The sequence below is a fragment of the Mycoplasma sp. OR1901 genome, assembly GCF_013348745.1.
Taxonomy (GTDB): Bacteria; Bacillota_I; Bacilli_A; order Mycoplasmatales; family Metamycoplasmataceae; genus Mycoplasmopsis.
Window position 1 is genome coordinate 461,371 of sequence record NZ_CP054666.1, and the last position, 230,686, is coordinate 692,056.

Genomic DNA, 230,686 nt, shown 5'->3' on the forward strand with positions numbered 1-230,686 from the left:
TGGGTATGAAACAACATTAATATTTGCATTAGGTGCATATGTTTTTAAATTAGCTAAAAAAGTTGTTAATCTCTTTTTAAGTTCAGGAATTGAATCTTTAAAGATGTTATTGAAGAATACTAACGAGTCACCAATAACTGGTTTTTTGTCAATAAAACTTTTAATTATTTTTGTAACATCATATTTAGTTGCTGATTTAAATAGTAAGTAAAATAAATCATTAGCACCTAAAGTTAAAGTAATTAAGTTAGCATTTGCTAATTTTACTTTAATGTACTCTTTATCTCCTAAATTAATGTTTGATTTATATTGTGAATCAAATTCAATATCAAAGAATTTAATTCAATCAATTATTTGTGAACCGGAATGAGCAAAGTTTTCGAAACTTTCAATACGATTATTAACATTTAATAAACGTGCTAAATAAGCTGGATATGAAAGTCCAGATATATTCCCGTTCTCTAATTCTCCTTTTGATATTGAAGGTGTTGATGCATCAAATCCTTCTGTAATAGAATCACCAATTGCAACGTATTTAATTTTTTGATTTTTATCAATAAAATTTTTAGATACTTTACGAAGTATTTTTGTATTTTCAGTTGTTGATTCATTACCATTCTCGGAATCAATTTCTTGTTTAGGTTTTGGTAAGTATGGTTCTATAACTAACGGTTCCTTTGAAGAAATATTATTTTTCTCTTTAATTTTCTCATATAACTCTTTACCACCGCTTTGAAGTTCTTTATCAGAACCAGGTGCTTTACATGCTACAACTACACCACTACTGAATAATAGTGCCATTGTTGTACCGAAAATTAATTTCTTATTTTTTTTCATAATTATCCTTTCAGGTTGTTATTATATTATTATATAATAAAGCAAAATAATTAACTTTATAAATGATAACACATTTTTATATATTTATAAATGTGGGAAATGTATACCAAAATAAGGCCAATTTTTTGGTCATTTTTTATAAAATTTTGTAGTTTTTTTAACTAAAAATCAACTTTTTGGTACTAATCAAATGTGGAAACTTTACCACAAAATACCTTAAAAATCTGATTTTTTACAAAACAAGCCTAAAAATAAGTAAAATAATATGTGATATATACTAAATATATCTTTATTTATATGTAACAAAAAATACAATACAAATATGTATAATACAAACAAAAACATTAAGAGGTTAAATATATGAGGTTTAAAACAATATGATTTAAAGGGTTAGCAATAGCTTTACCATTAGTTGCAACAGCAGCTACAGTTATAAGTTGCGGTGCTAATACTAACGAAACAAATAAAGATAAGGAAAATGTAGATAACAGTTCAAATACCGAAGATAAATCAGGTCAGGAAAGTACTGATAAAACTACTGAAGGTTCAACTGGAACAGGTTCAGAAGGTACAACAGATAAAACTCCTGAAGATAAAACTGGTCAAGAAGGTTCAAAAGACCAAACTGGAACAGGTTCAGAAGGTACAACAGATAAAACTCCTGAAGATAAAACTGGTCAAGAAGGTTCAAAAGACCAAACTGGAATAGGTTCAGAAGGAACAGTAACTCCTGAAGATAAAACTGGTCAAGAAGGTTCAAAAGACCAAACTGGAACAGGTTCAGAAGGAACAGTAACTCCTGAAGATAAAACTGGTCAAGAAGGTTCAAAAGACCAAACTGGAACAGGTTCAGAAGGAACAGTAACTCCTGAAGATAAAACTGGTCAAGAAGGTTCAAAAGACCAAACTGGAACAGGTTCAGAAGGAACAGTAACTCCTGAAGATAAAACTGGTCAAGAAGGTTCAAAAGACCAAACTGGAACAGGTTCAGAAGGAACAGTAACTCCTGAAGATAAAACTGGTCAAGAAGGTTCAAAAGACCAAACTGGAACAGGTTCAGAAGGAACAGTAACTCCTGAAGATAAAACTGGTCAAGAAGGTTCAAAAGAAACAGCTGACACAGCTAAAAATAATGCAAAAACAGCTTTAAAAACAGTATTAGATAGTGTTAAAGATTATTTAACAAACAATCTAGCTAATGAAAAATATACAGAAATTAAAAATGAACTTAACGAAGTTTATACAACTTCAAATAACCAATACGAAAATGAGGAATCTACAACCGAACAATTAAATAATGCGAAATCAACTCTAGAAACAGCATTTGAAAAAGCTAAAAAATCAAAAGAAGCTAAAGATACAAAAGAATCACTAAAAAGTGAAATTACTAAATTAGTAGAAGAAGTTAATAAACTTAAAGTAGAAAATAAATTATTTAGTATAAACGAAACAATTGAAACATTTGTCGCTAAAAATAATGTGGTTGATGAAGATGATAATAATAAATTGTTAGAAAAGAAAGAACACCTAACAACTTTCAAGAAAAATTTAGATAGTCTTTTATCTAAAATAGAAACTTATAAAGATGAATTTAATGGTTATGAATACAATAATTTTTCAGAATTATTAGAAAAAATAAGCGTTGATAAAACGGCTGCTAAACAAAAAATTACAGATTGAGATTCTAAAACATTTATTGTAGAAGATAACAAAAACGTTTTACTTCCATGAGATGTTAAAAATAGTAACCAAGAAGAAATAACAGAAACTTTTAAACAAAAAGATATTTATGGTTCTATTTTAGAAACACTTACAGAAGATTATATTCCAACTGATAAAAAAACAGAATTATCAAATTCTCTCAAAAAAATAACAGGTTTAAGAAATATGTTTGCTGGTATTTTTAGATTTTATGACAAGTATGATTCTTTCTATTTTGGTGGATGAATTATTAATAAGGATCATTTAAATTCTGATGCATTTAATAAAGGTTTCGAAGATTATAGAGCGTATGATAAAAGCGAATTAAAAGGGTTACATCCTAGAAAATTAGAAAACTGACTTATTTTTAATGATAGCGAAAGAGTTAGAGAATTAGGTGGAACTGTTAATGACATAAATGCTAAGGTTAATTCGTTATACCAAAACTCAAAAGACTCTGAAACATGAGTAAATTTTGAGAAAAAAGAATTTGATGAATTATTAAAAAGAATTGAAAACCTTTCATCTCTTATTAAAGATGACAATCAGTTAGATGAAGCTAAATATAAAGATCTTATTGAATCATACTATAATGGTATTTTAAATTTAGTTCACATAAAATATGAAGTATTTAAATTATTAAACTCAAAACTTCAAATTACAGAATTGCACGAAACAAAATTAAATGAATTAAAGGGAATGTTTGAAACTTTAGAAACAAAACAACCTCAAGAAAGTGTAGAAGCACAATAATAATTAAATGAAATTCACAACAAATGTTGTGAATTTTTTATATTAATAATTTATAATTATTTTATTAAAGATTAAATTAAGGAGAAATACAATGGATAAAAGAACAGAATCATTCAAACAACGTTTAATTAAATATCTTGAAATTGAAGCAATGTCAAGATATGAAGAACCAGTTGCTGAAGAATTAAGAAATAATATAAATAAAGAACAATTTGAAGTTCTAAGAGATAAATTAGGTTCAATTATTTTTCATAAAAAATCAAAAAATCCTGATGCACCTAAAGTTATGATAGCTGCACATATGGATGAAATTGGTTATATAGTGAGAAGCATTGATAAAAAAGGTCAGTTATTATTAAGTCCTATTGGTGGAATATGAGCATCAACAATAATTGGAACTAAAGCAAAATTAGTTACAAGCAAAGGTGAAACAATGTTAGGTGTTTTTGGACACACAAGTATTCACATTATGGAAGCTTCAAAAGTATCAAAAGCTTTAACTAATGACGAAATTTATGCTGATTTTGGATTTAAAAATAAAGAAGAAGCTATTGAAAATGGTGTTGAAATTGGTGATAGAGTATATGTTTCAGGTGAAACAATTTTATTCAAAAACCAAGATCTAGTAGGTGGAAAAGCCATGGATAACCGTGCTGGAGTTACTGTTTTAGAATTTTTAGCTAACCAAGTTGCTAATTTAGATTTAGATGTAGATTTATATTTAGTTGGAACAGTTCAAGAAGAAGTTGGAACACGTGGAGCAAAAACATCTGTTTCAATGATTAATCCGGATATTGCTATTGCTTTAGATACAACTTCATCTCATGACACAATTGGTACTATCGAAGGAACAACAGCTTTATTTAAAGGTGCTGCACTTAGAGTTAAAGATGGTGGAACATTAATGGACACTAAATTAATTCAATTTCTTTTTAATTTAGCTAAAAAACACAATATTAATGCATATAAATTTGTAGCTGCAGGTGGTGGAACAGATGCTGCTCAATTACAATATGCACAAGGTGGAGCCGCAACAATCACTTTATCATTACCACAAAGATATTTACATAGTCCAATTGGTGTTATTGCTATTTCAGATTTATTAGCAACACTTGATTTATTAGAACAATTCTTAAAAGAAATGAATCAAACAAAATACCAAGAAGAAATTAAATATTCATAAAAACTCATTTTATTCATAAAAATGCTTAATTATTACATATAATATAGAAATATATTAATATGTGATAAAATAATATTACTAGATAATAATAAAGGAGATAATATGATCGAACTTAGCGGAGGAGCTTTAGCTGGAATAATTATTGGTTTAATAATTGGTATCGGTTTTGCTGTGGGATTAACAACATTCTTTTTAACAAAAAAAATGTTTGAAAAACAATTAAAAGAAAATCCACCAATTAATGAAAAAATGATTCGTGTTATGTTCTCACAAATGGGACGTAAAGCAAGCGAAACACAAATTAGACAAATAATGCGTTCAATGAAACAACAGAAATAAAATTCATTATTTATTAATGAGTTTTTTAATATAAAAGGAAATATGAATTTAATTACAAAAATAAAAAGAGCTTTTAGAAGAAGCTTTATACAAAGCGTTATTACTAAAATAGTTAATTGAAGAAATAAAATACCTCAATTAAAATATATTTTATTATCTTATACTATTATAGTTATAATTTTTAGTTTATTATTATGGAGTCCAATTACACAAACTAACCCAAGTGAAAATTGAACTAGTGCAACTTCTTATGTAAATGCACTATTTACTACTGCTAGTGCCTTTAGCGATACAGGATTAGCGGTTTATGATACCTTTAGTCATTGAAACATGTTCGGGCAAGCAATTATTGCTATTTTGATCTTAATGGGTGGTATCGGAATTTTCGCTTTAAAATTCTTTGTCTTAGGATATTTATTTCAACGAAATAATAGTTCAGTAATATCTGTTAAGATGTTACAAAGTGAACGTGGTAGTGCTAAATTTAGCCAAACTACAAAACTAGTTATTTATTCGGTTAAGTTTTTACTTATAACCATTTTAGTATCCGGATTTTTAATGAGTTTTTACTTTTACTATGTTAGTCCGATTCAAACAAAAGGTATTGAATTATTATTAACTGATTCTAACGGTAATAAGCAATACATTGATCCCACAGGAGATTGATCGCTTGCTTTTAGGTTTGGATTTTTCCATACTATTTCAGCAATTAATAATGCCGGTTTTGATATTATCTCAGGTAACTCTTTATTACCATATTATCAAAATTACTTTTTACAAATTTGATTTATTGTTCTATTGATAATTGGTGGGATTGGTTATCCTGCTTTATATGACATCAAACGTTATATTAGACATAAATTAAAGAAAAAGAAAGAAAAATACCATTTTACTTTATTTACAAAAATTTCAATAATTTCTTACTTTCTAATTTTTATTGTTGGTTTAGCTATAATTATTTCATTTGAATTAACTAGTTCGGGTTTAAATGACTTATGAAATAAATACTATATTCCAACTGATAATTTTAAAGATTATTTACAATGATTAAAATATAGTAAAAACAACTCAACATTAGCATCTCAAATGCTAAGTGAGAATTTTGATCCTTCGAGTTTAGAAGGAATACATAAACAAATTTGAGAATTAATTAACAAACCAAGTAAAAATGGAGAATCATTAATAACCTTTTTAAATTATGGACATTTATACGGTTCTAAGTTTGACAGAATATTCGCATTAATCTTTTCAGCTTTCTCAACTAGAAGTGCTGGATTTGCGACAGTTAATATGAGACATATGACTCATGCAAGTAGTATTACAATAATTATTATGATGTTCATAGGTGCAGCACCTTCATCCACAGGTGGCGGAATTAGAACTACTACTTTTGCAATTTTGATATTAACTATTTATTCAGTCTTAGTTGGTAATAGTAGGGTTAGAATTTTCAAACGTTCAGTTGAACAAAAAACTGTCTTTATGTCAACACAAGTTTTTGCCATTGCTTTATTTTTATTAATTGTTTCTACTATGTTCTTAATAACTTCATTAGATACTTATGGTGGTTTAATACCTACTTCTGAATTATTAAGTGATAAAGATGAGTTAATGATATATAGAGAACATTATCAAATTGAACATTTATTATTTGAAGTGGCAAGTGCTTTCGGTACTACTGGTTTAAGTACAGGTATTACCAAAAATTTAAACAGTTTTTCAAAAATTATGATTATACTTATAATGTTCATCGGACAATTTGGAATTTCTTCAACTTTATTAGTTTGAAAAAGAAAAAAATCAAAAGAAAGAAATTATGAATACATCGATTCTGATGTAGCGATAGGTTAGGAGAAGTATGAAATTAAAATACGTAGATGATATAGCGGTGATTGGTTTAGGACGTTTTGGTCAGTCGGTTGTTGATCAACTTTTAAAATTAGGTAAAAATGTAACAATCATTGATAAAAATGAGGAACGTTTAAGATTATACGAAGAAGATGCTGATAATATTTTAATTGGTGATGCAGCTGAAACTAAATTCTTAAAAGGAATCGACATTGATAAAATTGGAACAGTCGTTGTAGCAGTTCCTAATAATATCGAAATAGTTGCTGCTTTAATTGAAATGAAAGTTTCTAATTTAATTGTTAGAGCAACAAGTAGAAGACATGCTAAAGTATTAAAATTAATTGGTGCACATGTTATTATCAGACCTGAATATGAAGCAGGTAAACGTGCAGCTCTTATTTCTGCTAACACTAACTTCCTTAGATATAGTGATAATTTACAAGAACTAGGAGACGACTTTGTGTTAGGTACAACACAAGTAAAAAACCCTGATTTATTCGATAAAAAAATCAAAGATTTATCACTTAATCAACGTGGTATAACAATTGTATTGATTAAAAATAAATCAAAAAATACAAGACCTACAGGGGACTCAACATTAAAAAAAGATGATTTAGTTACTGTAATAGGTGAAGTACAAGATGTTACACAAGCATTCCAATGATTTAATAAAGAATAATTTACATATTAAAGACGCTGCAAAGCGTCTTTTTTATTCAAAAATGAGTGTTTTAACCACAAAAATAAAAAATATGAAAAAAATATTATAAAAAAGTTTAATTGTGTGTATAAGTGGTAAAATATTATTGGATAGTGGGAGGAAGTGGTAAGATGCTAGGACAACAACTAAGAAACATCGATTCCAAAAACAGAGTAGTATTGCCACCAATTTTTAAAGAAAAATTGGGAGATGAATTTATGCTAACAATCGGTTTTGATGGAAACGCTGAATTGAGAACAAAAGAAGCTTTTAATGAATACTTGAAGTTATTCGAAAACAAAAGTTTTTTTGATAGAAATGTACGTAATTTAACAAGATTAATTATGGGAAATGCATTTGAAATTAAATTAGACTCAATGAGCAGAATTAGTTTACCTAAAAAAATTATCGAAAAACTAGCTATCCAAAAAGAAGTAATTTTTGTTGGTGTAGGTTCAATGGTTGAACTATGATCAAAAGAAATGTTTGAAGAATTTGAAAACCAATATAACTCAGATGATTTATCAAAATTAGCACAGGAGATTTCAACATTAAATGAACGATAGTAAAGAACATTACCCCGTACTATTAAGTGAAACTATTGATTCACTTAATATAAAACCTGATGGTATTTATGTGGATTTAACACTTGGTATGGGTGGTCATTCATCAGAAATCTTAAAACATTTAACAACTGGACATTTATATTCATTCGATAAAGATTCATTTGCTATAGAAAAATCTAATGAAAGATTGAGTAAAATATCAAATAACTTTACTTTAATTAAAAGTGATTTCAAAGATATAAAATCAAAATTAGAAGAATTGAATATATACAAAGTGGACGGAATAATCGCTGATTTAGGAATATCATCTCCTCAAATCGATAACAAAGAACGTGGTTTTAGTTACAACAAAGATGCACAACTAGATATGCGTATGGATCAAGACCAAGAACTTGATGCTAAGTATATAGTAAATCAATATTCACAAAGTGAATTAGAAAATATTCTATGAAAATACGCTGATGTTAAACTCTCTAAGCGAGTTGCGAAAGCTATCATAGATAATCGACCAATCAACGGAACCTTAGAACTTGTTGATATTATAAAAAGTGCTTATCCAGCAGCAATACTAAGACAAAAAAACCCTGCAAAAGCTGTTTTTCAAGCAATCAGGATTGAAGTAAATAATGAACTAGGTTCATTAGAAATAATGCTAAAAGATGCTGTCGAACTACTTAAACCTAATTCAACACTTTCAATTATTACTTTTCATTCAATCGAAGATAGAATTGTTAAAAATTATTTCAAAACATTAACAGTATCTAAGATGCCTTCAAAACTCCCTGTTATGGAAGTTAAAAAGTATCAAACTAAACAAATTTCACCTTCAAAAAGTGAAATAGAAGAAAACAGACGCTCAAAAAGCGCAAAATTAAGAATCATAACAAAATTTGAATAAGAATAAAGGAGGATATTATATGTATGACAAAACATTTATAAGTTTTAAAATTAATATGAATAATATTATCCTTTCAGTAATACAACAAATTGACAAAAACTATGTTCAAGTGGAAAGCGAAAAAACATTTGAATATAATAGTTTTTTGGACGATTCTTTATCTATAATCAATCAAAATTTATCAGCTTTATTGAAAAAATATAATAAAAACGATAAAAAAATTAATTTTATATTTTCAGACCAACTTTTTAGTTATAAATATAAAAATCAAATAAATTTAATCCAAGATAACATTAAATCAATAAACAATCAATTAATCATTGAAGAAAATTCAGTTTTATTAAATGAAAATGTATACAAATATAAACTAAATTTTGATGATGGTTGAACAAAAGAATACAAAACTTTACCAAAAAATCAAAACTATTCTTCAGCAGAAGAATACAAAACACAATTATATATAAACACAACAAATCAAGATGTAAAAAATTATTTTATACAACTTAAAAATATATTAAAACACTTTAAACAAACTAAATCAAATAATTATTATTTTTATTTAGAAAATCAATTATTAGCTAACAAGCTTTCGTCTTATAAAGGTAATCAAATTATGGTTCATGTTTTAAACGATAAAATTTTGTTAAATATTATTAAAAACGGAATTATATATGCTGAAAAGATAATAAACATTGGAACTGACTTATTATTCGAAAATAGCGAGCTTAAAAATATTGATAAAAATATTTTATATTCAAGACTTAACGAAATTCTTGATAGAAAATTCCATCAACAATTTATAAATTGTGACCAAATTAATAAAATTTTAGAAAATAATATTAGCAAATTATATACAGCTTTAGAGTTATATATCAAAGCATTTATACTTAAACTAGTTAAAAACACTAAAAACCCTAAAATTTGATTACATTCAAATAACAATAATTTATTATCTTATTGAGTAGTTTCGCTTAAAAATAAAAATGACGATTTTTATTCAAAATGTGATTTTAGCTCATTATTCCCTTATATAAGAAATGAACAATTCAGTTTAATTAGTGATTTAGATTTCTCCTTCCAACAAGCAGTGTTAGCTTCAAACAATAACGAAGTAGATGATTATTCTCATTTACAAACAGTAACAAGTGAATTTGATATAGAAAAAGTTAAAAATAAATCTTTATTTACAGTTTTCAAGTCTTGATTTAGTTTAAATAAATAAAAAATTAATGAAAACTCCAAAAACATTAATTATAAATTTTGGTATTGAAAGTATTAAAATAGCAAACCAATTAATCGAAAATAATTCATTAATAAATGAATATAAATATATAGCCATTGATAAAAATTTAAAAACACTTAACATTAGTCAACTAGAAGACAAAATATTAATCGAAAATTGAGAATCTGATCAATTCTCAATCAACACTCAATTACATGAACTTGTAATTAAATCTACAACAATATTTTTGTTAGTTGATTTTAAAAACAACTCCTTATCAGAGATACAAAATCTTATTTCTTATATTACAGAACAAAATAAAAAAGTTAATTTAATATCATTTAAAAATTCCGACTTTCAAAGAATTGAAGAACATTTTATGGGCAATAAAATGTGTTCAATATTTATGTTGAATAACATAGATTTTCAAAATGAAAATGAGTTATTTAGCGAATCAGATATATTACAATTAAAAAGTAAAAAAATAAATGACTATTTAAAATTTTACTATCATATTTATAATAATGACTATATTGAAGAAAAAGAAAACATTTTAAATCAATTTAATAATTCTGCAAAAATAAATATTTTAACTGCATGAGCCTCAGGTTCAAATAAATCTCAAAAGATTTTAAGCAAAATAATTTCCAAAAAAACATTTTTTGAAAATTCAAACAAAGCAGTATTAGTTCTTGAACATAGTTTAGACACCAAAATTGATGATTTATATACTTTAATTAATGGATTAAAAGAAATAAATAATTTAGACTATAAATTAATTCTTGTTAAAAATGATGAAAATAGATTTAAAGTAACAATTTTTTCAGGTTCAGAACATTCAAACCAACATGAAGAAACACAAATATCTAATGAAACTAAAGAAGATAATTATAACTTTACCTTAAATTCTTTAGAAGATAATGACTTTGATGAAGATGAAAATATTTTTGACGATGATGAACTTATATTTGACAATAGTTACGAAGAAAAAGAACAAATTATAATAGATTATAGCGATACTTCAGATATTGAATTTTAATAAACTATATTTAAGATTAAATGAGACTTAAGTTACTAAATAATAACTTGATGTTGCGAAAAGTTATTATAATTAACTTAATTAAATAAAAAAATATTCTCACAGCATTATTATGTTGTGAGTTTTTATTTTTTATGCTTATTTTTAGGCAAAAAAATATTATTTAACTTAAAAAAATAGTATTAATATTAGTAATATACTATATAATACTAACATTACGCTCTAATAGCGATTAAAGGAGAAATACATGAATAAATTTTTAGCTATAATAGCTTCATCTTTATCATTAGTTGCACTAACTTCATGTGCAAGTAAACCGCCGAGTAACACTCAGCAGGAAGTAAAAGAAAAAGATGAGAGCAAATTAGGTATTGAAAAATTAAAAGTATATGAGGATTTAGATTTTAATAATGTTAAAGATTCTGAGCAAACAAGTTTTGAATTAGATTCAAATATAGTTGAATATAAAAAGACTCAGTTTCATGCTTTTATAAAAGATATTAAAGAAACAGCAAGAGACGAAAGTCCTACTTTTTACTTTAATAGAAACGCTGGTCAAGTTTGAAACACAAGTATGCAGCATGCAATTGCATTATTAAATTACTCAAATAAAATAAATAACGATAAAACAAAAGTAGTTTATGTTGGTGATCATGATGTTTTAAAAAATGATAATAGGTTTAATTTAAATTATTTACAGGATAAATACCAAAATAGTGTTGATATTTTAAATAATGATTTAAAAATAAGTGATGGTAAGTTTTCTTATATTCATAAAACAGAAAAAACAAATAGCAACAGCACTCCCGAAAATTATAGTATTATACCAACTAAATCATTTTTAGAATACGTGTTTAAACCTTTCTTAGAATCTGATCAAAATAATAAATTTAATATCGTTATCCCTGATATTTCATTTACAGGTTTAAAACCTGATGCTAGAGAATATCTAATTAAACATGCTAAAAAAATTGTCATTATTTCTGATGGTAATGCTCAATTAGCTAAATTTATTCCGCAATATTTCTATTATGTATCTAACAAAGATCAACCACATGATATTGAAACAGTTAGCGAAACTTTCGAAACTAAAGAAGATATCAATAAAATCAATGCACGTGAATATTATAGATTAGAAGATAAAGTTAAAATTTTTAACTATCAAGGTAATTATAGCCTTAGCTTAAACAACATTTTTGATTTACTTGATAAATCATGAGCAAAAATAAATGTTCATTCATATCCTACAAGTTTAAACAAACTTAATAAAGAAGGATGACTAAGTGATACAGATTATTTAAACGATATTTTAATAACAAATAATTTAATGGAAAATGATAACAATAATACTAAAAAATCAATAAATGACTTAATGATTTTAAATAGTGATAAGTATGACGAGAACAAAAAGAATATGGTTTTTATGGGATCATCACTTTTTAGAAAAGGTGCTTATACTGACAATGAAAAATTAAGAGAAAATGCTATTGACTATTTTGAAAAAATAGAGAAACTTTACCCACGTACTGAATATAACTACCTTTTTAAATTACACCCTTATTATAAACCTGATCAATCATTAGACTACGTTAAAATGTTATTAGGAAAAGAAGATGTTTCAGATTATATTATTCTGAACCCATCAATTTCATGAGAAAATATGTTATCTCTTGATTATTCTAATTTAGAATCAGGATCTAACGAATCTATTTTCTTTAAGAAAGAAAAAAATAAAATCGTTCCTAATATGAAATTATTTACATTACAAGCTACTACAACTGTTTTAATTTCAACAATGCAATTTATTGAACAAACACTTAAAGGCTATGATTCACTAGACTCAAAACGTGAAGTTGTTGATCCAAGCATCATTCCTTTAAATGAAGAAATAAACATAATTAATCGTGAAAATATTGAAAATAAAGATTATTACGAAATAAACTACGATAATTTATACAATATTTATAAATGAAACTTAACAAGTAATGATTTTTATCCAATTACTGAATTTAAAAGACTTAGCGAATTTTTAAAAGATAGCGAAGAAGAATAATTAATACCTACACTTCAATAAATGAAGTGTAGTTTTTTAATACAAATTATTTTTTACATTTAAAGTACTTTTTAGAGTGCCTCATTTAAAAATGAATTATTAAATAATTTTTCTAAAATTGTTATAATAATATTACTTATGAAAATTATAGCTAGTAACAAACACGCTTTTAGAGATTATGAAATATTAGATCGCCTAGAAGTTGGTATTTCTTTATTGGGATGAGAAATTAAATCTGCACGTGCATCACAAGTTTCTTTAGACAATGCATATTGTTCGATTTACAAAGATGAACTTTATATCAAAGAATCATTTTTTAAACAATATATGTTGGTTAAAGCTGAACCTACACGTGATAGAAAATTATTAGCTCACAAAAGTGAAATTCGTAAGTTAAAACATAAAATGGAAACCCAAAAATTAACTTTAGTTCCACTTAAGTTTTATTTTAATAAACAATCTAAATTAAAACTTGAAATAGCACTAGCACGTGGACTGAAAAAATATGATAAAAGAGAAAAAATCAGAAAAGAAGAAGCTCAAAACAAAATCAAATCAACAATTCAATTTTATTAATTGGGGGTATAATGGTTTCGACATATATGGGTTTTATTATATTGCAGTAGTGTTGAGGACTATAATCTCTACTAGGCTTTTTAAACGGAAACGATAAAAAAGAAAACGAAGAATTTAACTTTTCTTCACCAGCGTTTTACGCTAACTCAAATCTTGCATTCGCTTAATAATTAGCGTCAAGTTGTGTTTATATATGCCTTTGATATAAACATAGGTTTTTAAAGGATTGAATAAAAGGGTGGTAGCTTTTGTTTGAAATTAACTATTCATTTTAGGGTTTTGAGGAATTTTGTTAGTTTAACTACTTAGAATGAATTATTTACCTCTTTAAAAAATATTCAAAACTAAATAAACTGTAGAAGTATGATAATAATTCATGTGTGGACACGGGTTCGACTCCCGTTACCTCCACCATTTTTTTATACCTTTTTTAAGGTATAGCATGCAGAATTAAATGTAGAGTGTCAGGCTTCGTTATATAAAACAAATTAAATTTCAAATAAATAAAATTATATGTTTTATTAAATTATATTTAATCACTATAATCGGTGATTATTTTTTAAATCTACAAATAATAGTATCCTTGATATATCAACACTATTTTGCTAAAAATGTCACTAAATTTGGTAAATTATTAGTTTTAAGCCCATTTTATACAAAAATTAGCAAAAATAGGCATTATATTGCTTTTTTGAATTCTATATTTATGGTATTAATACCATAAAAAGGCTTAAAAATGGAATTTTTTTGAGTCTTTAAGCATATTTGTATATAATATAGTTGCCTTTAGTTACTAAAGGTAAAATTGTTTTATAAATTAAAATCATATTATTATTCTTTCTATATTGTATGTTGTCCTTTTTAATAATGTAATTAATCTTCCTATAAATTATTGCGTTTTATTTTAAGTTATAACTTCTAATTACATTAGAACATTCAAATTATGATTAAAAATACACAGTTGTACTAGGCTGTGTATTTTTAATTTTTATTTAATTTATATAAATAAATTATTTTTGTATTTTTCTATTTAAAAGTTGTATTATATTAAATATTAAATAAGCGGAGGTTACTATGAAAAAATCTAAAAAAATATTTTTGCTTACAACTTTGATGTTATCACTTAATACATCAATGAGTTTAGCGGTTATTTCTTGTCAACAAAATAGATATGTTCCTAATAACAAAAGAAATCATGAAACTGAAGAAAATAATAAAAATAATCAAGATATTAATTTAGAAAATGATAAAAATGAGAATCCTAAAACTGATCCAATAATAGATAAAAATACTGATGATACTTCTAAAATTGATGATGTAAACAATAAAAATGAAGTTGATATTAACGGTGATAAAAACACAACCGATACTAAAATAGAAGAGGTTGTAACCGATGTAGATTCAAATGAAAAATCAACTAATACTGATCAAGTAGATACTACTACAGAAGGGAATGAAACTCCAGGTAATAAAGATAATACTATAAACATTGAAGAAAAAGAAGAACCAAAACAACCTGAGACAGTTACAGATGTAGATTCAACAGACACAACTGGTGGAGATCAAAATAATGATTCAGTTGAAAATCCTGGTAACGATGTAGGTAATCAAACAGAAAAAGATAATGTGAATTATAATGGGAATTTAACATACAATTCAAATAATGATATATCTCCGGTTTGAAATCTAGAAAACGAAAGAAATATTCAATATTTAAATAGTTATGACCAAAATAATTCGGTATTTACTTTATACAATAGTGCTTTATCAAAGCGTACAACAAACGTTACTAAAGAAACATTTAATAATAGCGAATTTATTAAATATAAGCTTTTAAATTCTAAATTGGAGAATAAAATTTTATCTGTAGAAATAATTTCAAATTTTGATTTAAATACAAGTGATACATACAAATTAAAATACTCACACAACGGGAATGAAACTAAAGAAATTGATTTAACTTTTAAAGACAACCAAAAAAGAGTCTTGGTTGCTAATATTCCTAATATTGAGTCTAATTATCAAGTTAGATTGCTAGAAATAATTAAAAACGGAAATCAAAAAGTTGATTTTACGTCAAGTAATGAATTTTTAGTAGGGAAAGAAATTTGAAAAGATTCTGATAGATTTAAAGTTACAAATGACTACAAATGAACTACATATAAATATAGTGATCATGGACATTCATTTTCTATTGATCTAACACCTGTTCCAGGGAGAGGTTATACAACATATCCTAGTAGTGCTAGATTAGTTTGAATTACTAAAGACAATAGGATAGAATACCCTGATTTGTCAATAAATAGACAAAATGGTAGAGGTATTAAAAAAGCTAGATTGGAAATAAATTTTAATGATAATAATGTTAAAAAAATTATTGGTGTTGAAGTAAAAGGTTGAAACGAAAACGATTGAAAAGCTCTTGGGGGAGTATCTGATAACATAAGAATAGAAGGTGCTTCAGATCAAAATATTAATTCTGAAACCTTCCCATCAATAAGTAGAGTTGAAAAAGAAAATAATAATCTTAAAATTTATCTTGAAAATAGTGATCAATATTCTAATTACAAAAATGTAAGATTTGAAATTAAATCAACAAACCCTTTTATTGATTACAGTAATACATTTAATGCTGAAAATAACGGAAATTATTTTACACTTGATCTTAGTCAATTACCTAAAAATATAGAAGAGTTAGTAATAACAAGAGGTGTATTTGATCAAAGTATATTTACGTACCCTTTTGATAGTAAAGTTATCTTCAAAAATTATTCTAATGCATCAAGATCATATAATATAACCAAATTTGATATTTTTAAAGATCAAAATGCTAAAAAGATATACGGTTCAATTGCTTTTGATTTTACAGCCGATGAACTAAATCGTTTTAATAATAAATCAATAGAATTAATTTTCAAAAGAAAACAACAAAGTTTCGAGCAACCACAAACAAATTATTGAAATTTATTTTTAGCAGAACAAAAAGTTGTTGTTCCTTTTGATAAATGAAACAAATTCAACTTAAATGGTTTTTATGAAGAACAATTGTATACATTAAAAAGCATTAGAATTATTGAATCTTTAAACCTAAAAGAAGTAGTAGGATCAAATGCTTTTGAGCAAAGTATTCAAAATTTAAGCAATAAAGATTTTTCATATAAATTCGATTATGGTAAAGCTAAAGATGATTTTCTTTACGGTAACACTTCCGGAGAAACTAAAGATTCATTATTGGCAAAAGATACAACAAATTCTAAAACAATTGAATATTCAATTCAAAACCACTATGCAACTATTAATTACGAAAGAGAAAAATGATATAAAGCTAAAGTAATCGAAAAAGATGATGAACAAAAGAGTGTTGAACTTCAAAATGATAAATTCACATTAACTAAAGATGGAAATAAAGTAAATACACACTTTATTTCACCTAGAGAATTAATCAATAATTTAAAATGAAAATTTAATGATGATTTTACTGAAACCACTATAACAAAGGACTTATCATCATTTAAAAATATTGAATCTCACGATAAAGATGCAATAATTACTTTAGGCTTTGAATTCGATCCTAAACAAAGAGAAGTTACTGATTTAGTTGAAATGGAACCATTCCTTCGTTACGAAAAAGGAAAAGAAGTTTCAAGCGCTTATTGACCAGTTAGAAATGTATCTAAATCATTTGTTTACATTTCGGTTCCTTATGGATCATTAAAAGAGAACACTAAATTAGAAGATTTAAGTTTTGAATATCTAGCAATAAGAAATACAAAAGATCAAGAACAAAGACTTAAAAATTTAATTGCTTCTCGTTATACTTTCTCTGCTGAATTAAACAGTGAAAATAAGTTAACTTTCAAAATTAAATCAAAAGAAAAAGATACAAAGATATTTGAAAGATTAGGTGATCACTACTTATCATTAAATAATTCAGCGTTTCTTGGGAATTCTTCTTTATTTGTCTACTATTCAGATGCTTTTGATTCTACACCTATAACTTATGAAGCAATTGCTCCCAAAGATATAAAAACAACAGGATTAAACCAATTAAACTTCCGTGATAATTATATTCATCAAGAAACTACTCTTGATGGTTCTTCTGTTAGATTATATAAAGAAAATAATGAATCAAATATTGAAAACGCTAGAAATAGAACATTTAATTTTGATGTCGAGAAAAAAGGTGAGGGTACTTGAGCCGTTTTAGGTAAAGTAAATCCAAATAATCCAAACGATTACAGATTCTATGTTTCTACAAACCAACACGTTTGAGGTAGATTAGGTTGAATAGCAAGTACCAAGACTTTTGAAAATCCAAGATTTGATACTCCAACTCCAATAAATGAACCTAGCGGAGGTTGAAGTATGCATAAAGCTGACGTTAGAGAAAGATATGTGCCTGGAATAGAGTGAAATGATGTTAAAGTAAAAGTTGATTTAGTGACATCTTTTGATAACGATACTCGTTTCCCTGATGCAACTTCTGAATTTAAAAATAATTATGGCGATATAAATAACGACTCAAAATGAAGAACATTTGTAAGACACACTTCAAATTCACTTTCAAGAGCTGATATGATTATTGGTATTGCCGATTTTAAGGATATATTTAATGTTTTTGAAAAAAGAAATGGGATTGTTTATTATCACAATAAACCTATAACTGAAGCAACAAATGAAAAAGAAAAAAGTATTAAACGTGTATATGATTTCTTTGAAAAATGAAGAGAAATTAAAACAATTAAACCAAGTATACATAATTTACACTTATCAGTATTTACAAATCTAAACTGAACAGTAGCATCATTCCCTGTAGATGCACAATATAGTAATCACGATACAAATAGTGGTAAAAGATATAGAGAATATTTAATAGGAAACTTAAGTAAACCGTTAGGTAAATTAGGTTATCCTGGAGCTTCTACTTCATTACCTATGGTTAAAATTGATTCCAAAATACTGGATTTAAATGGTGGATCATCTGGAACAATGATGTTTGATTCTGAAGGTAACGCAACTTCACTTTATACTGAAACTGATACAACATATGGTGGTTCAATGGTAATAGATACTCAAGGTGGAGCGTTTATAGGAGATGGTAAAACTCCTCAAAATCCTGGTTCTTTCTACGAAAGAATGAGAGTATTAAGTCATTTATATCCTGAACTTTATGATCACACACAATTCAATGAATTACCAAATTGAATTGATTCAAAAAACAAATAATTAAAGTATAAAAAATAGGCTCATTAAATTTAATGAGTCTATTTTAAAATTTATTTTCTATTTCTTTTTTTGAATAATATAAATCCAAAAATTGAAGTTAATAGCACAGCTATTGAACCGAAGAATCCGGCGATTAATGCATCTGAATTATCTTTATAAGTAGATTTTTTATCTTCAGGTTGTTTTGTTTCCGGTTTTGTTGTTTCGGGTTGTTTTGGTTCTTTTTGTGTTTTATCTTCTGTTCCATTATTATTTGTTGATTCTTGATTTGAACCTTCTGAAATTTGAGGCACTAATGATTCATCAATATTATTAGTAATTTCTTCAGTGGTTGTATTGTCATTTGGAACAATATTAATAATTCTTGAATTTAGTTCTTCATGTTTTAAGTTAATTTGATTTATTGATTCTTGAATTGTTTCTTTTGTTACATTTTCTGCATAAGTAATTTCATCTGTTGAATCTAGTAGTTCTAACATTTCATCAGCTAATTCAGGAAGTATTGAATAATATTTATCAATAAATTTATATCCTTTTTCAGCTTTTTGTTTATTATATTCTTCGATTAATAAACCTTTTTCTGAAACTTGTAATTTTGAGAATAAATCTTTAAAGTCTTTATTTAATTTGTTGAACTCTTCAACGGTTGTTGCTTGGTTTGTAACTTTTTGTTTCATTTCATCAACTTTAGCTTTTAAAGCGTCATATGTTTCTTTTGTATAATCTAAAGCGTTTAATAAGTCGAATTTATTAATATTTAAAGTTACAGATTGTTTTTTATATGGTAATGTAACTAATTTTGATTTCTTGTCGTTATATTCGTTTTCTAAATTATTTACAATTTCTTGTGTTAAGTTTGATTTATCTTTTAATGCATCATTAATTCTATCGATTGTAAATTGATATGCATTAAATGATTCTTTAGTATATAATTCGTCTTCGTTAGATAAAATACCTGCAATTATTTGGTCTAATTTTGTTGAATCAACTTTTATTCTTGCGCTTGTTTTAAGTTTTTCAAGTGATTCTTTTAATGAATCTAATGTTGATTGTCTAATTTGAACTGATTTTAATGTTTCTTTTGCTATTGTTTCTAATATTTCATAGTTTTGTTTATCTTGATCAATTCAAGTTTGATAGTTTTCAGGTTTTGAAGCTACTAAATTTGTCAATGCTTCATTATTTGTTGCTTCGGTTTGTTTTTTACTAATTGGAACAATTTCAACGATAGAAGGAGTTTTTTCTTTTCAAGCAATGTTGAATGCAACTACTTTTTCATTGTCTATAAGCGGTATTTTAAATTCAGTAATATTATTGGTTAATTTACCTAATTCTTTTTCTGTTACTTGTTTTGTTTCTGTGTTATATACCATTACTTTAACTTCTGCATTTGAATTTTCACCTTGAGTAATAATTCTTAAGTCAGAAGTATTGTATTTATCTTTTTCTACTATATATTTTAGTGAACCATTAGCTTTAGCAGGTTTATAGTAACTGCTTAAATCATTATCTATTGTTTTTCCTATAACATGATTACTATTAGCTTCCTCATAATTTTCACCAGTAAATTTAGGGTTATTATCTAAACTAATATATTCATTATCATTTACAACGATTTCATTAAATAATAATGCACGATCAGGATAATTTGCTTTAACTAAAAGTTTTAAATATCTAGCTTTTGCGTTTTGTAATTCTGTATTACCTCATCATTTAACGTTAGGATATTTAGAATCAATTTTACCTGATTCAACTTGTGATAGATTTAAATCTCTATTATTATCAGTTACATCATCACCTATTGTAAAAGCTAATTTTCAATCTTCTGGTTTATCACTGTTTGTTGTTGAGTATAATACATCTAAATCTCTAGGGTAATCGGCAGTTCCATCTGTTGAATATAATTTTAATGAAGTTAAATCAATTTCTTTACCTAAATCATAGATAGCAACATTCCCTTTAACTGGGTCACCACCAAATTTTGTTGCAGTATTCATGTTTCTATCAAAATCTTTATGTGAATTTCTTTCATCACCTCATCCGTTATTAATTCTAATATCTGATTTAATTAATTTACCAAAAACTTTAGGTTCTTCAAAAGTTAATTTAAGTTTTGTGAAATTAAATGTTTTATTTTCGGTTGAAGTATTTTTAAATTTAATAAATCTTAGTCCAATTGGTGTTGTAGGTAATGTATCTAATTTAGTTCATTGATATCCATCTTTTGAATACTGTAATTCAATTCCGTCAACTTTTGTATATTCGGCAACTATTTCTTTAAATGATAAAATTTCTTTTGTATCTATACCAAGTTCTTTACCAGGTTTAAGTATTAAATCATGTCCAGTAGTAGATTCTGTTTTATGAATAAGTTGGAATCCTAAACTAGATTTTGTTGTATCGTATTGATCGGTTTCTGCATCTTTCAATAAATATTCAGTATTAAATGCCGGAGAGTCATTACCAACTTTAAATGTTCCGATTCTTCATCAATTTGGTCTTTGACCCTTGTTTCTTACTCTTATTCTTTGAGTTGTTGCATCACCTGTAAAGGTTTGACTTTTATCTCCATTACCTGTCCTTGTTCCGAATTTTACTCATCTATTATTTGAATCTTGATATTCAATATCAAAATTATTTAATACGTCCCCCGCTGCCGAACTACCTTGTTCTATAAATACTTTTGTTATTTTTCTAGCTTCAGGGAATGTGAATGTTAATGTTGCGTCGGTTGCAATTGCATCATTTCCACCAGCTCCTCTATTAAAGTTTTTTGCTCAGTATTCAGTTCTAGCGTTATTATCAAATAAGACATTAGCGTTTTTATTTCCGTCGTTAGCGTATTTTACTTCTTTATCACCACCATTTGATCCATCATATTTTAAATCTGTGTATCAACCATTAACTAAACTTGTTTGTTTTGGTTGGTTCATAACAAAGTGTAAAACACGTAGTCAAGCTCCATCATTTGCGTGGCTATTATTGTAAACTCTAACAGCTTTAACATTTTCGATGTTTAAATTTTCTATATATACAGGATCGAACGGTCCAGTAATATTATTTCTTTGAATGTTTGTTTGCCCTTGTAAATCGTTTCATGTTTGGCTGCCACTCAATTGATATTGAATTTTAAAGTCACGGAAGTGATCGTTTCTATCACCCATTTTTAAATAAATACTTTTTAATGTATATGGTCTACTTGCTATCGCGTCAAAGTAATCACCTTGTCTTAATCTAGATTCTGTTCCGTCATTACCGTTTTGTCATACTTGTTGTCTTTGGTTTGAGTAATCAAATACATCACCGGCAGGACTATCTTGTTGAACTTTTCTGTTTGTTTTGAATTCGAAAGTTAATTTATCAGGAATTAATAAATCATTATATTTCTTAGATACTGCTTTTTGAAGTGCTCTTACGAATGGTTGAATATGTTGAACCCCAACTTCAGCAGTCTCTCTTCAATTTAAATATTGGAAATCATGAGTTTTAGATTTGTTTATTTCATTTACTGCTTGATTATAGTGATCTATAAAACTAAAAGTATCTTTTTGTTGTAAGTCTTTTAAAGCGTCCATGAACAATGAAACACCTTTAGATAATTCTTCAAATGATAATAATCAATAAATGATTTGTTTTTTCATTTGTTCATTGGAATTACCATTAATCATGATTTTTGAGTATTTGTTTAAATCATCAAAGATTTTTTGAATTTTATTAATGTCTTCAGTTGTATATGAATCATTACTTAATTTATTTTTAAATTCAGTTAGTGTATCTCTAATTTCTACAGATTCTTCAAGTTTAACAACACGACCATCCATATTTTGGTTAATTAAGTGTTTTGATAATTCTCTAAATGCATTAGATTCTTCATCGTCATGATGTTGGTTATTTAAAACATACTTAAATGATGCTTCATAAGCTTTTTCAGCTTCATCTTCGTTTTCTCAAATATTTCAAGTATAATCAGCACCACCAAATACAGCTACTCTTGATGGTTGTGATTGTTGCATTGGGTTAAAAATAACACCTTCAATTTTCTTAGGATCTACATTTCTATGTAAGAATTCTTTATATCCACCTAAAATTAAGTGACTTTTTGAGTTGTCAGAACAAGGTCAGTTGATTCATAACATAGGACCTCTACCAACTTTTTTAGTAAATTCACGTGTAAAGTTTTCGGAGATTTCACCTCAAATTCTTCCACCTGTCATAACTACTTGCACTTCTTTAGGGAATGTCGAGAAGAATGTTTCACCTCATCCCATATATTCTTGAACAACATATGGTAATGTAGTTTTTAATCCAGGATATTCTGGTTGAATTTCTTTAAGTCAATTTACCATATCTTCAAGTAATTTTTTCTGCATAGCATGTGAGTTTGCACCGTTAAATGGTGTTCCGGCATCATCTGCTAAAATACCAATTTGACGCACTCCAGCTTTAATAGTTTGCAAGAATTTAGCTTTAAGTGTTTTTAAAGATTCGTCATAGTTTTGTTCTGTCATTCTGTTTCCAAAGAATGGGTGTAAAGTATAAATATAACGAACTTTAGTTTCATTACCAGTTTCTGCAAGTGGTTTGATTAATCTTTCGATTTCTTCATCAGTATATAGTTCTCTTCATTTATGAGAGTGTTTAGGATCATCTTTAGGTGCATAGAAATAACCGTTTAGTTTATAGTATGTACCCCATTTCATGTACTCTAATCTATCTTCTAAAGATCAAGGGCTACCATAGTATCCTTCAATAACTCCACGTGTAGTTACATCTGCATAATCTTTAATTGCAAAGTTTTCTATTTCAACTCCATTTAATTGATTGAAAATGTGTCAAAGTGTTGTTGCTCCGTAAAAGGCTGCATCTGTATCTTTTGCTAAAACAGATAAAAGATTATTTTTATTTTGAATTTGGTAACTATCAGTTTTTTCATATAAACTATCGTCAACAGCTATATTTTCTTTTTTAAGTAAATTATCTACTAAATTGTCGCTGTCACCTTTAATACCTACTAAGATATTTGTTTGATTTTTAACGGTGTGTTTACTAATACTATATTTTAGATTTTTTAAATCTAAAACTTCTTTGAATCTTTTAACTGTTGCTTCATCAATTCCGCTTTCAAAAACGATATTAACGTTCTCGGTTAATAAATAATTTCCTTCTAGGTAACTAATTTCTTGAACTTTAGGATAAATTTCGTATGTTTTTCTACTTACAGCTTGAGGGGTAGTCTGTGAATTTTGACCTTCTCCTCCGTCGTTTGCGGCACTAATTGTTGCAATTAGTCCTGCTGAACCTGCTGCACTTAATACGTATTTAACAATTTTTTTAATATTCATTTTTTACCTCATTTGTAAGTTTAAATTACATTTTGCATTAATTTCATATTATTAATACACATAAATTAAATCAAATTAAAGATAAGAAAGTTATTATTGCATTTTATATGCATAATTAATTTTTTGAATATTTGTTTAGGCATGAATTAGGAATATTTTTTAATTTTATTTACCTATTTTTAGCTATTTCAATAATTATTTAATTTGTTTGATTGAATTAAAATAACATATTTTATTCATAGAGAAAATAAAAAAATAGACACTGAATGTCTATTTAGTAATTAGATTATTAAATTCTTCTTCGTTAATTAATTTAACGTTTAATTTTTGTGCTTTTTCATATTTAGAACCAGCATTTTCACCATAAAGTAGATATGATGTTTTAGAAGATATTGATGAACTAACTTTACCACCATTTTGTTCAATTAATTCTTTAAAATGATCTCTACTTTGACTTAAAGTCCCTGTTATTACAAAGGTATATCCGTTCAATAAGTCAGAACTCATAGTTTCGTTTTCATACACTAATGTCTCATCTAAAAATTGAAGTAATTTTATGTTTTCTTCGATTTTTATAAATTCTTTGATGCTATCAATTATAATTTCACCTATTGTATTTATTTCTACTAACGAATCTAAATTCATACTTATTAAATCGGATAATTTTGAAAGGTTTTGAGTAACTAATTGAGCAACTTGCAGTCCTATATTTGGTATCCCTATTGAAAATAAGACTTTAAAAAGTTTTATATTTTTAGATGTTTCAATTGAATTTAAAATATTATTAAGTTTTTTGTTTGTTTTAGATTTAAAACCAGGTATTAAATTTATATCTTTATCGTATTGTTTTAAGTTATATATATCTTGAATCGTTCTAAGGTAACCTAATTCATAAAATAAACGGATATTTTTTTCACCTAAAGTTTCTATATTCATTGATTTTTTTGATGAAAAATGGATTAATTTACGTATTTTTTGTTCGTCACAGTTAGGGTTAATACAAAATTGATCAACAAACCCTTCTTTTTCAATCAGAAGTTCATTACATGAAGGACAATTTAATATTTTTTCAAAAACACCTTCTGTGTTTTTTTGACTTAAACCAATAACTTTAGGGATAATTTCACCGGATTTAATAATGGTGATTTCATCACCGATATTTACGTTAAGATTTCTAATAAACTCATAATTATGCATAGTAGCATTATTTACATTGGTTTGATTTAAATTAACTTCGTCAAAATTAGCTATATAAGTTATTTTTCCAGTTCTCCCAACTGAAGCTGTTATATTTTTAACAATACTTGTTGCTTCTTGAGTTTCATATTTAAAAGCAATAGCATATTTTGGAAATTTAGAAGTTTTACCTAATTGTTCTCAATATTTTATTTCATTTAGTTTGATAACATAACCATCACAGTCAAATTCAAAATTATTTTTTAGTTCTCTAAAATTTTCTACTAATTCAATTAATTGATCATATGATTTTGCAACTTCTACATTAATATTAGTAGGAAAACCTAATTCTTCTAAAAAATCTTTTACCGATGACTGGTATTTAATATCGTAATTTTGAGGATCAACTAAATCATATAAAATAATTGATAAATTTCTCTCTTTAACAATATCTTTATCCAATTGTCTAATAGTTCCTGAAGCTGCATTTCTAGGGTTCGCAAAGATTTTTTTATCATTTTTCTCAAACTCTTCATTCAACTTGTTATAAGTTGATTTAGACATGTAGATCTCACCTCTAACTTCTAAATCAATATTTTTATTTAAATTTAGCGGAACACCATTTATTTGAATAACATTTTCAGTAACGTCTTCACCCTCAATACCATCCCCACGAGTTATAGCTCTAACTAATTTACCTTCAGAATAGTGTAAAGAAATAGATAAACCATCAATTTTAGGTTCTAAAGAAAAACTAATATTCCTATCGTTTATTGATTTATTAATATTATTGAAAAATCTTAATAAATCATCATGTGAATATGCTTTTTCTAAAGATAGCATTTGTTTTTTATGAACAAATTTACTAAATTTATTACTTGCATATGAACCTAAATTAAATGTTGGTGAATTATCAAGTATATATTCTGGATATTGCTTTTCAAGAGCGATTAATTCTTGAAGAGATTTATCGTAAACTAAATCTTCTACTGTAGGTTCACTTAATTGAAAGTATTCATAATTTCACTGGTTAATTTTGTCAACTAATTTTTTAATTTTTAACTGAATTTTGCTATTATTATCCATTTTTTACCTCTAAATTTCATTTATAACTTAAATTATATAATAATATTTGTTTAATTTGAACTCTTAAATTAATCGAATTCAAATAACGTGTTAATTTAATAAAAAATTAATGTCCGAAAACATTAATTTGATATAGGTTCTTCATTTTTATTAGGACGTTTTACAACATAACTATATTCATATTCTTTGCCTTCAACACTAAAGTCAAAACCAATTAAAATAGAATCATAGTCTGTAATATGATCTACACTTATTTTAGATATTTTAATACCTTCAGGAATATTTAGTTGTTGAACTTCCTCTGGAGTGATTTCTTGAAGAGTTTCGTAATGATCTTTTTTAAGTTTTATATATTTTTCTATATTTTTAACCATTTCAATTGCTTTATTTTGTAAATCTGTTGCAGGTGTAACATTTAGATTAAAAACTACTTCGATAGGTTCAATAATTTTCTTTTCATTTTCCATAAATTCTACATTGTATTTAATTATTAATTTAGGAAGATCTCTTATGTAAGTATACCCTTCTTGACCTAACGAAAGTCCTTCAGGTAATGGTTTTATATTTAAAACAAAAGTTGATGGAAGTTCGAATTCTATAGCATCGTAATCTGTATTTGGAATTTCAATTTTATCAGTTTGAGCTTTGTAAGCTTCAAATTTTTTACGAATTTCACTCTTTTCTTCTTGTGGTACATTATCAGTTGTAGTATTTTGATTTTGAGTTTGAGGGGTATTATTTGTTTCTTCTACTTCATTTTTTGTATCACTATTTTCACTAGTTGAACTATTGTCAATAGCTTTATCGTTTGTTGTATCTTCTTCTCTAGTTTGAGGTTTATTATTTATGGTTTGATCTTGATCGTCTGTATTAGTATTTTTAGAATTTTGAGATTCGTTATCAGTTTCTTTTTCAGTGTTTTGTTCTTTTTGAGTACTATTTTCTTCTGTTGTTACATTATTTGATTCAATATTTGAGACATTTTCTTTTGGTTCTGCTTTTTCATAGTTATTATTTTTTGTTTGTGAACATGACAGTACTAAAAGAGGTACGCCAATAGAACCTAAGCTTAAAAATAACTTTTTATTAAATTTCATATTTTCCTTTCTTTTTAAGGTGTTTCAAATTTGCTTATATACTATCACAAAAATTTAAAAATTTCCTTGATGATATTTTTCTCATTTTATATAAAAAATATAAAGCGCAGCCTACAATCGCTTTATATTTAATGTGTCATAAATATAACAAATATTTCTTAAACATAATCACATAAAAATACTTAGTTAATTTTTTGAAAATTGCGAAGATTTCAATTAAATTATTAAATTTAATAACAAACAATAGAATAATACATTAAAGGAGTGTGAAGAAAGATAAACCTTATTATATTTTTTTAAGAATATTTACAACACATAAATAATTTTAAGTGATTAGATGTTCTTTTTCTTAAATATAATTATTTTATTCATAAAATTCTAAAAAACTAAATATTTCACTGTCTTTGATGTATTTTTTAAGGTAGTGAAATAAAATCAAAATGAATTTATTTTACTTGTTCATAGGGATAAAAGCATTCTAAATAAATTTTGGTTAAAATAATAAAACATTAGAATTTATTATTCATTCATTTTATTAAAAAATAGCTTAATAGCTATATTACAATTAGACAATATCAAAGATTTTGTTTTCGTATTAAATTTCATTTTAAAAATTTTTATTGTTATAGATCTAATTTTTAGCTATATAAGTTATTAAATTTATAGTTTTCTTTTGTTGCGTTCAACACAAAAGCAATGTAATTATTTTATGATTATGAGAAAATTTATATATAACAAAAAACGGACAGCAATTAAAAAACTTTAATAATCACCATGTCATAATATGTGCATTTTTTGTTAATTTAGCACTAAAACAGGAAATTTATATAAAATTTATTAATTTTGAACCTAAAAATAGTATATATTATATAATTTAATAAAAATATCTATATATTAAGGAGTAATATGAAAAAAGTAGTATTAATCGTTATCGATGGATTAGGTTTAAGAAAAGAAACACAAGGAAATGGTTTCGCACTTGCAGATACACCTACATTTGATAACTTATTTAAAAATTATCCAAATTCATTAATCCAAGCATCAGGACAACATGTTGGATTACCTGAAGGACAAATGGGAAACTCAGAAGTTGGGCACTTAAACATAGGTGCTGGTACAATTGTTTACACTGGGTTATCACTTATTAAAAAAGCTTTAAATGATGGAACTTATAAAACAAACAAACAATTTGTTGAAGTGTTTGAAGATGTAAAAACAAATAATTCAACATTACATTTAATGGGTCTTTTATCACCTGGTGGAGTACACTCATTAGAAGATCACTTATTTAAATTATTAGAAGCAGCACACGAATACGGACTTAAAAAAGTTTCAGTACACGTATTTGGTGATGGTAGAGACGTTGCACCTCGTTCAATTAAGGAATCTTTAACAAAATTATTAGAATTAACTGATAAATTTGATTACAATATTGCATCAATTTCAGGTAGATTCTACGCAATGGATCGTGATTCAATGTTTGATAGAGTTGAAAAAGCGTATGACGCTCTTTTAGGAAATACAAACTCAAAATTTGATAATGTTTTAGAATTTGTAGATCAACAATATAGTTCTGACATTAGTGATGAATTCTTTGTACCATCAGTAAACTCAAACTTAAAAGAAGACGCTTTTGTTAAAAATGGAGACTCAATTATCTTCTTTAACTTCCGTCCAGATCGTGCAAGACAACTTACACACTTATTTGTAAATTCATCATTATACGATGTTAAACCAAAACACGAAGTTAAAATTAATAAATTTGCTTCAATGATGAAATACGAAGGAATTGACACAATTATTGCATTTGATGAAATGGAAGTAAGTATGCCAATTGGTAGAGTTTTAGAATTAGCAGGAAAAAGCCAGTTAAGACTTGCTGAAACACAAAAATATGCACACGTTACATATTTTATGGACGGTGGAAACGATATTGAATTCAAGAATTCAAAACGTATCATGGTTGACTCACTTAAAGTTGAATCATACGCTGATGCGCCACATATGTCAGCTGAAAAAATTACAGATGAATTACTTGAAAATGCATTAAATTATGATGTTACAATTATGAACTATGCAAACCCAGATATGGTTGGTCACACAGGTAATTTAAAATCAACAATTGAAGCTGTTTCATTCTTAGATTCTCAAATTAAAAGAGTTGTTGAATGAGCTGAAGCAAATGATGTTACTGTATTTATTACAGCAGATCATGGTAATGCAGAAATCACAGAAGATCAAAACAACAAACCAGCTACAAAACACACAAGCAGTCCAGTTATGTTAATTACAACAGATAAGTCATTAAAATTAAAAGATGGTATTTTAGCAAATGTTGCACCAACAGTTTTAGACTATATCGGTGTTGAAAAACCAGTTCAAATGGACCAAGAATCATTATTAGTTAAATAATTTTAAATAAACCAAAATAGTACTTTTGGTTTATTTTTTATAAACAAAAAAAGATCAAGTAATTTGATCTTTTTGCATTATTGTTATGTGTTTTGGTAATTTTTAACTTTTTCTATTATTTCGTCCATTTGGCTTAATATTAAATTTAAATCTTCAATATTTGAGTTTTTGTATTTAGAATCAAATGATTTTCATAATTGGTCAAATTTGGTTCTAAATTCAAGAGGTCGATAATTTTTATTTTCTTGATAGTTTTCTTGATAAATATAAGTTCCAACTTCTAAACGTTTTAACAATGCACTTTTGTATAAATCAAACTTGTTTATAGGTGTTTTAGTTGAATTTTCAATCTCTATAACAAATTTATTTCAACCTAAAATTGCTTGATGTTTTTTAGTTCTGTTTTTGATAATAAATAATTTGTTTTCATATGAATAAATATCATATTCTTGATTTTTATCAGTTATTGTTTGATTGAAGGTTTCAGTTAAATCTTTTACTTCACCATCGTTTAAATTTATCATATATAATTTGTGCTCATTTTTGCTTCTTAGATACTTATATACAAATGCTTTTTGTCCATTTACGAACACTTTCGGAGTAGATTCTAATTGATCGGGTTCAAAAATATTAGATGGTATTTTTTGGAGCAATAACCTTTCATTCTCATCTAAATTATTATGATCTTTTGATAATAATTTTATACTATCTTTATTATGAAATTCAGCACTAAAAAGACCTATTTTAGTATCTTCTAAATACTGACTACCATCATTAGTTAAGTAAGCACCAAAGAAATATCATTTATTCTTAAATCAGAAATAATTACTCTGTTTATGTATTTTTTCATTACTTGTTTGTTTTATTTCGGTATCTCATAAAATTGTTTTATCACCATAATCTTGTTGTGAAATTTCATTATTATAGAATAAATCATCTAAAGGTAATTGGTGTCAAATTTTATAACCTGCATAACTTAATTTATTTCATGAATTTTCATAATAAGCACTATCTAATTTGATTTTTAATAGGTATCCATGTCAAAACTTAACATTTAGAGTTCCAGAAGGTAGCTGATCACTTGTCATTGATTCACTATCTATAAATAAGGTGTCTAAATAATATCATTTAGGCTCAGAGTCTTGTTTAGTTTTTGTTTTGACTCATATAAATTGATGTGCGTTATTGTTAGATATTTTAGGGAATGACTGAATACCTAAAATATTTAACATTAGCGAACCAAGTCATGCATATTGTTGACAAACTGCCAAGAAATCTCTTCGCATAGTTTCTGATAATTGGTAATAAACAGCATCATCGTAAAATGATAATTTTTGTGCTACATAGTGAGCAATGACAAATATTTTTTCTTGTTCATCCATATTTTCGTCAATTAAAGCAAGTCCATCTTTAACAAAATTAAGCAATCTTGATTTAATATCGTTATCGTTTAAAATATCCATATCTATTTGAGATTTAGATTTTGTTATACTTAAAAGTTTGATAAATTCATCATCTATTCTTTGTGTTTGTTCGTTAAAGAATTTATTTTCGGTTGAAACACTTGCAGGAAAACCACCAAAGTGAGCATATGCGTGGTCAATTCAATCTTCTTTGGCTCATTTTAGAAGTGCTTTAGCCATGTTTCTTGAGTCAAAATTAAAATTAACTAAACTTAAGGTATTAAAATCAAAATTATCAATAAACTTGGTAAATAAATCTTTTAATTCGTTAATTTCGGCATCTTTATCACCTAATTGTGAGGTTCTTTGTTCAATAAATTGCTTTTCTCTTTTTAGATCATCTAATTCAAAAATATTATTTATATTATCAGAGTCATTTGGGTAAACCTTTTTAATTAACTCGTATTCACCGTTATATTTATCATCCTTATTAGCATTACGATCAATAATAGTATCACTTTGAGTTTTTGCTTCATAAATTGTAGAAATATCATCGCCAACATAATTGGTTAATGCTATGATTTTTTCATAATTTGGTTTATTTATACTAAAAGTAACGTTGTTTTCTTTGTCTAAAATAAAAATTACTGGTGTTACACTTGTGTGTCTTGTTAATCTATTTCAATAATAATTATCAGGGAAATAAACTTCAAATTGATCTGTATTTGTACCATTTAATACAGAAAAATTAATTATATTTCATTCTTGGTGTTTTTGTAATTTTTGGGCTAAATCAATATACTTTTGGTCATTTACAAACCCAAAAGTAACTACACTTATTTTATCTTTATTCACAAAGTTTTTAAAAGTTTTAGAGTTACCATTTTTATCTCTGAATAAAAATTCACTAGTATTTATTGCGTATGTTTTTGAAGATAAATTTCTATCTATATCTTTAATAGATTTATTAGATTTAATAATCTTATTTAATCTTTGTTCTAATGTTTGTAAAATGTTTTTAGATTCTTTAAGGTCTTCAAATTCATTGATATAGTTTTCTTCTAGAGCATCTAATTCATAATTTTGAGTATTATCAGAATTAGAATTGATGCTTTCATTTGGTTCTTTATTTTCCTTGTTTAAATTTTCTTTTTGACCTTCGTCGTTGTTGTTTTCGTCTAAATTATTTGTTTCATTTTGTGAATTATTTATATTATTATCATTTGTATTGTTTGGTGTTGTATTTTCACTTTGTGTTACATCGCTTTTTTGTTTTGAGTCATCTAAGTTTTCATTGTTTTTTAAAACATTATTATCCGGAATATCTTGTTTTATAATATCATTGTTTTTATCTAGTTTATCTAAAATTAAATTATCTTTTTCTTCCTGTGACGAATTGTTTCTAGATTCATTTTGATCATTTTTATTTATATTAATTTGATTTGAGTGTTGACTCTCCAATCCTTTTGGTTCACTTGAAATATTTAGTTGATTTTGCTTATTATCTTGTTCATTATTATTAGAACAAGATATAACACTTGTTAGTGGTATGAAACTAAGTGTTGATCCTATTATTAATGGTTTTATTTTTCTCATATTAAGCCTTTATATGTAAATTATTTATTGACCAATTATAGCACAACTATTTCTATATTAAATAAAAAAACCAAAGCATTGATCCGATGGTTGTTTAATGTCTAATTTCTAAACTAAAAACTATAAATGGTAGATAAATAATTCTTTTTTAATAAAAATAAATTTAATTATTATTTCAATTTTTACCTTCTTTGACACTATTAAAATCATTTTCACTCATGTTAGAAGGGAGTGTTGAATTTTCAAACGAAATATTATTTGAATCTGAGAAAGCACTTTCACCTATTTCAATTACTTTAGGAATATTAATACTTAATAAAGATCTGTTACTTGCAAATGCAAAATTACCAATATGAGTTACGTTAGGCATTTTAATTCTTGTTATTGATCTGTTCACTTCAAAAGCGGAGTCGGCAATTATAGTAATACTATCAGGTATTATGATGTAACCTTTTGCTTCAAAGCCATTTAAAATGATATTATCATTCAAAATGGCTAATTTATTTTCGTTTGAGTTTATTAAACTTTGTAAAAAACTTGTACCTCCAAAAGCGTATGAACCCACTTTTGTTAAATTTGGCATTTTGACATTATTTAATTTCATATTATTTGAAAAAGAATAATCTCCGATAGCGGTTACTTTAGGTGCATCTACAGTTACTAAAGCAGTTCTGTGAAATCCATTTGTGCCTATTTTAATTACGTTTGGAATACTAATTTTAGAAAGTGCATGTGCACCCTTAAACGCATCATTTCCAACTTCTATAACGCTAGGCATTTGAATACTTTTTAATGCATAATTATTAATAAAAGCACGTTCAGCAATTTTAGTTATAGTATTAGGTAAAATGATTTCGCCCCTTGCGTATTTACCATTCACTAGTATATTATTTATAATAGCTAATTTATTTTCGCTATAATTAATCAAACTATTAATAAATATTGTATTATCAAATGAACCTAAACCAATTTGATTTAATTTTGGTAAATCAAGTGTTTCTAATGAAACATCATTTGCAAATGCTAAGTCACCAATTTTTGTAACTAGCGGAATGTTAACATCTACTAAAGCACTATTATCTTTAAATGATTCATTACAAATTTCAATTGCTTTAGGTAAAATAATGCTTTTTAAGGTTTTGCTACCTTTAAATGCAGAATCAATAATTTTAACAATGTTAGGCATGTTTAAATTAACTATTTCTAAATTAGATGGTATTAATAAGTTATCTTCAAGCGTTCATTTAATCGAATTATTAATTAATTTGATTAACGAATAACCTTTTTCGCTCTTAATAAGTGAACCGTTATTTATGTAATTTTGAATATTATCTTTATCGATTATTAAATACTCTATTCCGTTTTCGATTTCTTTTTTATCCTTAATTTCGTTTACTTTTTCATTTTCTTCTTTTACTCCTTTTGGCTCATTATTAGAACAAGTCACTGTGCTTAGCATTGTAAAAGGTAATAATGCACCAACTAAAATTATTCATTTATTTTTTATCATATAACCGCCTTAAAAATGTTGTTAGGTTCATTATACATGTTTATGAGTTGTTTTTTTAAGTAAAAAATAACAATAAAAGGATTTTTATAAAAAAGTTCAGAAATAGTACTGTTTGTAGTGAATCCCAAAGTTATACCAAAAACAAACGAATAAAATATTTTAAATTTAAAACGAAATAAACAAAATAATTCAGTTTTATATCAATAAAAAAGAACTTACTAAGAATTTAAATCTTAAACAAAAAAAGATTAGATAACTTTAAGAAACTAGATTGTCTAGTTATTTATAAGGAGATAAAATATTGACAAAAAACTCATATCAATAAAATCAATATGAGTTTTATATTATTTAGATTATTTTTATATACAAATATTTCTTCTATAATCTTTTCTTATTATTTAATATCTATTTTTTTGTATTCTTCTTCTAAAGTACTTTTAGCATCTTTAAATAATTTTGATGAATCTTTATAATTGTAAGTAGTTAATAATTCTACAACTTTAGTTTCTACTTCTTGATATTTCAATGTTGCAGATTTTATAAATTCTCTTGCTTTTGGAAGTTCGATATTTTCTTTAGCTTTTTCTATTAAGTCTCTCAAAGTACTTGCAAATAGGTTGTTACTTTGTGAAAATTCTTCGTAATCTTTATCTCTTTTATTCTTAGCTTCTTCAAATTGTTTAAATTTAACTAAAGAATTATTAATTAATTCAATTAATTTAATTAAGTAATTATCGTCTGGAAACCTAGATTCTGAAGATTCAAGTTCAATTAAATGATTAATTAGATGTTCCTTTAAAATGTCAGAATATGACTTAGCCCCGCTTTTTGATTCAATTAATTCATTCGCTTGTTTCGCGAATTTTAATTTAATTTCCTTTAGAATTGTTTTTAATTCATCTTTTTTCATGTTTAATCCATTTTCTAAAGCAACAATTGCAGCTAAAACTTTGTCATAGCTCATGTTTTCTATATTTTGTGATTTGATTAATTTGTCAATTGTTGTATTAACTTCTTCGTATGTTTTTGTGCTTAATTCAAATTTTGTTTTTAATTCTTCAAAATTTGATAAGTCATCAGTTACTTTAAGCGAATTTAACTTTCTAACTGATTCATTGAATAATTCTGTAGCTAGTTGAATTGCTGAGCCTTTTATTATTTCAGCAATTTTAGCATCTTTATTAGAAATTGTATTATTTAAATTGCTAATTTCTGTGTTTTTACTTTCGATTGTTGTTTGCAAAACCTTTAGTTTAACGTTTTGTTCATTTAATTGTTTTTCTAATTCTGATTTCTGATTTTGTAATTTAACTAATGCTTCGCTTTCATTTTTTGATGCATTTTCAATATTTGAATTAGATTTTTGTTCATTTGTTGAACAAGATATTACCAATGATGGGGTTGCTATTAATGAACCTAATGGTAATAAAAATTTCATTTTTTTCATTCTTTTTCCCTTTTCATTATTTTAGTTGTGGAATTTTATTGTTATGATATATAATAAAATATTTATCTATAACATCGCAAAATTCTCTTAATGAATAAATTTATTCGCCAAATATTCTATCAAAAATTTAAAAAAGCAAAATTTTTTTAAGGATACAAAACATAGAAATATGAACAATCAGTACGAAATAAAAATAACTAGAATTTATATTTCAAAAAAGAAATAGAAATTCTAATGATTTAAATTTTTGGGAAATAATAGAAATGGATATTTGTGAATATTATTAAATTAATAAACAACAATTTCATATACATACAACAGTTGATGCTTTGACTTCTTTATTCTTTGCATTACATGCTGCAAAATAATAAATTAACACTGCCCATATAACATTAATCAAAAATATTCTTAACAGATAAGAAAAATCGCAATATATTTAGACTAACAAAAGAAGAATATTTTAATCGACTGATTTTACAGATTCTCCCTTAAAAAGAGCATTAAACGCAAAAGGAATAGAGTTAGTTTCTAGTAGTATTTCCATTTTAAAACTACATGTCGAGATAAATAATTACTCTCTTCAAGGATTCTTCCCATTACATATGCATTTAAAAAAATTAAAACAATTTATGTTTTTAATAAACATAAACAAGAATTGATAGATGAATACCATTCATGAAACAAGAAGCCTTTTAAACACAAGAAAATGTTTTTAAACTGATTAATTCAGAAAAAGGAGAAGGTAAACTTTTTTAGAAATTAAGAAAAAACTTACCAAGCAAATAATGACATCATGAGTTATTTGGAAGAAATTCTCGATGATATTAAAAAAATCACGGGCAGTGATTAATTTACATAACAAAAAAATTATACACATTTTTAAAATTATTTAAGTGATTTTTATACCAATTCAAGAGTGTAAGAGTTTGATATTTTTAATAAACAAAAAATTACCTTTAAAAAGTTAATTAAAGATAGATTTTTATCTCTTTTAACTAAATCAAAACATCATAATCTAATGAAATAATTAATTAATTTTTTAACAAAAATATGTAAATTTGTTTTACACTTTAGATAATCTCTTTACAAATATTAATATTTTATTTATAAAGTATTAAAAAATCGTCAAAACTGACGATTTGATTAGTTTTCTTCTACTATTGTTGCCATATCATTTTCTTTATTTAACACAGGTTTTACTTTAATTAAGAAAATAATTAAAGCAATAAAACCAACAATCGGAATAAAGAAACCTATAATGATTCCTATCTTAATATTGCTTAATTCAATAAACTTGTTACTAATTTTAACCACTTGTATGATTGAGATTATAAAGCTTATTACTGCTAATATACCTACAAGTGCTCATAAGAATGATGCATTAGTTGTGGCTGCGCTTATAATAAGAAATAACATTAATATCGGTCTTATTATTAATAAGTATAAGGCTAATTTTTTAGATGTTTTTAGGTTATCGAAATCATGTTTTTGATACTGAATATTTGTTTCCATTTTAATTCCTTTCTATTTATGTGCCTATTTAATATAATTAAAATAAACACATAAATGTTTAAAAGTTTAAACATATAGTTTAATGTGCTTATTATATAGGTTTTTTCTTAATACAATAGAGTTATTTTACAAATGATGTTATTTTATCAACTAAAAATTTATATTTATTATTATAAAAGTGATCTTAAGATAGTTAGATTTGTGTTTTTGATATAATTATAATTGTGAGGATATGAGTGAAATAAAATATCTTAATAATTAAAAATAACTTTAACTAATTATTAAGATATAAAAATTAACTTTTTAAAAATAAGTACTTTGATATTTTTTATCAAAGGATATTTTATTCACTAATAGCAACATTAAAGGGATAACATGCAAATAGTAAAAACAACCATAACTGATAAAATTTTAATAACAATTTTAACTTTAACAATTACTATTTTTAGTGCTTTTTCTATAGAAAGCGGAACAATGATTTGAGATTGAAATGTATCAATACTATCCAAAATTTTAGGAATTTTAGTTGCAACATCCGCAATTTTTGGGGTTATTGCTACTTGATGATTTTATACGAGGAAAAAACATGCATTTTTATTTGCAATTTTAAATGCATTATTATTTGCTATTTATTCACTATCATTGAATTTAGTAGCAGATTTTATTATATACATAGGATTATGTATACCAACTTTTATATATTTATGGTTTATAACAAAATATAAAAATAGAATTAAACAATATCGTTTTAATTGATTTACTTCAACTATTGTTGTTTTAATTTGAGTTATAAGTTTTATAATTTTATATTTTATAATTCCGCATTTAACCACTCTGTATGGTCACATAATAAAGTGACCATTGTCTTTTGGAGATAATTTTAACAACAAAATTTTAGGTAAAATTATTGCTATTTCAATAGATTCAACTTTATTAGTAGCAATAGTTATGATGATTTTAGGTATGAGATCATCATGAATAATTTGGCAAGTTAAAAATATTTTGTCAATTATATTCTTTGCCGGCATAGGTATTCTAAATTGAAGTGTTATAGTAATAAACATTTCTTTTTCAATTTTATCTTTATACATTTTTGTTAAAACTTTCACAAATAAAAAACAAATCATAGCAATTACAGGTCCAGGTTGTTCAGGTAAAAGCACATTATTGAATAACCCTAAAATACAGAAATTGTTGATTGATAATAATATTTTACTTAGAGATGAAAGAGAATATTTGGATAACGAAAACATTAATAATAACGCTTATATCAAGGCTTTATCTAATAATGGTAGTTATTTCGAAGCTGAAAAAATGTTTTTTGAAAGTCAAAAAAACATAATAATTGAAGCTAATTTAACTGATTCTAATCAATTGCTTGATCGTCATATGTCTGATAGTTTTTTACATGCTGACCTTTTAATTAGAGAAAATAAATTTACTCAACTTGAGAAAGAACATTGAATTAAGGAAAAATGAAAATATAAGTGATTCTTGATGAACAAACCTAAATTAGATTTATTAATTGTTATTAAAGCTCCGTGAGAAAATATTTATAAATGACGTAAATTAGCAACACAAGACATAGATAAAAAAAGAAGACAATTAGAATTTAATAATATAGACTTATTTGAAAAATTTCGACAAGAATATGAAACTAATGAAGAATGATTAAAAATAGCAAAAATGAGTTCTAAAAAAATAATTTTCCTTGATAATAATATTGATGGAGATAAAGGAAAAGAAAAATTAACCAATGAATTTAGTAAAATTATCAAACAACATTTAGTTTTAAATAAGTATTGTGCTATAAAAAATAAATTAAAGGAATTTACAGTAATAAAAAAATATTTTCATTTTTATTCTAATTAAAACAAAAAACAAAATTTACTACTTTTTGTTTTTGTTTTAATTACATAAAGTAAAAACTAACCTCTAAATGGATTTAATTTAGGGGTTAGTTTGTTTTATTTTGTAATTATTTTATTCATATTCGAACTCAACTTCGTTTCTCAAAACTACCATTTTAGCTTTTATAATTTTTTCGTTATCTTTTGCGTTTTTGATATCTAGATAGTTTTTAAATAAAAATTCTGATATTTTATTCATAACTAATTCATCGAGATTGTTAATTATACCACGAGCACCCATTAAGTGGTCTGCATTATTTTTAATTAACTCTGTTAGTTTATCGATTGAATCTTCAAAAGAAACGACTACATTATATTCATCTTCAACTTTTCTGAATAAGTTTTTTAATTTAGATTGTATTATTGTTTTGATAATTTCGTATTTGTATATGAAATTAAATGGAACAATATTTTTATCTCCTATACGATTCAATAGCTCTGGTCTATTCATATTTTCAATAAAATGTTTTTTAACTTCTTTAATAAATTGTTTTCTAACAGCAGGTTCATCTTTATAGTCCGCTGTTATTTCTCTAGTTCCTATGTTTGAGGTAAAAATAATAAATGTTTCAGAAAAATCAATTAATTCACCTTTAGAAGAGGTTAATCTACCATCTTCTAATATTTGCAAGAATTTATCTAAAATTTTTGGATGTGCTTTTTCAATTTCATCAAATAATAGTATAGAAAATGGATTTTCTTTAACTTTGTTAGTTAATTCGCCACCAGAATCATATCCAACATAACCAGGAGGAGCACCTATAAGTCTTTGGTCTGAATGTTCATGATTATATTCAGACATATCGAATCTAATTAATTTTTTCTCACTTCCAAAAACAAATTCTGCAAGGGTTTTTGAAATTTCAGTTTTACCGGTTCCTGTTGGACCAACAAAAAATAGTATTCCTTTTGGTTTGCTCATGGATTCACTATACATTAATCCGTTTAATCCTAAAAATGAGTTTGTTAAAACATTATGTATTTTTTCGATTGCATAATCTTGACCTTGAACTCTTTTTAAAAAGATGTTTTTTAAATTTTTAATTTTTTCATAATCGATTTTTTCTCATTCAGATTCTTTTTGGTTAAAAGTGGCTAAATTATATCTATTAACAAATGATTGTTTATTATCTTTAATTCTTGCTAATTGCAGTATTTCGATACATGTTAGCCCATCAGTTAATGCGACTGCTTTATTTAAAGTTGATCCTTTAATATTTAATTCCTTAGAATCTGTAGTTCTAAATTCTCTACTGTTATATTTGATTATATTTTTACGTTCTTCTATGTTTGGTTTTTTAATATTAACTTCAGCATATTCAATATTTTTGTTGTAAATATCTGTAATCAAATTGTGAGAATCTCTCATTATTAAGACTAATTTATCTTGGCCTTCTAATCTACCATAATCGCTTAAATAATTAAGTTTTTTATCATTGTCCAAAAATCTTGAGATTAAGTTTACTAAATTATCAAGGTAATTGTTTTGGTTATTTTGATTATTGAAAAAACTATCAGCAAAATTTATTACATAAATACCCGGGGTATGTGTACCATCTTCATCATCTTTGGTTTTTTCAATTATCTCAAGCATAAATCCATCTATATTGTCAATATTATCAATGGTACTATATTTATCACGTCCTTTTTGATCTAATAAGTTTAAAGCACCATAACCAGGAGTAAAATATTCTGCTCTTTGATACTTGTTTTTTATTGCAAATTGTTCCAAAATACCCTTTAAATCAACACTTACAAGATTATTTTCATCATCTGTATAAGTATATAAATCATTAACATTACCTACGATTGCAATAATATTTTTTTGAGATAGTTTAATATTTAAATATTCTAAAGATTTTTTCATTATTTACTATTCACTTTCATTTTTTGAACTTTTGATAATGGTCTAGCTCCTGAAACACCACGGGTAATAAGTTGTGAATTTTTAAAGTATCCATATTTTTTTAAGTCTTCTTCAACTGATTCAGATAAACTTCAACACATATGTCCTTCATAATCACCAATATCATAACTTACAGTTCCTTCTAAGTTTAAAGTTAGTGCAATAGTATTATTTTTTAAAAGAGGATTTTTAAATTTTGAAATAAATGAATATTTTGGTTTAAGTTTATTTTCTGAATCTGTTTGTACTATAAATTCAATACTTTTATGCTTGTATTTATACTTTTTGAAGATTTCTAAATAGGTTTTATTTTTCTTAAGAGCTTCATTGTATTGGTTAATAATTTCCTTTACATAAGGTGCATAATCTGATAATTCTTGGTAGTTATTAATGAACATAAATTCATTAAGTAATGACCCTTTTAATTTTTGATCTATATCTTGTTTTAAAACATAGTTTTTTAATTCTTCTTTTAAATATGAGTGTTTTTCATCATTTATTTTTTCTTGTTTTATGATTGCTAACATGTTTTTAAAATTATCGGGATTTAAGCTCATATTTTCATTTTGAAGTCTTTGTAAAACTATTTTAGATAAAAAACCATTTTCTAAAATTAAATCATTAACTTCACGAGTCTTTTCTTCTATTATTTGATCAAAAGAAACATCAATACTCATATTTTGAACTACTTTTAATAACCTACTCTTTTCAATATTATATTTTTCAATTACAGAATTATAATTTTCTCCATATTCTCCATTTAATTCACCTATTTCTTTAAGTTGGTTTTCAACAGAATTAATTTCACCCATAATTTTATCAATTCCATTTTTTACTAAATTTGAACTAGTAAAATTTTTCAATTGTTGTAAGTTATCTTTAATGTCTTGAATTTCTTTTTTCTCTGTTTCTATATTAATTTTAAACTGAATAAATGCAGCGTGACTCATTAGTTTCTGCCTCCTGATTTTGTTTCTTGTTTTTTAATAACTATTTTTAAATTTCTTGATGCTTCAATTACATTATTTTCGATATCTCTAATCTCATCTAGTGTAAGATTATTAATTTTATTCTTAAATTCTTTAGTTTCTGTATTATGACTAGCAGGATTCAATAATTCACTAATTATTTTTTTTATGTATTTTAGTTCATTAGTGTTTTCGTATTGAGAAAGTGTTTCTGATAAACTTTGGAATATTTTACCATCTAAACCTAATTCTTTTTCCAATTTAACTCTAATATCTCTTAAAAGCGATATTTTAAGTTCGAATATAGAGCCTTTTAATATTTCTTTGATATCTTTTATATTTTTTTCAAAAGATGTATAACCAATTATTTGACTTGTTTTAACCGGGTCAATTTTTATTGTTAAATTTTTATAAAACTTTATGTAATTATCTTCTAGAATATTGTTATTTTCATTATATTCTTGTTCATTAAATTGTTTATTCTCTAAACTAACTTTATATTTATAAATTTCATCTGATTTTGTATAAAATTCTTCAATATACTTTTCTATATCTCATTTTTTACCGAATAAATATTTATTCCCGTCATATTTAAAGTTTATTTTTTCATTTAATTTATTTCATTCGTTAAAACCGTTATCAACTAATAAATCGTATAAATTAGTTGAAAAAGCATTGAAATCTTTTGTTTTATACTCATTTGTTTTAGATAATATTTCTAATATATCTGTAGATTTAATGTACGGAATTTTATTAATCATATTTTTAGCATGACTGTAATCCAATTTATCAATTAGTGATAAGTTAGTCAAAAATCAATCATTAAAGTTAGGATTATCAATAATTTTATTCATATTTTGCATTAATAATTTAACTACGAATGAACTATATTTTCTATTTTCTAATGTTATATTTTTACTTGAACTAAATAGTTGATCAATATCGGCCGCTTCCTTAACAAACCCAATAACGTTATCTTTTAAATCATAAAAATTAATTTCGAACTCACTTAAATAAATGCAAAACATATTTTTATTACTGTCCACAAGTATTTTTTGACCAAATAATGACTCTAAATCTTTTTCTTCTTCAGATCATTTCTTTTTAGTTATTTCATTATTTAAGTTGACTGAAAAGTAATTTGTATTGCTAGTTTTTAATTCAAAACTATTTTTAAGACTTTCTATTTTTTCTGTGTTTAAAAGTTGTTTAATAAAATCTTTAATTTCAATAATAGGTTCAATATCTTCATCAACGTTTAAACCGCTTACTTTTTTTAGATATTTTCTTGTTGCTAATTCATTGGTGGTAATGCTATTTTCATCAATTGAAAAACTAAAAGCACTTTCGGATCAGAAAATATCGTTGATATTTATGAATTCATTTTTCGCTTTTTTGTTTAGTTTATAATCAACAAAAATTTTGTTTTCATTATAAGCATTATCTTCAAATTCAGTTTTTATTGAAGAGAGCAATGTAGAATCATAAGTATTATTATAAATACCATATTTATCTAAATAAATATAGCTTCCGTCATTTTTATTATCTAAATTAATTGAATTATTATCAATAATGTTTTCTTCTAAATTAATCAAATTTTTAACAAAAATTAAATTACGGTCAAGTGTTTTAGATTCTAAACTAATAAAATTATCTCTATCAAATTCTTTTTCAATAGTTGAGTGTATTATTCTACCATTAATTCCAAGTTGACTAATGTACATTTTTTTAATATCTTCAACACTTAAAGATATTGGTTTTGAAAAAAGAATAACTTTATTGTTGATCAATTCCACAAATTTTGCTAAAGCAAATTCTAAAAGTTTATCTTTTTTAATACCGGTAATATCACTTATAAAGTCAGTAATTGTGTAATTTATATATTTATCTAAATTATAAAGTAGATGAATTATAAAAAAATTTTGTAAATCATTTGATTTTTGCGACTTCTTAAAATGCGCTTCAAATAATACTTTTATTTTAGGTATTAAAAGATTGGTTTTAAATGTTTCCTTCATCGTTTGCCTCTCTATTCATCATTTGCATTTCTAAATGTATCTCCATCTTTTGAAATCTCAATATATTCTCTTAATATTTTTTTAGTTTTTGTTTTTATCTTATTAGCCATATTATCTCAAGCAGAAACATTAAAATCTAATTTTTCTAACTCATCAAAAGCTCCAACCATAATTAATGTGTCTTTTGCACGTGAAACAGCTACATTAATACGTTCTGCACTTTTGTAAAATTCATAATTTCTTCTATCAGGGTATTCAATTCTATCATCTCTTAACACACCTTTAGCTCTAACGAAATCTACTATTATAATTTCTTTTTCTCTACCTTGGAAGTTATCAACAGTATCAACTTTAACTTTATTAATAGCTTTTTGTTTGAATATATCTTTTTTATCACTTAAATATTTTTTAATCACTGAATTTTGTGATCTTGTCATAGAAATAATTCCGATTTTATCTAAGTCAAATTTTTCACTATAATTAGAATTGTTTAATACAATATTTTCAACTATACCTGCAATTATAAATGCGTTATATTCGTTTATAGTAGATTCTTTTGATTCGCTTTTATCTAATGTTCTAGTTTGATCAAAAGCTATATAATCATTTCTTCTGATAATTTCTCTTTGCATTTCACTAAAAAGGTGGTAATTGTAATTCATAAATTCCTGATTTATTTTACTTGTGTCCATAACAATAAATTCTTTATTAATTTTAATATTAGGATATTTATAATTGACTAAATATGAACTATTTTTATTAATTGGAGTAGTTAATTTTTCGTCAGAATCATAATTAACATTTACAACTTTTTGTATAGACTTATTGAAACGGTGTTGTTCAGTTAAAAAGGTGTAAAAATTTTGACTATTACTTACATCTGCTTTTAATTTTAGTGCATGAAATTTGAAAAATGGATATTTAAGTTCAGAAATTAACTCTCTAACACTTTCATCATCAGCAAATCAAGTTCTATCTAATCTTCTATTACTATTTTCTTGTAATTTTTTATTTCTTAATTCTTTAATGTCTTTAAATGCATCAAGAAGTTTATTTATTTCAATAGATTCAACTTGATCATCTGTTTTAGAACCTGTTTCAAAGTCTAAAACAGGTGGTAATTGTTTATAGTCACCTGCAAGTAATATTTTTTCAGAAAGCATACATGAATTTATGATTTCTAATGTACTACTTTTAGACACTTCATCCACAATCGTCATATAAATTGGATATTGTAAAAATAATTCTTTCACTGTTGCATTAGAGTCTTTGCGCGGATTAATTACCTGGTTTGCAGTTGTTGTTAGTCCAATTAAATTGATCAATTCATTTTCGTATATATAATCTGAAAATTCATCTTTAATTTTACTGTTATGTTCGTCTTCTCTAGCTTCAATTTTATCCTTAATTAATTGGAGTTTTTGGAATACTTTTTCATTAGTATCTTTTTGTTCATTAGTGTTTAAACTACTTAATACTATGTTATTATTTGATATTTCTTTATATAAATCTTTAATTCTTTTGTTTTCTAATAGTAAATCTAATAATTCGTCAACATTATTTTTTATTCGTTCAACTCTATTCCTATCAATTTCTGTTTTTATATCTTCAAATTTGTATATAACATCTTCTTTTATTAAATTGTATTCGTTTTCAAATACATTTAACAATTCGGTAAAATCTTCAATAGTTCACTTATTGAATTCATCTATAAATTCATTTAGTGACATATTTTTAGAATTCTTCTTAAGAGAATCAATAAAAGCAATCATTTTTTTATTAATTTCAAAATGTTTTTTTAATTTTCTACCGTCAATTATTTTAAATTTATCTATTATTTTTCCTAAAATATCATTTTTATTTTTCTTTAACGTTGAGTTAATTATTGCTAATGAAAAGTTATAGAAAGCATGATCTAAATCATAAATATTCGACTCATCTTCTTCGATTTCTTGTTCTTTGATTTTATCAATTTTGTCATTGAATTTTCTCTTTTTATTTAATTTTTTTCTAATTGTTTTATACATAATAAAGTTAGGATCATCTTCAGTAATAGATTTAATTCTATCAAAAGCATTCAATATTGCTTCATGAGTTGAAGACATAAGCAATACATTTTGTTCTTTATTATTAATAATATGATGAATTAAGGCACTAATTGTTTGTGTTTTACCAGTGCCAGGAGGACCTTGAAGATATGAAATACAAGGAGTTAAAATAGCTTTTTTTACGGCTAGTTCTTGCTTTTTATTCAATTTAATATCAGGGTGCATGTTTAAATCATAATTATTTATTAACGACTGACTTACTTTGAAAAAATCGGGATCTTCAATGGATTTAGCTAAAAGTGGATTTTTGTATTCTCCGGATTTAAAGTTTTTTAATGAATTATAAAATCTTTTATGTTTGCTAAACATACCGTAATCTTCATCAGAAAGAACGAAATCACTATTTTTGTCAAATTTTCTTGAAAATTGTAGCAATTCATTAATTTCAACATCTGTATCATATATTTTTTTAACATCTATAGCTCTTAAATTTCCTAATTTTGCATTATCAAACTTAAATGTGTAATATAGATATTTTTCACTTTCGTTTTTAATTGTTGAATTAATGGAATCAATTTCTTTTCCTAGTTTCGCTATTTCATTTTTTGATGTTTCGTTTTCTTTTTTATATATATTAAAAGTTGTTTCTAATTTATTTAATATATCTTTTTCTTTATTTAAAGTATCTTTAGAGTTTTTAACTAAATCATTATAACTGATAATTTCTTTATCTAATAACTTAATTTCTTGATTTATAATAATCTTTATTGAGTTATTTTTAGTTATTTTTTCTTCCAAAGAATTATTTTTTTCTTCTAAAATAGCTATATTTCTTTCATAATTATCTTCATCTTCTTTTTTTGAACCTTTTTTAGGTTTTATTTTATTTATTTGTTCATTATTATTTCTAATTTCTTTATTTAATTTTTCAATTTCACGACCAATATCTAATATTTCTGATTTTAACTTTTGAAAATCATCTTTTTTAGTATTTAAAATATTTTCATTATAATCGAGTGCTCTTTTTTGTTCATTAACCTTATTTTTTGAATTTTCAATTTCTGAGACTTTATATGAGTTTAAAAATTCTTGTTCATTATATTCAATTTTGCTTTTAAGATCAGCAATTTCTTTTTGGTTAGAAGAAATTTTAGAGTTTAATAATTCAACATATTTATACTCTTCAAATTTTATGTTTTGTCTATTTATTGATACTTTTTCATCACTATCATTGATGTTATAAAAATAAATGTATCTCTTTTCGTTTTCAACAATATTTATAAAATCCTTATTAAATTCTCTTTTTGTAATTCTGAAAATAAATTCAGTTCTTTTATCACCACTTCTTTGTGTTCTAAGAACAACAGGAAATATATTTTGATTTTTTCTATCATTTCCCTTGCTATATTTAGGTTTTTGATCATTAATATAATCTTTATAAAAATCTAGTGTTCTACCTAATTTAATCATACCATTATCTTTTTTCATATCTGTTTTCATTATAAAAACATCTTTAGTAACATCAAATAAAATGTTTTTTATAATGCTGGTATTGATATTTGTAGATTTAGGTGTCTGGCTAGTATAAAAATTTAATTTAAAACTATTTACATAATTAGTATATTTAGATAAAATTTCTTCTTCTAAATTATTAAGTATTGCAATTCTATCCAATTCAAAGTAGTCGCCATTTGATTCGTTAAAATTTGTCTTTATATTTATTGCAATATTATTCTGATTTTTAAATATTTGAGTTTCATTTGATAAAAAAATTATAAAATTTAACGATGAAACTCTCATCGGACTAGTAGTTTTAGCAAATAAATCATTATTTGTTATATAAAGTGATTTAATTGAATTTTGTATACTACTAAAAAATTCATTTATATCCATGTTTTTGTTAATTAAATTATTAGATTTTAATAATTTTTTTAAGTGGTCATTAACTGTAAAATCTTGTTTTCTGTTTTTAAATGTTTCTGCTTGTTTAGCATCTCCAATGTTCATTACTTTATTTTTATTAATTTTTATGTTCAAATCCATATCTTTTTTATTTTTTATACTCCATTAAGTTTTTTATATCATTTCTACTAATTTATATTATTTATAACTATAATATTAGTTTATCACAAAAAAAAAAAAAAACGGTAGGTAAACCCAAAAAAGCTCCTATAGCTATATAAAAAGTAAAAATTTCAGTTGTTTTGATCAATTTTAGCTAAATTTAGAGATGTTTAAAAGTAAATAGAATTCAAATTTAAAAATCCAAAAAAATTGTGCAATTTTACTTTTAAGAAAAATAATTTTTTATATAATATAAAAATATGAAAAGCAAGGAACTTTTAATACAAATTTTAAGAATAAAAGACATTCTTAACACCTTTAATGATATTGAATATCCTTCTAAATCTTACAGTGTCGAAGAATACTGTGAGAATCTTTTTGATACCGTCTCCCTGTTGTTTAAGTTAGCATTTTAAAACAATACGAAAGGAGACATTATATGACACAAAATGCAAAAAATAACTTACCTATTATTGAATTAAAAGAAGTTGTTAAAGAATTTTCTGATAAAACTGTTTTACATAACGTTAACTTAAAAGTTAATCGTGGTGAATTTGTTACTTTATTAGGTCCATCAGGATCTGGTAAAACTACTATTTTAAGACTACTTGGTGGTTTTGAGTGAACTACTCGTGGTGAAATTCAATTTAATGGTTATGATATAAAAGATTTATCACCTCACAAAAGAAATGTATCAACTATATTTCAAGATTACGCTTTATTCCCACATTTAAATGTTGAGGGTAATATTGCGTTCGGGTTAAAACTTAAACGTGTTCCACGTGAACAAATCAATCAAAATAAAATTGATAATTTAGAAACGAAATTAGCTCAATGAACTAAAAAAGCTAATTCAAAAATGAAACAAATTGAAATTCAGTTAGAACAATATACTGAAGAATTAAAGAATCTTAAAAAAGGTACATATCAATACAATAAACGTCAAAATTGAATCGATGATTCAGATTTTAAATACTCATATTGAGAAAACTACGTTAATTTAAAGAAACAAGCGTACGAAGATCGTCATTTTAAACGTAAAATGACTAATGCTGAAATGAACGAAAAAATCAGCAAAATTATTGATATTGTGGGACTAAAAGGAAATGAAACTAAAGCTATTTCACAATTATCTGGTGGTATGAAACAAAGGGTCGCACTAGCTAGAAGTTTAGTTATTGAACCTGAAATTTTATTACTTGATGAACCGCTTAGTGCTTTAGATGCTAAAATAAGACAAAAAATGCAAGTTTTATTAAGAAGTGTTCAACAAAGTTTAGGTTTAACATTTATTTTTGTTACACACGATCAAGACGAAGCGTTAGAATTATCTGACCGTATCGCAGTTATGCGTGATGGAGTTATTGAACAATACGATACACCTAAAAATATTTATGACTTCCCTAAAAACATATGAGTCGCTAAATTCATTGGTGATTCAAACGTTTTTGACGCAACGTTCGAATCAAACGGAAATATAAAATTACTTGGTAAAAGCTTTAAAACAATTCACGAAAAAAGTGAATTTAATACTAAAGAAGTTTTAGATGCTTTAATCAGACCTGAAGATATTGACATTATCTCAGAACCAAAAAATACTGATGGCAAAATTAAAGGTACTGTTACTGAAATATCATACCGTGGAAGCTACTATTACTTAAAAATAGAAACAGAAGATGAAGATGTTATTTATGTTGAAACAGCTAAGAAATTTGAATTAGAAGAAGTAGTTTACTTAAGTTGAACTATAGATTCTGTTCACTTAATGAAAAAAGACTCTAAGTGAGATTATTCACAAAATGATTTCCAAAATTAAACAATTATTTAGTTTCGATAAAAAAACAGCTTTATTTATCCCTTATTTAATAATTGCGATACTACTAATTTTACTACCAATCATCATGATTGTAGTAAATGCATTTGCGGTTCATGGATCTAATTTTGATTCATTTGTATTAATCAAAGATGTTAATACTTGAAGAATTATAGGTAGATCATTATGAATTGGTCTAGTATCTGCAATCTTATGTTTAATAATAGGTTTTCCATACGCATACTTTATTTCATCATCACAATCTAAAATTTTTAGAATTTTCGCTTTAAGCTTAATGATAAGCCCAATGGCAATATTCACTATTTCAAGAATTTACTCAATGAAAGTTTTAGCACTAGCAGTAGTTTCAAATTCTAAAAGTTTAAATAGTGAATTATTCATGATTTTTGGACTTACAAGTTTAAATTTACCATTAATGATTATGCCTTTATATACAGTATTTAAAGACATGCCACGTAATATCATTGAAGCAAGTAATGATTTAGGTAATAATAGTTTTCAAACAATCTTTAAAGTTATTATCCCTTATGGAACAAAAGCGATTTTAAGTGGTTTAGCAATGATATTTTTAGCAAGTGCTACAACATTTATTATTAGTTCCAAATTACTAACTGATGGATCGCAACTACAAACAATAGGTGAACTTATTAATAGTAAAATAAATCCAGGTAATAAATACGATTTAAGCACAGGATCAGCATTAGTTATTGTTGTTTCTGCCATATTTATGGGTATTTTCAGTTTATTCTTAATTTTACCAAGAGTAATATTCTACTTCAAGAGAGGTGCTCATTATGAATAAAGTGTCAACATTTTTTAAACGTAGTTACGTTTACTTCATTTTATTAGTAATTTATGTTCCGCTTGTTTTTGGAGTTATATTCAGTTTTAACGTTCCAACCAAAAAAGGTGAAGCTAACCCAAGTTGAATTAAAGGTACTTTCGATAACTGAGTAACTGTATTAGATTCAGGACGTGATTTAGCACTATTAAACACAATATTACTAGCAGTAATAGTAAGCTTTTTAGTAGCTACAATTAGTATTATTACTTCATACGCCATGTATCGTCAAAAAAATAAATTAGTTAAAACTACTTTAACTTCAACTTCAAATATTCCACTTATTAATCCAGATAACATTACAGCAATTGGTTTAGTTTTAGTTTTTACAGCTTTCTTTGGTATAGTTCAAGTAGATAACGAAGGATTCTTTAGAGTTATAGTAGGTCACACAATTATGGCTCTACCTTATGGTATTTCTTTAACATTACCACGTAGTGAAAAATTTAACAACAACTTATTTGAAGCTGCACAAGATTTAGGGTACTCAAAAGTAAAAGCATGATTAAAAACATATTTAATCTACATGATTCCTTCTATTATTTCTGTTGTTTTAGTTAGTTCTGTTTTAAGTTTTGATGATTTCATCATTGCAAGAACTACATCAAACACATCTACAATTGCAACAAAATTATATGAAGGTGCTTTCAGACCTTGAGCACTTGTTTTAGGAGCTATAGTACTATTTACTACTATTATTGGGAATTTAGTATATGCAAGCTACAAATTGAAGAAAAAATAGAAAAATTAAATTAGCTTCATTAGCTATAGCTTCATTAGCAGGAATCGCAGCTTTAGCTACAACAATCGCTGTCAAAAAACAAAACGAATTTAAACCAAGTTTTTTCAATTATAAATCATATATGTCACAAGACAATATTGATATATTACGTAAGTCATTTGATTATAAGGAATTTGATGAAATTAACCAATTTAGTAATGCTTTAATTAACAATAAAGCGGCTGCGGGTATTGGTTCAGATTTCATAGTTGCTTCTTTAATAAAAAACAAACTTATTTCAAAATTAAATTATTCTATTATTTTTAATGATTCAACTTTAGAACCAATGGTTGACTATGATTCGTTAAAAACTCAATTTAAAAATAACCCATCAGATCAATTAAAAGAAAAGCTAAATAAAGCCAAAAAAGCTCGTGATTTAGCTAAAAAATACGTTCAATTATCTTTACGCAAAGAAATATGAGAACATTTACAAAGTTATAAATTAGATAACGAAGACGAATTGTGAGAATACTTTTATCCATATTATTCTCAAGATATGGTAGTTTCATACAATACAAGTAAAGTTGCAGTGCCTGAAGAATATGCAAACAGTTTAGGTGCATTCAACTTTAAAAAATACTATAAAGAAAACGAAGATAAAGCACTTATAAAAAACCCAAATGCTTTGGTTAATATTTTAAAAGCATTATCAAGCGCAAATTACAACAACTGAGTTATTACTGATTCAGTACGTGATAATATGCTTTATGCATCAGCGTATTGACCATTACCAGAAGGTAGAACTGATCAAAAGTTCACTGGTAGTGTTGAAGAAAATGACGAATCAGAAAACGAAACATATAAAATTTTAATTAATTCATTTGTTGATTTAATTAAAGATGGAACCGGATATGATATAAGAGATTCAAAACACATTTCCTTAAAAGGTGATGGTTTAGAAATTGTTAATGATTTAACAAATCCAAAAAATGATAAAGGTTCAATTAACGCTTCAATTATGTATAACGGAGACGCTATTGATGCTTATTATAGTGAAGATAACTATGATAATGCCAAAGATGGTTCAGTTTTAGCTTATAGACCAAGTGATAACATATTACTAGTAGATGGTTTAGTAATTTCTTCTAAATTAGATAGAAAAACAAAAGACCAATATACTCAAACAATTTCAAATAGTTCATACTCACAAACACCACAAATTATTTTAGAATATAAAGAGTTAGTTAAACAAAATTTAGTGCCTACATTCGATGAATTAAATGATTCAAATATAACTAACATTCAACATTTAATAACCGAACTAAATACATGAAAAATATGAAAAGATATAAAACAAAAAGAATTAAGTGAATTAAATTTAGAAGAAGAGTCTATCACTAATTTCATTGAATATTATTCAAATTTAGTTAATTTATCAGATAATAAAAATTCAGAACTATATAAAGAATTTTACGATTTAAGAGCAAATGACGACGAAGAAGATGAAGATTTTGATAAAAAAGTAAATTACTACCCTTCAATAATTCAAAATGATTTATCTAAAAACAATACATCATTTTTAGATAAAATAGTTTCATTGATTAATTTAGAAGACCAAGAGTTAGAAGATAAAATCAATGAATTAAAAGAAAATTTAACAGCAATAGAAAAAGTAATTGCAGAAATTTTATTTTCAGGCGAAGAAAGTACTTTTAGTGCTCTAGTTGAATATATTAAAGATAATGAAGTACAAGAAAATGATTATAAAGAGTTAATCACTAAAGTGATTGCTCAATCAATTGCTTTTATTGATATTTCAAACGATGATTACATTGAAGATTATAAAAATCTAACAAATTTCAACTTTATAAACTATGTACCTACTCAAATAACTGATTATGAAGTAGTTTATAGAAATTATTTCTCAGATAAAGTTGAAGGACAAGATAAAAACGTAATAGATATTTACAAAATAGAAAATAACAAAAACGTAAGACATAAAGCGCTTCAACCTATTTCAGATTCTTTATTAAGTAAAATTACAACATATTATTTCGCAAAAACAAAATCATAATAAAAAAATGACGCTTTTAACATTGAAGCGTCATTTTTACTTTAATTGGTTGTTTTATTTTTATTTTTGAAATATGCAATTAATGAAACTATTGCACCAAGAGTAAGCAATCCGGCTAGAATAATAAATGGTTTAGTATTTAATCTTCCATCTGGTTTTTTACTTAATTTATCTTTTTCGGTAGTTGTTTTAGGTGTTTTTGGTTCTGTTTTTTCTTGATTATTTTCTACTGATGCAATATTGTTTTTAGTAATTTTATTTAAATATTCAACTGTTTCTTCGACGTTTTTAATTTTTTTAGTTGAATTAGAAATTTGTTTTTCTTCGGTTGTTATGTTTTTATATTCAGGACTATATGTTGAACCTTTTTTAATATCAGATAAAGAGTTAGCTATTTCAACAATATCGTCTTTATTAGTTTTAATTACTACCTTATCACTTTCATTTGGAGTTACTTCAACTTTATTACCATTTAAATAAATCGATTTAAATGCAATATTTTTATATTCTAGTTTTAAATCACCACCAATATTTGATTTAATTTTAACGTATTTTAAGTCTTTATTTTTTCAATCTAAATCAACTGTATAATTACCTCTAGCTAAAAGTCCCCTAACATTACCATCATTATATGCATCAGGTAGTGCGGGTAGTAACTTAATATACTCTTTATTTGATTGTAAAATCATTTGTGCGATACCACTAACTATTCCGAAATTAGCTTCAATTTGGAATGCGTTAGCGCCTTCTCTAATGTTATCTCACAAGTTATTCATGATATTATTTTGAGTAAACATATCCTCTAAAACTGAATGAGCATTATTTCCGTCATATAAATTAGCTCATAAGTTAATTTTATTCGCTTTACCTCAACCTGCTCCAAAATTACCACGAAGTTCTAATGTTTTTTTAGCTGCTTGAAGATGTTCTTCTTTTTCAAAAATATTTCCTGGGAATAATCCAATTAATTGACTTGTGTGACGATGTCTATTGTCAGTTGAAATTGTTCTTCCGTCCTTGTATTTATTATATTTGCCTTCTTCGTATCATTCTTTAATTTGACCATCATCACCAATATTTAATGGTTTTAATTTAGGTTGTTTTGCTTTAATTGATTCGAGTAATTTTGCATCAAAACTACCAGTATTAGTTTCTGATAAATATTTTGTTGCGTTAACATAATCCATAAATAATTGAGCAATTAATGATTGATCATATGTATTACCTAATGAAACTGTACCATGTTCTGGCGAGAATGAAGGTGCAGAAACTCATCTATCTGTATTTTTATCATAGTATAAAAATTTATCTCAAAATCTTGCAGTTTCTTCTAAAAGAGGGAAGATACGATCTACTAATAATTTAGCATCTCTAGTATATTCAAAATGATTGTAAATTTCATGTACTATTCAAGCATTTGAAGTTGGTGATCAACCTCAGTTAAATTGTCAACCTGGGGCACTATATCCAAATGGTGTAGCTTGAGTATGAGCTAATCAACCATTTTCTGGATTATTATTATCTGATTTAATATTTGAATATTCATCTGCTGCTAATCTACCTCCAAGACGTAAATCATCGATATAATCTAAAAGCGGAATTATAGTTTCTGATAAATTAGTCATTAACGATGCTCAATAGTTCATCTGTAAGTTAACATTTAAATGGTAATCGCTGTTTCAAGCAGGGTTATCTTCCATGTTTCAAATACCTTGTAAGTTTGTTGGTAAACTTTTATAATCTTGATGTGGTCTACTTCCTGAAATTGCTAGATATCTACCAAATTGGAATAATAATTGTTCAAGGTAATTTTTTGAATTTCTATCTAAAGTATTACGACGGTATTTATTCAATAAATCTTTTAAATTATTAAATTGAGGTTTTTTAGCTATATTTAACTTAACACGATCAAAAAGTGATTTGTAATCGGTAATATGATCTGTTTTAATTTGATCATAAGTTTTATTTAATTTATCTAAATTATTTCTAACTTCTTCAAGAGGATTGTAGTTTTCTTTTCTATATGTTGGGAATTTTAGTTCATAATTACTTTTTGATTGTATTACAAAGTAAATTTTAGTTGCATTAGAAATTCTTAATTTTTCACCTTCTTTAGTAACTGAATTTCCTTCACCTTCAATACCTTTGATTCTTAGAACACTAGCAAATTTTAATCCATTATCTTTAACTGTACCATCTAAACTAATTTCTTTTTTGTCTAAATTTACATTTTTAACATATGTTTTTAACTGTTCATTATTATTTGAACCACCTAAATCTAAATCAAAATTAAGTTTATTTTTACCTTTAACACTCATCGATACAACAATTACATCATCAGGATAACTAGCGAAATATTCTCTAGTGTATTCGGTTTGATCAACGTTATACGAAACTGTTGTCATGGATTTTGAAATATTTAGTGATTTTGAATAACCGGTAACAGCACTTTGTTGGAAATTATTTCTTTCGGTAATGTCAACATTAGCCATAGAGATGTATTTACCATATAAACGATCATGTGGTCCGATAAATTTACTATTAGCAATTTCTTTAGCTTGATCAATTTTACCTTCAGATAATAAACTTCTAATTTCATCTAAATATTCATAGTGGTGTTTTGAATTATTATTAGCAGTAATAGGGCTATTACCACCATTATTCCCCTCGTTTTGGCGAGGTCCACCTGTTCAAATTGTTTTTTCGTTTAATTGAATTCTTTCGTTACGAACACCACCAAAAATTGTAGCACCTTGATCACCATTACCTATACCTAAACCATTATTCATTCAACTTTCACGATTAAAATCAGTTATTATATCATTATATTTTAATTCTAAATCTTCTTCAATCTTAATAGGGTTCTCAGCACTTGGATTTGTTTGTGCTGCAATTGTAGAAAAGGTTGAAAATGCAACTACAGAACCTAGTGCAGGTATTAATATTCTTTTTAATTTCATTTTACTCCTTAAATGCACGTTTTTTATATCATTATAATATTAACATTTTAAATTTTTGCCTTTTTATTATGGTTTTTTTATGCATAAAAAAATGGCAAAATATTGCCATTTTAAAATTAATTATTTAGATTTTTTTCTTCTTTTTAAGAATGCAAATAATAAACCAGAAATTGCCACAATTGAACCAAGTGCAACACCTATTGCAATTCCTGTTGTACTCGATTTAGCTTTAGGAGTATATTTCTTTTTATTATTTTTATCTGTAGGTTTTGTATCTTTTTCTTTGTTATTTGTGCTTTGATTATTATTTGAATCAGTATTAGTTTCTGTATTACCTTTATTATTACTTGTATCTGTGTTGTTTTCACTACTATTAGTTGAATCGGTGTTGTCAGTAGTTTGGTTATCACTTGGTTTTACAACTGTTACCAAATTATTTCCTAAGATAAAGTTTTTAGAAACTTTAATTTCTGGATTTGATTTTTTGTTAATAATAACTTTACCAATAACAACTTTTTTATCTTTATCAACTTTTGATAATTCTACTTTGTAATCATATTCATCGTTTATTGGAATATTTAAATCTTTTACACTTAAATTATTTCAATCAACATTTTCATTTAAACTTACAACCGGTTTTTCTAATGAATCTTTTTCAATTTTATTAATTGTAAAGTCTTTATCATGTCTAAGATCTTTAATTAAACCTTTAAATGAATTTTCAGTTGAACCTAAGTATTCCATTGGAATGAATAAACTTGATGCTGTGTTAAATGTGTGTTTTCTACCGTTTTTAAATACACCATTTGTACCAACTGGTACTCCGCCAACTTCAACACCATCAACAAATAACTTAACAATTGCAACCATTCTATTGTTAGGAACAGTAACTAAACTTATTTCATGTCATTCACCAATTGGTAGTTCATAATCAAATGTATAATCATTTAATTCTTGGCTAAATCCAAATTTATTTGAATCTTTTTGTTTAGTTTTAATTGCTAATTCACCGTATGCTGTTGGTGCGTAGAATAATATTTCTTCTGGTTGATCAACTTCTTGACGTTTAATTTTGAATGTTATTTTTGTGTTGAACGGTAATTTTCCATATCCTAATTTAACTTGTGAATTTCCACCGTTAAGTTGAATTGCTGTTGTAATATTTTCACCAACTAAATCTTCTTTTAATAAGGTATTTTCACCTAATTCAATAATTTTTGCATCACCTGATTTAGATAGTAATTTTTCATTATTAGTTTTACCGTTTAAATCAAAATTAAACAATTGTTTATCATAATCTTTTAGTATAAATTCATGTCCTGGGTTAATTCCTGGAGCTAAATCTAATTTATTTACTATGTTATTTGTATAATCGTTAAAGTTTTGATCTAAACCTTCTCCAATACCTCAAACTCTTGTCGCAAAGTAAGGAATCATTTCTTTAATTCTTAAGAATTCATCATATTCTGTAAGACCAGTGTGGTGTGTATCTATAACTGAGTCACCTCAAACGGCAAATGATCCACCTAACATTTGTTTTGATCCTGCAGGAATTTTATTTCCACCAATTATATTAGCTTCATAACCATTATAAATTCCTGAAATGTTAAATCTATCACCGTAAGCTCCTCTATTCCCGTTTCCGTTTGGAACTATATATGTTGGTGAGTCTAATGTGTGAATTAATGAATATCCTTCTTTATACATTTGAACAGGATCTGCTCATTGTAAACTTCAAATGTTCATAATTACATTTGGTTTTAAATTATCATCTATTTTTTCAGTTTCTGATCTAAATCATTTAAAACTTCCTCAAATACGTACTTGAACTTCTTTTTCTTTGAAGTATTTAAACATATCATTTACGAATCTATAATATGCGTTGTGATCTGAGAAGAATTCGTCAGCACCAATATGAACATTTGTTCCTGTAGTTTTATCAAAAATTCCACCAGGGTTAACGTATTCGTCAAGTACATCTTTAATTAATTTAACTGCTTCAGGTTTTCTGATATCAATATGGTCAGCTAAAGATCTTCTTCCACCACCAAATTGTGAGTATCCTTGAACAGCTAATTCAGGATGTAATTTAGTAAAGGCAATAGCGTGAGCTGGGAAGTCTAGTTCCGGAACAATTTCAACACCTAACAATCTACTTTTATCAATAAAATCTTTGAATTCTGCTTTAGTATAGTGATAATCTTGGTTATGAAGTGTTACACCTTCATCATTTTTGTGACTAGATTCAAGTCTTCATCCTGAATATGCTTTTAATGCATTGTTTGATCCTTTTGCTTGATCATAGTAATCTTCTAAGAAAATTAAGTTATCTGTTAAGTGTACTTGGAAATCATTCATTTTATATCATGACATTTGTTTTACAACATCTTTTAAGACTTCCATTGAAACAGCTTTTCTACCTACGTCAAATGAAATACCTCTTTTCTTAAATTTTGGATAATCTTTCATTTGACCTTTTACTAATTTTTGTTCTGGGTCTAATTTAATCATTTGTAATAAAGTACGTGTTGATCAATAAGCACCAACTGAGTCAGTAGCTTTAATTGTAACTTTATCAGTAATATCCATTGAATATGTTTCGTTATCAAAACCAGGAATATTTTTGTCGGATAAATCAAATAAAATATTTCCTTCAGTTACATTAGAATCTGTTTTTAGAATTTCAAGATCCTTACCAAACATTTCTTTGTAATCTTCTTTTAATTCATTAAATACAGCTTCAATTTTTTCGTTTAATTCACCTTTAAAATAAACTTTTAAATCTTCATTTAACGCTAATTTTTCATTACTATCAGAGTATCATTCAGCAATTTCAACCCCAACTTTAGGTTTTTGATTTTTTTCCGCTTCTTGTGTATGTTTACCAGGAACAACAAAATTATATGATTTATTATATTCTCTATTTCCATCTTTATAATTTAGGTCAACTACAACTGTTTTATTTGTTAATGGTTGATAAACATTAAATTTATCATCTATTACTTGTTCGTAGTCTACAAATAATTTTAATTTTGACTCTTCTAATCCTTGTGGTAAAACTAATTTTGTTTTTTCGTTATTTAATTGTGGTTGTCATTCATCAATTATTTTTTGAATACGATATATACCTTTATCAAAGTCTATTTTTTTCTTATATGCTTCAAACTCAACAACTGCAGCACTTCTTCAACCATCATGGTCTGATTTACCATTAGCTTGATAGTTTTTAATTTTAAGTTTTACTGTTCTTGCATTTATAACTGATTTATCAAAGTTAGCAGTGATTTCTTTTTTACGATCATCTAATTTATTGTTAACATTATATGTATAAACTTTATTGTTTGCATTATCAATATTTGGATCCATCGCTTTTGAAGATGCGTAAATTTCAAATTCTGATATATTATCACGCTCAAATATAATATTGAATGATGATAATGTTTTACCACCATCTAAATTAACTGTTAAAGTTCTTTCTGGTGGTGTAAAACTATCGCTATTATTCTCTACTCTTGGTGTTCCTCATCTTGATGGTTTTGTTCTATTTCCATCAACTGCTTTATTTTGATTTAATGTGTTATTTTCGACTGCACTTGCAACTACAGCTTGATTTTTAAGTCTGTTTTCTTGTGCGTCGCCAGTTTTTTCTGTATCATTTTCATTTTTATCATTAATTGCATCTGCAGGATAAGTTCTAGGTCCGCCTAAATCAATTTTTCTCTTGTAAACTTCAAAATTGAAAATAGAAGCGTTTCTTCAATTAGCTTTGTTCACAACACCTTGAGCGTCGTAATTTGTAAACTTAATACGAATTTTTTTTACTTTTTTTATAGTTTTAGTGAAATTATCTCTAATTTCTTTTTTTCTATTATCACCTTCTGCGTTATATTCATAAACTTTATTATTATTATCTTCAATTCCATTAAAATCATTTGCACTTGTTGCGAAAATTTTAAATTGTCTTACATTTGCACGTTCGAGTAAAAGATTAAATGATGATATACTTTTAGGATCATTTAAAGTAATATCATAATTAACAGGTTGACTAGCATCATTTTTTGCTGATGCTCATCTAGAACCTTTATCATTATCTATTCCTTTGATAGGTTCATGACCATTTTCATTACTTGTTGCGCTTGCGGATGAATTTGATTTTAATAAATTATCTTGAACTTCATTTGTGGCACTATAATCTTCTATCGGTCTTTTGTATAGTTCAAAATTTGTTATGGAAACATTACTTCAAACTGTATCACTATTTTTACCTTGAGCATCAAATTGAAGAAATTTAATACGTATATTTTTTGCATTTATATAACTTTTTGTAAAGTTTAATTTAAAGTCTTTTATTCTATGTTCTGCATCAACATTAAAATGATAAAGTTGATTTGCGTCTATTTCATCGCTATTCGAAAATGTTTCGTTTGATGTTGCGAATATTTTAAATTGACGAACATTTGCTCTTTCTAAATTTAATAAGAAAGATGAAATTGTACTAGGTTTAGCTAATTTAATATCTATATGTTGTGGATCTCTTCTTTCATCAGATGCTCATCTAGAATTAACTTTATCATTATCAATGGCATGCGAAGCGGGATGGATTGATTCTTGTGTTGATGCTGTTGCAACTGAACCACTAGTAATTAAATTCTGTTGAGCTTCGTCTGTTGGGCTTAAATCTTCCGAAACTGCAGGGTTATTTTCTGCGTATAGTTTATCAATTTTTAAAATTGTTTTTTTATCTTCATTTTCATTCTTTTCTGAATTAACTAGAATCAATGATGCAGCACTAATTGCACCTACACTCATTAATCCAATTGAAATAACTTTTTTAATATTGTTTTTAAACATTTTATTAACCTCTTGTTTAATTAACTTTCTTAAATTATTTTGGATGGTAAAGATACCACACGATATTATTTTATGAAAATTAAAAGAATGATTCTTTATTTGTATTGTTTATTTTTTAATTTTTATTTATATAAAAAGTGGTATAATGAGCAAATTAATAAAATTGATTTTAAATTAAACTAAATTCAAGAGATTTATTAAAATAATAGTATAATAAAAGTAGGTAAATAATGTAACTTGTTTACATTTTTATTTTATAAATTCATAATAGGGGGTAATTTTAAGTATGAAAAATAATTTTGATGACAATCCAGAAGCTAAAAATGGTTCAAATATTGATCCAAGCGATAAGGAATGTATCGTAGAAGAAAACATAATTGAAGAATTTAGTAATGATTCTCAATCATTACTAAATAAAATCACTGGTAATAAATTTAACCAAGATATTGCTGATGTTTTATTTAGTGGTGAACAAATAAGAAATAAATTAGTTAAAAAGAATACTATTTATAATAGAACCAAAATGTCTAATTTTGGTTTGAAATTAAATAGATTATATTCTATTATGCCAATGTGAAAATTAATTTTAATCACTGTTATAACCGCAATCTTTTTTGGTGTAATAAGTGTATTTTTAGTTAAAAATGTTGGTATATATAATTTTGGACTAGCTGCAGTTGGTCAATCCTTAGCAAGACTTATAGTTGTATTTTTTAAACCTGACTCAGGTATTAGTGTAATAACTAGAAACTTAATTGAACAATTCGTGTTCTGAATAGCATATATTATTTTAAGTATCCCAATTTTTATTTTTGGTTATAAAAAAATAGGTAAAGTATTTGGACACTTAACAGTTATTTTCTTGGTTGTTTCATCAATAGTATCTTTTTCTATTGGTATTACACCAGGAACAAACTTCTCATTAATCGGAGACTTTTCAAATCCTGAAATTAAAGCGGTATTTGCAAGTATAGATGGCGGTTATAAAGAATCTTTAAGTTCAATTATTCCTCTTTTATGAAATGATGGTGGTAACATAATTGCTTTATTCATTTCCGCTTCAGTTTACGGTTTCTTATTAGCATGAATTTTTGCTATTATTCAAATCATCGGTGGAACAGCAGGTGTTACAGGAATTATTGGTGAATGATACGCTAATGAAAAACAGAAATCATTTGGATCAATTTCGGGTTATATGAATATTATTATAGTTATAATTGGTGTTTTATTAGGTTCATGACTACCAGGTTCTATATTATTAGATCAAGCCAATGCCAATTCAACAAACCCAGAATTAATCAAAGATATTACTTCAAAAGCATGAAAATTTGAATTATATTTATCTCCTAATTTTGTTGCTACAATATTAACAAACGTAGTATATATAGCAGTTTTAAACAAACTATATCCTAAATTTAAACTTGTTAAAGTTGAAATTTACTCAATGAAAAAACATAACCAAATTGCAAAAGTTATTTCTTCAGATAAAAAAATTGTTTCAGGATTAACAAAATTCAAAGCAAAAGGTGGTTATAGTTCTGGTGGATATTATGTAATTACATCAATCACATTATTTAGACAAGTAAATAGAATCATAAGTGACGTTCGTAAAGTTGACGAAGATGCATTTATTTCAATTACAGATGTTAGAAGTATCGATGGATATATATACTTACCAAAAAATAAATTCTAGTTTCATAAAATAATTTAAAATACAGAATAGGATATCTATTCTGTATTTTTTTCTATTGATTTAAGCTATAAAAGTTTGATTCCGAATTAAATTTAATTAAATTATCAGATAGCATTTTATTAATAACAAAATTAAATATATCAATTGTTTGTTGATTTATTGATCTATAGCCTATATATTCAAGCAACTTACGTTGTAATGATGCTTTTTCAATATAATTAATTTGTTTAAGTATTTTTAATATTATGTCTTTGTATTCGTAAAAACTTATTTCGTTAGGTTTTCTTCTATTTTCTTCATTATATCCATAAAACACTACACTATCTAAATCAGATTGATTATGCGCTATAAAGTTATTGTCTAAAGAATTATCATATCCTTGATCAATTCTTATAAAACCTTCATTTTGTCATTTTCTAATATAGTAATTATAAACTTCCCTTATTCTTTTGCTAAATGTAGAAGTATTAAATGAATATTTAAAGATATTTTGGAATTGTTTTTCATGTATGATTTTATATTGTTTAATTAAAGATTCAAACATTAAATCTTTATCACCTCTAAAATTATCATATAATAATGTACTTATTGTGGTTTGATCAAAGTTTGGTCAAATATTATATTCAATTTCTTCTGGTTCACGATCCTCAACAACAAAATATTGGTTAAGAGTATCATCCTCTTTTATTTTTGGTTCTATTTCTGTTGTAGATTTCACTTCATCATTTATTTCATTAACTTTATTTGAAATTTCTTCAGTTTTGTTAATGCTTGAAATTGTTGGATTATTAGGTTGATATCCCTCATAATTAAGTTTTTGTAATGTTTCTTTGCTAGATTCAATTGTTTGATTGATGACATTTAATAGTTTTTGTAATTGTTGGGTTTTATTTCTAAATCAATCAACACTTCAAACACGATAAACATTTCAACCTCTTGTTTTTAAAATTTCTTGTCTTAATTTATCTCTATCTCTTGTTGTTTTAGCTCAGTTATATGAAGCGGCGTCAATTTCAATACCTAGTAAATAATTGTTTTCGTCTTCAGGGTGTAACACAGCTAAATCAACCTTAAAATCAGAGCTACCTATATGTCTTTTCACTTTAAATCCATGTGAAACTAATTCATTATATAACTCATCTTCAAAACCATTTTTAAGTTCTTCTTGATCTGTTTTTTGTTCGTTTTCAATACCAAATTCGGCTATTCTTAAGTAATCTTTAAAGAATTGAACTCCACGCGAATTACTTCTTTCTAAATCTATATCCGTTCATGAAAGTGATGAAACCAAAATAATTCCTTTTTTAGCTCTTGTAAAAGCAACATTTAAACGTTTGTATCCATTTTTGTGATTAATTGGTCCAAAACGCATTGGAACATTACCTTTTTCATCTTTTCCATAAACACTACTAATGATAATAATATCACGTTCGTCACCTTGAACGGTTTCAATATTTTTAACAAATAATGGTTCTTTAGAATTTCTATCAAAGAAATGCTCAAATTCAGGGTGTTTATCTCTAAATTTTTCTACTAAACTTTCAATATATAACTGTTGTTTTATATTGAAAGTAACGATACCGATTGATAACTTATTACTATTTTCTTTCATAATATCATGTAAAAGATTGATTATAAATTCTGCTTCTACTTTATTAATACCGTTTTCAAAAATTCCTGAAACTTTTTGATATCCAATCGCTTCAAAACGAGCAGGAAGTCTATTTGCCGGGAAAGTAACTAAATCATCGTAAATTGCATAATTAGATGGATAAATTAATTGATCAAACTCTGAACGATAATGTCATCTTAATTTAATTGTTTTAAGAGCTATATTAGATAAATCTAAAATAGAATCAAAGCCTTTAATAGAAATATCATTTTCATCTTGATATTCTTCATCTATTTCTTCGTCATCATTTATTGTATCGAAGAAACTAGTAGGTGGTAATTGCTCATTGTCTCCAACAATAATCAATTGTTTAGAACGATAAATAGCTCCTATTGCGTTCTCGGGTCTAATTTGAGAAGCCTCATCAAAAATAACTACATCAAACTTAATATCTGTACCACTTAAATATTTACTTACTGAAAGTGGAGACATCATTAAACACGGTTTTAATTGTAATAATAAATTAGGTATTTTTTGGAATAATTTTCTGAAAGGCATTATTCTACGTGATTTATTTGCTTCAGCTTTAAGTATTTTAATTTCAGGATTTGATGCTCCTATACCTTCCATAGATGGTATTTGGCTTAATAATTTAGCATCAACTTTAATTTTTGCAATCTTTTTAATTTCTTCATCAACTAAAGCAAATTCGTTTTTAGATATTTCTAAGGTTGTATTTGTAAATTTATAAGAATCATTAATTTGATTTAAATGATAATCAATCAATAATTTATATAGTCTTTTTTGGAATATTTCTTTGTAGTTTGATACATCTGGTTCTTCTAAAATTTTGTCGACAAAATCCGATAAATTATTATTTTTAAGAGTAATAATGTTATGATTCAATTCAACTATTGATCTTATGTATGCTTGATCATTAACTAATTTATCTAAATTACTTGATAAATCAGATTTGTTTAAGTTTTTAATATTTAAAATATCTATATTAAATGCATTTTGTAAATGGTTTATATTATCAACTCAAGAACTAACTTTATTTAGTCATTCATTTATATCATTAATATAACCATAATCATTGTTTACACGAGTTATAAAATGTTCGGTATTAATTCTGAAATTACTTATCATTTCTTGATTTTTAATGTATGAAATTAATTGTAACATTTCATATGTTTGATCTAAATTATCAAATTTATAATCACTAATTTTATAATTTAGTTGTTGTATATAATCTTTAACTAAATGTTTTCTTATTTTATAATCAATAATATTATCAATATTATTTTCAAAAACAATTAGGTCAGATTTTTTATCTTTAGAAAAACTATTTATGTTTTTAAGAGCGCTTCTTCATTTAGAATTTAAAAATTTAAGAAATTTATTTTTATAATCAAAATAAGATTCTTTAATTGTATTAAAATCATATGAATCAATAGAGTCCAAATTATATAAATTAGATAACTGTGATTCTAATTCATTAATTTTTTTAGTTTCATCAAGAATGTTTTTGTATAATTCTATTTCTTTATCTAAATTAAAATTAAAAGCATCTATATCTAGTTTTGCTTGATATTTATTTTTAAAATTAATTATTTTTCTAAAGATATTAGTTATCACTTCAATATTTGATCCAAATTTCTCTTTATTAAACGTAAAGCTTTGATGTTTTTCAATTAATAAGTCATCTATTCTATTTATATTTAGTGAAAGGTTAGATATTAAAGAAACTAAATCTTCTTTTTTTATTTCATCATATGAGTGTCATTTTAGACCATATCATGAATTTTGCTGTGGTTTTTTATTGAAAAAATTAATTCTTTCTTCAAGTTCGACTAACGAATTAGAAATAGATTCAATTTTAGGTAAATCTAAGTTATAAAAATTATCAATTTTAAAAATTAAATCATTGAAAGAATCTAATTTATAGTAATTAGAGATCATATGATATAAATTCATCCCAATTGGTTCTTTTTGAATGAGTAATTCTTTACCATAATTATTTAAAAATTTAGATGAATTATTATACTTAGTGTAAATATTTTCAATTTGAGAATTGATTATATTAATTGTCTTGTTCCCTTTTTCAAGAGATTTATATAATTCATTTAAAATAACTTTTTTATCTAAATCTTCATTATGAATAGGTATTGAATATGATTCTAAACCTATTTTTTTAAGATTGTTATAAACAACATCTAAAGCCGCTTTCTTTTCTGAAACAAAAAGTATTTTTTTACCTCTTGCTAGTAGCTCACTAATTATATTTGTGATTGTATGAGATTTACCAGTACCCGGCGGACCTTGAAGAATAAAACTTTCACCGTTTATAGCTTTTTGTATCGCAATTTCTTGTGAAGAGTCAGCGTCTAAAATATGATATAACTCATTATTTGTAAATTTTTCTTCAATGTTTTCTTCATCAATCTTGTCGAATTTTTCTTCATCAGTTTCAACATTAGATAAAACTTTAATAAAGTTATTTAAAACAATTTTATTTTCGTTTTCTTCTAAATCTTTATACATATTTATTTTTGTAAAGTTAAAAACAGATAAATATAATGTATCAATAATTTCTCACCTATGATCAGTAAATTTGGAAATTAAAAGTTCTTTGAACTTTAAATATTTAGAATAATTATCTAATTCGTTATCTAAAATTGACGAATCTATTTTTATTTTATAAGTTGTTTCTAATTTTTGCAATAAAGTTTCATTTGGTTGAAGTACAGATTCATCATCAAAATTCAACTGATAAACTCTTTTTTTATTCTTACTTTCTTCTTTTAAGTTAGTTGGTATTAACATTAAAGGTGCATAATGTTCATTATCATCTTCTTGTGTTTCATATCATTTTAAATATCCAACAGAAACAAATAAAGTATTGATAGAAAACTCATCCTGGAAAGAAGTGTAATTTTTATATAATTTTTTTAATCTTTCATCTTGTTCTTTTCCGTTAACACTTGAATAAACAGATTTTTTGTTATGAACATTAATGTTATTGTTAATTAATGTTTCAATATCTAACTTTTCAGTTTCTGGGTCTAAAATTAATTTACGAGTGTCAATATTCTCGATATCTACACTTTTATAATTAATTGTATCGTTTAAGAAAATATTTAAATTTGGTGTTATAAAGGGCAACCCAACTTTATTTTTATTCGAAAAAATATTAAAATTTAATGCTTTATTTCTTAAGGTTAAATCTAGTAATGAATTTTTTCAAATTTTTAAATTTTCTAATATCTTATTACTCATTTTTCTCCCTCATATTAACTAAAAATACTTAGTTTAAGTAAAATATATTTTAATTATATTACTTTATTTTTAAGTAATAAAACAAAAACAAATATTTAAGCATTAAATTATATTTCTTTTGATTTTTTTGACCTAAATATAGACTTTAAAATTTATTTTTGTTAAATTTTTGTTATGCTATAATATTCTCAATTTTGAAAGGAAAAAAATGAAATTAAAAATTAATAAATTATTATTAACTTTAGGCTCTTTAGCTTCATTGAATCTAATTGCATTAAGTTGTACAAATACAGAAAGTAAAACTAAAGAATTAGAAAATAACAATAAACAAGATAATCAAGGTGAAAATAATCCAATTAATCAAACTCCTAAAAAAGAAAATATAACAAAAACAGATGAAATAGAGGGTGAAAAAAACCAAGAAAATAACACATCTCAAAGTAATGAACCAAACAAAGAAAATACTTCAGATGCTGCTGCAGACATAGATACAAATACCCCTAAAGAAAACCAGGAAGACACAAATAACATTTCACAAGATAGCTCTTCAAATAGAGAAACACAAGATGATACTAATAAAGAAACTGACGAGAAACAATTAGATGAACATGATTTATATTGATTAAGAAAGAAACATAACGATAATATCGATGGTTTATTCCAAAAATTTGAAATTAATTATATTAGCAACACATTAAATGATTGATTAATAGATAAAAAAGGTGATATAAATCAAAATGAAGCTAAAATAAATAATTTTAAAAATAAACTTAATGAACAAAAGAAAGAGTTTATTATATCTCTAGAAACATCTAAACACACTAAAACCGAACTTGATAAATTATTTCAAAACGCAATACAAGAAGTGTTAAAAGTTACTAATGAAATCGTTAAAGAAATTAAAGAAAGTGATAATCACGACAAAAACTACTTAAACACTATTTATAATGGCAAAAACGAAAAGCAAATTACATTATATAATTTATTTTATTTATACACATTAGGTAACGAATTTAAAAATTCATTTGATAACCACAGTATGATTTTAAATAAAGAACAATGATATACAAAATTGAAAGAGAAAGTTGAATCTGTAAGTTCTATAATTAGCAACGAAAAATCATTAAATGAAGAAGTTAATAAAACACTTGATTTAATGCTTGCTGCTACAACAGAAGCGAAAAAATAAACAAAAAAAGCACACGAGCGTGCTTTTATTTTTTACCCTTTGTATGAGTATAATTTCATTATAATATCAACTAACTGTTCACTTCTTTTATTGATATTATCAAGGTATAGCTTAACTTCTTGGCTATTAATTTTAAATTTTTCGTCAAGTAATGTTAATTCATCAATATTATTACTATTAAGTCTTGAAAGATAAAGATGTTTATCTAATTCTACATAATCTCCTAGTAATACTAGATTATTTTCTGAAACTTTATTTAAGTCATTTGAGTTTTTAGATTTTTTACCTTCAAGAGATTTAATTGTATTTGTATGGATTAAACCATAGTTACCAATTTTACCTAAAATATTAATTACTTCAATTTCTTTAAAATTATCTTCGTTTAATTCGATATTAAATAATTTAATAATTTCGTTATGTGAATAATCATTTTGAAATTCCACAAATAAAGAAGAGTCTAGAAACTCATTATCAAACTTATTGTATTTATTAAGTATAAATGAGTTTAATCTTAACATTAATATTTTTTTATCTTTTTCTACTTTCTTAGTATTTGCGTCAATATCAAGCTTTTCAATATCTTTGTTGTTATAAAGCTCGCTTATTTTTTCTCTTAACAATTCATTTGATTTGTACTCACCTGTTTCAGGGTTAATGTATAATGTTTTATTAAGTTCTGGGTGAATTTTAAATAATGCATTTCTGAATGTTTTTAATTTAGCTTCAAATTCATATTCATCAACTTGATTTATATCGTATAATTCACCTTTTTCTAAGAATATTTTAGATAATTCAATAATCTTTTTACCAAGAGATTCACCGGCAAACATTATATTTTTTCATAAGAATCCAAAACGTTCCATTTCATAAATTAATTTACTAATTTTATCAATGTAATACTTAATATCTTGAACCTCATTCTCAAAGAAGTTAAATTTACTTAAAATAGTATAAATTAAAGGTGTAAATACTTTTGTATTACCGTCATTAGTTAAATTTAAAATTTGTGTTGAAAGTATTGGGAATGAATTTATTTTCTTTTTAAAATTATTAAATCAAAGGATTTGTTCTTTTTCTAAACCATTATCTTTTATTTTATTAACTATATTATCAATATTATTTAAATTACCAACTCTTGAAAATTCAAAATTAACTATATGTTTAAAGAAAATAAAGTAAAACTCTTCACCTGATTCATTTCATGTTGATGATGTTTTAGATAAAAACTCTTCAAATTTGTTGTATATAATAGAGTTTTTAGAAATGCTAAATCTATCTTCAATACTTCTTTTTTTAGCAAATCAATTATTTGATACATAAATTGAATTATAAAATAACTCTAAAAGATTCATATCTGCATCTTTTGTTTCTTTTTGTTCTTTTCTAAAATATTTATCAAATATATTTTTATTTAAATTAACTATTGTATCTATTTTAAGACCTTTATCTTTTGATGATTTACTATCGAAGTGAGTTATTAAACTACTTTTTACTAAGTCTAAAACACTTAATTCTTTACTGTGTAAGTTAATATTTCTAAAAATGTTAATTTTTTCTGTTGCGTTATTAGCAATATCAGTAAAAATAGTTGTTGTAAATTTAACATTTTTAAGTGTAAATATTACAAATTGTGAAAATTTTCTTAGTCCATTATGATCTAATATTAAGAATTTTGAACTAATTACTTTAGACAATTCAATAGCATTATTAATGTAATTATTATTTGCTTTAGAATTGAAATCACCTAAAATATCATGAATAGTATTAAAATTATCTGAATCACCTGTTTCAAGATTTGTTCCTAATTCTTGAATACGTCTTCTGTAAACTACTTTACTATAAAAATCTTTAAACAGTATCAAGTTTTGATAGTGAGGATCATGCATAATTCCGTCCTCATTTTTAAAGTGATCTAAAAATAATAAACTTAATTTTAGTAATACAGTTAATAAAATTATAAAAGTCATTAACCTTTGTTGTCCGTCTAATATTTCAGCATAATTATTTCCAAAAGAAAGAATAATGTTATTGAAAAATGCATATTGTTCTTTATTTGTAGAATTTTGATTATTCATGCTAGAAATAATATTACCAACTAATTCCTCAACTAAATAACCATTTCACATATACACCCTTTGGAATGAAGGGATGTAAAATTTTGTTGCATCATTTAAAATTTCACCTAAGCTAAATAAATGAGCAAACATTGGTTTTAAGTTATCACTTTCTCTAGAGTTTATAGCAACTAACTCTCCAACAGCATTGTCTTTAATTCCTAATTCTCGAACTAAAGAATAAATTTTGTTTCATGAGTCATAATCTTCAATATTTTTCTTAACTCATGAGTTATCTTTAATTTCGTGTGTTTCAAAGAAACTTGATAAATTATTGGTTAAAACATCTAAAATAACTTCATCATCGAAGTATTCATTATAAAAATATGTAAAGTGTTCTAAATTTTTAGCTTTAATCATTAAGTGATCTAAAAACACACCTTCTTTTTGATTAAATTTAGCATATATATTTGTTAATATTCTAACAACTTGAACATCTTTATTTAATGTAAGTAATGCTCTTTCCTCAAAAACAACATTATCAATAACATCAAATAAATATGGTTTTGAATACTCTTCAAGATAAAATCTAATGTATTCTTTAAACGCATTATCTCAAGTTTCATGTTTTTTTAATATTCTTGAAAAGTTGCTATTGAATTTATAATTGTCGTTTTTATATACATTCAATATCTTTAAACCAAGTAAAAAGTTAATTATTTGGTTGTAAGTACTTAATGATAAATTTTCTTGATAAATAGAATATCTCTCATTATTAGTACTACTATCAATTATTTTAAGTGAGTAATTGTTAGTTTCATTATCTCCATAATTTTTTTCAACTATTTTTACCAAAAAATCATCGTTTAAATATCTCTTTATTCGATCAAAATCATTTTTAAAAAATTTTAAATAATTACTTACATCTGTTCCAACAACTCAAATGTCAACACCTTGATCTTTAAGTAATTTTTGCATTTCGTTATTTATTTTTTTCATTATTTATATCCTCTATTTCTTTAATTGTTTCAAATATATTTTTAATTGCTTGTACAACAATTGAGTTCCCTGCTTGCCTATATAAAGATTCTTTAGTTAAAATATTATTCTTTATTAAATTATTTAAACTATCAAAATCATTTCCTTCAAAACCCATTAACATATAAGCTTCTTTGGTAGAAACAAACCTATACGGTAATTTAGTCTCAATATCATTCGCATACTCAATAATACCTACATTTGGAATTCTGTCTTGCTTTGTAGTGACTGTATCAATCACAAAATTTTCCGATTTATTTAAAACTTTCTTTTTAGAAATTTGAAAGTCCACCATCCTCTCTCTTGAAGGTGTTTTATTAATTATAAAAATGTCATTATTGTCATTCCTCTCAAAATCAAAAATTTCTTTAAAATATTTCTCTCTTTTTGCTAAGCTTAATTTTTGTTTTTGCATCTTTTTATCTAAATATTGTTTAAATTCTTCATCATTACTAAATGGAGTTTCAATGTTTTTTAAAAGTGAAATGGCAAACACACGTTCTCTTTTCTGAATTGAACCTGCATCCAATGCATTTATAACTGTTGTAAAGGTTTTATAACCTAATTGATCTAAAACCCCTTTTCACCCCTGATATTCATTTATAAAATTTTTAGATAATAAATTCTTGACATTTTCCATAACTAAATACTTCGGTTTTACCTCAGATTCATCTAGTATTCTATATATTTCTCATACTAAATTTGATGTAGATTCTGTGTTATTAATACCCTTAGCCTTACCCATGCTTGCTACTGATAATCCTTGGCAAGGGAAAGAGTACGTTATTAAATCAATACCTTCTTTTTTTATTATTTTAGGGTCTAATTTAGTAATATCAACTTGATTATTAGTTAATAAAATTGATGCTGCTAAATATTGTTTAAATTTATAATCTTTTTGCCTTATTCTTGAAGGTTTTTTAGAATCTAAAGAAATTGTATATTTCCCTAAAAAGAAGTTTATTTTTTCTTCTGTATCTAAGTTATGTTTTTCTAATATTTTTAAATATTTATCTTCTAAATTATGGTGTATTTGAGCATAACTTATATTTGCTCTTGCGTCTCAATCAGCAGTAGCTTTAACCTCAAATATATCCTTTCTATACTTCTTGTTTAATTGCGTTATAGCTTTTTTCTGTGCTCCAATTCCTGAAAACGTCTCTAATACTTTTATTTTATTTTTAGTTTTTCGCATTAAAAAACAACCACATTCTTAAAATATGGTTCCTCAAAATTGGTAAAAGTATTAGAGACTGAATTAAAAACTGGCTTATATATATATATATATATGGTTTAATTTTCTGTAAATATGTGTTCATAATTTTCCTAAAATAATTATACATAAAAATAATGCTTGTAGGACTTAAAAACATAAAATAATACTTGTAATATATTAAAATAGATTATAATTAGTGATTTTCATAAAATTTACTTGTGAACTTTGTATATGGACACATTAGTGAATTATAATCATTTAAAAACTGCATATTATACAAAATACTAGTATTATAAAAACTCATTTATGCGTAAAAAAATGTATTTTTGATATAATTATATAATAATTAAATTAGGAGAATGCATGGAAGTAGAAATTTTTAACAACAAAAACAAAAAAACACGTAGAGAATTAAGAATTGAAGTAATTTCAGTTTTATATAAATATGAATTACTAGGTGAGAAAATTAATTTAGAAGAAGTTAAAGAAGAGTTTAACTTAAATAACGAACAATTAAAAACATTAAAACGTATAGAAAATTCATATGTTTTTAGTAAAAACATATTTAATCGTTTATTAAACGAGAACTGATCATGAAATAGAATCGACCCACTTATAAGAGCTATTTTAATCAACGCTGCAAGCGAATTTAAATTAATACAACCTAAAATAGTTTTTAACGAGGCTATTGAAATTACAAAAATGTATTATCCACTTGAAGAAGGTGAACAAAACAGAGATAAAAAGAATCTTGTAAACGGAATACTAGAAAATTTTTATAAGGCTATTTTATTAATCGAAAATAAAGCGAAAAACGAACAAAACTAAGTAATGCAATGATTTTGAAATAAACTATTCATTAATTCCTGAAACAAAACAATCAATTACACTTTTTTAATTTTTAAGGAAATGGGTTTAATTGAAAAAATTGAATTAAATCAAGTTTTAAAATTCTTGAATAATAAAAAGTGAGATAACATAGAGGAATTTATTGTTAATTTTTTTAAAAAAATAACCTTTACAAAAAATCTAGATGAAGATAAAAAAATAATGATTAACAATTTTTACACATTTGTTTTTTATCACGCTTATTTTAAAAAATGAAAACTACAAAAGTTTAGTTTACTAAAAATAATTAATAAAGAAGTAGACGAAATTGAATTTAACCATCAAAAAAGACATTACTATTATAACTTTTTAGATGAATTCAAAAAAATCAAAGACTACAATAAATATTTAATAAAACTATTAAGAAAGGTTATTTAACATGAATGACGATATTAGAAAACAATTTCCTATTTTAAACAACATTACATATTTTGATAGTGCAGCACTTGTGTTAAAGCCTTCGATAGCTACAAATGCTATTACCGAATACTACACTCAAAAATCAATTTCATCACGTACAGCTGATACTCCATTAGGTAACGAAATTAATCAAACAATAATAAGTGTTAGAAATAAAGTTGCAACATTATTAGATGCAAAAGATTCTGAAATCATTTTCACAAGTGGAACAACAGAATCAATTAATCTTTTTGTTAAAATGTTTGAACAACTACTTAAAAAAGATGATGTTATTTTACTTAGCTCTTTCAACCATTCTTCAAATATAATACCTTGAATTGAAATCGGAAAACAAACAGGTGCAATAATTAAATATAGTGAAAACTTAATTGAAGACATACAAAATACATCAAATTTAAAAATAGTTTCTTTAGCACAAGAAACTAATAATTTTAACCAAGATTTTGATATAGATAAAATCTACAAATTAACAAAAGAAAAAGGTGCGTATTTATTTAATGATGCTGCACAAGCAATTTCTCACCAAAAAGTTTCCTTTTCATTTTCTGATGCTGTAGCTTTTAGTACAAATAAATTTTATGGACCAACAGGGCTTGGAGTTTTAGCAGTCAAAAGTGAATTATTAAAACAAATGAAACCAGTTAAATTTGGTGGTGGAGCTATTGATGACATCAATAAAGATTCAACTTGAACTCTTAAGAAAACTATTGCCGCTTTTGAACCTGGTACTCCTGATATTGCTGGTATGTATATGTTTAATAAATCTTTAGATTTTTTTAACGAAATAGGTTACCAAAGAACACAAGAAATATTACAAAAACTTTCAAAATATTTACATGAACAATTATCAAAATTAGACAATGTTGAAGTATTTTCAAAATCTGGAGATTATATTGCTTTAATAAACGTTAAAGGAATAAATTCACAAGATGTAGCTACCTATTTGGGTTCAAAACAAATTTATACAATATCAGGTATCTTTTGTGCACCATATTTAAGAAACATTAAAGAAGAGTACTCTTATTTAAGAATTTCTTTAGCAATTTACAATAACTTTGAGGATATTGATAAATTAATTAATGAATTAAAAAACGGGGGTGATTTTTATGCATTTTAATCCAAATCAAGCAAGAGAATTAATTATGTCTCATTATACAAAACCAAATAATAAAATGGATTTAGAAGGTGAATTTCATACATGTTTTAGTACAACATGTTCAGATAAACTTAACATTCAAACAAAATGAGAAAATGATAAATTAGTTGATGTTCATTTTAACGGACACGGTTGTGCTGTTTTTATGGCTTCTACAGATATATTCTTAGACAAAATCAAAGGTTTATCACTACCAGAAATAAAAGAACTAACACTTTTATTCGAAAAATTTGTTAACCAAGAACAAGTTACAGAAGAACAAGTGGCTTCATTAGGTGATTTATGAGTGTTTTTTAACACAAAAACACACTTAAATAGAGTAGCTTGCGCTTTATTAACACCTAAATACTTTTTAGAAAATGAACAATAAATATATTTTTCATATTGACTTTGATTCTTACTTTGTAAGTGCGATAAGGACAATAAAACCACATTTAAAAAATAAACCAGTAGCTATTGCAAGATCAGAAAAACATTCTGTTGCAGTTTCTATTAGTTACGAATTGAAAAGCTTAGGAGCAAAAACAGGTTCTAAAGTTTATGAAATTCTCGCAATTGAACCTAAAACAATTATAGAAAAACCTTATTTTAGGTTGTACCAGTATCTATCAAATAAGATTTTTAAATTTTTAAAAGCTAATTTTGCTTCAAAAATTGAAGTAGGATCTATCGATGAATGTTATATTATCCCTAAAATTGATCTAGAAAACAAAGAAAAAGCTATTAATTATGCTAGGAATATACAAAAAACCATTTTAAATAAATTTGATATTCCTATTACTATTGGGATATCAGTAAATAAATTTTATGCAAAAATGACAACTAATATTTCCAAACCTTTTGGTATAGGTTATACTGATAAAGAGAATTACAAGGATAATTTCTTTGATTTAGATATAGAAAAATTTCATGGTATCGGTTCAAAAATAGCTAACAAGTTAAGACAAATAAACATCTTAACTATCGGAGATTTAGCCAAAAAAGAAAAAAACGACTTTGAATTATTGCAAGTTTTTAAAACAACTGCTTATAAATATTTAGATAGTTTAGATATTAATAAAAACGTTGATTTCAATCTTGAGCCAGAACAAAATAAAGGTATGGGTAATGAAATTACTTTCGAATTTCAATATGATGAAATTGAAATTCTAGATAAAGTAAAAAACATAGCATTTAACCTAAGTCAGAGATTAAAAAAAGATTTTTTAATAGCTCAAAATATATCATTAGTAGCAAGAAATTATGATAAAAAATGAAAAGCATATAATAAAAATATATCACCTACTGATGATGCAAACGAAATATATAAACATTCTAAAAAATTAATCGATAAAAATGTTGCTTTAAACAATATAAAAGGCATCGGGATTAGAGTTTCTAAATTAGTAGATAAAGATAGTATTTATGAATACCATTCACTTCTAGATAACCCAAAACAAATTAATAACCAAAACGAAAAAATTGAAAGCATTATCGAACAAGTAAACAGAAAAACTAAAAGCACAAATGTTTTTAGATTATCTGAATTAAATAAAAAAGAAAAACTTAAATTTAATCATGAAGTAGATTTAATAACTCATAGTATTTTTAAGAAATAATAAGGAGAAACATGAAAATTGGAATTTATGGAGGAAGTTTTGACCCAATACATAAAGGTCATATTCAGATAGCAAAAGATGCTATAAAAGAACTTAACTTAGATAAATTATTAATTGTTCCAACATACCAGTCACCATTTAAAAATAAAAGTGGCGTTAAAACAGAAGATAAAATAAACATGATTAATTTAGTTTTAGAAGACAAAATGGAATTATGCTTATTTGAAGCAAAAAGGAACAACATTAGTTATACAATAGACACTGTCAAATATTTAAAAAATAAATATAAAGATGATGAATTATACTTAATTATAGGTTCAGATAACTTACCTAAATTAAATAAATGAAAAGATATAGATACTATTGCACAATTAACCACAATAGTTGCTGCTCGCAGGGACAAAAATATTAATAAATTGAATTTAAAAAGATATAAAGGTATTTTATTAAATAATAAATTATATGACTATTCATCAAGTGACTTCAAAAAAGGTTATTCAACTATTGAAAATGATAAAATTAGTTCATATTTAGATGAAAAAGTTATGAATTATATCCAACAAAAAGGCTTATATTTATTTGAAATAATTCATAACTCTTTATCAGCAAGAAGAGCAAAACATTCAAGTTTAACAGCAAATTTTGCAGCTGAATTAGCCAAAAAGAACGGTATTAGTGCACTAAAAGCATACAAAGCAGGAATCTTACATGATATTGCTAAAGAATGAAGTGTCGAAAATTCAAGGAATTTTATTCAAATGACAGAACCTGAACTAATAGATACACCAGATCACTTTTTACACCAAGTTTGTGGTTACTTATGAGCTAAATATATCTATGGTATAGATGATTTAGAAATTTTAGAATCAATTAAATATCATACAAGTATGAGACTAAATATGACAACTTTAGATAAAATTATTGTATTATCGGACAAAATTAATTCAATAGTACACTTTAAAGGTGTCCAAAGAATAAAAGAACTTGCAAATGAAAATTTAGATCAAGCATTAAGTGAGCTTTTAAAAATTACTTATCAATGAAACATTGATAAAGGTGTAGTTTTTGATAAAGAAACAAAAGAAATTTATCAAAAACATATAAAAGGAGAAAAATAAAAATGGAAGAACGTTTACAAAAGATACTCTCTAAAGCGGGAGTTGCTTCACGTAGAGAAGCAGAAAAATTAATTATTAAAGGAAAGGTTAAAGTTAATGGAGTAATTGCAAAACTTGGTGATAAAGCAAGTTTTAGTGATGAAATATTAGTTAACAATAAACCTATTGAAAGTGAAGAAGAAAAAGTTTATTTCATTTTAAATAAACCTCCTAAAACAGTGTCTACTTTAAAAGATAATTTTAATAGACAAAAAGTTACTGATTTAATTGATACACCTTATAAAATATTCCCAGTTGGTAGATTAGATTACGATACAACTGGGGCATTAATTTTAACTAATGATGGTGAATTAGCAAATAAATTAGCTCACCCTAAATATCAAATTTTAAGAGTGTATAGAGCTAGATTAAATGAAAAATTAACAGCTAAAGAATTAAAAAGTTTAAACGGTATTGTTAAGGTAAATAACACCAAAAGTGTCCAAGATGTTATACCAGTTGGAGAAGATAGTCCTAAGAGTTATTTTGTTGTTCTTAGCTTAGGTACATATCACCACGTTAAAAAATTATTCGAAACTGTAAATAAAATGGTTATTAACTTAAAAAGACTTGAATATGCAGGGATAACAGTTGAAAAACTACCTTTAGGTCATTATCGTCCACTTAAACTTAAAGAAATTAAAGACTTAAAAAATCTTGTAAGATTACAAGAAGAAAAATTATTAAAAAATCAAACTAAAAAAGACTAAAAAAATATTAGCATTAATTTGCTAATATTTTTATTACCCCGTAAAATCAGGGTCTGCTTTACCAGTTTCTTTTCATTTCTTGATTAATTCTTGGTATTGCTCATTATTTTCACATCTTAAAAAATCTAATTGATCTGCATCATTCGAGAAATCAAATTGAGGAGAAGTATCTGTGTTAGTGTATTTATGATATCATTCACGAACAGTTTTAATATCATCTTCAACTTCTACTTTATTAACTTTTCTTGAGTAAACTTTCATATATCTTTGGCTTAAATCAACCTTATCAGGGTCTAAATAATCACCTTTTTCATCTGATAAAAATGCAGCTAAAATAGAATAAGATTCAACATTTACACCCAATTTTTTAGACATTAAATAAGTATATAATTGTGCTTGTTTTAAGTATGAAGGATCAACTCCTTCTTTATCTCATTTTTCCCGTTTAGCTTCACCTGCTGTTTTAACCTCATAAATAACTCTGTTGATTGGGTCATAACCATCAGGTACTCCACTAAGTACGTCATCTACATTTTTAAAATAGTCATAATCATGTTCTGAAGCAACATAATTTTCAATAATTATTCCTCTTTTTTTAACTTGAGGTGAGTTTCTAAATACGTCAAAAATTTTAGGTTCCAATATTGTACCAGCATTAATATATTTTTTAGATAAAACAGGAACTTTTAATCTTGTAATATGACAAAAAGCATTAAATTCGGATTTAAATCTACCAGGAGTTAATATGTCTCCAACACTACTACCACCGATTTTTTTATAACCTTTTCACTTATCAAAAGTTTTTAATTGATTATAAAATTCGGGCAATAAAACTACAACTCTATTTTCTTCATCAATAATATAATGTTTTTTATTAAAATATTGTCTAGCCATTGTTTTTAATGAAATTCTCCACTAATAATTTCGCAACAACTTCAACACCTTTAAAGTCGGCAACTAATTCTTCGTTAATTAATGTGTTTTGAGGAACTATATAATCAAAAACTAAATTAACAAGTTTATCAAAACTTATTTCAGTTGAGTTATCGTCAACTCCAGGAATAAATTTATTAGCATCCATGAATTTTTCAATTCTAATTGAAATAACTCTTGCTAAATGTTTTTCTTTAGTAGGATCTACTATAAGTTGGATATCTTTTAAATGTTTTTTAAAGTAATCTAATTCGTTTGGAAAACGAAGGTCATCAATAATAAATAAACTGTTTTTATTTTGTTTTGCTGACTCTTCTGCAATTTGAGTAATGCGTTCAAAAACACGTCCACATCATATATTATTGTTAATGTTTCTACCAACTTCTCCCATTGCTATTCAAAGTGGTCTAACCACTTCTTTATCTTTTTTATCTCATTCAATTTCATCTAAAATTGGTTCAGTAATTTTTTTGATAGGTTCAGCAAAAGACAAGATATGAATATTGTCTTCAAATTGCTTTGTCAATAATTTTTTAAGTCCTTGACTTAAAATACCTTTACCACTCCTTCTTTTTCCGTTAATTAAAATTATTACGTGTTGTTTTGCCTTCATAATAGCATCTCCTTTGTTGTTTAATTATCTGATTTTTATATTATATAGAAATTTCACTAACTGATGTAAAAATTAAGAAATTTGCTTAAAATATTGAAATATTTCGTAAATAAAAACTCAGTAATAAATTTACAACATAAATTATTACGAGTTTTATAAAATTATTAGCTTAATTTGAATAATTTTTGTCCAGAAACAGCTGTTTTTTCTAATTCTGAAACTGTTTTAAGTCTTGAATCGCTTGTTGTAGAAATGATTAAAGTTTTATCAATGTTTTCGTTTGTGAATTTTTCTAAATCAACTACAAAAAGTGGTTTTCCAGCTTCAACTTCTTCATTAAGTGAAGCTTTACCTTCGATTCCTAAACCATCTAATTTATAACTTTCTTGACCAATTAAAATAATTAATTCAACATCACAATTTGTTTTAAAAATAAATTGTGTTTTTGAACCTGGCATACTAATTATTCTTCCGTTAAATGGAGCTACTAATTCAACTTTTGAATTACCTGCCATTTTAATTGCTAAACCATTCCCAACTAAATTATTTGAAAAAACACCATCGTTTAATGATTCTAATGAAACAACTTCACCAGATAAAGGAGCAATAACATTAATTTCACTTGGGTATGATTGTCCTTTAACTTCTTTATTTGTTGTAGTTGTAGTTGAACTTTCTTTTGAATTATCAACTATAACTGAAGCATATTTTTTAACTACTTTGTTGATTGTTTCAACAACATCACCCATTTCAACTTGAATGTGTCTTTGTTCTGTGAATAAATTAACTTTTTTTGCTCCTAATTTTTTTAATGATTCAACATCTACTAATGATGTATTTTTAATATCATATCTTAATTGAGAAACACTATTATTGAAAGATACTATATTTTTTATACCACCCATAGCATCTACTAATTCTTGAACTTCCTGTGGTGCTTGATCTAAATTATTTGATTCTAAAAGCTCAAGTCATTTGTTTGTATTTGACATATTTCCTACCTTCTTATTATAAATATTTGTTTAAGTATCACGTTTATGATATTTTACCAAAAAAATGGGCTAATTATCATATTAAATTAAATTAATTTTTTGTAATTGCTTTGATATAGACCAAAAAGTACATCAATTAATATTTACTATTGTTCTAAATAAGAACTAAAAGTAAACTAAAATTATTAAAATAATGTTGATATTTATTTTATAATTTATTTAATACTAAAAATATACTAAAATTTATTTATACTAAATTTATATTTAAGGAGAACAAATGAAAAAAAGCGTTAGTAAAAAAGAATTATCAGCTAAAATATGAAATTCTGCAGATAAATTAAGAGGTAACTTTAATCCTGAAGATTATAAAAACATTATTTTACCTTTAATTTTCTATAAATTTTTATCTCAAAAAGTTATTGACTTCATTTACACAAATGAAGGTATTAATTTTGAACAAATGGAAGAATTGGATTTAGAACACATTGATCCTAAAACAAATGAAACTAAAAAATACGGTTTCTCTAAAGAAACAATCGAAAACATTGAAGAAGTTGCAATTAGCGAATTAGGTTACTATATTCCTTATAAATACTTATTCCAAACATGAATTAAGTACCAAAATGATAAAAGTTCTCCTTACAGCTTTAATATTGAAGTTTTAAGAAAAGCAATTTTAAGTTTTGATAATAAAGTAAATCAAAGCAATGAAGAACAATTTACAGAATTATACAAAGGTTTACTAAAGATTTTTCTTTTAACATTAGATAAATCAAATGAACAAAACGATAAAAACCAAACAAAAGCCATAAGTGATTTAATGCAAACAGTTAATGAAATACCTGTAGATAACCAACATTATGATGTAATAGGTTATATTTATGAGTATTTATTAGGTAAGTTTGCTACAGGTTCAGGTAAAAAAGATGGTGAATTTTATACACCACATGAAGTATCAGTATTAATGTCAGAAATCATAGGGAACCATGTAAAAAATAAAGAAAAAATTACAATTTATGACCCTACTTCTGGTACAGGTTCATTATTACTTAATTTAGGTAAAGAATTTGAACGTATTACAAATACTAAAAATAAAATTACATACTACGCACAAGATAAAATGAATGATGCTTATGTATCAACACGTATGAATTTAATTATGAACGGTATTCAACCTTCACTTATTAAAGTTAGACAAGGTGATACATTGCTTGAAGATTGACCATTTAAGAAAAATAGTGATCCAAGTGTGAGAGAACCACAAAAAGTTGATGCGGTAGTTTCTAACCCTCCATACTCTTTAGATTGATCTCCAAACGATAATACAATTACAGATCCACGTTTTTCTTCTTATGGTGTAGCTCCTAAAAGTAAAGCTGATTTTGCTTTCTTATTACACTCTTACTACCATTTAGATAACGATGGTATTATGGCTATTGTTTTACCACACGGTGTTTTATTTAGAGGTGGTAGCGAAAAAGATATTAGAACTAAATTAGTTGAAGAGTTTGCTATAGATACAATTATTGGTCTACCTTCAAACATGTTCTTTAACACTGGTATATCAACAATAATAATGATATTAAAGAAAAACAACAATTCTAACGGTAGTGTTCAATTTATCGATGCATCAAAACTATACGCTAAATTTGATAGTCATAATAAGTTCAATGTTTCACACATTAAGAAAATAGTTCATGCTGTAAATAATAAGAGTGAAATTAACAACTTTTCTAGAGTTGTGAGTTACAAAGAAATTAAAGAAAACGACTTTAACTTAAACATTTCAAGATATATAGATAATTTTGACAAACCAGAAGAGTACGATTTATACTCAATTATTAATGGTGGTATTTCAAAACAAGAAATAGACAAATTTAGTGAATATTGAAAAGTATTTCCTAATTTAAAAGATGAATTGTTCGAAAAAAGTTTAAAACAAGAAAATTACTATAATTTTAAAAATATTCAAAACATTAGCGAAACTATTTGAAATAATGATGATATAACAGAATACTCAAATGTTTATAATTATGTTTTAAATAAAATAGACGCTTTTTTAAGAGATCATATTAAAGATATGAATAATTTCAAAAACTTTAATTCTCAAGTTTTTGAAAAAGAATTTAACGACTTCTTCTTTAGTGACCAAACTGAAATTCCTTTATTAGAAAAATATGAATTATATCAACTGCTACACAACATAATAGAATTGATTTCAAATGATATTGAAAAAATTAATTCATTTGACGATGAAATTTCTGATAATTTTATAAAAGAATATGTTGAAGACTTTAAAGAAGCGGAATTAGAAATTGAAAATAATAAAAAGTCAAAGAAAAACAAAGAATTAAAAGAGTGAGACGTTCAATTAGTTGATTACCAAACAATAGCAAACATCTATTTTAAAGACCAAAAAGAAAAAGCTACAAAATTACAAGAAACTTTAAACTCATTAAAAAATAAAATAACTGAATTAAATAATGAGTTAAAAAATGAAGAAGACGATTTAGAAACAGAAAATGAATCAAAAGAAGAAATAAAAGAAGAGCTTAAAAATGCTAAAAATAGCGAAAAAGAAGCTAAACAACAATTAAAAGAGTTAAACGAATTTCTCATAACTCAAACATGAGAAAAACTATTATCATTATCAAACAACGAATTAATGGAAACATTATTTATCAAATGAACACAAGATTCATTTGATAAGATTAAAAATAAATTAAATGAAATAGTTGATGAATTTATTTCTAAATTAAATACCTTAAATGAAAAATATGGCGAAACATTAGAAGATATAAATAAATCAATTAAAAAATCAGAAACAGAATTAGCTTCACTTCTAAAAGAATTAAGTGGTAACGAAGCCGATAATGTCGCTCTAAAAGAATTTATAGAAATACTTGAAGGAAAATAAATATAAATAAATATTATTATCATTTTTTCCAAAAATTAAATTATTCTTTATAATTGTGCTATCAAATCAAATATAAAATTTGAAATATTAGGAGAATAAAATGAAATTAAAAAACAAAATGTTCTTATTGACTGGAGTTTTATCATCAATTATTTTACCAATAGCAACAATTTCATGTTCAAATGATAATAACTCTACAAAGACACAAACCCAAAAAAACAAATCAACTATAACAACTGAAACAACTACAGAAGTTAACACACCGGCTACAGATATTAACGCTAAAACAAATGTTGAAACCGATACATCGAAAGAAGAAAATAAATCTAATAGTATTGATGAAATACTAGAAAAATATAAAGCTGAAAAAAATAAAGTAAGCTTAACAAAAACAACATTTGATCCTGTTGAATTCGAATTAAATTCTAACGTAGAAGCATTTTTTGAAAATTTACCGGGTGATCACATAAAAATAGTAGATTCATCAGTAAAAATGACAAAAACTAAAACACATTTTACAATTAGTTATGATATTCAATACACAAAAAATGAAGCTACACAAACAGAAAAGATTACAGTAGAAGTTCCTATTACGGTTACAGCAACTAATTATAAGTATAATAAAGCAATTGATTTTTACAAAAATATAGAAAAACATGTAACAACCAAAAAAGAAAGTTATAATAATGTACAATCAATTACAAACGATGAAATAATAACTAAAGATTTACCAACTGATATAACTATTAAAAATATTAATGTTACACCTAATGTTGAAGGTGATTATGTAGTTATTAATTTCGAATTAGATTTAAAACTTTCTAACACAGAAACTAAAACATACCAAATGTCTTACGCATTAAAAAGACCTTAAATGCCACATTATGAAACAATAATTAATTATTAAAAAATAACAAGTAATAACAATAAATACTTGTTATTTTTAATTCAAAAAAGCTTTAAAATAAATGGATTTATTGTTTTGCTTTTTATAAAAATCTAATATAATTAAAAAGCAATACGTAAAGACAGTAACTGTGAAAACTTAAATATGTTACCTAATGTATATTAACTTACTATTTGTTCCCGTATTGCAATAATTAATTTTGAAAGGGGGCATAAATGTCAGAATCAAAATTTAAAACAGCTAAAAGAGAAGTTGTTGCTGAAATCGTTGAGAAAATTCAAAGTACACAATCAATCGTATTCGCTGAATACCGTGGACTTACAGTTGCAGAATTAGAATCATTAAGAAACGAAGCTGCTAAAGTTGGAGTAGAAATTAAAGTATACAAAAACCGTTTATTTAAAATAGCTGCTGATAAAGTTGGTTTAAGTGAATTATCTCAATACTTACTTGGACCTAACATTTTCGCATTTTCAGAAGATCCTATGGCTGCTGCTAAATTATTTGTAGCTTTCGCTAAGAAACACAAATTATTTGTAATTAAAGCAGGAACACACGAAGGCAATGTTGTTAACGCCGATGGTGTTAAAGTTGTTGCTACTCTTCCAACATACGAAGAAGCTCTTGCAATCCTTGCACGTTCAATGATGCAACCATTACAACAACTTGGATTATCACTTAAAATGTATAGTGAAAAATCAGAATAATATAATAATATAATTTATTAATCGAAAGGAAAAATATTATGGCAAAATTAACAAAAGAAACATTTATCGAATCATTAAAAGAAATGTCAATTAAAGAAGTTATGGAACTTGTTGAAGCAATGAAAGAAGAATTCGGAATCGACCCTATGGCTGCTATGGCAGTTGCTGCTGCTCCAGCAGAAGGTGCTGCTGAAGAAAAATCAAGCGTAAAAGTTGTTTTAAAAGCAGATAACGGTAAAAAAATTCCAGTTATTAAAGCAGTTCAAGCAGTTCTTGGATTAACATTAATGGAAGCAAAAAAAGTTGTTGACAACTTACCAGCTGTTATTAAAGAAAACATTAGTGCAGACGAAGCAGAACCAATCCGTGCATCTTTAGCTGAAGCGGGTGCTGAAGTTTCAGTTGAATAATTAAATTTGATAAATACAATATAACTCAAAAACGAGTTATATTTTTTTATACTTTTATACCTCAAATTAAGACATAAAAAAATAATTGCATAAACTTAAAACTGATAATTTATATTTAGATATAGATCGATTTATATGAGCAGATTCAGAATTTTTAACAGCTGCATCCATTATAGATTTAGATTTTTATTCTAAGGAACCTTATTTGTATTTAGTTGAAGATATAAAAGATCTTTTCAGTAAAATCTTGCCTTATAATAATGAAAAATTAAATTAATTAAATTCATATGGGAGTAGTATTTTTTCATATTTTAAGCAAAATAATATTGTTTTATATTTTCTTAAAATATGTCATAATTAAAGTATATTTGAGAGGGAGAAGCATGAAACTAGAACAAATTAATTTTTATAAAAAAATAGGTTTAGTTAAGACTAAAAATCAGTTAAATGATAAAGAATTATTAAAAGTTGGTACAAGTATATTTGAAGATAATACAAGATATCTTGTAATTACAGATGATTTATACCTTGATTACGATATATTTTTGCTAGAAAGCCGTGAATATTTAACAGTGGCTGAATATTCTTTTGATCCTCAAGATATACATAATTTATTGATAACTATCGAAAATTCTTTAAAAGAACAAACAAGTGGAGAAACATCATCTAAAAATGATGAAATAAAACCTAAAAAACAAGTTATACTAGAGAAAAAAATACAAGGTTTTAATATTAATGACTTTATAATTAAGTTTTGAAATTTAGTTAAACCAAATACATTCCAATCAGATAAAACACTTCCGTTTGACAAGAAGGGTTATAAAAAACTTTTAAAATTACTTGGAAATGAAGATAAATATCAAGTTATCAATAATAAATATTACTTAATTTCAGATCAAGAAATCGAAACTTTAAAACTTCATTTGGATGACTTAAAATTCTTTTTAGATGATGAATATCAAGTGCCTGAATTTGATTTTAGATATTCGTTAGAAGATATTTTAGAAATTAAAAATAGAATTTTTTATTATAGAATTTTAGATGCACAAACAGCAGATTATGACGCTTGACAATGAGGTTTAGTCGATGATAAAGTTATGCAAGAATTCGATGGTGTAATTAATGGAATTCATTTTAATGACGAATCTACATTCGTGTATGTAAGATGGTTTTTAGAATTATTTAATCACAAATTTAAATGTGATGCCAATTCAGATTTAGTTGAAGATTTAAAAAATGTTTATAATAACATTAAATATTCTACATTAAAAAAAGAGCATCTTAGTTCTATACTTGAATTTGATTCATTAGATGCAATTAAAATTAATTTAGATATTTTACCTGAAGGTAAAATTTTACAAGAAGGATTTAAAAATAATAAATATTTACATTTAAAAGTTACCTTAAAATAAAATGTTTCATTTTACAACTTATACCTCCAATCCAGAATGGATTTGGGGTTTTTAAATACTAAAATATAGATTATGTTTTACATTAAATTTAGTCAAACCTTATAAAGTAGGTCTTAATGTTATATATTTATAAAATTAATATAATGTAAGCTAAAAAGTTTGATAAAATGTATAACTTTCCATCCTTAAATTAAGCTATAAAAAATAACTGCATATGCAGTTAAACTTATTTATATTCAATTAAATTTGGGTTTGGGTGATATTGTCTTCCTTCTTTAGCTTGGTGCTCACCATTTAAAATGGTTGCATCGGCTGAGAATGAGTTGTTCAATTTAAAGATTGATTGACCTACACCATAATAATCAACAGGAACATTTAATTGCTCAAATTCAGTAATTTTAGCTTCATTAAACCCTGAAGACACAACTATTTTATAATTAGTTGCTCCAACTTGATCTAGTGCTTTTCTTAGATTAATAATTTGAGTCGGATTAACACCATAATGTGGTTCTTGGTTATCAAACATATGATCAACCATATTTTGTGAAGTATCAATTCTAACACCTCAAACTTTATCACCAAAAGCTTCTCATATTCTCAATGAATCTTTAATAATATCATTGTGATAGTCTACTAGAGAAATAATTTTAGTATCTGGATAATGTTTAATAAACGCTTTAGTAGCTTCAACAACATCACCATTAAATCCTTGGATTAAAACGTGCGGCATACTTCCGAAAACACTAAAACCTTCTTGTTTACATCATTCTTTTTGGGCTAATGTTGACACAATTGTGATTCCACCTGTTTTAATTGCTCTACCATCTATTTCCTGATTTATATAATGATCAGCTCTATCACCCATAAAAATAACTTCTTTGTTTCTAGCAGCTTTTTTTACTTTGTATCCATTTGTAGCGATTGATGTATTTCTAGATAAAATACCATCAATAACACCTTCTCAAATACCAAAATCTTGGTAGTGCCCTTCTAATTCTAAAACAACATCTAAATTATTAATTTTAGAACCTTCTGGAAGGTATTTTATTTTATATTTTGAAATATCTGTATTATTTTTTAAAAATTCTAAAACTTCATCTATACCAGCAAGAATTGAATCGTCTTTTCTTTGGAAAAACTGCATAATAATAGTATTATTAGGTCTTTCGTTAGCTAATATATGTGCAGTTTTATGAAAATAACTAGCAATATATTTTTCATTTTTATTCATTTTTTATCCTTTTCTAAAAATTAGTTACCTAGGTAACTATTTTTTGTTTTCTTCCTTAGTTTGTTTTTTTATACCTTTATATGATGTAGGTGATACAAACCAAACTTTTGGTAAATTATTTTCATGTGGTTGTCTAATTCTAAGCACTCTACGTAATATAAATCCAATTATTGGTGATGTTAGAAATGAAAAGCAAACAATTAAAATAATATTAATAACTTTAAAGTAAACGTTACTTCCTCTATATCCTAATGGGTGTTGGAATGATATTATAGAATAAATTGCTATACCACGGTCAATTTCTCTATTAAATTCTTTTGGAATATCATTAGGTAAATTAGTTTCAAATAAAGGAGGTAATTTTTGAAAATTATTGAAATTGTTATATTTGTATGAAACAAAATAAATTGTACTTGCAAATATAAGATATAAAACAGGAAAGACAAAAGTTGCTCATATTGTTTTATTGCTTATTTTAATTTTTTTACGTTGTCATATTAATGTAGATAATCCAATTGCAGGTCCAATAACATGTCAGATTATAGTTCTATAAATGTCATTTCAACTCATGTATCCTAAAATAGTAGAATCGGTTATTGTTCCTGATCAAAATACAATAACAACTATAATGATGTAAATCATACTTGAAAAATATATTTTATGTGCAATTAATGATTTATGATAGAAAGGAAGCAATAAAATAGAAACCGCCATTAAAACATTACACATGAATGTAAATCAATGGGTACTTCCACCTCATAAATCATTAACAGCATTTGGTAATATATTTTCATATATTATCCTCTGTTTTTGAAAATCTTTTTCGCTAGCTGCTAATTTGTTAATTTCTCTAATAATTGAAGGGTTTTTGTGATAAAAATCTCAAACGTCTTTTGTTCTATCATTTCATTCTCACACTACTGCACCAATATATAAAACTATTAATAATATACCTATAACAAAAGTTAAAATATTTTTGTTTCTTTGACTTAAATGAAATTTAACTTTTTTACTCATAGGTACTCCTTAAATTTATTAGTTTTATAATAGTGCAGAAAGTATTATCGAAATAACTACAATAATAAATAAAACTCCTGCTAAAAGTATATATTTAGATACTTTTTTTATGTTATATTCTTTTTTTATTTTTAAAAAAGCAAGGTAGTTGATTCTTAAGTCCTCGCTTTTGATGATATTATGATAAAGTTGATTTCTCAAGTTAGATAACATAGTTAAATACTTCTGATCACTTTTGTTTTTCTTCCTTCTTTTTTCAACTTTTTTAATTTCGCTATCAATATCATTAATAAATCTATTTCTAAGAATAGCAAAATTAATATCTATATTTTGATTTTTTTTCATATATCTATATTAGTATAAGGATAATAAGCTAATTTGAATATTTTTAGGAGTGATATTAATTAACTTTTTAACGCTAGTTTCAATGCTTTTGGTTAATTCTTTTATAATAACATTAACTTTTTTATTACTATTTAATTTAACTTTGACATCTAAGAAAATATAACAATTATTTCTTTTTGAATCAATACTAATTCTAGGTCTATTAACTAATTTAATTTGTTTGTTATTAGCAAAACACAATTTTATAGAATCTAAAATTGCACTTTCTTGAACAACATAGACTTGATCAGAATGATATGAAACATTAATTCAGCTCATTATTTATTACTTTTTCCAGCGTATTTACCGGTTTCAGTAGAAATAATTATTTGGTCACCTTCTTTAATAAACATAGGTGTTTCAAGTTCAAAACCAGTTTCTACAATAACTTTCTTTTGTGGGTTTGTTGTTGTGTTACCTTTAACAGCATCTGGAGCTGAAGTAACCTCTAAAACGATATTTGCAGGTAGTTCAATATCTAAAACTTCTTCTTCGAATTTTCTAACTAAAACTTCTGAACCTTCTTTTAAGAAGTTTAATTCTCATTCAACTAATTTTGTTGATATTTCAATTTGTTCAAATGTTTCACCGTCCATTAAAATAATGTTTTCACCGTCTGAATATAAGAAACTCATTTTTCTTTTATCGATATGAGCTTTTTTAACTTTATCTCCACCTGTGAATGATTTAATAGTTGTTGAACCACTTCTTAAATTTTTAACTTTAGCTTTTACGTTTGCTTGCCCACGACCTTGTTTTGAGTGTTGTGCCTCTAAAACAATATAAATTTCTCCATCTAACTGGAATGTAATACCTGGTTTAAATTCATTAACATTTACCATATTTGCTCCTTAATTTATAATTAATATATTAATTATACTTATTTTTTCTTTTTTCGGTTCCATTTTTCTACTTTTTTTATATATTAGACGGAGGAAAAATGAAAAATAAAAAGATGTATAAAATACAATTGTTTAAACTTTACAAAATTAAGGACAGACTAAAACATTCTATTGAAGAATATAACAAAGATAAAGTAGAATATTTACTACCAATAATGCGAGTTGATAATGATTTATTATTAGGTAAAGTTGTATTTAATTACAACAAAAATGATCAACAAAATTACATTGAATTATATGATCACAACTCCCTATGAGAAATGTCGATTCTGTTTGATAATTTTTATCGAATGAATGCAACGTTTTTCGAGTTCCTTTCAGAACTTGACGAACAATTTAAGGATGTAAGAGTTAGCGAAATCAATGAACTTGCAATTTTAGATAAAGTTAAATTCTACTTTACTCAAGATAATAGTTTTACAAAGTTAACATACATATATCCTCAAAAAAAGGAAGCAAATAAAAATTTATATAATTCACAGTAATTTATGAGCGATTTTCGCATATTCTATAAAAAAAATTTATATAATTTTTACAAACTGTTTTTGTGCTAAAATAAATTAATGAAAATAGAAAACAACAACATTAAAGAATATTGAAGTGCCTTCTGAAAAAATTCTTTTTCTACTATAATAACACTATTATTGTTTATTTTAGGGTTAATAAATATCTTCGGAAACCTTGGAGCACATACATTTTTTGGTTTAAAGGAAAGTAATGAATTAAATTTAATTATCTGACCAATATTTGCAATATTTTTATCACTTACTTTAAACACAACTTATAAGGAGTACATACTTTTTTCTAAAATAGATACTAATAACAAATATTTACAAAATTATAAATATTTAGTTATAGGTAATATTTTAACAACACCAATAAGATTTATAATCTTAGCAGGATTAGTTTATGAAGATCAATTGTTTTTCATAGATCATAAACTAGCAAAAAAACGTAGAAATGGTTCATTTACAGTTAAAGAAATAAGCCTAGCCGGTATATTTTTAGGGCTATTTATTATTTTAACAACTATAACACACTACACTATCGCAAGAACAATTAGTTTTAGCTTTGAATATGTCTTTTATATCATATTCGCATTCTTTTTCGGTAAATATAAAGGTTCTCTTTTATCATTTATTGCTGATTTTTTTGGTTTACTAATTTCAGGGAAAATAGGATTTTATCACTGAGTCTACGCAATAGTACCAATAATTTCAACTTTTACAATATCGATTTTTATTGATATGTTTAAAAAGAACAAAAAATTATCTTATATTTTTATGGATATATTTTTAGTATTAACATTCGCAGCATTAATATGAGTATTTATATACAAAACCGGAGATCCTAGAGTTGCGAAAAAAGGATACAGAATTTCAGAATTCTTAGGACTATCTTACTTATCTTTTGGAACTATGATTGGTTTATCTGTGCTTTCAGGCATCCTTATATTATCATTTAATATTATGGTTATATGAGCACTCTTAAACTAAAAAAGAAAAATTAAAAATTAAATTAAATTACATGATACTTTTTTACTTTTTAATTGTTTCTTTAATAGTTATATCTCGTTGAATTTGAGGGCCTTTTGCATTTATAATTTTTGCAAATACTTACTTAGGTAAAGCTTATACATTATCAAATCGTTATCTAATTTTAATGTATCCAATTGTTTTAAGATCAGTAATAATTATTCCTATTTACACTTTTGTTTTATATACTATCTTTATTCCACTTTCATTCTTGAAAGAAAATAAATTGTTGGATATTAAAAAAATAAGCTATTTTTAGTTGAATTAATTGTAAACATAAAAATCAAGCATTTAGTTGTGCTTGATTTTTTGTATGCAGTTTTAAACTAAATTGTTAATCTTTTTTTGTGGTACTAATTGTACCGAATACTAACTTATCGAAATTAGGAAAATGTCCAATTTTTATGTGTTTAGCGTTTTTAAAATATAAATCCATTCCATCACCTCATACAAATGTAGCTGAATCGTTTCCTGGAACTATTGCATCAATAGCTTCAAAATAAACATTTGTAAGTTTCTCAAATAAAGCGTGGATTTCTTTTAAATTTTCTTTTCCTGTTTTTTCGTTTGTTTGAAAATTACCTGTGAACTTTTTAATTTCTTCTACTATCGCATCTTTCTTTTTAATTAATACTCTAATATGTTTATTATCTTCGCCAAATTGTTTAATTAATGATTCAATTGGTCTAAGAGCAAAAGTTAGAGGTGAAAATAATTTATCAGCATCAGGTTTTTCAGTATATTTAACTCTTTCTGAATAAGATCATTTCTTATCTGTTGTATCAGGATCTTTTATTGCATTTAAAGTTCTAATAGCACTTATAGTACCGAATTCATCATTTCAAAATGTATCCATATGACGTCAAACATACTCTACTCCTCTAGAGTTAGATCCGTTGTAGTGTCCTTTTTTTAATCACACTTCTTCTAAAACTTGGTTAACAATTCTATCAAACTCTTTCTCCGCTTCTTCCATTTTATTTTGATCATCAATATCTTTAAAAATGTCAGAAATATACTTAAATTTATTTGGTTCAGCAGTTATGAAACCATATATTTTTTCATATGTTTTCATTAAAAAGTTTATATATTGATCTCCTGTGTAAGGAACAGCGTATAAATATGCAAAATATTTTCTAAATAAAGTAACTGAATTACCGTATTTATTAGTTTCTTCTCTACCAGCTTGGTCTGATAATTTTGATGAATATTCCTCTTTTATTTCTTGTATTTTATCTTGAGCGTTACTAATGATTTTTTTAACATTTGAATAAATTTCTTTATATTGTTCGACTGTTAAATTATCACCATTCTCTTTTTTAGCTTTTTCAATCGCGTTATTAACTTCTTCATATATATTTGGTAATTCTACACCTTTTGCAGATTCTCATTCTAAATCATTACCATTTATACCATCTTGATTAGATAAATCAATTAATTCCATTCAATTAACTGAAGTATCAATTTTGTCACTAACTTTTTCTTTAGATTTAACTTTAATTTCAGTGACTAGATTTAATAATGATTCTTTTGAATTACCAATAACATTGACAATTTCACCAAAGCCATCACCTTCATGATTAATATTGTTTTTAGCTATTTCGTATTTCTTTTTTAGTTCATTAAGTTTATTTATTTCTTTGTTAAATTCTAGATCAAAACCATCGCTTCCAAGCTCAACATCTTTTAATAATTCATCTATTTTAGTGTTCTCGTTGTTAATTTCGTCGTGCACTTTGTATATAATTTTTTCAAACACTTCATTGTATTTGTTTTTATAATTGGTTATGTAATCATCGATATTATCAATATCAACATTCTTTGTATCATTCATTTGATTTTTTAAGTTTTCAAGTAAAGTAAATTCATTTCCTAAAAAATCATTGTTCTTGATATCTTCAATTTTGTTATCAATATTAAGGATAAAGTTGTTAATATATTTTTTCTTCTTTTGATATTCCTTTTGATTTGTTTGATAACCTTTAACCATAACTACAGTAGTTGTTGTTGCACTAAGTAAACCGAACAACGACAAACTGGATAGTCAAATTTTTATTCTCTTTTTCATAAAACTCCTATTTCAGTTACGTATATTTAACTTTAATTTTAATTTTGGAATATTATACACAAAATATAAAAAAGCAAAAATTCTTGAATTTTTTATATTTTTATTTAATTTTAAAGAAAAAATTTAATATATAAGAATATATATTACTTTTTCAATTAGTTAAAAATCGGTAAATTTAAAGCATAAAAAAAATTTTTAAGCATAGTTTTTTATGCTTTTTATTTGCATATAAAAAAATAAAATAGGTCTAAAAAATAAAATAAAAAACAAGTACTCAACGTACTTGAATTATGTATAATAATAATTTATTCAATGCTTTTTATAAAATCATCAAATCAATTTGTATCATTATCTTGCATTGTAAGTATAGCTGTATTTTGAACACTAACCATACCATTTGGCATAACTCCAGAATATTTGGTTACTTCAAACATAGATTCATCATTGTCTGCATCACCAAAACTAAATGTTCTGTCTATATCTAAATCATATTTATTTAATAAATATTTAATAGCATTTCCTTTAGTTGCATCAACACTCATTATATCAAGAAAAGGTTCTTGAGACACAACCCCGTAAATACCATCTAATTCATTTTCTAAATTTAGTATTTTATCTCACTCTTCAATAGGATTACTTGCTTTTAGAACTAAGAATTTACAAAAGGTTCAATCTTTAATTTCTTTTGTAAAATCACCTTCTTTGTATTCACCGTCTCTAATTCTTGAGAAATATTTTTTCTTTACAAAAAAATCTGTTTTATAAGTGTTATAACCCGCAACAAATTCAGGAGTGTATACTAAGAAATCGTATTTTAATTCTACTAATTTTTTATAAATTTTAACTCCTATTTCATTTGGTATATGAAATGTTTTTAATAAAGAATAATCATTATTTAAAATAATAGAACCATTTGCGAAAATCATAGGATGTTTAGTAGGTACATTCTTTACAATATCTCAAGCAGTAAAAGGTGGTCTACCCGTTGCTACAAAAATATTTTTATTTTGACTAATTAGATCCTTTAATCTATCAAGATTAGGTTCATTTATAATACTTTTAGAATTTAACAAAGTACTATCTAAGTCAAAAAAGAAATTATCGATATTATCTAATTTAATTGTGTAAGGTTCTAATTCTAAAATAACATCATTATTTAAAAAATCAATAGATAAAATATTATAAACTTGCTTCTCCTGATTTTTTAACGAAATTGATATCAAATCATTAACCTTTAAATTAAAGTTTTCTTTCGAATCATTAAGGATAATTTTATTATCTTTAAATTCATTATTTGTATAAAATTGCTTTATCATTTAACTCCTTAAAAATTTATATAGAAATAAATTTTAATAATTAACATAAAAAAACTTAGGTTACACTAAGATTTTTTATTATTATACACCTTTGTTATATTTCTTAATCAATCTAATTTAATATATAAAATTTCTATAACAAACATTTTAACTAAATCAGATAAGTAGAATATAAAGTAGAAGAAACCAACTGGATATTTTAATGAATTTAATGTGTTAGGTACCATTAAGTATGAAATTAAAGCTAATCACGCCATTTGTAATACACCAGTAACGAACACTACTATTCCAGTAACATTATTTCTACCACCTGTTTCTAGTATTCTTACGCTAGTTGCAAAGAAAATTCAAGTTGGATTAAATACGGCGATTGAAATAGAAGTAAGTTGAACTTCTTTTAAATAGTAATAAGACGCTAACGCTTTTTCTTTAGCTATTATTGTTGCATCTGTAATTCCTTCAGCTCTTAGATTATTTTGAACATTTTCTTGAATACCATTTGATAAAAATGACATATATGGAATGAAAATGATTACAAATCCAAATATCGAGGATAAAACCGAAGCTAAAACAACATGGAATCCTTTAAGTTCTTTAGCATTTTTTTCTGCTAATTCAAACTCGTCATTACCTAATTTTTGTCCGACAAAAAGTGCTATATTAGATCCTACAACCCCAAAAGCGGCAGTAAATATATTTGTGAGTGAAGCTGTAATTCCTAAAACATCACCAGAACTTAGACCTCAATGTTTATAGTATTGTGTACTATAATGCGCTCCTAGAGAACCAATCGGGAAAGCGGCAGCTCATAAAAAGACTCTAACAGCAACAAAAACAAAGTTTGTTGAACTTAATAAAAAGCTTGGCATTCTTTTAAAGAATTGAATTCAGATTTCTTTTGAAACCTTAAAGATTTTAAAAGGATTAATTAAATATTTTCTAATTTTTAATCTAATAAAAATTAAAGATAAAATAATTGATACTATTCCTGAAATTATTGTAGCTCAAGCAGAACCTACAACACCGTATCTAGGTATTAAAATAAGATTGAAAACAACATTCGAAAGCAAGGAAGCAAGTGACACAAAAAACGAAACACCACCATTTCCTGTTTCTCTAAGGATTGAAATTGTTGAAAAATTAATACCAGTAATAAGTCATGAAAAGGCAATTATTTTAATATAATCTGTACCTAATTTAACTACTGTTTGGTATGAAATATCATTTGGATCACCTTTTGCAACCGAACTCATAAAAAATGCCGGAGCTGACATTATTATTGTAAAAAACATTATCGAAAGAGCAAAAGATAAAATATACCTTGCTCTAACAACTTGTATCGTTTCTTCTTTTTTAGCAGAACCTCGATACTGTCCGAAGATAGAAGTACCAACAATGTTGATACTAATAAGTAAACCACCTATTATTGCGGAATAACCATTAGCAAAACTTAGAGCAGATACACCACCTTCTATATCGGTAACCATAAAGTTATCGATAAACCCATTTAATGAGACTATGATACCTGAAAAAATAATAGGAATTGCTATTTTTGAGTACAATAGTCATCTTTGTTTACTTGATGGAAAATGAGATAAAAATGTTTTAGCTATTTTTTTATACATTTTCTTAATTTTTGTTTATATTTCTAATATTAATTGAATAGCCAGAAAAAAACTGGTTTATAAGGTTATTTTTACTCATTTTTAACTCCTTCATAATAAAAATTAAAAGTTAATTCTATTATAAATAATTATTATAAATAAGTAAGTATTTAATAAAAAAATATACCAAAAAGAGACTTTTTAGTATATTAAAACAATTTTATTTTTTAATTTCTCCATATAGTTTAATTTTTTCTCTATATGTTAGATGATTTTTATTATTATTAAAGTTAACACTATTAAGAATTTCTGAATTGTAAATAATTACTATTTGTTCAGTTTGTTTACCGTCAAAATGACTATATTTTGTATTTTTTCAACTTGAATCATCGACACTTTGAACAATTTTTTTATATTTATTGTGATTATTTTTATTTAATTCTTCTAAAATTAAATCTACCGCAACAGAACCGTTATCATTTATTTCTGTTAGTCCAACAATGTCGAAACCTGAATTATCAATGAATTTAGCAATAGCTTTATATTTAAATTCTTTTTCACGTCTGTATTTATTTAAATCATCATTTCCATAGTTTAGGATATTTCAATGCGCAATTCTCAAATGATTACTATCTTTTTTTGGATTTATTATCGCATTAGAAGTGTTGATTCTCTCGTTTGTTTTAACATTTAAATCAAGATAAACGGGAGCGTGATCAGATAAACGATTTCTAATATTTCAGTTTTCATTTTCACTTCTTTTATATCATTTCATTAATTTAAATTCTTCTTTATTAGAAAACTTATTAAATTCTTTGATTATATCTATTTTAAAATCTAATTTTGGATCATCTTTGTCATTTATAACATCATAATAGTTATTTTCACCGTTAAGATAGAACATTTTATCGTATGGTTGAACATATCCTGTACCATCTCTGTTTATTGATGTAAAGTATTTTTGCCCTATTCCAAGAGTAGTTAACACTTTTTCTATATCAGAATCAAAGTTTTTATCTAAATTGAAATTATCATTTTCTATATTAGTGTCACCACCAAAAATAACAAGTGAATTATCATTAGAATGTTTTTTATAATATTTCATTAATTTAGGTATCGCAAGAAATTCGCTCGCTTCTTGTGAACCTAAAGATGAACCGTTACTTTTGTGACTTAATTCATTTGTATTAGCACTTGTTTCTCTGTATCTATTATTATTTTTCTTACCAGGACTATCCAAATGATCAAATATTGTAACTATGTTTGGGAAATTATTATGATTTTTTAATTCAAATATTGCACCAAAAGGAGGTCTAACAAAAACCGTTTCATTTATGCTGTTTTCTTGAAAATCATTTTCGTTAGTTGTTACTGACCTCGCTTGAAGATGAAGATGAACTAGAAGAACTCGATGAATCTTCTGATCCATTTTCATCTGTTGTACTTTCATCATTTGATAAATTAAATGATTGCTCGATTGTTTCTTCTTTATATTTATATGAAATTGTTAATACTTTTTTATCGGCATCTCAATTTCCTAGGAAAGTTTTTGTTTTAGCATTTTCAGGATAATCAAGTTTAACATTTGATTCAGAGTAATTTACATCAAATTTAAAAAATCTATTTTCTTCGTTGCTTCCTCCACGATATACACCAAAATATTCTGTATTAGCATATTTATATAATTTAACTTGTCCGTTTTTTAACTTAGAATTAATTATTTCGATCATTTTTTCTTTATTTAATTTTGGGTTTACAACAAAAACTTTTACCTGTTGCTTTTGATTCTCTTTTCCGGAATCATCAGTGTTTGAACCTATTGTTCCTTCAGTTTCACCATCGCCACCAGATTCTCCTTCATCAGGAGATGTTACTTCGCCAGATGAATCACTGTCAGCCCCTCCTGTTTGTTTTTCTCCTGTTGTTGTACCTTCGCCAGAAGAAGGTGTTTCCCCGTTTGAAGAACCTGTTCCTTCAGTTTGTTTTTCACCGTCAGGTGTGCTTTCGCTTTCGCTAGAAGATGTTTCACCTTCAGATGAATCACTTTTAGACCCTTCTGAAGTGCTATCTCCTTCACTTGAAGACGCTTCACCTGTAGATGAATTATCTCCAGATGTACTTCCGCTTCCATCTGACGATGTTTCGCCAGTTGAAGAATTACTATCAACTTCTTCTGTTTGTTTTTCGTCAGTAGTTGTATTTTCACCTTCTCTAGAAGAAGAGTCACTGTTAGTTCCTTCAGTTGTTCTTTCGTTTGTTGAATCTGCAGGTGTAGTTACTTCTTCTTCTTCAACTTTTGTTTTTGAATCATTAGTAGAATCGGTTGTACTCTCTTCGTTAGAAGAATTGTTATTTACATTATCTGATGTTGAATCATTTTCCTTAACAACATTTGTATCCGCGTTTGTACCGGAATTATCTTCTTTTTTTACCTCTTGTTTAGCTTGAGACTGCGAACAACTAACTGTTGTTACGACACTAATTCCCGAAAGTGTGATTAATATATTTTTTAAAACTTTTTTGTTTAATTTCATAATAAATAGACCTCTTTAAATTTTTTTACAATTTATTATATATGAAATAAGACTATAAGCATAGTGATTTTGATATTATTTTGAAAACTCTTGTTATATATGAAAATATTTATGGGATATAAATATTGAACAATAAAAAAGAAGCATATGCTTCTTTATTTAAATAAAAATGGTTTTGCTTTTTTGTAATATAAGTAACCAGAAATAGTAGATAACGATACTGGAACTATAAAGAAAATTGAATAAACTCATTTACTTCAATTTGGATGTAGAATAAAATGATTTTTAACGTTTATATCAACTAAAATTAAAACTAATAAAAGTGCAATAGAAATAGATAATGTCATAGTTTTTCATTTTGCAGTTTTAATCGCTTCAACTTTAACATTATTTTTAGACATAATAATTCTAAAGGCATCTACAATTATATCTCTTAAAATAAGCAATATTAAATAAGTGTATGGTAAAAAGTTATTTACACTTAAAAAAAGTAAAACAGTTGTTGTCATTAGTTTATCAGCAATTGGATCAAATATTTTACCAAATGTAGATACTACTTTTCATTTTCTAGCTAAATAACCATCTATAAAATCAGTTGTCATAGCAATAATGAAAAAAGTTAAGATAAGTGATATTATTATTGTTTTTTCATTAGTGTTTATTAAACTATAATTCGAAAAATATATAGATAATCCAACCACTGGAACAACAAATAAAATACGTAAAATAGTTAAAGCGTTTGGTATTTTTTTCTTGTGTAAACTATTCATTTTCGCTTTCTTTTTTACTTTTACTTAAAAATTCACTATGCATTGTTTCAATTTCTTGATGAATTACTTTTGCATCTTTTAAGTCTTCGATTTCTGTTTTGTTTTGTTCTGTAACTTGTTTATGAATTTTTACTTCTTCTTTTTTGAAAAATTCAATTAAATCATTTAGTTTTTTATTTCAAAGATTTGAATTTAAATCTTTCAACATATTTAACTTTAATTTTAAATCATTTAATTTTTCATCCGGAATAATAAATGTCTTGTATTCGTATGAATTCATCATAGTATCTAATAATTCTCTTGTTGCATTATTAATTTCACCCATTTTATATTCACCAATACTTACAACAAAATTATCATGAATTTTTGTGTTTAATTCGATTAATTTATTAACTTTTATCATTAATTCATAACGATATTTAATAGAATCATTTTCGAACTCTTTTGCAGCAATTCTAGTTCTTTTTTTCTCAATTTTTTCTTTTACATATGAGTATATAAAATAAACCCCAATTAAAGTTAAAAGAACACCTAATATTACTCAAATTATTATATTCCCACTACCTAACGCACTAATAGAACTACTTTTAGTTGTAGTGTTAGCTTCTTCAAACATTCTGTCGATTTTAATTAACATTTTTACCTTTCTTGATTGTAACTTTTCATTTTACTTCTTTTTCAACTGTACATTCACTTTGAATTTTGTCTTTAAGTTCTTCATCATTTGGTATTTTTTCATTTTCTCTATCAGCATCGATAATAATTTTATAAAGTAGATTTAAAAGCATTTTTCTATCTACTTTAGTAACTGTAGTAGATGGTTTATAACTTAAAACTCCACCATCATTTAATCTTTCGTTTATTTCGAAATCTAACCCACCAAGTTCGCTTTCTATTTCTTTTTTAATGCGTTTAGCTTCTTGATTGTGTTCGTTATATTCTTCGGCTAATGATTTTAATTTATCAAAATCAATAACGTTATCTTCTAATTTTTCTTCCATTACTAATTCTCCCTAATAATCTATGACCCTATTAAACCTGCAGCATAAGCAATATACATTACTAGTATATTTAACCCAAAGAAAATTAATGTAGCTAATGCGTCAGATAAAGTTGTTAGAATCGGTGCAGACATTACCGCTGGGTCTTTTTTTAATTTAATTGCTAAAAGAGGTATTACTGTACCTAAAAATTTTGCCAAAATAACTACTAATCATAAAGAAAGTGAGCTAGCGATTATTATGAACGATAATTCACCTCATTTAAGAGATGGATCTCTAAAAAATGGTATTGAATAATATATGTATAGTCTAATTATGTTAACAATAAACATTATTAAACCGATTATTATCCCAATTGTAGTTTCTTTTCAAACTACTTTTCCATATTCGTGATTTTTAAAATCACCTAAAGATGCAGCACGAGTAACCGTGGTTGATGATTGTGAACCAGCATTACCTGCTGCTCCACTAATTATTGGTATTAAAGAAGTTATAATACCAGTAGATATAGTTACGTGAACTACACTACTAAAAAAACTTTCGCTTATTGCGGTAAATTCTTGAATAATGTATTGAGACATTGTAGCCGATATCATTAAGATAATCAATCAAAATACCCTTGCTTTTACAATGTTTTTGATTGATTTTTTGATATAACTATCTTCTACATTTTCGTCCCGGATACCGGCCATTTTATAAATATCTTCAGTTGCTTCATCTTGAATAATATCAATAATATCATCAGAAGTAATCATACCGATTAGCCTTTTATCAGATGAAACAACGGGTAAAGTAGATCTATCATGGTTTGAGAATATTTGAGCAGCATATTCTTTATCGTCAGTAGTTTTAACTGTTGCAACTGCATTATAAATTTCGTCTAATAAAACATTTTCGTCCGAAAAGACTAATTCCTCTAATGTAATATCACCAACCAGTCTACCTTGTTGATCTACGATATAAAAGTTGTGTCCCATTAAAACATTTTTGTTATAATCGGCTCTAATTTTTGAGATTGCTTTTTTAGCGGTTCAATTTGATTTTAAGATTGAGAAATCAACACTCATAAAACTACCAATATGATCATCTGAATATGATAAAAGTTGGTTAATTTTATCTCTTTTTTCTTTTGGTGTGCTACTTAAAATTTTTCTTGTGATATTAACCGGTAAGTCTTCAATAATATCAGCCAACTCGTCAGTTTCAATTTCTTGTAAAACTTTTTCACCCAAGTCATCACTGAATTGAATAACTAAATTTGTTTGGATTTCGTCATCTAAATAAGAAAAAACTTCTGCAGCTTCTTCAGTTCTTAGTATTCTAAGTACATATATTTGTTGTTCACTTGTTAAACTCTCTACCGCTTTAGCAAAATCGGCATGTGGAGTTTCTTCTTCTAATTCTCTTAATAACTTTACACTTTTTGTTGCTATTAAATTTTCTATTTCTTGGTGAAGGATTTGGTTCTGTAATTGTTCTATGTTGTTATTTTCCATATTATTTTTCAATTAAATATTTAATTAATTCCTCTTGGAAATATTCGATTTTTACAGAAGTAATATTACGATCTTTCATAATTTTTACACTACCATTTTCTTCAGAAACTACTATTGTAGTAGCATCACTTTGTTCAGAAATTCCAATAGCAGCACGGTGTCTAGAACCAAAATCACTTTCAAGTGATTTTTTAGTTATTTTGTAAAAAGTAGAAGCATAATAAATTTTATTATCACGAATAACAACTGCACCATCATGTAAAGGTGAGTTTTTATTAAAGATAGAAATTAGAAGCGAACTTGAAATATTTGCATTTAAAACAATACCATCTGTTCTTAAATTATCAATATTATCATTGTTTTCGATTGTTATCAATGCACCAATTTTGTGTTTAGATAAATATTCAACACTTTCTCTAAGTTGGTTAATTAAACGAATTTGACTACTACGTCCCAATTTATCGTATTTAGATTTCTTGAAATAGTTACTAAACCAGTTTTTTATATGAGGTATGATCACAACAATTAAACTAATTAAAATTAGAATAAAAATTGCAATAACAAAACCTAAAATAACATAATTAACTACGTTCATCTTAAGCTATTCTCCCTACCACATAAGCAACCACAAGAAATGTAGCAATTAAAAATAATGCAACAACAGCTCCAAACGAGTTATAAAAAATATCTCTTTTATATCACGGAAGTTCTTTTTGTTCATTTGAGTATTTTACTTTATTATCTTTATATAAAGCTTTTGCTCTAGCGTATTCAATTTCGTTTTTTCTAAATTGAATGAAGTCAATTTTTTTATTTTCTTTATTCATTTTCGCCTCCTTTTTCTATATAGTTAATATATATTATAAACTTTTAATTTAATAAAATGCTATTTTTTTCTAGCATATAAATAATTAATGTTTTTTCCTTTGCTAGATCATTTTAATTCATAGCCAGTAGGATAGTTATTTTCATTGTATTTTGAGTTGTGTAAATCGGTTGTTTGATCAATGATTTCTCACTGATTTTCAATTAAACTTTCAACAGAATAATTGAAAAATCCATCATTATCAGTTTTTAAATGTAATTGACCATCTTTAGTTAATAAATTTTCATATAAACTAAGATATTTTTTATAAGTTAATCTTCTTCTTTCATGAGCATTCTTAGGTCATGGATCACTGAAAGTTAATCAAATTTTATCAACTTGATTTTCAAAAATTTCTGCCAAATTATCTGCGTTTTCTGTTATTATAAATAAATTATTCAAGTTAAATTCATTAATTTTGTTCAAAATTTTATTAGCAACAGTAGGATATTTTTCAATCGCAAAATATCTAATATCAGGGTTATTTAGAGCTAATTGAGCAATCATTTCACCCTTTCCTGCTCCTATTTCAATAACATCTGTTTTATTTAAAGAAATTGGGAATTTATTTAAATAAAATTTTGAATTATTTAATTTATCTTGTGCTGTATTATCGTGTCTTAATCTCATATTTTAAATTATATAAGAGTTATTTAAATATATCAATATAAAAGTTAAAAAAAATAATATAATATATAAATAATATGAATAATAATCTAGCAAATAAGTTAAGACCAGAGAATTTTGACGATCTGGTAGGTCAAAAAAATATAGTAGATCTTCTCAAAAAAGTTTCTAAAAATAAAATGACTTCAAGTTTTATTTTTTTTGGTGAAAGTGGTGTTGGTAAAACTACTATGGCACTTATTTTGGCTAAAAATATGGGCTTGAATTATGAATATTTTAACGCCTCAATTGATGATAAGAGTAAATTAGTTAAAATCTTAAAAGACAATCAAATTATCATAATTGATGAAATACATAGATTAAACAAAGATAAGCAAGATATTTTACTTTCTTACTTAGAATTTGATAAAGTTATAGTTTATGCAACTACAACAGAAAATCCATACTTTAAAGTTAATCCAGCTTTACGTAGTAGGATGCAAATATTAGAACTACATAAAATTGATGAAAACGAAATTGTCGAGTACATAAAAAAATTAATTGCTAAAGGTAAAATTAAATTAAATATTAGTGATGAAGTGCTTTTATCACTTTCAAGATTTTCTTCAGGTGATTTAAGATTATGTTTAAATAATATTCAGTTAATTTCTTTAGTTATAGGTTCTGAAAAAGAAATTACTACTGAAGATTTAAAAAAAGTTATACCTAACATTAATTTTTATAGTGATTCAAATTCAAATGAACACTTTAACAACCTATCTGCTTTTCACAAAAGTTTAAGGGGTAGCGATATTGATGCTTCACTTTACTATGGGATGTTAATTTTAAAAACAGGTGACGAAAATGGACTTTTTAGAAGAATGCTTTGTGTAGCATACGAAGACATTGGAATGGCGAATCCAAATGTAGGCTATAGAGTTGAAGCTGCGATTAGAACGTACGAAAGACTTGGTATGCCCGAAGGAAGATTAGCAATCGGAGCGGCTATTGTTGATTTAGCAAACTCACCAAAAAGCAACTCAACATATTTAGCATTAAGTAAAGCAATAGAACTTATTGATAGTGGTAAAATTTACCCGATACCAAAACACCTTAAAGATAGGCATTATAAATCGGCTGCTAAATTAGGTTATGGAATAGATTATAAATATCCTCACGATTATGAAAATAATTGAGTTGAGCAAAATTATCTACCGCAAAAATTAAAAGATATTAAAATATTTGAATATGGAAATTCTAAATTCGAACAAGATTCAAAGAAATATTGAGAAAAAATTAAAAAAGGATAAATTATGAATAAAAAATTAGATATTAATGAGATACATAAATTAGAAGACCTTAAAAAAATAAAATCAGAATTATTTAATCAAGGTAGTGAAATGTTTGAATTACAACAAAAAATTAAAACAAGTTCACCTGAAGAGAAAAAAGAAATCGGTATGAAAATTAAAAATTTAAAAAAGGAATATGAAGACTTTTTTAAATTAGCTGAAGAAAAAATTCAAGAATTAGAAACTCAAAATAAACTTAAAAATAGTTTTATCGATTTTACCGAACCAAGTACTAAAAAAGCATCTTTACACCCAATCACAATTACAGAAGAAAGATTAAGAGATTGATTTTTACAAAGAGGGTACTATGAACAAGAAGATGGTGAAATTGTTTCTGATGAATTTAATTTTGAACGTTTAAACATACCTTCAAACCACCCGGCTAGAGCAATGCACGATTCACTTTACTTTAATGAAAAAACTTTATTAAGAACACATAATACAGGAATTACAGCCAAAGCTTTAGATGAATATAAACACTCAAAAGAAAAAAATAAAGAAGTATCTATTTTTTCAATTGGTAAAGTTTACAGAAATGACGAAGATGACGCAACACACTCACACCAATTCACTCAATTAGACTTCGTTTCAGTTGGTAAAGTAAGTTTCCAAAATTTAATTTGAACTCTAAAATCATTACTATCATATGTTTTAGAACAAGAAGTTGAAATTAGATTAAGACCAAGTTATTTCCCTTTCACTGAACCTAGTGTTGAAGTTGACGTATTTTACAAAGGAAGATGAATCGAAATACTTGGAGCAGGTATGTTACACCCAAGAGTTCTAGAACTTGCAGGATTTGATAATCAAGAATACAATGGATTTGCAGCTGGTTTAGGACTTGAAAGAATAACAATGATAAAATATGGTTTCACAGATATCAGAGACCTTTACAAAAATGATATGAGAATAATGGAGCAATTTAAATATGAAAAATAGTTTTTTAAATATACTAACAAGCGAAGGAAAAAAACCTTACTTTGACAACATAATTAATGAATTAAAGGTAGCTGAAAAAGAAAATAAAGTAGTTTTACCATATCAAACAGATATGTTTAGAGCCTTTGAATTCTTCCAAGTTAAAGAAACTAAAGTAGTATTTATTGGTCAAGATCCATATCATAGTTTAGGAACTGCTGATGGTTTAGCTTTTTCAACTAGAGGGCAAAAAACTCCACCATCACTAAACAATATTTTTAAAGAATTGAAAAAAGATTATCCTGACACAAAAATCGAAACAAATTCACTTGTAGCGTGAGCAAAGCAAGGTGTATTATTATTAAATACAGTATTAACTGTTGAATATGGGAAAGCTAACTCACACAAAAATATCGGTTGAGAAAACTTTACTTTAAAAGTAGTTGAAAACGTAATAAACGAAAATAATAATGTAATTATAGTAGCGTTAGGAAAACAAGCTCAAGAATATATTAGCAAACTTCCTAATTTAAATAAATTAGACCCAAATAATATATTAGCCACATCTCACCCTTCTCCATTCAGCTATCAAAAGGGTTTTGAAAACTTTGAACTATTCAAAAAAATCAATGCTATTTTAAAAAAACATAAAACAAGACAAATTAATTGAGACTTAGTTAAGGAGGTAATTTAATGCTTTTATCATTAAATCATATTAATAAGTTTTTTTCTAATAAAAAACTTACACATCAAGAAGTTGAAACAGCTTTAAATAATTTAGGTATTGAAGTTGAAAATACTGAAAAATTTAGCGATGTAGAAGGAGTATTATTCGCTAAAGTTTTAAGCGTTAAATTAAACCCTAATTCTGATAGATTAGATATGGTTAGTTTACAAACTAAAAACGGAATTATCCAAATTCAAACTACAAACAGAATTTTAAAAGAAGGCGATTTCATAACTTGCTTCCCTGTAGGTGCTAAAAAAGGTGATTTTGTTTTTGGTGCTAAAAAACTAAAAGGTGAAATTTCAGAAGGGATGATGGCCGCTTGAAGCGAACTTGGTTACCAGTATGACTTACTAAATGAAAGAGATGAAATTTTAGTATTACCAAATGATTTTGCTTCTCTTGAAGATGATCCTGTGCAAGTATTAGGATTAGACGATTATATTATTGAAATTAGTTTAACAACTAATAGAAATGACTTGAATTCATATTACTATATTGCAAAAGAAATTGCTTCTTACTATAATCTCGAATTTAAATTTGATTTTAATGATGTTAAACCAACTTTTAAATCAAATTTAGAAGTTAAAAATACAATTTCTAAAGAATTAAGCTTCCTTGAAGTTAAAGGCGAAACACAAACAAGTCTATACGATAAAATGTTACTTGCAAAACATAATATTTCTTCATTACATAACTGAGCGGTTAATTTAACAAACTTAACTTTACTTAATATTGGTGCTACAGCTCATGTTTATGATAAAAATAAAATTTCAAACAAAATTAATGACAAAATGTTTAGTGGTAATTTAAATATTTTAGGAAATAAAAATGTGGAAGTTAATGATGTTTTAGTTATCGAAGACGAAAACAAGCAGATCTCAATAGCTTCTGTTATGGGGTTAGAAGAATCTAAAAGCGAAAAAGATTCAAAACACTTTTTATTTGAAGTAGGTGTTTTCCCAAATGAATTAATTCGTCATGGTGCCAAAGAAATTAAATTAAGCACAAATAGTTCTTCACAAGCATCAAGAGTTATTTCACAACAAGTAGCTAAAATGGGGATGGATTTTATTCAAAGTTATGTAAATAACCTTGAAACATCACAAGTTATTAACCCAATTAGTGTCCCTGAGAAAAAACAAATTAGCGTTAAATTTGACTTATTAAAACTATACGGTAATTTTGATAATATCGATCAATTAAGCGATTCAATTCAAAAATTAGTTAACTTAGATTTTGAAGTTAAAATCGATAAAGAAAATCAAAAAATAGATGTTTTAGTTCCTAACTATAGATATGATATTGAACTACCAGTAGATATTATCGAAGAATTATTTAGAATTTATTCATATGATAATTTCAAACCAATGGAATATTTCTCAAAACCATATAATGTAGTGCAAAAAAGAAATAATTTAAAACACACTTTAGTATCTCAAGGTTATGATGAAGTTAGAACCTTTACTCTTGTATCAATTGAAAAAAGTGCGTTTAACCCATTTAAGTTTGATACTGATATGAAGTTAATGACTTTTGTTTCAAAAGAAAGAGAAGTTGTTAGAAATTCTATAATCACTTCGATTCAAGAAGTTGTTGAATATAACCAAAAAAGAAAAATTAAAGACATTAATGTTTTCGAAAAAGGTATGATCAACAATAATAAATTAGTTTTAGGTATGGCTACCACAACTAAAAATTATGTAAATTTCAAAAATGATATTATTAACATTTTAAACCAAGAAATTAAGTTTGTACGTGAATTTAAACAAGATAACAAAGAGTTTAAATTAGATATAAACAATGTTGAAACAAACGACGCTTTATCAATTAACCCATACGCAAGTGCTTACATAGTATTAAACGATAAATTAATTGGATGAGTTGGTAAATTACATCCAAAATATGATTCTACAGATGCCCTTTATGCAGAAATATTGTTAGATTCATTTGCTAAACCTTCAATTTTAGAAGATATCAACAAGCCTATAAATTCAAATAATTTTGCATACCAATCAGTTAATACAAATCCACTTAAAACAATTGATTTAACTTTCTCATTAACCAAAGAAGAATATTTAGAAAACATAATAAAAGAAATTGAAAAAACAACTAATAATAATGCTTTTTCAATTAAAAAAATAGATGAATATCACAAAGATGATACAAAACAAATAACACTACAAATAACCGCTTCTGAAGAAGAAATTGAGTTATTGAATAATAAATACAACTCTCAAAAAGGAGAATAATATGTATAAAAAAATAAATTTAAAAGATAAAGTTGTTTCAGATGCTATTAATAATGAATTAAACAGACAATTTGAACACATCGAATTAATCGCTAGTGAAAACTACGTTTCTGAAGACGTTTTAATAGCGCAAGGAAGCGTTTTAACTAATAAATATGGTGAAGGATACCCAAATAAACGTTATTACGGCGGATGTGAATACGTAGATATTGTCGAAAGTGCGGCAATTGAACGTTTACAAAAACTTTTTGGCGTTAAGTATGCAAATGTTCAACCTTATTCCGGTTCAGTAGCTAATGCTGCCGCTATTGCTTCGGTTGTTCCAAGCGGTGGAAAAATCATGGGTCTTTCGCTAAGTTCAGGAGGCCACTTAACACACGGGTACAAAATTTCTTTTAGTGGTATCTTTTATAACTCAGTTTCTTATGATTTAGGAAAAGATGAAACCTTAGATTATGACGCGATCGAAGAATTAGTAATGAAAGAAAAACCGGATTTAATAATTTGTGGTTATTCTGCTTACTCAAGAACTATCGATTTCAAGAGATTTAAAGAAATAGCTGATAAAGTTGGAGCTAAATTAATGGCTGATATTGCACATATTGCTGGTTTAATTGTCGCTGGTGTTCACCCTTCTCCGGTAGGTTATGCTGACATAATAACTTCAACAACACACAAAACATTAAGAGGTGGTCGTGGTGGAATAATCATGACAAACGATGACGAAATAGCTAAAAAAATGAATCGTTGAGTATTCCCTGGTTATCAAGGTGGACCACTTTTCCACGCTATCGCTGGTAAAGCTGTTGCTTTTTACGAGGCTTTACAACCACAATTTAAAGAGTACGGACATAAAATAGTTGAAAATGCATCTAAATTTTCAAATGCATTTAAAGAATTAGGTTACCGTGTAATTAGTGGAGGAACTGATAACCACTTATTTATGCTTGATATAGTTGATAAATTCAATAAAGATGAAGTATTATTAACCGGTGTCAAAGCAGAAAAAGTATTAGGTAAAATTAATATAACAATTAACAAAAATAGCATTCCTTTTGATAAATTACCACCTACACAATGTAGTGGAATTAGAATTGGAACAGCAGCTATGACAAGTAGAAACTTTGACCAATGAGAAAAGTTAGCTTCCATAATGGATCAAGCACTTAAAATTCAATTTGACATTGAATTAAACGGTGGAGAATCAACTGATGTTCAAGATAAATTACTTGATAATTTAAAAGAACAAGTTCTCGAAATAACACAAAAATACCCTATAATTAAAAAATTACATATAATTTTAATTGTTAAGTCATAAAACAAATAATGTATAATAATAAACGTAAATAAAATATTAAGGAGAAAAATGTCAAATTTATTTAATAATAGAGAGTATACTAGACCTGAAGGTTTAGAACCTTCAGTAGATAACTCAGTGAAAAAACCAGAAGTTAGCTTATTCGGAAAAATCATGTTCTGAATTATTGGTTTAGGAATTTTTTCAGCAGTAGCATACGTTATAAAATCAAACAGATTTAAAAGAATGCAAAATGATGTTAATGAAGCAGCATCAACAATTGATACTCAATTAGCAAAAAGAGCTGACACACTATATAAATTAGTTAGTTCAGTTAAATCATTTAAAGAACACGAAAAAGACCTATACACAAGTGTTACAAGAATGAGAGCACTTACAGGAACAGGAAACATTAACGATTCAGTTGAATTAGAAAAACTTACTAGTTCTGCATTAGGAAGATTGATCGCAGTTCGTGAAAATTATCCAGAATTAAAATCATCAGATTTATATAAAGAATTAATGGAACAATCTACATACATCGAAAGAGAAATCGGAGCAGCTAGAAGACTTTACAACTCAAGAGTTAACGAATTCAACTCAAGTATCTTTACATGACCAAACAATGTTGTATCTACAACAATGAAATTAACAACATTACCATTATTCCAAGCAAGCCAAAAACAGAGAGATGACGTTTCATTTGAAAGTTTAGGGTTATAATCCAATTAAAAGAACACATTAAAATGTGTTTTTTTTTACCACATTCAAAAAATTTTTCTCCTTTAAATACCAATATTCTAAACAGAATAAAAAATAATATATATAATAATAAAACAAATATTTTTTAAAATAAATTAACCTACACATAGAGCTAAAAAATCAAAAAAGCAAAAGGGGAAACATGAAGAAAAATAAAAAAATACAATTTATACTTTCATCAATAATAAGTGCATCTCCACTACTTTTTACGATCGCGTGTAAAAGCAATGATTATGATAATTCTAATCCTAAAAACAAATTAACAGAATCATTAAAGAACATAAATGATGATAAATTGAATGATTTTATTAACGAATTTACATCTAGCTATCCGACTAAATTAAAACCAGATGAATACAAAAAATTAAATAATAATTTTGTTAAATTAGTTGAAACTTTTATTTTACTAAATGAAAATGTAGAAACTTTTAAAAATGTTTATCAATTAGGATTAATAAACGATGATTTCTATAACCTAAAAATATGACTAGAAACTTTAGTTAATAACAAAATAACTAATTACACATTTATCAATGATTCTCTTGAAATTAACTTAAATAAAATAAATGACTATATCAATAAATTAAAGACATGAAACAATGATAAACAGCTATTTTATAAATTAAATTTTGAAGAGAAATTTGACAAAATCAATAATAATTCATTAGCAAATTTAAAAAATGAAATACTTAAATATTATGATACGCTAGAGATAAATAATGATGAGGAATATATCAATCTTCAAAACAACATATTTTCTTTTATTGCACGTGAAAATAAATATTTAAACAAACTAAACGAAGAACAAAAGAAAATAAAAATTAATGAAATTGAAAATAATTTAAGCCATTTGTTAAATAAAAAAGAAATTGATATTCAATATTTCGAAAATTATTTAGATTATAAACTTAAATTAAATTCAATAAATAGCGAAGCAGAAGAGCTTAATATCAGATATAAAACAGAACTAATTGAACAAATAAGTAAACTAAATTATAAAAAAACACTTAATTTTATAAATGCTATAAAAGAGAATTATATTTATTTTGATTCAGAGGAAGAATATCAAAATTTTAATAAAAAAATTATTCAAATTTTGAATAACATAAGCGAATATTGAAAATTTAAAGAAGAAAATAATATTAATTTATATAATGAAGAAATTAACAATAAAGAAGCACTATTAGTCAATGATATTTTAGAAAATAAAGACATTTCTTTATTTGAATTAAACAAAAATTTAAATGAATATTACTTAATTTCTAACGATATGTTAAATTTAGTCAAAATAAATCAAGAAATAACCATTAAAAATAATGAATATAAAAATAAAATAATCAAATATTTAAGTCATTTTAATGATGAAAATATGAATATTTTAAAAAATAGAATTGTTAATGAATATCCATTTTTAAATAATGAACAATATATTTTATTTAACTATAACATCGATAGATTATTCAATATTATTTCTAAATATAATAAATTAGAAGTAATTGAACCACTTGAAGGTGTTGTGATAAATAAAAATTCAGAAATGTTAACTTTTGAAGAATATTTAAATAAGATATTAAATCAATCAACAATAGATTTAAAAACTATTTTTAGTGATGATTCATTAGAAAAAATAGAGAAGCTTTATGATTTTAAAGTTAAATATTATGAACAAGTAAAAAAACATAATTTAACTATAAGCGACTATATACATTCTTTAGAAAATTACTCATTCAACCAAAATGTAGTTAAAGACATTTATTTAAAAAACAAATCAATTTATTATAATAACCCAAATCAAAAAAATCAATTTATTGAGAAATTAATTAAATTAAACGATAACATTAACATCTTAGAAAGTTTAATCAATGACTATTCACTAGATAATTTATTTAAAGAAGAATTCACTAATGTTATTAATTTAGAAAAAAATAATTACAATTCAAGTAATGCTCTAAAATTAATAGAAAAAATTAAAAATTACATTAAAAATAATTCATTAGCAAACGAATCTATTAATTTAGAACAAGAAAAAAATAAAATAATTGATCTAATATCAAATTCGCAACTTTTATCTAATGAAGAAAAAGAATTATTTAAAGAACAAATTAATAATTCTTACATAAAATACGAGTTTGATTTAAGAAAAAATAATATTGATAATTATTTAAATAAATATCAATTAAAATTAGAAGAAATATTAAATCAAACAAATATAAAACAGAGTATAAAAGATGATCTACACTTATTTATTAAATCAGTTAGAACTAAAGAACAATATCAACAATATTTTGAGTACTTCAAAAACCTTAAGAATAAACTAGAAGAACTAAAAAATGAAATTAATTCATTTAAGGAAAAAATCAAAAGTAAGGAAATAAATAACTTAAAAGAATTCAATTTTTATAAATTATTAAGCGACAAAAGACGCTTATATAAAAACGAATTAAAAAGTTTTGATATTCTTAATTTTGATTCAAGTATATCTGAAATAAATTCCTTTATTTTAGAGATCCAAAAAATAAATAATAGCAATTATGAAAACGATAACATTTCAGCTCTAGACTTATTAAAAAATATTGCTGATGAAAATTTCACACTTGAAAACTACGAAAACGAAAATAGATATCAATTAGATACTTTTAAAACACCAGGTTCATTCAATTTAAAAACTGCTAAATTATTTTTTGACCACTTTGATGATAAAACATACAATTACACTATAAATAACATAAAAATAGTTGGTAACCAGTTAAATCAATTAGAACTATCAGTAACCTTAAAGTTTAAAGGGGTTGAGGAATTTACTTATAATTTCACAAAGGTTAAAACATTCGAAAAAGGAATAATTAACGATTTAAATGATATTGAATATGTTTATATCGATGAGATATTTGATCTAGATTATGATTCATTTAATTCATACACAAAAGATGAATTTCAAAATTTAAAAGCCGCTAAAGTTAACAACTTTATAAAACCACTTTATAGCGGCATAGGAAAATATTTTAAATACCAAATTAATGATTTAAATCTAGACGAATTTAATGTTCTGAACGGATATTTAAACATTACTTTTAATAATCAAATTTTAAAAACTGTTAAACTTAAATCAAATAAAAATATTAATTTCAGAAAAGATAACATAACACAACAAGAATATTGAGATCAGTTAAATTATTCAAAAATAATGGAAATAATTAAATCAAATAGTAAAGAAGCTTTCTTTAATAACTTAACATTAAAAGATCCTAATAATAGATGAAATCACACTGATCATATTGCATCAGAAGCAAAAGAAGCATTAGAAAAATACTACAATATGCCTAAATTTGGAAATTATGAAATCTATATTGCTCAAATTGAGAATATAAATAATTGAAATAGAAGTGCTGATTTTAAACTATGATATAAAAAAGACGGCAAAGAACAACCTTTACCATTAAGTGGTTTAGTAAATAAATTTACAATTAATAACTTTATGTTTTTAAATTATGAAAACATAAAACCTAAAAAAGATATATTTGCTAATTCAGATTTTAACTCAACTGAATATTCTTCTATTGGCGATGATGATAAGCAAATAATCGATAATATTAATGAATCAAATTTCAGTTGACGAAAAACCCTTGCAGCTATGAAAGATGGAAGAAATGAACCTGCTAAGTATTACTATAGAGGCATAAACGTTGCTAATTTAGTTGAACAAAAAGCTTTTATTAAATTAAATTATTTCTTTGAAATTACACATCGTGATGCAGATAAAAGAAAAGGTATTAATTTAGATAAACAGCAGTTCTTACCACTTTCAAGCGACAAATCACTTTATGATTTAGATATTGCTCCATATCTAGATAATAGAATTAATAATATTAATTCAAATTACTTTTATTACTTTTACGATGTACAACAAGAAGGTAATCGTGGAATGAGTTTCAAACTCGGTTGAATAAACAAACATAATTCGAATAAAAGATATACCAATAACAAAACATATCATCTTATTAATATTGTTAATGATTATGAACAAGCAATATATCCAGAAATGATATTAAATAACATTAAATTAAGCGATATTATAATTAATAAAGATGAATTAAATAAACGTAATTTTAGCTATTGAAATACTCATAGAAAAGAATTATTTAATTTAATTACATTTAAAGGAGAAGACTCGAATAGAAATTTAATTTATAGAAACTATAAATTAAATTGAAATAATTTCTATATTTCTTCTGTAAAAGAATTAAACAATCAAATGTACATCAAATTAGGAGTGAATAGTTTCACTTTTGATAGTGATAGTACTAAAAAAATAGAATCACATATATGGTATAAAATTAGCGATAATGAAAACACAAAATATCTAGATAAATTATTAGATAATTCTAATTTAAGTGTAATATATCAAAGCACTAACGAAGTAATTAGACGCAGAATAATTGAGCCATATTGAAGAGATTTGGAATGAAAAATAAATACTGAAGAAAATAATGCTTATTGATATTTAGATAAAAAATATATTGATAAAACCTTACTAAAACCAAATATTAAAAAAGCTAATATAAAATTCAATATAAGAGCCAATATACTTTATAATGATAATTTAAAAGAAGATAGAATTAGAGGTAATAATAAAACATTTAATTGAAATACTTATAACTATAATATAGACTTTCTAGAACTTATGAAGAATAAGATTATTGAGTTTGATAAGTCAATTGAAGTTGATAATTCTGAATTCCAAAATGATTCTAAATTTAAGTATAAAGTAATCTTTATATGAGATGAATTAAAAGGTATTAAAGTTGTAATACAAACAGAAAATAGAGATTATAAAATAGTAATTGACGAACCTGAAACACAATTATTTGAAGAAAATGTTAAATTTGATTCTAATAGATCAATGTTGATATTACCTAATAGTAGCAAAATAACAATTGAATATTGAAACGACGAAGAAAATGAAGATTTTAATGTTGATTCAAATAAATTTAACTATAATGATATTTTCTTCACTGAAGAAAATCAACCAATATTAATTAGTAATGATCCGGAATTTTTATTTAATAAATCAGTGTATTACCCTAACCAAAATGTGCCTTATAAATTCCATGAAGGTTATTTAATGAATCAAGACTCATTAAATTGAAACAAACAAAAAGATTGAGAGTTCTCAAAAAATACATGATTAAGATCAGTTCAAGTAGTCGCATCTAGATGAACTGGATCTACTTCGATTATTGGTAAAGTTAATAATGATCCACATGACTATAGATTTTATTTAGCAACCAATAGACACGTATACAATGGGGGAGTTCATAATTTTGATAAGATTTTAAATATTGAAAATGTTGAAGTTGAAAAACCTTTTAATTTAGTTGTCGCTCCAAAATATAATAAATCAAGTGTTAATAAATATTACGATGTATTATCAAACAATCATCCAGATAGTGTAAAACCAAGCGTTCAATTAATTTGAACTGCCGTTGATCAAAAAGCAGAAAAAGGTTGAGAAGAGTATGATAAAAATAAAAATATAACCGATAAAATCAATAGTTTTTATTGGTTAGGTAAATACAAACCAAGCACATCTGATTTAAGTATATTTATTGCCGATTTTAATAATGTATATAAAGACGCTAAATCTAATGGTCAATTTAACCTCATTTATAAATTAGATCAATTAGCTAATATAGGTGGTGTAAAACTAGATTTTGATAATTCTAAAGATAGGATAACAGTACCATTTGTTAGAGACATCGGTATAATAGGTTATCCTGGTATGAAAATGATGGGACTAATTTATAGAAGACAAGAAATCTATAAAAGTTGATATGAAAAAAATCTTGAAGACATATACGTAAAAATTACTCAAAAAGAAAACGATAACCCAGCTTATTTAGGTGGAGGTGGTTCAGGTAGTGGTATGTATGTAGATAATGATACTTACATAGCAACTTGAGCATCAGGTTGAAAAGGTTATTATACATTTGGTATCAAATATAAAAGTAAATTTGTTAATTATTTTGGAATTAACAATAAAAGTAATAACCCATTTGATTCTAATAACACAAATTCGTTTTATGCTCAAATATTGAGAGCAAATTTAAGTGATCCAAATAAATTTAGTGAACCATGATTTACAAAACTAGATTTTATTGATGAGGATAATGAGTAATATCATTACTATTTAAAAAAAAGAAGCGTAATATTCGCTTCTTTTTTAAATTAATTTTGTTCTTTTGTTGTAATTGGATATCCTGAGTTAAATCCTCTTACATCTTCTTGTTTGGTTGTAATTATAGGGTTTGATTTAGGAGTAGCAACACCTTCGTTAAAGTTGTAGTAATGATCATAGTTAAATCTAAGTTCTTTTTTACCAAAAAAAGTAGAAGAATCATTTTCGTTATTTTCATAGAAAGTTAAATAGTAATTATTTGCTTCTTTGTATGAAACTGGATATTGAATTCTTAAGTTTAGAATTTTATTATTGTTATCATGACCTACAATTAAAACTTTAAGAGGAATTTCACTTTTTTTATTTTCTTCATCCTTATTAATAAAAGCAAATTTTACTTCTTTATCTGGTTTCATGTAGTTGTATTTACCGGTACCATTATTTGTTTTACTTCCTAATACATCATTGACATTAAGTTGATCATTTATTATCTTAACGTTAAAATCAATATATCTACGATCACCATAAATAGTATTTAAAGTAACATTTAAAATCTCAAAATTTGTTGAATAATTTTTAAATTCTCTAAGCGGAATTATTTTTTCAGAAGTTTTGTTTTTACCGTCTTTTGTAAGAGTAAAATTAACAGTTAAAGTAAAATTAGAATTCTTGTGAACACTATTTACAACAGATTTATATTGATCATTATCTGCAATTTTAAATTTTTCTTTTGTTATTGTATTATCGTTGTATCAATTAATAGTTGTTTTATCAAGAACATTAATTTTAACATTATTAGCATAAATTTCTAATTCTTTTTCAACATTATTGTCTATAGCTTCTTTTTCACTTTCGGAATTTTCTAATTTTGTTTTTAAATTATTTATGTATCTAACTTTTTGATAGTCATTAAGAGCATCATATTTTTGAATTTCTTCTTCTAACGAAGTTTTTAATTTACTATATTTTTCTTTTGTTCCAAGAGAATTAATAAGAGTTTGAATTTTTTCTTTTTCAGAATTCGCTTCATTTAAATCATCTTTTTTATATGAATTTATTGTTTCAGATGGTGCAAATTCTGTTGTTCCTGGATTTTTATATAAAATATCAACACCAAAAATATTGAATGGAACTACTTTAGTTTCATTATCGCTATTTGTAATAGTTTGTGGAATTCATGATAATTTTAAATACTTTGCAGAAACATCATTGAATGTTGTTTCAATACGTAATTCATCATCATTTATATGTTTAAATGATCATTCTTTGCCATTAATTGTTACTTTTCCATCATGAACATGTCCAAAATCTTTCATTTTAATTCTTGACTGGTAAGGTACTTTTTCGAAAGTAACACCATCGTTTGAATATTCAAAATAAATTTCGCTTGGTAAAGCTATCTTATTAAAATGTTCTAAATCTTTTGAAAAACTAAAAGCAAATCTTCTAAATAATTTAGGTTGCCCATCAACAGTTTTGAAAGTTATGTAATTTTTATTCTCACCATTTGAATTAGGTTTACTTGTTCATGTATGTGTTTTATTGTTTGTAAATGTTTTTAATTTATCTAAATCTTCAGGATTATCTTCGGAAGATAATTTAGCATCTATTGTAAAGTTAGATTTATTATTCCCGTCCGATAATCAAACTGCACCAGTTCTTCTTAAAAATTTAATAGATAATTTGTATTTAACATTTGGAATTTCTGTATCTGTTACATCTGTTAAAGTGGCTTCAACAACTTTAATAACATCACCATCATCATTGTTTAATGGCTTACTTTCATCAGCGTAATAAATTTCTTTTTTATCTGAATCATTAAATTTTAATTTATACATTCCGGCAGAAATATTTAAACTTTTAGCTTGTTCATCAGAAACATTAAAACTTAAATCTTCTTTAAATATTTGATCAAATCTTACTCCAGTTGAATTAGTTATAATTTCTTGGTAAATAACAGTTTCTTTTTCTGGTGCAATTGGTTTTTTATTAAATGAATTATTTGAAATTGTTGCTTGTTTTTCTTTTGATGTTTCATTTTCTTTTGTAATAGTATATTTAACTATAATTGAGTCTGTTGATTTTTCAGCACTTATAAAATTAAACACAAATCCCTGTTTTTCAGCAGGTATAAAATTATCTTTATTTGCTAAATCAGATTCTTGAACTTTTTCAAATGTTGTTAAAGCAGCATCTTTATATGATCATTCTGTAGATGTATCACCAAAGTTAAATGGTGTTTTAAATCCTGCTTTTCCAATTGTAGCTGTTTTTTCTCCAGATTCTTGTCCATCTTTAGAAACTTTATATGTAACTGTAATTACATCATTTGCTCTTTCAGCTTTTACAAAAGTAAAGTCGAATCCTTCAACTTTAGTAGCTGTAAATTTAGTACCATCTGTTAAAACAGCATTTTCAAATGTTGTTGTAGTTGCTTCAGAATATGTTCATGTTGTTGAAACAGTTGTGAAATCAATTTTATCAGCTTTGAAGCTTGATTTTGCAATTGTAGCTGTTTTTTCTTCAGAATTTTTACCATCTTTAGAAGCTTTATATGTAACTGTAATTACATCATTTGCTCTTTCAGCTTTTACAAAAGTAAAGTCGAATCCTTCAACTTTAGTAGCTGTAAATTTAGTACCATCTGTTAAAACAGCATTTTCAAATGTTGTTGTAGTTGCTTCAGAATATGTTCATGTTGTTGAAACAGTTGTGAAATCAATTTTATCAGCTTTGAAGCTTGATTTTGCAATTGTAGCTGTTTTTTCTTCAGAATTTTTACCATCTTTAGAAGCTTTATATGTAACTGTAATTACATCATTTGCTCTTTCAGCTTTTACAAAAGTAAAGTCGAATCCTTCAACTTTAGTAGCTGTAAATTTAGTACCATCTGTTAAAACAACATCATTAAATGTTGTTGTAGCTGCTTCAGTGTATGTTCATGTTGTTGAAACATTATTTAAGTTTAACACTTCTTGCTTGAAGCTTGATTTTTCAATTGTAGCTGTTTTTTCTTCTGATAGTTGCCCATCTTTAGAAGCTTTATATGTAACTGTAATTAAATTAGAGTCTCTTTCAGCTTTTATAAAACTAAATGTAAACCCTTCTTTCATAGCAGGAACAAAGTTTTCTCCGTTTGTTAAATCAGCTGTTTCGAATATTGTCTCGCTTGAGTTTTTATATGTATATGTTGTTGAAACATTACTGAAGTCAATTGGTTCAGCTTTAAAACTTGATTTTGATATCATAGATGTTTTATCTTCTGATAGTTTCCCATCTTTAGAAGCTTTATATGTAACTGTAATACCACTAGTTGTTTTTTCAGCTTTTATAAATTTAAAACCGTACCCTTCTACATTTTTATAAATGAAGTTATCTGAATTTTTAACATCTGCCTGGGCAAAAGTAATTTGATCGGCATTTTTATATGTAAATGTTGTTGATATGTTTTTAAAATCAACTTTCACTTCATTTTTATTTTTCTTATTAGATTTAGTTGTAGCTACAACAACGGTAGGAACTGTAATGACAGTAACCGCAGCTAAAACTAAACCGAATTTTAATAATTTCCTTTTCATTTTAACCTCTCATTTAATTTAATTATTTTTTTCTCGAGTTATTATACAAATTTTTAGAAAAACGAAAAATATTTTTTTATTCCAAAACTAGTGAGAATAAATTATTTTTTTAACACAAAAATGCCTTATTTATATAAGTTATAATATAATTAATGCTTCATAAGAAAAAGTTATAAGGAGAATAATGAAAAAAATATTTAAAGGAATTATTTATTTACCTTTACCGTTTTTAGTAATTTCATGCAATTCTAACGTAGTAAAAAATAACGTTGAGAATGAAAAAGAAAATAGTAATAATATAAATATCCCAAACGAAGGACAAAATAAATCAAAAACAGAAGAAATAATCGATGATAAAATAAACAACGATGCGACAACAAAAAAAGATGATCAAGCACAAGAAGAAAAGGAAGATAATAATACTAACCAAAATGAAATAAATCAAATTGATGATAATCAAGATATAAAAACAATAAATATTTCAAAAATAAAATTAGTGGATAACAATTTAATTTTTGAACTAGAAAATAATGAAGAAATAAAATTGTTAAATAATTCTAGAACTGTCTTAAACTATAGACTAAAAGAAATTGATAAACAATTAAGTTCAATTACTGATGATTCTATAAAATTTAATATTAATAATATAGATGGCATTGAAATAATTTCGTTAACTTCAGAAAACCAAGATATTAAATTTAATATTTTAAATAAGCAGATAGAAATAGAACAAAAAGAAGAACAAATTATAGATAAGGTAAATAACCCAAAAGATATTTTTAGTAAAAACGAATTTCCAAAAAATATAATAATAAAAGACAATATACAAAATAGAATGGTAATTGAAAGATACTTTCAAAACGAACTATTAAAGTCTATATCATTTATTAACGGTAACTTTATGGAAGAACCAGAAAAATGAACACATTTAAGTTTTCAAACTTTTGATGGTTTTGACGGGTATAAACAAATACCTAATCTACAAGTTAAGTTTAAAGATCCGACAACAAATAACGCTCAAGTTTATATAACTAAAATAATGCCGACGTTAGTTCAAGATAATAACCTAGAAATAGACGATCAAGAAATAATTTTAAACAGAGATATAACAAATTATTTAAATAAAAAGTTTTTTAATAAAAAGATTTCTTTTTATATAAAAACAACAACTTCATTTCAAGTGTTAACTTTTAACTACACATTTGATCTTGATTTACTAATTCAAACGCCACTAAAAACAGTTGATGACAGTAATAATTTTGAAATTAATGCAGAAATAGTGAACAATAATTTAAAAGTTAGAATAAAACCTTTAAATAAAAATAAAATATCATTTGATAAATTAGAAGAAAATGGATTGTTAGTAGATAAATTATCAACAGTAACATCTGTTTCATATTTCACTAATCAAGAACAAGAATTTACTTTATTTAGTAAACCTACAAATCAAAATTTATCTACATTAAATTCTAATGAAGATTTCTACAACAATAATACTAGTGCTAAACTTCTTGACGTTGCTAACAATCAAGATGAATTATTCAAAAAAATTAGGGAACGTGTTTTTGTTGTTGGTGGCGGAACTATGACTATGTTATCTAAAGTAAAGCCTAGTGATGATAATGATTTTAGATATTACTTTATAACAAATAGACATGTGGTAGATATATTAAAAAATAGATGGTCAGACCATAGAGTCATGAAAAAAATGATGATACCACATAGTAATGATAGTTTGGTAAGAAATGCTGATAGAAGTATTTCAATAGACATTAATAAAGAATGATTTGAATTCGGTTTTTGAGAATCATCAAACCAAACTAATACAAGTGGTGTTTTAAAAAACGATGGTACACAAAACGCCGACTTTGCAATCTCTATAATTGACATTAAACCTATAATAAATAAAGCACAAAACGAAAATAATATTAATATCTTAAATTATCTAAACAACTGAAAAACTTTAAAAGCAATTAAGTTAAGTCCTCATTCTAAATATTTATCCGAACATTCAAATGTAGACTTTAGAATCGGAAGTTTCCCTCTAGATAATTTTGCAGGATTTAGTGGAAGAAGATATAGAGAACATATAATAAATAAAATAGATAAAATTATTTTAAATGATCAAGCGCAAGAATTTGAAAAATATGGTCATTTTAGAACATTTGTTCTAAAAGATACACCTTCAAATAAATTGGATTTAATCTCAGGTGCTTCAGGAAGTGTTGTTTTTGATAATAACTTAAATATGGTTGCACTATTTATGCAAAACATCGGAAACGATGACCGATATGGTTTTGGTCTATTGGCATCACCTGATTATGATTATTTTGGTTTTAATTCAAATAATAACCCTAACTCATTTAAGAACAAATTAACTTCAGAAATTTCAAAGAATCCAAGCAAATTTGAACTTATTGATTTTTAAATTAAAAAATCCTCATTGATTTGAGGATTTTTTAATTAATTATTTTCTACAGCAATTAAATTGTTTAATTCGCTTATTTTATCATTAAAACTTGATTCATTATAAGTTCCATAGAATAAAGTTCTAGCTTCTTGAACTTTGGTACGAATTTGATTAATTTTTTCTTCATTACCTTCACTACTTAAACCTTCGGCATAAGCTATCACTTCGTTTATTTTATCTAATAAACCTCTTTTTGAATCATTTTCATATGTAAATGTTGGTTCAACATCATAAGAATTGGCATCATTATCTTTATATTGAAAATCTAATTTACGGAAACCTACTAAGCTATTTTCAATTCTACCGTTCAATGATTCTAATTGGTTTCTTTGCGGTTCTCAAGCAAATCTTATGTATTTTGCTTCAAATGGAACAAAGTTAATTTCAGGTCTGAAGTATGCATTTGTATCATTCATATTAACATTATATGTTTCAAAGTATTTTTGAGCAGTTCTATCGCTATTTGCTTGACCACTATATAGACGATAAGAACCAAAATCCTTGAAGTCAACTTTATTTTGATATTTAGCATTAATTCATTTTTTACCATCATTTGAATATTGAATATATGATTTTTCCGGTAATATTAATTTACTATCTAGACGACTAGCTCCAGATCAATAACTTATATCAACTCTATAAAATACTTTAGGTTGATCACCATTAATTTTAATTGTAATGTAGTTTTTATCGTTAGTTTGATCTTTGTTATGTTTATTTCATGTATCTCAACGGTTATCTCTTGGTGTGCTAATAATTTTGTTTATACCTGGCTCATTTGAATTTTCTTGATCAAATGTAAACTCACTTAAATGGCTTGAAAGTCATTTACGTTGATTATCAGGAACTTGAACGTTCATAAAGTTTAAGTGTAATTCATATCTTAATTTTTTAAATGCATTTTCACTATAGAAACCAGTTAATTCCGCATATATAGTTCTAGTTTTACCATTTTGAATATTGCTTGAGTTTTCATCTTTATGATAAATAGTTTTTTCTTGACCTTCAAGGAATTTTATCTTATAAACACCAGGTTTAATACCTTGCTCTTTAGCACTATTATCGTCTTCTTTAATTGTAATAGTTCTTTGTTTATTAAATAAATCATCAAATCTTAAAGAAGTAGAATATGTAGTAACTGTATGCTTAATAACTCTAGATTCTTCTGGTTCAGCAGGAGTATCTATAAATATATCTTTACTTATTGTTTTTGAGAAAGGATGTTTATTTCCGAAATTATCAATAGTTAAATTAACTGTAATTTGATTTTCATCATGTGAAATAGATACATACTCAGGAATATAGTAAGGATTTGTATAACTAATAGCTATTTCTTTAGTAGCAAAAGAAGCTTTCTCACTTTCAGAATCAATCTTTTCTTTTACCTTATTTCAGTTGTAGTTTCCAGGGTTGTTAAAATCTACATAAACTCCATTTGTAATTTCGTTTAATTCTTGATCTGTTAATTTAAATTCATGTTTTTCAATAAAGTTAACAAAGACTTGAGAATATTCATTGTTATATTTTAATTTATATGTAACTTTAATTCTATTTTTTGAATCATCTTTAACCGCATCAATATATTCGAAAGTTGCACCAGTATCTCCCGGTACAAATTCTATATTTTCATTTGCAATTTCATTGTTCCCTGTTGTTACAACTTGGTCAAAGTGAATGTTTTGAGAATCTTTATATTTAACTTTCACTTTTTTATTTAAATATGAAAAGTTAACGTTGTTAAAGTTATTTGATGTTGTTGTTTGGTATGTTGTTGAAGATTCAACAGTATCCTTTACAATTTTATAATCAACTAAAATTTTATTATTGTCTATTTTTTTAGCACTAATAAATTTGTATTTAAGATCACTACCTGCAAATGTGTAATTTTCAGGTTTGTTAATTTGTTCGTTTGTTAATGAATTAAAGTCAGAAAAATCTTCACTATCAAATGTAACTGTTGTCTTAGTGTATGCTGAATTAAATTCTGTTTTTAATTTTTCGTCATTATTTTCAGGAGTTACTTCTTGATCAGTAGATCCCTCTGTATCTGTATTTTCTTTTTCTCCATTATCTGTTGATTCTATATTTTTCTTAATAATAAACTCAAATGGTTGTGATGAATATGAATCATTTGAAATTGTATATTGAACAATTATTTCTTTTTCGAAATTATATGCTGAAATAGGATTGATAACATAACCTTCTATTGTATTATTAGATATTTTTGTTAAATCTAATTTAGAAGCATTATTTGAAAGATCGCCCATGTTTTTATAAGTGAAAACAACTTGAGAACTTAGTTCATCAAAATTAGGAACATCTTTTTTAACCGAAATAATAGGAGTATTATTTAAAAAACTTGTTTTTTGAATAATTGTTTTCATTTCTTTAGAAATAAGGTTTTTGTAACTTAATTTAAAATTAATACTTATACCTTGTTCAACTTTATTTGCTGATAAAAATTGAATTTTATAATTAGAAGGAGCTGATAAGATATAGTTTTCTTGATTATTAACTTGTTCGTTTGTTAATTCATCATAATTAGTAATACTTGCATTTTTGAATGTTGATTCTACTACAATGTTAGTAAATACACTTTCCTTAGATTGAGGTTTTTGGATATTTGAAGCACTGCTACATGCAATAACTGTTATAGGTAAAACCGACATCATTGAACTAGCAATTAATATTTTCTTTAGTTTTTTATTCATTATCTTCCTCTTCATTGTTGTAATTATTTTCATAGAATCATGGAGCTCTATATCCATTTGGATCTTTTAAGTTTGCTCTCAGAATTTGACTAGCAAATGAGTGAATATTTTTAACATCAAATGGATTTTGATTATTAATATTTGTTCCCATTAAGTTATATTGTTTAGTTAAGTATCTAAACGCATAACTATCATACCCTTTATTACCACCTCATCAAGTAGCAAAATATGTATTATCATCTAGATATAAACTTGTTCCTGATCCACCTTTTCCTAAATAAACAGGCGCATAATTTGATTGAGTACCAATTCCTATTTGATCATCTTTTTCATGAGTATATGAAGGTCATGGTCTACGGTTTATTATTCCAGACATTTGACCATGTGGATATCCAATAGAAGCAATATTTCTATTTGCAGGTACTGAAACATATCCTTTTTGGTAGTCAACATTAAATTTAACTTCACCTATATATTTATTTATATAATCTAACTTATAAACTATATTCATTTTTCCGTCACGTTTAGCATCATTATATTGTTTATTAAAATCAGCAACAAATATAGTCATGTCTATTTTACTTAAATCATTGCCACCTTCGTTTTCATTTTTTTGATCTAATCCAGTTCAAAATACATCTGTATCAGTTTCGATTTTATCAATCATTTTCTTTCAAGAAACTTTTTGGAAATAATCTCAATATCTACTTATGTAGTTATCCCTAAATTTAGATCCTAAATTTAAACCATAATTTCAAGTATTATTTGGAATTTCATTAAATTTATGAACATTATCACCTATAACGTGTCTATTTGTTATTAAATAATATTTGTGATCATTAATATCATCATTTACTTTTCCTATAATAGATGTTGAACCAATAGCACCATTTGATCAATCTCAATTTTTAGGTCTTGTATAAGCTAAGAATTGAACTGATCTCATTCAAGTATCTTTAACTAACTCTCAATCATCTTGTTTGTTTCAGTTAATTACATCTAAATCCATTAAATAACCTTCATGTAATTTATATGGTACATTTTGGTTAGGGTAATATACTTCATTATTTTTAAGATAACTTGTATCATTACTAAACATAATAGGTTGGTTGTTATCTGTATAGAAAGTATCATTGTAATCAAATTTATTTGATTCAATTTTAAAATCTTCATGTTCAAGAGAGCTTGTGTAAGTCATTATAACTTCTGAAGCAGCAGGTAATACAACTATTGCTTTTTCAGAATCAAATTTTTTGTTATCTTGAAATTTAAGTAAATCAGGATCATTTATTACAATCTTATTATTTTTATCATTTGTATCAATAATAACTTTAATACCTTTGTTTGGTTCTCATTTAAAAATAACTTTGTAGTCTATGAATGAATTTTCTGTTCCTGAGTTTACGTGTTTATTAAAAATAATAACCTTATCTTCTTTTAATTTGTTAAAGTTAATTGAATATCTATTATCCTCACTAGAATTTGTAATTCTATTTGATTTGTTGCTATCGTTTAAAAGAACGTTTGCATGAATTATAAAATCTAAAGTTGATGATGTGGTTGTATTTTCTAGTAATGTTTTTTCTAAATATTTTTTATCTAAATATCAATAAACATTTTGTTCTTTTTTATCATAATTTCAAAATACATCTTTTCAGTATGGCTCGATTAATCTTTTTCTTATAATTTCATTCTCAGAGTTATAAACTGTAATTAAATTAGATGATTTATCCACTCTAAATTGATCATATAAATTAAGTGTAGCATTTGAACCTTTTTCAGTACTTGAAAATCCAGAGATTTTATATCATGATTTACCAATAAAATCTTTAGCAACGTTATGCGCAGGATCGTAACCTTCAACTTTTAATTGAACATATGCTTCATCATTGTTTAATTTTAAAATATTATTAACTTTAAATCTATTTGCTTTTATTTTAAAGTCGTTATATGATACAAACCCATCTTTATCTTTGTCTTTAAGTGCTATGGCATTATTTAATTCATCTTTGTGAGAAATAAAGTAATTTAAATCATGTGACGAAATGATTGAATTGTTAATTGTTAAATCACTTAATTTAATATTATTTAACATTATTTCAGGGTATAAAGCTTGCTCATAATCGTTAACAAGATTAATTAGGCTATAAACTTTACCATTTGTATATCTAATATTATTGTTATTTTTATTAATTCATCCTATTTTAAAGTTTAAACCTCTACGACCTACTAATTCTAAATCATAAAAGTAGTAAAAGTAATTTGTTAAAAGGTTAAATAAATCATCATTAACAACCTCTACATCTTTATTGTAAATTTTGTTTCTATTTTCAACTCCGATAAAATCTTCACCATCTAATAATTCACCTTTTACAGCTTTATCTCTAGTTGTACCGTTTAAGTTGTACTCACCTTGATTTGCTTGCCTTACTTTAATACTAATAAAGTAGTTAAGTTTATTGTATGCTTTTTGTTTTAATAACGAAACCGGATTTAGGGTTCTATAGTCAATTTTAACAGTTTCCGAACCTTTTCTTTCGACTGTACCCATACCAAGATTTCATCCAAGTGATGATTCATTAATTTTATCCATTAAGTTTTTATGGTCGCTAGATAAACCTTCAATTGTAAATCCTTCACCTTTAAAATCATTTTCTGTGAATTTTTCACCTTTAGGTTTAATATCCTCATATTTTAGGAACATAAAATCATTTATTTCAAATTGATTTTTTAGTCCTGTTGCCGGTTTAGGTGCAACAACTCCATCAATTGTGTATCATAATTTTATATTAGCTTTGTGATCTTGATCTTTTACATTAGTAACTTCATCAATATAAATTTCATATTTACCAAATTTAGGCATTTGGTAATATTTTGTCATTTTTTCTTTCGCTTGAGAAGCGATAAAATCAGAGTGATTTCATCTGACTTTTGGATCTTTTAATGTAACATTTAAGAAAAAATCAGCTTTACTATTTGAATGAATAATATCTAATATTTTCTTTTCGTTAATTTTATCTCAGTACTCTTCTTTAGAACCGCTTCTAGATTGGAAGTTTCTTTCAGTATTTAATTGAGCTGATTTTAAGATTTGGTTATTAAATAAGACGTTTACATATCCATAAACTTTACCAAAACTAACAAAAATGTCAGAAATATTGTATTTAAAGTATTTGTTTAAACCATAATTTTTAGGAACGAATATTTCTTCTTTTTGTTCATTAGTTAAGGCATTAAATTCTTTTTTAGTATATGAATTTAATAATTCATAATTAACGTTAAATAATGAATCAATTGTATCTAAAGTAATACTTTCATATTCAGCTAAAGCACCATTGGTGTACTCTTTTGATTTTTTAAAGGTATAAGAGAAATTATCAACTCCTTTAATTTTGGCTTCAATAGTTACTTCTAATGTATTTAACGCTTCACCAGTAAGTTTTAAATCTTTAATTGTAAAATTAAATTTGTCTGTATCAAAGTGATCGAAGAAAATATTTGCATTACCGAAATTAAATGAACCTGCATTTTTAATTGAATCTAAATTATATTTAGTTTCACCTTCGTAATTTTCTAAATTGAAAACTGATTCAGTATTATCTTTTAAATATTCTGTAGCAGTTTTATTATCAGGATTTACTAATGATTCAACAGTTTCTAATTCAGTTAAAAGATTTTTTACTGAATCAATATTTGAATCCATATTACTTAAATCAAAAGTTTTTAAAGAGTTATTTTTAAAGATTTTTCTATTTTTATTTAAAAATAAATAAAATTCATATTCTTTTTTACCGTTAATAGTTCCAGAATTAATATTTGATTTAAATTCATTAATTTTTGAACTTAAAGTTTCTAAACTTTTTACCAATTCTTTGAATTTAGTTAAGAAAGTATCAAATTTAAAGTAATCATTAAGTTGTGAAGTAATAATAACTAAATCGTTTTTTATATCTGTATCAATTAGTGAATTTTTAATTAAATTATTTAATTCCTCTTCTTTTTCTTTAAAGTCACCATTGTGTTTAAATATTGTTTCTAATATTTCACTTAATTCTGACATTGTAAATGAATTTTCTATTTTTACTTTTAATTCATTTTTAGAATCTGCAGATAAGTTTTGATCATCTTTAATTTTATTTAAAGCTTCTTGTTTTTTAGCTTCAAAACCTTCTTCAGTGCTTTGTAAGTTATTTTCTTTGATTTTTAATTTTAATTCGTTAAGTGATTCCTCAAATAAACTAAAATTATTATCTTCATTAAAATCACTTACTACAGCACTAAAAAATGCTTCAAAAGGAGGAAGAATATTAGTAAAGTTATAATTATCAAAAATAGATTTGATATTTGTTATTTTTTTATCAGTTTCTAGTAATTTTTCAATTAATTCTCTTTTTGTTGTTGGGTTATCATAAGCTTTTGACTTTAATTGTAAATATATATCTTTTGTTGTTTGATTTTTAAAATCATAATTATCTAAATTAGATACGTATAAATTCATTTTAGCGTTATTATCTAAAATTAATTTATTTTTAATTTTGCTTAATGAAATTAATTCAACTAATTTTTCATTATTTTCTTGATTAAGATCATTAAAATTAAAAGTATTTGTGCTTGCAATATTATCAAAAAATTCTTTTGAATTGTTTAATTTTTCATCATCACTAAATTTAACACTTACCCCTTCTTCTAATCTAGTTAAATTAATTTTTAAGTATTCATTTAATAATGTAGAAAAAGTACTTAAACTGTCGTTTAATACTAAATATTCATCTGAATTTGTTTTATGTGGGTATGAATTTAAAAGATTCTTTTTAAATTCAACAAATTTAGGTGTATTTAAACTTTCTAAATTTTGTTCTAAACTGGTCTTAAATAAATTATATTGATTTTCTTTTATTTTATCTATGTCTGTAATAATAGTTTTTGAATTATTTGCTAAATCTAAACTGTAATTAGCAAAATTAATTGTTTTTTGATTTACAACAGAATTTAATCTATCTAAATTATGTTTAATTTTATTTTCTAATTCATAATTTACTTCTAAATTTGTAAATTTATATTCAACTTTCGATGAAGTTTCGTAACTAGCAAGAATTGACTCAATATTTTTATTTAATGAAATGTATTCACTTTCGTTATTTAAATATGGATATTGTTCTAAAATTCTTGATAAAACAGGTTGAATCTCATTATTATTTTTATATTCTTTTAGAGAATTACCCAATTTAGTCATGTAGGTTTCTCTTGTTTTATTATCTGTTTTTTTAGGTGTATTTGACTTGTTTTTAGTCAATAAAATACCTAAAGTTGAAAAGCTGGCAACTACACCAATACCTATCAACGAAGATAATAATAGTATCTTTTTGTTATTTTTAATTTTCATTCTACTCCTTAATGATTTTCACTTAAATTTTGATGTTTTATATTATATATTATAATCAATAAAACTATTTTTTTAATTATTTTAAATAATAACTATTTTTTAAAAAAATAAACTATAAATACAATAAGCATTTCTTTGTATTAAAATGTTAAAAAGTGTATTTTTTATTTAAAAAAATATGTTTTTATAACTTTTAAAAAGTTTTATAATATATTTTAGCTAATAAATAATTATAAATAAAGGAGCAAAAATGAATAAATTTGATGTAGCTATAATAGGTGCTGGTCCTGGTGGTTACACACTAGCAGCAATACTTGCAAATAATGGTAAAAAAGTAGCATTATTTGAGAAAAAACATTTTGGTGGAACATGTGTAAATGAAGGGTGTGTTTCTTCTAAAACACTAATTAAATCTGCTAAATTAATAGATGCAATTAATAATTCAAATAAATATGGTGTGTTATCTCAAGAATTAGGTTTTGATTTTGATAAAATTCAGCAAAGAAGAATTGATAATAAAAAGAAATTAAATAACGGTATTAAAAACACATTAGAAAGCGCTAATGTAAATATTTTCTTTGAAGATGCAACTGTAATTGACGAACATACAATTGAAACTAAAACAACTAAAATAGAGTTTGATAAATTAGTTTTAGCTACCGGTGCTAGTGCAAGAGAATTAAATTTAAAAGGATTCGCAGAAGCAAAAGAACAAGGTAAATTAATTGATTCAACAGGAGCTTTAGAACTTACAAGCGTTCCTAAAAAATTAACAATAATAGGTGGTGGTCCTGTTTCTTTAGAGTTCGCATATTTATATTCAACACTTGGATCTGAAGTAACAATTTTAGAAGCAAGAACTTTCATGGGTAATTTTGAAACAGAATTACAAAATTCAGTTAAAACATACCTTGTAAACAAAGGTATTAAAATTTATGAAAATGTAAAAATTATTGAATTTAATGGTGATAATTTAGTTACTGAAATTGATAATAAAGTAGTTAAATTTAACTCAGATAAAACACTTTTAGCAATTGGTAGAGTTCCAAATAACGATTCATTCAAGTCATTAAATTTAAAATTAAACCAACGTGGATTTGTCGAAGTTAATAAACACATGCAAACAAGTTTAGAACATGTTTATGCATTAGGTGATTTAACAGGTTTAATGATGTTATCAACAGTTGCTTATAAAACTGCAGATATAATTGCTAACCACATTTTAGAAAATGGTAACGATGAAGAATTTGATCCAAAAAGTATTCCTTGAGCAGTTTATTTAAATCCTGAATTCGCTGGTATCGGATACACAGAAGCAGAATTAAAAAATAACGGAATCGAATATGATGTTTTAATGATTAATGCTGGTAAGTTACCTAGAGCACATGCCGATGGTTTAGATATGGAATTAGGATTTTTAAAATTCTTAGTTGATAAAAATTCTGGACTTATTTTAGGTGCTTCTATGTTTATTGAAGGTGCACATTTAATAATCAATCAAATTGCACAAGCAATTAAAAATAAAAATAAATTTATCGACCTAGAAAAAGTATCATTTACACACCCAACAATAGCAGAAGCTGTGTATTATGCAGCTAGAAACTATTCATTTAGACCAAATAAATAAACGATAAATGAAAAGATGTTTGTAAACCAAATATCTTTTTTATACTAAATTTAAGAAGATAAAACTATAGTTAAAAATTAAACTTTACACCTTTAAGTAAAGGTATTAAATTTAAAGAAAAATAAAATATTGCATTTCTAGTAAAAAGCGAAAATAATCAATTTTTTATCATCAAAAAATCAACTTATTATCAAAAAAAAAAAAAAAAAACGTTCTTTTAAACCTTAAAATAAGGGCTAAAAAATTTTTGTAGCATCAAGATTATAATAAAAATTTCTAACTTAATATTATATAATAAAGTAATAAATTAAAAAATAATTAAACGAGGTAATAAAAATAATGAAACAAAGATATAAATTCCTTTTATTAGGTTCAATATTTACGTCTGTTGCAATTACCACAACATCGTTAATAATGATTAATAAAAGAAAGAAAGTTGAAGCAACAAACGATAAGGAATTTAGATATATAGTTCCTGATAAAGAAGATCCTAGCAAAGCTAATATAGACTATACAACTTTATTAATAAACAAATTAGCTGATAAATTGACAGAAGCTCAAAACTTCGTGAGGAATAATAATAATCTAAAAGATGATCAAAAGATAATTAATTTAAAAGAGAAAATTGATAGTTCAACTAAAAATTTAAGTGCAACAATTAAGGATAACGATTTAATTGTTAAAGAAATAATGGAAATTGACGAACTATTATCAGAAGCTATTCGAAAAACTAACAATAATACTAATATCATTAATGGTGATAGTATTGTTAATATACCTTTAGATCAAGCTAAAAATAACATTAGAGAAGAATTAAATAATGTTATAAAAGAAATTGAAAAAGTTAGTTCAGAAGTAAATGACCAATCATTAAATGAAGTTACTAAAAATGCAAATGAGTATATTTCTTTAGCTAAAAGGGCTTTAGATGAAGTCGATAATGTTAATAAACTTCAAGCGTACTTAACCATTTCTCTTGATAAGAAGACTGAAGTTTTACTAAATGTTCAAAAAATCCAAGAAAGAAAGAATGAAATAAAAGAAAGTCTTTTAAACATTAAAAAAACTCTTGATAATTTAAAAATATTTTTCGCGGGAAAAAATGATGACGCAAACCTTCTCGAAAGTATTTCAAGATATCTAGTATTTAATTTCGATAAATTTGATATTTATGCCGAAGGAAATAACTATATTTCTGAGTTTTTAAATTATTACAACGAAATAAATAATAGCCAAAACAACGATAAAGTTATTTTACCTAAAAATATTTCACATGCAAAAAATAAAATAATTGAATTTTTAAACATGATAAGTAATGATGAAAAGTTCATTAATAATATTAATAATGTTCAATTAAAAACTCTTGAAAAACTAGATAAAATTATTGGAAATTGACTATTCCCGAATTATACTGTTAATAGATTTTACGAAAATAATAATTCTGTTGTAAACCGTTTTACTAAATACAAATCTACCGACGTTTATGCAGGTACTTATGATATATATTTACAAGGGCAAAATCAAAATCGAGACCAAAATATAAATTATGAAATAAAAAACTTTAGTAAAGATACTAAAAATAGTGATTGAATGTGACTTGATAACATCAAAAATGAAAAATTATTTTCAAATAATGAAATAATAGAAAATAACACAAAACTAAAAGAAACTTTTAAATTTGATTCACTCTTAAATGAAATTAACAAATTATCAATTAAAGCATTTGAAACTCAACTAAACAAATTAAAAACATTTATTGACGAAAATGTATCTAACGATGAAATAACATTATTAGATTTTGCAAATATTATATATTCTGATGATTTTATTAACGAATCATTTTTAGCTTATGATAACGATTTAAACGAAATATATTTTAATTCAGAATGAATGCATGGTGCCAAAATTAATTCAAGAAAAGAAAGATTAGCAAATTTTAGTAAATATTATAAAAAAATATTAGAATCATTTAAATTATATGCAAACGATGAAGATAAAAATATTAAAATAAATATTAAAGAAATTAAAGATAAATTCCTAGAAAATATAAATCATTTTAAAAATCAAATAAATACAAATAATGTTAGTTTAAATTACTTAAATCAAATTTCAACAGGTGATTTTAGAGATCTATTCACTTCTTCTATAATGTGAAAATTTAACGAAAAACTTTTAAGCTTAAAACAAAATGAAAATATATTCGATGCTTCAAAAGATGAATTAATTAACGAAAATAAAAATTCAGAAATTTCACCTAAACAAAAAGATAGAGAAAATGAGAAATTTTATAGTCAATATAACCATAAATCATATAAAAATTGATATGAATCTAAAGACAAAGACTACAAAAATAATATTTTAGAATTATTGTCTAATTTTGAAACAAATATTAATGATACTATATTCCAAAACAATGCTATTCTACTTAATTTTGATGAAGATTACGATTTAAATACAATTAAATATAGTAGGGGCGATAAAAAATATTCAGAATTTCTTTGAAAAATTGATGATAACGAAAACAAAGCTAAATCTAAAGATGTTTTCACTTATAATGAAAACGGAATTGGCGAAAATTTTAGAAATAATTTACAAAACGGATTTGATATGTTTATCTATAATTTATCAAACCAAAACAATAATAAAGAAAGCTTAAACGCAATTTATAAATATATTTCAGATGCGTTTGAATCCAAAAAAGAATTCTTTGCTAAGGATGAGAATAAAATAAACACTGATGAAATACAAAGAAAACATTTAAGCCAGGACAATGGTAAGGGTCAAAATAAATTAGATTTCAATGAAATCCACATTAAAAATAGATTTAAAAAATTAGTTGATTTAATAAATAGTACAGACATTAAATTCGCAACAATTAGTAAAAGTGAAAATCTTAAATCTAATAACACAAACTTGAATGAATGAAATGTATTACTTCAAGGAAGTAAACAAAAATGAAATTATCCACTACAACAAACTAAAGAACTTTCTCAAATTCATTACTTACCAGAATATTATTACTATAATCATTTTGTAAATTTCAAAAACTTTATTAATTTTAAGTATAATAATATATTAATCAATTATGAAATCATATATACATTAGTTAAAATTGCAGACTTCATAAATTCAAATACATATGATGATGTAAAAATGAAACAAATCTGAGATAAATTTGTAAGTAATTTTATGAGCCAATCAGATAAAGACTACGAAGTAGACTATTTCGTAACTCAAGGCGACTACACAGTTAGCAACGAACTAAAAGAATTATTAGAGAATAAATAATGAATATTTGGAAACAGTCTAAAAACGACTGTTTTTTAATTTATTAATAGTCTAACATCGCGATAAATTAAATAAAAATAACATTAGATATAAATCATTTAAATTAAATTTTTACATTTAATCTCTAGTTTAAAGTTGCTTTTAATCAATTAAATAACTATCAACAAATAATATATATACATTGAATTATTTATTGATAATGTACTTTATTTTATTCTTAAAAGTTCATTTTATCGCAGATTAAAAAGCTTATTTTTCAAAAAAAAAAAAAACAGAGCTTTTATCTCTATAAATAAGATATAAATAAATTATTTAATTTTTTCGTATGCAAAAATTTGAGCAAGAAAATTATATATAATAAAAGGTGAAAATAAAAATTAGCAAAGAGGTAGTTAAAATGACTAAAAAATATAAATTTCTTCTTATTGCGACAGCGTTTTTATCAGTAGCCACAACCACTACTGCAATAGTTATGACAAATAAAAAGAAAAAAATAACCAAAGAAAAAGAAATAAATATAAGGTATATCATCAAAGATGAAAATAACCCAAATAAAGCTAAAATAGATTACACAACTTTATTAATAAATAGACTTGCCGATAAAATTATTGATGCACAAAATTTTGTTAAGGATAATGATGTATCAAAGCAAGATCCTAAAATTATTAAATTACAAGAAAAACTAAAGGATTCAAGTTCGAATTTAGGAACAATAATTAAAGATAACAATTCGATTATTAATGAATTAGAAGAACTTAATAATTTACTTGAAGAAGCTAAAAGTGATCCAAATTTAAATGGTGGAAATAATAACACAAATATTAATATAGGTTCAGAAAAACCTGCCGATAATATCATTAATGTGTCACTTATTGAAGCGAGAAATAACGTTAGAGAAAAATTAAATGAGGCTGTTATTGAAATAGAAAAAGTTAAATCATCTATAAACGATCAAGCTATGAATGATGTTACAGAAAAAGCGAACGAATATATTTCTATAGCTAAAGAAGCGCTCGAAAGCGAAAGTGATGTTAATAAACTACAAGCTTTTTTAACAATTTCACTCGATAAAAAGACTGAGGTTTTATTATCGGCTAAAAAAATTCAAAGAAGAAAAAACGAAATTAAGGATAATCTTTTAAAAATAAAAGATACATTCGATAAATTCAATCAATTTTATTTGAAAAATGTCGAAAATACAAATTTAGTTGAAGGTATTTCTAGATATATTGCATTTAATTTTGAAAAGTTTGAGGTTTATAACGAAGGAAATAACTATATTTTTAATTTTTTAGATTTTTATTATAAAAATAGAGAATCTAAGAATAATGATGAAATAATATTACCTAAAGACCTCATCAATGCTAAAAATAAATTAATTGAATTTTTAAATACTATTAGTAATGATCAAAAATTTTTAGATAATATTCAAAGTGTAGAATTGAAAGATTTAGAAAATCTTGAAAAAATACTAGATAATTGATTATTTCCTAACTATACAATTAATAGATTTCATCAATTTAACGTTTCAATAATTAATCGTTTTTTAAAATATGAGTCTAAGGATTATTATTCAGATAATTACGATAAATATTTATACAACCCTAATGATTCAGGAGGACCTAGACCACCAAGACAACGACAAGATCAAGATGAAAATATAAAAAACCTAACTAAAGATACAACAAATAAAGATTGAATGTGATTAGACAATTTAAAGAATGAGAAAATATTTAAAAATAACGAAATCATCAAAAACGAAAAAAATCTGGACGAGACATTTAGATTTGATGTTATTTTAAATGAAATTAATAAATTGTCAATCGATATGCTAATTACTCAATTAGATAACTTAAAAACATTTATCGATCAAAAAACTCCAGATGATACTATTAAATTAGTTGATTTTGCTAATTTAGTTTATTCAGAAGATTTTATTAAAGAATTATTTTTATCGTATGAAAATGATTTAAATGAGTTATACATACAAAAAAGCAATAGAGATTGAAATTATAAACCAAATTATAATAGAGATTTTGCTGAATTTAGTGTATTCTATAAAGAATTATTAAAATCATTTTTAGATAAAGCTAGCGAAGAAAATAAAAACCGTACTATAAACATAAAAGACATTAAAGATACTTTTATAAATAGTATTAATTCTTACAAAAATGAAATCGAAAATAAAACAATCAATATGGATAAATTAAACAATATTTCTTCAGGAGATTTTAGGGATTTATTTATTTCCTCAATTATGTGAAAATTTAATGATGAACTTTTAAAATTACCTGATAATAATGATGTTTTAGATATTAACGAAAATAAAGATATTTACAAAAACAAAATCGAAGAAAACACATACTACAACGGAAGACAAAACAATAATACCGAATACTATGATAGAACATATAAAAAATGATATGATAGCAAAGATCAAACATACAAAGATAAAGTAATTACTTTATTATCTAAATTTGATGCAAACATTAATGATACTGTTTTCTTACCAACTGGTTATGATGAAGAAAATAACGGAAGTGGATTAGGTGACTTATACTATATTAGAGGTGACCAAAATGCCGCAAACGAAGCTGCTCGTATTGATATTAATAATAGTAAAGAATACACAAAAAAAGAATTATTAAATTACAATAATAAAGGTATAGAGAAAAACTTTAGAAACACATTACAAAATGGTTTCGATATGTTTATCTTTAATTTATCAAATAAAAATAACACCAAAGATAAACTAAATGCAATTTACAATTATATCAATACCGCTTTCGAAAAACGTAAAAGTTTCTTCGAAAAAGAAGAAAATAAAACAAATATTAATTACTCACAAAATGAGTATTTAAGCGAGGAAAACGGCAAGAACGAAACTAAACTTGATTTCAATAAATACCACATCCAAAAAAGATTTAAAAAACTTGTTGAAAAAATAACTGAAAATGATTTAACATTTGCAACAATTAGCAATAATAATAACCTTAAAATAAATAATAATAGTTTTAATAATTTAAATGTTTTAGTTACAAATGATAAAGAAGATTGAAATTCAGCTTTAATCAGAAGGGGAGGTTATTTACACTCGTATGGTAGTTACCGTTCATATAGTATCGACCACCGTATTAATCTTAAAAATTTTATTAATTGAAAATACTCTAATATATTAATTAATTATGATTTATTATATACACTAGTCAAAATAGCCGATTATCTAAATTCAACTACATATAACGAAACAAAAATGACCGAAATTTGAACTAAATTCAAAAAAAATTTTGATTTTGAAAATAATGATTATGACGCGGAATACTTTATAACAAATAGCAAATATAGTATTAACCAAGAGCTAAAAGAAGCTCTAGATAATATTTAGAAAATAATTAACAATATAAAAACATTCACTTATTAAACTGTGAATGTTTTTATATAAAAATTCGCAATAAATGCGAATTATATTATTCTTCTCTTTGACTTTGGAATAAATCAAAATCATTATTTTCGTTTTCAACACCATCTATGTAGTTGAAATCATCCATTTTAGGCAATTCTCTTAATGTAGAAATTCTAAAGTGATCATAAAACTTATTTGTAACACCATATAAAACAGGACGACCTGGTGTGTGTGCGATACCCACTTCTTCAATAACACCTTTAATTAATAAAGTGTTAACTACTTGTTCAGAAGCTGCACCACGAATTTTGTTGATTTGACTTCTAGTAATAGGCTGTTTATAAGCAATGATTCCTGCAACTTCAATTGCAGCATTTGATAAACGATTAGGTCTAACAATTGAAACCATTTTTGTAACGTATTCTTTTACTGTTTCACGTGTTGCCAATTTATAAACATCATTGAAGTTAACAACTTTTAACCCTCTACCTTGTTCGTTAAATTCTTTATGGAAGTCCATTAATATTTTTTTAGCTTCTGCTAAAGTTTGTGTGCCGAAGATTTCTTTAACTTGTTCTAAAGTTAAACCTTCATCACCTTGAATGTATAAAAGTGCTTCAATAATATTATTTTTCATTGTATGATTCTCCTCTTGTTATGTAAATAGTATCGAATTGTTCGTCTTGATGAATTACTAGGAATTGTTGTCTTGCTAATTCTAGTAATGCAATTAAAGTAACAACAAAGTGGTTAATTGAAGGTTGTGTAAATATTTGTTCAAAATCCACTTTTTCGTTAACTTTCATTAACCCTTTAATAAAAGGGAATTGATCTGAAGGAGTTAAATTAAATTTTTCCAATTTAGTTTCACGTAATCTTTGTGCATAAACTCTTTCAAACATTCTACGCATTACATTGATAAGTTTAAGCGGACTTGAATGACCGTCTAATTTAGAGTTATCATTATCTAATAAATATTCTTCAATATCACTTGGTTTTTTAATAAAAATATCTTGACGTAAACCTTGGAATGTTTTTAATGCTTCACGAACATTTTTAAAGTGCTCGTATTCGATCAATTCTTGTATAAGTTTTTGTTTTTCTTCTTCAAGTTCTAAATCTGGTTCATCTTCTGGATCTCTTAAAATCATTCTTGATTTTAAGTTAATTAAGTTAGCTGCCATAGCTAAATAATCACCAGCGACATCTAATTCGTCTTCAGTTATTTTGTTAATTATTTCAATATATTGAGTAGCTAATTCAACTAAATTAACATCCATGATGTCAATTTTTTTAGCTTTAATTAATTCTAATAATAAATCAAGAGGTCCATCAAAGTTCTTTAAATTAAATTCGTACTTTGTATCGTAATTAATATTTTTCTTAACTATCTTCATACTTTTCAATTTCCTTATCTACTATCATCTGAACTCTTTTAGCAACAGACGATGGAGATTGTGTAATTAAGTCTCTAGCTTTGATTTCTCTTAAAAAGTTAACTGTAATAGTTCTTCTACCTTTTCTGTTAACATCAAATGAATTTAGTGCACCCGAAATTGTTACAGGGATAATGTTCATGTATGATTCTGCAGCTACTTTAAAGACACCTGCTTTGTATTCTCCAACTTCTTCTTTGTAAACTCTTTCACCTTCAGGGAAAACAATTCCGAACCTTTTATTTTCTTTTACATATGTAGTAAATTCTTTGAATGTTTTTAAACTATTTTTAATTGAGTTTTGATCAATTAAAAATGTATCCATTAATTCCATTGCACGATTAATGTATCTTGAACTTTTAAGTTCTTGTTTAGCAATAAAAACAGGTATTCTTTGGCTTATGTTATATTCATTAGATTCTTCTTCTAAAGCTACCATTAAAGCTACAACATCAAGATATGATTTATGGTTTGGTACTAAAATACTTCCACCTGTTGCTGGTAAATTACTTAACCCTTTAACTACTAAGTCTATATTGTAAATTTTAAGAACTTTTTTAGCAACTTTTGTTAAGTATGCATATCTTTGTTCTTCGCTCACCATTTCAGGTGTTTTTTTATATTTTTTTAACATTCTTTTAATTTTTATCATTTTAAGAAAAAATGGTATTGCAGAAAACAATATTTTTATTTTTATATTTATTGATTTTTTCATTTTAGATCTCCTTATCAACAATCACAAAAGCGACTAAAAAACCTTCTTCATGTGAAATGCTAATTGCAAAATTTTTAAATTTTCATACTTTATTTTCTTTTTTTAAATCTATTTGAGAAAAATTAAAATAGCTATTATCAGCTTTGAAAATTGCTTCTTTAATAGCTCACGATCTAGCTAAAAATAAAGTTTTTTTATCATCGGGTAGGTTTATATAACAATTGAATTCTTCATTGCCTAAAATTCTTTTTGCAAATTTTATTGATTTATTCTCAAATCTTGAAATTTTTACCAAATCAATACCTACGTTATATTTCATATTTAATATTATATATTAATTTATTTATATAAATAAATTGTAATGAATTTTTTAATAATTAAATATACTCTTTAACACAAAAAAATCTCTAGAAAATATCTAGAGATAAATAGAATTATATTAATTCAAGTGATACAAATGTATCGTGAAGTGCTTTGATAGCTTCTTCTTCGTCTTCTCCTAAAACTTTAACAGTAACTTCTGCACCGTGTTTGATTCCTAAAGCCATAATGTTCATAATTGACTTTAAGTTTGCTTCACGACCATTACTTATTATAAATGAATCAGATTTAAATTTAGCAGCAGCTTGTGATACTAAAGTTGTTGGACGAGCATGTAATCCGATTGGGTCTACTATTTTAACTGTAAATTCCTTCATGTTAACCTTTCTTAATTAAAAAATTTATTGTTTTACTAAAATATTATAGCATAAAAGGCCTAAATTAGGCCTAATAATAATTGTTTAAATATTTTATTTATCGAATAAATTCTTAAATTTACTTGGATATAAATAAGCTAATTGTTTGTTTATAGAATTGAATGTACCTGGGTTATATTTAGTATCATCATTACCAAAATATGAGTACTTTTGTGTTTCGGAAAAAATAAAGTTATTTATAGTTGCATAAGTACCTTGTTCAATAAATCCAATAAAATCACCATTATGATCATAAATAGCAGATCCTGATGCACCACTAAATAAGTCAACGTTATCAATTTCACTATAAACAGCGGCATTATATGATTTTGATGTGTTTTCCGGAGCGGTAAAATCAACTTTAATTGAGTTTACTCCAAAAATGTATTCTCTATATCTTGAGGCTTCAATTGTACCATCATGGTTATTTGTAGGCACTTTAGGTAACGAAGCAACATATAAATTCATATTATTATATGTGTTAATATATCTAGATAATTTAGAAACTCTCAGCGGTTTTAACTTTTTAAAATCTAAAATATGTTGAATAGCTTTTTGTTGTCTAACATCTAAATGTTTTCCATCAAATTCATCTGTAGCTAAATTTTTATTTTCAAACTTTTTGAAAATTGCTCTAAAATCTACAATAGCCATTAATAAGTCAGCACGATTCATTTGTTGATCACGATATTTAGTATCATCATATTTGCTAACTTGTTCATTTTCTGGATTTCTAACTTGTTTTGTACCTAAGTTATCATTAAATGAATCAAAATTATTCTTAACATTATTTGAAAAATCGACGATTAATTCATATGTTATAGCATCTTCGGAGTCACTAAAGTCAAATTCAAATATATTTCCTAAAGGATCTTTAGTTTGATCATTTGAAGGTCTATAGAAAATTGGTTGTTGCTTATCTTCTATATTTTTGGAAATCATTGTCGGTGCGATTATTTCACCTTTTTTAATAGTTAATACTCTATTACCAGAAGAGTTTATCGATTCTTTAGCTAAACCTGATGTATCTTTTCTGTTAGTGTCTCAAACATGATAATTAGCAAAGGTTCAGAAACGATAATCATTTGGATCATCATTAACTTTAGCGAAAATATTTCATGAACCATCAGATTTTTTAGATAATGAATAAACTCTTTTTCTACCTTGTTCAATACCTTTAGATTTATCTTCTTCAAAAAGTCTTTTTACCACATCCTCTTTTAAAGGTTGATCAACTAAATGCCCTTCTATAGTGATGGTTTTAACAGTGCCATTTTCAGAAGGTTGGTCTCTTTTATATGTTTTAGTTTTTAATTCATAAGTATCATTATAAGCTGTTGCACTTGTTTCTAATGATAATTCATCTAATTTATCTTTTTGTTTATAACTTAGCAATTTTTTACTTGAACTTTTTTGTTGAATTCAATTAACAAATAAGTCAGCAGTAGTTATATAAATCGATCTACCTTGGTATGAATTATGTTCTCAAGTTGTATTATTAAATACAGCTTTATTTTTAGATCTTAATTTAATAATTAGTTTATCGCCTTGTAATTCAATATCAAATTGAACCAAATTTTTAATTTTAGAAGCAATATCTGCTTGATATTTATTATTTTCTGAAGTTGTATTATAGATAAATTCAGCGTTAGGAATCATTTTGCTTTCTTTAATATTTTTATACGAAACTGGAATTGTAATTCTTGAAGAAACATCATTAAATTCAGTTCAATGCAACGCTTTTTGTGGATTAGGGTTTAATTCAAAAGTAATTCAAAAAATTACGTCTTCATCAGAAATTGAATTTAATCCTTCAATACCACTTATATCTTTAGATATTGTAGCGAAGGTTTTATCTTCATTTATTTGGAAAGGTTGCTCCGCTAAATAATCTCTTGTTTTAAATCAATGTAGATCATATTCACTACCATTTTTTAAAATTTTATAATCAACAAACTCTTTTTCATTTCTTGCGCCATTATATTCTTGTCTATTTTTAAATAAATTTTTAACATTAAAAACTTCATAATTGTAATTTATTAAAGTTGATAAATTATTTATTGAAAATGGAATTTTATCCTTACTTATAGAGTGGTTAGAAAATAATTCCTTTTTAGTTAGATCTAATTTAGTCGAAACTAAATTACTATTTGCTGAAACAACATTATTGTTTGTAGAATTGTATAATTGATCACTTAATTGTATGTTAGAACTTCAATTAACATTATAACTAAAGTATTTATCACTACTATATTTAATTTCGTCCGATAACGAAACAAGCATATCAGGATCTAAAATTTGAACGCTTTCTAATTTATATGTTATTTTTTCTTGCAATCCACTTAAGTTGAATTTTTGAAGTTGATCAAAAGTTACAAATACTTTCTTAATGTCTTGAACCCTGTTTTTATCATCTATTTGCTCGTGTTTATTTGTAACTACTGTTATTGTACGTCTATTAAAAATATCACTAGATTCTTCTTGTCTTGTTTTTTCTTCATATACTTTTTGTTTGGCTTTGAATGTTATTTCAAATAATTTATTTTTTAGTATTTCAAGTTGTTCGGAATTTCAATTTAGAATTAATCTACCGAATAATTCTTTTTCTTCTTTAACGACTTCAAAAGAATTTATACTTAGATTTTGTAATTTTGAATTATTTAAGAAAATATTTTTACCATTTAAACCGACTACATATGTATTTTCCTCATTTTTAACATAAGTAACAACAAATTTAACATCATTATTTAAATCTGATGTATTTAATAAAATTTTATTACCACTTTGAGTTACTGTTATTCATTTAGATCAAGGTTTAACTCTATTTCAACTCTTTACAAAAATTTGATTAATATTCGAAACAGAATGAGGAACGGTAAAAGTTATATTTTCGTTATTAACTTCTGAAGTTTCGAAGGTTATTTCTTGCATATTTGTCGCTTTTGGTTCTTCTTCTATAGTTTTTGACTCAGAAACATTATTGTTAACTACTGAAATGTATGAATTATAAAATTGATTATTATTATCAAATGATGAACTTAAATTTAGATCATTTTCACTATAATCATTTGCAGTTTGTAAACTATTATAAAATACATTATTAGAAATTTCTTTGTTTGATTTATGTTCAAAGTCTGTTGTAGTAGGTTTTATACCTGTGGTAAATGAAATCTCTTCATCGAATTTCAAAATTGTATTTTGAGAATTTTTTATTAATGTAAATTCTCTAATATCGTATTTTTTACCTTCTAATAGGTTATTAAAAGCAAATAACACTTTTATCAAATCACCTTCTATAGTAACATTTCCCGTAACAACTTGATCATCAGATAATTTAGCTTTTATTTGTGAATCACTAGTATAAAAATTATTAAAATTACTTATTTGAATTTTAACATTAGCACTATCGTAAGTTACATTTATATCATTTTTAGATATTGTATATTCTTGTTGATTGTTGCCTGAATTATCTTGACCATCTGTTTGTCCATCTTTATTTCCTGGGTTTTGAGGTTCAACAGGTTCGGAAGGTACTTTGCTTCCTCCTTCATCAGGGTTAGGTTGTTCTGGTTTTGAAGGGACTTCGGGTTCAGTTACAGTTCCACCACTTGATTCACCATCTTTATCACCTGGTTTTTGAGGTTCAACAGGATTGGAAGGTACTTCACTTCCACCTTCATCAGGGTTTGGTTGTTCTGGTTTTGAAGGTACTTCAGGTTCAGTTATAGTTCCCTCTGTTTCTCCATCTTTATCATTTTTATTTTCAGGTTCTTTTACTACGCCATCATCAGGATTAGATATATCAGGATTTGAAGGATTTTTTGTATCACCTTCACCAGGATTTGGTTTATCAGGAATTATTTTATCTCCTGTTGAACTATCTGGTGTTTGCGGATTTTCACTGCCAGTCTCTGTATCAGGGTTACTTGGTTTGGAATTAACGCTTTCATCTTTATTTTTACTTTCATATCTAGAATTAGTTCCGCAAGCGACTACCCCAGTTGTTAAAGTTAAAAGCATAGGAAATGCAATAAAAATTCTTTTTTTCTTCATAAAAACCTCACTTTTTTGTCTATTTAAATAATTTTACTACTTTTTAAGAGTTTGTTAATTATTTGAATAAATGTAGTATTTTATACTAAAAATATGAAATAAATTCACTTTTGTGATTTAAAACAACTTTTAAATTTTTTAATTTATATTATGATAATCTCAAAAAGTTTAAAAATTAAAAAAATATTAGCATTTATTTGATGCTAATAATGTCTAAATTCTATTTTTATTCTGCGTATAATTTTTGTTCTTTAAACAAAGTTTTATAATCAAGATAACCATTACTGTCTAAATATTTATCTAAACAACCAAACTCATTAATTTCTTTAAGTTTTTTATATAATCCATTTAAATCACTTTTAGCCATATTTAAATTTAATTTATAATGTTCTAGAAATCATCGATAAGCATATGTTATTTTTTTATCAGGGATAATAGGTTCATTTCTATAACTAATTGTGTTATCTTCATAGTGAATTTCTAAAGGTCCATATTTTTCAATGCTTTTTTCAATGTCTAATAATTCTTCTTTTGTTAAAGGTACATTATGCTCGTTAATGTCTACAATTTCGTCATCAGACAAAAAATTTTCATACATTGTTAGTGGAATTCTTAATGCCAAATCCTGTATTTCAGATTTTAATGTACTATACATATTAATAATTTCTAAAGTGCTAGTATCTTTTGAAGTTCAACGTTCCGATATTCTAAATAGAATTCATTCTAATAAATCATTTTTAAATTTATCAACTACTTTAATGTTATTACTATCAAGAAATTTGAAAATTTTCATAACATAATATTCCACATCCCTTAAAAGATTGCTAATAAAATCCGGATTGCTATACTTATAAAGTGAGTAATATTCGTAAAATTTATCTATTTTATTTGAATTATGACTTAAAGAACTTTTTTTAGGTAATATAAAGTTTACTCAAGAAGTTTCAATCATTTCTTTTCTTTCTTTATTATTCATATTAATATTATATTATTTTTTTAAATTACTTAATACCTATAACTTATATGTATAAAAATAAATAGATTGTTTTGTATAAAAACATTAACACTTGATTAAAAATTTATTTTAAAAATAAAATAATATAATTAAGTTATGAAAAGTAATCATAAAATAATAATTTAATTAAAATTAAAATATAATATCAAATATTTAAATTAATAACCAAAAAAAGGAGTTTATATGAAATTAAATAAAAAGATTTTTAGTTCTATTATTTTATTAGGAACATCATCTGTTTCTATTATTTCATGTGCACAACAAACACCTAAAAGCACTAGTAAACATGTAGAAAAAGATCATGAAGCAACAAGTGACAACATTAATAATAAAATAAATAATGATTCAGAAACAAATACAAAACAAGATGATCAACAAAAAGAAAATCAAGTTCAAAATCCAAAACATACAGAGGAAGGAAACCCAACTGAAAACACAGGAAAAACACAAGAAACAGAAACTAATTCTAACGGAAGTACTGAACATACAGGAGAATCAAAAGAACCTAGCTCGGAAAATAGTACAACATCACCAGATAACCAAACTAAAAATAAAGATTTTAACTTTAATGAATATTTTAAATTAAGTGAAAATGATAAATTTGACTATCAAATGAAATATTTAAATAACTTAGAAAACTCATTTAATATTAGACAAACTAATATAACTCAAGAATCTAAAAATAAATTTAATGAAATAGCACATAAACTTAATTTTCTCGATTATGATACATTAAACAAACTTGGCGCTAATTTACCTAGTTATGATCAAAATGGAAATTATAATGGAATGTTAATTCAACAAAATGATCCAGGAGCTGTGCAAGGTATAGCAGATTCATATAATAAAGACCCATATAAAAGTATTGGTTTAGCAAGAACACTTACTAATGAAACATATTTAAATATTGCTAAACAAACATTTCAAATTACTTTTAATATATATCCTATAACTAACGACTCTAAAGAAAAAGAAGAATTAATTAAAATTATGAATTTTGATGATGATTTAAGTCTAATGATTAATTTTGTAGAAGATCAAGTTACTAAAAATCAATTAAAGGATGAATTAGAAAGAAATAAAGTTACTTGAACTAAAACTGATAAAAGTAACTTTCTATTTAAGAAAATTTGAGGTATATTACTAAAACAAAATAATGATAATTTCTTAAATCCTATTAAAACATTAAATCAATATAAAAAATATTTTGATCAAAACTTTATTAAATTTAACGAAGAAATAAATAAGTTAAATATAAGTGAAGGAACTAAAAATAGAGTTAAAGATTATGTAGTAAATAACAATAATTTTTATGCTTTAAATTACAATATATTAAATTCTGATCAATATAATTCAGGTTCAGGAACTGCATTTATAATAGATTATTTAGAACCAAGTGATAAAAATAAATATCCTACTAAATTTTACTTTATGACCAATTACCACGTGGTTAATGGTTTTGACTTAAAAAATATAAAAAATATATCACTTGCAAGATTAAATAACGAGTACAACCAATTGAACAAAACTTTAAAAGTAGTTGGTAATGATATAAATATTCCAAAGATATATTTTAACCCTACTTCATACAATAAAGTAGTTGATGGAAGGGACTTTTTAAATACTTCTCCATCTCAATATAGTACAAATAAAGATGATAAAAATCAAGAATACCTAGATTTTGCTATTTTCGAAATTGACTTTGAAAAACTTTTTAATGATCAAGAACAAATGTATGCTAACTCATTTTTAAATGCTAATAGTGCAGAAGAACTGGCACAAAAAGTTACAAATAATTATGCACTATTACCAGAAGATAAAAAGATTGGTTTCTTAAGTTATGATTATCTAAATGAATATTCAAAAATGAATAAAGACGAAACAAATAGTAATAAACTAGATAGTGATAAAGACCAATTATATGCATTATCATACCCTTCAACCAAAACTAGACATCTTAACGACTTTTATTTAGAATTAAATGAAGAAGAAAAGTTAAAAAATAGTGATCAATTAGAAGATGCAAATAGTAAGTTTAGTTTATGAACTAATCAAACCTATGAGTATTACAATAAGCCAAATTTAATGAGTGAGATTTCAAAAGATATACTTGATCAAGGTGGTGAATTATCTAGCACAATTTCAATGAGAAGTTTTAAAGATAAAGCTGGTGTATTTGATAAATTTATACACGCTCCATCAAGCACGGGTAAATTATTCCACTCAAAAGATGATGGTTTAGACTATTACGAAGCTGGTTTAGGTTATGCGCTAAAAAACTATTCACCTGCAGGTGGTTCATCAGGTTCTTCAATTAGAACTAAAGATAATAAATTAGTTTCAATAATAACAACCGGTTATGCAAGAAGCATGTTATCAGCTTCTTTAGCAATTAGATCAAATGGATATAATCTTGAACAATTATATGGTGACTATAATATGCCTCAATATGATATTATTTACGGAACTGGTAAAGATCAAAAAACTTCATATCGTGAAGCAATTAAATCATATTTAGAAAAAAACAGTGTACAAAATAAAACTCATTTATTTAAAAATGGTTTTGAAACCGAAAATATAGATCAAGCCTTTGTGTTTAAGAAATAATAAAAATGATACTTCGTTCTAGGAAGTATCATTTTAATACTATTTTTAAGCATATAAAAATTTGACACTAAAACATGTGTCAAATTTTATTTAATAAATTATTGATTGTTATTTAACTTTTTATTCTTGTATTCTGTTGCTTTTGCTTTAAATTGATCAATTTCTTTTTCAGAAGCTAACACAAAGTGTTGATCTCCAACTTGAATTCATTTAGGTTGGTTTTCTTCATCATAATTATGCATATTTGGATCATATGTTTCACCAACAAGTGAACCTTTTTCCGCTTCAATAGAAGGAACTGCATCTAATAAACTTTGTGTATATGGGTGATGAGGGTTATGAACTATTGATTTTGCAGGTCCAACTTCTAAAAGTGTACCTTTATTCATAACAGCGATACGATCAGAAATATATTCAACCATACGTAAATCGTGGGCAATAAATAAAATTGTTAAATCATATTTTTCTTTAAGTTCTTTGAAAATGTTAATAACTTGAGCTTGGATTGAAACATCAAGAGCTGAAATAGGTTCATCAGCAATTAAGATTTGTGGTTTTAGAACAATTGCTCTACAAATCCCGATACGTTGTTGTTGACCACCAGAGAATTCTAATGGGTATCTTCCTAAAACAGTTTCATCAAGTCCAACTGAACCTAAGATTTCTCTAATTAATAAAGCCTTAGCTTCTTTTTCTGTTAGTTTTTTTAACTTTTCTCTTTCGACAATATATTTATCTAAAAATTTGTTTAAATAATTATTTTTTAATTCTCTTACTTTAGTATTAAAATCATTGTAAAAAGCATCATAAGCGGTGTTTTCATTAATAGCAAGTTCTTTATCTAATCATTTTTCATAATCACCAAAGAATTGTGAATGGTGAATATCACATAATTCAGAATAAATCTCTTTTTTTACTCTACTATCATAGTTATAAATGTAAATTTCTTTAGCATTTTTAGTATTAGTTAAACCTTCACCAATGATAGATTCAACATCTTTAAATGGATTTAAACTGTTAGTTGGATCTTGGAAAATCATTTGAACTTTATTAACCATAAAGTTAATAATATCTTTACCTTTTTTAGATCATTTAAATACCTTGTTTTTATTTTTAGGTATCACTCTATCTAAAATTTTAATTTGACCAAAACTATGTGGTGTTAAACCTATAATAGCTTTACCAGCGGTTGTTTTACCAGAACCTGATTCACCAACTAGTCCTAAAACTTCACCTTTATAAATGTTTAAGTTAAAGTCTTTTAATGCATAAAATGTTTTTGCACCGTGACCATATGTAACATCCATATTTCTAATTTCAAGAATTTTTTCTTTATCTACAGAATTTAACATTTGTTCAGTACCTTCTCTAACTTCACGGTACTGTTTTTTACCTAGTCAATTTGATTCGACATAATATTGTTTTTCTTTATTCATCAACTTGCTCCTGGTTCTTTTCTTCTAATTCTCTTAATTTAATTACTTCTGCGTTATATAATTCTGTTTTATTGTATTCATCTAGATATTCTTCTTGGCTAACAAAATAGTTTTTACCATAGATTTTCTCTAAACGATTGAAATATCTTTTTCAAAGATTTTCAATAATTTTATGTGGACGATAATGTGGTGCTTGTTTATCAAGTAAACTTGATTTTACATAGTGAGTTTTTGATACATAGTAAAAATCTGATTCTTCTTCTAAATCTTTACCTAAGGCATAATCATTACGTATTGCGAAAGCGTCACCTTGAATATCATTAAGTGATGAAGGAACAGCTCCTTTAATAACGCTTAATCTTTCATCATTGTTATAATCAGGCATTGATGAAATTAAACCTCAAGTATATGGATGTTGTGGGTGCATTAAAATTTCTTCACGTGTACCTGATTCAATAATTTGACCAGCATACATAATATTAATAAATTCAGAAATAGATGCAACAACTCCTAAGTCGTGAGTAATAAATACAATCGCAATTTTAAATTGTTCTTGTAATTCTCTAATTATATCTAGCACTAAGGCTTGAACTGTAGGGTCAAGAGCGGTTGTAGGCTCATCCATAACTAAAATTTTTGGTTTTAAACTAACAATTGCGGCAATAGCAATACGTTGAATCATACCTCCAGAAAGTTCATGTGGATATAATTGCATTACTTTTTCTGGGTTATTAATTTTAGCTAATTTAAGATATTTAATTGCTTCTTGAACAGCTTCTTTTTTAGTTTTAGTAATTCCATTAATCATCATACCTTCAGTAATTTGTTTACCAACTTTCATGGTTGGATCTAAAATTGACATCGGGTTTTGGAATACTGCAGATACAACTCTACCTCTAAGTTTTGATTTTTCTCAGTTAAATAAGTTGAAATTATGAACTTCTAAGCCATATAATTTAACTGAACCAGATTCGATGATTGAATTATTACCAGTTAAACCGTATAACAGAGATGTTATAACTGATTTACCTGAACCAGATTCACCAATAATAGCGTGAATTTTACCTTCATAAACTTTAAGAGATGGACCTCTTAAAACTAAGTTTTTCTCACTTGGATTAGCTGGATTTTTAAATGTTAAATAGATATCTTCAATTTCAGCAGCAACTTTTAGATCTTGGTCTAAAACATGTTCTGTTTTTGCGTTATCTATGTATTTTTGAAATTCTAATGTTGTGTTTTGTTTTTTGAATGTAAATAAACGTTTTAATTTATTATAAATATTTGTTCAAAAGTCAACAACACCTCTAATGAATGTTTTATTTTTTTTCTTTTTTAACTTCTAGTAAGTCTTTTTTGTGTGGCTTAGCTAATTTTTGAATAACTTTTGGATAAAGTCTTGTGTATGGTGCTTTATTTAATTCTAAGTTTGAACTTAAATTTGTAACCATTGTTTCTGAATAATATTGAACTTTTTCTTTATAGGTTAGTTCTTTTCAGTTTGCAACATCTATTTTTTTAACTTCTTCAACAACAGTTGCTTGCGGTTCTTCCACAATTTCTTCTTTTATTTCTTCAACTACTGGAGTTGGTTCTTCAAGAATCTCTTCTTTAATTTCTTCGACAACGATTGGTTGTGGTTCTTCAATAACCGGAATTGTTTCTTCTTCAACTTCTTCGATAGGTATAATTTCTTCAATTATCTGTTCTTCAACAACTTCTTCTTTTACTTCTACATCGGCATAAACCGGAACTTCCACTTCATATTGTTCTGTTTCAGTTACATATTCAACTACATCTTCGTATTCTCTAATATAAGTATACTCAAGTTCTTTTTTAACTTTTTTAGCTTTAATTTTAGGTTTTTTGAATTTTTTTGATTTAACTTTCATATTTTCCTATCTTTGTCTTAATAATGAATCTTGCACACTTGCTGATATTAATTGAATTGATGTTGTAAGTAAAACTAGCATTGTTGACGGTATTAGAACATATCTTGGATATGCTGTAAAGACTTTAGAACCTTCAGAAATTAAGTTTCCTAATGTTGGTATATCGATACTTAAACCAATGAAGGCAAGGGATGTTTCACTTAGAATAACACCTGGTATATGGAATACTATTTCTGTTACTAAAAGCGGAACTACAACTGGTAAGTAATTAAGTAATATTTTATAAGTTGGTGTACCTAAAATACTTGAAGCGGCAACTCATTCAAAGTTTTTTGCTCTTAATACTTGCGATCTCATTTGGTTAGCAATACCAGTTCATGAAGTAAAGGTGAGGGCGAAAACTATAACTCAGAAAGTTGGTTTTCACACAATTGTAATAACGATTAATATAATAATGGACGGAACGTTTGAAATAATTTTGATTATATAGGTCATAATAGTGTCAAATAATTTAAAATGACCCATTGTAATACCGATTAATAAACCAATAGCAACCTGAATAATTGTGGTTACTAACGCAAGAGCAAGAGAATATCTTAACCCTCATCATAGACGTCCAAATAAATCACGTCCTAAGTAATCTGTTCCAAAAATTGAACCGTTTTCAAAGAAGTTTTCATATTTATTATCAATGTTTAATGTTTCAGGATTTTTAGTGAAGAAAGGTATTATAAGTGAACTAATAACTATTGTTAAAAATAATATTAGCCCAAAAACACCTGCATAACTTCTAGAGTATCTGTAAAATAATTCAGATCATTTGTTTTGTTGTTTTTTAATGTTTTTTGATTCATGGTACTCAAGTAAATTACCAATTAATTCTCATTTTTTATAGTTTAGTGGTTGGATAAAACGATTTGGCGCTAAATCTCTACCATGCTCGTTGTTTGGCGATGTATGTTGTTTTTTTGTTTTAAAAATCATTTTAGTCCTACTTTCTTCTTCTTACACGTGGGTCAATTAATTTGTATAGAGCATCACGAGTTGTATATGAGAGAATTGTTAATAATGAGAATATTGTTACCATGAATAAGATAATATTGTAATCTTTTGAGGTAATTGCATTAAGTAATAAACCACCAGAACCTGTAATAAAGAAGATTTGTTCTACGAACAAACTACCAATGAAGCTACCAAAGATAACTACCGGGAAGAATGTTGCGATTGGGAATAATGATGGTTTTAATGCGTGTGTTCAAACGAATCTAGATTTTGATAATCCTTTTAGATAACAAAATTTAGCATGTTGTGAGTTTAACTCACGATTTAATTCAGTTCTAATATATTTAATATAAACAATAATAGAACCTAAAGATAAAGCTAAACCAGGTAGTATATATGTCGTAATATCTGTATGCACAAATAAATAAGGTATATTAATAATACGACCTAGTAATAATAATCATAGCGCAAATACTAATGATGGAATTGATGAGAAAATTGAAACAACAACTGTGGCAATATGGTCAGGTAATTTATCTGGATTCATTCCAACATAAACACCAATTGGAATACCAATTATTAGTGTTAATGCAACTGAGAAAATCCCAATTAAGAATGATTTATAGAATCTGACTCAAACAAAATCATTAATATTTTGTCCTGGAAAGACCGAGTAAGAAATTCCGAAATCACCATGTAATAAGTTTTGTAAGTAGATTAGATACCTTTGGAATAAAGGTTTATCTAATCCATATTGTGCTTCAATAGCTTTTTTAGACGCTTCATCTAGTCCAGAAGTTAATGTAGTAGATCCTGGTATTGAGTTAATTAAGAAGAATGTAATTGTAACAACTATTCAAGCAATAGTAAAAAACTCAAAAGACATAATAAATAGTCTTCTTAATGATCTAACTAATCTTGATTGTGTGTTAAATACTTCGTTTAAAAGCGACGTTTTAGGTTTAATTTTGTTTGCAAAATCGACAAATGAATTATTATTAACTAATTTTTTATCTTTGAAATTTAATTCATTTTCGTTTACAAAGTTATTTGTATTTTTTATTTTCATCTATTTTCTCCTATTTAATTATTGTTGGTAAGTTAGCAGCAGGTGGATTAAGCACATCATAAGCATATTGTAATGAATATGAGTATAAACCACTTACACCATTAACTCTTGTTACTTCTCAATATGTATCTACTTCCATAAGCGGAATAACCGGCGCTGTTTCACGTACTATTTTTTCAAAACCAGCAATTACTGCAAAAGCAATAACTTCGGTTCATCCTTCTTCTTTTTCTTTATCAGTAAACTGACTTGTAAAGAATCTTAAATAACGTTGTGTATAGTCATTTAAACTTTCGTTATTATACATAACTGAAAGATCTACTATTTTTTCTCAAACATTTGGACCTTTAGGTTTGTTTGGAGCTTCTTCTCCACCTAAAATTCTTAATCTTTGTTTAAGATCTTCAATTTTTGCTTTATCTGCTTCATTTTTAATTACTAAATTATTGTTTTCGTCTCTAGAGTAACCTAAATCTTTAAAGTAGTCATTGTAAATTCAACTTCCTACTGGGTTATTTCTAAATCCTGTTGTTTTTTGTTGTTTTGAATTAATTTCATCTGGTTTTAAGAAAACTCTTATATATGAATAAATATCACTTCCGAATGTATCGAAGTTACGATAAATTAAATCAAATTTACCTGTGGTTCTTCAATCTTCATAAACGTTTTCTGGTAAGTTTTTGATATCAATTTCAATAAAATCACCAAAGGCTTTTTGCATAAAGTCTTTAAGAGCTAAACCAGCATTTTTTTGTTCATCTGTTGAGTTTGAAATAAATTTTAAAGTAACATGGTTTAGACCTGGATGTTTTTCTTTAAATTTATTAAGATAAGCTCTAGCCACATCTAAATGGTATCCCTTATCAGTTCTATCAACAGTTTCGAATTTCATTGCTTTTGATATATGATCAATGTGAGTATAATTTTGAACAGGTATTGGAATACCTCATTCGTTTGTTTCAGCTTTTTCTTGTGCTTTTTTAAACACATTTTGATTTAAATAATTAGATGAATCTTTTTTATCTTCTGGGTATTTACCGTATTTAGCAAACATATAATCATGTTCAAAACCTGCTTCAACCGCATCACCAAAACTTGATGAGGCTTGACCAAATGCAGTTCATGTTATAACTGGAAATGAAGTGTTTCATCCAACGATATTTAACATCTCATTTCTATCAATTGCATAATAAATAGCATTTCTTAAATCTTGATCATTAACAAAAGAATCTTTATTAGTTTCTTTGTCTAAGTTAAATCCTAGAGCAATAGTTCCGAATCCATTTGATTTATTCATATATTTTCTAGTATTTAAATCTGATCAATATTGTCATTGAAGCACTGATGGAATTCTTGTTGCAGAAATGTATCCATCTTCAAACATAGCTGAATTTATGTTTGGCTCATTTGAAAAGAATATTTTAATTCTATTACTTATAGTTTTAGATGCTGAATAATATTGATTATTTTTTGTTAATAAAACATAACCTTGTGGACCTAAAACTAAATCATCAATGTTGAATGGACCATTTGTTAAAAAGTTTTCTTTTTTAAGTCCAAATTCTTTAATCCCACCAATAGATTCTATAAATAATCTATTAACAGGTATTAATTCACCTTCTAAATCACGATAAGCACTATTAATACTTGAAGGTTCATATTCATCATAACCAATTCTTAAAGTGTATTCATCAAGTCCTAAAAGTCTATTTTTAAAGTATTTTTTAGGTTCTAATTTTGTAATAAAATCGTTGTTAACGGTTGTTTGTCCGTTCGAAACTAAATTTTTGTATATTTTGTTAATTTTTTCAATATATTCTTCTTTAGTTTCTTCACTGTATTTTAAGTCTCCCATTTTATGTTTTAAACTTCTAGATTCTCTTAATAATGCTTTAAAATCATCTGATACAGTTTGTTTTGGGTCGAAATATAAGTATTTTCTAATTCTTTTAGGAAGTCTTTGTGGTATTGATTCTAACTCTTTTTCTGTGTGAAGTTTTAATGAGTACTCTGGGTTAGGTAGCATCACTAAAGTTTCTTCAGCTTCAAAATCAAAATCAGGTGAATAAGGTATAGCACTTAAAATTGTTTTATTATCATAATTTCAGTACATTCTACCTGAATATAATCCTAATGCTAATGCGTTATTTTTAATTTTTAACACATCTTCTTCATCACCTATATTTTGTGACCCTCAAGGTTGATATTCAGGATTGAATACATCATATTCTCATTTACCATTTACATTTACCACTGGTGGGTAGGCAAATGGGTTTTTAAATGCAACATTATGTTTTTGAATGTATTCTTGTTGAGCTTGCATTAGCTCATTTGCATTTTTAAATTTACGTTGTAATGTTGAAGTAATTCTTTGTGAACCGGTTTCTAAATCTAAAATGTAGTGAATTCCGTCAATGTAATCATCAGCCGTTACCGAATCACCATTACTTCATTTACTTTGACCATCATTTAAAAATATGTTTGATGTTAAAAATTTATTATTTGTAGTAATAATTGAATTTACTGCATAATATTCAGTTTGGTCAGTATTTAATGTTCCTGGTGCAGATCCAAAATTATCTAAAGAATAAAACATTCCTGAATTTTCCGGATTTGGATTTTCTTTTAAAAACGAATCTACTGTACCGTCTTCAGATTGATGTAAACCTCAATTCATTCTTGGTATATTAGCAATTCTTTTAATCGCTTCGTTAGGTCCTGATTTAATTGGTGACTCTACCAATGAAGGTAATATTTTATTTACAGAAGGATACTTAATGTAATTCAAAGAGTTAATTGGATTTGATGCAAGACCTAAATCATAATCTTTAACTGAATTTAAAGTTTTTGCATTAAGTATATTTTTGTTTTTAGCATCTGTTTCATTATTGGTCGCCTCTTTAGATGTAGCTTGTGAACAAGCAACACCTACTAAAGGAAGCGAAAATGAAGCTATTGCAAATAAAAATGTTTTTATTTTATTTCTTGATTTCATCTTTCTCCTTTTATTTAGTTCCGTTAAATTGAACACCAACTTTGAATACAGGCACTTGTTTCCCATCAATTTCTTTTATATAAATTGATGTAGGTGCTTGTGAGAATGTTTTACCATTTTCTGAAATACTTTGTGCAGTACCTAAATCTATTTCTAATGTTTTCACACCAGAAGCGTCTTTTGCAAAGTAAATTTTGTATTCATGGTTTGGTGTTAATAATTTATTTGAGTAATTAGACATAATTGCATAATCACTTACTCACGCTGTAAATCCTGTACCTTCATGATGACCGTTTGAATCAGTGTAATTATATTTTTCATCTTTCAATCAGTGACGTGCGTTAGGATCTTTTTCATTATTAACATTTTGTGTTTTGTAGTAGAACATATTACTACTATTCTTTTTATTAAGTTTTACTGTTTTAATTTCTTTAGTTTCTAAATCTTCAAACACTAAGTAGTTTGCTTTTTCAACATCTTCGTTATTTAAGTAACCAAACATTGCAATAGCATCTTTATCTGTGTTTCTTCAAATGTTAGAAACGTTACGTTTTCCAACACCTTGAGATTGAATGTAATATTCTCAGTAAGCTTTAGCTCTATCTGTAACTGTATTACCTTCTAAATCTGTTATACGGATTGTATCATCTTGAATTGAGATACCTTGATCATCGTAAAGTCTAAAATCAAGTAAATCTCTATATCAACGGTCTTTGAATCAACCGTTGTTAATTGATTGGAAACGACCTAAGTATAATGGTGATTTATTTTGATCATCTGAGAAGTTATCATTTGAAGCTAGATCACTTGGAACATATGAAGTACCAATTTTTTCTGATCTATATTTATCTTCATCATCATTTCTTAACTCAAATTCAACAATTGTATTTTGTACTGTGTCTTTTTCTTCACCTTTGAATTTAAACATTAAGTCTCTTCATTTAGCTGTATATGAACCATCTAAAACGTATTCTAAACCAGTATTTGCTTCATTTAATCCTGATAAAAAGCTTGGTAAGTTTCTATATTCATCTTGTGAAGGTGAATATGTAACTTGTAAATTATCACGGTTAATTACTTCAGCAAATGAATATGTATAATCTGAGAATAACTCGTTAAATTTACGTTCTGTTTTAGTTTTGAAGTATGCTTCAACATCACTTGTAGGTTTAATTTTCTTAGTTTTTCCTCTTGCGAATGATAGTAATATATCTTTGAATTGGAATTTTGAAAGTCTTAAATTATATAAAAGTTGTGTTGTATAAACTTGAATTTTATCATCTAAAACTAGATCATCAAATAATGAGAATTGATCTAAATCAACTTGATTATCGTCTGCAAATTTTTGATATGTATCAAAGAATTTTTTAACTGATATTGTTCATTGGTCATTTTCTCTAGCTTTATCACTAACAAGAACACCGTCTGATTTGAATTTTCCATAACCTAAGTTTTTATCAAAAATTCAACCATATCTTAATTCGTTTTCTTTACTTTCGTTGATTTTATCTTTAATTTGTTTAAATGTGTAGTCTTTTGTAAATAAGTTTAATGATGAACTTGTAAATCTTTTCATTATTTCATTTGCATATTCTTGTTCACTATTATGTTGTACTAAATTATTGTAGTAAGTTTTTTCTTCAGAAGTTAAATTTTCTTCTTTTGATAAAGCAAGTTTAAATTCTCTAGCAAATTTATCAATATCGAATCTAGCTTTAACATAATCTAAATCTCAATTCACAACATTATTTTCAACATCTAAAATAGCTCTTGTTGTATCAACGCTTGAAAATGCAAGGAAGCTATCAAAGTCTTTAAATTCAATGTCAAAACCGTAATTTTTAACACCATTTTTACCAATTACATAGTAACTATTAAATAAGTTGTTTTCTATATCTTTTGCTGTTATACCTTGGTTAATTTTTAGTGTACGGAATTCCGCGAAGTTAGGCAATGTATCATTTATAGTGTTTTTAGAAACTACATCACCACTTGCATTAATCATTAAGTAACTATTATTAGCAACATCACGACCGATAAATTTAGCAACAAAAGGACTCATTCAATCCATAAATTGTTTTTGTTCTAATTGTTTTAATATATCAGCACTTAATTGTCCATCTAAGAAACCAGTTGTAAATATTTTATCTAATTTTACGTTTGGTAAATATTGTTCATTTTCATTTAATCATAGAACGTGTTTTCCACCCGCAGAAAGTGTTTCGTATGTTCCACCTGTTCCTAAATATAATTCAAGAATTACATCAACAAGTTTTGACTCGTCTTTTGATTTTTCTGAATATGGATTTAAGTAAAATTCTTCTTGTAATACAGCTTGGCTATTTCTAATTATGTTATTTTTACTAATGTTTTGTAATCTATCATAAAGTACTTCACCATCTTCGCCGTAGTATTTAGCAATAAAGTATAATGGATTAACTGAACCATCACTACGTTTTCTTGATTTAACATTATCTAAGTATGGTAGTAAAAGTGTTTTATTGTAATCAGGACCTAATTCAGTAAATAAAGTTCCTAAAAGAGGGAATTCAACACTTGTTTTTGGCTCTAATGAAGTGTTAGAAGTACTTGAATCTCAACCGTTAATTGAGTAATTATCAACAACAAGTGATTTTATTGTTTCTTCGGCATCTTTAATTTGTTTATTTATGTATTGTAAAGTTACATTAACGTTGGTATTTGTACCAACTTTACCCATTTGGTAGAATGGGTTATTTTCTTCAACTGTGAAGTCAATACCTAAAGGTACTTTAATGATTGGTGTTTGGTCTTTGTTGAAAACTAAGACTTTATCAATTTTAATGAATTCACCTTTTTCATTTCTTTCACCTTCTACAATTTTAGGTAATATTTCACCATTATATTCGTAGAATTCAATTAAATTACCCATTCCATCTTTAGCTTTACCTTGAAGCATATCTAATGATGCTTTTTTGAATTTTCAAACACCATCAGCATCTTGTACCATGTATTTTACAGGGTGTTCTGCGTCTGAATTTTTAGATGGGTTAAGTGTACCTGAGTTTTGATCTAATGTATTCATTAATCATAAGTCAGAAATATTTAATCATTTTTTATCTTCTTCAGAAGTTAAACCATTTTGTTCTCTACGTGATTCGGCAGCTTTTAAAAGACCTTCATATGTTTGTAAGAAACGACGGCTATCGTTTAAAAGAGCATCTTTTAAGTTTTCTTTACCAACTTTATTTCCTCAAACATTTTCAGGTTTTTCAACTGTACTATTATCGTTAATAATTTGGTTATTTTCTTTTTTAGGTAAATTGAATAATAAATATTCTCCATCATTATCTTCAGAAACGATATTTGGTTGGTTTAAAAGTGGTGATGAATTTAAACTTAAGTGAGTTCTTGCTTTTAAATATAAGTCAATAACATCTCTTTTGTAGTAGTTTTGAATATTAGGTGTTGAACCAGGAGTAAGAGCTGAACCAAAGATTGGTTTGTTACCTTTATCTCCTAAATCTTGTGATGAATTAAGTGTCATGTGGTGACCGTATTCATGGGCTGCAACGAATTTTAAGAAGTCAGTTGCTAAACCTTTGTAGTTTTTATTGTTCATTGCTATCAATGATCAAATACCTACACGTGAATCAGGGTTTAGACCAAAGTATTTACCATTTTCTAAAACGTATTCAAATTCACCTTTATCATTTAATTTTCTAACTAAGTGTTCACCTTCTAATGCTTCTGTTGCTCATGGAACTTTTTTAACTAATGAACTAGCAAAGCCGTCGTATGATTCAACATAAACACTATATGTAGAAACGTTTTTAATACCGTTAGGTGTTGAAATATTTTTGCTTCCTTCTTCTTTTATAGCAAATGGTTGAACTACAGATTTGTATTCAATAAGATTGAATAAATCTTTCACTTGATCTAATGTATCGCCATTTGTTTTTTCATCAAGATTTGCATCTATATTTAATTTAACATATTTGGTATTTAAATAACTTTGGAAATCACTTAATTCACGACCTGTATATTCTCTTAATGTTAAGTATAGTTTTGTACCATTTTTCTCTACTTTGTTTAGTTTAACATTATAAATATTATTATTTGTAAACTCAACTAAATCAGTATCATCTCCGATTAGTCCAGCTTTTGTTAATTTTTGAATTAATTCAATTTTTGATTTAGCAACGTATAAAGGATTTTCGTTTGAAATTGTTATACCTTCTGAATCATTCATTGATTTAAATCAAACTTTAGTTGCTGTATCTCTTTGAGCAATATTTTTTGCATTACGGAATGTATTATCCATTATTGAGTTATATTTAGATTTAACTTCGTTAAATGAATTGAAATATAATTTTAATTCATTTGCATAATTAGAACTCTTACGTGTAAACGCTTCAGCAGAATCATATGTTTTATCTCTAAGTTTTGTATACTCAGTTACACCCATGTTGAATCTATCGATTTGAGTTTTAAATTGTTCTCATGCAGCAGGGTTCTCTTCTTCGAAATCATATTCTCATTCCCCGCCTTCTTCAAAATCTTCGTTATCTCAGGCTTGTTTTAAAGTATCATAAGCATTGCTTGCAATTTTACCAAAAGAATCTTCTTCACCCATTTCTGTTTTTTTAGATAATTCAGTGTAATATTGAACATAAACTTCGTATTTAAGTTTATCAGCTTTTAATGATTCAATTTTTTTAGTATTATCACCTTCATCGCTAGAACTTAAATCATTAATATCATTTTCTAAACCTTCGATTGTATCATTGTATTCTTCAATTAGTTTAGTGTATGATTCGTTTAAATTGAATCTATATTCGATAATCGGTTTAAAAATTGCTGCAATTCATTTAATACGTTGTTCGTTTGTATCACTTTCACCTGCAAATCCATAACTCATAAATACTGGATTTGTAATAATTGAAAAGTATCTTTTGATTAAATCGTCAAAATTGTTTAAATTAAATTCTTGTTCTAATCTTCTTAGATAATTTAATGAATCTTTAAAGTCATTTAATATTGTTTGAACATTTTTACTTGCGTTATTCAGCTGAATATTAAATGAATCGATCTCATCGATACTTTCTTTAATTAGATCTTCCATATATTGGTTAGTTGATAAATCTAATAAATCTGCATCAGAAATTTTATTGATTATAGCATTAAGTGAATCTTTAAATTTTTCGGCACTTAACTTATTGAATGAATTAAATTCTGAATCTAAACTTGTTGTAATTGAAATTACTTCTGTATAAATACGTACAAATTCTTGTAGTTTTTGCGCAACTTTAGTTTTGAAAAATACCAATTTATCTTGTATTTCTTTTCTTAATGCATCTGAATTATCTAAAATAGACATAAAATCATTTGTATATTCAGAAAGATCATCATTTTCAAGAAGTGCTTTTTTGATTTCGTTATAAAATACTTTTTGACCATTTTCTTCTGCTTCTGCCACTGTTTTTAGTGTCATAACAGCTACATAATTACGTATATTTTGTTTATATTCTTTAGAAAGTTCATCAAGTTGTTCTTGTGTTGAATTATATTGTTCCATTAAATCTGAAAAATTAGATTGATTTAAAGAATCGGTAATATTTTTAGATTTTGCAACTAATTCTTCATCGTATAAAAATCCGTCTTTAATAGCATTAAGTTCACTTGTTTTCACATTTATTGCATCAATAGCTTCTTGTTGGAATGCTTTTACTTTTTCTTCTGTATCATAACCATCAGATATTGAGCTAATATTTGGAGCATAAATGTAAAAATCACTTTTTTCAGAGTGGCTCGCTGCTTCTTTTTCAATTTTTGATCTTAAGAAACCATCAATATTGTAGTATTCTCTTCAATTAATTTGGGTTTCATCAGTTAATTTATTAAGTTCGTCAACTGCAATTAATTGTGTAGGCACATAACCTAAGTCAATTGAGTATAAAACATAACGATCTGATTCAGGTTTTAATTCAGCGAAAATATTACCATTTAAAACCTCACTATATAAATTAAATAAAGGTCTATTTTGAACTAAAAATTCATGAATTGTTTTAACATAATCAAATTTTTGTTGAATTGTTGAATTGCTAAAATCAATTTCTTGTTGTTCAACTTGGTCTAATTTGTTTAATAATTTCTTTAAATTAATTACAGTCTCAAATTTTTCGCTACCTATTCCAGCTTTAACTAATTTTTCATCTAATAATCTTTTTTGTCCAGATAAATTAACTTCTCTTTTTCTAGCAACTAAGTTAGAAATATTTTTATGAGCTTCTTTTAATTGTTCTTCTGTTGGAATTAATTTTGTATATTCATCAATTTTAGCTTGTGATCTATTAATTGCATCTTGATAATCAGAAATTTGTATATTTAAATCTTCAATTTCTTTTTCCAATTTAAATACTTTAAAGTGAAGTTCTTTTATTTCATCTTCATCATCTTGAGTTTTGATTTCTTCTTTAAATCCTGTAATTTCGTTGTTTTTTGATTCTATTTCAATATTTAATTCGTTAATTTTAGCTTGATTGGTTTCTTTGTTTTCTTGGTATGCAGCTAAAATGTCTTTAAATTCTTTTTTACTTTTTTGTACAATATCATTATTTTTAACAATTTCAGCATCAATTTCTTTTAATTGAACTTGTGAATTAATATATTCATCAATTTTGTCAAAAACAGTTTGATCTAAAGATTCATTTCTTAATATAAATTGTTCATATAAAGCTCTAATATCAGCTGATAAATTACCAAAATTAATACGGTTATGATCTAAACCTTGTTCAATACTTTCAACATTATCAGGTTTTTTATATACATCATCACCTTTTTCATCTAAATATTTATATTCAGCATCATTAATTGCGTTGAATAAGGCAATAGATTTACCATCATCAAAGAATATTCTTAAATATTTATCAGAGTAACCATGCTCAATTCCTTCGTTGTAAAAACTATATTTAATATCAATAATAGTTTTTTCTTCAAAAGTAAAATTGTCTAGATTTTCTAAAGTGTTAAATTTATCTAATTTTGAATACTGTTTAGCATATTCTTTAAATTTTGCTTTGGCTTCTTCAACATTTTTTGCATATACAACTGATATATAATCAGAAGGTAAGTTTATTCTAGTTTTCTCTATTTCACTAAATGAATTTTCTTTAATTGATTCAGGTAAAGCACCTGATACAACAAATACTTTTTTATTTTTTAAAGAACGAACATCACTAATTTTTCTAAATGAAAATCTTTTTAAAGTCTCTAATGAAGTATTTGAAAATGAATTATATTTAGAAACTGTTGATAAAAACTTTTGAACTTCTTCATAACTTCAAAGTTTTTTGTTAACTTTGTATAGTAATGAATCAGATGCATTACCAGCACCACTCAGTGTACTGTGTAATGGTATTGAACCAAAAAATGCATCAGGGTAGAATTTAATTTGTGTATATTCTTTATTTTCGTTTGAGTGAGCCCCTAAAGTAATGCTATTACCGTGTTGTTCAACCCCTTTAACGATTGAAAACTCTTTAAGAGTTATAATTTCTGGACCTCATGAAACATTATTCATAAATCATTGGGTAAAATTATAAAAATCTACAGCATTAACAGCTTCTAAATATTCATTGTAAAAATCAAAGTTACCGTATCTAATGTTTAAAAATGGTAGTGAATGATGTTCTTCGAAATAATCATTTAAGAATTTATCGTAGTCAACTCATTTTCCATTAACTAATACTTCACCGTTTTCACCTCTTAAAGGGTCGAACTCAGCAATTGATGAAGCTTTATCAGTAGTAACAAAAGATACTTTTGCTTTACTAATTTCAATAAATTCATTTCTTAATTCATTCTTTTCAACACCCTTTTCAGCTTGTTGATTAACTGAATTGTATTTAAGTAACGAAATAGTTGTTGCGGTTGCAGCGAAAATAAGTGCACTTGAAATCACGTATTTAGGTCAAACCGAAGCTCTTCAATTAAACTTTTTTCTTTTTTTGTTTGATTTCATATTTCCTTTCGTAAATATTATTTAATATATTTTTCATGTATTTCTGTTAGAACATCACTAACAGCAACTGTGTTTGCATAATAGCTTAATAAATCACTTAATAAGAAGTTTTGTTCAGGATCATCTTCTATATGTACTAATAAATCAGAACCGAATCTAATGAATGAATTAGATAAGAAAACATTCATTTCAGTTAATGTATTTAAAAATGTGTTGTAAACTTTTCTCTTTTCTATTAAGTTATTTTTTAACTCTTCTGAATTGTTTTCATTGTTAAATAAGAATTCATATAAAGTTTTTGCATATTCTGTTTCTAATTCTTTAAATTTATCGAATATTAATTTTGGTGTTACTTCAACTGTTCCATCGAAAAATTCATTAGTAACAGTTGGTGTTGTTTCACTTTCTGAATTTTCTTCTGTTGAATTTTGTTCTTTTATTTCAACATCAAAACTCTCTAATGTACCATCTACATTCATTATAGAACTATAATTTTGTTTACCAGAAACTTTTTTAAGTTCACTACTTAAGAAGTTAGCCATATCACGATCATGATATGTATCTGTACCTTGAGGATCTACGTGTAATTGAATTTTGTCGTACGCTGATTTATTGTTATTTTTTCAGTAACGTAATAATACAAGTATTTCTTGTGAAGCTAAAATCTTAGAAAGTGGAAGCGATTTTGCTTTTTTTCTTTCGTAAGTTTTTATATTATCATCGTAACTTTCAAGTGTTTCTTTAAGTATTTCAACAATTGGAGGTATACCATCAGAAGTAGATCCTATTTTATTTATAATTTCTTTTGAAAAATTAATAATTCCTGTTAATTCATTTGAATAATCTTCATTGTCGCTATTTAATTTTTCGATTGTAGATTCTGTTTTAGATTTAAATTCATTTAGAATGTTTCCTAAACTTGTAACAACAGTATCTAAACTACCACGACTCATCCCTGATCATGGTTTACCGCTTTCAAAAATATTTCCTAACTCTTCCGAATAAATTTGTGCTAAATCTTTTTTGTTGTTTAAAACTTTTAAAATATCAGCTTTTTCAGTTTGAATTGTTAGTTGTTTTACATCATTCAACATCTTAATAACATCTAAAAATATTTTTGTTTGAACATTGTAATCTTCACCTGATAAATCATAATAATCACTTCTTAAATAATCATTAAACTTATTAATAATAGTTTTATCAGAAACTTCTTCATCTTCACCATCATCTAATTTACCGATAAATGTTTTTATGAATTTGTTTGTTTGAGAAACAATTTCATGCATTTTAGCAACTAATTCTGCATCATCGTCTTCATCTTTTGAATCTGATAATGTTTTAGAAGTTTCTAATAAAGTTTTTAAATTATTTAATAGTTCAACAACTATAGATGTTTTTTCGCCGTACATATGTCCTCATTCACCTATAATGTTTCCGTTTTCGTCTGAAGCATCATTTAACTTAGTTAAAAACTCATTAATTATTGGCATCATTGTTTCATTTGCATTTTCAATTTCTTCTTTAGCTGTTTTATTTTCTGAATCATAATTTGTTACGAACTCACCTAATAACTCTTTTTGTTTTGCTAAACTAGCTTCGTCTCTTGCTTTATTTTTTGTTGCTTCTCTAATTAATTTATCATACTTAGCTGAGTTGTCTAATTTTAATAAAGTTGCTAACTCTTCACTATTAAGATCATCACCTATTAAATTGTAAAAATCCATAATTTTTTTAGAAACTTCAATTTCTTTTTTAACTACTTGGTATTTTGTATATCTTAAAAATGAATTTTGATATGTATCAGTACTCATTAATTTAATTTGGTTCATCGCTTTTAAATATTTACTATAAAAATCTTTATATAAATAAATTGTATTATTTTCACTTCCCCTTGATAAAGGTTGAAATTTATCGTTAAATAATTTATATAAACTTCCTTCACGATCTTTATCTAATTGTTCATTAACCTCATTGTCATAGGCTTCTTTTTCTTTAGTATAATCTACTAAATAACCATCTAATAACACAGCTTTAGCTTCTGTAATAAATTTATCTAAATCTTCTCACACGTTAAATTCATTGAAATATGTTAAGTTGTTATGTAATAAAATAACGTTTATTCTATCAATTATTGATTTAACATCTTTATATAATTTATCAAATCTAACAGAGTAGATGTATGACTTAACGTTAGATTCTAATCATTGTTTATAAATACCTTGTAACTCAACTACTTTCTTTTTAGTTTCAGTCATAAATTTCTCATCAACTATTTGTTTATAAACTGGGAATAAAGAAATTCTAAATTCTTTATCAGATAATTTTAATGATGGTAATAAACTACGCATGTTTGATGAAGAAAAATCAATAAACTTGTTAGCTACACCATTGTCACCATCTTGTTCAAGATTGTATCAAAATGAAATTTGGTGTTGAAGTAATGAAGATTCATCGATTGCTTGTTGATATTTTTCAACATAAGAATTTAAGTTAGCTAATAATTGTTCTTTATTTTCGTATGTACCTTCTGGTTTAGCATTAACAAGACGAATAATTTCGTTTAAATCATTAATTCTTCATTGGAATAAAATTTCCATTTCTTCTGATTTAGGTGTTAATACTGTAATTGGATTAACAGTGTCATCAATATATTCATAAATTAACTTACTTCTGCTTAAAAGGTGGAATACTGTACTCTCTCATGATCATAAGTTCGCAAAATTTTCTTCTGTTGTAGATACTTCTGCATTAGTACCAATAATACCTGTAACTATTTGGTCTAATAAAGCTTTTTCTTTATTATATGTTTCAGGTTTTTGTTCCTTAAGTGCTGTTGTAAAATCAGAAGTTATAAAGTTACTGATTTGGTTATATAAATTTCTAACAGATAATCCATTTCTTTGGATTGCTGTTCCGCTCATAACTTCAATTTTTCTGTTTAATTCATCGATTTTTCCTGATAATTCAACTAGCTGATTATTTTTATTTTCTTTTTCTGTAGTTGATTCTGATATTTCTGATTTTAATCTTTCAATTTCACTTTCTTGTGCCTTTGAATTTTTTTCGTTTTCTTGTTTATATTTTTTATATTCTAATTGTAGTTTTTTATAATCAGCACTATTTTTCTGGTCTGATCCTGTACTTGAACATGATGCTAAAGTTACTAAACCAGCAGAACTTAATGCTAAACTTAATGTTTTTACTCAAAATTTTCTTTTCATTTTTTTCTCCCTTAAATTAATAAAACAAATAAAAAAAGCTTTATATGCTATATAACATACAAAGACTTTTTAAATATCATAATTATGAAATAATAATACTAAAAGAAATGTATATCTATAGCGCCAATGGTTAAACCAAAGAGTAGAAATCTTTTATGCTTTTCTACCAGCAAAAGTAATTGTCATTACTTAAACTTCGGCTGTTGAACCCTTTCATTAATTTCACAGTCTACCAACTCAATTAATTACTAATATTAACAGCACCTCTATAGACACAATAGATTTCAATATAATCATTAAAATCCATTATGCATAGTTCAACAATACAAATTGAATTTTATGATGAAATTAAATAGATTTAATGCGGATAAATCTACTTTTAATAATCATAAACATAATGTAATGTTGATTTGCTTTTTTCATATTGTTATTATATAATAAATAAATTAAAAATAAAATAAAAATTAGATTTTTCTATAAAAGGTATATAATTGCGCATTTTTCTTAATATAAAAAATAATAAAAAAAATCAGAGAAAACTCTGATTTTAAAATTATTAAATTTTGCAAGATTGACATTCAAGATTTTCACTACCTTCAAGAACATCTTGACGAACACGAACATAGTAAATAGAACTACATTTTTTACTAAAAGCTCTAATATATGCCTTATTTAAATCACGTGTTGTTGCTTGATCAGTCATAAATAAAGTTAGCGAAATAGCTTGATCAACGTGTTGTTGAGCAACAGCTGCAAGGTCAATAATTGGATTAGGACCTAATTCATAAGCTCCATCTAAATAATACTTTAAATTCTCATTGCTTACTTGATAAGCAGGTACATAAACACGACCAATTTTACCTTCTTTACGAACTTCAACTGGAGAAACTACTGGTTGTAAGCTAGGTGTACATGAAGATAAATATGAAATACTTCCTGTTGGAGCAACTGCCATTAAGTGTGAGTTTGCTAATCCATGTTTTCTAATGTTTAAATCTAATTCAATTCAATCTTTTTGAGTAGGTATTTGAACTTGATATTTTTCAAAAATATCAATAATTTTTTGTGTTTTTGGAGTAAATTTATCAACTTCACACTTAGTATATTTAGATAAATATTCACCGTTTGCAAATTCTGAAATATCAAAAGATTTAAATTTTCCTACTTCTTTTGCCATTAAATTTGATGTTTTGAAAGCGTGGTAAGCAACTGTATAAAAGAACATATTTGTAAAATCAAGCGCTTCTTCGCTATTATAATAAATTTGATTGGTTGCTAAAAAACCATGCATATTCATAGCACCTAAACCAAGTGCGTGATTGTTGTTATTTCCATAATTTACAGAAGGAGCAGAACTTAAATCAGCAATTCTAGATACCTTATCAAGAGCACGAATTGAACGTTCTACAACTGAACCAAAATCGATTTCTGATTCCATTATTTTAGCAATATTTAAACTACCTAAATTACATGAAATATCTTCACCAATTTTTGTAACTGATAAATCAGTGTCAAATTCTGTTTCTGTTGAAACTTGCGCAATTTCAGAACATAAGTTAGACATAACTATTCTTCCACGTTGTTTGTGAGGGTTATTAGCATTAACTGTGTCATCAAAAAGAATGTAAGGATATCCAGATTCGAAGTGTAATTCTGCTATTGTTTGGAAAAGTTTACGTGCACTAATATATGTTTTCTTAATTTTTGGGTTTTTAATTAAGTTATAGTATTCTTTAGTAATTGAAATATCACTCATAGCAACACCATAAACATCTTTAATATCTTTAGGCGAAAATAGTGCCATTTGTTCATTTTTCTTAGCTAATTCAAAAGTAATATCCGGAATAATAAGACCTAAAGAAAGGGATTTAATTCTTACTTTTTCATCCGCATTTTCACGTTTTGTGTCTAAAAATGACATAACTTCTGGGTGATGTACATTTAAATAAACAGCACCTGCACCAGGTCTTTGTCCAAGTTGGTTTGCGTAACTAAAACTATCTTCTAAAATTTTCATTACCGGAATAATTCCCGAAGATTGGTTTTCTAATTTTTTAATAGGAGCACCGAATTCACGTAAATTAGTTAAACATAAAGCGACACCACCTGCACGTTTTGATAATTGTAATGAAGTTGAAATACCACGTGCAATTGATTCCATATTATCTTCAACACGTAATAAATAACATGAAACAAATTCTCCACGTTGTTTTTTACCAGCATTTAAAAATGTTGGAGTTGCCGGTTGAAAGTAACCCAAAATAATATCTTTTAGTATTTTTTTAGCTAATTTTTTATCTCCTCCACCTAATAATAATGAGTTCATAACAACTCTATGTGTATAAGTTTCTAAATATTCTTTTTCGTCAAAACTTTTTAAGCAGTATGTTGAAAAGAATTTAAATGCACCCATAAACCCAGGAAATTTATGTTTAAAACCTAATGCATATTCAGTCAATTCAACGATATAATCATAACCGTATTTATTTACTAATTCGGCTTCATAGTAGTCATTTTCGACTAAAAATTGTAATCTTTCTAACTCGGAATCAAAGTGTTTAATCCTAGGTAAAACATGCGAAATCATATATTGTTTTGCGGCTTCTTTATCAGCTTCAAAATCATATTTACCATTCATTTGAAGACCTGCAAGTGCGTTTAGTGCAATATATTTATCATCTTCTTTATTTAATTTATTAAATGTTTTATTCATTTTTATCTCAAAAGTCCTTTAAAATTTTTTGTAATCTCTCCACATCTGAAGAGGTTCCTCTTAATTCATATTGATATAAAAGCGGAACTTTTAATTTTGATGTTAATACACTTCCTGCTAATGCAAAAGTATTATTAAAGTTTGTGTTACCCGAAGCAACTACACCTCTACAATGTGATCTATTTTTTTCATTATTTAAAAATTTAATTACTTGTTTTGGTACTGCACCACTTGTAAATTCTCCACCACCTGAATATGTTGGACAAAATAAAACATAATCAAAATCAACCTCAATACTTTCTTCAATATCATAAGGAATAGCGGTGCTATTAAAACCTAATTTTTTAACAAATGTTTCTGTATTTTTTGTCATTGAACTATAGTAAATGCAGTGAATTTCCCCTCTTGGTTTAACTACATTTTCTAATTTAACTGTATCTAATTTCATATTAAAAATCTCAATCCTCATCTTCTGTTTCTTCACTTACACCCATTACATAACTACTTCCGTTTCCAGAAAAGAAATCATGATTTTCATCAGCTCGTGCTGAAAGTTGTGCAAATACTTCTGGTTTAATTTTTGTTTCTTCATCTGTAAATGGTGAATCATAACCTAAATTTTGTAAAAATTTACCTGCATTATATAAACTGAATTTTATTGCATCTTCAGCTAAATTTTCGCCATCACTTAAATGAAAACCATCATAAAGTTCATATAAGAACTTTTTCTCTAAATCAATAAGTTCATACATTAATTTAAAAACAAACTCTTTCATTTCTGCTTGTTTTTCAACTGATTCTTTTTCGATCTTACGTTGGTATTTATAACCACTATAGTAATTATGAATTACTTTATCACGTAAAATTAAACGAATAATATCACTTGTGTTTGGTAATTTTGAACGTGCTGATAAATAGAACGGCAAGTAGAATCCACCATATAATAAAAATCCAGGCATAAGCGCTGATGCCACTTTAGATTTAAGTGGATCATCTCCTACATAATACGGTATAAGAGCTTTAGCTCTCGCTTGTAAAGCGTCATTTGCCACAACTCATTCATGAGCTTCTTCTATTTGTTCACTTGAACATAGTGTACTAAAAATTGTTCCATAACTTCTAGCGTGTACACCGACCATAAACGCAAAGTTAGCATAAATTACTTGTTCATGATCTGTTGATGAATGTGGAATTTGTGCTGTATCAGAAACTGTAGCTTGAACTGTATCTAATAATGTTAAACCTGTAAAAGTTCTTGTCACTAATTGTTGTCATTTTTCATCTAATGTATTTCATGATTTTAAATCATTTGATACAGGAATTTTCTCCGGTAATCAAAAGTTCTGTGTGACCCTATTTCACACTTCCAAATCTTTATCATCATTAATTCAATTTCAGTTAACACTTCTTAACCTACCTTTGAAACCATTTTGGTAATATTCAATTGGAGATACTGAATCATAATAATATTGATTTTTTATCTTAATTTTTTTATTTTCCATTTTTTGTTGCTCCTCAATTTTAATTTAGTTATTAGCCCGCAAACCACTACTACGGGTTCATATATAATACAATATTTCAAGGCTGTTTTTTAGAAAAAAATTAAAATAAAAAATAGTTAAAAATTTTTGTTTTTTATCCTTAAATTTTGGTATGATTTTAGATTAACTTATTCGGTTAAATTAAAGTAAAATAATTCTTTTATGCCTATACCATAGGCATTTTTGTAATATGACTTATTATTTTCATAATTTTTTCATATGCATGATAAGGAAAATTTTTATACCACATTTACCACTTTTATTTTCACATTAAAAACTGCAAGTTTTGTGTCCAATTAAGATGTCTGAATAACAATAAAATTAAGAAAAATATCAAACAAATTAACCTTATGCTTGATATTTTAAATCATAATATTTAAAGTATATTTAATTATCGTTATATCCATGTTTTTTTGTTGCAAAAACATCTTTTCAGTAACTTTCACGTTCTATTATTTTATTATCATCATATGATAAACTGAAATATTCTATTATAGAAAAATAGAAATTTTCTTCAAAATATTTTGCACCTTTTTCATTATAGAGTGAAATTAACTGTTTATTACCACCATGTTTAGAATCGAGATAATTACCTCATCTTTGAGCTACACCTTCTAAACCGGTAGCAGAACCAATATATAATTTTCCGGTTTCTATATCTGTAAGACAATATACACCTTTAACAGCCTCTAACGCTTCTTTGTATGTTGGTAAAATTTCACCATTAAAAATACGTTTTAATTTTTTAAAATCTAAATGTACTTTATCATAACCTTCAAATTTTTCTTTACTATATTTTGTGGGTAATAATTCTTTAATTGTTGGATTTCATTCAAGAAATTTTTTTATCGTAAACGAATACAGTTGTTGAGCTTGTTTCCCTTTTAAATTTCTCTTAAAATTAACTACTAATCTCCCAAAATATGGTTGATACTTTTCAGAAATTTCTATTTTTACTTGATTTTGTTCTAGATTTATTTTATCAAATACACCGGTTTTAGGTATTTCTCTAACTATGCCACCGGACACAAATAATCAATCATCCCCACTAGGTAATTTTATAAAAGAATATGCTAACATTCCTAGCTTTGTATAATTTCTATTTCTTTTACTACTTCAACCACGAAATAAATGTTCAAATTTTCCATTTTCTTTTTCTTGTTCACTTTTTTCTAACCATTTATCAATAAATGCGGGCCCACCTTCACCTATGGTTATACACGTTTCTATTTTTATATCTTCATTTTTAATATCATCATCACTTATATTAAAAAAATCTTTAAAACTTATTTTCATTTTTACTCCAGTTTAATACTATATTTCAATGTTTAAATTATATCATTTTGTTTTTATTAGCAGAAATTGAAGGTCCTAAATTTGAATTACTTCTTTACTTTTAAGCATTAATACCAGTCAAAAAAGTATAAAAAATAGCAAAATATCTTTTGCTATTTAATGATAATTAAACTTCGTCGTCTTCATCGATTAAATCATCTTCAACATCGACATTTCCGAATATTTCATTCTTAATTTCTAATAACATTTCTTTTTGTTTATTAGAAATTCTCTTGTTATTTTTAGCTGGTTTTTGCTCATCTTGTGGTTGAGTATTTCTATTATTTGTAAACTTAATTTTTTTAGTAATTAAGTCTGAATCAGGTTGTTCATCAGTAAAAATAATTGTAGGTATAATAATTGGATTTCTTCTTTTTTCTTTATAGAATAAAGAACTTAAACGATCAATAATTATTTTTTCTAAGTCTTCTTTAGTTCAATCTTTTACATTCTTAATTTGGTGTAAAACAGCACCATTACTTACCCTTTTAGCTTCTTCAACTAAATTCTTAGAAGTTTTAACAAAGAAACTTCCACGAGTAATAATTTGTGGTCTTGAAACAATATTATTATTTTCTTTATCGATGAAGAAAATAATGTTTACAAACCCTGATTTTTTAAGTATTTCACGTTCTTTAAGAGTTTCAGAACTTGTATTTAAAATGGTATGACCATCAATGTAAATTGGACCAAAATTAACTTTTTGATTTGTTTTATAAATCTCTTGGTCTAACATTTCATAAACTACACCTTTATCAAAAATGATTACATTTGAATCTTTTACACCATTTTCTTTAGCTGTGTTACCATGAGCAACACTCATACGATATTCACCATGATATGGTAAAAAGTATTTAGGTTTAGTTAATTGGAATATTTTATCATGTTCTCATTTGTAAGCATGACCCGAAGTATGTAAGTAACCATCTACTCCGTTTTCTTTTATAATTGCACCTAATTTGTACAATCTATTAATTAATAATTCAACAACCATTCTGTTTCCTGGAATTGGGCTTGATGAGAAAATGATTGTATCATTTTTACTAATTTTAATGCTTGCATGTTTACCATAACTCATTCTAGATAAAGCAGCAAGTTGTTCACCTTGTGAACCTGTTGTTAAAATAACTAAGTCTTGATCTTTAACTGTTGCTAATTGTTTCTTTTCAATTAAAACATCATCACCAACATTAATGTAGCCTAATTTTCTACCTATTTTAACACCTTGAATCATTGAACGACCAAATGTTATAACTTTTTTACCTAATTTTTCGGCAAGTTCAATAATTACCTTTACTCTAGTTAAGTTAGACGCAAAAGTTGTAATGATTAATTTTCTTTTTGCGTTAACCATAATATTTTCAATATCGTTTAAAATATCACTTTCAGAAGGTGAATGGTTTGGTCTCATGGCATTTGTTGAATCTGAAAGTAGTGCTGTAAGCCCTTCTTTTCCAATTTGGTCTAAACGAGCAAAATCGGTATAGTTACCAATTGGCGTATAGTCAAATCTAAAATCACCTGTACACATTACACTTCCATTTGGCGTAGTAATTCTAACACCAAATGCATCTGGAATTGAGTGTTGTGCAGTTCAAAAGTCTACTTTACAATTATTATCAAATTTATAAACTGCACTTTTTTCTATTTCTATAAATTCAATTTTTTTATTAATACGATGCTCTTCAAATTTAAGTTTTAAATATTGAATTGCAATTCTTGGGGCAAAAATTTTGTTTAATTTTGTTTGTTTAGCTAAATAAATTACACCACCAATATGATCTTCATGACCGTGAGTTATGAATAAACCTTCGATTTTTTTGTTTTCTTGATTTAAATATTCGTAATTAGGAATTATACCTTTTACACCTGTATTGAAGGTGTCAGCGAATTTTATACCTGCATCAATAACAAAAATATGATCATCGTGGTCAATAACTAAAGTCGATTTTCCTATTTCTTGAAAACCTCCTAAAACTATCAATTTAGTTGGGATTTTTTCTTTTTTTGATAGCATTGAATCTCCTAAATTATAAGTTTGAAAAAATGAATAATACTTTATTTTTAAGTACTAATACTATTATATAATAAAATAAAATATACTAAAATAAGTATATATATTATAATACTTATAAAAAGGAGTTAAACATGTTAAGAATAATAAGTGGAATTTATAGAAATAGGTTAATTCAGGAGCCTGATTTAAAAACAACTAGACCAACAACTAACAAGGTGAGAGAAGCAATTTTTTCTTCTCTTCAATTTAAAATTGTAGATAAAAATGTTTTAGATTTATTTTCAGGATCAGGTGCTTTATCAATTGAAGCAATAAGTAGAGGTGCTTCGAAAGCAACTGCTATTGAAAAAAATCGTGAAGCATTTAAAATATTAAGTTCAAATATACATTCATTAAAAATATCTAACATAAGAGCTCTAAACATTGACGCAAAAGATTATTTAAATAAAAGTAGTGAAACTTTTGATTTTATTCTTTTAGATGCCCCTTATGATCAATATCAACTAGTAAATGAAATTTTAGAAAAAATTGATCAAAAATCACTTTTAAATTCAGGTGGTGAAATAATACTTGAAACTAATAAAGTTAGTGAAATAATTGTTCCAGAAAATTTCAGAATTTTTAAACAAAAAAGATATGGAAGGATAGATATTTTATATATCTGTTACAAGGATGAATAATTTTATAAAAAACCAAATTTTAGAAGTAAAATGTAGTGAAATTACCTATGAAGGTTATGGTGCTTGTAGATTCGATAATTTTAGCATTTTTGTACCTAATTTTTTTATCGGTGAAATTGCTAAAATTAAAATAAATCAAGTTTATTCTAAATACGCTTTTGGTGAAATAGTTGAATTAATTGAAAAATCCGAATCAAGAATTGAATCAAAACAATATTTACAATATAATAGCGCTTCTTTAATTAATTTAAAATATGATAAACAAATTGAATTCAAGAGTAATTATTTTTCTAAACTAATTAAGTGAAATTTAAATATTGAAGATGAAAAAATTAAAGATTTCATACCTTCTCCAATTAATAAAAACTACCGTAATAAAGCGAGATTTCCGTTTTTAGTAGACCAAAATAATATCCAAATAGGTCAATATATAAGAAAAAGCAATAAAATTGTTCAGTTAGATGAAGAATTAATTTTAATTAATAAATCTCTAGAGACTGAAATTAAACAAATCATTAAAATCATTCAAAAATATTATTCAAATAATGAAAATAAATTTTATTTTAAAGAAATTAGTTTCAGAATAGGTTCAAATAATCAATTACAAATAATAATTGAAATTAACAAGTTTTTTAATTTAGAACCTAATTTAATTGAAGAATTAAACAATAAAAATAACGTTAATCAATTATTCTTAAAGTTAGATAAAAAATACATTAAATTAATTAATAAAAATCCAATTAGTATTGAAATAAATAATAAAAATTTCCTTGTAAATCCAACGAATTTTTTCCAAGTTAATAGCTCAATAGCTTCGCTTATGTTTGATAAAATTAAGCAAATTAACTCACAATCAAATAAAAAAATATTGTTAGATCTTTTTTGTGGTGTCGGAGTTATATCGCAACTTATTGCAGGTGAAAACCAAAAGGTTATAGGTGTGGATATTGAAAGTAGTTCGATTGAACTTGCTAACAAAAATAAAATAATAAATAAAACTAATGCAAAATATTATGCTGGTGATGCGTTTAAAATCATTGAAAATAAGGCAAAAAAGATTGATTTAAAAGAAGCAATAGCGATTGTAGATCCGCCTAGAAGTGGTTTAAACAAATCAATAATTCAATGATTTAACTATAAACAAATTGAAGAAGTAATTTATATGTCCTGCGATCCTAAAACACTTATGAGAGACTTGAAATTATTTCAAGAATTAGGTTATAAAATTAATTTTATACAAGGTTTTGATATGTTCCCTAATACAGAACATATCGAATCTATTGTTTGATTAACTAAATAATTAAAAAACTTATTCAAACTACCATTTTTATAATTGGTAAATTTGAATAAGTTTTATTTATGAAAAAATATATTGTAATTGAATATAGTAAACATTATAGATAAAATAAAATATTTTTTAATTAACTTTCTTCTTCGCTTACTCCATTGTGTTCATCATGATTTTCATCATTTGAATCAGGGTTTTCTTTAAGATATTCTTCTTTAGATTTTAAATTAAGTTTTTTCAAAGACTCAATATATTCGACTTCTCATGGTTCTAAATTATATCAATTAAATTCGTTATAAATTCTATTGATTTTCTCAAAATATCTTTCTAAAAGATATTGTTTTCTAGCTTCTATTAACATAGACTCATATTCTTTTTCTTCTTCAGTAAGTTCTGAATCTATTGTAACAATTTCTTGTTGATTTGTTTTGTTGTCAATTTTAATATTATCCATTTTTGCTAAATGTCTTAATTCATCATAGGTATGAATTTTTTTATTAGATCCAGGTAATGAATCAAAGTTAATATCAATTTCAGCTACAGCTTCTTTTTGTGCTTTTTCTGATAAATATTTCCTTTCATCTCAATCACTAATTATAACTTCATCTTCTTTGTGAACATAACCATTATTTAAAACAACTTTATCTCTATGATCTTTATTTAGTGTATTTAAATTTTTTGTGTCATCAGAATTAACCGTATCATCAATTTCAATTTCAATGATAGGGTTTTCGATTTCAACAATTGCTCCAGAAGTGTTTGATTCTTGATTTAAAACCACATTATCTTTCTCTTTACGACTTAATTTGTTTAAATCCTCAACTTTTGGTTCTTCTACTTTTGGTTTTTCAATTTCTCCTGTTTGGGTTTCAATTGTAGATGTTTTAGGTTTTTTATTTAGTTTTTCAATTTCTTTTTCAAAGTAAGAATTTTGTTTAACTAATTGATTATTATATTTTTCTAAATCCTTTCTTTCCGCTTCAAGTTTTTTAATAATTTCTTGATTTTTGGAATCGGAACTATTTTTCAATAATTTCAATTCATTAATTTGGTTGGTCATATCTTTAATCTTATTTAATAATTGTATTATTTTCTCATTATTTATTTTAATTTGAGTTTCATAATTTTTATCATTATTTTCTATTTCTGTTCGATTTTCAGGATTATTATTTTTATCCTGGATTTGTCTTGTTTTATGACCTGTCCACATAACTGCAGTTGCCAATGACACAGAGCCCAAAAAAGTTACTATTGCCATATTAATTGAACTGATTTTCTTATTTTTTGCCATCTTGTTCCCCTTTGAAATTTTCCTTTGTTACATAATTATTATATATTTATATATAATTAAATCCTTCTAATAACACAAAAATGCAAAAAAAATAACTTTTTAACTAAAAAAAATATTTTATTAAAAAGTTAAAATTATGTCTTAAAATTATTTTTTAAAAAATATTATTTTTATATTTTTAAGTATCTTAAATAAATAAGTTTAATGTGTTTTTAGTATTCAAATGCTTATGGTATAGTAGTTTTAGTAAATTAAAAAATTATTTAAACGTAATATTAAACAAAAATATTTTATTTAATTTACTACTAATTTTTAAATGAAATTCTAATAAATTTTATTTTTTCTTAATAAAGTTTAATGCATAAAATATTGATAAATATTAATAATTTTATATTATAAATGTCATAGAAAGTAGATCAAACATATAGTTATTAATAATTTGTTTAAAATACATAATTTAGTAAGGTATTTTCTTATTTAGATACCAAAAATGACTTATTCCAATGATTTATCTTTTATCTAAATAATAGTAATAAGCTCAAAGAATTAGCAACACCTCTAAAAGTTTTTGCAGTAATGTATTTTATAAGTAATTAGATAAACTAATAGAAATTAATAAATACAATAGTCAAGACCAATATCATTAGTCCCAAAAAAATTATTTAATACTTAATTTAAAAAAATGGAATAAAAAATATTATATATAGGGTTAAAAATAAAAAAATAAAAGATTAGAATATAATTATCTAATCTTTTATTTTGCTGTTAAAAATATTAAATATATAATAACCCCAATTAAAGCTAAAACTGCAATAAAAGAGATTAACGCTATTATATAAGTTATTTTATTTTTGTTATATTTTTTAATTTCTTCAACGGGTAAATGGTTTTCAGTAATTACTTCTTCAATAACTTTTGTAAAATGTTTATCTATTTTATTTTTTTTCATAAATTATTTTAATTCCGGCATAATCGAAATACCAATTGCCTCATTACCTGTGTGTGCAGCAATACTTAATGGTAAATATTTTTTTGTGGATGGTTGTAATTGTTCATGAGAATCTACAAAATCATTAGCTTCTTTATCTAAACCATGAACAATATCTAAATAAAATTTTATGTCAGAATCTAATTCTCTCATTTTATCAATGAAATTATTTGTTAAACCATAAGCTTTGCTAAGTGCATTTTTAAAAGTCAATTTAACTGAATGAGGACTAATAGTTCCGTCTTCTTTATATTCAAAAATAGGGAAGATTTTAATTTTACTTAAAATGAATTTTTTTATAGAACCAAGTCTTCCACTTTTTATAAGATTTTCTAACGCTTTAGGCACAAAGAATGTTTTTGTGGTTTCGTTAATTTCATTAACTTTTTCAAATAAATCATCAATTTTAAAACCTTTTTGTTCATAAAGATTTTTAATGTATTCAGCAACACGAACTAATTGAGTATTGAATAAATGAGTTTCCATAACAAAAACATTTTTTAAATTTTGCGCAATATTTCTAGCGTGTTGAATGGTACTTGACATATGTGATGAAATACCTAAATAAACGACTTCGTCAAATTCTTTTGAATATTTTTCAAAAACTTCAGTCATAAATCCTAAATTAGGAGATGAAGTTTTAATTACAAGATCTTTGTTGTCGTATTCTTTCAATAATGTTTGATTATCTTCTCCGTTATCATGATATATTTTATTATTAAATTGAATTTCTAAAGGTAAGAAACCAAACCCTTTTTCATTTGCTTCTGTAATTGACATACAAGAAAATGAATCTAAAATAATTCCTAATTTTTTCATATGATAAGTATAGCAAATAATAAAAAAATTAATATTAATTAATAATAAAAATGTATATTTAACTTTTTAGTCAAATTTAGTCAAAAAGTAATAAAAATAAACAAAAATAGCACTAATATTAATTTATATTAATATATTCTATATATTAAAGTATAATTACAAGTATGATTAAAAATAAATTAAAACTAGTTTTTTATACCGTAATAACATTCGGTTTAATTTGAATTAAATGAAAAAAACAAGCAAAAAAACCTGCTAATACTTTCTTTCAATTAGATTATTTACCATTTAAGTTAAATGATGTTATTGATAACTTAGGTGGTATTAAAAACATTATAGACTTAGACTTAAAACCTTCAAGAGTAAACTTATCAATCAAAGATTCAAAAATTGTTAAAGCAAATGAATTGAAAAATACCAAAGGGATAAGTGGTATTTTCTTAAAAAGTAATTCAGTTTCATTAATACTGGGAGAGTTTTCAAAAACTTTCTATGAAACTATTAAAAAAGAGGTAAACAATGCAAAATAAATACCAAGTAATTTTAGACAATATGTTAGATGTATTACAAAATGATGCATCAATTTTTACAAATGTTGACAATAAAAAATATTTTGATATATTCAAAATTTTAAAAAATGATGACTTTAACAAGTTAGTTAGAAATAAAGAATTTGAAATAAGTTTAATTAATGACAAAATTAATAATTTAATAACAAAAATTTCTAATGCGAATAGTATTGATGAAGTTAACGATATATTAGTTAACCAAAATAAAACAAATTTTGCTTTTAACCAAATTGGAGATGATGTTGATTTAAATGTTGCAAAACAAAAAATAAATAACGAATTAAGTAAAAGATATCAAAAATCATTAAGAGGATGAAACGAATTAAAATTAAAAGTTAACGAAATACTTGATGAAAGTAATGTTTGATCATTGCACATTGGATTCTTATTTGTTCGTTTAAAGAAAGATGAAAAAGCAGTTTATGCTCCTTTATTCCTTAAAGAAGTTGAAATCGTCAATAGAAATAATAAACCTTACTTAAGAAGCAAGGGCGGAATAAAAATTAATGAAAAATTAATTTTTTGACTCAACGCTCAAGGTTTTCAAATTAAATTAGACGAAAATTTTGAAGATTACACAATTTTCGACTTAAGAAACAAAATTAAAAATGATTGACATGATTTATACCAATTACCAATTCATGATTTTGATAAATTCTTAAACGTTAATCCTGATACTATTATTAACGAAAATATTGTTTTCTATTCAGGTACTGTTTTAGGTATCTTCATGCCTTCAGGTGGCTACTCAAGAAATAGAATGAAAGAAATTATTGAAAACAACGAAATTGATTCTATTATAAATGTTGATTTCAATAAAAATAAATATAAAAATACAGTTAATAATCATTTTTATACTGATAAATTTTCACTATGAAATATTACTAAAACAAATAATTCTCAAGATACTGCAATCTTTTCAGCCTTATTACAAAATACAGTTATTTGAGGTCCACCAGGAACCGGAAAATCTGAAACTATAATTAACTTAATTTCTAATATATTAGTTAATGGATCTACCGCAGTTATCGCTTCACAAAAAAAAGCGGCATTAGACGTTATTAAAGAAAGACTAGGTACATTAAGTAGTTTTTGTTTATTTTTAAGCGACTCAAAAATACTTAGAAAAGAAGAATTTTACAAACCAATTAGAGAATATATAGATTATTTAGAAAATTACAATTTAAACCCTACTTTAAAGGATAAATCAAACTTTACAGAAGGTGAAAAACAATTTATTCTACAAGCTTCTGAATTATTTAAAAACCCAAAAATGAGTTTAATTTTAAAAGCTTACTACTACTTATATAGAAAAAAAGAAAAAGTAAATCTAAACACTGATATCGAATACATAATGAATTTACCTAAAGATATATTCTATCCATCGGACGAATTCAACACTGAAAATAATGTTAAAAAATTAATTTCAGAAAATAAATTAAAATACATGTTTTTCTTAAAAAAATATTGAAATGTTGCTAATTTAGCCAAAGATATCAATATTAAATTACCTGATTTTAATGGTAATTTACAAGATCTAACAAAATTCTTTAACGCGATTAATTATGACGGTTTAATTTTTAATAACAATAGTCCTTTTAAACAATTAAATAACTTAATTTTACTAAGTAAAAACTTAAGAAGAGAACAAACAACTTATAGTAGAAATCAAATAAAAGAATATGTTGCCGGAGTTATTTTTAATAAAGTGAACAAATTTAACGATAAACAAATGAAGCGTTATAAAGAGTTTGCTCAATCTGTTAAAGTTGAAAATTATCAACCATACAAATTTGTTAAAGAATATATCGATATAATAAAAGATTTATTCCCAATAATTGTTGCTACACCAGATACAGATTTATCTGGTTGATCAAAAGAAGAATTTGACTACTCAATTTTAGACGAATCAAGTCAAATGTTCATTGAAAATGGTTTACCAATTCTTTATTTATCAAAAGTAAAAATTCTAGCTGGTGATATTAAACAAATGAGACCAAGCAATTGATTCGGTTCAAGAAATACTGATGACACTATTTTTGGAAAAGTAGAATCTCTATTAGATTATGTTATTTCTCTTGGTGTATATCAAACAATTTTAAATAAAAACTATAGATCTAATTATGCGTCATTAATGGCCTTTTCATCTAAATACTTTTACGAGTCAAATCTTGATGTTGTTGACTCAAACATTGAAAACATTGAAGAACCAATCGAATTATACGAAGTTGATGGTGTTTGATCAGATAATAAAAATATAGCTGAAGCAAATAAAGTATTTGAATTGTTAAAAGAAAATATTAACGATTACAAAAAAATAATAATACTAGGATTCAACGCTAAACAAAGTGACTATATAACAAGTTTAATTTTTGAAGATAAAAATAATTACGAATTATTCGGAGATAAACTTAATAATAGAGAACTTTTAATAAGAAATGTTGAAAACATACAAGGTGATGAAGCCGATTTAATCATAGCCACTGTTGCCTATGACCAAAACACAAAATTAAGTTCTACCTATATTTGTCGTGAAAATGGTAAAAATGCTTTAAACGTTGCTGTTTCAAGGGCAAAAAGTAAAATGATTGTTGTTAAAACAATTAAATCTAAAGATATTCAAATAACACAAAATTCAACTTCTGACCTGATGTTATTTAAAAATTGATTAGACTTCTTAGAATCAGGACCAGAAGGAAGACGTAATTTCTTAAAAGGTATTAATAATTATGCTGAAGAAAGTACAAATAACAATAACGACTTTGAAATATGATTTAAAAAATATGTAATAAATCATTTTGAACAAGTTATTAAAAATGATGAAAGTTTTGAAATAATTCAAAATTATTCAGTTGGTTCTGTAACATTTGATTTTGTAGTTCTCAAAAACAAAAGAGTCTATAAAGCGTTTATTTTTGATGCATTCAATTATGACAAAAACATTAAAAAATATGCATTAAAAAGAGATAAATTATGATTCTTGCAAAGTAAAAAATATGATGTAAATATCATTAGTCCTATCAGTTGAATTGAACAGCAAAAATTAATAAATATTTGATTTGAAAAAGATGAAAATATCACACAACAACAAACACATGTGCTAACAAATTCATACATGTTAAACAAAAACATTGATTTAGCTATTATTGAAAATGAAAATCAGCTAAACAAACAAAATGAAACATTAGATCAAGAAGAAGAAATTGATTTTAACGAAAATAACATAGATCTAGAACAAGAAAAAACAACTAACGAAATAAATGATATAAACACTCAATTTGAAAATAACGATTCAAAATCAAAGTTACAAAATATAACATCTCAAACTCAAGTTATAAACTTTGTTGAACAAAATACAAATAGTATTACTAAAGATTCACTATTCAACACAAAAGATGAATCTTCAAAAGAAAATACACAAGACATATTCGAAAATAACTATAACGATTTAGTAACTCAAGAAAATGACGTTGAAGATTTTGAAAATTTAACAACCGAAACAAACTACGACAATAAAGTTGAGCCAAAAGAAGAGTATACACAAGAGATATTTGAAAATAACTATAATGATTTTATTAATCAAAAAACTAGAGAAATAAACTTAAATAACTCAACTCCTGAAATAAAATTTGAAAATGATGAAGAATTTGAAAATAAAATTGAGGATGATGAATTAGCACAAGAAACAAACGAAATTACAAATAAACTTGGATACACAAATTTATATCAAATACCTGAAGATGAATGAGATTCTGATGATGAATTTAATGAAACAAAAGAAATTGAAAATGATTCTAATTTAAATATAAATAATGACTATTATTTCGATAAAAAAAATGAAGAAATAAGTAAAAAAGAAGATGATCTTGAAAATAAAATGAACTTTGCACTTTCATTTATAGAAAACAATAAAGATGAAAATAATAATTTCAATCATATTGATGAAATTGTAGAAAACATAAGTAAAGATGATGAATGAATTAATGTTGATGGAATTCCCGGTTTAGAAGAAGATGAAGATATCACAGAAAATGATGATGAATTTAAAGATGAAGTAAATAATATTACCAAAAATCTAAAAATACAGTTAGGAGATCATGAAAACGAAAACAGAAACTAATGATTTATCACTACTTCTTGGATTATTTTCTAAAGATATCAAAAGAAAAATAATTTTACACTTATATTCATGTCATGAAAATGAATGTGATGTTCTAACACTTGCAAATAAATTTGATTCAAAACAAGCTAATATTTCTAAGCACTTAATGAATTTAAGAAATATGGACATAGTGTATGCTAAAAAAGAAGGTCATAATTTATACTACCAATTAGTACCTCATTTTAAAGACAAATATTCTGAATTCTTACAAATGATGTATAAAATGGATGATTCACAAGATCTTGAATGTGAATGTATATATGATGGTCACCAAGAAGCTAATGAAATATTAAAACATAATTAATTAAAAAATAATTAATAGAACTAAAAATGATTTTAGTTCTATTTTTATTTAAAATTAAAAAACCTAAACAATGTATTTAGGTTTAAAATGGATTTATATCATTTAATACACAATAAAATATTTTACTTCAATAAAGTAAAGAAATTAATTCTCCCAAACTTTCTTCATCATTTTTCTCTATTTCGACACATAAGGAAGTAACATCATCATTAAACGAAGTTAAATAATTATCAAAAGATTTATAACTAATTTCATTAAACTGTTGCATAGTTAAATTACTAAAATTAGTTAATAAATCATTATAATCAGCATTTGAAGATAATTGGAAGTCGAAATATTTTTGTTTTATTTTAAAGTAAATTATTAATTTGTTTATGTTATTTGAAAGTATTGATTGACCTAAAGTTGATATGTCTCTAGGGAATTCTGCGTAATCATTAAAAATACTTTTATTTAATGTTTTTTGATTAAAATTAGTAGAAAATAAATTCATTAAATTTGTTAAAAAATCATCATATGCAATAAATAAATTCAAACTACTCTTTCTTAAATCTCTTCTACGATCTCTTTGATTAAATTGATTTAAATATAAAGCTAACTTTAGTGAATTATTAAAGTACAAATTGTTAGTTAATATATGCTTTGAAGCATGTTTATAACCATTAATTAATTTAGAAATATTAACACCTTGAGTAGCTAAAACTATTAAACAAATTTCTGTTAGGATATTGTAAGTTTTATTAATTTGCTCAGAAACAATGAAAATATTTTGGTTAGGAATATTGAAATTCTCTGTATATTGTAATCAAGTACTCTTACCTACAAAATAAATTAATTTTTTAATTAGAAAACTACTAGCTTGACGACTAAATTTATCTAAAAGATAATTTGAATAAAATAAATTCTCTTTTTCATCTTTTGAATTAAAACCATCTAAAAACATTATTGCTAAATTATTATCTTTTGAAAAATTGAAATAATAGCTAACTTTCTCTTTAAAAACCTCTTTAGAATCAGAACTATTTAAAAATAGTAATTTTACTTTTTTGTCTATATTATAGTCATATAAGCCAAAAATATAGTTTAAAATACTCTTTATTGCTAACTCTGTATTCTTACTTGCTCAAACTATTAAATATTCAACATTATTAGAATAAATTAAATTACAATATTCAATTATTTTATCAATACCATTAATTGAATAATTAATCGCAATATCATCAAACTCTAAATTTTCGGAACCTTTAAAATTTAATGACTTAATTTGATTTAATAAATCACGATAATCTTCTGTTTCTATTTTATTTTTATTAATTAAATTATTATTGGTTACTATTTTAATTTTTGACATCTTCAATACCGTTTTTGTGTTTTTTATCTATATTATTTGTGTTGTTTGAAATATTTGCTAAAGTGTAAGATAATAAGTTTTTAAAACCACTTGGTGTCTCTTTTAGTTTGTATATAACACGATTATTTAATTCATTTGTATGATTTCTTTTGAAACTACCTTTTCCCTCATTTTTCTCTTTATTAAAGGACAAAACGACAAAATTAATTAAATCATTTTGTCTTAAAATACTATTGATATTTCTATTAAAATCAGTAATTTCGTTTTTGAAAATTACAAATTTTTCCATTTCTTTAGTTTGAATAATTACATAATCATTGAATACTTTTTGAACTTTTCCAATTTTAATTTGTGGGCACTTATTTTCCATAATTTAAATTATAAACTTTTTATGCAAATATCTAATTACAATATGCTATTTTTTTATGATTTTTACATTAAATGATATAATAAAAAACATATTAAATATTAATTAATATTAATTTGTATGTAAGAAATTTCATACAAAAATACCAATTTTAAGAGGTAAAAATGAAAAGAAAAAAACTAAATTTAAAGTCTAAAGTACTACTTTCACTAGGAATCATAGCAGCAGGTGCAGGAATAAGTATCGCTTCTATGTTTGCATATGCAAATAACTCCGATGAAGTTAACGGTTCATATTCACACATAAGTTCAGAAGAGTTAAAAAATGACTATTCTGTTATTTATGGTGAAAATAAAGAACTTAAACCAGAAGTTGCTATTTTAGACCCATTAAAGAAAAACGTTGTAGCAAAAACAAATGAAGACCAAACATTATTTTGATTTACAAACAAAGCTAACATCAAATATAACTTTGGTGACTTTTACAATGAATATTTTGAAAAATATAAAGAGTCATTTATTTTAGAAGTCAGATATGGTTCATTTAGCTTTTATGACGAATACGTTTTAGCTGTAACACCACAAAGATTCGTGGAATTTACAAAATGATTCATTAACAATGTTTCATGAGGTCCGGACTTATTAACATTAGAGAGTTTTAGAATAGTCCCTGGAGTTGAAGAAAACGGTAATGCAATAACATTAGGGTCTCACTCTACAATTCATAAGGAAGTTAGTGAAATTAAATTCTTCCCTGATGCTTTCTTTGGATCAATGCCAATATACTCAATTAAATCAGGTGCAGGTAATGCATCAGATTCTTTAACATATTCATTATTTAAAGACTTAGTAACTAAGCAAAATATTGATGAATACTTAAACTCAATACCTGAAGCATCAGCAATTAAAAACTCTAAATTGCAAGCTGGAAATGATACATTCTTATCATTAATAGGTCCTAAGAGATTAATAGGTACTAATTTCTTAGTTTATAAACCAGAAGAAGATGATTCAAATAACTCATCAAAATACGTTGTGTTATCAAGCAAATATAACGAAGAAACTTTCAACAAGAAATTCAATTCAAACTCTTTTGATAGCGAACTAAATTTCTCAAATTTTAGAGAAGCAACAATAAAAGATATTAACGTAACAAAAGATAGAAATCAAAACAATAAAACATTTTTAACTGTTACTTTTAGTTTTGCAGATAACACTGAAACAACAATTAGTTTAGCTGAAGATCTAACAAATAAAAACTTCGAAGTCACATACCAAACATTTGAAAATATTATTTCAAATTCTTTAGTTCACTTCTTAGATTTTTATGATGTTAAAATGTATCAAAACAAAAAAATAGTTAAATTTACTAATTCAAAAGACAATAAAGTTACCTATTTTTCATCAAAAATTGAAGCATATAACAACAAAGATCTTAATAATGTTGAATCAAACGATAAAAAATCTTTAAAAGAACTTACAGTTAAAAGTATTGATGTTAAAAACGGAATTATCACATTTTCATTAGTAGATGAAAATAACGATGTTGAAGAAGTACAATTTAACTCAAAATCAATTAGCGATGATTTTCTTAAAGATCTAAATAATAGATATAAAAACAAAACAATAAGTAAATCATTTTATGAAAAAGAAAAAAATACATACTTTAAATCAAAAAATGAATTTAATAACATTAAATCAGCTCTTAAGTACGCTGGTGGAGTAACACCTAGAGCCTTAACAGCTGGTCCAGAAGATGTATCTATATTAGATAAAAACGGTAAACCAGTAGGTGGTTTAAATAGTAGAAGATACCAAGTATTTAATGATGTATATTCAGGCTTAATTGATAAAGTCGTTGAAAAATATCCACAATTATTAAAAACACAAAATGGACCACACATCGTTAAAAAACTTAATGATAAAGGTTATTATGTTTACACATTAGAAGACGGTGAATATCAAGGATTTTCAGAAACTGATAGAATCGGTATTCCATTAGTTTTAGGAGCATCAATTAATAATTTCGAAGGTATATCAACTGATTTCTTAAAATATGTTGCTACACACGAATATGGTCACCACTTTACTTTAGATCAATCACAAGCATTGAATGAAAAAGGTAACGCAGTTATTGTTGGTGGTTTATCTACTAGAGGTGGTTTAAATGAGTCTTCATATTACTCAATTGAATCATTAAAAAACTATTTAGAAGCTAGAACACACCTAGATATCACAAGAGTTAACGCACTTGGAACTGAATCAAAAAATGGAGCATTCTTTAAATTTATTTTTGGTAAAAAACAAGACGACGGAACATATGTTTACGATCAAAAAGAAACTGAAAACCAAATTTGAGGAAACAAAACAAACGGCGAAGATATTTATAAAACATTAGAAAATCCTGAAAGAAGATTTTTACAAGACTTTGAAGGATTACAAAATGCTGCTAAATTAAGAAAAAATGATTTAGGAGATCTTTTCATAGCAAACTCATTTGACGAAAATTCAGGTACATTAAACCCATTTATTACAGGAAAAGCTAAAGCATTCATAAGCAAAGCTGATGCAGAAAACCAAAATAATACTTTATTTGAATACACTAACGTAGCTAAAATTATTAAAGGTCTTAAAGACGGAATGGGAAATAACTATTCTGACTATATCACAATTAATAATGACGGTTCGATCAATTTAACTATAGTTGAAACCACACAACAAAATGGTCAAATAGTCGCAACTAAAATAAACTTATTTAACGAAGATGGTACACCACTAATCAACGTTGAATTAAATAAACCATTAGATCAAGAAAGCATTAAATTTATTAATGATAAAACTAGAATTGTTGAAAGAAGTATTTTAAACTCAGTTGTTTCAAATTATAGTGAAACAGGATGAAACAACGAAGGAACATTCTTAGGTAATGATGTTAAATCATACTTTAGAACATTCTTCGGTGCTAAAGAAGAAAGTGGTTTATATAACTCATTAAAATATAGAAATAACCCTGTTGAAATTAGCGCAAATTCTAACGGATATAGCCCAGCTTCAGGTAGAAAATCATTTGAATATACCGCTATAAGTGAAGGTTTAAGTATTAATGATGAACTAATTCAATATATTATTACTTCACAAAGACTAAATGCAAAAAGAGTTTCTCAAGGTTTAGTAGGAAATATTTTAACTTATGTAAAAGATAATTCTACTACAAAATCATACTCATTCCCAGTTGTTGACGATTCAAACTTTTTATCTAAACAATTTGGATTTATAAACGCTTTAAACAATTACAAAGCTCAATTTGGTGTTGATCAAATATCTGGATACATACAAACAAACCCAATATTTACACTTTTAAGAAGTGGTACAGGTTTATTATCAAATCAAAATAACCAATCACAACCTGATATCTATTTTGCAAATAGTAACAACCAAATTTCAACTAGTGATCAATTAATAAGCGCTTTAAATCAAAATAATATGGCAGAATTTGGTCAATTAACAAGCAAAATTATTTTCAATAATTTCTATACTCCAAATAACTCAACTAAATTATTATATGAAGCTTACGGTGATGGACTAACTAAAGTTCAAGTGAATAATCAAAATTCAATAGCTTTTGATAGTTTTGAAAAATTATGAGATTTTACTTCTATTGATTATTCAAAAGCTAAATTAGATTCAGTTACAATTAGTGAAAGCGGAGAAGAAACACAAACATTTAATTGAGATATTGAGTATGTTAAAACTAAATTTAATTTAGAAAGCCTAAAAAATGCAATTTTAGCATCTGAAAACGATCCTTTAAAAGACGTTGTTTCAACATACGAAGAACAACAATTAGCTAATTTAGCTATGGAAAGATTTAGACATTCTAACTACTTTATGGCTGTTAAAGACTTTAACCCATTAACTCAATTAGTTGAAAATCAAGCTATTTTATCTAAAGAATACGGAATTAGCATTACAAATGATAAATTTAGAAATGGTTTAACATTCAATAAACAAGATTCACATTTTGTTGATGATAAAACTAAATTTAGCATTGAAGATATTCAAAAATCACTTAAAAAATATGTTCAAAACATACTTAAAACAGATGAAGTTGATGAAGCTATTTATAACTCAATAAATACACAAGATTTATACAAATTTATGGGTAACTTAATTATTTGAGAAGCTAACGGTACATACGATGCATATACTTTAGGCCAAGTTCTATTTACAGATTTCTTAAACGGATCACCAACAAGTGATGTTATAAACTACAACTTATCAAGAGTGGAAGCTTTATTAAGTGATAAATTCACTGACTATGTATATAACTTATCAGAAACTTTAACTAGAGATTACGTTCAAACAACATACGTTCCAAATTACAATGATTTCGAGAATTTACCAAAACACTTAAAAGGTTTAAATGAAGCAACTTCAGGATTAGATTACATTGTAGATTCTACAGAATTATCAATTTGAAATAACAACAAGAATAAACAAGATAATGTTAATGATGGTGTAATTGAAGCTATTAAATCAATTAAATATAAATTAATTAGAGAAAAAGTTTTACAAATAAATGATAAATACAAAGCAAATTTAAATGAAAAACATTTAAAAATAGTTGAAATACAAAAAATCAAAAACCAAATAAGTGACGAAATCGCTGAAATTAAGAAAAACGATACATTAACTGATGAGCAAGTTCAAAAAGTAAAAGAATTAGAAGCTCAAAATGGTTCAAACGAAACTCAATTAAGCGTTCTAAGAAAAGAATATGCGGACATATTAAATGAATTAAATGACCAAATTTCAAAAGTTAAAAAAGAAACCTTAGGTGATTTTGCAAACAACAACATTACTTCTGATAATGAAGAAAGATTTTCTTCTTACTTTGGACAATTCTCTGTAAAAAGTAATGGTTTCTTCAAGGATAGATGACAAAAAACAAAAATTGGTATGGAATTATATAACGATAATGGAAATGAAATTATCGATAACACAATAAGATTAAAAGATTTTAAAGGCGAAAAAATTACATCAAGACCTAGAGCGTTCTTTATTTCACAATTACTAAACTATGGTCTTGGAAAAAGAAATGTAGCCGGTCTATTTAGAAATAAAAATAAAGATGCATTAGCTTTATATGGATATCTAGATAATCAGACAGCTTCTAGAGTAGACAGAATTCAATTTGTTGATAAAGAAACTGGTGAAGCTAGAACCTTAAAAGTTAACATTAAAGATACAAACAATATTTTCTACTTAACAAAACAAGGTGATGCAAATTCAAAACATACATTGAATGATGAAGGTTACTCAACATGAATATCAGATTATGCACTTATGGGTAAATATCGTGATACTTTATTAAAACCTAAACACCAATACTTTGCATATTTTATAGATGCAGAAGGTAAAAAAGTTTCTAACTTAACTTTAGGAGACTTAAATTACATAGCAGAAAATGGTAAAACATTTGATCAAGCTTCAATTAAGTTAGTAAAAGATGAAAAAACAAACGATACTTTAATATCAATAGATTATCAATTTAACATAACAGGATAATGACTAAGAAAGGAAAAAATGAAAAATAAAAAAATAAAAAAATCCATTTTTTATTTGGGTAGCATGATTTCATTCGGTTCATTAGTGACTATTATTTCGTGTGGAGCACAAAATAATAACACCGATAACTCAAGTAAATTAAACTCAATAAATTATGATTTTGGTCTTACAGCAGAACCAATTAACAATTTAAATTACATCAAGTACAAATCAATTGATAAAATACTTCCTTCATTAGTTGATTCTTATTTAAAAACAGGGCCTAGCACTACTCTTAAAAGTGTTATAACTACTAACAAATTTAGTTTTGTTATGGTTGATTCATCAAATACATTAGACCCAGAAGGAAATGTTTCTTCAAAATATTCAGATTTTATTAAAAATAATAAAAATTCATTACAAGAAGAAAACGGTTTCGGTAGAATTCAGGGATCATGATATAGTATCGATGAATTCCAAATAGTTGGTGGTTTAGGATCAGCAACTGTTGGTGATCCACAAAAAAACGCAACATTATACGGTTTTAGAAACCCTAAAAACTCAAATAATTTCATGGCAATAACTGGGCGTGTAAACGCAAAGAGAAATCGTTGAAGTAATAAAGATTTCGTTACAGCTAACGATATTAGAGATTATTTAGAATACATTTTAGACTTAAATACAGGTTCTCAAAAACTAGATGAAATTAAAAAATTCGGTATTAGAGGAACAGATAGATTTATTGAAGCACAAAAAAATTACATTCAAAAATTTAATAAATCATACTCAAACCCTTGAGGTAGAAGACAATATATTTTTGACGAAACAATAAATGATTATATTCAAGATCCAAATCAAAAAATTTGAGCATCACAAACATTTAATGATCAAAATGAACCTTTAGACGCAAAAGAAGTTGAAGAAATTAAACAAGCAGCTTTAGAATTCGGATTCTACACAGGTCAATTATTTTTAGATTACACAAATGAAGAAATTTCAGAAAACTTAAAATATAACCAAGATGACGAACAAGGAAATAATTTTTCATTAGATAAAGAAGTTCAAGAATTTAAATTCATGGATAAAAATACAAATAAACTTGTTACTAAAAAAATTATCAAAAACCCATTTGTTAATCCTGATCAAGTATTCTCAAGTATAAATGGTATGATTACTCCAAGAATTCAAAGTATTAGTACTGATGAAAATTCATTTTCAATGATTTTTGATGAAAATAAAACTCCTAGTTTAAATTTCTTATTATCTAACATCTTAAACGGTTTATTCCCTGTTAATAGAAAATATATTGAAACAATTGGAGAAGGAATTGATAAATACGGTTCAGATACAGATAATTTCCTTACTTCAGGTCCATTTTTAATGGATAGAAAAAATATTTTACTAGGGCCACAAGGATACATTAATTTATTAAAAAATAACGATTATTTCGATGCTGATAATACTATTTCAAATAAAATTAAAATTTATTTATCAACTGATAAAAATACAAATTCAACATTATTTGAAGATGGTTTTGTTTCACAAACATATATACCTGCAAACAAAATTAATCAGTATTGAACAAATCCTGAATATAAAGATTACTTAAATAAAAATCAAGGTTACGGAACAATTGGTTTTGGATTTAACTTAGATAGCGAAACAAATGGTGATAGCTACTTAAATGATCAAGATTTAAGAAATGCTATTTATTATGCTATTGATAGAGAAAAAATACTAAAAATGGTTGGTTGAGATTTCTCTTTCCCGGTAAGTACATGAACAGCATATGGTCAATATAAAACATTTGACGGTAAAAATATTGAAAATTACTTCAGTGATTTAAGCATGAAAACTAAACCAAATACAAATGGTGAAGGTTCAAAAGAATTCTTATTACAAAATTATGATTTTGTTGTCCACTTAGCTAAAGGTTTCACATTTGAAAAAACAAGAAGAAATGACATAGCACACAACGAAGAAGTTGCAAAAATTTACTTAGAAAGATTTAAGCAAAAACACCCTAATTTAGAAAATGTTTCTTTAAGATTTTTAAATAATTCAACTGATGAACAAAAGAAAGCTGGTACTTTCCTATCAACAGAATTAAATAGAGTCTTTAATGGATATGTAAAAATCGAAAATAAAAGCTTACCAGAAAATGCATTTGCTTCATGAATTGAAGAAGGTAAATATGATATTATCTACCAAAACTACGATAAATTAGGTGGGAACGGTGCACACGATTATGTATCAGTATTCTTCAAACCTGATGAAATAGACTCATCAATTCAAAAAAGAATAGCATTTAAAGATAACCCTGTTGGTTCATTCACATATTCAACATATATCACTCAATTAGTTTTAGACAAACTTAATATTGATAAAAAACAATTATTAAAAGAAACAATAGCAAAACTAAATAATTTTGCTACAACACAATCACAATATAAAAATGAATTTGCAAGTGTTAAAAAATCTCAAAAATTCATCGAGATCGCTTCATTAGCTAAAAAGCTTAGTGATGAATTTGAGGATAACAAATTAAGTAAACAACTACTAAAATATGGTTTTGAATACTTATTAATAAATAATGCAAATATCAAAAATAATAGATTAAATCACCTCGTAGAACAATTCATATTTGAAAAATACGGTGTTCAAGAAATTGAAAAATTAACTTTAGACACTAAAGATAGATTGAAAATTCAACAATCTATTAAAGGCGCAAATAATACAGATTCTATTGATTTCTGAGCTAAATTTATAGAACTATCATTCCTTAAAAAAGATGAAACATTCGCTCAATACACAGATCGTTTAAACGCTTTCTTCTCAGCAAACTTTACAACTGAAGAAGTAGCACAAAAATGAACACAAGAATACGTATACGTATTCATTGGTGAACTAGAAAAAATAGTTAGAGATGCAGCTCCAGTTGTTCCGCTTATGGAAGTTGATACAAACTGAGAAATAACAAGAATTGGTGGAGTTGATTCGCTATTTAGATTTAGTTTACAATATGCATACGACTTTACAAGACCACCTAGACCAGGTTTACCAAGAAAGAGAGGTCAATAATGAAATTAACCAAAGAAATAAGAGATAAAAAATCTTATTATGTTGATTCAAACAAAATATTTTTCACAAATAAAAGAGTTAAAGAAGCAAGTTTAAGAGAAAAAATATTCGCAACAAACTCACCATTCTTAAATTCAATTATGCGTTTTATTAAAATTATGCTTGAATTCTTTGTAATTGGGTTAATAGTTATAACAATTACATTTTTCCTAATTAATCTTGTTCCTGGTTCTAACTCAATCACAAGTGGTTTAAGTGATGAAACAGCAAGAAAAGTTAAGGAAGCACAATACGGATTGAATTTACCTTTAATCCAAAGATATGGATTATATCTAAAAGGATTATTCCAAGGTGAATTCGGTATCTCACTTTCACTTTTCCCCGAAAGAGAAATTAATACCTTTATTTGAGATCGTTTTTATAAATCATTTTTAGTAGGTATTTTCTCAGTTTTACTAACAGTAGTAATCGGAATTAGTTTAGGTATTTGAGTAGGTAAAAACCCTGGTGGTTTAGTTGATAACATTTCAACAATAGTAGTAAGTATCTTCTCATCAGTACCTTCAATCATTTTCGCATTAATACTAGTATTTTTAGGAAGATTAATGAACATTCCTTATATATTTGATGTAGACAATTTCGCCAGTTATATACTTCCTGGACTGGCGCTTTCCTTAGGAAGTATTATTGTTTATATTAAATACATTAGAACAGAATTAAACCGTGAATTAAATTCTGTTCACGCAAAATTCGCTTATTTAAAAGGTTTAAGCAAAACAAAATTCGTTTGAAAACATGCACTTAAACCTTCATTATTCCCAATCGCAACATTCTTCCCAGCAGTTATTTTCGGAAGTTTTATCGGTTCAATCTTTATTGAACAAATATTCTTTATACCAGGTTCGGGAGCAACATTGCTTCAAGCAATCCAGACTAAAGATTACAACGTTATACTATTCTTAATAGTTATGTTTACATTATTAACAATTCTTTCATACGCAACAAGAGATATGCTTTATGAAATAATTGACCCACGTGTAAGAAGAAAGGGGGCATAATTATGGCAAATAAATTTAAATCATTTATTAAAAAACATGCTGACAAAATTCGTTCAAGAAACGCCGATAGTGAATCTAGTAGTTTAGACGGAAATATTGCTCCTAACCCATTCTTACAACCATTTCAATATCAAGCATGAAAAATAGTTGGTAAAACATTTGATTATCATGCTGATAGAGATCTTAAAGAAGAAACAAAAATATTTAAAGAATTCGTTTTTAGATATTCTAAAAACTTTGCTGGTGTATTTGGATTTATATTATTAGTTACAATAATACTTTTAGCCTTAATTATGCCATTTACAACATTTGACCCAAACCTAACAGACGTAAACAACCGTAATTTAACATTCAATCAATATGATTCAAACAATATATATCACTTCTTTGGAACTGACGATATTGGTCGTGATTATTGAGCTAGATTATGACATGGTTTAAGATACTCACTTTCACTTGCATTAGTAGTTACTGCAATCGAAGTTATAATTGGTTTAACAATCGGAATTATGATGGGGCAATTTGAAAAATTTGATAAAGTTATGACTTTTATAATTAAAGTTTTATCAGTAGTCCCAACAATAATAATCTTAATTTTAATGACAATAGTTATTAGACCAAGTTTCTGAGTTATTGTATTCTCACTTTCATTTACATCATGAACAGGTATGGCAAACCAAATTAGAGCCCAAGTTAAAAGAGCAAAACACTTTGAATGAGTGTCTGCTTCAAAAGTATTAGGTACACCAATTTGAAAAATCTTAAAAAATTATGTACCAGTAATTTTACCAATTTTAATTACACAATTAGTATTCACAATACCAGGTGTTATTCTTTCAGAAACTTCATTAGCATTTATCGGTTTAGCAATTGATGATGTCCCAACTCTAGGTAATTTAATATCAGAAGGTCAAAAAGTATTCCCTACATATTTAAGATACGTTTTCGTCCCTTCTTCAATTCTAATTTTATTAACAACAAGTGTTCAATTAATCGGAGCTAGTGTTCAAGACGCACTAAGAAGACAAAGATAGGAAAATTATGAAAATAAAATCAAAAAGATATAAGAAACCTAAATTTAAATCTAAAAAAGTTAATAAAGAATTAGAATATATTTACATTAGAGAATACGATGAAGTCGAAGAATATGTAACAGAAACACATCAACATGAATTTGAAGTCCCTGTTTATGCTGATGTTGAAGTAAAAGAAGAAATTATTGAAGAACTTCAACCAGAGGTTGTTATCGAAGAAACTAAAGAAGTTGAAGTTGAAGAACCTCAACCAAAAGAAGTTATTGAAGAAACTAAAGAAGTTGAAGTTGAAGAAGCTCAACCAGAAGAAGTTATTGAAGAAACTAAAACTGAAGAAGTTCCGGTTGTAGAAGAAAAAACAACAAAACAAAAAACAAATAAAAAACACGCTTTTTGTGGTTGAATTAAAAATAAAATCTTTAGAAAAAGAGATTTTGATTGAGAAACATTTTATAAAAATGTTCAATACCAAGAATTCAGTGACGGAAGCAGATTAAAAATAGCTGCAGAAATTAAAGATATCAATTTATCATTTACAAACCCAGCTCGTCCAGGTGAAAAAAATATAGTGTTAAGAAACCCTTCTTTAAAAGTTTATGAAGGTAAAATTCACGCTATTATTGGTGAATCTGGTTCAGGTAAATCAGTTATTACTTCATTACTATATGGATTAACCGGAGATAATGCTATTATCGATTCTGGTGAAGTAAAACTTTATAACAATAATGTTGAAAAATTTAGTTTTAAAGACTGAGAAAAATCACACTATCGTGGAAGAGTTGTTTCTGCAGTGTTCCAAAACCCAATGTCAACACTAAACCCTACAATGAAAGTTGGAGAACAAATCATTGAAGGTATGTTAGAAAACAAAGTTGTTACAAACCGTAAAGAAGCTTACAAAAGAGCTGTAGAGTTCTTAAAATTAACTAAAATTAACGACCCTGAAGCGGTTATGAAATTATACCCACACGAAATGTCAGGTGGTATGATTCAACGTATTGTTATTGCAGCTATTGTTGCTTTAGAACCTAAAATTTTAGTTATGGATGAACCAACAACTGCTCTTGATCCTACAGTTCAAGCACTTGTTTTAGACATAATTAAAGAATTACAAGAAAAATTAAAACTATCAATAGTATTCATTACTCACGACCTTGGAGTTGTTGCTTCTATTGCTGACTATATTTCAATTATGTATGCTGGTCAAATTATCGAAGAAGGTACTTCAAGAGAAATTTTACATAATCCTAAACACCCATATACTTGAGGTTTAATCTTAAGTATGCCTGACTTAAACAAAGGAAAAAGACTTTCAACAATTCCGGGAAGTGTTCCTTCAAGTTTAAATAACATTGTTGGTGATGCTTTCGCAGTTAGAAACGAATATGCATTAGGTAGAGACTTTAGTGTTGAACCTGATTTTTACCAAATTAGTGAAACTCATAGAGTAAAATCAGCACTTCAAGATCCGCAAGCACCAGAATACCAAGCACCTGAATTAATCCAAAAACTATGAGAGGAATTTAAAAAATAATGACAGAAAAAGTTTATAAAATAAAAAGATTCCTTTTTGGCGAAAAAAGGGTTATCAGAAAACAAACAAAAGGTGTTGAGCAATTGCTACAACCAAATGCAAATCAAGAAATTTTAGCATCACTTAGAAACGTTGATATCAACTACGGTACAGGTGTTAAAGAATTCAAAGCTGTAGCAGATTTAAACTTAAACATCTATAAAGGTGAAGTTTTAGGTTTAGTAGGTGAATCAGGTTCAGGTAAAAGTACAATTGGTAAAGCGATAGTAGGTTTAGTTCCATATAAATTTGGTGAAATTAAACTTCTAAATAAAACATTACCTAAAAAACTTGGCAGAGGTTTTAAATTCGGTAAAAAATTAAAAGAATACAAAGAAATCGAAAACTTCTTAGTTAATAAAGTTCAAATGATTTTCCAAGATCCTGCTAACTCACTTAACCCACACGCAAACGTTGAAACAATAGTTTCAGAAGGTTTAACAAATACTAAAAACGCTAAAGAAATTTATCTTTACAACATAGATCAAGAAAATAAAAAAGAATTATATTCTGAATTATGTGATATTCACCACTCACAATTCTTTGGTGAATATGAAAATTGATTAAACGACCAAATTGCATTCAATGATAAAGTTGCGTATGATGCATTTTATGTTGAAACAAATAATAAAGTTAGAGAACTTAAAAATCAATACCTTAATAAGTTCATGGATAAATATCTAAAACAAAGAAATGAATTAAATAAACTTAGTGAAAATGATTGTAAAAGATTATTAGTTCGTGATATCTTAAGTTCTGTAGGTTTAGATGATTCTGTTTTAAGAAGATACCCATTAGAATTCTCTGGTGGTCAACAACAACGTATTGGTATCTCTAGAGCTGTTGTATTAAGACCACAATTACTTGTGGCTGATGAACCTATTTCAGCACTTGATGTTTCAATTCAAGCCCAAGTTGTTAATATCTTTAACGAACTTAAAGAAAAATATAATCTAACAATTTTATTCATCGCTCACGACTTACGTATGGTTGAATATATCTCAGATCGTATTGCAGTTATGAACAAAGGTAGATTACTTGAAGTTGGTACAACTGATGAAATAATGAATCATTCATTACACCCATACACAAAAAGTTTATTAGATGCTGTTCCTTCAATTAACAGTAAAAAAGGTAGTTTAATTGGATATAAATATGATATTAATATGCATAAATATACTGATGAAAATCAACCACAATGACTTAAAGTAAATGAAGATCATTTTATTCTAGCTACAGAAGAAGAATTAAACGATTGACAAAATAACAAATATTAATTTTATCCAAACCGAAAACGTTATCAAATTATGTTGATATCGTTTTTTATTATTTTTTCTAAAAATAACTATAAAAATACGGTTTAAATAGCTATTAACAACAATTTAAATCATATTTTGGGTTTTTTATTTTTTCCATTATTTTTTCATGGTAGAATTTTTATGTTTTAATCAATAAAAATATTAAAATAGGAGAATTTTAAACAATGTCTAAACTTAAAAATAAATTAATCGGGTCGTTTTTATTAGTTGGTTCTGCAGTAACCGCTATATCAATGTATCCAAACAGCAACAAAAACCAATTTCAAATTTTTGAAACTATGCCTGACCAAAAAGTGGAGCAATTTGTAACATTAGAAGCCGCTAAAGAATTCTACAAAAACATAATCAAATATCTTTCACAATTTATAACAGCTAACGAAGAAGAAACTGCTAAGCATAAATTAGAAGAAGAATTAAACAAAACTGAAAATGATACTCTATTTACAAGCAACCAAGAAGAATGAATTAAAAAAATTGATAGCAAATTAGATGCATTAATTCAATTAATTCATAAAAACTCACACGTTAAGATTGACGCGCTAAAAAATATTTCAATAGAAAAAGTAACTAAAGATCAAATTATCACATCTTATCCAGAGATATTTTCGAACGAAATTAAAACTTTAACAAGAAACGGAAATGAAGTAGATATAAAATTTGAACATAACTTAAATGAAGAAGTAACAAATGAAGAGTTCAAAAAATGAATTTCAAAAAATTCTAGCAAGAAATATACTTCGGATTTAAAAATTAACATAGATAGTTTTTTAGAATATACAGAAGCTAACAACGGTGTTCAACACTATATAAATCTTTACGAATCACTTTTAACATCATTTAATGAATATTCAGATATAATTACACCTCTTAAAGGTGATTACGAACAAGATAAAACTAAATATGATGAAATCAATAAATCAAACGGTATAAAAGCACTAGAACTCGAAAAATTATTCTATAAACTCGAAGAATCATATAGTGATTTCGAAGAGAAAGCTATATCAAAAATATTCGATAAACTTACTGCTATGTATGAAAATAATACTAGTGAATACGCAGTAATATTAAATGATTTTTTATCAGAATATAAAAAAGGTATTGTAACTAATGAAGATAAGCTAAATAATTTTGAAAATATTCAGTTATTTATAGCTGCTGCTACACCAATATACGAATTATTTGAAGAAATTAAAAAAGTTGAACACGTTAAACTTAAAGAAAGATTAAACGGCGAAGTTAATAAATTAATAAATTCAATTAACAAAAATGATAAAAGTGATTTATGAAGTTCTTTAATTAATGTAGATAAAGCTAACGCTCTATATGAAGACTATGAAAAACACAATACACTTTGAAATAAAGAAATAAAACCATTATTTGATAATACTACTTTAACAGAAACTCAAAGAAATCAACTTAAAACATATCTAGAATCAACACAAATCGATTTTGATAAAGCTTCAGAACTAGCTTCAAATTTCAGAAGAGTATTCAAAATGAGTGATGCTAAAGAAAAATTAGCAAATATTCAATTTGGTGATTATGATAGAGATATCCAAAGTTTAAAAGCAATTAGAACCAAATCAGCATTCCAACAATGAAAAGAAATGAATGAAGCTTCTAAAAATAAAATTAAAGAATTTTATGGAAATGATTTCTTAGTTTTTGATCCAATTGACAAAAATAAAGAAACAGAATCAAATACAGACACAAACACAAATACAGAAGAAAATCAAAATCCTAATACCGGAGAAACAACAAACGAAAAAACAGAACCAAAAACACCTGAAACACAACCTGAAACTCAAACAGAAGAAAAATCTAATTCATGAAAAATTTGAACAGTTGTTGCTGGTTTAACAGCTTCTTTAGGAGCGTTAGTTGTATTATTCTTTATTAAAAGAAAGAAAAACAAATAATAAAAACATTTAAAGTTGAAAATTAATATTTTCAGCTTTTTTAATTATAAAATTAGAAATAAAAAAATCGCATTAGTGCGATTTTATATTAATTATTTTGCTCTGATAAATATCTAGAAACTTCGGCTGCACAGTCATCAACAACTGCTTCAACTTGATCGAATGAATCGATAACACATCCGGAAGCACGTTCGTGACCACCACCATTTCATTTAACAGCAACGTTTCTAACAATAGGTCCATTAGAACGTAATTCTACTCTAATTTTATGATTTTCTTCTTCAGTGAATTGAACTCAAATAGGGAATCCTTTAATATTAGCAATAGCGTTTACTTTAACTGATGATTGAGGAGTTTTACCCATTTTTAATGTATCTTCTAATGAGTTTTGAATGTATGCTACACCATCTCTTGTTTTTAAAGTAGATAATAATCAAGAATTAAATTTTAAATCTTCGAGACTAGTTGTTGCTAAACTTTTATGAATATAATCAGCTTCTAAACCAGCTTCGTATAATTTTGAAGATAAATATAAAGTTCTTGCTTGTACATTACTAAATAAGAATCTACCTGAATCAGTGTTAATTCCTAGGTATAAATAGTTAGCTGCTTTAGGAGTAATTTTTCAACCATTAACAACAGCAATTTCTGTAACCATTTCGTCAGCTGCTGAATATGAACTATCAACTCATCTGATTGTATTATCACCTAAATCATCTCCGTTTGGGTGATGATCAATTCTAATAATTGTAGGGAATAAATTTTTATCTAAAACTTCTCTAGATTCAATTCTTTCTTTACCGTTTGCATCGACTACAACACCTAATGATTTTGATAATATTTCATCACTAGGAACTTCATCCATTGTAAAATCTAAGAAATCAAAAACATTTTTATGATCACCAATTGCATAAACTTTTTTGTCCGGAAAATTTGTTTGGATCAATTCTTTTAAACCGAATTGAGAACCTAAACAATCACCATCTGGTCTAATGTGATGAAAAATTACTATCGAATCATATTTATAAATCTCTTTAGTTACTAATTCTAAATTTCCAATTTTCATTATTTTGCCTCTCATTCAACTATTAAATCATTAAGTTTTGAAATTACTTCTGGTATTTGATCAAAAGTATCAAGTGTTAAACCTGCTGCATTATCATGTCCACCACCATTGTATTCTTTAGCGATCTTATTAACAAGCGGTCCGTTTGATCTAAGTCTTCCTCTAACTTTTCCATCTTCTAATTGAACAAATAATGCTCAACAAGAATTATCATCAATGTTAGCTAAATCATTCACATATTGTGCAGCTTTAAATGAATCTATATTAAATTCTTTTAAGAATTCATCTTTAATTACGTAATATAGAACTCTACCTTCTTTTTTAAACTCTGATAAAATACGACCAGAAATTTTAATATCTAAAAGACTTCTTTTTGATAATTCTCTTAAAATCCCTTTTGGATGGAATCCATTTTCCATTAAGAACGCAACTAATTCATGCGTTCTTTTTGAAGTATCAGGATATAAGAATCTACCTGAATCTGTATTAATTCCTAAGTAAATATGTGATGAAGCTTTTTGTGTAACTTCTCATTTTGCATCATAAGCAATTTGAGCTATCATTTCAGCCGCAGCAACATAATGCTCGTCAATTCATTGATATTCATAATCAATATCTGCACCATTAGGGTGATGGTCAATTCTTAATCTTGCAGTTGTTTTTTTGTCATAAAGTAATTCTGCACACTCAATTCTATCACCGCTTGAAGCATCAACAACGATTGATAAAGAGTCATCAAAATTAATTTGATCAATTGGTGTAAATTTATAATCCATAAATTCAAAAACACCGTAATTATTTCCTACTGTATAAACATTTTTTTCTGGGAAGTTAGTTTTAATTAACTCCGCTAACCCGTGCTGTGAACCTAAACAGTCACCATCAGGTCTTATATGGTGAAAAATCACTATATTTTGATATTTTTTAATTGCATCAATTGCAACTTGTGAATTTCCTATTTTCATTATTTCTCCTAAATATTATTATTAATTTCTTCTAAATATTTATCTATTAATTCTAAATCAAAAACGTTATTTAAACATTCGACTAAATAATCTCTAAATTGGTCTAATTTTTCATTTGACGGATCTTCTTTTAGAATATTAAATTTTTCTTTTATTTCTTCTATTTTATCACTTTTAAGTTCTTTATAACTAACGATTTTGTTATAAAGAGTTTCTAAAACTTCGAATTTATTATCTAAAAATTGGTAAGCGTATAAATTTGTAAAGTATTCATCGCTAATTTCAATCATATGAATTCAATTATTTCTTAGTTTTTGATATTCTTTCGATTCTAAAATTAACTTAAACTCCAGGTTATCATAATATTTATATAAAACATTCATATAAATCTTTTCTGAGCGAGAGTAATATTCGTTAATAATTTGATCGAAATAGTCTATAAATTGGATAGATTTATCATAATACGGATCATTTTGAGCTAGTTGTTTAAATTGTTTTTGAACTTCATCTATTTTCTCTAAATCAACTAATTCATATCTTTTATATTTATCTTTTTTTCCATTCAATTCTTTAATTGGTTCAATTAAAGAATTGAATTTATCCTTATCGTTTAGGTTAGAATAAATCATTTTTTCGATATAGTTTAATTTTTGACCATAGTAACTAAGTTTTAATTCATATAACTGTCTATTAGATTCGTCAAAAAAGTAAGAATCAATACCACCAAATCCATCAATTAAGGCATAAAGTAGTGTCATTTTATCTGAGCGAATTGATTCTTCAACTTCTTCAGATTTAATTTTATCAATCTCAACAATAACATCATGAATTAACTTAATTTTAGCTTCTTGATTAGGTATATAATGATTTCACCCGTTGGTATTAATATCATAACCTTTAATATCTTCATTAATTGTTTTTCACATTAAATCAATATTTTTCTTAATTACAGGTAATAAATATCTATAACGTGGATCGTTTTTAGACTCTAATTCTTTATAAGTTTTTTCCAAAGATTTAATATTGTCAGTGAATTTAGCTTCACTAGGAACACCACAAGAAACAACCGCAATTGGAAGTGCAACAAGTGATGCAGAAAGGCTAATTTTAATTAACGTTTTTTTTAATTTATTTTTAATAAATAACATATTTATATTTTACTATAATTGTCGCCATTTATGTGTAATTATAAATAAAAATAAAACACTTATATTTTTTAGATATTGTTAAAATACAATAAAAAATATAAGTGTTTTAATTGTTTTGGTGCCCAAGACAGGATTTGAACCTGCACGGATTGCTCCACTAGATCCTTAGTCTAGCGTGTCTGCCAATTTCACCACTCGGGCTTACTTATAATATTCTACAATATTTTCAAAAAAATACAAATAAACTATTTGTTTAAATCTATATTTTTCATATATTTTAAATACAAAATAATATTAAAAGTAAAATGAAAAAACCTCTCAATAATTTAAGAGGTTAACTATTAAAAATTTATAAATAATCTTTAATTTTGCTTAAATACCTTTAAATATTTTTTAAAGGTATTTAAAATTTACAATAATCTTGTGTAATTTTGTAAAAGCTTTAGTAACGTTCAAAGAGTTGTGCGCATTCAATAATCTATCAATTATTTTTAAATAATAAGAATGTGTAAAACAAACGCATAATAATTTAATAACACAATCATTTTTTTATATAATATAGTTATATAAAAAATATTATAATAAGGAGAATTAAAAATGAAGTGTAAAAAATGCGGAATAGATTTTGATTATCATGTATTTGATAGTAACGAACCCGGTGGTAAAACAAGAGAATCTATATATTGTCCAGAATGTGGTGAATATAATGGAGAATCAAGAATGACCAACGGATATATAACAACATATGTTATAAAAAAATAGTATATTCTATATACTACATAAATATATCTTAAGTAAAAAAACAGAAATTAATCTGTTTTTTAATCGTCTCTTTATTATCATTTATTATTTTAATATGCATTTTTTGTTCTATTATTTAAATAAATATTTTATATAAAGTAATTTTTTCAAAAAATTAAGTACATATCTTCTTGGTGTTTTTATAAATAAACTTTTTTATTAAAATTTTATTTGCTTAAATTTAAGTGTTTTATTCATCTATTAAGGTAATCAGTTTTAATAAAAAATGAAAATTTTTTAACCAACAAATTATAACAATTAAAAAACGCAAAAATTAATTTTGCGCTTATTATTATTAAACTAATTGATCAAAAATATCATCACCTGTTTCAACTACAATGTCAACACCAAAGTTTTTAGCAACTATATTCCCAAGTGTTCCTAACCCTTGAAAGTTAGGTAAAACTTTTGGTTTTGTAAACATTTTTGAGAATATTGTAGCAGGTAAAAATTCTCTTGTGTGGTTAAATCCAGGATAAAGTGGATCATTACCATGATCAGATGTTATGATTAATAAATCATCTTCACGCATAGCGTTAATTAATTTACCTAATTTAACATCAAGTTTTGCAATATTTTCTGCATATCCATGTACATTACGTCTGTGTCCGTAGTGAGAATCAAACTGAACTAAGTTAGTGAAAATAAATTTGTTTTCTGTATCTTTTGAAGCAAGTTCGATAGTAATATCCATACCATCTTCATCACCTTGACTTGCATAGTGAGTTGAAATTCCTTGACCAACAAAAATATCATTAATTTTACCAATAGAAATAACTTCAACTCCTTTGTCTTGTAATCTATTTAAAATCATTTCGTTTGGTTTATTTGCATAATCGTGTCTATTAAATGTTCTTTCAAAACTACCAAATGTACCAACATATGGTCTAGCAATAATACGACCAACATTTCACTCTGGACGTGATGAACAAATTTCACGTGCAGCTTTTGCGTATCTGTATAAGTTATCTAAACCTGTTCATTCTTCATGTGCACAAATTTGTAAAACAGAATCGTGAGATGTATAAACAATTATTGCCCCTCTTTCATGTTCTTCGTGAGCTAATTCATTAATTATTTCTGTTCCTGATGAAGATTTATTACCAACAATAGGTCTTCCATCAAATGCTTTAGATAATTCATCAATTAATTCTTGTGGGAAACCATTTTCTGCAAAAGTCGGAAATGGTGTTACAGTTTTGATTCCCATCATTTCTCAGTGACCTGCTAAAGTATCTTTAGCATTTGATACTTCTTGAACTTTAGCCATGTAAGCTAAAGTTTTTGGAACGTGATAATTACCATTTAAGTTTGTAATATTTCCGATACCTAATTTTTTTCATGTGTCAATTTTAAATTCTTCTGCCATCGAAGCTGATCTAATTGTATTTGCACCAGCATCTCCGAAGTATTTTTGATCCCTATCGGGACCAATTCCAAGACCATCTGTTACAATCATAAATATACGTTTAAATTTTGCCATATATTAATCTCCTTTATGTATTTTTTAATATATCTTTAATTTTACTCTTATAATCAAAAAAATATATTTTATTTTGATTTAATCAATTTTATTTTGTTAATAATAGAGATTATTATCAAAATATATATCCAACAAAATGATACTTTAGTTAAATAGAGTATCATTTTGTAGGATAAGTGTTAATCATCAATAAAATTGATTAAACAAAATGTAAATTTGTTTTAAATTTTGCAAAATTATTGTCTAAATTATCGAATTTGATAAAAAAATTATTTATTATTATAAAATTTATATATTAATAAAAAGGTGGTTAAAATGGATTTATTGAAATATGTTGGTGAAACTAGTTTTTATGAAAAAAAAGTAAAATTAGAAACTAACAAACCTAAAAGTTGATTAAAGAGTGTTTCTGCATTTGCCAATAGCAATGGTGGTAAATTGTTTTTTGGTATCGATGATAACGACAATCTTATCGGACTTAAAAACGCAAAAGAAGATTCAGAATATATTAGCAATGCTATAAAAGCCAAATTAGATCCAATTCCAGAAGTTGATTTAAAAATAGAAAAGGTCGATGAAAAGGATTTTATAATGTTAGACGTTAAAAAAGGTATTCAAACACCATATTACTATATAAACGATGGTACTAGATTGGCTTATCTTAGAATCGGAAATGAAAGTGTCCTTGCAAATGGTAATCAATTAAACGATTTGATTTTAAAAGGTCATAACAAATCTTTTGATAGTTTAGTAACTAATATTAAAGTTGATAAAGCTTCTTTTACGAAATTTAAATCTATGTATTATTTCAAAACACATAAAGATTTAGATGAAAACTTTTTAGTTTCATTTAATTTATCTTCAGATGATGGTTATTTAACTAATGCAGGTGCATTATTTGCTGATGAACCACTTGTTTATCAATCAAGAATATTCGCAACAAGATGAAACGGATTAGATAAAACAAACGGAAAATTCGAAGCTTTTGATGACAAAGAATTTAGCGGAAGTTTATTGAGTTTATTGCAAAATGGTGAAGAATTTATCATGATGAATTCTAAAAAAATGTGAAGAAAAGGTCCAAAAAATAGGATCGAATATCCTGATTACCCAGAAATTCCAGTCAGGGAAGCACTTGTAAACGCTTTGATACATAGAAATTATAATGAAATAGGATCTGAAATTCATATCGATATGTTCGATGATAGATTAGAAATTTACTCACCAGGTGGGATGCCGGACGGATCATTTATCCAAAATCAAAACCCCAAAGAAGTTCCATCTAAAAGAAGAAATCCATTTATTGCAGATATATTTGGCAGAATGAACTTAATGGAAAGAAGCGGGAGTGGATTAAGAAAAATTATAGACAATTATAAAATTCATGAAAATTATTCAGAACAATTTATGCCTGTATTTAAATCAACCAATAGCTCATTCTATATCATCTTAAAAAACTTAAATTATAATAATAAATTAATAAAGAACGATTTTAAGGAATCTAAAAATATTTCTAAAGAAAATGACATATTATTTACTCTTAGCGACGAAAGAAAAAATAAAATTATTCTTTTTGCGAAGGAAAATAAATATTTTACAAGAAAAGATATTGATAATTTACTAAATTTAAAATATTCACAAACAAGATCTTTATTATCTGATTTAGTTTCTAACAATATTTTAGAACCAAAGGGTGATAACAAAAACAGAACATATACACTTAAAAATATAAAAATAAAATAATTTATTTTTATATTTTTTTACTTTCACAATTAATAGTTAAAAATTTAAGTTATAGAAATAAACCGGCGATAAACCGGCGATAAACCGGCGATAAACCGGCGATAAACCGGCGATAAACCGGCGATAAACCGGCGATAAACCGGCGATAAACCGGCGATAAACCGGCGATAAACCGGCGATAAACCGGCGATAAACCGGCGATAAACCGGCGATAAACCGGCGATAAACCGGCGATAAACCGGCGATAAACCGGCGATAAACCGGCGATAAACCGGCGATAAACCGGCGATAAACCGGCGATAAACCGGCGATAAACCGGCGATAAACCGGCGATAAACCGGCAATAAATTTCAATAACACACCCATGCTTTCTTGTTAATGTATGATGTCAAAAGTTAAAAAAGAATATAAAAAAACCAACCGATAAGTCGCATACCCGACAGTTGGCTAGTAAATATGACCAATTATTTTAATGTGCCCGGCTCAGGAGAATGGTATGTTCTAATCACAATATTATTTTAGCATTTTTATAAACAATACCTAAGTGTATAGCAAATACGGATTTTATAATTTGCATTTTAGGCAAAATCAATTTCAATAACCCGAATGGAATATACATATTACTTTTATGTTTTAAAAAACTGTTAAATACCCATTAAACTTCATTTATTTAATCTCTAATCAAAAGTTTGAACCATTATGAAATATTTTGTGCATCCTTGTTTCAAACTTTTGATTAGAAAGCAAATTTTTAAGATTTATTCTTTTTAATAGTTATATTTGATTTTTATAAACCAAATAGGATAAAAAATAACTCGGATACAAATTAAATAATTTTGGTTTCATAACATAGCCAATAAGTATTATGATATATGCATTAATATATACAGATTATAAATTGAAGTTGCTATGGTCGATTCCTAAAACAGAATATAATGAGTGGATAATACAAGAATAATATGTTTTTCACGGATACCTAATAGTTAGGTTATTCATAAGTATTAGTATCATTTTATACAATATGATTTTGTATTTAGGTCTAATAATTATCATTGATTTAATAATAACATTACACAAATAGAACTAATAAAGACAATTATGCAAATTTGTTTTACACTTCACATTTTTTATAAAAAAATTAATAAAAAATAAAAATAAATTGTGTGAGGTACAAAACAATTTTGCACCTCACAGGCCTTAACGCCATGAAATTTTTTATTTTTTTCTTAAAATAATTACTAAAATCTTCAAATTTAAAATTTATATCAAATCTAAAAAAGTATTTACATGGTTTTCTTTTCAATCTTCGTTGATCTGTAAACTAGAAATCATAGCTACCATAATATTTGCATTTTTTAAATTCTTTCGAAATTGATAAAACATTTATTTTCAATTTTCTAGCAACGCTTCTTAAAGAATAGTCGTTTTCAATACTTTTTTGTATAAAGAATCTTTCTTCTTTACTAATTTGATTGTATTTTTCGTATAATCCATATGGTTTATCGGTCGTAGTATAGCCATTTTTTATTGAAAAATTCAAGTGCCCCGCAATTGAATTTTATATCAATTGTGTTGCACCTGAATTTACAATTTAGCTTATTATATTTATAATAATTTGTAATTTTATTATATTTGTCTATTCATTATTAAATGACACATATATTCAAATTTTTTGTCAATAAATATAGGAATAATTTTTTTAATAAAATTTTTTGAATGTTCTTGTGAAATAGTAAAAATTTTAAAAAAAGCGTTTAATGTTTTAAAACTTTCGGAATTTGAGTCTAAAGAATTACAAAATTCATGGATTCGTTCGAATGGTTTATCACTTAAAAAATTATACAATTTAGCAACAAAACCACTTATTACGTCGCTAATTTGAATTTCTTCATTTTCAAGTGAATCTATAAATTCAACATTTAAAATATTTTCATAATCACCGTATTCTTTTTTTAGAGTATTTTCAATTTCAGATTCTTTATCAAAATATTTTTTATCATCAAAATCCAACATTCTTGTAATATATTGGCAAGCAATGTCATTAACAACAACTAAAGGCTCATTGTTTTCTAGAAAAACAAGGGTATTTAAATCCTTTTTACTTTTAATTATTTCTCTAAGGATTTTTTTAGTAATATTATTAATATCATTCATATCAAAATAAGACAAATTATCTATATACATTTTTAATATTTTATTTATAAATTCATTAGATTTTTTACGTGAAATATTTGGAAATTCGTAATTTACTAATAATTTATGCAACTCATCGTAAGTTTTGTATAGAACTTCAAACATATCACTTTTTAAAGTCAGATTAATATTTTGATCTATTAAAGCAATTTTATTGTAAATATCATCCTCCACTATTAATGAATCAAAAATATCAACTATAGAAAAATGAAGAAAGTGAAGTACATGAAAGTGAATTAAAATTTTTTCTTCTAATAAATATTCGAAAAAAAGCCTAAGTCTAGACTGTGATATCGCATCTTCAAACTTTGATTTTTTGTGTGAAAAAAATTTAAATTTCGCATCTTTTGGTTTTTGTTTCGCTTTTACATATTTTAATAATTCATCGAACTTTAAATCATTTTCTAATGCTACACCTCCTAAAACGAAAAATAAATTTTTTAATTCTTTAACATTATCTTTTTCTTTTCCTATTATTCCTTTTCTTATGTTATTACTCTCATCAAAATAAATGGTTCGATTTACTTTTTTTGTGATACCATATTTTTTATATAATTCAACTAGTTCGTTTATTTTGTTATTTTTTCTTTTTTCCATATAATCTCCTAAATAATAAAAGCAAATTATTACATAGTAAATAATTTAATTTCAAAAAATATTATATACTGAACTTAGTCTATCTTTTCTTTTAATAATTAATTTATTTGTTTAACACTCCAAATATCGAATAAAAAAATAAAAATTCATAACATAACCTGAAAAAAGTATTATAATATTTGTATCAATGTATATTTGAATCGTCAAGTGGAATCCGCCGCAGTTGATACTTGAAAGTGGAATATATAGTGAGTAGGCTAGACAAGAAAAAATATATTTTTCGGACATAACTGAATAGTTGTGTCGATTTTTTTACGCTTTTTTAATAAAATGTGCCAAATATGATAAAAATTCAGATAAAAAGGGTTAAAATACTTTTTTAGTACTAAAACTAATATTTTATAAATATTAAATAAGGAGTAAAACTATAATTGTTTACATTAAAAAACATTATTTTCAAAGAGTCTTACACTATTTTAACCACATTAAATTTAATTTATTTTGATTTTTAATTTTTAAAAATAAAAATGATATAATAATTACATAAAAAAGCAAAAACACAATTTTAAGGGGAAAAAAATGAAAAAAATACTATTTTTAGAAGGATCATTAGATAATTCAGATAATTCATATTCAACAGTTACAATGAATAAATTGTATGATAAATTAGTTGCCCAAGGGCACCAAGTTGAAAAATTCAACTTAAACGATACTCACTCAAAAGTTTTCTTAACAAACTCAACATGAAAAACATATTTTAATGATATTAACAGTGATTTCTGAATTGATAAATTAAAAGAAACAGATTTATTAGTTATTTCAGAATCAATGACAAACTTTGGAGCTGCAGCAGTTGTTAAAAACTTTATTGATTCAATCGCAGTTGCTAACAAAACATTCTCATACAAATATTCTAAAAAAGGTGATGCAGTTGGTTTATTAGACACATTAAACGTTTTAGTTGTTGCATCTCAAGGTGCTCCACGTGATTGATACCAATGAGGAAGTCACATTAGTTGATTAGTTGGTACATTTAATTTCTTAGGTGCTAAAAAAGTAGATACAATTGAAATTACAGGTACAAAAACAGCTTTATTCAAAGATACAAACCCAGAAGCATACTACGAAGATAATAAAGAATTATTTGAAGCTAAATTAAAAGGATTCGATTTATAATAAAAAGATAATGAAAAACAACTTTAAGTTCAATTAAAGTTGTTTTTTTATATTATTTTTTGTTGTATGTATCAATTCTTAATAATGTTTTCTTAAGTTTTAATTCCATACTATATGCATCTGCAGCACTATATTTATTTTCACGAAGTTTGTTTTCTAACCGGTCTCTTTCTTCGATAGCACGTTGAATGTCAATATCTTTAACGTTTACAATATCATCTGTAATAATATTGATTCTATCTTTTAAAACATAAATTAAACCACCACCGATAAAGTATTTTTCAGTACCAGGTTTATTTTCTCAACCGATTGTTAATGTTCCAATTTCAATATTTGAAAACATTGTTGAGTGACCAGGTTGAATCCCGATATAACCACGTGACATTTTTAATGTAACTATTTCAACATCGTTTTCATAAAAAATACCTGAAGGAACAGTTATTTTTAAATACATTTTAGACATTATTTTTTATTAAATCTTGCTACAACATCATCTATGCTACCAGCATATCTGAATAAATCTTCAGGGTATGTGTCGTATTTACCTTCTAAGATTTCTTTAAAGCTTCGTATTGTATCTTTTAGTGGTACGTATGCACCTTTAATACCTGAAAACTTTTCTGCAACTGTAAATGGTTGTGATAAAAAGTTTCTTATTCTTCTAGCACGAGCAACTATTTTTTTATCTTCTTCAGATAATTCACCCATACCAAGAATTGCAATAATATCTTGTAATTCTTTAAATCTTTGTAATATAGATACTACTTTTTGAGCTACATCATAGTGTTCAGCACCAACAACAAGCGGATCTAATAATCTAGATGATGAGTTAAGTGGATCAATCGCAGGATAAATACCAAGTGAAGCAATACCACGATCTAAAACTGTTTTAGCATCCAAGTGTGTGAATGTTGTTGCAGGAGCTGGGTCAGTTAAGTCATCAGCAGGCACATAAACTGCTTGTACTGATGTAATTGAACCTCTTCTTGTTGAAGTAATACGTTCTTGTAAAGCACCCATTTCGGTTGCTAATGTTGGTTGGTAACCAACAGCTGAAGGCATACGACCTAATAAAGCCGAAACCTCTGAACCAGCTTGAGTAAATCTAAAGATATTATCAATGAATAATAAAACATCTTGATTTTGTTTATCTCTAAAGTATTCAGCCATTGTAAGACCACTAAGAGCAACTCTCATACGAGCACCGGGTGATTCATTCATTTGACCAAATACTAACGCTGTTTTATCTAAAACACCAGCCGCACTCATTTCATGGTATAAATCGTTACCTTCACGAGTACGTTCTCCAACACCGGCGAATACTGATAGACCGTTGTGTTGTGTTGCAATGTTGTTAATTAATTCTTGAACAAGAACTGTTTTACCAACTCCAGCACCACCAAAAAGTCCAATTTTTCCACCTTTAGCATAAGGAATTAATAAATCGATAACTTTAATTCCTGTTTCTAATATTTCTGAAGATGTTTTTTGTTCTTCATAACTTGGTGAAGGTGCATGAATTGGCATACGTTCAACATCTTCACCAATTGGTTTATCATCAATTGGGTTTCCTAAAACGTCAAACATTCTTCCTAAAACTGCGTTACCAACTGGTACAGAAATAGCACGTCCTGTATCTAAAACAGTCATTCCTCTACGAAGTCCGTTTGTTGAACCCATTGCAATTGTACGAGCTGTATCATCTCCAATGTGTTGTGCAACTTCAAAAGTATAAACTTGATCTTGGTGTGTAATAGTTAGAGCATTTAACAATTTAGGTAATTTACCCTCTTGGAAACGCACATCAACTACTGGCCCAAGAATTTGTACGATTGTACCTTCATTTTTTATCATAAATTCTCCTTAATTAAGTTGCGTCTGCTCCGGCAACTATTTCTGTTAATTCTTGTGTTATTTTACTTTGACGTTCTCTGTTATATTCTAATTTTAAGTCTGAAATTAATTCTGTTGCATTATTTGTAGCATTTTCCATTGCGTTACGTCTTGATGCTGTTTCTGATATTTTTGAATTTGAACTTAGACAATAAATTGTACTTGCTAAAAATAATGGAACTGAAGAAGAAAGCACTGTTTCAGCATTTGGTTCAAATTCAATAACAGAACTACTTGTTTTCACATTATCTTTTTTAGTAAAATCAAACGGAAAAATTTGTTGACATAAAGCGTCTTGGTTTATGTTATTAATAAATTTTGTATAAACTAAATTTATTGAATTAATTTCTTTGTTTTTGTATAGCTCCATAGCTAATTTTGCTATTTCTGAAGCTAATTTATATGGCATTTTATCACCAATATTTGAATAATGTTTTATAACTTGTGATTTAAGTGAACTAGAACTTAATAAACTAATTCCTTTTGTACCTAAAACTATAATTTGGTCATATTCTGAAGCTCTTTCACGTAATAATTGAAATGCATTATGGTTATATGAACCACATAAACCTAAATCACTAGTTACTAAAATAAATAATTTACTTTTTACATCTGAATTTTTTGGGAAAATAGCATAAAAGTCATTTTCATCAATATTAGCAATTAATTGGTCGAATGTTTCTTGTAATGATTCTTGATATGAAATGATATTAGTGTAATCATTTCTCATTTTTCTTAATTTAGATGTTGAAACAAGCTCCATTGCATTAGTAATTTTTTGTGTGTTGCTAACAACATTAATTCTGTTTTTTAAGCTATTTAAATTAGGCATCTTTTAAACTATATTTTTCTGGCATTTGTTTATACAAGTTTGGATTGTATTCTGGAATTGTTGCAACAATATCATTTACTATTCTAACGACTGTATTTTCAATTAATTTATAATCTTCTTCTGTAATTTTACCTGCTTCAGCAATTCTGCTTACTAATGATAAACCAACATTATCTGTTGTTGCTCAATTAATAACGTTATCACGATATTCATGAATATATTCTTTTGGTAATGGGTTTATAATTCTTTCTTTAACACCAACAAGTAAAATCGCTTGAATTTCTTGTTTAATTGGTGAATATTGTTCTTGTCTTAATAATTCATAAACTTTTGCACCATGATCAAGAATTGTTTTTGTTGAGTCATCTAAATCTGAACCAAATTGAGCAAATGCAAGCATCTCATTGTATTGAGCAAGTTCAAGTTTTAATGAACCAACAACTTGTTTCATAGCTTTTGTTTGAGCTGATGAACCAACCCTAGAAACACTAAAACCAATATCAACTGCAGGTCTTTGACCAGAGTTAAATAAACTTTCTTTAGTAAAGATTTGACCGTCAGTAATAGAAATTACGTTAGTTGGTATATATGCTGAAATATCACCTTGTTGAGTTTCGATAATTGGAAGAGCAGTAATTGAACCACCACCAAATTTTTTGTTTATTCTAGCTGCACGTTCTAATAATTGAGAGTGTAAGTAGAAAACATCACCAGGATAAGCTTCACGACCAGGAGGTCTTCTTAAAAGTAATGATAATGTTCTATATGCAATAGCATGTTTTGATAAATCATCATAAACGATTAAAACATCTTCACCTTTATACATTCACTCTTCTGCGATTGTAACACCAGTATATGGTGCAATATATTGTTGTGGAGCCAATTCACTTGCTCCAGCAACAACTATTGTTGTATAATCTAAAGCACCTGAATCAGATAATTTTTGAACTATTTGAGCTACTGTTGAGTTCTTTTGACCAATTGCAACGTAAACACATTTAACATTTTTATCTTTTTGGTTAATAATTGTGTCAATTGCAATAGCTGTTTTACCAGTTTGACGGTCACCGATAATAAGTTCCCTTTGACCTTTACCAATTGGAATCATAGTATCTATTGCTAAAATACCTGTTTCCATAGGTTGGTTAACTTCTTTACGACTCATAACACCAGAAGCTGTTTTAAATATTTCTGATTTTTTAGATGTAACTATAGCACCTTTACCATCAATTGGGTTACCAAGCGCATCAACAACTCTACCTAAAAGTTCATCACCAACGTTTATAGAAATAACTTCACCAGTTCTTCTAACAGAGTCACCTTCAGAAACAGAGTTAGCATCACCAAAAAGTGCAACCCCAACTGTTTCTTCTTCTAGGTTAAGAGCTAGACCAAAAACACCATTATCAAAAGTAACAATTTCACTGTTCATAACCTTTTCAAGTCCGTTAACAAGTGCAATACCGTCACCAATAGAAATAACTTTACCTATTTCAGAACGATCTACGTTTGAATTAATATTTTTAATTCTATCTTTAATAATCGCTGAAATATCATCTAATTTGACTGCCATCTAAACCTCCTTTTTATTAATTAAAATATCATTTTTTAATTTATCTAATTCTTTTTTAATATTATTTTCTAAAACTTCAGTACGTGAAACAATTTTGAAACCACTAATTAAATTAGGATCAACATGGTGTGTAATTCTAACTTTTCTACGTGTGTTTTCTTGAAGTTTGTTTTTAATATCTAAAAGTTGTTTTTCATCAATTGGGAATGCAGATATAACATCCACAAAACGAATTCTTAATTCGTGATTTGAAAGTTTTAGATATTCAATAATTATTTTTTTAAGATAACTAACAACTTTTCTTGAAACAATAACTTTAATAAAGTTTGTAGTTATTCAATGAAAATCTTTGAAAGCAATATCAATTGTTTCGAATTTATGTGTTTCACTAATATCATAATTTGCTAAATAATCAATAAATTCTTTGTTATCCGCAAATTCTTTAAGTGTTTCGAATTCTGTTTGAAGAATTTCGAATTTATCTTCCTCTTTTGCTAAATCAAATATTGCTACTGCATAGGCTGATATATGTCTTTTTTCATACATTATAACTCTTCAACCTCTTTATTTGAATTTAAAAATTGATCAATAATTTTATCTTGTGTGTCTTTTGAAATCTCACGTTTAAGTATTTTTTCAGATAATTGTGTCGCAATTTCAACAATATATTTTTTTGAATTTTCATCAAATTCTTTTTGTTGAGTACTAATATCTAATCTTGTTTCATCTAATAAACGTTTTGATTTGATTGTAGCTTGATTTTTGTAAAATTCAGCTACTTTTTCTGCTTTTAATTTAGCTTTTGTAAGGATGTTGTCAGCTTGCACGTGTGCATTTTTAAGTTGCACATTTGCTTCGTTTAATGTTTTAATACTTTCTTCTTTTTTACTGATTGAATCATCTATGTTACTTTGGATAAAATTATGACGATCTTGCATCATTTTTTTAACCGGTTTGTATAGAAAGAATCATAATGCAGCAAATACTATAACGAAAGCAAGAATAGTAGCTATCATCAATGGAATACTTGGGAAAATACCTAAAAACTTCTCTTTAAGTTGTTCTCCAGCACTCGGAGTACTATTACTTACCTCTGCTGCTAATTTTTGAAATTTATCAATATTTAATATCATAAGAAAAATATTATTACAATACAAAAAGAATTAATATAGCAATAACGAAAGCATAAATAGCTGATGATTCAGCAATTCCGGCACCAACGATTAACATGTTTCTAACTTTTTTCTCAGCTTCTGGGTTTCTACCAACAGCTTCTGCAGCTTTACCTGCCGCATAACCTTGTCCAATCCCTGTACCAAGAACACCGATTGCTGCTAAACCAGCACCGATTGCTAATAATCCTGTTTTTAAATCTCCACCGTTGTTTGCTGCCGCTTGTGTTGTTGCATTTGAAGCTTCTGCTGCTAATTTTTGAACTGATTCTATAATCATAATTTCTCCTACTTTTTAGTTTTATTAATATATATGTTCTACTTTATTTTTTTTCATATTTTTAAAAATTTTATAAGTAAATTTTTTTGGTTTTTCTTCATCAACTTCTGATTCCATTTTTCAATATACTATTGTTAGCAATGTAAAAACAATTGCTTGTAACACTGCTCCAAATATATCGAAATAAAAGTGTAGCACAGGAGTAAAGATAGACCCTAAGTAATAAAAAGGTGATCCTGCAATGGTAATATTTCCAACTAAAGCATATACCATTAATAGAATAGCTGCACCACCCATTAAGTTACCGTACATACGAGCTGAAAGTGAAATTAAACTACCAAATTTACCAACTAATTCCATTGGGTTCATAACACTTTTTATGTATTTTCTTTTCCTGTGAATTGCACCGGCAACAAAAATACCCATTCAAGTCATTAATGCAAGTGTGAAAGGAACTGATATTGAACTACCAATCGGTTCCAAACCTATTACAGGTAATAAGTTACCAACGATTAAAAAAGTACCTAAAGTAAAAATATAAAATTTAGCTTTTGGAATCGAACCATCTGCTACATTATCAAAATTATCATCTAATGCTTTAACATAAGATTCAGATATTAAAACAATACCTTTTGGTGCTTTATTACTTTTAACTTTTTTCACTTTTACAAAAGCAATTATTGATAAAACAACAATAATTAGAACTGTCATAAATAAAGAAAATAGTTGCGGTAAATTTCAAACCCATAACTTTTCAATTATCTTCATTAAACCTCCTTTTTTCTTTTTAAGTATATTGAAGTAAAAATAATACTTGCCAAACTACTTAATAAACCAACAAAAAATATTGCTAAATTTATTTGAGCATCGATAAAGTTTACTTCTAATAAGGACTTTGTGCTTTGATTTGAGATTTTATTAATACTTACTATCAAATACATAATTAAAGATAAGATAATAAAAAATATCAACATTTTTAATATATGAGCAATAATTAATATTTTTCTTTTTTTAAGATTAAATGAATTTAAAATTCAGGTAATCTTAAAAAGTAAAAACGAAGTAAAAGACCCTATAGCAAAACCAAATAAAGATCCTTTTAATCAAAAATTAATAATGAAAAAAAACGCACTTGAGATTAATAGAAGAGTTATGTATGTAATATCAAAACTCCTTCTAAAATTGCTCATAGCACTCCTTTTATTTATGTTTGCTTAAAAGTATTTTATAACTTTTTTCGCGTTTTTTATAAATTTTTTTAAAAAAATAAAACGAGATATTTATTTCGCTTTATTTTAGTGTTTTTAAATAAATTATGCTTTATTGTTTGAACCAAATTCATGAATTTTGAATTTAACTGTTTCACACATTGCGTCGAATCCTGGTTTGTATAATTTACGAGGATCGAAGTTTTTACCTTCTAAGTCTTTTCCACTTAAAATATATTCTCTTAATGCTTTGTGGTTTGACTGTTGTAATTCTGTATTAACATTAATTTTTGTAACACCTAAACTAATAGCTTTTTTAATTTGTTCTGAAGGAATACCACTTCCACCGTGTAAAACGATTCCGATTCCTGCTGCTGAACTAATTTCTGTTAATGTTTCAAAACTTAATGATTCTCATGTTGTTGGGTATGGACCGTGAATGTTTCCAATTCCTGCTGCTAAAACATCAATTCCAAGTGAAGCCATTTTTTTAGCTTCTTCTGGGTTAGCAAATTCACCATCACCAACGATTCCGTCTTCTTCTCCACCGATTGTCCCTACTTCAGCTTCGAATGACATATTTCTTTTTCTTGCTAATTCAACTAATTCTTTTGTTTTAGCGTAGTTTTCTTCGAATGGGTAATGTGATCCATCGAACATAACTGATGTATACCCTTCATTTTCAATAGCTGCTTTAACACCTTCGTATGAACCATGGTCTAAGTGTAATGCAACTGGAATTGTGATTTTTAAGTCTTTAATTAAACCTAAAACCATTCCGCTTACTGCGTTTAATCCACCCATGTATTTAACTGCACCTTCTGAAGTTGCAACAATGATTGGTGATTTTTCAGCTTCAGCTGTTAATAAAACTGCTTTTGCTCACTCAAGGTTGTTGATGTTAATGTGAGGAACTGCGTATTTTCCTTCTTTTGCTTTTTTAAGCATATCTTTTGCATGTACTAATGGCATATTATTCTCCTAATTTATTTTGTTCTTTCTATTGTTAATTATTAACTTCTGTTGTACTACTAATTCAAGTACCGTCAAGATTTCTAGTAAATCTCATATCAACAGTTAATAGACGATATAATTCACCCATTTTCTTTTCTTTGATTTTTTCAAGGGTGAAATTTTCATCATCTTTATAACTTTGAGCTCAAACTTCACCAAGTTCTTCTTCAACTTTTTGAAAAATTTCTTCAAATGTGAATGAACTAGTTGTATCAGAAGAAATAACTTCTATAGCTATTTCTAACATTGTTCTATTTTTCATAATTTCCTTTCGATACTTTGTGTATTAATTATAAACCAAAATTTGATTTTTTTAATATTTGTTTAAAAATTACATATTTTCTGGGGCAGAAACACCGATTAGACCTAAACCGAGTCTTAAAACTAATTGAACAACACTAACTAAATATGCATATTCTGCTTCGTTTTCATGACCTTTAAGTTTTGTTTCTGAATAAAAACTATTGAAAAGTTTTGCTAAATTCAATAAATATTGACTCATTAAGTTAACTTTTGAAGTTTCAACTATTGTTTTTATTAATGAAGGGAATTCATCAATTGCTAATACTATTTTTTTAGCTTTATAACTTAAATTAAATGATTTTAAACTTAAGTCTGGTTTCACTAAATTATTAAGAAGTGAAACTGTTCTAGAATGTGCATACTGAACAATGTAAACAGGGTTACTACTATTTGCTGAATTTGAAAAGTCAATATCAAAATCAAATTTATTATTAATTTCACGAGTTAGCATCATGAATCTAACAGCATCTGGCGAACTAACTTCAAGTAAATCTGATAATGTAACACTTGTTCCTGCTCTTTTTGACATCTTAAATTCTTCACCATTTTTAATTAATCTAACTAACTGTATTATTAAAACATCAAGTCTATTATCGTCATAACCTAAAATTTTCAGTGCTGCTTTCATTCTTTCAACATAACCAGAGTGATCTGCACCTCAAATATTAATTAAACGATCTGCTTTTTTAAATTTAGTTAAGTGGTAAGCAATGTCCGGTAATAAATAAGTGTTAGAACCATCAGATTTAATTAAAACACGATCCTTATCATCTTTAAATTCTGTAGTTTTTAAAAATAAAGCACCATCTTTATGATATGTATATTCTTTCATTTTTTCTAAAGCTTCATCAACTGCACCGTTTTGTAAAATTGATAATTCACTTGAAAATGTATCAAAATTTCCGATGTTTAATTTTGAAAGATCATACTTAATCTTTTCTAATAAAATATCTTTAACTTCGGTTTTGAATTCTTGATATTTTGACTCAAAATCATTTAAATAATAATCACCTTTTTTATTTTTGATTTGTTCAACTGCTCAAACAATATCTTGTCCTTTGTATGATTCTTCAGGCATTTCTAAAGTTTGCCCAAATAATTCAAAATATCTAACTTTCGCTGAATTAGCTAAAACATTGATTTGATTTCCGGCGTCATTTACATAATATTCAGATTCAACTTGGTATCCAGCATGACGATAAATTTTAATTAATGAATCTCCATATACTGCACCTCTAACGTGTCCAACGTGTAAAAATCCTGTTGGGTTAGCTGAAATATATTCAACATTAATTTTAGTAGGTTCAAATTGGTTAGCACCATATTTGAAACCTTCTTTATTAGCATTTAATAAAACTTCGTTAAAAACTTCATCTTTTAATACAATATTGATAAACCCAGGCATAGCAACATCAATTTTTACAAAAACATCAGTATTTTGCATTAAAATGTTTACTAATTCATTGGCAATATTTAAAGGTGAAGTTTTAACATATTTTTTAAGTAAAAAAGCAACATTAGTAGACAAATCATATTTAATTTCTTCATCTTCTAAATGTTCTGGTAAATTTGGTAAACTAACTAAAAAACCAACTTTGTCCGCATCAAATTCTTCCTGGAAAAAGTTGTTTTTTTGCATTATTTCTATTGAATTAACAATTAATTCTCTAATTTTTGTGTTTAATAGCATTGATTTCCTCCCTATGTTTTATTTTAATTATACATTTTATGAAAACATTATATAATAAAAATATGTTAAAAATTTATGTTTGCGGGCCAACCGTATATAACGATGTTCATATTGGTAATATTAGACCAATTTTGACATACGATTTAATACTAAAAGCAGCTAGAAATTTAGGAATTGAATTTAGTTTTATTCATAATATAACTGATATTGACGATAAAATTATTAATCGTGCAATTGAAGAAAAAACTACAGAAGAAGCAATTTCTACAAAGTATTCAGAATATTATTTAGACATCTTAAAAGATTTAAATGTTAATACAATTACACATTTAGAATATGTTACAAAAAATTTAGATGTTATTTATGATTTGATCCAAAAAATGATCGATAAAGGAAGTGCGTACAAAATTGGTACAAATGTATGATTTGACGTAAAGAAAAATATTAATAAATATGGTGTTGTTTCAAATCAACAAATTGACAAAATGAAATTTGAAGATTCTGATCATCAAAAACATTTTGCTGCCGATTTTGCTTTATGAAAAGATACAAATATCGGAGTAAAATACGATTCTCCTTTTGGATTAGGTAGACCTGGATGACACACAGAGTGTGTTGCGTTAATTTATAAACATTTTAAAGAAGAAGGTGTCGATTATCACGGTGGTGGAATGGATTTAACATTCCCGCACCACGAAAACGAAAATATTCAATTTTACAGCGTTACAGGTAATGATTTAAGTAAAAATTGACTACGTACAGGGCAAATTAATATCAATGGTATTAAAATGTCTAAATCACTTCAAAACGTCATTTTACCAAAGGATTTCATTAAAGCTTATTCAGCCGATCACTTAAAAGTAATTTTCTTACTTTCTAACTTAACAAGTGAAATTAATATTGATGAAAACTTATTAAATAACGCTTCTTTATTCTTGAAGAAAATTAAAAAAATATATTTTGAAGCAAAATTAAATAACAATAATAAAAACTATGATGAAGATTTATTTAAAGAAGCAATGAATCACATCTTTAATAAAAATTTCGCTAAATTTAACAAGCTGTTAAACGACTTATTAAAGGAAATAAATAAAAATAACTCAGAAATTTATCAAGCAACAATTATCAAAATCTTTGATAGTTTAGAATTTGATATTTCTAAATTTAATTACGGTGATTTTGTTGATACATACAATCAATGAAAAACCGAACTAAATAACAAAAACTTCGAAAAATCAGATAAATTAAGAGAAGTATTAATTAAAAACGAACTAATTTAGTAAAAAAATAGTACTAAAATTATTAAAAAAGAGGTCATTAAATATGGAACAATTATTAGTGTGTGGTAAAAACTCTGTTATAGATGCTTACAATAACAATCAAAAAATTAAGTTAATATATATTTCTAAAAAAGAAAACTTAAAATACTTTAACAAGCATAGAGTTGACATTAAAGTTGTTGACCATATTTTTTTAAATAGTTTAACTAAAGAAAACCACCAAGGTTTTATTGCTGTATTGCCTGGAATTAATTATTTAGACATAGCAAATTTAATTAAAAATAAACCTGAAAATGTTTTAGTTTTAGATAAAATACAAGACCCACATAACTTAGGGGCAATTATTAGAACTGCTAACGCAGCAGGTATAAAAGATATAATTTTACCTAAAACAAATGCTGCTCAACTAGATAGCACTGCTCTAAAAATTTCTTCAGGAGGTTATGTAGGAATTAATTTTTACAGAGTCAATAGCATCTCTGCGGCTTTAACAAAAATTAGAAAAAGTGGTTATTGAATTTATTCAACAACTCTTAACGAAAAAGCGGTGCCACACACAAAAGTAAACTATAATAGTCCAACTGTAATAGTAGTCGGAAACGAAGGGGCAGGAATTTCAAAAAGTGTTGCTTCAGTTAGCGATGAGTTCGTTTATATAAATCAATTTGGCACAGTTCAGTCACTAAATGTATCTGTCGCAACCGGAATAATACTTTTTGATTTGATTAACAAAAAGTAAAATGAATAAAATAGAAATTAACAAACTTTCCAAATATGTAATTTCATTTTTAAAATTAAATGAAGACAAAAAATATACTAATAAAAACGAAATGATATTTAAATTCAAAAATATACATTACTCGAACATTGAAATATTTTGTGCAAAAATCTACCGAATGACACGAGCATATAACTTAAGTTGAGAAGAAATATATAACAATGTATTGTATGAATCTTTCGAACTAATGTTAAGAGAATATGATGATACAATACCATTCGAAAACAAATTTTGAAATAGCTTAAAATACAAATCTTTAAACTCGTTAAATAAATCTAAAAATAGACAAAATATATTTGAAAATTACATCGGTAATCATCTTGTTAATTGCGAAAAACTGTTTAATAAAATAAACTATATTAATTATATTGAGAATGCTAATTCACTAGAAAACAAATACTATAAAGACTTATTAATGCTTCTTTATTCAAAATTAAGTAAAATAGAAAAAGAATTTGTT

At 25.7% G+C, this 230,686-nt stretch carries 148 protein-coding genes, 1 tRNA gene, 1 other RNA gene and 1 riboswitch (2 of these 151 running past the window's edge); of the genes, 65 read left to right on the forward strand and 85 right to left on the reverse strand.

Going from position 1 to position 230,686, the window contains the following annotated elements; genetic code table 4:
* Positions 1–837 carry the 5' portion of an SGNH/GDSL hydrolase family protein gene (locus HTZ87_RS01550; RefSeq protein ID WP_174892811.1) on the reverse strand. The gene continues 9,201 nt to the left of window position 1, outside the view, so 837 of the gene's 10,038 nt are visible here — the first part of the coding sequence; it begins with the start codon at positions 835–837; the stop codon falls past the left edge of the window.
* A gap of 360 nt (positions 838–1,197) precedes the next feature.
* On the opposite strand from HTZ87_RS01550, the gene HTZ87_RS01555 reads away from it, so the two are divergent.
* The 13 genes from HTZ87_RS01555 (at position 1,198) to HTZ87_RS01615 (ending at position 18,944) form a co-directional block, all read left to right on the forward strand.
* Positions 1,198–3,291: a hypothetical protein gene (locus HTZ87_RS01555; protein WP_174892812.1), complete on the forward strand. Its 2,094-nt coding sequence runs from the start codon at positions 1,198–1,200 to the stop codon at positions 3,289–3,291.
* A gap of 91 nt (positions 3,292–3,382) precedes the next feature.
* Positions 3,383–4,474 carry a M42 family metallopeptidase gene (locus HTZ87_RS01560; RefSeq protein ID WP_174892813.1) on the forward strand — a complete coding sequence of 364 codons (1,092 nt, stop codon included), beginning with the start codon at positions 3,383–3,385 and terminating at the stop codon, positions 4,472–4,474.
* A 102-nt stretch (positions 4,475–4,576) separates the two neighbouring features.
* Positions 4,577–4,813 carry a YneF family protein gene (locus tag HTZ87_RS01565; protein WP_174892814.1) on the forward strand — a complete coding sequence of 79 codons (237 nt, stop codon included), beginning with the start codon at positions 4,577–4,579 and terminating at the stop codon, positions 4,811–4,813.
* A gap of 42 nt (positions 4,814–4,855) precedes the next feature.
* Positions 4,856–6,664: a TrkH family potassium uptake protein gene (locus tag HTZ87_RS01570; protein WP_174892815.1), complete on the forward strand. Its 1,809-nt coding sequence runs from the start codon at positions 4,856–4,858 to the stop codon at positions 6,662–6,664.
* A 7-nt stretch (positions 6,665–6,671) separates the two neighbouring features.
* Positions 6,672–7,343, forward strand: a complete 672-nt coding sequence (locus HTZ87_RS01575; RefSeq protein WP_174892816.1) for a TrkA family potassium uptake protein — start codon at positions 6,672–6,674, stop codon at positions 7,341–7,343.
* A gap of 152 nt (positions 7,344–7,495) precedes the next feature.
* A complete protein-coding gene (locus HTZ87_RS01580) occupies positions 7,496–7,930 on the forward strand; it encodes a cell division/cell wall cluster transcriptional repressor MraZ (protein ID WP_174892817.1) in 435 nt (144 codons plus the stop codon).
* Positions 7,920–8,828: a 16S rRNA (cytosine(1402)-N(4))-methyltransferase RsmH gene (gene rsmH, locus HTZ87_RS01585; protein WP_174892818.1), complete on the forward strand. Its 909-nt coding sequence runs from the start codon at positions 7,920–7,922 to the stop codon at positions 8,826–8,828. The genes HTZ87_RS01580 and rsmH overlap by 11 nt, the downstream gene beginning before the upstream one ends.
* A gap of 19 nt (positions 8,829–8,847) precedes the next feature.
* Positions 8,848–10,050: an MAG3720 family protein gene (locus HTZ87_RS01590; RefSeq protein WP_174892819.1), complete on the forward strand. Its 1,203-nt coding sequence runs from the start codon at positions 8,848–8,850 to the stop codon at positions 10,048–10,050.
* A gap of 7 nt (positions 10,051–10,057) precedes the next feature.
* Entirely contained in the window at positions 10,058–11,089 is a 1,032-nt protein-coding gene (locus tag HTZ87_RS01595; protein ID WP_174892820.1) for a hypothetical protein, read from the forward strand.
* Between the two features lie 247 nt (positions 11,090–11,336).
* On the forward strand, positions 11,337–13,142 hold the full coding sequence (locus tag HTZ87_RS01600) for a hypothetical protein (protein ID WP_174892821.1): 1,806 nt from the start codon (positions 11,337–11,339) through the stop codon (positions 13,140–13,142).
* A gap of 138 nt (positions 13,143–13,280) precedes the next feature.
* Entirely contained in the window at positions 13,281–13,718 is a 438-nt protein-coding gene (gene smpB / locus HTZ87_RS01605; RefSeq protein ID WP_174892822.1) for an SsrA-binding protein, read from the forward strand.
* 2 nt (positions 13,719–13,720) lie between these two features.
* Positions 13,721–14,132: a transfer-messenger RNA gene (gene ssrA, locus HTZ87_RS01610) on the forward strand.
* 660 nt (positions 14,133–14,792) lie between these two features.
* A complete protein-coding gene (locus tag HTZ87_RS01615; protein WP_174892823.1) occupies positions 14,793–18,944 on the forward strand; it encodes a hypothetical protein in 4,152 nt (1,383 codons plus the stop codon).
* Between the two features lie 50 nt (positions 18,945–18,994).
* Here the strand turns inward: HTZ87_RS01615 and HTZ87_RS01620 are convergent, their stop codons facing one another.
* The 3 genes from HTZ87_RS01620 to HTZ87_RS01630 form a co-directional block, all read right to left on the reverse strand.
* On the reverse strand, positions 18,995–24,286 hold the full coding sequence (locus tag HTZ87_RS01620; protein ID WP_174892824.1) for a beta-N-acetylglucosaminidase domain-containing protein: 5,292 nt from the start codon (positions 24,284–24,286) through the stop codon (positions 18,995–18,997).
* A gap of 270 nt (positions 24,287–24,556) precedes the next feature.
* Positions 24,557–26,548, reverse strand: a complete 1,992-nt coding sequence (ligA, locus tag HTZ87_RS01625) for an NAD-dependent DNA ligase LigA (RefSeq protein ID WP_174892825.1) — start codon at positions 26,546–26,548, stop codon at positions 24,557–24,559.
* Positions 26,549–26,670: 122 nt separating this feature from the next.
* Positions 26,671–27,645 (reverse strand): hypothetical protein, encoded by a 975-nt coding sequence (locus HTZ87_RS01630; protein ID WP_174892826.1) that lies wholly within the window; start codon positions 27,643–27,645, stop codon positions 26,671–26,673.
* Positions 27,646–28,551: 906 nt separating this feature from the next.
* On the opposite strand from HTZ87_RS01630, the gene gpmI reads away from it, so the two are divergent.
* Positions 28,552–30,057 carry a 2,3-bisphosphoglycerate-independent phosphoglycerate mutase gene (gpmI, locus tag HTZ87_RS01635; RefSeq protein ID WP_174892827.1) on the forward strand — a complete coding sequence of 502 codons (1,506 nt, stop codon included), beginning with the start codon at positions 28,552–28,554 and terminating at the stop codon, positions 30,055–30,057.
* Positions 30,058–30,140: 83 nt separating this feature from the next.
* Here the strand turns inward: gpmI and HTZ87_RS01640 are convergent, their stop codons facing one another.
* The 4 genes from HTZ87_RS01640 to HTZ87_RS01655 form a co-directional block, all read right to left on the reverse strand.
* Positions 30,141–33,056, reverse strand: coding sequence for a hypothetical protein (locus tag HTZ87_RS01640; protein ID WP_174892828.1), 2,916 nt, complete (start codon positions 33,054–33,056; stop codon positions 30,141–30,143).
* Between the two features lie 163 nt (positions 33,057–33,219).
* Positions 33,220–34,566 (reverse strand): leucine-rich repeat protein, encoded by a 1,347-nt coding sequence (locus HTZ87_RS01645; RefSeq protein WP_174892829.1) that lies wholly within the window; start codon positions 34,564–34,566, stop codon positions 33,220–33,222.
* Positions 34,567–34,960: 394 nt separating this feature from the next.
* Positions 34,961–36,013 (reverse strand): hypothetical protein, encoded by a 1,053-nt coding sequence (locus HTZ87_RS01650; RefSeq protein ID WP_174892830.1) that lies wholly within the window; start codon positions 36,011–36,013, stop codon positions 34,961–34,963.
* Positions 36,014–37,156: 1,143 nt separating this feature from the next.
* A complete protein-coding gene (locus tag HTZ87_RS01655; protein WP_174892831.1) occupies positions 37,157–37,525 on the reverse strand; it encodes a hypothetical protein in 369 nt (122 codons plus the stop codon).
* Between the two features lie 375 nt (positions 37,526–37,900).
* Here HTZ87_RS01655 and HTZ87_RS01660 point away from each other — a divergent pair, with 375 nt between their 5' ends.
* A complete protein-coding gene (locus HTZ87_RS01660) occupies positions 37,901–39,397 on the forward strand; it encodes a nicotinamide mononucleotide transporter (protein ID WP_174892832.1) in 1,497 nt (498 codons plus the stop codon).
* A gap of 111 nt (positions 39,398–39,508) precedes the next feature.
* Here HTZ87_RS01660 and HTZ87_RS03530 read toward each other — a convergent pair whose 3' ends face one another.
* From HTZ87_RS03530 to HTZ87_RS01680, 4 genes are read right to left on the reverse strand one after another with little or no spacing between them, the layout of a single operon-like run.
* Complete coding sequence (locus HTZ87_RS03530; protein WP_174892833.1) at positions 39,509–41,302, reverse strand: AAA family ATPase; 1,794 nt, start codon at positions 41,300–41,302, stop codon at positions 39,509–39,511.
* Complete coding sequence (locus tag HTZ87_RS01670; RefSeq protein ID WP_174892834.1) at positions 41,302–42,291, reverse strand: hypothetical protein; 990 nt, start codon at positions 42,289–42,291, stop codon at positions 41,302–41,304. The genes HTZ87_RS03530 and HTZ87_RS01670 overlap by 1 nt, the downstream gene beginning before the upstream one ends.
* Positions 42,291–44,327 (reverse strand): hypothetical protein, encoded by a 2,037-nt coding sequence (locus HTZ87_RS01675; protein ID WP_174892835.1) that lies wholly within the window; start codon positions 44,325–44,327, stop codon positions 42,291–42,293. Before HTZ87_RS01675 ends, HTZ87_RS01670 begins: the two co-directional genes overlap by 1 nt.
* Positions 44,328–44,338: 11 nt before the next feature.
* On the reverse strand, positions 44,339–48,418 hold the full coding sequence (locus HTZ87_RS01680) for an AAA domain-containing protein (protein WP_174892836.1): 4,080 nt from the start codon (positions 48,416–48,418) through the stop codon (positions 44,339–44,341).
* Positions 48,419–48,878: 460 nt separating this feature from the next.
* On the opposite strand from HTZ87_RS01680, the gene HTZ87_RS01685 reads away from it, so the two are divergent.
* Genes HTZ87_RS01685 through HTZ87_RS01700 form a run of 4 tightly spaced genes read left to right on the forward strand, consistent with a single transcriptional unit; the run spans position 48,879 to position 53,912 of the window.
* Positions 48,879–50,255 carry an ABC transporter ATP-binding protein gene (locus tag HTZ87_RS01685; RefSeq protein ID WP_174892837.1) on the forward strand — a complete coding sequence of 459 codons (1,377 nt, stop codon included), beginning with the start codon at positions 48,879–48,881 and terminating at the stop codon, positions 50,253–50,255.
* Positions 50,239–51,075, forward strand: coding sequence for an ABC transporter permease (locus HTZ87_RS01690; protein WP_174892838.1), 837 nt, complete (start codon positions 50,239–50,241; stop codon positions 51,073–51,075). The genes HTZ87_RS01685 and HTZ87_RS01690 overlap by 17 nt, the downstream gene beginning before the upstream one ends.
* The gene (locus HTZ87_RS01695; RefSeq protein WP_174892839.1) at positions 51,068–51,856 is read left to right on the forward strand and encodes an ABC transporter permease; all 789 of its coding nucleotides are present in this window, start codon (positions 51,068–51,070) and stop codon (positions 51,854–51,856) included. Before HTZ87_RS01690 ends, HTZ87_RS01695 begins: the two co-directional genes overlap by 8 nt.
* Positions 51,828–53,912 carry a hypothetical protein gene (locus HTZ87_RS01700; protein ID WP_174892840.1) on the forward strand — a complete coding sequence of 695 codons (2,085 nt, stop codon included), beginning with the start codon at positions 51,828–51,830 and terminating at the stop codon, positions 53,910–53,912. The genes HTZ87_RS01695 and HTZ87_RS01700 overlap by 29 nt, the downstream gene beginning before the upstream one ends.
* Before the next feature lie 41 nt (positions 53,913–53,953).
* Here the strand turns inward: HTZ87_RS01700 and HTZ87_RS01705 are convergent, their stop codons facing one another.
* Both HTZ87_RS01705 and HTZ87_RS01710 read right to left on the reverse strand, forming a co-directional pair.
* A complete protein-coding gene (locus HTZ87_RS01705; protein WP_174892841.1) occupies positions 53,954–56,872 on the reverse strand; it encodes a glycoside hydrolase N-terminal domain-containing protein in 2,919 nt (972 codons plus the stop codon).
* 120 nt (positions 56,873–56,992) lie between these two features.
* Positions 56,993–61,723 (reverse strand): family 20 glycosylhydrolase, encoded by a 4,731-nt coding sequence (locus HTZ87_RS01710; RefSeq protein ID WP_174892842.1) that lies wholly within the window; start codon positions 61,721–61,723, stop codon positions 56,993–56,995.
* A gap of 286 nt (positions 61,724–62,009) precedes the next feature.
* Here HTZ87_RS01710 and HTZ87_RS01715 point away from each other — a divergent pair, with 286 nt between their 5' ends.
* Positions 62,010–63,416 (forward strand): DUF2179 domain-containing protein, encoded by a 1,407-nt coding sequence (locus tag HTZ87_RS01715; RefSeq protein WP_174892843.1) that lies wholly within the window; start codon positions 62,010–62,012, stop codon positions 63,414–63,416.
* Positions 63,417–63,468: 52 nt separating this feature from the next.
* Here HTZ87_RS01715 and HTZ87_RS01720 read toward each other — a convergent pair whose 3' ends face one another.
* Positions 63,469–68,307 carry a DUF4011 domain-containing protein gene (locus HTZ87_RS01720; RefSeq protein WP_174892844.1) on the reverse strand — a complete coding sequence of 1,613 codons (4,839 nt, stop codon included), beginning with the start codon at positions 68,305–68,307 and terminating at the stop codon, positions 63,469–63,471.
* Positions 68,308–68,515: 208 nt separating this feature from the next.
* Between HTZ87_RS01720 and HTZ87_RS01725 the strand changes: the two genes are divergently transcribed.
* Positions 68,516–69,496, forward strand: a complete 981-nt coding sequence (locus HTZ87_RS01725) for a variable surface lipoprotein (RefSeq protein WP_174892845.1) — start codon at positions 68,516–68,518, stop codon at positions 69,494–69,496.
* A 32-nt stretch (positions 69,497–69,528) separates the two neighbouring features.
* Here HTZ87_RS01725 and HTZ87_RS01730 read toward each other — a convergent pair whose 3' ends face one another.
* Both HTZ87_RS01730 and dcm read right to left on the reverse strand, forming a co-directional pair.
* Complete coding sequence (locus HTZ87_RS01730; protein WP_174892846.1) at positions 69,529–72,549, reverse strand: DUF262 domain-containing protein; 3,021 nt, start codon at positions 72,547–72,549, stop codon at positions 69,529–69,531.
* Positions 72,533–73,783, reverse strand: coding sequence for a DNA (cytosine-5-)-methyltransferase (gene dcm / locus HTZ87_RS01735; RefSeq protein WP_174892847.1), 1,251 nt, complete (start codon positions 73,781–73,783; stop codon positions 72,533–72,535). Before dcm ends, HTZ87_RS01730 begins: the two co-directional genes overlap by 17 nt.
* Before the next feature lie 384 nt (positions 73,784–74,167).
* Here dcm and HTZ87_RS01740 point away from each other — a divergent pair, with 384 nt between their 5' ends.
* From HTZ87_RS01740 to HTZ87_RS01770, 7 genes are all read left to right on the forward strand, one after another.
* A complete protein-coding gene (locus HTZ87_RS01740) occupies positions 74,168–74,632 on the forward strand; it encodes a transcription antitermination factor NusB (protein WP_174892848.1) in 465 nt (154 codons plus the stop codon).
* 81 nt (positions 74,633–74,713) lie between these two features.
* Entirely contained in the window at positions 74,714–75,070 is a 357-nt protein-coding gene (locus HTZ87_RS01745) for a hypothetical protein (protein WP_174892849.1), read from the forward strand.
* A gap of 1 nt (position 75,071) precedes the next feature.
* Complete coding sequence (locus HTZ87_RS01750; RefSeq protein ID WP_174892850.1) at positions 75,072–76,229, forward strand: aminotransferase class V-fold PLP-dependent enzyme; 1,158 nt, start codon at positions 75,072–75,074, stop codon at positions 76,227–76,229.
* The gene (locus tag HTZ87_RS01755) at positions 76,219–76,638 is read left to right on the forward strand and encodes an iron-sulfur cluster assembly scaffold protein (RefSeq protein WP_174892851.1); all 420 of its coding nucleotides are present in this window, start codon (positions 76,219–76,221) and stop codon (positions 76,636–76,638) included. Before HTZ87_RS01750 ends, HTZ87_RS01755 begins: the two co-directional genes overlap by 11 nt.
* Complete coding sequence (locus HTZ87_RS01760; RefSeq protein WP_174892852.1) at positions 76,628–77,866, forward strand: DNA polymerase IV; 1,239 nt, start codon at positions 76,628–76,630, stop codon at positions 77,864–77,866. Before HTZ87_RS01755 ends, HTZ87_RS01760 begins: the two co-directional genes overlap by 11 nt.
* A gap of 11 nt (positions 77,867–77,877) precedes the next feature.
* The gene (locus HTZ87_RS01765; RefSeq protein WP_174892853.1) at positions 77,878–78,984 is read left to right on the forward strand and encodes a nicotinate-nucleotide adenylyltransferase; all 1,107 of its coding nucleotides are present in this window, start codon (positions 77,878–77,880) and stop codon (positions 78,982–78,984) included.
* A 2-nt stretch (positions 78,985–78,986) separates the two neighbouring features.
* On the forward strand, positions 78,987–79,733 hold the full coding sequence (locus HTZ87_RS01770; protein WP_174892854.1) for a pseudouridine synthase: 747 nt from the start codon (positions 78,987–78,989) through the stop codon (positions 79,731–79,733).
* Positions 79,734–79,766: 33 nt separating this feature from the next.
* Here HTZ87_RS01770 and HTZ87_RS01775 read toward each other — a convergent pair whose 3' ends face one another.
* From HTZ87_RS01775 to HTZ87_RS01785, 3 genes are all read right to left on the reverse strand, one after another.
* Complete coding sequence (locus HTZ87_RS01775; RefSeq protein ID WP_371813972.1) at positions 79,767–80,627, reverse strand: MAGa7180 family putative nuclease; 861 nt, start codon at positions 80,625–80,627, stop codon at positions 79,767–79,769.
* On the reverse strand, positions 80,620–81,279 hold the full coding sequence (locus HTZ87_RS01780; protein WP_174892855.1) for a hypothetical protein: 660 nt from the start codon (positions 81,277–81,279) through the stop codon (positions 80,620–80,622). The genes HTZ87_RS01775 and HTZ87_RS01780 overlap by 8 nt, the downstream gene beginning before the upstream one ends.
* A 164-nt stretch (positions 81,280–81,443) precedes the next feature.
* On the reverse strand, positions 81,444–82,271 hold the full coding sequence (locus HTZ87_RS01785) for a PTS glucose transporter subunit IIA (RefSeq protein WP_174892856.1): 828 nt from the start codon (positions 82,269–82,271) through the stop codon (positions 81,444–81,446).
* A gap of 277 nt (positions 82,272–82,548) precedes the next feature.
* On the opposite strand from HTZ87_RS01785, the gene HTZ87_RS01790 reads away from it, so the two are divergent.
* The 5 genes from HTZ87_RS01790 (at position 82,549) to HTZ87_RS01810 (ending at position 88,624) form a co-directional block, all read left to right on the forward strand.
* Positions 82,549–85,188 (forward strand): type I restriction-modification system subunit M, encoded by a 2,640-nt coding sequence (locus tag HTZ87_RS01790; protein WP_174892857.1) that lies wholly within the window; start codon positions 82,549–82,551, stop codon positions 85,186–85,188.
* Between the two features lie 100 nt (positions 85,189–85,288).
* The gene (locus tag HTZ87_RS01795) at positions 85,289–86,062 is read left to right on the forward strand and encodes a hypothetical protein (protein WP_174892858.1); all 774 of its coding nucleotides are present in this window, start codon (positions 85,289–85,291) and stop codon (positions 86,060–86,062) included.
* Positions 86,063–86,310: 248 nt separating this feature from the next.
* Positions 86,311–86,802 (forward strand): 50S ribosomal protein L10, encoded by a 492-nt coding sequence (gene rplJ / locus HTZ87_RS01800; protein ID WP_174892859.1) that lies wholly within the window; start codon positions 86,311–86,313, stop codon positions 86,800–86,802.
* 38 nt (positions 86,803–86,840) lie between these two features.
* A complete protein-coding gene (rplL, locus tag HTZ87_RS01805) occupies positions 86,841–87,212 on the forward strand; it encodes a 50S ribosomal protein L7/L12 (RefSeq protein ID WP_174892860.1) in 372 nt (123 codons plus the stop codon).
* A 383-nt stretch (positions 87,213–87,595) separates the two neighbouring features.
* Positions 87,596–88,624 carry a hypothetical protein gene (locus tag HTZ87_RS01810; RefSeq protein ID WP_174892861.1) on the forward strand — a complete coding sequence of 343 codons (1,029 nt, stop codon included), beginning with the start codon at positions 87,596–87,598 and terminating at the stop codon, positions 88,622–88,624.
* A gap of 226 nt (positions 88,625–88,850) precedes the next feature.
* Here HTZ87_RS01810 and HTZ87_RS01815 read toward each other — a convergent pair whose 3' ends face one another.
* From HTZ87_RS01815 to efp, 5 genes are read right to left on the reverse strand one after another with little or no spacing between them, the layout of a single operon-like run.
* The gene (locus tag HTZ87_RS01815; RefSeq protein ID WP_174892862.1) at positions 88,851–89,855 is read right to left on the reverse strand and encodes a nicotinate phosphoribosyltransferase; all 1,005 of its coding nucleotides are present in this window, start codon (positions 89,853–89,855) and stop codon (positions 88,851–88,853) included.
* 36 nt (positions 89,856–89,891) lie between these two features.
* Complete coding sequence (locus HTZ87_RS01820; protein ID WP_174892863.1) at positions 89,892–90,872, reverse strand: MAGa3780 family membrane protein; 981 nt, start codon at positions 90,870–90,872, stop codon at positions 89,892–89,894.
* A gap of 24 nt (positions 90,873–90,896) precedes the next feature.
* Complete coding sequence (locus HTZ87_RS01825; protein WP_174892864.1) at positions 90,897–91,217, reverse strand: hypothetical protein; 321 nt, start codon at positions 91,215–91,217, stop codon at positions 90,897–90,899.
* Positions 91,218–91,226: 9 nt separating this feature from the next.
* Positions 91,227–91,535: an MMB_0454 family protein gene (locus tag HTZ87_RS01830; protein WP_174892865.1), complete on the reverse strand. Its 309-nt coding sequence runs from the start codon at positions 91,533–91,535 to the stop codon at positions 91,227–91,229.
* The gene (efp, locus tag HTZ87_RS01835) at positions 91,535–92,098 is read right to left on the reverse strand and encodes an elongation factor P (protein WP_174892866.1); all 564 of its coding nucleotides are present in this window, start codon (positions 92,096–92,098) and stop codon (positions 91,535–91,537) included. The genes HTZ87_RS01830 and efp overlap by 1 nt, the downstream gene beginning before the upstream one ends.
* A gap of 98 nt (positions 92,099–92,196) precedes the next feature.
* On the opposite strand from efp, the gene HTZ87_RS01840 reads away from it, so the two are divergent.
* Both HTZ87_RS01840 and HTZ87_RS01845 read left to right on the forward strand, forming a co-directional pair.
* Entirely contained in the window at positions 92,197–92,643 is a 447-nt protein-coding gene (locus tag HTZ87_RS01840) for a hypothetical protein (protein ID WP_174892867.1), read from the forward strand.
* Between the two features lie 78 nt (positions 92,644–92,721).
* Positions 92,722–93,654 carry a hypothetical protein gene (locus HTZ87_RS01845; protein ID WP_174892868.1) on the forward strand — a complete coding sequence of 311 codons (933 nt, stop codon included), beginning with the start codon at positions 92,722–92,724 and terminating at the stop codon, positions 93,652–93,654.
* A 373-nt stretch (positions 93,655–94,027) separates the two neighbouring features.
* Here HTZ87_RS01845 and HTZ87_RS01850 read toward each other — a convergent pair whose 3' ends face one another.
* From HTZ87_RS01850 to trmB, 12 genes are all read right to left on the reverse strand, one after another.
* Positions 94,028–95,761, reverse strand: coding sequence for a hypothetical protein (locus HTZ87_RS01850; RefSeq protein WP_174892869.1), 1,734 nt, complete (start codon positions 95,759–95,761; stop codon positions 94,028–94,030).
* 305 nt (positions 95,762–96,066) lie between these two features.
* Positions 96,067–97,077: a Cof-type HAD-IIB family hydrolase gene (locus HTZ87_RS01855; RefSeq protein WP_174892870.1), complete on the reverse strand. Its 1,011-nt coding sequence runs from the start codon at positions 97,075–97,077 to the stop codon at positions 96,067–96,069.
* A 65-nt stretch (positions 97,078–97,142) separates the two neighbouring features.
* Positions 97,143–98,702 carry an MATE family efflux transporter gene (locus tag HTZ87_RS01860; protein ID WP_174892871.1) on the reverse strand — a complete coding sequence of 520 codons (1,560 nt, stop codon included), beginning with the start codon at positions 98,700–98,702 and terminating at the stop codon, positions 97,143–97,145.
* Positions 98,703–98,901: 199 nt separating this feature from the next.
* Positions 98,902–100,110, reverse strand: a complete 1,209-nt coding sequence (locus HTZ87_RS01865; RefSeq protein ID WP_174892872.1) for a hypothetical protein — start codon at positions 100,108–100,110, stop codon at positions 98,902–98,904.
* Entirely contained in the window at positions 100,043–101,215 is a 1,173-nt protein-coding gene (locus HTZ87_RS01870) for a hypothetical protein (protein WP_174892873.1), read from the reverse strand. Before HTZ87_RS01870 ends, HTZ87_RS01865 begins: the two co-directional genes overlap by 68 nt.
* Positions 101,216–101,370: 155 nt before the next feature.
* Entirely contained in the window at positions 101,371–101,985 is a 615-nt protein-coding gene (gene pgsA, locus HTZ87_RS01875; RefSeq protein ID WP_174892874.1) for a CDP-diacylglycerol--glycerol-3-phosphate 3-phosphatidyltransferase, read from the reverse strand.
* Positions 101,978–102,622 carry an MHJ_0274 family protein gene (locus HTZ87_RS01880; RefSeq protein WP_174892875.1) on the reverse strand — a complete coding sequence of 215 codons (645 nt, stop codon included), beginning with the start codon at positions 102,620–102,622 and terminating at the stop codon, positions 101,978–101,980. Before HTZ87_RS01880 ends, pgsA begins: the two co-directional genes overlap by 8 nt.
* A complete protein-coding gene (locus HTZ87_RS01885) occupies positions 102,612–102,986 on the reverse strand; it encodes a hypothetical protein (RefSeq protein ID WP_174892876.1) in 375 nt (124 codons plus the stop codon). The genes HTZ87_RS01880 and HTZ87_RS01885 overlap by 11 nt, the downstream gene beginning before the upstream one ends.
* A 20-nt stretch (positions 102,987–103,006) precedes the next feature.
* A complete protein-coding gene (mgtE, locus tag HTZ87_RS01890; protein WP_174892877.1) occupies positions 103,007–104,482 on the reverse strand; it encodes a magnesium transporter in 1,476 nt (491 codons plus the stop codon).
* 1 nt (position 104,483) lies between these two features.
* Positions 104,484–105,077 (reverse strand): DNA integrity scanning protein DisA nucleotide-binding domain protein, encoded by a 594-nt coding sequence (locus HTZ87_RS01895; protein WP_174892878.1) that lies wholly within the window; start codon positions 105,075–105,077, stop codon positions 104,484–104,486.
* A gap of 1 nt (position 105,078) precedes the next feature.
* The gene (locus HTZ87_RS01900; protein WP_174892879.1) at positions 105,079–105,309 is read right to left on the reverse strand and encodes a hypothetical protein; all 231 of its coding nucleotides are present in this window, start codon (positions 105,307–105,309) and stop codon (positions 105,079–105,081) included.
* Between the two features lie 59 nt (positions 105,310–105,368).
* On the reverse strand, positions 105,369–105,977 hold the full coding sequence (gene trmB, locus HTZ87_RS01905; protein WP_174892880.1) for a tRNA (guanosine(46)-N7)-methyltransferase TrmB: 609 nt from the start codon (positions 105,975–105,977) through the stop codon (positions 105,369–105,371).
* Positions 105,978–106,051: 74 nt separating this feature from the next.
* On the opposite strand from trmB, the gene HTZ87_RS01910 reads away from it, so the two are divergent.
* From HTZ87_RS01910 to HTZ87_RS01940, 7 genes are all read left to right on the forward strand, one after another.
* On the forward strand, positions 106,052–107,263 hold the full coding sequence (locus HTZ87_RS01910; protein WP_174892881.1) for a replication-associated recombination protein A: 1,212 nt from the start codon (positions 106,052–106,054) through the stop codon (positions 107,261–107,263).
* A 3-nt stretch (positions 107,264–107,266) separates the two neighbouring features.
* Positions 107,267–108,244, forward strand: coding sequence for a phenylalanine--tRNA ligase subunit alpha (pheS, locus tag HTZ87_RS01915; protein ID WP_174892882.1), 978 nt, complete (start codon positions 107,267–107,269; stop codon positions 108,242–108,244).
* Complete coding sequence (locus HTZ87_RS01920; RefSeq protein ID WP_174892883.1) at positions 108,234–108,917, forward strand: uracil-DNA glycosylase; 684 nt, start codon at positions 108,234–108,236, stop codon at positions 108,915–108,917. The genes pheS and HTZ87_RS01920 overlap by 11 nt, the downstream gene beginning before the upstream one ends.
* Positions 108,917–111,202: a phenylalanine--tRNA ligase subunit beta gene (locus HTZ87_RS01925; protein ID WP_174892884.1), complete on the forward strand. Its 2,286-nt coding sequence runs from the start codon at positions 108,917–108,919 to the stop codon at positions 111,200–111,202. The genes HTZ87_RS01920 and HTZ87_RS01925 overlap by 1 nt, the downstream gene beginning before the upstream one ends.
* A 1-nt stretch (position 111,203) precedes the next feature.
* Complete coding sequence (gene glyA / locus HTZ87_RS01930; RefSeq protein WP_174892885.1) at positions 111,204–112,520, forward strand: serine hydroxymethyltransferase; 1,317 nt, start codon at positions 111,204–111,206, stop codon at positions 112,518–112,520.
* A gap of 48 nt (positions 112,521–112,568) precedes the next feature.
* A complete protein-coding gene (locus tag HTZ87_RS01935) occupies positions 112,569–113,222 on the forward strand; it encodes a LemA family protein (RefSeq protein ID WP_174892886.1) in 654 nt (217 codons plus the stop codon).
* Between the two features lie 181 nt (positions 113,223–113,403).
* On the forward strand, positions 113,404–119,436 hold the full coding sequence (locus HTZ87_RS01940) for an MGA_1079 family surface serine endopeptidase (protein ID WP_174892887.1): 6,033 nt from the start codon (positions 113,404–113,406) through the stop codon (positions 119,434–119,436).
* Between the two features lie 50 nt (positions 119,437–119,486).
* Here HTZ87_RS01940 and HTZ87_RS01945 read toward each other — a convergent pair whose 3' ends face one another.
* The gene (locus tag HTZ87_RS01945) at positions 119,487–123,014 is read right to left on the reverse strand and encodes a hypothetical protein (protein WP_174892888.1); all 3,528 of its coding nucleotides are present in this window, start codon (positions 123,012–123,014) and stop codon (positions 119,487–119,489) included.
* Positions 123,015–123,198: 184 nt separating this feature from the next.
* On the opposite strand from HTZ87_RS01945, the gene HTZ87_RS01950 reads away from it, so the two are divergent.
* Complete coding sequence (locus HTZ87_RS01950) at positions 123,199–125,442, forward strand: hypothetical protein (protein WP_174892889.1); 2,244 nt, start codon at positions 123,199–123,201, stop codon at positions 125,440–125,442.
* A gap of 35 nt (positions 125,443–125,477) precedes the next feature.
* Here the strand turns inward: HTZ87_RS01950 and HTZ87_RS01955 are convergent, their stop codons facing one another.
* A complete protein-coding gene (locus tag HTZ87_RS01955; RefSeq protein WP_174892890.1) occupies positions 125,478–128,195 on the reverse strand; it encodes a hypothetical protein in 2,718 nt (905 codons plus the stop codon).
* Positions 128,188–133,578: an MGA_1079 family surface serine endopeptidase gene (locus HTZ87_RS01960; protein ID WP_174892891.1), complete on the reverse strand. Its 5,391-nt coding sequence runs from the start codon at positions 133,576–133,578 to the stop codon at positions 128,188–128,190. Before HTZ87_RS01960 ends, HTZ87_RS01955 begins: the two co-directional genes overlap by 8 nt.
* 250 nt (positions 133,579–133,828) lie before the next feature.
* Here HTZ87_RS01960 and HTZ87_RS01965 point away from each other — a divergent pair, with 250 nt between their 5' ends.
* The 3 genes from HTZ87_RS01965 to HTZ87_RS01975 all read left to right on the forward strand — a co-directional run bounded on the left by HTZ87_RS01965 (position 133,829) and on the right by HTZ87_RS01975 (position 141,878).
* Entirely contained in the window at positions 133,829–135,205 is a 1,377-nt protein-coding gene (locus HTZ87_RS01965; protein WP_174892892.1) for a dihydrolipoyl dehydrogenase, read from the forward strand.
* Positions 135,206–135,544: 339 nt separating this feature from the next.
* Positions 135,545–138,493: a hypothetical protein gene (locus HTZ87_RS01970; protein WP_174892893.1), complete on the forward strand. Its 2,949-nt coding sequence runs from the start codon at positions 135,545–135,547 to the stop codon at positions 138,491–138,493.
* A gap of 397 nt (positions 138,494–138,890) precedes the next feature.
* Positions 138,891–141,878 carry a hypothetical protein gene (locus HTZ87_RS01975; RefSeq protein ID WP_174892894.1) on the forward strand — a complete coding sequence of 996 codons (2,988 nt, stop codon included), beginning with the start codon at positions 138,891–138,893 and terminating at the stop codon, positions 141,876–141,878.
* A gap of 82 nt (positions 141,879–141,960) precedes the next feature.
* Here HTZ87_RS01975 and scpB read toward each other — a convergent pair whose 3' ends face one another.
* The 7 genes from scpB to HTZ87_RS02010 form a co-directional block, all read right to left on the reverse strand.
* Positions 141,961–142,533, reverse strand: coding sequence for an SMC-Scp complex subunit ScpB (gene scpB, locus HTZ87_RS01980; RefSeq protein ID WP_174892895.1), 573 nt, complete (start codon positions 142,531–142,533; stop codon positions 141,961–141,963).
* Positions 142,523–143,293, reverse strand: a complete 771-nt coding sequence (locus HTZ87_RS01985; protein WP_174892896.1) for a segregation/condensation protein A — start codon at positions 143,291–143,293, stop codon at positions 142,523–142,525. The genes scpB and HTZ87_RS01985 overlap by 11 nt, the downstream gene beginning before the upstream one ends.
* The gene (locus HTZ87_RS01990) at positions 143,280–144,047 is read right to left on the reverse strand and encodes a 1-acyl-sn-glycerol-3-phosphate acyltransferase (protein ID WP_174892897.1); all 768 of its coding nucleotides are present in this window, start codon (positions 144,045–144,047) and stop codon (positions 143,280–143,282) included. The genes HTZ87_RS01985 and HTZ87_RS01990 overlap by 14 nt, the downstream gene beginning before the upstream one ends.
* A gap of 1 nt (position 144,048) precedes the next feature.
* The gene (locus HTZ87_RS01995; RefSeq protein WP_174892898.1) at positions 144,049–144,366 is read right to left on the reverse strand and encodes a 4'-phosphopantetheinyl transferase superfamily protein; all 318 of its coding nucleotides are present in this window, start codon (positions 144,364–144,366) and stop codon (positions 144,049–144,051) included.
* A gap of 115 nt (positions 144,367–144,481) precedes the next feature.
* Complete coding sequence (locus tag HTZ87_RS02000; RefSeq protein WP_174892899.1) at positions 144,482–144,745, reverse strand: HPr family phosphocarrier protein; 264 nt, start codon at positions 144,743–144,745, stop codon at positions 144,482–144,484.
* A 93-nt stretch (positions 144,746–144,838) separates the two neighbouring features.
* Positions 144,839–148,837, reverse strand: a complete 3,999-nt coding sequence (locus tag HTZ87_RS02005; protein ID WP_174892900.1) for a hypothetical protein — start codon at positions 148,835–148,837, stop codon at positions 144,839–144,841.
* Between the two features lie 226 nt (positions 148,838–149,063).
* Positions 149,064–149,813, reverse strand: a complete 750-nt coding sequence (locus tag HTZ87_RS02010) for a hypothetical protein (RefSeq protein ID WP_174892901.1) — start codon at positions 149,811–149,813, stop codon at positions 149,064–149,066.
* A gap of 222 nt (positions 149,814–150,035) precedes the next feature.
* Here HTZ87_RS02010 and mip point away from each other — a divergent pair, with 222 nt between their 5' ends.
* On the forward strand, positions 150,036–152,459 hold the full coding sequence (gene mip / locus HTZ87_RS02015; RefSeq protein WP_174892902.1) for an Ig-specific serine endopeptidase MIP: 2,424 nt from the start codon (positions 150,036–150,038) through the stop codon (positions 152,457–152,459).
* Between the two features lie 98 nt (positions 152,460–152,557).
* Here mip and HTZ87_RS02020 read toward each other — a convergent pair whose 3' ends face one another.
* From HTZ87_RS02020 to HTZ87_RS02080, 13 genes are all read right to left on the reverse strand, one after another.
* The gene (locus HTZ87_RS02020; RefSeq protein ID WP_174892903.1) at positions 152,558–153,895 is read right to left on the reverse strand and encodes an ABC transporter ATP-binding protein; all 1,338 of its coding nucleotides are present in this window, start codon (positions 153,893–153,895) and stop codon (positions 152,558–152,560) included.
* Positions 153,888–155,234: an ABC transporter ATP-binding protein gene (locus HTZ87_RS02025; RefSeq protein WP_174893175.1), complete on the reverse strand. Its 1,347-nt coding sequence runs from the start codon at positions 155,232–155,234 to the stop codon at positions 153,888–153,890. Before HTZ87_RS02025 ends, HTZ87_RS02020 begins: the two co-directional genes overlap by 8 nt.
* A complete protein-coding gene (locus tag HTZ87_RS02030; RefSeq protein ID WP_174892904.1) occupies positions 155,215–155,787 on the reverse strand; it encodes a hypothetical protein in 573 nt (190 codons plus the stop codon). Before HTZ87_RS02030 ends, HTZ87_RS02025 begins: the two co-directional genes overlap by 20 nt.
* A gap of 6 nt (positions 155,788–155,793) precedes the next feature.
* Positions 155,794–156,771, reverse strand: a complete 978-nt coding sequence (locus tag HTZ87_RS02035; protein WP_174892905.1) for an ABC transporter permease — start codon at positions 156,769–156,771, stop codon at positions 155,794–155,796.
* A 7-nt stretch (positions 156,772–156,778) separates the two neighbouring features.
* Positions 156,779–157,858 carry an ABC transporter permease gene (locus tag HTZ87_RS02040; protein WP_174892906.1) on the reverse strand — a complete coding sequence of 360 codons (1,080 nt, stop codon included), beginning with the start codon at positions 157,856–157,858 and terminating at the stop codon, positions 156,779–156,781.
* 10 nt (positions 157,859–157,868) lie between these two features.
* Entirely contained in the window at positions 157,869–160,853 is a 2,985-nt protein-coding gene (locus tag HTZ87_RS02045) for an ABC transporter substrate-binding protein (protein ID WP_217481409.1), read from the reverse strand.
* A gap of 10 nt (positions 160,854–160,863) precedes the next feature.
* Positions 160,864–168,855: a PDxFFG protein gene (locus HTZ87_RS02050; RefSeq protein WP_174892907.1), complete on the reverse strand. Its 7,992-nt coding sequence runs from the start codon at positions 168,853–168,855 to the stop codon at positions 160,864–160,866.
* A 17-nt stretch (positions 168,856–168,872) separates the two neighbouring features.
* On the reverse strand, positions 168,873–172,076 hold the full coding sequence (locus HTZ87_RS02055; protein WP_174892908.1) for a hypothetical protein: 3,204 nt from the start codon (positions 172,074–172,076) through the stop codon (positions 168,873–168,875).
* Between the two features lie 110 nt (positions 172,077–172,186).
* Positions 172,187–172,353: riboswitch (Lysine riboswitch) on the reverse strand.
* Between the two features lie 279 nt (positions 172,354–172,632).
* The gene (gene nrdE / locus HTZ87_RS02060) at positions 172,633–174,789 is read right to left on the reverse strand and encodes a class 1b ribonucleoside-diphosphate reductase subunit alpha (protein WP_174892909.1); all 2,157 of its coding nucleotides are present in this window, start codon (positions 174,787–174,789) and stop codon (positions 172,633–172,635) included.
* Positions 174,782–175,237 (reverse strand): class Ib ribonucleoside-diphosphate reductase assembly flavoprotein NrdI, encoded by a 456-nt coding sequence (gene nrdI, locus HTZ87_RS02065; protein WP_174892910.1) that lies wholly within the window; start codon positions 175,235–175,237, stop codon positions 174,782–174,784. The genes nrdE and nrdI overlap by 8 nt, the downstream gene beginning before the upstream one ends.
* Position 175,238: 1 nt before the next feature.
* Positions 175,239–176,291, reverse strand: coding sequence for a class 1b ribonucleoside-diphosphate reductase subunit beta (gene nrdF, locus HTZ87_RS02070; RefSeq protein ID WP_174892911.1), 1,053 nt, complete (start codon positions 176,289–176,291; stop codon positions 175,239–175,241).
* 426 nt (positions 176,292–176,717) lie between these two features.
* Positions 176,718–177,626: a GIY-YIG nuclease family protein gene (locus HTZ87_RS02075; RefSeq protein ID WP_174892912.1), complete on the reverse strand. Its 909-nt coding sequence runs from the start codon at positions 177,624–177,626 to the stop codon at positions 176,718–176,720.
* Between the two features lie 166 nt (positions 177,627–177,792).
* The gene (locus tag HTZ87_RS02080; protein ID WP_174892913.1) at positions 177,793–179,682 is read right to left on the reverse strand and encodes a ribonuclease J; all 1,890 of its coding nucleotides are present in this window, start codon (positions 179,680–179,682) and stop codon (positions 177,793–177,795) included.
* A 125-nt stretch (positions 179,683–179,807) separates the two neighbouring features.
* Here HTZ87_RS02080 and rsmD point away from each other — a divergent pair, with 125 nt between their 5' ends.
* Together rsmD and rlmD are read left to right on the forward strand one after the other, a co-directional pair.
* Positions 179,808–180,362, forward strand: a complete 555-nt coding sequence (rsmD, locus tag HTZ87_RS02085; protein WP_256368456.1) for a 16S rRNA (guanine(966)-N(2))-methyltransferase RsmD — start codon at positions 179,808–179,810, stop codon at positions 180,360–180,362.
* Positions 180,355–181,662 carry a 23S rRNA (uracil(1939)-C(5))-methyltransferase RlmD gene (gene rlmD / locus HTZ87_RS02090; protein WP_174892915.1) on the forward strand — a complete coding sequence of 436 codons (1,308 nt, stop codon included), beginning with the start codon at positions 180,355–180,357 and terminating at the stop codon, positions 181,660–181,662. The genes rsmD and rlmD overlap by 8 nt, the downstream gene beginning before the upstream one ends.
* 121 nt (positions 181,663–181,783) lie before the next feature.
* Here the strand turns inward: rlmD and HTZ87_RS02095 are convergent, their stop codons facing one another.
* From HTZ87_RS02095 to HTZ87_RS02105, 3 genes are all read right to left on the reverse strand, one after another.
* A complete protein-coding gene (locus HTZ87_RS02095; RefSeq protein WP_174892916.1) occupies positions 181,784–182,941 on the reverse strand; it encodes a hypothetical protein in 1,158 nt (385 codons plus the stop codon).
* Positions 182,942–183,695: 754 nt separating this feature from the next.
* Positions 183,696–183,890, reverse strand: a complete 195-nt coding sequence (locus HTZ87_RS02100) for a hypothetical protein (protein ID WP_174892917.1) — start codon at positions 183,888–183,890, stop codon at positions 183,696–183,698.
* A gap of 3 nt (positions 183,891–183,893) precedes the next feature.
* Entirely contained in the window at positions 183,894–184,748 is an 855-nt protein-coding gene (locus HTZ87_RS02105; protein ID WP_174892918.1) for a DegV family protein, read from the reverse strand.
* A gap of 164 nt (positions 184,749–184,912) precedes the next feature.
* Between HTZ87_RS02105 and HTZ87_RS02110 the strand changes: the two genes are divergently transcribed.
* The 3 genes from HTZ87_RS02110 to HTZ87_RS02120 are packed head-to-tail and all read left to right on the forward strand — an operon-like array spanning position 184,913 to position 189,783.
* Complete coding sequence (locus HTZ87_RS02110) at positions 184,913–185,278, forward strand: PTS sugar transporter subunit IIABC (protein WP_174892919.1); 366 nt, start codon at positions 184,913–184,915, stop codon at positions 185,276–185,278.
* The gene (locus tag HTZ87_RS02115; protein ID WP_174892920.1) at positions 185,268–189,437 is read left to right on the forward strand and encodes an AAA domain-containing protein; all 4,170 of its coding nucleotides are present in this window, start codon (positions 185,268–185,270) and stop codon (positions 189,435–189,437) included. The genes HTZ87_RS02110 and HTZ87_RS02115 overlap by 11 nt, the downstream gene beginning before the upstream one ends.
* Entirely contained in the window at positions 189,415–189,783 is a 369-nt protein-coding gene (locus HTZ87_RS02120; RefSeq protein ID WP_174892921.1) for a helix-turn-helix transcriptional regulator, read from the forward strand. Before HTZ87_RS02115 ends, HTZ87_RS02120 begins: the two co-directional genes overlap by 23 nt.
* 82 nt (positions 189,784–189,865) lie before the next feature.
* Here HTZ87_RS02120 and HTZ87_RS02125 read toward each other — a convergent pair whose 3' ends face one another.
* Both HTZ87_RS02125 and HTZ87_RS02130 read right to left on the reverse strand, forming a co-directional pair.
* Positions 189,866–191,134 (reverse strand): hypothetical protein, encoded by a 1,269-nt coding sequence (locus HTZ87_RS02125; protein WP_254616010.1) that lies wholly within the window; start codon positions 191,132–191,134, stop codon positions 189,866–189,868.
* Positions 191,121–191,504 carry an RNA-binding protein gene (locus HTZ87_RS02130; RefSeq protein ID WP_174892922.1) on the reverse strand — a complete coding sequence of 128 codons (384 nt, stop codon included), beginning with the start codon at positions 191,502–191,504 and terminating at the stop codon, positions 191,121–191,123. Before HTZ87_RS02130 ends, HTZ87_RS02125 begins: the two co-directional genes overlap by 14 nt.
* A gap of 161 nt (positions 191,505–191,665) precedes the next feature.
* Here HTZ87_RS02130 and HTZ87_RS02135 point away from each other — a divergent pair, with 161 nt between their 5' ends.
* The 7 genes from HTZ87_RS02135 (at position 191,666) to HTZ87_RS02165 (ending at position 207,031) form a co-directional block, all read left to right on the forward strand.
* Complete coding sequence (locus tag HTZ87_RS02135; protein WP_174892923.1) at positions 191,666–197,068, forward strand: PDxFFG protein; 5,403 nt, start codon at positions 191,666–191,668, stop codon at positions 197,066–197,068.
* An 18-nt stretch (positions 197,069–197,086) separates the two neighbouring features.
* The gene (locus HTZ87_RS02140) at positions 197,087–200,128 is read left to right on the forward strand and encodes an ABC transporter substrate-binding protein (protein WP_174892924.1); all 3,042 of its coding nucleotides are present in this window, start codon (positions 197,087–197,089) and stop codon (positions 200,126–200,128) included.
* Entirely contained in the window at positions 200,128–201,186 is a 1,059-nt protein-coding gene (locus tag HTZ87_RS02145) for an ABC transporter permease (protein WP_174892925.1), read from the forward strand. Before HTZ87_RS02140 ends, HTZ87_RS02145 begins: the two co-directional genes overlap by 1 nt.
* A gap of 2 nt (positions 201,187–201,188) precedes the next feature.
* Complete coding sequence (locus HTZ87_RS02150) at positions 201,189–202,220, forward strand: ABC transporter permease (protein ID WP_174892926.1); 1,032 nt, start codon at positions 201,189–201,191, stop codon at positions 202,218–202,220.
* Positions 202,221–202,227: 7 nt separating this feature from the next.
* The gene (locus tag HTZ87_RS02155) at positions 202,228–203,754 is read left to right on the forward strand and encodes an ABC transporter ATP-binding protein (RefSeq protein ID WP_305848727.1); all 1,527 of its coding nucleotides are present in this window, start codon (positions 202,228–202,230) and stop codon (positions 203,752–203,754) included.
* The gene (locus HTZ87_RS02160; RefSeq protein ID WP_174892927.1) at positions 203,754–205,070 is read left to right on the forward strand and encodes an ABC transporter ATP-binding protein; all 1,317 of its coding nucleotides are present in this window, start codon (positions 203,754–203,756) and stop codon (positions 205,068–205,070) included. The genes HTZ87_RS02155 and HTZ87_RS02160 overlap by 1 nt, the downstream gene beginning before the upstream one ends.
* Before the next feature lie 206 nt (positions 205,071–205,276).
* Entirely contained in the window at positions 205,277–207,031 is a 1,755-nt protein-coding gene (locus HTZ87_RS02165; RefSeq protein WP_174892928.1) for a hypothetical protein, read from the forward strand.
* An 88-nt stretch (positions 207,032–207,119) separates the two neighbouring features.
* Here HTZ87_RS02165 and HTZ87_RS02170 read toward each other — a convergent pair whose 3' ends face one another.
* From HTZ87_RS02170 to HTZ87_RS02185, 4 genes are all read right to left on the reverse strand, one after another.
* Positions 207,120–208,097: a bifunctional oligoribonuclease/PAP phosphatase NrnA gene (locus HTZ87_RS02170; RefSeq protein ID WP_174892929.1), complete on the reverse strand. Its 978-nt coding sequence runs from the start codon at positions 208,095–208,097 to the stop codon at positions 207,120–207,122.
* Positions 208,097–209,062, reverse strand: a complete 966-nt coding sequence (locus HTZ87_RS02175) for a bifunctional oligoribonuclease/PAP phosphatase NrnA (protein ID WP_174892930.1) — start codon at positions 209,060–209,062, stop codon at positions 208,097–208,099. Before HTZ87_RS02175 ends, HTZ87_RS02170 begins: the two co-directional genes overlap by 1 nt.
* Before the next feature lie 8 nt (positions 209,063–209,070).
* Positions 209,071–210,210 carry a hypothetical protein gene (locus tag HTZ87_RS02180; protein ID WP_174892931.1) on the reverse strand — a complete coding sequence of 380 codons (1,140 nt, stop codon included), beginning with the start codon at positions 210,208–210,210 and terminating at the stop codon, positions 209,071–209,073.
* Positions 210,211–210,326: 116 nt separating this feature from the next.
* A tRNA-Leu gene (locus HTZ87_RS02185) sits at positions 210,327–210,411 on the reverse strand.
* Between the two features lie 396 nt (positions 210,412–210,807).
* Here HTZ87_RS02185 and HTZ87_RS02190 point away from each other — a divergent pair.
* Entirely contained in the window at positions 210,808–210,972 is a 165-nt protein-coding gene (locus HTZ87_RS02190; RefSeq protein ID WP_174892932.1) for a hypothetical protein, read from the forward strand.
* A gap of 334 nt (positions 210,973–211,306) precedes the next feature.
* Here the strand turns inward: HTZ87_RS02190 and HTZ87_RS02195 are convergent, their stop codons facing one another.
* Complete coding sequence (locus HTZ87_RS02195) at positions 211,307–212,494, reverse strand: phosphopentomutase (RefSeq protein WP_174892933.1); 1,188 nt, start codon at positions 212,492–212,494, stop codon at positions 211,307–211,309.
* Between the two features lie 315 nt (positions 212,495–212,809).
* On the opposite strand from HTZ87_RS02195, the gene HTZ87_RS02200 reads away from it, so the two are divergent.
* A complete protein-coding gene (locus tag HTZ87_RS02200) occupies positions 212,810–214,237 on the forward strand; it encodes an ATP-binding protein (RefSeq protein ID WP_174892934.1) in 1,428 nt (475 codons plus the stop codon).
* Positions 214,238–214,273: 36 nt separating this feature from the next.
* Here the strand turns inward: HTZ87_RS02200 and HTZ87_RS02205 are convergent, their stop codons facing one another.
* The 3 genes from HTZ87_RS02205 to HTZ87_RS02215 form a co-directional block, all read right to left on the reverse strand.
* Positions 214,274–214,591 (reverse strand): hypothetical protein, encoded by a 318-nt coding sequence (locus HTZ87_RS02205; RefSeq protein ID WP_174892935.1) that lies wholly within the window; start codon positions 214,589–214,591, stop codon positions 214,274–214,276.
* Positions 214,592–215,558: 967 nt separating this feature from the next.
* The gene (locus tag HTZ87_RS02210) at positions 215,559–215,777 is read right to left on the reverse strand and encodes a helix-turn-helix domain-containing protein (RefSeq protein ID WP_174892936.1); all 219 of its coding nucleotides are present in this window, start codon (positions 215,775–215,777) and stop codon (positions 215,559–215,561) included.
* An 86-nt stretch (positions 215,778–215,863) separates the two neighbouring features.
* Positions 215,864–217,027 (reverse strand): DUF3800 domain-containing protein, encoded by a 1,164-nt coding sequence (locus HTZ87_RS02215; RefSeq protein ID WP_174892937.1) that lies wholly within the window; start codon positions 217,025–217,027, stop codon positions 215,864–215,866.
* Between the two features lie 579 nt (positions 217,028–217,606).
* On the opposite strand from HTZ87_RS02215, the gene HTZ87_RS02220 reads away from it, so the two are divergent.
* Complete coding sequence (locus tag HTZ87_RS02220) at positions 217,607–218,203, forward strand: FMN-dependent NADH-azoreductase (RefSeq protein WP_174892938.1); 597 nt, start codon at positions 217,607–217,609, stop codon at positions 218,201–218,203.
* Between the two features lie 52 nt (positions 218,204–218,255).
* Here the strand turns inward: HTZ87_RS02220 and atpC are convergent, their stop codons facing one another.
* From atpC to argS, 12 genes are all read right to left on the reverse strand, one after another.
* Positions 218,256–218,666, reverse strand: coding sequence for an ATP synthase F1 subunit epsilon (gene atpC / locus HTZ87_RS02225; RefSeq protein WP_254616011.1), 411 nt, complete (start codon positions 218,664–218,666; stop codon positions 218,256–218,258).
* Complete coding sequence (gene atpD, locus HTZ87_RS02230; protein WP_174892939.1) at positions 218,666–220,057, reverse strand: F0F1 ATP synthase subunit beta; 1,392 nt, start codon at positions 220,055–220,057, stop codon at positions 218,666–218,668. Before atpD ends, atpC begins: the two co-directional genes overlap by 1 nt.
* Positions 220,058–220,070: 13 nt before the next feature.
* Positions 220,071–220,928: an ATP synthase F1 subunit gamma gene (gene atpG / locus HTZ87_RS02235; protein ID WP_174892940.1), complete on the reverse strand. Its 858-nt coding sequence runs from the start codon at positions 220,926–220,928 to the stop codon at positions 220,071–220,073.
* Positions 220,921–222,501 carry a F0F1 ATP synthase subunit alpha gene (gene atpA / locus HTZ87_RS02240; RefSeq protein ID WP_174892941.1) on the reverse strand — a complete coding sequence of 527 codons (1,581 nt, stop codon included), beginning with the start codon at positions 222,499–222,501 and terminating at the stop codon, positions 220,921–220,923. Before atpA ends, atpG begins: the two co-directional genes overlap by 8 nt.
* Complete coding sequence (atpH, locus tag HTZ87_RS02245; RefSeq protein WP_174892942.1) at positions 222,502–223,047, reverse strand: ATP synthase F1 subunit delta; 546 nt, start codon at positions 223,045–223,047, stop codon at positions 222,502–222,504. It abuts the gene before it with no gap.
* Entirely contained in the window at positions 223,047–223,634 is a 588-nt protein-coding gene (atpF, locus tag HTZ87_RS02250) for a F0F1 ATP synthase subunit B (RefSeq protein ID WP_174892943.1), read from the reverse strand. The genes atpH and atpF overlap by 1 nt, the downstream gene beginning before the upstream one ends.
* A gap of 13 nt (positions 223,635–223,647) precedes the next feature.
* Positions 223,648–223,953, reverse strand: coding sequence for an ATP synthase F0 subunit C (atpE, locus tag HTZ87_RS02255; RefSeq protein WP_174892944.1), 306 nt, complete (start codon positions 223,951–223,953; stop codon positions 223,648–223,650).
* Between the two features lie 24 nt (positions 223,954–223,977).
* Positions 223,978–224,721, reverse strand: coding sequence for a F0F1 ATP synthase subunit A (locus tag HTZ87_RS02260; RefSeq protein ID WP_174892945.1), 744 nt, complete (start codon positions 224,719–224,721; stop codon positions 223,978–223,980).
* Positions 224,721–225,143, reverse strand: a complete 423-nt coding sequence (locus tag HTZ87_RS02265) for a hypothetical protein (protein WP_174892946.1) — start codon at positions 225,141–225,143, stop codon at positions 224,721–224,723. The genes HTZ87_RS02260 and HTZ87_RS02265 overlap by 1 nt, the downstream gene beginning before the upstream one ends.
* 123 nt (positions 225,144–225,266) lie before the next feature.
* Positions 225,267–226,133 (reverse strand): class II fructose-1,6-bisphosphate aldolase, encoded by an 867-nt coding sequence (gene fba / locus HTZ87_RS02270; RefSeq protein WP_174892947.1) that lies wholly within the window; start codon positions 226,131–226,133, stop codon positions 225,267–225,269.
* Between the two features lie 34 nt (positions 226,134–226,167).
* Positions 226,168–226,437, reverse strand: a complete 270-nt coding sequence (gene rpoE / locus HTZ87_RS02275) for a DNA-directed RNA polymerase subunit delta (protein WP_174892948.1) — start codon at positions 226,435–226,437, stop codon at positions 226,168–226,170.
* A 69-nt stretch (positions 226,438–226,506) separates the two neighbouring features.
* Positions 226,507–228,168 carry an arginine--tRNA ligase gene (argS, locus tag HTZ87_RS02280; RefSeq protein WP_174892949.1) on the reverse strand — a complete coding sequence of 554 codons (1,662 nt, stop codon included), beginning with the start codon at positions 228,166–228,168 and terminating at the stop codon, positions 226,507–226,509.
* A gap of 62 nt (positions 228,169–228,230) precedes the next feature.
* Between argS and HTZ87_RS02285 the strand changes: the two genes are divergently transcribed.
* The 3 genes in view from HTZ87_RS02285 to HTZ87_RS02295 are tightly spaced (at most 43 nt apart) and all read left to right on the forward strand, a layout consistent with a single transcriptional unit that may run on beyond the window.
* Positions 228,231–229,448, forward strand: a complete 1,218-nt coding sequence (locus tag HTZ87_RS02285; protein ID WP_174892950.1) for a class I tRNA ligase family protein — start codon at positions 228,231–228,233, stop codon at positions 229,446–229,448.
* Positions 229,449–229,491: 43 nt separating this feature from the next.
* Positions 229,492–230,187, forward strand: coding sequence for a 23S rRNA (guanosine(2251)-2'-O)-methyltransferase RlmB (gene rlmB, locus HTZ87_RS02290; RefSeq protein WP_174892951.1), 696 nt, complete (start codon positions 229,492–229,494; stop codon positions 230,185–230,187).
* 1 nt (position 230,188) lies between these two features.
* Positions 230,189–230,686 carry the 5' portion of a hypothetical protein gene (locus HTZ87_RS02295; protein ID WP_174892952.1) on the forward strand. Its footprint extends 114 nt past the window's final position, so 498 of the gene's 612 nt are visible here — the first part of the coding sequence; it begins with the start codon at positions 230,189–230,191; the stop codon falls past the right edge of the window.